This is a genomic window from Streptomyces sp. NPDC002623, from assembly GCF_053592635.1.
The window spans coordinates 1-221,152 of the sequence record NZ_JBSFWB010000017.1 but is presented as its reverse complement, the minus strand read 5'-3'; the positions used below and the strand labels follow the sequence as shown (position 1 = coordinate 221,152).

Here is a 221,152-nt window from a genome sequence, read left to right as displayed (position 1 = left end):
CCCGGCCGCTCCAGCGCGACGCACAGCCGGTCCAGCAGCTCGAAGCGGTCGGCCATCGCGTTCGGGTCGCCGCCGACGCCGTTGGCGCCCCGCGCTGGATGGTCCGCGGCGACGATCATGGCCTTGCCGTGCTCGCCCAGCAGCGAGGCGGCCTTCACCCGGCGCGCGGCGGCGGCCGCGACGGCGGCGGGATCGCTCACCCGGGCGGCTACGATCCGGCTCACGTTCTCGGACAGCACGTCGTCACGCCTTTCGTTCGGAGGAGACGAGGGACGCCTCACGGAGCTTGGCCTCGACCTCGGCCTCGGTAGGCATCGCCTCGGAGCAGGCCAGCCGCCCCGCCACGATCGCCCCGGCCGCATTGGCGAAGGACAGGGTGCGCCGGGTGTCCCAGCCGGCCAGCAGCCCGTGGCACAGCGCGCCGCCGAAGGCGTCCCCCGCGCCGAGCCCGTTGACCACGTCCACCGGGACCGGCGGGATCTCGACGGCCGAGCCGTCCCGGTCCATCGCGAGCACACCGCGCGGCCCCTGCTTCACCACCGCCAGCTCCACACCCGCCGCCAGCAGCGCCTTCGCCGCCGCATACGGCTCCCGCTCACCGGTCGCCACCTCGCACTCGTCGAGGTTGCCGACCGCCACCGTCGTGTGCCGCAGGGCCTGCGCGTAGTACGCCCGCGCCTCGGACGGGTCCGACCAGAACATCGGCCGCCAGTCGAGGTCGAAGACGGTGGAACCGGACTTGGCCCGATGCGCCAGGGCCGCCAGCGTCGCCGACCGGCTCGGCTCCTCGCACAATCCGGTCCCGGTCACCCAGAAGATCGCTGCGTCCCGCACCGCCTCCAGGTCCAGCTCACCCGGCTCGATGTCCAGGTCGGGAGCCTTCGGCAGCCGGTAGAAGTACAGCGGGAAGTCGTCCGGCGGGAAGATCTCGCAGAACGTCACCGGCGTCGGCGCGACATCCGACACCCCCACGAACCCCGCGTCGACCCCGTACCCCTCCAGAGCCGACCGCACGAACTCGCCGAACGGATCCCGGCCCGTCTTCGTGATCACGGCCGCCGAACGCCCGTACCGGGCGGCGGCCACCGCCACGTTCGTCGGACTGCCGCCCAGGTACTTGCCGAACGAAGTGACCTCCGCCAGTCCCACGCCTGTCTGGAGCGGATACACGTCCACCCCCACGCGACCCATGGTCAGCACTTCGAACGGCATCACGCACGTATCCCTTCGCTCCGGGGGACCCCCGGGGAGTTGTCACACGAGGACTGCACTGCCGCGCTCTACTAGCGCGCTCTAGTGCGAGTACGATGACTCCTGTCCAAATGTCATGTCAATAGCTTGTTGCTGGGAGATTTCGGCGCTCAGCGCGCCGGCCCTGCGCGGGAGGTCTGTGCCTCAGCGCTGTGTGTCGCGGAAGGTGCCCGGGGTTCGGTCCGTCGCGCGGGTGAAGAACTTGCTGAAGTTGGTCGGCTCGGTGAAGCCCAGGCGGTGGCTGATGGCGGCGACTGGCAGGTCCGTGTGGGCCAGGAGGCGCTTGGCCTCCAGGGTGACGCGGGCGTCGATCAGCTGCTTGGCCGTGTGACCGGTGGCGCGTTGGCAGGCGCGGTTGAGCGTCTTGAGGGAGTAGCCCAGCCGGGCGGCGTAGTCGTGCGCCTGGCGCAGGACGGCGTACGACCGTTCCAGTTCGTGGCGGAAGAGGCGGTACGGCTCGGTGCCGGTGCCGGTGCCGGTCCCGGTGCCAGGACCGGTGCGCGGCGTGTCCTCGGGCTCGGGGAGGCGGGCGATGCGCAGGAGGAGGGCGGCGAGGAGCAGGCGTAGCAGCTCTTTGTCCGTCTCGGGGTCCTGGGCGTCGGCGTACTCGGTGGCGAGGTCGGTCAGGGCGTGGCGCAGGCGGGCGTGGTCGTCGGGGGCCAGCTGTCGGCGGGCCGGGCCGAACGGGTCGTCGGTCACCGGTGCGGTCGAAGGGAGCCGGGGCGGGAACTCGGGGGTGAACAGCACGACCGTGGCGTCCAGGGCGGCGGGGCGGCCGTCGGGCTCCGTGGCCAGGCGCTGCACCTGGCCGGGACGGATGTGCAGGAGCGTCCCGGGCCCGCAGGGGATGTCGACGAAGTCGACCATGGCCGTGCCCTCGCCCCCGTGGACCAGGGTGAGGTGATGGAAGTCGAGCCGGTGCACCCGGTTGAACTCACTGCCCGGCAGGCGGTCCCTGAGGTCGGCGAAGCCGAGTACCTCCAGCCCCAGATCCGGCCGCGCCGGGTTGCGGTAGCCGCGCTCGATCACCGGAGGCTGTCCCATTTCGACCATAGCCATGCCTGACTCTACCGTGCCCAAACGCCGGCATCCGGCGAGAGTGGAGCACGGGCCGGTGGGCAAGATGGCGCAGGATGCCCGCGAATGCCCGCCGGAATGTATGAGCATGTATGGAAATGAATAGATCGGAGTCGGGTCGTGAGCAACAAGGAAATCGTCGTCCAGGCCACAGGCGAGCTGTTCGGCAAGAAGGACCCCGGTGCCGTGGACCGCTGGGTGTCCGATGACTACCGTCAGCACAGCAGCCTGGCCGCGGACGGGCCCGAGGCGCTGCGCCAGCTGGTGACGGGTCTGCCGGAGGGTTTCCGCTACGAGGGCGCCCGGGTGATCGCCGACGGGAACCTGGTGGCGCTGCACGGTGTCTACCACGGCTTCGGCCCCGCGCCGCTGGTCGCCTTCGACCTGTTCCGCGTCGACGCGAACGGCAGGCTCGCCGAGCACTGGGACGCGCTCACACCGCTGGTCACGGTCACCGCCTCCGGCCGTACGCAGACCGACGGGCCGAGCGCTCCGAGCGATCCCGACGCGACCGAGGCCAACCGCAAGCTGGTGACGGAGTTCGCGGAGCGGGTCCTCAAGGGCGCCGACTACTCGGTGCTGACCGACTTCATCTCCACCGAGACCTACCGTCAGCACAACCCCGAGGCCGCCGACGGCCTCGACGGCTTCGGCGCTGCCGCCGCCAAGTGGGCCGAACACGGCAAGAACCTCGTCTACAAGACGATTCACCGGGTCGTGGCCGAGGGTGATCTCGTACTGCTGCAATCAGAAGGCGAGTTCGGAGTGCCGGTCGCCTACTGGGACCTCTTCCGGGTCGCCGACGGCAGGATCGTCGAGCACTGGGACGTCATCGCCCCGGTCCCGACCGAACTGCCGCACTCCAACGGCCTGTTCTGACGGGACTGTCCGGGACTGGCCCTCACCGGCACCGCACGTGTCGGCATCACCGGCCGGGGCCGCTGTCGGGGGCGCCCGCCAAGAGGGTTTCGTAGGCGGTCCGGTCGTCCTCGCCGAACACGGTGAAGACCACGCGGTCCAGCCGTCCCGGGTGGGTGTTCAGCCAGTCGGCCACGGTCCGCAGCGCGATGCGAGCGGCCGGGGCTTTGGGGAAGCGGAACACGCCGGTGCTGACGGCGCAGAACGCCAGGGTGCGGACGGTGTCCACCTCGGCGGCGAGGTCCAGACAGGCACGGTAGGCCGACGCCAGCGCCTGCTCGTGCGGCGGGCGCAGGGGACCGTCGACGATGGGGCCGACGGTGTGCAGAACGTACCGGGCCGGGAGATGGTAGGCGCGGGTGATCTTCGCGGTGCCCGTCGGTTCCGGCGCGTTCTGGCTGCTCATGACGGTGTGACAGTCCTCGCGCAGCCGCGGGCCCGCGGCGCTGTGGATGGCATTGTCGATGCAGGGGTGCTGGGGGACGAAGCAGCCCAGCAGAGCGCTGTTGGCGGCGTTGACGATCGCGTCGGCGGCGAGGGCGGTGATGTCGCCCTGCCAGAGTACGGTCCGGTCGGCCGCCGGACTGCGCGTGCCGGGGAAGCTCTGGGCGACGGTGGGGAGCGTGCGCGCGTCGGCGGCGGGACGGGCAAGGCGTTCGCCGCCGAGCAGAGCGTCCAACTCGGCTGTCACGCCGTCGGGCAGCGGGCCGGGGGCGCGGACGGTCAACAGTGCCCTCAGCGCCTGGCGAGCCGTTCCGAAGTCGGCGTCGCGAAGGCTTCGGACGGTGTTCGCGTCGAGTCCGAGCCGCCGCACGGCCGGGTCGACGCCGAGCAGACCGAGCGCCTCTCGGACATGCCCGAGAAGCCGGTCGGCCGGGGCGGGCGGTGCGACCGGTCGGAACGGCCGGTCCAGTGAGACGGCCGCACGGTAGGCGTCCAGGGGCAGTGCGACCGGGGTTCCCGCGAGATGCGGTGGGCCGGGGCGAGCATTGGTCATGTCTCAGCCTCGGATGCCTGTAGTGCCTGTAGTGCCTGTAGTACCCGTGGTGCCCGTGGTGTCTCGGGTGCCGTGGACGACGTCGGCCAGTCGGCGGGCGACGCGCCCGCCGAGGCGTCCTGTGGCGCCGGTGACCACCACGGTCGGTGCGGACAGATCAGTCATGGCAGAGGTCGCTTTCCGTCAGTGCGTCGCGTGCGTCGCGTGCGTCGAGTGTCTCGCGTGCATCGAGTGCGTTCAGGAGCCGGTCCGCGCCGAACGGTACGGACAGGGCCCGGTCTCCGAGATCGGCGGGGACCTCCGGGCGATCGGGATTGACCCGTACCAGGCGGGCCCCTGGAGTGTGGCGTACGACGTTCTCGGCGGGCCGGCGAATCACGCCAGGAGTATGGAAACCGGCACCGATTTCCAGGACGAGCAGGCGGGAGCCGGCGGGCGTGTCGCCGAGCCACCGCATCAACCGGTCCCCGGCGGGCATGTACGCGCCGTCGACGAACTCGGGACCCACGCGCACGTTGGGGAAGACCTCCGCTCCGCAGTGGGGGCAGACGGGCAGGACGGCCGGGTCGGTCACCCGCCCGGTGGCCGGGTCGTACGCGGCGCGGATCCGGTCGTAGAGCGGCTGGGCGTCCCAGGTCTCCTGGCTGCAGGGCACGGTGCACTGCAGCCGGCCGTAGTCGCCCTGGGGCGTGAAGACCCGTGCCGGCTCGAAGCCGTTGCGGGCGAACAGGGCGTCGACGTTCGACGTCATGACCCAGTGATCGCGGTCGCCGACGAGCGCGCGCAGCTGCCGGTACAGGGAGTTGGGCCGGGACCCGAACCGGATGTCGTCGATATGGACGGCCCAGTAGCCCCACATCATGTCGGGCGGCAGCGGCACGCCCAGCAGGTACCGGGAGCGCAGCCCGAGCCGGTACAGCGCGGGGAACAGTTCCTTGAAGCGTTCGACGTCGCCGTAGTCGTACCCGGCGGCCGCGCTCAGACCCGCACCGGCCGCGACCAGGATGCGGTCGGCGTCGTCGAGCCAGGTACGAAGCGTCCGGGCGTCGTTCTGGATGGTCATCTGTGGGGGCCCTTTCCGCCGCGGCGGACATGCCTGCCCACGGCTTGACCCAACGTAAGGGGAGGAAGGGGCCGCTTACCCGGTCGGATCGCGACCGGCCATGGTCGGAAGGGGACAGTCTGCGGCGCGTGGCGCATCTGCGCGTTGGGCGAAACCTGGTGCTGCCTTTGCCGCGCCATTCTTGTACCTGCAAACTATGTGCAGAAACCTTGTGGGTGCGGCTGAAAACAGTCGTGCGTCCACGAGTAAGGCCCACGCACCGCATGAACCGCACCCGTACATCGATGAACCGCATCCGTACATCGATGACCCGCAAGGAGTGGGCGAGCCTCGGCGGGATGGCCGCGTTCATCCTGGCGCTGCACATCATCGGCTGGTTCACGCTCGTGGCGATCGTCGCCCCCGAGCACTACCACCTGGGCACCAGGACGTTCGGCATCGGGATCGGTGTCACCGCCTACACCCTCGGCATGCGGCACGCCTTCGACGCCGATCACATCGCGGCGATCGACAACACCACCCGCAAGCTGATGAGCGAGGGGCAGCGGCCCATGTCGGTCGGCTTCTGGTTCTCCCTCGGCCACTCCAGCGTCGTCTTCGCCCTGACCTTCCTGCTCTCCCTCGGAGTCAGGGAACTGGCCGGGCCGGTCGAGGACGACGACTCCGCGCTGCACAGCGTCACCGGCTGGATCGGCACCAGCGTCTCCGGAGCGTTCCTCTACCTGATCGCGATCATCAACCTGGTGATCATGGTGGGGATCTGGAAGGTCTTCCGGCAGATGCGCTCCGGCCGGTTCGACGAAGCCGCCCTCGAAGAGCAGCTCGACAACCGGGGCCTCATGAACCGCCTCCTCGGCCGACTGATGAAGTCGATCACCGAGCCCTGGCAGATGTATCCCCTGGGCGTCCTGTTCGGCCTCGGCTTCGACACCGCCACGGAGGTTGCGCTGCTGGTGCTGGCCGGTTCGGGCGCGGCCTCCGACCTGCCCTGGTACGCGATCCTCTGTCTGCCGGTCCTGTTCGCGGCCGGCATGTCGCTGCTCGACACGATCGACGGCTCGTTCATGAACTTCGCCTACGGCTGGGCCTTCTCCAAGCCCGTCCGCAAGGTCTACTGCAACCTCACCGTCACCGGCCTGTCCGTCGCCGTCGCGCTCATCGTCGGCACCGTCGAACTCCTCGGCCTGATCGCGGACCAGGCCGATCTGCACGGGCCGTTCTGGGACCGGGTGTCCGGCCTGGACCTCAACATCATCGGCTATGTCATCGTCGGTCTCTTCTTCGCCACCTGGGCGGTCGCCCTGCTGGTGTGGAAGATCGGCCGCATCGAGGAGAAGTGGACGACGGGCCTGGCCCGACCCGCCGCCACCGAACAATGCGACGCCTAGTCCGCGCCTAGTCCCGCTCCTGGCCTGTCTGTGGGCCGAAGGCGGGCCCCTGTCGGCCGAAGGCGGCCAGGATGCGTTCGGCGGCCAGGGTGGCCGTCAACTCGCCCTCCCTGACCTGCTGTTCCAGGGCGGGCGCCAGGGACCGTACCGCCGGATCGGCGTGCAGACGGCCCAGGAGGTCGTCGCGGACCATGTTCCAGGTCCAGTCGACCTGCTGGTCGCGGCGTTTGGCGGCGAGCCGACCGGTGGAGTCCAGCAGGGTGCGATGCTGTTCGATCCGCTCCCAGACGGTGTCCAGGCCGGATCCCTCCCGCGCACTGCAACTCAGCACCGGCGGGGCCCAGAACGCGTCCGCGCCGTGCATCAGGCGCAACGCGCCCGCCAGTTCACGTGCGGCGGAGCGCGCGTCGCGTTCGTGCGGGCCGTCCGCCTTGTTGACGGCGACGACGTCGGCCAGCTCCAGGACGCCCTTCTTGATGCCCTGCAACTGGTCGCCGGTGCGGGCGAGGGTGAGCAGCAGGAACGAGTCCACCATGTTGGCGACGGCCGTCTCTGACTGGCCGACGCCGACCGTCTCCACCAGCACCACGTCGTAGCCCGCCGCCTCCATCACCACGATCGACTCGCGGGTCGCCTTCGCCACCCCGCCCAGCGTTCCCGCGGTGGGGGAGGGGCGGACGAAGGCCGCGGGGTCCACGGCGAGGCGTTCCATGCGGGTCTTGTCGCCCAGGATGGAGCCGCCCGTACGACTCGACGACGGATCGACGGCCAGGACGGCCACCCGGTGCCCGAGCCCCGTCAGCATCGTGCCGAACGCGTCGATGAACGTCGACTTGCCCACGCCCGGCACCCCGCTGACGCCGATCCGCCGCGCCCGCCCGCTGTGCGGCAGCAGCTCGGTCAGCAACTCCTGCGCCAGCGAACGGTGTTGGGGACGGGTGGACTCGACGAGCGTGATGGCGCGGGCGATGACCGCCCGCTTGCCGTCGAGTACACCCTTCACATACGTGTCGAGGTCGAGTGCCATGGTCCGCGCGGGCCTCAGAGTTCGTGCCCGAGACCGGCGGACAGCCGCTCGACGAGGTCGTACGCCGCGTCCGGGATCACCGTCCCGGGCGGGAACACGGCCGCCGCGCCCATCTCCAGGAGCGTGGGCACGTCCTGCGGCGGGATCACCCCGCCGACCACGATCATGATGTCCTCCCGGCCCTCCTCGGCGAGCTGCTCGCGCAGCGCCGGCACCAGGGTGAGGTGCCCGGCGGCCAGCGAGGAGACCCCGACGATGTGCACGTCCGCCTCGACGGCCTGCCGGGCCACCTCGCCCGGCGTCTGGAACAACGGGCCGACGTCCACGTCGAAGCCGAGGTCGGCGAACGCGGTCGCGATCACCTTCTGGCCGCGGTCATGGCCGTCCTGGCCCATCTTGGCGACCAGGATGCGCGGACGGCGCCCCTCGGCCTCCTCGAAGGAGTCCACCAGCGTGCGGGTGCGTTCGACGGACGGGGACTCGCCTGCTTCGTTGCGGTACACGCCGGAGATCGTACGGATCTGGGTCGCGTGCCGCCCGTACACCTTCTCCAGGGCGTCGGAGATCTCCCCGACGGTCGCCTTGGCGCGGGCCGCGTTCACGGCCAGCTCCAGCAGGTTGCCCTCGCCGCCGGCGGCCCGGGTGAGCGCGTCCAGCGAGTCCTGGCAGGCCCGCTCGTCGCGCTCCGCCCGCAGCCGCCGCAGCTTCTCGATCTGCTGGGTGCGCACGGAGGAGTTGTCGACCTTGAGGACGTCGATCGCCTCGTCGGTCTCGACGCGGTACTTGTTGACGCCGATGACCGGCTGACGGCCGGAGTCGATGCGGGCCTGGGTACGGGCCGCGGCCTCCTCGATGCGCAGCTTGGGGATGCCCGCGTCGATGGCCTTGGCCATACCGCCCGCCGCCTCGACCTCCTCGATGTGCTGCCAGGCCCGGCGGGCGAGGTCGTACGTGAGCTTCTCGACGTACGCGCTGCCGCCCCACGGGTCGATCACCCGGGTGGTGCCGGACTCCTGCTGCAGCAGCAGCTGGGTGTTGCGGGCGATGCGCGCCGAGAAGTCGGTGGGCAGGGCGAGCGCCTCGTCGAGGGCGTTGGTGTGCAGCGACTGGGTGTGGCCCTGGGTCGCCGCCATCGCCTCCACGCACGTACGCGTGACGTTGTTGAACACGTCCTGCGCGGTCAGCGACCAGCCCGAGGTCTGCGAATGGGTGCGCAGGGAAAGGGACTTGGAGTTCTTCGGGTCGAACTGCTTCACCAGCCTGGCCCACAGCAGCCGGGCCGCGCGCAGCTTGGCGACCTCCATGAAGAAGTTCATGCCGATCGCCCAGAAGAACGACAGCCGGGGCGCGAACGCGTCCACGTCCAGGCCCGCCTCCCGCCCGGCCCGGATGTACTCCACGCCGTCCGCGAGGGTGTACGCCAGCTCCAGGTCGGCCGTCGCGCCCGCCTCCTGGATGTGGTACCCGGAGATGGAGATCGAGTTGTAGCGCGGCATCCGCTGCGAGGTGAAGGCGAAGATGTCGGAGATGATCCGCATCGACGGCTTCGGCGGATAGATGTACGTGTTGCGGACCATGAACTCTTTGAGGATGTCGTTCTGGATGGTCCCCGCGAGCTTCTCCGCGGGCACGCCCTGCTCCTCCGCCGCCACGATGTACAGCGCGAGGACGGGCAGCACCGCGCCGTTCATCGTCATCGACACGGTCATCTTGTCCAGCGGGATGCCGTCGAAGAGCTGCCGCATGTCGAGAATCGAGTCGATCGCCACGCCCGCCATGCCGACGTCACCGGTCACCCGCGGGTGGTCGCTGTCGTAGCCGCGGTGCGTGGGCAGGTCGAAGGCGACGGACAGGCCCTTCTGGCCGGCGGCCAGGTTGCGCCGGTAGAAGGCGTTGGACTCCTCGGCGGTGGAGAAGCCCGCGTACTGGCGGATCGTCCACGGCTGGTTGACGTACATCGTCGGGTACGGGCCGCGCAGATACGGGGCCATGCCCGGGTGGGTGCCCAGGAAGTCCAGGCCCTCCAGATCCTGCCCGGTGTAGAGCGGCTTGACCGCGATGCCCTCCGGGGTCTCCCAGAGCAGGTCGTCCCCGTCGGCGGCCCGCTTGACGGCCGAACGCCACTCGTCGGGGCCGCCGTCGGCGGTCGGGGTCCCCAGCTCGATGCCGGAGAAATCGGGGATCGCCCCCATCGGACGGTCTCCCATCAGGACACTCCCATACGGTCGAGGGCGGCGGAGAGGACGGCGACCGCGTCACATCCCGCGAAGACGTAGCTGTCCACCCCGGAGTACTGCCCAGGGCGGCCCGCCAGGAACACGTGCTCGGCGCCCGCCGACCTGAGTTCCGCGGCGATCGACTCGGCCTGCTCCCCGTACAGCGCGTCGCTGGAGCACAGACAGACCTCACGCGCCCCGCTCTCCTCGAACCCGCCCTCCGTGACGGGCTCGATGCCGCCCGCCTGGAACAGGTTGGCGGCGAAGGTGAGCCGGGCGGTGTGCGCGGCGGCCGGGCCGAGGGCGGCCAGATGGACACGGGGACGGGCGCCGGTCGCGGCAAGGTGGGCGTCGGAACGGGCGCGCAGCGCCTCGAACGCCTCGTCGCGCCGCACGCGCGGCAGACCGCCGGACGGCGGCTCGGGCGCGGGCGCACGGACGACCGGCTTCTCCGCCAGGTGCGGGAACTCGCTGACGCCGGTGACGGGTTCGCGGCGCTTGGCGAGCTTCGCGCTGCGCACCGACCACGTCTGTGCCAGCCGCTCACGGATCAACCCCGAACGCAGCGCGGCCGCCTGGCCGCCGGCCTGCTCGATGCCCTGGAAGAACTCCCAGCCCGCGTGGGCGAGTTCGTCGGTGAGCCGCTCCACATACCAGGAGCCGCCCGCCGGGTCGATCACCCGGGACAGATGGGACTCCTCGATGAGAATCGTCGAGGTGTTGCGGGCGATGCGCCGCGCGAACGCGTCCGGAAGACCGAGGGCGTCGTCGAAGGGCAGCACGGTGACGGCGTCCGAGCCGCCGGCCCCGGCGGCCAGCGTGGCGATCGTCGTCCGCAGCATGTTCACCCACGGGTCGCGCCGCGTCATCATCACCGGCGAGGTCACCGCGTGCTGGCGCTGTGCGCCCGCCCCCGGGGCCCCGCAGACCTCGGCCACCCTGGCCCACAGCCGGCGCGCCGCCCGCAGCTTGGCGATGGTCAGGAACTGGTCGGCGGTCGCCGCGTACCGGAACTCGAGCTGCGCACACGCCTGATCGACGCTCAGCCCGGCCTCGGTCAGCTCCCGCAGAAAGGCGACCCCGGTCGCCAGCGAGCAGCCCAGCTCCTGGGCGGCCGAACCGCCGGCCTCGTGGTACGGCAGCGCGTCCACGGTCAGCGCCCGCAGCCCCGGGTACCCCTCGGCGCACCGCCGCGCGAGAGCGGCCGTCGGTGCGAACTCCAGCGCCTCGCCGGTACGGGCCTCGTGGCCGAGCGGATCCGCGCCCAGGTTCCCGCGTACGGCCTGCGCGCCGAGGCCCCGCTCCGCGTAGAGCCGCAGCAACTCGCCGGCGGCGGACTCGACGTCACGGCCGGCGTCGAGGACGACCGGCGCCAGATCGAGATAGACGCCGTCCAGGACCCGGCCGAGCGAGGAGACCGGGATGCCGTCGCCGCCCACGACCAGCCAGAGGGAGGTGACGCCGTTCTCCAGGTCGGCCAGGACCGCGCCGCCGTCCGCCGAGGCGTGCCGCTGGCGTACGTCCCAGCCGCCGACGGTGTTCCCCTCCGCCCGGCCCCCGCGCACGAACGGGGCGAAGCCGGGCAGGCCGGGATCCGGGGCGGTCTCGCGCGCGGTGTAGAGGGGTCGGGTGCCGAGCCCGTCCTCCAGCAGGGTGGACAGGGCGTCTTCCGCCGCCGCTCCGGAGACCTCCTTGCCCGACTTGCGCAGGACACCTTCCACGAGACGTTGCCATTGTTCACGTGTCGTGTCGGGGAACTCGGCGGCGAGCGAGAGCCCGTCGTCAGGCAGCACTGTCATGCTCGGATGCTAGGCCAGATCGCCAAAGGCGCAGCAGAGCGCATGGCTGTGAGTTTGTTCTCCCGAAAAGTGTGGCCCGGGTCACTCTTCCGGCCTGTCCCTAGGATTCCTGGCAGAAACCGACGAGATCACGCGTGTCATCGTGGCGCGCGGCCCCTGACGGAGGCGTACGGATGAACGGCCCGACCAGCGCGACGAGCGCGAGCAGCACCTCCGAGGCGACCGCCGGAGAGGAGCCCGTCCTGCTGCACACCGCCGGACGGGCGGCCCACATCACCCTCAACCGCCCCAGGGCCCTCAACGCCCTGAACCATGTCATGGTGCGCCGCATCGACGAAGCGCTCACCGCCTGGGAGCACGACCCGGCCGTCGAGACCGTCGTCATCACCGGCGCCGGGGAGCGCGGCCTGTGCGCGGGCGGCGACATCCGCGCCGTCCACGACGACGCCCGTGACGCGGACGGCACCGCCGCGGCCGCGTTCTGGCGCGACGAGTACCGCCTCAACGCGCGCATCGCCCGCTACCCCAAGCCGTACGTCGCCGTCATGGACGGCATCGTCATGGGCGGCGGAGTCGGCGTGTCCGCCCACGGCAGCGTCCGTATCGCCACCGAGCGCTCGCGCATCGCCATGCCCGAGACCGGCATCGGATTCGTCCCGGACGTCGGCGGCACCCACCTCCTCGGGCTCGCCCCCGGCGAACTGGGCACCCACCTCGCGCTGACGGGGGCGCAGATCGGCGCCGGGGACGCGGTGCTGTGCGGGCTGGCCGACCACTACGTACCGTCCCCGTCCCTGCCCGACGTGGTCGGCGACCTCGCCCGTCTGCCCGTCGGGGAGGCCCTCGCGCGTCATGTGCAGCCTGCTCCGGAGGGGGAGTTGGCCGGTCAGCGGGAGTGGATCGACGACTGCTATGCCGCCGACACGGTCGAGGAGATCGTCCGGCGGCTGCTCGCGCACGGCGACCCGGTCGCGAAGGAGGCCGCGCAGACCCTGCTCGCCAAGTCGCCCACCGCACTGAAGGTCACGTTGACCGCACTGCGGCGGGCCGGTCGGCTCGGCTCGCTGGAGCGGGTGCTGGAGCAGGAGTACCGCGTGTCCTGCGCGGCCCTGTCCACCGCCGACCTGGTCGAGGGCATCCGCGCCCAGGTCATCGACAAGGACCGCAACCCGCGCTGGTCGCCGGCCACCCTCGCCGAGGTCACCGACGCCGACGTCGAGCGCTGGTTCCGCCCCCTCGGCGGACGACCGGAACTCGGGCTCGACAGCTGAGTCGAGAGCCCGGCCGACCGGCGCTCACTTCCCGGCGACCGTCCCCAGGAAGCGGATGTACGGCCGGTCGCCGGGGCCGGGGTGGGTGACCGTGGCGCGTACCCCGTACACCTCGGCGATCAGGGACTCGGTGAGGGTGGCGGCAGGGGCGCCGGCGGCCACCACGCGGCCCTGCCGGAGCACGACGACCTGGTCGCAGTACATGGCCGCCAGGTTCAGGTCGTGCAGGGCGACCACGCTGGTGACGGGCAGTTCGGCGACCAGGTTCAGCAGGTCGAGCTGGTGCTGGATGTCCAGGTGGTTGGTCGGTTCGTCCAGCAGCAGTTCGCGTGGCTCCTGGGCGAGGGCGCGGGCGATCTGGACGCGTTGGCGTTCCCCGCCGGAGAGCGTGTGCCAGGGCTGGTCCAGGCGGTCGGTGAGTCCGGTGCGTTCGAGAGCGGTGCGGACGGCACTCTCGTCCGCCGCGGTCGTCGGCGTCCAGGCGCGGCGGTGCGGGACACGGCCCAGGCGGACCACGTCGGCGACGGTCAACTCGACCAGGGTGTCCGCCTGTTGCTCGACGACGGCCACGCGCCGGGCGACGGCTCGGCGACCCCAGTCGCCCAGCGGGCGACCGTCGAGCGTCACGACGCCCGAGGCGGGGGCCAGGACCCCGGACAGCAGCCGCAACAGGGTCGACTTCCCCGATCCGTTGGGGCCGAGCAGCCCGGTCACGGAGCCGGGCCGGGGGGCGAGGCTGACGCCGTCGAGGATCAGCCGTCCGTCGGCGGAGCGGCTCACCCGGTCGGCGGCGAGGGTGGGCGACGCGTCCACCCCGTCGTGCGTCTCGCTCACCGAGTCCACCTCATCGCGTCCACCTCATCGGGTCCCCCTCGTGCGGTACAGGACCAGGACGAACGCCGGGACGCCGACGAGCGACGTCACCACGCCCACCGGCACCTCCTGCGGGTCGAGGACGGTACGGGCCAGGGTGTCGGCCCACACGAGGAACACCGCCCCGGCGAGCGCACTCACCGGCAGCAGCCGGGCATGTCCGGGTCCGACCAGGGCGCGGGCCGCGTGCGGCAGGACCAGGCCGACGAAGCCGATCGCGCCCGCCGCGCTCACCAGCACGGCCGTCAACAGGGCGGTCACGCACAGCAGCACCAGCCGGGTCCGGACCACCGCGACCCCGAGCGTGGCCGCCGCGTCCTGGCCGAAGGCGAAGGCGTCCAGGGTGCGCGCGTACCCGAGGCACACCGTCAGGGCGAGCACCAGCACGGCCAGGCAGAGCCACACCTCGGTCCAGCCGGCCCCGCTGAGCGACCCGAGCAGCCAGAACAGCACGCCCCGGGTGGTCTCCGCGTCGGCCGCCGTCAGCACGACGAACGAGGTCACGGCCGAGAACAACTGCATCGCGGCCACACCGGACAGCACCACCCGGTCCGTCGTCCCGCCGAGCGTGTGACTGAGCAGCAGCACCAGCGCGAACGAGCCGAGCGCGCCCGCGAACGCGCCCCCCGACACGGACACGACGCTCCCGCCGACCCCGAGGACGACCACGACGACGGCCCCGGTCGACGCGCCGGAGGACACCCCCAGGACGAAGGGGTCGGCCAGCGGGTTGCGCAGCAGCGACTGCAGCACCGCCCCGCACACGGCGAGCCCGGCGCCGCACACCGCGGCGAGCAGGGTGCGCGGCAGCCGCAGGTTCCAGACGATGCCGTCCCGGATGGGGGACAGGTCCGAGACGCCCCAGCCCAGGTGGGAGGCGACCGTGGACCAGACGTCGCCGACGCCGATGTCCGCCGGCCCGATGGTGATGGCCACGGCGACGGAAACGGCCAGCACCGCGAGTCCGGCGACCGGGCCGGCCAGGCCCCGCAGCGCCCCGGCGGCTGCCCGCAGCCGTCGGACCCCGGGCGACCGCAGGGCGGTGGTCATCCGGCGAGCCCGTACGCGCGCAGCGCCGCGGCGACCTTCTCCACGCCCTCGACGGTGCGGATCGTGGGGTTCATGGCCTGCCCGCTGAGCAGCACGTAACGCTTCTTCCGCACCGCGTCCATGTTCTTGGTCGCCGGGTTGGACTCCAGGAACGCGATCTTCCGCGCGGCGGTCTCGGCCGTCTGCGACTTACGGGTGAGGTCGCCGATGACGAGCACGTCGGGGTTGCGGTCGGCGACCGTCTCCCAGTTCACCTGCGGCCATTCCTGCGTGCTGTCGTCGAAGACGTTCTTCGCGCCGAGCGCGTTCGTGACGATGCCCGGCGCACCGCAACAGCCCGCCAGATAGGGGGACTCCTGGTTCGCGAACCAGTACAGGACGGTGGCGTCCGCGGCGTCGATCCCGGACGTGGCCTCGGCCACCCGGCCCTCGAGCTGGGTGACCAGCTTCTCGCCGCGCTCCGCCACCCCGAAGATCCGCGCCAGTTCGCGCACTTCGCGGTACACGGTGTCCATGGCCAGCGGCTCGGTCCGCGAGCCGTCGCCGCCGCCGCTGTTGTCCTTGCCCTCGCAGTCGGCGGGCGAGAGGTACGTCGGCACCCCCAGCTCCTCGAACTTGTCGCGGGGGGCCACTCCGCCCTTGCTCAGCGTGGAGGCGAAGGAGGAGGCGACGAAGTCCGGCTCGGCGTCCAGCACCTTCTCGAACGACGGCTGGTTGTCGGCGAGCCGCGGCACCTTAGCGTCGGCCTTCTCGAGCCCCTTCATGACCGGGTCGGTCCAGGTGGCGGTGCCCACCATGCGGTCGGCCAGGCCCAGCGAGAACATGATCTCGGTGGTGCCCTGGTTCAGTGAGACGGCCCGCTCTGGAGGGGCCCCGACGGTCACCTTCTGCCCGCAGTTGTCCAGCGTGACGGCCTTCGCCGACGCGCCGGCGCCCGAAGCCCCCTCGGACGACGAGCCCGGACCACAGGCGGACAGCAGCAATGCCCCGGACAGGAGCAGGACGGAACAGCGGGCGGGACGTGACAGATGCACGAAGCGGCTTCCTAGGCGTCGAGGCCCATGCGCGGGGCCCGTTCGGACGGTCGGCTGCCAGCAGGTCTTCGGACTCGGGATCACCCCGGCGGGGCACCTTCCCAGACCCGGCCATGGCCGTCGTCCAGTGGTTGCCGCCCCGCCCGTCACCCTCACCGCTGCGCGTCAGTTCCGGACTCCCACCGGATTCCCTGACCCGTGCACGCGAACTACCGCGTATACGAATACGACTGGCGTTCGAAAATTACCATGGCATTGCCTGCTCGCCCCACGTACCCCCGATGCCCCCGATGCCCTCCGGTCGGTCCTACGGCGCTTCGTCAGGGACGTAGTGGGCGTTGCGGTCGACCGAGCGGTAGATGTCCGGGGCGATGGGCCGGCGCAGTTCCTCGGCGAGATGCCCGAGGAGTCCGGCCGCCCGGGCGAGCAGCGCGAAGCCGCGCAGCAGCTCGACGGGGAGCCCGAGATCGGCGAGCGCCGCTCCGCACACTCCGGCGCCGTTGAGGGGCAGCGCGCGGCCGAGGACGTCCGGCGCCGTCCGCCCGACGGCCTCGAACAGGGCGAGGTGAGGGCCGTAGACCCCTTCCTCATGCGCGATACGGACGATCACCGGTGTCCGTGGGTCGCCCTCCTTGTGCACCGGGTGGCCGAGGCCGGGCACGAGCTGTCTCGCCGCCTTGCGTTCCGTCAGCGCTTCTCGTGCCAGCGCATCCCAGTCCGCGTCGGTGGTGGGAAGGGGCACGCCCGCCGCGCCCGCTGAGCCCGCCGCGCTCGCCGCGCTCGCCTCCGCGAGCACCTCGGCGAGGAAGCGGCCGGTGTCCTCGGTGACGCCCAGAAAGCGGGAGCCGCCGCCGAGCAGCCCGGCGGCGAGGGCCCCTTGCACGGACTCCGGCGCGGAGTACAGGGTCATGCGTGCGGCGATCGCGGTGGGCGTGAAGCCGTGGTCGGCCAGCGCGACCAGCACCGTCTCGAAGAGCCGCACCTCGCCCGCGGTGGGGCGGCGTCGGGCGGCCAGCCAGAACGCGAGTTCGCCGAAGCCGACCTGGCCCATCAGGTCTTCCGCCAGGTTCTGCCCGAGGAGGCTGATGGTGGCGGCGTCCGAGGTCCCGAGACCGGTCGGATACCGGGGCTGGGGCTGGGGCTGGGATTGTGATTGGGGCTGGGGCTGGGGCTGGGGCTGAGGTTGGGGCTGTCCGGCGGTCATCGATCCGCTTCCTTGTCCGTCGCGAGCCAGGCCCGTAGCTCATCGCCGTGCTGGTCGAGGGCGGGCGGCGGAAGGTCGTGCCGGGGCGGGGTGCCGCTGAAGGTGATCGGGTTGCGGATCATCGGCACGGAGTCCGGCCCGCTGCCCAGGGCGACCACCGGGTCGAGCCCCAGGTCCGCCGCGAGCGCGACGCCTGCGTCCACGTGGTTGATCGGTCCGCAGGGCACACCCGCCGCGGACAGTCTTCTGAACCACTCGTCCGCCGGGCGCTGTTCGAGCTTGGCGACCAGGAGCGGACGCAGTTGCTCGCGGTTGCGGGTCCGGGCCTCGTTGCCGGCGAACCGAGGGTCCTCGACCAGCTCGTCCAGGCCCAGTTCGACGCAGAGCCTGCGGAACTGGCCGTCGTTGCCCGCGATGACGATGAGGTCCTTGTCGGCCGTGGGCAGCGGTTCGTAGGGAAACAGGCTGGGATGCGCGTTGCCCATCCGGTGCGGGACGACACCGCCGGCCACCTGGGCCGAGGTGTGGTTCACCAGGCCCGACAGCGCGGAGGAGAGGAGGTTGACCTCGACGTGCTGTCCGGCCCCGGTCGCGTTGCGGTGGTTGAGCGCGGCCAGGATCCCGATGGCGGCGTGCATGCCGGTCATCACGTCGAACACCGAGATCCCCGCCCGGTACGGCGGACCGTCCGCGTCCCCGGTCAGGCTCATGAGTCCGGACGCCGCCTGGACCAGCAGGTCGTAGCCGGGCAGCGCGGCCCCGCCGGCCGTGCCGAACCCGCTGATCGAGGTGTAGATCAGCCCGGGGTTGTCCGTGCGGACCGTCTCGTAGTCCAGACCGAACCGGGCCAGACCGCCCGGCTTGAAGTTCTCGATCATGATGTCCGCGCGCGAGACCAGTTCCTGGGCCAGCCGCAGATCCTCGGTGTTCTTGAGGTCCAGGGCGAGGGAGCGCTTGTTGCGGTTGACGCCGAGGTAGTAGGTCGACACCCCGTCCCGGACCGGCGGCATCCAGGTGCGGGTGTCGTCGCCGGACGGCGATTCCACCTTGATCACCTCGGCCCCCAGGTCCCCGAGCAGCATGGTGGCGTACGGCCCGGCCAGGATGCGGGAGAAGTCGGCGATCAGCAGCCCGTCGAGGGCGCCGGCTGTGACGGTCATCGAACGACACCTTTCACCGTGTCCGGCAGGCGGACCAATGTCCGCCAGTGTGGTTCCTCGGTCCGTCCACTGTCAATCATGAGAGGTGTGGGCGCGAGAAGCGGCGATACAGTGGCGGACAACCATCCGGTGGGCGGCGCTTCGGCCCGTCCGCCCAGCTCGCGGATATCTCGTATGTATCTCGCATCCACGGAGGGACGAAAGATGCGCCGGGACACCGGTCCTGACTTCATCGAGGCCCTCGCGAGAGGGCTCGACGTGCTTCGGGGCTTTCAGCCGGGCAGGCCGTGCATGACGCTGAGCGAGGTCGCCGCCGAGGCGCAGCTGGCGAGGCCCACGGCGCGCCGGATCCTCCTCACGCTCCAGGAACTGGGGTACGTGCGCAGCGGCGAGGGCGGTTTCTCGCTGACGCCCCGGGTGCTCGAACTCGGGATGACCTACATCGGCTCGCAGAGCATCTGGGAGCTGGCCGAACCGCACCTGCGCGCCCTGGTGGCCCGGACCCGGGAGTCGTCCTCGCTCGCGCAGCTCGACGGCTCCGACATCGTCTACGTCTGCCGGGTCGCCATGCCCAAGCTGGTGACGCTGTCGGTGACCATCGGCACCCGCTTCCCCGCCGCGCAGACCTCCCTCGGCAAAGTGCTGCTCGCGGCCCTCGACGAAGCCGAGCTCGACCGGGTCCTCGCCCTGCCCGGCAGGTCGGGCGTCGAGCCCCGGCACCGGCCGCAGCGCGAGGAACTCGACGAGATGCTGCGTGACGTACGGGCCAAGGGGTGGGCGGTGACCGACGAGGAACTCGCCCTCGGCATCCGGTCCGTCGCCGTGCCCATCCGCAACGGCCAGGGCCGGACGGTCGCGGCGGTGAACGTGAACGCCCACGCCGCCGAGACCTCGGTCGAGCACCTCATGGAGCACCACCTCCCCCCGCTGCTGCGCACCGCCGGCGACATCAGCTCGGACTGGGCGGCCTGGGAAGGGCGTCCCATCGCCACGCTCGCGCCCCGGGCCGGCTGAGACCCGGCTGTCGTGAAACCCCTGATTCTCCTGGTGCACGGGGCCAACCACGACGGTTGGTGCTGGAGTCCGGTCCTGGAACGGCTGGACCGGATCGGGGTCCCGGGCCGGGCGATCGACCTGCCGCTCACCTCCTTCGAAGAGGACACCGCCGCGGTGCGAGCGGCGGTCCGCGAAGCCGCGGGGGCACGGCCCGTCGTGCTGGTCGCGCACAGCTACGGCGGCCTGCCGGTGACCGCCGGCGGGCACGGGGCGGACCGTCTGGTCTTCGTCGCGGCGCGGATGCCGCTGCCCGGGGAGTCGCCCGCGGCGCGCACGCCCCGATGGGGCCATCCCGAGTTCCGGGCGGCCTGGGACACGGACGACGACGGCGCCGTCGTCCTGCGTGCGGAGGCCCGCGAGGTGCTCTACTCGCACTCGCCGTCCGACCTGGCCGAGGCGGCGGTGCGGCGCTGGCGGCCGATGCGGAGCCGGGTGCCGCGGACGCCGATCGCCGACCCCGCGTGGACGACCGTGCCCACCGCCTACGTGGTCTGTGCGAAGGACCGCACGGTACGGGTCGAGGCCCAGCGCGCATGCGCGGCGCACGCGACCGAGAGCGTCGAGATCGACTGCGATCATTCCCCCTTCTTCTCGGCCCCGGACCGGTTGACGGCGATTCTCGCCGAGCAGGCGACACGTGCCTTACCTGCCCTGCCGGGCTATTGACAGCAGGAAGAGCCGCACGCCATCGTCGATCCGTGCCCGCCTGGCGGACAGGTGTCCGAAGATTTCTCCGGTTCGGTCGTCGGTTCGGTCGTCCGCCGCCCCGGAAGCGGGAGATCGCGAAGGAGAGAGTCAAGGATGACGCAGTCACTGCCGACGCGGCTTCACCACAACGCCTACGTCACGCGCGACCAGGAGGCGACACGGGCGTTCTACGAGGACGTCATCGGTCTGCCGCTGCTCGCGACCTGGAAGGAGTCCGACGAGCTCTTCGGGGCCGTGCGGACCTACTGCCACACCTTCTACGGCCTCGGAGACGGCAGCGCGCTCGCCTTCTTCCAGTTCGCCGACCCCGCCGACCAGGAGGAGTTCGGCCCGCGGATGCCGCACTCGCCGTTCCAGCACATCGCCCTCAAGGTCACCGAGGAGGTCCAGAAGGACCTCGCCCGGCGACTCGAGGACGCCGGCTGGAAGCCCGACGAGACCTACGTCCTGGAGCACGGGTACTGCCGTTCGCTCTACACCAGCGACCCGAACGGCCTGCTGCTCGAGTTCACCCTGGACGCCCCCGGCATCGAGGAGTCCGACGCGGAGCGGCGACGCACCGCCCACGCCGAACTCAAGGCCTGGCTCGAAGGCGACCACGTCAGCAACAACACCTACCGCTGAGCCGCCTTCCCGATGAGCTCGCGGATCCGTGCCTGGGTGGCGGTAGTCAGTTCCGTCAGGGCGTAGGTGGTGGGCCACAGGTCACCTTCGTCGAGCTGCGCCTGGTCGCTGAAGCCGAGCGTGGCGTACCGGGTCTTGAACTTCTGCGCGCTCTGGAAGAAGCAGACGACCTTGCCGTCCCTGGCGTAGGCGGGCATCCCGTACCAGAGCTTGGGCGAGAGGTCCGGGGCGGCCGACCTGACGATCTCGTGGAGCCGCTCGGCGAGGACGCGGTCCGCGTCCGCCATCCCGGCGATCTTCGCGAGCACGTCGGCCTCCGCGTCGGCCTTGGCCGTGCGCGGGCTGCGGCGCGCGGCCGTCTTCAGCTCCTGGGCGTGCTCCTTCATCGCGTCGCGTTCCTCGGCCGTGAACCCGTCGAACTTCTGGTCGGGCGCGGTGGTGCTCCGGGCGGACTTGCGCGTGTTCGTCATGGCGGATTCCCTCTCCTGTGAAGTGTGGTCAGGTGTGGTCAGGTGTGGTCGGGTCTGTTCAGGTGTGAAGTGGATCGGGCCTGGTGACATGCGGTCAGGCGAGCCAGCGGCCGTCGCGCATCAGCTCGCGGCCCGGCAGCTCGTCCGCCTCGCGCCAGCTCTGGACGCGGCGCGGGGTGATACGGAACCAGCGGTACGGAGTCGGCAGCGGGCGCGGGTCGAAGCCGGTGCGGGCGGCGAACCGGTCACCCAGCCGCTCGGGCAGCGCGTCGATGTCGAGGACCTCGACCTCGCCCTCGATCATCGACACGTCGCGGGTGGGGCCCAGGCCCAGCCGAGCGGTCCGGGTGGCGGTCAGGTTCCGGCCGGTCGGGCTGTCGGCCGGGGTGGCCACCAGCAACGTCTCGCCGTCCCAGTCGAACGACAACGGCACCAGATACGGCATCCCGTCCGCCGAGGCGCTGGCCACCCAGACGTCGACGTCATGGGTGAGCCGGTGCTCGGTGTCCCGGCGACGCTGCGCGCGGGGCCGCCGCCGAGGGGACGAACCGGTCATGGTCACTCCTGTGCTCGTGGGTCCCTATCGACCCGGTGGCTGTCTCGTGCCGGGCTCGATCTCCGTGGTCACAGGCTCTCCCGGCCGGGGTACGGTCCGACTCCGTGCCGGCCACGGAAAGCACCACGGATAATGACTCGGTGTCCAGTCCAGTGGTCCCAGGGGTCCCGGCCGTCTCGAGCCGGGAAGCCGAAGTGCTCGCGCTGCTCGGGGAGCACCTCAGCAACGCGGAGATCTCCGCGCGGCTGTTCATCTCCGTGCGCACCGTCGAGTCGCATGTCTCCGCACTGCTGCGCAAGTTGGAGGCGCCGGACCGGCGGGCGCTCTCCCGGCGCGCGGCCGAATCCGCCCGCGCCGATCGGCCGCGCCCGGCGTCCGTCCTCCCGGCGCCCCTGACCGCGTTCGTCGGCCGGGTACGGGAGCGCGCGGAGCTGGCCGAGGCGCTCAAGACGCGCCGTCAGGTGACCGCCGTCGGTCCGGGCGGGGTGGGCAAGACCCGGCTCGCCCTGGCGGTGGCGGCGGAGGCGGCCGACGACTTCGCCGACGGCGTGTGGTTCGTCGACCTGGCCCCCGTCACCGATCCCGGGCGGGTGGGCGCGGCGGTCGCGGCGGCCGTGGGCGTCGGCGAGCAGCCCGGGCGCGGCATCGACGAGGCGGTGCTCGCCGTACTGGCGGACCGTGAGGCGCTGCTGGTGCTGGACAACTGCGAGCAGATACGTGACGGGGTGGCGCCGTTCCTGGAACGGCTGCTGGCAGCCGGCCCGCGGCTGCGCGTGCTGGCGACCAGCCGGGCCCGGATGCTGGTGCCGTTCGAGTGGGTCTTCCCGGTTCCGCCGCTGTCCTGGGCCGACGGCGACGAGTCCGAGGCCGTGACCCTGTTCATGGAACGGGCGGCGGCGGCCGGCCCGCCGCCGGATCCGGCGCTGCGCGGCCGGATCGCGGCCGTCTGCGAACGCCTCGACGGCATGGCGCTGGCCATCGAACTGGCGGCGGCACGCTGGCCCACGCTCGGACTGGACGGTCTCACGGCCGGCCTCTCCGACCAGCTGCGGATCCTCGCCGGCGGGCCCCGCGCGGACGACAGACACCGGTCGGTGCGGGTCGCGCTCGACTGGAGCCATGATCTCCTTCAGCCATCGGACCGGGCGCTGCTGCGCCGGATCTCGGTGTTCGTCATGCCGTTCACCGCCGACGCGGCCGCCGCGGTGGCCGGGTTCGCCCCGCTGGAGCCGGCCGCGGTCGCCGACGGGCTCGGCAGACTCGCCGAGCAGAGCCTGCTCACGGCGACACCGTCCGCCACCGGCACCCGGTACCAGGCGCTGGAGACCATCCGCCAGTACGGGGCGCAGCGACTGGACGCCGCGGGTGAGCCGACGGACGTCCGCTCCCGTCATGCGAGGTGGTGCCTGACGGGCGCGACCGCCCTCACGGGAGATCGGGGCGCGGACTGGCGCCCACGGTTCGACGCGCTGGCGGAGGATCTCCGGGCCGCCCTCGCCTGGGTCGCCGACCGTCCCGAGCAGCGCGCGGACGCCCACCGGCTCGCCCTTGCCATGGCTGAGCTGACCTTCACCCGCAACCTGCTCGGCGAGGCCCAGCAGCGGTTCGAGCAGGCGGCCGCGCTCGCCGACGACGCAGCCGGCGCCGCGGCGCTGCGGGAGGCCGCCGGGGTGGCCGGTTGCCGCAGGCTCGGCGACGACATGTTCCGACTGCACCGGGCCGCCGCGGAGGCCGCCCGCCGGGCCGGTGACATCGCGGGCGCCGGCCGCGACCTGGCGGCCGCCGCGACCGTCGCGTACCGCTTCTCCAGCGAGTTCAAGCTGATCCCCACGGCTGAGGAGGCGACCGCTGTGCTCACGGCAGCGCGAGAGCTGTCCGGCGGCGACGAGGACGACGGCGACGGCCATGGCGATGGCGATGGCGACGGCGATCCGGCTGCCGCGGCGGCCGTCGCGCTGGCCGAGGCGGCGGTGGTCGCGGACGCGTTCGGCGCGGTCCAGGGAGCCGCGGACAACACCGCGCACGAGACGGTCGAGTACGCCGAACGGGCCGTCGCACTCGCCCGGCGGGCGGGCGACCCGGTGGCCGAGTCCGCCGCCCTCGACGCGCTCTCCGGCGCCCGGACCTGGGCCGGTGACTCCTTCGGCGCGGCCGCCGCCGCCCGACGGCGGATCGACCTCCTGGCCTCGGCGCCGCGCACCCCCGCCAGTACGCACGAGCGGATGGACGCCCTCGCCATGGCCGCCGGCACCGCACTGGGCGTCGGTCGACTGCCGCAGGCCCGCCGGTGGGGCCGGGAGCTCGCCGACCAACCGCTGTTCGCCGAGGTCGGCCATCACGCCACGTCGTGGCTCCTGGTCGCGGACGCGTTCGCGGGCCACGGCGACGAAGTGCGCGCGGGCAGCGGGAGATTCCTCGACGCGTGGACGCGGAGCGGTCGGCAGCGGTCGTTCTCGCTCGGCCCGGCCGCCGCGTCGGTCGCGATGATCCACGGCCTGCGCGGCGACCACGAAGCCCGGGCCGCCTGGCTCGACGTCGTCGACCGGGCGGGCACCGCGTCGGAGCACCGCCACGGCTACGGCGCGGTCTTCGACGCCATGGTCCTGCTCCATCACGGGGACCCGGACGCGGCCCTGGAACGCGTCGCACCCGAGCCGGACCAGGTGTGGAAGTGGGTCTCCTGGATCTGGCTGCACTGGTACGTGGCGCTCCGGGCGGAGGCCTCGGTGCTCGCCGGGCACCCGGACGCCCGCGACCGGGTCGACGCCGCCCGGAGCCTGGTCGCCGGGAACCCGGTCGCCACCGCCCAACTGGACCGGGCCCAGGCGCTGTCGGACGACGATCCGGCGGGGCAGCTCGCCGCCGCCGCGGCCTTCGAAGCGGCGGGCTGCCCCTACCAGTCGGCGCGCACGCTGCTGCTCGCCGGGGACGGCCACACCGCCGCCGGCACGAAGGCACTCGCCGCCCTCGGCCTGCTCGGGGCGGGCTGAACGCTCGTCGACGCCCCGGGTGCGGACGGCCCCCGACGGGTCAGGAGAGCCAGTCGGTGTAGCGGGTGGGGGCGAGGTGGGCGTCCTTGTCGGTGAGGACGTCACCCTTGATGACGGCGAACATGCCGGCGGCGGGGTCGGTGACGACGGTACGCTCGTCGCCCTTGTGGGACAGGGTGATCCGGCCCAGCTCGTCCAGGGCGAAGACCTCGGGGCCGGCGATGTTGCGAATGCCGTTCAGCGGGGCGCCCGCGGCGACCTCCGCCACCGCGGCGGCCACGTCCTTGGCGGCGATCGGCTGGATCGGAGTGGCGGGCAGCCGGACGGTGTCGCCGTCGGCGGTCCAGGTCATGACGGCGTCCATGAACTCCATGAACTGCGTCGCCCGGACGATCGAGTAGGGGATCGGCCCGGCCGCGAGGAGCTCCTCCTGGAGGACCTTGGCCCGGTAGTAGTCCATCTCCGGCACCTGGTCCGCGCCGACGATCGAGAGGACGACGAAGTGGCCGACGCCGCCCTTCTGCGCCGCGGCCAGCAGATTGTCCATCGAGGTTCGGAAGAAGGCCAGGGAGGCTTCGTCGAAGGTCGGGGAATTCGTCAGGTTGACGACGACATCGGCGCCCGCCACCGCCTCGTCCAGCCCCTGGCCGCTGAGGATGTCGACTCCGGTGGACTTCGCGTGCGGTACCGCCTGGTGCCCGGCGGCGTTGAGATTTCCGACGACCTGGGACCCGATCAGCCCGGTACCACCGATGACCGCAAACTTCATGACATGCCTTTCATTTGCGCTTTGCCTGTGATGCTGTATATGAACCACCATGTGGGCGCAGATCGGATCGCGCCACATGGGGCCCCGGGGCCGGCCGGAGACGGGCCGGGTCAGACGCGGTCGACGAACGTGACCGTCTCGTCGAGCGGCGCGCGGCCCGTGCGCGGGTGGGTCACCGTGACGTCCTCGAACCCGATGGACATGCCGCAGAAGAGAATGAGCTCCGGTGGGGGCGACAGGGTCTCCGCGACGCTCTTGTGGAACTTCGCCCAGGCCATCTGCGTGCAGCTGTGCAGCCCTTCGGCGCGGAGCAGCAGCATGACGGTCTGCAAATACATGCCGACGTCGGCCCACTGGGCCGGGCCCATGTCGCGGTCGATGTAGCAGAAGAGGGCGGCGGGCGCGCCGAAGCACTGCCAGTTCGCGGAAGCGGCTCTCTGGCGCGCCTCCAGGTCCCCGCGCGCAATCCCGAGTGAGCCGTAGCGCTCCTCGCCGAAGGCGGACCGGCGCTCGTGGTACGGGGACTTCAGCACGGGCGGGTACTGCTGGTACTCCGGTTCGTCCCAGGCGTCGCCCGAGGCCAAGCGTTCGTCGGCGCGCTTCTTGAGCTCGGTCAGCGGCTCGCCGGTCAGCAGGTAGGCGTGCCAGGGCTGGATGTTCGATGCGGACGGCGTCCAGGTCGCGGTGGACAGCACGCGCTCCAGCACCTCTCTCGGAACGTGTCGGTCGGTGAATCCGCGCACTGCCCGTCGGCTCGTGACCGCCTCACAGACGTCCAAGGTCGTCTGCCTCCCTGCCTGTTCGATGTGCTGGCTTCATTACACTCGCAACGGTATCATTCGATACTGTCTTGTTCGCAACCATCAATGGATGCGAACACCCCATCCCCAGCCCCTGGTTGACGCCTCGGGCGCAGTCGTCTGGAGAATGTCCATGGCCGTGCTTCTGCACATCGATTCGTCCGTGTTTCCCGGTGAGGCGTCTTCGTCCCGTTCGGTCACGGAGGCCTTCCGCAAGGTGTGGGAGGAGCAGCACCCGGACGGTGCGGTGATCTACCGCGACCTCGCCGCCGACTCGGTCCCGCACATCAGCGCCGCCGCCCACACCGCGGGCTTCGCCGACCCCGCCGCGCACACTCCGGAGCAGTCGGCCGCGTTCGCCGCCCGCGTGCGGCTCGTCGAGGAACTGGAGCAGGCGGACGCCGTCCTGATCGGCGCCCCGATGTACAACTTCACGATCCCGTCGACCCTCAAGGCCTGGCTGGACAACGTGATCCTGCTCGGCCGCACCTCGGGCGAGAACCCGTCCGCGAAGGGCACCCCGGTCACCGTCGTCGCCAGCCGCGGCGGCTCCTACGCGCCGGGCACGCCGCGCGCGGGCTACGAGTACGTACAGAACTACCTGGAGGCCGTCCTGCACGGCTCGCTCGGCCTGGACGTCCACTTCGTCGTCCCGGAACTCACGATGGCCCCCCGCAACGCGGCCATGTCCGAACTGGTCTCGCTCTACGAGGCCTCCCGCAAGCGGGCCTTCGAGGACGCGACCGCCAAGGCCAAGGAACTCGCGGAGCGCCTCGCCGCGTAACCCCCGGACCGTGGACGCCGTGTGACGCCCTGTCATCTCCGGGCGTCACACGGCGTTCTCGTTGCAGCGGACCGGCGGGCGTCGTGCGGGCGTGCCTACGCCTCGTCGCCCGCGGGATGGGCGAACCGGGTCAGCAGCTCCGTCAGCCGCTCGGGCTCGCCGGGCCCCAGGTCGGCGACCAGACGCCCGGTCAGCGGGGCCGCCGCCACATGAGCCGCGTCGAACAGCTCGATGCCCTGAGGCGTGATCTCCACGGCCCGCACCCGCCGGTCCCCCGGAACGGCCTTGCGCACGGCTAGCCCCTTGCGCTCCAGGTCGTCGACGACCCGCATGATGCCCGCCTTGTCCGAGCCGGTCTCCGTCGCCAGGTCCCGCTGGACCGTGGGCCCGCGGTCGACCAGCACGAGCAGCACGGCGAAGTGCCGCAACTCGATGCCGAGCGGTCGCAGCGCCTCCGTCATGACCGCGGCCGCCCGCCAGTGCGCCCGGCGCAGCAGCAACCCGAGCGCGAAGGGTGATTCATCCCCGGGGCGGTCGGTCGCACGCCCGGCGCTGGATCGGTGAGGAAGATCGGCGGTCATGAGGTCACAGTACAGCCGTCCATTCACTCGATACGGTATCGATTGAAACGAAATGAGCTGGACGCGGTGGACGCGGTGGACGCGGCGGCGAGCGGCTATCGATCGCCGCGCAGATAGCGCGTGACCATGTCCACCAGTTCGGTCTCGAACGTCTCGACCGGGATGGTCCGCGGGTCGGCCATGAGCTTGTGCGTGTTGATCTCCACTGTGAACACGATCAGCTCGGCGGCGATGTCGAGATTCCGCACGTGGACATCCGGGTGCCGGGCGAGGAGGTCGCGCACCTGACCGACGCGCGCCTTGCCGTGCCGGTCGATCGTGTCGAGCAGTTCCTGCGAGAGCGGCGCCTCCTCCATCATGATCCGCAACAGCTGCGGATCGTCGCGGTGGTTGTCGATCGCGTCGCGGACCACCGCCCGCACCGTCGCCTCCAGGGTCCCGGCGGACAGGTCGAGCTGGTCGGCCTGCGTCCACGCGCCCCGGTCGATGTGCCGTACCAGCAGCTCGGCGAGGACGGCGTCCTTGTTCGGGAAGTACTGGTACAGCGAGCCGATGGAGATCCGGGCGCGTTCGGCGATGCGATTGGTGGTGCCGGCGGCGTAGCCGTACTCGGCGAAAACGTGAGCAGCGGCGGTGAGGATGCGCTCGCGGGTGAGCTCGGCACGCACCTGGCGAGGCTTGCGACGTGGCTGAAGACGGCGATCGGCGGACGGCATCCGAGGTCCTTATCGAGGCGTGAAAAGCGAGTAGTCAAAGAGCTGAGCTATTGCTCACAATACTGGCATGACCTGCGAAGACAAGCCCCAGAACGAGGCGCCGGACCGGTTTGCGGCCCTGCGTCGGCTGACGACGGCGGACGAGGTCGAGACGATCGTCGGCCGTCCGATGCCGGTGGTCGTGCTCAAGCAGATCAGCGCCCTCGACGAGGGCTGCCGGACCGTCCTCGCCCGGTGTCCGATCGCGGCCTTCGGCTACCGGGACGCCCAGGGCGTCGGCCGGACGACCTTCATCGGCGGCGCGCCGGGGTTCGCACGCGTCCACACGCCCACGCGGATCTCGTTCTCCGCCTCGCTGCCCGAGTCCGGCGTCCCGCACGGTCCGGTCTCGTTCTTCTTCCTCCTGCCGGGCGTCGGGGAGATTCTGCGCGTCAACGGTTCGGTGGCATCGCATCAGGGCGCGGAGACGACCGTCGACATCGAGCAGGCGTATGTGCACTGCGCGCAGGCCGTCCTGCGGTCCCGCCTGTGGCAGCCGCCCGCACCGGCCGAGCCGGCCGCCGACATCGCGGGGGACGGGCCCCTGTGCCGCCCCGGCGTCGCCGGGTTCCTGGCCGCGGCGCCGTTCCTCGCACTGTCCACCTGGGACTCCTCGGGCGGGAGCGACACGAGTCCGCGCGGGGACCGGCAGGCGGTGGCGCGGATCCTGGACGGCCGCACGCTCGTCGTCCCGGACCGGAAGGGAAACAGACGCGCCGACACCCTCCACAACCTGTTGGAGGACGAGCGGCTCTCGTTCGCCGCGCTCGTCCCGGGGCGCAGCGGGGTGCTGCACGTCCGCGGCCGCGGCACGATCACCGACGATCCCGCGCTGCTGGCGACGATGGCGCTGCGCGGGATGCCCCCGCACCTGGCGCTGCTCGTCGACGTCGAGCACGCCGAGGTGACCGGCAACGACGCCGTGGCGCGCTCGCGGCTGTGGGCCCCCGGCGCGCACCTCGACCGGGGCACCGTGCCGGACCTGATGGCGCTGGCGGGAGAACACCTCGCCGCCGGCTCGGCCGCCGCCGACGACGGTCCACCCGCGTTCCTGCTGAAGGCCGTCGGGGCGATCCCGGGGATGCCCCGGTTGCTGCGGCTGGTGATGAACCGCGCCTACCGCTCCGGGCTGCGGAAGGAGGGCTACGAGGACGTCGAGCCCGGCGCGGACGGGCGGCGCCGAGGCTTCCCGCGCCGACGCCCCGCCGACGGCACCGGCACGGAGAACTCACCGCGAGCGAACTCCCCGCGGGAGAAGCCTCTGCGGGAGAAGCCCCTGCGGGAGGTGCGCATCGCCGAGGTGCGCAGGGAGACACCGAGCACGGTCACCCTCGTCCTGGAGGACGCCGGCGAGCACCCGGGATCGTTCGACTTCCGTCCCGGCCAGTTCTTCACGCTCGTCTCCGACATCGACGGCCGCCCGGTGCGAAGGGCCTACTCGGCCTCGTCGGCGCCCGGGTCGCCCCGGCTGGAGATCACCGTCAAGCACGTCGAGGGCGGCCGGTTCTCCACCCATGTGCACCACGGTCTCCGCGCCGGGGACCGGCTGGCCGTGCGCGGCCCGTCGGGCTCCTTCCATGCCGAGCCGCAGCCCCCGGACGACGTCGTGCTCATCGCGGCGGGCAGCGGTGTGACCCCGATGATGAGCATGATCCGCACGCGGCTCGCCGCCCGCCCCGGCCGCGGCCGGATCGCGCTGCTCTACAGCAGCCGCAGCGCGGACGAGATCATCTTCGCCGACGAACTGACCCGGCTGGCGAAGGACGAACCCGATCGGCTGGCGGTCACCCACGTCCTGACCCGCCGGGACGGGCGGCTCGACGCGGACGGCGTGCGCCGTTGGGTCACCGGCCTGTCCCCGGCCCGGGACGCCCACTACTACGTCTGCGGACCCGAAGCGCTGGCGGACGCCGTCCAGGCCGTCCTGACCGGGCTCGGAGTCCCGGACGCGCGGGTGCACCACGAGCGCTACACCGGCGGAGCGGCTACCGGGACCGCGGCGACGGCGCCGCAGGAGATGACCGTCGAGGAGGACGGGCGCCCCGTCGGCACGGCGGTGGTCGAGCCCGGCCAGACGCTGCTCGACGCGGGACTCGCCGCGGGGCTGCCGATGCCGTATTCCTGCACGGTCGGCACCTGCGGCGAGTGCATGGTGCGGCTGCGCAGCGGAGAGGTCACGCAGAACGGATCGAACTGCCTCACGCCGGGACAGCAGGCCGACGGCTATGTGCTGACCTGCGTGGGCTGCCCACTGTCGAAGGTCACCCTGGACATCGCGGACCCGTGATCGTCGGCCGCGGAGCCGCGGAGCCGCGGAGCTGTGGTGTCTGCCGGCTGTCGGGTGTCGTCGGCGGCTGTCGGTCCGATGTCGGCGGCTTGTCGGCGGGCTCCGGCACGTTGTGGGGACGACCTGCCGAGTGCCCGTCCGGCAGGCGTGCGACACGCAAGGAATCACCATGACCACTGATGTCACGATCATCGGCGCCGGACTCGGGGGACTGACCCTCGCCCGTGTCCTGCACGTCCACGGAATCCCCGCCACCGTCTACGAGGCGGAGCCCTCGCCGACGGCGCGTTCGCAGGGCGGGATGCTCGACATCCACGACTACAACGGCCAACCGGCTCTCGAAGCGGCAGGGCTCATCGACGAGTTCCGCGACCTCGTCCTGGAGGGCCGCGAGGCGACCCGCTTCCTCGACCCGGACGGGACCGTCCTGCTCGACCAGCCCGACGACGGCACAGGCGGACGCCCCGAGGTGCAGCGCGGCGAGCTGCGACAGATGCTGCTCGACTCGCTCCCGGCCGGCGCCGTCCGCTGGGGCCACAAGGTCAGCGGTGTCCGTGCGCTCGGCGAGGGCCGCCACGAGGTGACGTTCGCCGAGGGCGGCACCGTCGTCACGGACCTGCTCGTCGGCGCGGACGGCGCGTGGTCGAGGGTCCGGCCACTGCTCTCCGCCGCCACACCCGAGTACACCGGGATCTCGTCCGTCGAGACCTATCTGCTCGACGGCGACACCCGGCATCCCGCCTCCGTGAAGACGGTCGGCGGCGGCTCGCTGTTCGCGCTCGTGCCGGGAAAGGGGATCGTGTGTCACCGGGAGAGCGGCGGCACCCTCCACACCTACGTGATGCTGTCCAAGCCGCAGGACTGGTTCGCCGGCGTCGACTTCACCGATGCCGCCGCGGCCGCCGCGCGGATCGCGCAGGAGTTCGACGGCTGGGCGCCTGAGCTCACCGCGCTGATCACCGACGGCGACACCGCACCTGTCCTGCGTCCTCTCAACCGCCTGCCGATCGGGCACCGGTGGGACCGGTCGCCGGGCGTGACCCTGCTCGGCGACGCCGCCCACCTGGCACCGCCGGACGGCGAAGGCGCCAACCTGGCCATGTACGACGGCGCCGAACTCGGCAAGGCCCTCGCCGCGCATCCCGACGACGTCGAGGCCGCCCTCACCGAGTACGAGAACGCCATGTTCCCCCGCAGTGCCGAGGCCGCCGTCGAAGGCGCCGAGCTCTACCGGCTCATGTACGGCGACGACTCACCCCACGGCCTGTTCGCCGTCTTCGCCGGGCACGAGCAGGCTTCCGGCCAGGGGAACTCTCCTGCATGACGTGCTCGCCCGGGTAGCCCGGCAGGTAGCATCGCGGCGTGAACACCTACTGGCACGTCGTTCTGCCGCCGCTCTGCGCCTGACCGGGCGCCGACGCTGACGGATCCATCCCCGGCCCCGACCGACCCCCCAGGGCGGTCAGGGGCTGTCGTCGCGCGCGCCCGTTTCGGATCGATTCCCTGACGCAGACGCATTCGACGACGGAAGATCACGACTGTGCCGAACCGCACCACCCCGCTGACTCCCACGCGCCCGGCCACCCCCGGCCCGCGCCCTTCTCGCACCTCCCGACTCCTCGGCGGTCCCACGCCCATCCTCGCCTCGGCCGTGCTGTGGGGGACGACCGGGACCGCCGGCTCGCTGGCGCCGGCCGGGGCCCCGGCGGCGGCCATCGGCTGCGCCGGCCTCGCCCTCGGCGGCATCCTGCTGTTCCTCACCGCCCGCGACGCGCGCTCGCTGCCCGCCGCCTGCACACGCCCCGAGCGATGGCTGCTCGTCCTCGGCGCGTTGGCGGTGGCCGGCTATCCGGTCACGTTCTACCCGGCGGTGGCCCGCACGGGTGTGGCGGTGGCCACCGTGATCGCGCTGGGCAGCGCGCCGGTCTTCGCCGGACTGCTGTCCTGGATCACCGGACAGGCCAGGCCGACCGCACGTTGGACCACGGCCACGGCGGCCGCCGTGCTGGGCTGCACCCTTCTCGTCCTGGGCCCCCAGCTCAGCGGGCGCGCCGCGCCGATCGACCCGGCAGGCGTGGCGCTCGCCGCCTGCGCCGGACTGTCGTACGCCGCCTACTCGCTGATCGGCGGCCGGCTCATCACCGGCGGGCACCCTTCCGGCCCGGTGATGGGCGTGCTGTTCGGCGCGGCCGGGCTGCTCGTCCTGCCGCTCGTCCTGTTCGTCGACATGCACTGGCTCACCACCACGCGCGGGGCCGCGGTGGCCGTGTATCTCGCCCTGTTCACCGTCTACCTGGCCTACCGTCTCTTCGGGTACGGGCTGCGCCGCACCCCGGCGTCGACGGCCACCTCGCTGACCCTGGCCGAACCCGCCGTCGCGGCGGTCCTGGGCGTCACGGTCCTCGACGAGCGCTTGCCGGGGGCTTCCTGGTGCGGGCTGGCCGTCCTCGCCCTGGGCCTGGTCCTGTTGACCGTCCCCGTCGGTGCAGACAGCCGGAAGCGGTAGCCGCCGGGCACTCTTCAGGTGTCCACGGGGACCGTCTTGACCTGAAGTGCGATTGAGCTTCTAGCGTTTCCGTCGGTTGATCATCTGACGACGGGAGAACGCGCTCGTGATCCTCGTGACCGGAGCCACCGGGAACATCGGAAGTGCACTGCTGAAGGAACTGCACGCACATGATGGTGCCGCGCCGCTGAGAGGGTTCACCCGGGACGCGGCGCGGGCCGCGTTCCCCGAAGGGGTCGAAGCAGCCGAAGGCGACTTCGCGGAGCCGGAGTCGCTGACGCCCGCGCTGCACGGGGTGCGCTCGCTGTTCCTCGTGTCGCGTCTGGGCCCGGATGCCGACATCATCGAGGCTGCTCGGCGGGCGGGTGTGGAGCACGTGGTGCTGGTGTCGTCCATCACCGCCCATACCCATCCGCACCTCGGCCCCGCAGCCGAGAACCTGGCCGTCGAGCGGCTGCTCAAGGACAGCGGCATGGCCTGGACGATCCTGCGGCCGACGCAGTTCGCCTCGAACGCCCTGATGTGGGCGGCGTCGATCCGCGACCACGGGACGGTCCGCGCACCGTACGCGGACGTCGGACTGCCCACCATCCACCCCGCGGACATCGCGTCGGTGGCCCGGGTGACGCTGACCGAGTCTCGTCATCAGGGGCGCACGTACGCCCTGACCGGTCCGGAGCCGGTGACACCCCGGCAGCAGGTCGCGGCCATCGCGGCAGCACTCGGGCGGGAGGTTCCGTTCGCCGAGATCGGCCGACAGGAGGCCCACGCCCGGATGGCCGCGGTCTTCGGCGCCGAGGCCGCGGACGCGGTGCTCGACGTCATGGGCGGAGACGTCAACGACGAACTGCTGACGGTGCGCGACACGGTCACGCGGATATCCGGCGCGCCGGCCAGGCCGTTCCGCCAGTGGGCCGCGGAGAACGTCGGCGCCTTCCACTGACCTGCGGCGCGGCTCGTCCGCCGGTCAGGGTGTGGGCGGGAAGCCGCGTTCATGGTGATGAACATTGCTCACATGGGTGTACATCGTCGACTTCCCTGTGTAACGCTCGGTCAACTCCTTTCTCCTGCTGCTCAGTTGGAGGCGTAGGCATGAGTGTTTCCCGACGTGCTGTGCTGGCCACCGCGGCCGGCGCCGCAGCTGTCGCAGGCGGCTCCTCGACGCCGGCGGTGGGCGCGACCGGCGACCGCATTCCCGCCCCCACCCTGCGGACGCTCCGCGCGGCGGCGGACTACGCCGTCGAGAAGGTCGCCGCCGTCGCGCCCGGCGTGAGCGCGTTCCCGGTCGGCACCAAGTTCGAGAAGTGGGTCTACTCGCAGAACGGCGACTGGGTCGGCGGGTTCTGGCCGGGGACGCTGTGGATGGCGTGGCTCCACACCGAGGACGAGGCGTTTCGCACCTGGGCACTGGCGTCGGCGGAGAAGCTGGCCCCGCGTCGGTACGACACCGGCACACACGACCTCGGCTTCCTCTTCTACCCGTCATGGGTCACCGCCTGGCGACTGACCGGCGACGACGTGTGGCGGGCGGGCGCGGTACGGGCCGCCGACTCCCTGATCCAGCGCTACAACCCGCGCGGACGCTTCATCCGGGCGTGGGGCGCACTGACCGATCCGCGCAACGCGGGCCGGGTCATCATCGACACCATGATGAATCTCGATCTGCTCGCGTTCGCGAGCGGGCAGACCGGCGACGCGAAGTACCTGGACATCGCCGTGGAACACACGAAGACCGCACAGCGTGTGTTCCCGCGCCCGGACGGATCGACCCCGCACGTCTTCGACTTCGACCCGGACACCGGCGCGCCCCTCGGCCCGAACACTGTGCAGGGCTACAGCCCGACGTCGTGCTGGTCGCGTGGGCAGGCGTGGGGAATCTACGGGTTCACGACGATGTACCGGCGGACCGGGAACGCGGAGTTCCTGGCCACCGCACGCGGCCTCGCGGACTTCGCGGTGCGATCCCTGACTCCGGACCATGTTCCGGTGTGGGACTACCGGGCGCCGCAACAGCCCCATGACATCAAGGACGCGTCGGCCGGCGCGATCATGGCGTGCGGTCTGCTCGACCTGGCCGAGGCCACCGGCAGGCGCTCGTATCGCGAGGTGGCGCTACGACTGCTCACCGCGCTGGCGCAGACCTGCCTGACGACGAACTCCGCCCGCGCGGACGCGGTCGTGGCCCGCTGCACTCGCAACCGGCCCAACGAGGACGGGATCGAGATCTCCCTTCCCTACGCCGACTACTACCTGCTCGAGGGCATCCTGCGCGTGCTCCGACCGCAGGCCGTCGACCGGGCGATCGACCTGTCCACGGTCTGACAGCCAGCGTCGTCGGACGGCCGGCCCCTGTTGTGACCTCTCCCGGGAGGGGAGGGGAGGGGAGGGGCCGGGCGGTCCTACGGCCGCAAGGCCGAGAAAATCAGGTCCCGGGCGTCGGACCAGCGCTGCACGAGGTCAGCGCGACGGCTCAGCCGCGCGGAGATGTGCTGGGTGCCGAAGAACGCGGAGACCAGCGTGTGGGCCGCAGCGGAGGGCGAGACCCCCTCGCGCAGTTCCCCGGCCTCCGCCGCCTCCACCAGCAGCTCCGTCAGCAGGCTGATCCAGCCGACGTACGGCTGCGGCAACAGGCCCTCCGGCAGGGGCTGCTCCATCTGCAGCCGCGCCCCGCCCTGTACGACCACGTCGTCCTGGAAGGCCTCCGCGGTCTGGTCGAGCAGTTCCCCCACGGTGTCCAACGGGCCGAGCCCCTTGGCCTGGACGGCTTCGAGGAGCGCGGGCCAGCGGTTGTAGTGCGCCTCGACGACCGCGATCGTGAGCGCTTCCTTGGTGGGGTAGTGGAAGTAGACCGCCCCCTTGGTCATCCCCACGTGGTCGGCGACGTCCTTGACGGACGTCTTGCCGTACCCGCGCTCGTCGAAGAGCTGCGCGGCAGCGTCCAGGATCTGCTTGCGGGTGTGCGCGGCCCGTTCCTGCTGCAACTCCGGGCTGCGGCCGTGAAGGGCGATGCTCCCCGCGCTGCGCTCGGGTGCCGGGAACGTGGCCCGGCTCTTCTTCAGTTCCATGATGTCTCCGCTCGCGGTTCGTCTCCAGCCCCCCGTTGCAATATACCTTCCCGCAGGTATATTTTTCACCGAACAGCCGGTGGCCGACCACCCTGCAAGGTCACTGCTTTTGCGGTATAGCCGCTTCCGGAGGGGGACAATCATGTATGACACCGACATAGCGCCCGGCGACACGACCGCCAGGCACTGTGCCGATGCACATGTTCCGCGCGCTCTGGTACACAAGGCCGCGGACGGGGAAGTCCTGTTATCGGCCGTTCGTCCGCTGGGCGGGGATCGCTTCGCGGTCCTCGCGCGCTGGCCGCACGACCATCTCCTGCACCACCGCGCCGCCGACGGGACCCGGGACTCCCTGGTCGTCGTCGAGACGATGCGTCAGGCGGGGATCTACCTCTCGCACCGCTTCCACGGTGTCCCGGCGGACCACATGTTCGTCCTGCACGGCTTCGACTTCCACCTCGACGCCCCGCTGCGCGACAGCGGCGACGGGGCCGACGTCTCCTTCCACGTCACCTTGCGCCGCGTGCCCGGCAGCCCGCGACGCTTCCGTCTGACGTCCGAGGCGGACCTCCTGATCGACGGCCGCACGGTGGGCCGGGCGAGCATGCGCTGGGACGCGCTCCCGCCCGCGCACTACGCCCTCGTGCGCAGCCGCAGCGCCGCCGCGGCGGCCCCCTTCGACTTCACCGACCTCACCGTAGAGGCACGGACCCTCTCGCCGGCCGCCGTCGGCCGCGACCGCGACGACGCCGTGCTGCTCGCGAGCCTGGGTGACGCGTCGGCCGGATGGCAGCTCAGACCGGACACCGGGCACCCCGCCCTCTTCGACCACGCCAGTGACCACATCCCGGGGATGGTGATCGTCGAGGGGTTCCGGCAGGCCGTCCGCGTCCGCGCCGCCCAGGACACCCCGGGCGCCTGGGCCGTCAACTCCCTGCAGGCGTCGTTCCTCTCGTTCGGCGAACTCGGGCAGCCCGTCATCATCACCGCCGAGCCCGAGGGTGCCGGGGCCTACCTGCTCGCGGCCCGCCAGGGCACCCGCACCCTGGTCACCGCGCTGGCCGCCCGCGCCACCGCCTCCCCGCTCGGCGGCCTCCTCGCCGGGGCCGGTGCTGCCGCGTGCTGAGTGACCTGGGCAAGACGCTGGACAGCGCCCGCGAGGACCGCATCGTCCTGGACGAGACGTGCCGGCTCACCGACCGGCTGGCCGACTCCCTGGTCGAGAACGGATTCGCCCGGCACTTCGTGCCCGAGCGCTGGAACGGCGGCGCCGGCACCTTCACCGCACTCCTGGACGCGGTCTCCGAGCTGGCCGAGACCTGCGCGTCCACCGCCTGGTGCGCCGCGCTGTACGCGGCACACGGCAGGCTCGCCGGCTATCTCCCCGAGGCCGGACAGCGCGAGATCTGGGGCGAGGGTCCCGACGTGCGGGTGGCCGCGTCCGTCGTGCCGCCGCAGGGCAGCGCCGTCCGCGTGGACGGCGGCTGGCGGCTGACCGGCAGGTGGGCCACGGCCAGCGGTGTCGACCAGGCGGAGTGGATGCTGCTCGCCTCCTGGGTCGCGCAGCACGGCGACCCTGCGGGCGAGACGCGGGAACACCGGATCTTCGCCGTGCGGCGCTCGGAGATGGAGGTGCTGCACACCTGGCGCCCCGTGGGACTGCGCGGCACCGGCAGCAACACCGTGGAGGGCGACGTCCTGGTCCCCGACCACCTCACTTTCACGCTGAGCGACCTCGGGCGTGTCCAGCCGCACGCCGCCCGCTGCCACACCGTGCCGTTCTCCCTGGTGGCCGCCCTCATCTTCGCGGCGCCGGTGCTCGGAGTCGCCGAGGGAGCGCTGCGCACCTGGTGGGAGACGCAGACCCGGCGAGCGCGCCCCGGCGGCGGCACCGCCGTCCAGCCGCTGGTGCTGGCCAGGGCGTCGGCTCACATCCAGGCCGCGCGACTGCTCCTCGAGCGGGTCGCGCAGCGCGCCGACCACGCGCCCGTGACGCCCGTTCTCGTCGCCGAGAACCAGCGGGACGTCACCGTGGCCGTGGAGCTGTGCGGCACGGCCGTCGACGAGCTCTTCCATACGGCGGGGCTGCGCGCACTGGAGGAGGACGACGCACTCCAGCGCCGCTGGCGCGACATCACCGCGGCACGCACCCACGGCACCCTCAACTTCAGTTCGGCGGCGACCAGTTACGCCAACGCTCTGCTGGCGGCACGAGCGGGGGAGGAGGCCCGATGACCCGGCGCATCGCCTTCTTCGACATGGACGAGACCCTGCTTGCGGGCAAGAGCCTGCTCGAGTTCTGGCATGCGTATGCCGCGCGGCTCGTGGGGGAGGGGCGGACGCCGGGCGTCCTGCGCACCGCCGGCGCCGACCGGGAGACGCTGAACCGCGCCTACTTCGCGCATTTCGCCGGAGCGCGCCGCTCGTCGTTCGACGAGGCGGCCCGCCAGTGGTACGCCCGGTTCAGGAGCGGTCCGCACGCCTATCTGACCGAGACCCTGGATGCCCTGCGCCGCCACCAGGGTGAGGGTGACGAGGTCGTCCTGGTGACCGGCTCGGGGGTGGCTCTGGCCCGGCCGGTCGCCGAGGACCTCGGCGTGCGCCACGTGCTGGCCACCGAGCAACTCGCCGACGCCGCCGGGGTGCTGACCGGTGAGGTCCGCCGGCCGATGATCGGAGCGGCCAAGCAGGACGCCGCGGCTGCCCTCGTCCGCCGGCTCGGCGTCCGTGCGCGGGACTGCTGGGCCTACGGCGACCATGAAAGCGATCTGCCGGTGCTGTCCCTGGTGGGCCATCCCGTGGTGGTCGGCGACGACCCGGTCCTCGCTGCCCGGGGCATGGCGCAGGGCTGGCGCTTCGTCGGCACCCGGACGGGTCCGCGCTTCGAACGGAGTGCGCTGCTGCACGTGAGCTGAGTCGTTCCCTCCCCGGTTGGCCGAGGGCCGCCCGGGGCGGGACATATGAGCAAAACATACCTTCGGGAGGGTTTTTTGTTGGCCAGGAGCAGAGACCACGACCCGCCATCGGCATCCCCGGACCCAGTACATCCGTTGTAGGAAGGCAGCAGACGGACATGAGCGCACCGAGCATCGGGCCGCAGGCCCTGAGACTCTTCCAGTACGCCTCGGCCCGCAGCGACTGGACCGTCCGCAGCGCCTGCGAGCAACTCGACACCACCGTCGACGAGATCGAGCACGCCCGCCGCCAACTGATCGGCCTGGGCCTGCTCGTCGAATCGTCCGACGGCGAACCGACCGCCAAGGCCACCGCTCCCGAGGCCGCGCTGCTGCGGCTGCTCACCGCCGAGGAGGAGGCCACCGCCCGCCTGGCCGACCAGATCCGCCGCACCCGCGAGCAGATCCACGCGATGCGCGACGTGTTCCTGCCGCTGCACATCGCCCGCAGCGGCACGCTCAGCGACGAAGTGATCACCGGCGCCGACCGGATCGCACGAGTGCTCGGCGACACCGCCGACATCGCGACCTCGGAGATCCTGAGCATGCACCCCGGTCCCGTCCGGCCGTCGGAGGTGCTCGCCGAGGGGCTGCGGCGCGACATGCAGGTCCTGGAACGCGGTGTGACCATGCGCAGCATCCATCTGCGGCCGATGACCCGCATCGTCCACTCGATGAACCATCTGCAGGAACTGAGCTCCGCGGGCGCCCAGGTCCGGATCGCCAACATCGTGCCGTTCCGTTTCATCCTGGTCGACCGGGTGCAGGCCCTGGTACCCGCGCTCCACACCAACACCGGCAACGCCATGATGGTGCTGCGCGGCGAGGCCGTCACCGCCCTGCTGGTCAAGGTCTTCGAGATGTGCTGGGCCTCCTCGGTGCCTCTGGAGGACACCGGCGCCGGCGAGGAATCCGGGCTCACCTCCCAGCAGCTGTGCGTGCTGAGGCTGATGTCCACCGGACGCAAGGATGAATCCATCGCCCGTGAACTCGGCGTCTCCGTACGGACGTTGCGTCGAGTGATGGCCGACCTGATGGCCCAGCTCGGCGTGGAGAGCCGCTTCCAGGCAGGGGTCACGGCCGCGCGGACGGGACTTCTCGACTAGGGCCTGTCCGGCCGATCACGGCCCCAGACGCGGGGTCCGGCACGCCCACCTGCCGTGTTGTCGTCGGTTGCCGACTTCCCCTGCTCTGGGCTGCGCTCGAGCGGGGGGACCCCCATCACCCCGCTCACCGGCACCGATCAGGCGACCTCCACTCGGCCCGCGCCGCTCACTCCTGTGCTGCACCGCGCCGCGCCGCGCTGCTCCGCACCCTGCCCGGGCCGCCCTGTCCGCTACCGGCCACGCCGCAGGGTGCCGCGCCTGCTGTCTGGCGGCCCACCGCTGCCGCTCACACGATGGGGTTCCGGCTGAACGCCCGCGAGTCAGGAGCCCTCGTGTTCGACCCCGCACTCCTCCGATCCCTTACGGGCACCCCGATGCAGGTCCGGTGTGCCGTCCTGCCCGCCAGGCTGTCTCCCGCGGGTGCCGAACCGGGCGCGGGCGGGTGGGCCGTACTGCGGGCGACCGTGCGCAACGCGGGCAGCACCGGACAGGGCGAGGCGGCCCTCCAGCCCGCGCTGGAGGCACACGGACCGGACGTCCTGCGCGACCAGTTCGCCAACGTCAGGGACGGCCTGGAGCGGATGATCAGCCCCGTCCAACTGCCCGGGCTGCTGTCGCCGGGCCCCTTGCGCAGCGCCCTCGACTCCGCCCTGTGGGATCTGCTCGCCAAGCGCAGCGGACAGCGCGCGTGGGAGCTGCTGGGCATGCCGCCGCCACGACCGGTGCCCGCCGTGCGCACGGTTTCCCCGGTGGCGACCGAGCTGCTGGAGCAGGAGCTGAAGGACGGTGAGGACTTCGTCTCCCTCAAGCTCAAGCTCGGCGCGGGCGACCTCGCCGACGACCTCGCCCGGCTGACGGCCGTACGCCGGCTGCGGCCCGACGCCTGGCTGATGGTCGACGCCGACGGGGCCTGGGACGCCGGCCGGCTCCACGTGATGCTGCCGATCCTCCAGGCCCACGGCGTACGCATGCTCGAACAGCCGCTGCCGCAGGCCCGGTCCGCGGCTCTCGCCGCACTGCCCCGCCCCTTCCCGATCATCGCCGACCTGACCTACGAGCAGAGCACCGACCTGGGGCGCCTCGGGGACCGCTACGACGGCATCAACCTCTCACTCGACGCCGTGGGCGGCCTGACGGCGGCCCTGGGCATCATGGAACAGGCCGGTCAGCGGGGCCTTGCGGTGCTGCTCGACTCGCCCCCGGCGACCGCTCTGTCCTGCGCGCCCGCGCTGCACGCGGCACCGGGCGCCGACCACGTCACCCTGCCGCGGTGGCTGGATGCCTCCGGAGCGGGTGCTCCGACACTGCAAGGGGAGGGCGGGATACTGGTCCCGCCCTCCCCTGCGCTGTGGGGATAGACCCTCACCCGCGGGCCGCTCCTCAACCCCAGATCAGATCGTCGTCGCTGAGGCAACGGATGGCAAAGGCAGTCGGTTCGGCCATGGAATTACGCATCGGGGATGCCCCTTCGTTCGAGAAGTCCGGACGCGTTGCAGCGCCTTCGACAAAACTTTCGCATTCCACCTCCACCCCCCGGCAAGCGGTGGAGCTGACCCAGAAGTGACGTGGCCCGAACCGGCCACGGGCCACCGTTCCGGTGATTCCCGGCGGCCTGCACGACTCATACGGGTCATGGCCTCCAGAGGCCAGCGCAACCGGCCCTCAACGGCGCCGACTCCGCCTAGCCTCACCGGTGTTGCGCTGCGCGAGCAGCATCGGGCGAGGAAGAGGACACGATGTCAGTGAAAAGGGAATCACGCCGGGTGTCTATTTTCGACACCACCCTCCGCGACGGTGAGCAGGCACCCGGAAACGCGATGACCCCACTCCAGAAACTCGAAATAGCGCTGCGCATAGAAGCGCTCGGTGTGGATTACATCGAATCCGGGTTCCCCGCCTCCTCGCCCAGCGAGTTCCAGGCCACCCGGCTCATTTCCCGGAACCTGACCTCCGCGCGTTTCACCACGTTCTGCCGGGCCGTACGGTCCGACGTGGACACGGCCGTCGAGGCGGGCGGCACCGAGCGCCACCAGGTGCAGGTCATGGCCACCGGCAGCGACCTGCACCTCGCCCACAAACGGGGCATCAGCCGCGACCAGGCCGTCCACGAGGTCGCCGACACCGTCGCCCACGCCTACGCCCTCGGTGTCGAGGAGGTGTCCGTCGGCATCGAGGACGCCAGCCGCGGCGAACTGGACCTGCTGCGCGCCATCGCCCTGGGCGCCGTCGAGGCGGGGGCCGTGTGCTTCGCCGTCGCCGACACCTCCGGATGCCACCTCCCCCAGGAGTACGGGGCGCTGATCACCGAGTTCCGCTCCTGGCTCCCTGACGGGGTTCGTGTCGCCACCCACTGCCACGACGACTTCGGGCTCTCCCTCGCCAACGCCGTCGCGGGCCTGGCTGCCGGCGCCGACGAGGTGCAGGTCACGCTCGGCGGCGTCGGTGAACGCGCGGGCAACACCCCGCTTGAGGAAGTGGCCGCGCTGCTGACCTACAAGGGCGTTCTGCTCGGCCTGCACACCGACATCGACGTGGCCGGGATGTACGAGGCCTACACCGCGCTGCGCGCGGCGATCGGACTGGAGGAACCCCGCAACAAGGCGATCTTCGGCACCTACGCCTTCGGCACGGCGGCCGGCATCCACCAGCAGGGCATGCTGCGCAACCCGGCGACGTACGAATACGTGGAGCCCGCCCGCTTCGGCCGTGAGCGTTCCCTGCTGATCGGACGGCACTCGGGTCGGGCCGTGCTGCGGCACATCCTCGACGAGCTGGGGATCGCCGTGAGCGAGGAGGACCTGGCGGGGCTCTACCGGACGCACATCGCCGAGCGCACCGGCGGCGACTGCGAGGACATCTCCGTCGTCAAGGCCCGCCTGGCCCGCGAACTGACGGCACGGCAGCCCGCCGCCGCCTGAGCGAGGCCCGGACCGGGGCCGGCCGAACGCCGGCCCCGGTCCGCTTGTCCGTGGCGCAGGCTGCGCAGTGAGAAAGGAGACAGCGCGTGGAGATGACCGTGCGAAGCACCGAGAACGGCCGCGTCCTGCTGTACGAGCCGGAGGCCTCCGACGTCAGCGTCCTGCTCGCCGACGCCGATCCGGTGTCCCGGCACGTCCTGGCGGGGGCATTGGACGGGGCCGACCGGATCAGGGTGCTGGGCACCGCCGACAGCGGCCGGCCGCTGCACCGCTGGCCCCTGGACGGCGTGGACGTCGTCGTGCTCGCCGACGCCTTCCGGCCCCGGCCCGCCTCCCTCGTGCCCGGCCTGGTGCACAAGGGGATGCGCGTCCTGCTCCTCGACACACGGTGGACGGCGCGCACCGTCGGGGACGCGCTGGCCGCGGGCTGCGCGGGGGTACTGGTCAAGGACCCCGCGATCGGCCGGCTCGCGGCCGCGGTGCGGGCGGTGGCCGCCGGATACGTCGTGGTGTCGCCGGAGTTGGTGGGCCTGTGCCCGCCGGCGGGTCGCGCGAGCACGACCGCTCCCGCCCGCCCGCGTGGCGACCGGTCGGTCGGCCTGCGGCTGCGCTCGCTGACCGAACGCGAGCGTGAGGTGCTCACGGTGCTCGCGGAGGGCATGTCCACTCGCGAGGCGGCCCGGCGGCTGAAGGTCACCCCGGCGACCGTGAAGAGCCATGTGTCCCATGCGCTGACGAAACTGTCCGTGCGCAACCGCCTGGAGGCGGTCCTGCTGATGAGCCAAGCGCTCGACGAGGACCGCCCACCCTGGTCGTGACGGCGCGACGTGGACCTGCGCGCCCGGGACGTCAGTCGCCCACGCGTCCGCGCACCCCGTCCAGCCAGCGGTCCGCGTGCCGTTCGGCGGCCGTTTCGTCGCGGAAGGCGTACGTTTTCAACAGCCAGCGCTGTCGCGCCCGCGCCGCATCGTTGATCTCCATCTTGTCGCGGCTGTGCAGCCCGTCCTGGTTGGCGAAGACGAACAGGTCACCGGTGCGGATGCGGTGACGGGTCTTGTCCGCACGCACCAGCGCGTCCTTGAGCGCCAGCAGCGCGTCCTTCGCGGACTCGGGAGCGCCCGGCGCGGCCGTCGTGCACGTGTCCAGGTAGCGGAAGCTGTGGTGGTTCTCCAGGATCGGGTGGACCTCGGAGACGGTCAGTTCGTTGTTGTTGTCCCGCGAGAACACGTCGAACGGCGTGACGAACCGGGCCGTCCTGAGCTGTCGCTGTTCCTCGTCCGTCAGATGCGCGAGCAGGTCACGCCCGTCGACGAAGCCGGTGTAGATGAACTCGCCTTCAGGGCAGTGCATGCCGAGCAGCGAGATGAAGTCCGCCCGCACGGGATGGGCCGTGCGGTCGTTGTGGTAGACGAGTTCGCTGTCGCTGAATCCCGTCTGCATCCCGCTGTAGCGGTTGATGGCGACGACGTCGGTGAAGAAGTCCCCGTTGAATCGGGTGGCGTAGGACAGCAGGGGAGTCTTCACCAGCTGGGCGAAGAGCTCCAGGAACGCCTCGCCGATGAACGTCTTCTTCCGCGCGTGCTTGTCCGCGACCGGGTCGTCCAGGTCCAGCAGGGGGATGTCCTCGTCCAGCGGGCAGTTGCGCAGCGCGTGCGCGTCGGAGGCGCCCGTCGCCCGGTCGTGGTGGATGCGGGCACAGACGTCGGCGAAGAAGGCGGGCACCTCGCCCCGTGCGATCAGGTCGCCGACGGCACGCGAGAATCCCTCGTAGTCCTCGTACGGGTTCTTGGCCACGGACCGCAGCACCGCGGTGAGTTGCTCGCGTTCCGGCCCGGACAGTACATAGATGGGTTCCATGCCCCCGAGCCTCGCCGCCGCGCCGTCGCCGCACATCGGCCTTCGGAGGAGGCTCCGTCCACCGCGTCCGCCGATGTCGTACCGCGCCTCCACCGAAGTGGAGGCCGGGCCCGTTCACCCGACCACGAGCCCCAGAGTCCGCTCCAGGCCGGCGGCGCCCTCGTCCGTCAGGTGCACCACGCGCGGCGCGGCGCCCCAGCGCACCCAGCCGAGGTCGAACAGACGCGCCGTGAGGGCCGCGCCGAGCCCGCCCGCGAGGTGGTGCTGATGCTCGCTCCAGTCGACGCAGTAGCGGACCGCAGGGCGGCGCGGCGGCAACCGGCCCGTGTCGACGCCCAGTTCGGCGAGGATCGACGGGCCCTCGCCGGAGAGTTCGTAGACGATGTCGCGGCCGTACGACGACGGCCTGTCCCGTACCGCCTCGGCGGGCCGGTGGATGCCGTCGTGGCCGGTGAGTACCCCGAGGTCGAGCAGCGACTGCATCAGGGCGACGCCGAGCCGTCCGGCCAGATGGTCGTAGCAGGTGCGGGAGCGGTGCAGGGCGTTGGTGCGGCTGCTCTGCTTCAGGGACGTGATGGCCAGCGGCGGGGCGATCAGGGCGAGCGCCTCCAGCGCGGCGCTCACGTCCGGCCCGAACAGCCGGTAGTAGCGGTGCCGGCCCCGCGCCTCGACGGTGACGAACTCTCCCTCGACCAGCTTGGCGAGGTGTGCGCTGGCCGTGGCGGCGGTGACCCCCGCCTCACCGGCCAACGCGCTCGCCGGCAGGGCGCGGCCGTCGGCCAGGCACTTCAGGATGCGGGCGCGCGAGGGATCGGCGATGAGGGCCGCGGCGCGGGCGATGTCGGTCTGGTGCTTGAGCGGCGCACCGGGGTGCTCATCGGATGCGGGGCCCGGGCGCCGTGACGCGCCCGCGCCGCGGGCGGATGCCCCCGTGGTACGGCTGGTGTTCGGCATGACACCACCGTACGACAACGACACTTCGTCCTGTGACGAAGTATCAGGCGTCGAAGCTGGTGCCATGACCACCACCGACCTCACCCCCGAAGACGGGCGGACCGTCGCACCACACGCCGCTGCCGCCCCCTCGCCCGCCCCGGCCGGCCGGCCCGCCCTCTTCCTGCCCCCGCTGATCGCCCTGAGCCTCGGCTACTTCCTGGTGATGCTGGACGTCACCGTCGTCAACGTCGCCGTCCCCGAGATCCGCACTGCCCTCGACACCGGGCCCTCCGCCCTCCAGTGGATCGTCGACGGCTACAGCACCGTCTTTGCCGGGCTGCTGCTCCTGGGCGGCGGGCTCGCCGACCGGCTCGGCCACCGCCGCATGTTCCTCACCGGGCTCGGCGTCTTCACCGCGGCCTCCCTGGTCTGCGGCCTGGCCGGCGACTCCGGCACCCTGATCGCCGGGCGCCTCGCCCAGGGCGCCGGCGCCGCCCTGCTCGTGCCCGCCTCGCTCGCGCTGCTCCAGGCCACCTACCCCGACCGCGCGGTGCGGGCCCGGGCCATCGCCGTGTGGGGGGCCGTCGCGTCGATCGCGTTCGGCGCCGGGCCCGCGGTGGGCGGCCTTCTCGTCTCCGGGCTCGACTGGCGCTCGGTGTTCTGGCTGAACCTGCCGGTCGCCGCGCTCGCTGTCGCCCTGACCCTCCGCCACGTCCCGGCCACCGCCCGCAAGACGCCCGCCCGCCGCATGGACCCGGCCGGCCAGGTGCTCGGCATCGTCGGCCTCGTCGCCCTGGCCGGCGGCCTCAACGAGGCCGGCTCACACGGCTGGACCTCCCCGCTGGTCCTGGTGGCGTTCGGGACGGGCGTGGCCTGCCTGACCGCCTTCGCACTGGTCGAACGCACCCTGGAAGCACGCGAACGGGCCGGACGCGGCCGGCGTGCGCCACTGCTGCCGCCGTCTCTGTTCCGCTCGGGCGCCTTCACCGCGACCGCCGCGATCGGCCTGCTGATCAGCCTCGGCTATTACGGCATGCTCTTTCTGACCACCCTCTACTTCCAGCAGGAGCGCGGCTTCACCGTCCTGGCCACCGGCCTGGCCCTGCTGCCGTCGGTGTGCATGGGACTCGTCGCGGCCCCGCTCTTCAGCCGCCTGGCCCCCCGCACCGGCCCCTACGTCCCGATGGCCGGCGGGCTCGCCCTGGGCGCCGTGGGCTTCCTCGGCTGGCTGACCGCCCGGCCCGACACCCCGTACCCGGTCCTGCTGTTCGCCCTGATCGCCACCGGGCTGGGGCAGACGATGACCGCTCTCGCCGCCACCGCCGCCATCATCGAGACCGCCCCCGTCTCCGGCGCGGGCATCGCCTCCGCCGTCTTCAACGTCGCCCGGCAGGTCGGCAGCGCCGTCGGGGTGGCCCTGTTCGGCACCCTCGCCGCCGCGGCGGGCGACTTCACCGCGGGGCTGCGTCTGTCGGCGGGCATCGCGGCGACGGCCTTCGCCGTCGGCGCCGTGCTGGCCGTGGGCGTCCGGCGTCGCGCTCCCGGACGCACCACGTGAGCCGTGGCTCTCGCGCAGCCCGTCAGCCCCGGTCGGCCAGCGCCCGCGCCATGCGGTCCAGCGCCGTCTGCAGCACCTTGGGCGACGTCGCGAACGACAGCCGGACGAAGCCCTCACCGCCCGGCCCGAACGCGGAACCCGGCATCACGGCCACTCCCGCCTCCCGCAGCAGCCACCGCGTGAACGACGCCGAGTCCGCGAACCCCGTGCCGCGTACGTCGGCGAAGGCGTAGAACGCCCCGTCGGGCGGCGAACAGGACACCCCGGGCAGCGAGTCCAGCCCCCGCACGATGAGATCCCGGCGGGCCGCGTACTGCGCGGTCATCCAGTCGACCGGCTCCTGCGAGCCGGTCAGCGCGGCGATCCCGCCGCGCTGCACGAACGACGCCGTGCAGCCCACCGTGTGCTGCTGCACCTTCAGCAGCTGCGCCATCAGATCGGTGGGCCCGGCCGCGTAGCCCAGGCGCCAGCCGGTCATCGCGTAGCCCTTGGAGAAGCCGTTCACCGTGATGGTGCGGTCGGCGCAGCCCGGCTGCGCGGCCAGGCTGAGATGGGCGCGGCCGTCGTAGCGGATCTTCTCGTAGATCTCGTCCGAGATCAGCAGGACGTCGTGTTCCTGCGCGAACCGGGCGATCACGGCCGCCTCCTCGGCGGTCAGCGACCGGCCCGTGGGATTGTTCGGCGAGTTGACCAGCAGTGCCTTCGTCCGCGGGGAGACGTGCCGCTCCAGCAGTTCCGCCGTGATCCGGAAGCCGTCCGCGCCGTCGAGGGCGACCTGCACGGGCCGCGCGCCGATCAGTCGCGCCATCTCCGTGTAGCTGACCCAGCTCGGCGTCGGCACGAGCAGCTCGTCGCCGGGATCGAGCACCGTCACCAGCGCGGCGAACAGGGCGTGCTTCGCCGACGGCGTGACGACGATGTCGGTGGCCGCGTCCGCCACGACCCCGTTGTCCCCGGCGAGCTTCGCCGAGACCGCTCGCAGCAGCGCGGGCAGCCCGCGGCTCGGCGTGTAGTGCGTGAAACCGTCGCGCAGCGCGTCGACCGCCTCGTCCACGACATGGCCGGCGGTGTCGAAGTCCGGCTCACCGCCGCCCAGGTCCACCACCTCCAGACCCTGCGCGCGCATCCGCGCCACCATGTCGAAGACCGCGTACGTCGCCGACTCCTCGACGGCGTGGAAACGGGCCGCGGCTCGCGCCCTCATGGCCGAGTGCCCTGCCGCTCGGCGGCGGAGACCGGCCGGGCGGCAGGCAGCGCCTCGGCGACCGTGGTGACCGTCGAGATACGGGACAGGATCTTCAGCGCGGCTTCGTGGATCTCGGCGTCGCCCGCCAGAGTCGCGTCCTCGAGGACCCGCACGCGGTAGTCCCGGTCATGGGCGGCCTGCGCGGTGGTGAGCACCACCAGCTCCGTGGAGACGCCGGTGAGCAGCAGCGTGTCGATGCCCGCCGTACGCAACAGCACCTCGAGGTTCGTGCCGTGGAACGGGCTGATGCGGTGCTTGACGACCACCGGTTCCCCGGGCCGCGGCGCGAGTGCGTCGTGCACCCGCGTCGCCCAGGAACCCAGGACCAGACGGCCGTCGTCCTTCGCCTTCTCGAAGACCGGGGACCCGGCCGGCCACTCCGGATACCCCGGGGAGAAGCCGACGACGACGTAGATCACCGGTATGTCCGCGGCGCGGGCCCGCCGGATCGCGTCGGCGGCCCTGGCCAGGACACCCCGCTCACGCGCCTGTGCGCCGTAACCGTCGGCGGCGTACTTGCCGTTCGGATGGACGATCTCGTTGATGAGGTCCAGTACGAGCAGCGCGGGGCGCTCGCCCGGGCCCCGCTGCGGTGTCCCAGCCCAGTCCATTTTCTTCTCTTTCCTTCCGCTCGTGAATTGCATGAGAAACACTCATGCGATGAATCAATGAATCAGTGTTGAACCCGGATGCCGAAACTCCTACCTTCGAAATGCGAGAGGGCGGAAATTCGATTCCCGGAAGGGGCACAAATGAAAGTGGCAATCGTCGGCAGCGGGCCGCGTGGGGTCTCCGTCCTCGAACGCATGGCGGCGCGCCTCGCCGAAGGACCGGTCCACGAGGCCGTGGAGATCTACCTCATCGACTCCCACCGGGTCGGCACCGGCCGCATCTGGCGCACCGACCAGCCGCGATGGTTCCTGATGAACACCGTCGCCGACGAGGTCTCCGCGTTCTCCGGCCCACCCGACGGCGGCCCCGCCAGACCCGGCGCCGGCCCTTCGCTCGCGCAGTGGTGGAGTTCCGTCGACCCGGAATACCCGGGGCCCAACAGTTACGCACCGCGCGCCCTCCACGGACGCTATATGCAGTTTCTTCTCGATGCGATCGGAAAGAATCTCCCCGAAAGAGTGCGGCTGATCCCGGTGTACGCGACGGTGGACGCGCTCCAGCACACCCCCGACGGCTACCGGCTCACCCTCCGGGGCGGCACCCACCTCACCGCCGACCGCGTCGTGCTGACCACCGGACACACCAGCCCCGAACTCACCGGCAACCAGCGCCGCCTCGCCGCCCATGCCGCCCGCCATCCCGGCCTGCGCCACATCGCGGGGGACAGTGGCGCCGACATGCCCCTGGACGAGATACCCGCCAGGTCGACGGTCGGCGTCCTCGGACTCGGCCTGTCCTTCTACGACGTCATGGCCGCGCTCACCGAGGGCCGCGGCGGACACTACGACGAGGACGCCGGCCGGCTCGTCTACCGGCCCAGCGGCAGCGAACCCGTCATCGTGGCCGGCTCCCGCAGCGGGATGCCACTGCCCGCCCGCGGCCGTAACCAGAAACACCACGACCACCGCCACCGCCACGTGCTGTTCACCACCGAACGGGTCCTGGCCGGCGGCCGCCACGGCGCGCTCTCCTTCGCCGAGCACGCCCTGCCATGGCTGCTCGCCGAGGTCGAACTCGTCTACTACGCCACGACTTTGACCGCCCGCGGAGAGCCGGACAGGGCCGCCGCGCTCGAGGCGGAGGTCGTCGCCGCCGCCCGGAGCGGCGTACCGGACGTCCCTGCCGTCGCCGCCGGACACGGCCTCGGCGACGTGCCCCGCATCGACCTGGACGCCCAGGCCCGCCCCTTCGCCGGCCGGCACTTCGCCGGACCCGAGGAGTTCACCCGGGCCCTGACCGACGCACTGGCCGAAGACCTGGCGCACGCTGACACCGGCAACGTCGACGACCCGCTCAAGGCCGCTCTCGACGTCATCCGCGACTCCCGCGCCGTGATCCGCTCCCTCGTCGACTTCGCGGGCCTGACCCCCGTCTCGCACCGCGAGGAGTTCCTCGGCTGGTACGTCCCGCGCAGCTCCTTCCTCGCCGCCGGGCCCCCGCGCCGGCGGCTGCGACAGGTCGACGCCCTGCTGCGCCGCGGGGTCCTGCGCGTGGCCGGCCCTGACACCCGCATCCGCCCGCACCCGTCGGGACGCTTCGCAGTCCACTCGCCCTACGTGAGCGGCTCCGAGGTCCTCGTGGACACCGTCATCGACGCCCGTGTCCCCACGCCCGACATACGTCTCGACCCCCACCCCCTCACACGCAGCCTGTGCGACAAGGGCATCTGGACGTCGTACGTCAACCACGGCGCGGACGGAGACCGCTTCGACACCGGCGGCGTCGCCGTGACCGGCGCTCCCTTCCACCCCGTGGACCACACCGGCCGGCCCGACCGCGGCCTGTACGTCCTCGGCATCCCCACCGAGCACACCCGCTGGTTCATGCAGGGCGGCAGCAGCAGACCCGGCTTCTGGACGGACTTCGTCCAGAACGCGGACGCCGTCGCCGCGGACGTCACCGCCCCGGCCATGGCCCCCACGCCCCCGCTCCCGGCCCGAACCGGCTGACCCGTACGACGAACCCGCCCCCTTCCCACGTCCCGCCCCCTTCCCACGTCCCGCCCCCGGAAAGCGAGCACACCGATGTCCGTCGTCACCCGTCCCGCCGCCCCCACCGCCTCGCCCCAGAAACGCCAAGTGACCGTCCTGCGCGACATCTTCGACCCCGTCGGGCTGGACGCCCTGCCCTGGGAGCGCTGGGAGGAACCCGGCCGCGTCGGCGTCGACCTGCACCGCCTCTACCTGACCGACGGCGCCGACCCGGGCGCCGCGATGATCACCCGCATGGCCCCCGGCGCCCACGGCGACCTGCACGAACACCTCGGCTACGAGGTCATCCTCGTCCTGGAGGGGGAGCTCCTCAACGACAACGGCGACTGCTACCGCCCCGGCGACCTCGTCATCGAGCAGCCCGGCAGCGTCCACCAGGTCAGCACAGAGACCGGCTGCACCGTGTTCGGCGTCCGGCACGCGCCGACCCGCCTCGTGACCTGACCCCCCGCCCGTCGGCCCAGAGGCCTGCGGCCCACGGGCACCCCGGCTACACAGCAACGGGAAGCCTCCTCCAGTCACTGCGCAGCGCCAGGGACCGGGCCGCGTGCACGAAGGCCCCCACCACCGGGGACCCCTCGACGCCCGGACGCGTACCGATGCCCAGATGCCGCACGACCGCCGGGGACAGCGGCACCAGCCGCACCTCCGGCAGTGCCGGCGGCAGGGCCAGCCAGGGAATGACCGTCGTGCCGAGCCCGGCGGCGACCATCGCGAGCAGCGCGTTGATGTCCCGCACCTGATGGCTGACCTCGGGCTCGAGGCCGGCCGTGCGGAACGCGGCACGCACCATCGTCTCGACCCCGCCGACCGGCATCAGAAACGGCTCTCCGGCCAGCTCACCGATGCGCAACTCCCGCTGGGCGGCCAGCGGATGGTGCTCCGCCAGTACCGCGAACATCTCGTCCTGCAACAGCGGCGCCGTGACCAGACCCCGCTTGGGCAGCGACACGATGCCCAGATCGACGCCGCGTCCGCGCAGCCACTGGGCGATCTGCGCGTCGCCGCCCTCCCGCAGCTCGATCCGCAGCCGCGGATAGCGCACATGCAGCTCCGACAGCAACGCCGGAAGCAGCCGAGCCGCGAAGCTCTGACTGGTGCCTATCCGCAAGGTGCCCTCGGGTTCGGTGTCCGTTCCGCGCACCGCCCGCCGCACCCGCTCCGCCTGCGCCACCACGCCCCGCGCGGGCTCCAGGGCACGGCGCCCGGCATCGGTGAGCTCCACACCGGAGCGGTCGCGCACCATCAGCGTCACCCCCAGCTCGGTCTCCAGACCGGCGATGGCGTGACTGACGGCGGACTGACTGACGCCCAGCGCACGCGCGGCGTTGGTGAAGGTGCCGGTGTCGGCGATCGCGACGAACGCCGCGCACTGGTTGAGCTTCACGACGCCACCGTCACAGGAGTGCCCGTCACCGGCAGCGCGGGCCGGCGCCCGGCCTCGTAGCGGGCGATGTCCGCCTCGTACCGCAGGGTGTCGGCGATGCCGTCGAGGCCGCCCAGCAGCCTGCGCCGTACGTCCGGGTCGATGTCGAAGGCCTGGACGAGACCGGCGCACCGCACTTCCCGGCGCTCCAGGTCGACGGTGACCCCGACTCGCGGATCCCCCTCCGTCAGCTCCCACAGCCGCTCCACCACCGCGGTCGGGACGACGACCGTGAGCAGGCCGTTCATCAGCGCGTTGCCGCGGAAGATGTCACCGAAGCGAGGGGCGACGACGGCCCGGAACCCGAAGTCCTGCAAGGCCCATACCGCGTACTCCCGCGATGAACCCGTCCCGAAGTCCTGACCGGCCACCAGAACGCTGGCGCCCGCCCGCTCGGGCCGGTCCAGGACGAAGCCGGGCTCGGCCCGCCAGTCGGCGAACAACGCGTCCGCGTGCCCGGTGCGGCGGGTACTCGCACAGAACCGCACGGGAATGATCTGGTCGGTGTCGACGTCGGTGCGGCGCAACGGGACGGCCGTACCGGTGTGCACGGTGAACTTCTCCATGGCGGGCCTTTCGTCTCACAGATCGGCGGGCGAGGACAGGCGTCCGGTGACCGCGGTGGCCGCGGCCACCGCCGGCGACACGATGTGGGTGCGCGATCCGCGGCCCTGCCGGCCCTCGAAGTTGCGGTTGTTGGTGGAGGCGGCGCGCTGCCCCGGCAGCAGCCGGTCCTCGTTGAGAGCCGCGCACATCGAACAGCCCGCGCCCGCCCGGAAATCGGCGCCCGCCTCCGCGAACACCCGGTCCAGGCCCTCTTCGACGGCCTGCCGCCGCACCCGCGCCGACCCGGGCACGATCATCATGTGCAGGCCGTCCGCGACCTTCCGGCCCCGCAGCACGTCCGCGGCGGCCCGCAGATCCTCGATTCGGCTGTTGGTGCACGACCCGAGGAAGACGGTGTCCACCGCGACGTCCCGCAGCGCCGTCCCCGGCGTCAGACCCATGTAGGCCAGCGCCCGTTCCGCCGCGTCGCGCTGCCCGCCCGGCGCGAAGTCGGCGGGCGCGGGCACCCGTCCGTCCAGCGGGACGCTCTGCGCGGGATTGGTGCCCCACGACACATGCGGACTCAGGGTGCTCGCGTCCAGGGCGACGGACTTGTCGAAGACGGCGTCGTCGTCACCGGCCAGGCTGCGCCAGTACGCGACCTCGCGCTCCCAGTCGGCACCGCGCGGCATCCCCGGGCAGCGCGCGAGGTAGGCGAAGGTCGTCTCGTCCGGGGCGACCATCCCGGCACGCGACCCGGCCTCCACCGACATGTTGCACAGCGTCATCCGAGCTTCCATCGAGAGCGCCCGCACCACCGCACCGCGGTACTCGATGATGTGCCCCTGCCCGCCCGCCGTGCCCACCCGGGCGATCAGCGCGAGCACCAGGTCCTTGGCGCTCACCCCCGCCGGAAGGACGCCGTCCACGGTCACGGACATCTGCCCGAGCGGCCGCATCGGCAGCGTCTGGGTGGCCAGCACGTGCTCGACCTGACTGGACCCGATGCCGAACGCCAGTGCACCGAAGGCGCCGAGAGTGGTGGTGTGCGAGTCGCAGCACACGATCGTCATCCCCGGCCGCACCAGACCCAGCTCGGGCGCGATGACATGCACGATGCCCTGGTCCCGGTCCCCGAAGCGGTGCAGCGGAATCCCGAACTCGGCACAGTTGGAGCGCATCAGCTCCGCCTGCCGGCGGCCCTCACGGTCCTTGATGACCCGATCCAGTGCCAGCGTCGGCGTGTTGTGGTCCTCGGTGCCCACCGTCAGGTCCGGCCGGCGGACGGTACGGTCCGCCGCGCGCAGCCGGTCGAACGCCTGGGGCGTGTTCACCTCGTGCAGCAGCTGCAGATCGATGTACATCAGCTCGTCGCCGCCACTGGAGCGCCGCACGACATGGGCGTCCCACGTCTTCTGCGCCAAGGTCCTGCCCATGGTCTCCCTCACGTCGTCGCGGGTTGCTGCCGACACGTCGATCATCGGGCGCGTGGACCCCGCAGGCACCGGCCTGCGGCTGGCCACGAGGGGCCTGACCGGTCCAGGCCATCCGGCGCCCCCGAGAGGACCCCGGCCCGCCCCGGCCGCCGACCAGGGGGTGCACGAGCCCCGCCGGCCGACGGCGGACCCGGGCACGCGAAAGCCCCGTGCCGCGCCGAGGGTCGCTCGGCGTGACACGGGGTTCTCAGGGGAGCCCGGCGCGCCACCGGATCGGTGCCATGGTGTGGGGCGGCCGGTACCGGGGCGGCCGGTCAGTAGTGCACCCGGCGGTTGTCCTCGGTGACCCGGTAGCGCACGTTCCACAGGCTGCGGCGCACGTAGGTCCGCTGCAGCCAGCGGTCCCCGCCGTCGTAGCGGGCGGTGAACGTGGACCGCGCGTGCACCCCCTTGCGGTTGTTGATCAGCAGGGCCTGCCCGGGACGCAACCGGACACTGTGCGCGACCTCGCCGCACACCGTCTGCAGGGTTTCCATCGCCGCGCGGGCACCGCTGGTCAGCGGTTGCACCCCGTTGGCGGAGATCGCGATCTCGGGATAGTCGGTGTGACCGCTGATCAGCGGCACCGGTTCCGACAGCACATCCAGGCCGCCGGCGACGTCACGGACGTAGCTGCCCGGGGCGTTGAGCCGGAACAGCGGACTGCGCAGCGTCTCCAGGACCTCGGGGGCGAGCGCCGCCGACACGTCGCGGGCATCGGCGTAGTAGGTGCCGGCGATGCCCTCGTGGTCGGCACGCAGGCAGGACAGCACCAGGAAGTCGGGGTTGGCGACGTCGTAACGGCCGATCACGTCGTACATGATGTCGCTGTGGAAATTGAGGAAGACCTCCGAACCCTGGTTCGTCTGGGTCCGTGAACCCCCCGCGACGGGGATGACGTCGTGGATCAGCCGGCCCGCCTTCTCCGTCAGCACCCCCAACGGCTCCCCGAGCAGACCGCTCAGCCCGAGCAGCACCCCCTCGGCGACGAACGACCGCTTCTCGGTGCTGGGCCCGCCGTCGGACGGTGTGTCCGGCATCACCGGATCCACCGGGAGGTTGCTGACGAGGCTGACACCTGGCGTGTCGATGTGCCGGCCGAAGTCCATGACCTGTTGCAGCAGGTCGGTCGGCAGCGTCGCGAAGATCTGCAGCAGCCGGGCGGACGAGCGGTCGATGTCGATGTTCGGATCCGGCAGGCCGCGCAGCTGTTCGCCGAGCGCGTCCCGTACCGCGTCCGGCAGGGCGATCTCACTGAAGGTCGGCATGGCGACGCCGGCCGTGGCGGGCACTCCGTGGTCGGTGGTGGCGGTCATGTGGTTCACACTCCTTGCAGCTCGAGCAGTGGCGCGTTCGGATCGATGCCCGCGCCGGGACGGTTCACGTGATCGTGCAGACGCTGCGTCAGATGCAGCGCGTCCTCCTCGTCGGCCGCCAGCTGGGTCACCACCTGGCTGCCGCGCACCGCGGTCACCGGCACCCCCGCGTACTCGCCGGGCGTCAGACCGCTGCGCCGCTGGAACTCGGGAAGGTCCACGAACCCTCCGGTGACCGCGACCAGCGGCCCCGCGGTCAGCCGTACGACATCGATGTTGGCGCCGTGGAAGGCCGTGTACGCGCGGTCGGCGAGGTCCTCCGTCTCGTACCGCAGAGCCGCCGAACGCTGGTTGAGCACCACCGCCGCCACCGAGGAACCGGCACTGCCGATGACCGAACCCGCGGGAAACGGCGGTCTGTTGTAACGACAGACGATCTCGATCCGGTTGCGCTGCGCCAACCGCACGGCCCGACGGTGCAGCACCTTCGCGCCGTACAACGACATCAGCGCCGCCGTGTTGTACGAGACCTCGCTCAGCAGCCGCGAACCGGTGATCAGATGCGGGTCGGAGCTGTAGATGCCGTCGACGTCCGAATGGATCTCGCAGCGCGGCGAACCGACAGCCGCCGCGACGGCCACCGCCGACAGATCCGAACTGTTCTTGCCCAGCCAGGTCGGCCGGCCCTCCTTGTCGGCGGCCTGGCCACCCGGCACCACCACCACGTCGTGCTCACGCACGGCCGAGCGCAGCGGCTCCGGATCGGTGTGCTCCAAGCGCGCCCACATGAACGACGAGTCGGTGGTGAGCCCCAGCTGGTGCCCCGCCAGCACCGTGGAGGTACGGCCCTCCCGGTGCAGGGCCGTTGCCAGCAACTGCGCGCCCACCGTGTCGGCCAGGGTCAGCAGACCCGCGACGGTCTCGTCCTCGGGATGCGGATTCACCTTGCTCAGCCGGTCCCGGAACTGCTCCGTCTCACCGGGCTGGCCGCTCACCACGACCACCAGGCGGGTGTTCTCCTCCTCGACCCGCCGCGACAGCGCCTCGGCGAGTTGCCCGTACGCCGCCAGGGTCCGGAAACTGGAACCCCCGAACTTCACCACCGCCGGCGGCCGCTGCGAGGAGTCCAGCGGCGGTCGCGTCACAGGGTCCCCCGGGCTATGAGCTCCTCGGCGATCTGGATCGCGTTCAGCGCCGCACCGATGGTGAGGTTGTCGGCGACCAGCCACAGCCAGAAGGCGCGCGGGTTGTTCGGGTTCACCCGGATCCGGCCGACGTGCACCCGGTACGGATCGTCGATCGTGGCGGGAGTGGGGAACTCATGCTGCGACTGACGGTCGTGCACCGTCACCTCGGGCAGCGCGGCGAGCACCTCGACCAGCTCGGCCCGGTCCACGACACCCTGCGTCTCGATCCACACGGCCTCCGAATGGCCGTTGACGACCGGTACCCGCACACACGTGGTGGTCACGTCCAGATGAGGGATGCCGAGGATCTTGCGGGACTCCTGGAGCATCTTCTGCTCCTCCAGCGTGAAGCCGGAGTCCAGGAAACGGTCGATCTTCGGAATGACGTTGAAGGCGAGCGACGGCGAGAACTCCTTGCTGGGATACACCTCCCCGGGATGCTCCAGCGTCGCGCGGCTGGCGTTCATCAGTTCCTCGACACCGGGATGCCCCAGCCCCGAAGCCGCCTGATAGGTGCTGACCACGGCCTGGCGTACGCCGTAACGTCGCTCGACGCCCTGCAGCAGCCGCACCAGCGGAATCGTCGAGCAGTTCGGATTGGCGATCACACCCGACTTCGGACGGGTGTCCAGCTCATGGGCGTTGACCTGCGGTACCACCAGCGGGGTGTCCGGGTCCATGCGGAAGGCGATCGTGTTGTCGATGACGACGGCGCCGGCCGCGGTGGCCTTGGGCACCCACTGCTCACTGGCCTCGGTGCCGGCGGAGAAGAACGCCAGGTCGACACCGGCGAAGTCGAACTCCTCCACCGCGTGCACCGGATGGGCCACGCCGTCCACGCTCAACTCCGTGCCGGCCGAGCGCGCCGACGCCACCAACCGGATGTCGCGGTAGCGCAGACCCCGCTGTTCGATCAGCTCGATCAGGGTGTTGCCCACGGCGCCGGTGGCGCCGACGATCGCGATCCGCGGGGCTGCGGGGTCGGTCACGAGGGTCATCGAGTGCCTCCGGTCTTGATCTCGGTCTTGGACGCGGCAGCCGCACCGGCGGCCGGTGCGGCTGCCGGTGCGGGCTCCTCGGTGGGCGCGACAGGGGCCCGGCGCCCGGCGAAGGACCAGCCGAGGTTGATGCCCAGGCTCGCCGCCACGATCAGCGGAATGCCCAGGGCCTGCAGCAGACTCACGCTGTGCCCGTACACCGCCCAGTCCATGAGCATCGCGACCGCCGGGTACACGAACGCCAGGACGGCGATCTTCGGGGTCGGCAGCTTCTGGTACGCGGAGTACATGAGGACGTACATCACGCAGGTGTGGATGACGCCGAGGCCCACCAGCCAGCCCCAGTCGCCGCCGAGCCCCTTCATCTCGCTGAGTTGGGTGAACGGCAGCAGCAGGAAGATGCCGAGCACCAGCTGCACCAGCGCGACCAGATGCGGCCGTACCCCGGTGACCCGCTTGGTGATGACCGTCGAGATCCCGTAGAACACCGCAGCCAGCAGCGCGTACCCGAGCCCCGTCAGATAGGCGCTGTCCCCGCTGCCCGTCAGGTCGGCCGCGGACACCCCCGCGACCAGGATCAGACCGATGAACGCGACCCCCAGCCAGCCGAACTTGGCGGCCGTGAGCTTGTCGCGGAAGAGCACAGCGCCCAGCAGCATCACGTAGAACGGCTGCGTGTGGTAGACGACCGTCGCCACCGAGATCGACGTGTCCTCGTACGACTCGAAGAGGAACGCCCAGTTGAAGACGATGAAAACACCGCCCAGTGCGGCCAGGCCGAGCTTCTTCGGGGTGAAGTTGTGGTTCTTGAAGAAACCGCGCACCAGGCAGTAGAGGCCGAGCGTGGCCGTACCGAACAGGCAGCGGAAGAAGACCACGTTGAAGGGGGACGCGCCGGACTCGATGACGAAGACGCCGAGGGTGCCGGAGAGCACCATGGCGAGGGTCAGCTCGATCGCTCCCTTCGTCTCCGTGCCCGCCGGCCGGGTGTCAGTACTCATGGTGAGATGCCTTTCCAAGGGGAAGGGGAGGACGGGTCAGTGGAGGGGGACGGCATACTGCAGACCGCCTCGCGTGAACAGTTCGTTGAGCCCTCGCGGCACGGCCAGACCCGTGGCCGGCCCGAGGTTGCGGTCGTAGACTTCTGCGTAGGTGCCGACGGTGGCCAGGACACGGGCCGCCCAGTCCTGGTCGAGACCGACAGCGGGCCCATGGGCGCCCGCCATCTCAGCGGCCTGCGCGAGCGCCTTGTCCCGCTCACCCACCTCGAGGACCTGCTGCTCGGCGGAGACCAGCAGCTGAAGCACCCATCGACACAGACGGAACCACGCCGGATCATCGTCGCGCACGGCAGCCGCCATCGGCTCGCGGGAGATCGCCTCGTCGAGGATCCGGTGCGCCGCCGGGTCGTCGAGCGCGGCCCGCTCGCCGGCCAGGGCGACCCGGTCCAGGACATACGCGGCACACTCACCGGCCGCGTACGCCGCGAGCGTCTCGGCCGGCGTCGCATGGGCGACCGGCTCGACGGCCAGGCCCCGACCGCCGAACCAGGCCGCCAGGTTGGCCGCGCTGGTCGTACCCGCCTGCACGGCCACCCGCCGCCCCGCCAGTTGCTCGGGCCGGGTCACGCCACTGTCGGCGCGGACGAGGAACCCTTCACCGTCGTAGCAGGTGACCCCGGTGAACAGCACGGGCAGGGACGCCTCGCGGCCCAGGGTCCAGCTCACATTGGACACGGTCAGTTCCGCGTCGCCCGCGACGAGCCGCGTCAACCGGTCCACGGGATCGGAGGAAACCCATTCGACCGCCTCACCGTCACCCACGGTGGCGGCCGCCACGGCCCGGGCGACGTCGGTGTCGAGCCCGCGCCAGCGGCCGTCGTCACCGCACAGCGACAACCCACGAATGCCGCGGCTCACCACGGCACGCAGCGCACCGCGCTCCCGTACCGCATCAAGAGTGGGAGTGATGGTCACAGGATGCTCCTCGGATGAGAACGGACACTCCGGGCGAGACTGTCGAGGGCACGGATCCGCAGCCGGCGGACTCGGCGCAGGGCCAGGGAAGGCAGACCGATCCGGGAAGCGTCACCGGTGCGCGGCATCACGACAGACTCCTTCGCCTCTCGGCCGCCGCGTACTGCAAACCCCGCAGATGACCCTGAGTCAACTGCTCACGGTCGAAACGCCGCTCGTTGAAGCCGAGCATCGTCAGCAGGCCCTTCGCGCTGACCGGCCGCGCCGAGGCGCCACGTGCCACACGCAGCGGCATCCGCCCCGGCTCCGCCCACTGCAGCATGCCCGCTGGATCGACGTAGGCCCGGGACTTGTTGGCGTTGTCCTGATGCAGGCAGTACGGCACATCCAGATGACCTCGGCCAAAGGCCCGCACCAACGCCTCGCCGACCGTCGGCGCCATCTCCAGCGTGCTGTCCACCAGCAGCCGCGCCTCCTCGTAGATCCCCGAGTCGGTCGCCATGACCTCCGGCGGACGCTCCGCCTCGTCCCGGGCGATGGACGCCGCGAACTCCAGCGCGTCGACGTTCTCGGTGATCGTCGGGATGCGGTGCGCCTCCGCCGGCGTCTTCACGATCAGCCGCTCGCTGCCCGTGCGCACGGCAAGCCGCACACTCTCCTCGAGAATCCGGTACGAACCCACCGACGTACGGGGGAAGACCCCCATGAAGGTGTAGAGCACGACATGCCAGTCGGCCTGCGCCAGCCGTTCGCCGGCCAGCCGCCGCAGCGCCGCGATCGCCTCCATGTCCTGCCCCGGATGGGTCTGCTGCGCATAACTCAACGAGATGTCGCTCAGTCCGTGCTCCCGGAAGAACAACGCCTCCAGCACACTGAGAGCCACCAGCAGACTGGGCGGGCACAACTGCCCCAGCATGCAACCGCCGAAGCTCTCCAGATGCATCGGATCGGGCTGCGCCGCGATCAGCTCGCAGCACTGTGCCCAGGCCTTGACCGCCGCACTGATCGGCGCCCGGCTGTAAGGCAGGCAGTACGACACCGGCCCGCCCTCGGTGGCATCCACGCCGGCCTCGACCATCGCCCGGAACAGCGGGTACGGCAACGCCGAACCATGGCGCACCTGCACCGGGAAGTCCGGCCCCGACACCGAACCCAGCAGTTGCCGGGTGGCATCCGGACCATGGGCGACCAACGGGAACCCGTTCAGCTCGGCCCCCGTACGCAGGGCCTGCCGGGCGGAGTCATGGTCGTTGACACGTGTGTAGCTGTCCAGGGTGATCGTGCCGATCGCCGTGGCTTCGGCGCCTCTCACGCCCAGCAGCCCTTCACGCATGGTGGCCAGATCCGCGAACCCCATCCGAGGCTGCACCACCAGCCGGCCCCGGGCATGCGCCCCTCGGACGTGCCGCGAGAAACGTCCGCTGGGAGCAATCTGGGGCGCATACCGCTCGGGAATCCTCGCGAGACTGCTCATGCGGCTGCCCTCGCCGACTCCAGCGCGGGACGCTCGGCACTGTCGAGCGAGCCCAGGAACTCCTGGAAGGCCTCGATCCCGCCGTCCGCCTCGAACACCGCGTCGAACCCGCTGAGCGCCAGCTCCTCGGCGAACACGATGTTCTCCGCTCCCCGCACCCCGAGCTTCCCGCCGATCACCACATGCAGGTCCATCAGGTCCGGCTCACTGCGGATACGGCGGATGAGCCGGAGGCCGTCGAGGTGGCCGTGTCCGTTGACCGTGCTGATGATGAGCGCGTCCGGCCGCGACCTTCGGCACTCTTCGATGATGAGGTCGTCGGGCACACAAGCGCCGAGATTGGTGACCTGGGCGCCCTGCTCCTCCAGCATCAGCTGGAGGAAAACCAGATTCCACATGTGGGCGTCGGACGACACGCTCGACACGACAAACCGCTTAGCCGGGAGCATGACCTGTGACATAGGAACCTCTCCTTGCCGATTACTGGGACTGCAAAACATTCTTCATGCCGTCCGACCTGGAAGTCCACAAATCCCATTCGGCTTTGCAGATGGCCTTTATCGACTCCATCGATCGATAAAGCCAATACATTCATGTGCAGCATGCGGGCCGCTCATGGAATCCAGACGGTTCCCCGTTCTGCGGATGCCGTTCAGGACTCCTGGTACTCCCGGCTCAGGAAATCGACGACCTGCTCCACGAACACGCGCCGCTCCCGCGACAGCTGCGCCCCCTTGCGCCAGGCCAGCTGCGTGAACAGCTCGAAGGGCGGCTCCCACGCGAGCGGCACCAGCGTCCCGGCCGACAGCTCCTGGCCGACCGCCATCCGCGGCAGCAGACTGATCCCGAGGCCGGCGCCGACACCACGCTTGATGGCCTCGATGTTGCCGAACTCCAGAAAAGGCACCGGCTCGCCCGTGCCGTCGTTGAGCTCCGCCTCCAGCAGCTCCCGGTAGGCGCACCCCGCCTCCGGGGCCAGCACCGACTCCTGCCGCAGATCGTCGGTCTCCACCTTCGATGCCCCGGCGAGCCGATGCCCCGGCGATGCCACCACGACGAACCGCTCCACGCCGAGAACCTCGCTGTGCACCCCGGAGTGCTGCGTCTCGGCCTCCATCAGGAAGCCGGCGTCGAACAGCCCTTGGCGCAGCGAGTGCAGCGTCTCCGCGCACAGACTCGGTCGCAGCGCGATCTGCAGCCGGGGGTAGCGGTGGTGGAAGAACTCCAGCACCGGCGGCATCCGGTAGGAGGTGATGCTCTCCATCGTGCCGATGGTCAGCACGCCCTCGGGCTGCGCGTCCGGAGACGCGGCCCCTCGCGCCTCGTCCGCCAGGGCCAGCATCTGCCCGGCGTAGGGCAGCAGCCGCGTCCCCGCCGGGGTCAGCTTCACCTTGCCCCCGAACCGCTCGAACAGCTCGCCCCCCAGGGACACTTCAAGACTCTGGATCTGCGCAGTCACCGAGGACTGCGCGTAGTTCAGCTCGGCCGCGGCCCGGGTGAAGCTTCCCAGCGCGGCCACACGGTGAAAGGTTCGGAGTTGCCGGATGTCCATTTTGGTCTCTCCCGGAGAGGCTCGACGGAGACGACCCGCAGTGGTCGACACCCCGAGCCTGCCGACCGCCCCCCTCCCGTGGAAGAACCCTCACCTGGCACACAGTGCCCACGACACCAATGTGCCGGACCCTCACGACCGGGTTGTGGGGAGGGCTCCTGGACGGCGGAGGCCTCGGTGGAGGCAGGTCCAGCGGGCAATACCGCTGCCACGCCCCCGTCGATCCCGTTTCGCCCATTCAAGATGAATACCCGCACTATCGGCAAGGTGAGCTCGCCCAGGCCTTCAATTGACAGACCCGTCACATATTTCGCACGTATCCGAATCAGGTGATATCTCGTTGGCTATATTGGGTGGCGCCGAGCCGCCGGTGGCTGCTCAGCAGTGGCACTCCTGGCATTCCCTTTCCATGGCGCTCCGGGCTTTCTCGGCGTTGCCGCTCAAGGGCGAGGACGGCTGTGGCGATCGATGTCATTCGATTGCGGTTATCGGGCCCGCGACGGCGGCCCGCCCGGCTCACCAGGACACGACCGGGTGCGATCCGGGTGACGGCTTCCCGGGCGACGACCGCTGACGCCGTCGCACGCGGGCGCGGCTTGCGCGAGCGGAGGGAGCGCGAGCGAGGGAACTGTCCCATCGTCCGAGTTGTGGACGCGCGCGAGATGGCGCTCCGACAGGCGTACGGCCACGCCGTGCGCCGGCCGGCGAGCCTCGCCGACCGCCGGGTTGCCGCTCGCGCCCCGAGCTGTCCCGGCGCGGCCGCGCCTTCCCCGGGTGGGCCGCCTCCGGTCCCTCGGCCGATCAGGTGTGGCCGACCCGGTCGAACGGCTGTGCTGGCACGCCTGCGCGTTCGCCGCGGGCATCGCCGAGATCGAGGGGGCGACCGTCCTCGACGACGTCGTCTTCACCCAGGTCCGCACCGAGTTCGGCGACGACGAACTCACGGACCGCGTCCTCGCCCGGTTGCTCGACGACGGCATGGCCTGGAGCAGCGGCTCCACCTGGCACGGCCGGCGTGTCATGCGCATCTCGGTGAGTAACTAGTCGGCGACCGACGACCGACGATCGACGACCGACGACGTGATGGGCACGCTCGACGCCGTCCGGCCCGCCGCTCGCGATCGCTGACGGCGTGAGGGCGTACGGCCGCCCGTCACGAGGGCCGAGTACTCCGGCGAGCCGCGGCCGCCGGGCCCCCGCGCCGCCCGGTCGCGGCCGGCGCGGCCGGCTGGCCCTGGCCGTGCTGCTCGTACGGGGCTCTGTAACGGTGTCCCGGCGTCAACGGGCTCAGCGGCGCGCGCGGAAGCAGGTTGCGGCGCCGGCGGCGAACGTGGCCAGGGGCACCAGGAGGACGCCGAGGCGGGAGCGGGCGCTCATCGATCCACTCCGTTCAGGTAGGTGAATGTGTGCTCTCCTCGTCCATGGCCGGGTGCCCCAGCTCGCGCTGCGCCGCGTGCAGGTTCCGCGGCCGTACTGCCTGCGGGCTGCCGTACAGCTCCAGGCGCGTGTGCAGCTCACCCGTGAAGTCGGGGACGTCGATCTGGTCGAACTCCCTGACCTCGTCGATGCCGACGGTGGCGGAGTACGGCGCCAGGGCGTCGATCCTGACCAGGCCCGCCCGGGCGTTGGTGACCCGGATGTTCCAGTGCGTGAAGCGCGCGCCGAACAGGGGACCGGCACTCGCGTCACCGCCGTGGCGGCCGTTGTTGTTCACGGTGATGTCGGTGCGGACGTTGGCGAAGGGCAGGCCGCGGTGGCTGTCGAAGGTGCCCATCCGCATGTCGCCGCGGGACCAGACGTTGTACGAGGACAGTCCCTCGACGTTGATGCCGTGCAGTTGGGTGTTCGAGGGCGCGGGGCCGGTGCGCTCCTCGATGGTGAAGTCCTCGATGAGGTTGTCGTGCGACCCTTCGCGGCAGAAGTAGGGGTGGTGGGAGCCGCGGCCCGTGACACGTGTACGCCGCAGGGTGCACGCGGAGGCGGACACCAGGCCGAAGCCGTTGTCGACGTGGCGGACCGTCACGTCGTCCACCCAGCAGTCGTACGCGCACTGGAGGACGACCCCGTTGTGGCCCTTGTCGAGCAGGTGCGGCTGCTGCGGGGTCTGCACCGCCTCCAGCGTCAGGCCCTCCACTCCCGAGCCCGTCAACTCCGGGACGTGTGTGGTGAGTTGCGGGTGCCACTCCGGGCGCAGGTCGAGCGGGAGCGGGCGTTCGAGAGTGACCTTCCGGCCACGGATCCGGGCGATGCGGACGGGCCATTCGTAGGGGACGTACGACGTCAGCTTCGTCTTGTCGTCCCAGGAATAGGCCTCCGGTCCCGGGCCGTCGCCGCACATGTGCTCGAGGAGCGTGTGCTCCGCGTCGTCGGCGAGGCGCAGGAGGACCAGGGCGCCGGGGCGCAGCGACGACGCGTCCGTCACGGTGATGGTCCATGAGCCGCGTCGCGCCGGAGCGACCCGGGTGAGCGGACGCCACTCGTCGCGCCTGTTGCCCGTCCAGCCCTCGAAGGGCCAGTCCTTTGCCCTGATCGCGGCGGTGAGTGAGGTCCAGCGGGCCTTGGGGGCCAGCCAGATCAGGCCGCCGGCCCACGACCAGCCCGACTTGTCGCCGCCGTAGCGGGAGCCGTACGCCCCGATCAGCTCGGTGAGGTTCTTCGTCGCGTACAGCGTGGTGCGGCCGCTGCCGGCGCCCTTGAGGATCACGTTCGAGCAGTCGACGCGGATCACGTCGTCGATCCGGAACGTGCCCGGCGGGATGGTGACCGTGCCACCGCCGGCCCTGGCGGCAGCGGCGATGGCACGGTTGATCGCGGGGGCGGAGTCGGTCGTGCCGTCCTCCCTCACTCCGCCGAAGTCGCGTACGTCGGCGACGGAGGGGCGGCGCGGGAGACGGACCGCCCCGCCGCGGCAGCCGGCTCGGCCGATGTAAGGGATCTGCGGGTGGGTGAAGGGTGTGCGCCTGAACTCCCGCCAGAGCGCAGGGGTCCCGCCCGACGCGGAATTCGGGTCGGCCGCCGTGGCGGTACCGGCGCCGGCCGCCACGGCGATGGCGCTTCCCAGCAAGGCGCGTCTGGTCATATTTTTTCTAGTCATGCCCATGACATTTCGGCTGCCCGTGACAGCCGTGTGCGCGTCTCTCATGCCCGTTCGCCCTTCCCATACTTTTCATGGATGTGAACGACGTTCATATGTGCGTTGAGCGGTGAGCATGCCATGACGCCGTTGAGTACGAAAGGGGTCACGCAGCGTTTATTGACGTGGACGGGGCTGCTCCATCGCCCCAGATACCGGTGGCCGGGGCTACGCTGCGGACTCCCGGGGGTTGGCCCCCGTAGGGTGCGCGGGTCATCGCGACGGAGGGGCGGTTCGGTGGACGTGACACCCGGCGCGGAGACGCGGGAACAGTTGGCGGACGCGGCGCGGGCCGCGCTGGGCGGCGGCCGGCGGCTGGAGGCGGTCGAGCGGATCGCGGGCGGCACCAAGAAGGGCGTGTACCGCCTGGTCATGGACGACGCGACGACGGTGATCGCCTACCTCTGGGACGCCGCCGAGAACTACTGGCCGGCGGCCGAGGGCGACGACGACCTCACCGACCCCTTCTCGCCCGGTCTCGGCCTCGACCTGTTCGAGGCCGCGCATGCGCGGCTGCACGCGCTCGGCGTGCATGTCCCGGCGATCCGTCTCGTCGACCGCGACGGTGCCCACTGCCCGGCCGATCTCGCGATCGTCGAGGATCTCCCGGGCGAGACCCTGGAGCAACTTCTCGCGCGCGACCCCCGCGCGGCCGCGCCGGTCATGGCCAGGCTCGGGGAGGCGCTCGACGCGATGCGGCGGCACCGGGCGCCCACGTACGGCAAGGTGGCCGTCGTCGACGGGGGAGGCGCATCGCGCGGGACGTCGTGCGAGGGCGTCGTCCTGGACCGTGCGCTGTGCGACCTCGCCGAGGCGGCGTCGCGTGACCCACGGATCGCCGGAGCCCGCGACCGGCTGGAGGAGCGACTGTCGAGTCTCGCGGCGGCGGTGCGCCCTCGCGCGCAGTACGCGGTCGTGCACGGCGAACTGGGCCCCGACCATGTACGGGTGGACGCGGACGGGAACCCCGTGGTGATCGACATCGAGGGCTCGATGTACTTCGACGTCGAGTGGGAGCACGTCTTTCTGCGCATCCGCCTGCACGACGCCTACCGGCCGCTGGAGACGGATGGCCTGGACGAAGCCCGCCTCGCGCTCTACATGCTGGCCCAGCGGCTCTCGCTGACGGCGGGTCCGCTGCGGCTGCTCGACGGGGACTTCCCCGACCGGGCGTTCATGACGGGCATCGCCGAACACAACCTGAAGCAGGCGCTGCGACTGGTCCACGACTGAACCCGCCGTGGATCGCCGCCGCCCGTCTCTTTCGGTCATGTACACGTTCACCTATCGACGTGTTCATGACTGTCACGCGCGGCCGGTCCAGACTGCATGTGCACGACTCGCCCGGCAACCGCCACAGAAGGAGCGCCTGTGCCGAACGACAGCCGAGTCACGCGTCGCCTGAGTCTGAAGACCGCCCTCGCCGCCGCGGTGGCGCTGCCCGTGCCCCGTACCGCAACGCCCGCCACCACCGCCACCGCCGAACCCGCTGCCGCGGTGGCGGCGGAACTCACCGGCCCCCGTCTCGACGTCATGTCCTTCAACCTGCGGTTCGCGAGCACCCTCCTGCCCAACAGCTGGGCCGTGCGCAGGCCGGTGATGCGCGAACTGCTGCGGCAGCAGGCGCCCCATGTCATCGGCACCCAGGAAGGCCTCCACCAGCAGCTCCTCGACATCGCGACCGACCTCGGAGCGAACTACCGCTGGATCGGCACCGGACGCGCGGGCGGCACCCGCGACGAGTTCATGGCCGTCTTCTACGACACCCGCCGGCTCGCACCGGTCGAGTACGCCCACTTCTGGCTCTCCGACACGCCGGAGAAAGTCGGCTCGAACACCTGGGGCGGCGGCTCCATCCGCATGGTCACCTGGGTCCGGTTTCGCGATCTGCAGGACGGCGACCGGCAGTTCTACGTTCTCAACACCCACCTCGACAACGTCAGCCAGTACGCGCGCGAGCGGTCCGCTTCCCTGATCGCCCAGCGCATCGCCGGGTTCGACCAGTCCCTCCCCGTGGTCGTCACCGGCGACTTCAACGTCGCGGCCCACAAGAACAAGGTCTACGACACGATGCTCGGAGCCGGACTGGTCGACACCTGGGACGCGGCGGCCGAGCGCAGCGCCCTGTACGCGACCTTCCACGGCTATCTGCCGCTGACGCCCGGCGGCGACCGGATCGACTGGATCCTGGCCACGCCGGAGGTCACGGTGCACCACGCCTCGATCAACACCTTCGCCCTGAACGGGCAGTTCCCCAGCGACCATCTGCCCGTACAGGCCGCGCTGACCTTGGGCTGACATCGCCGCGGCTGCCTTGCCCGGCGGCCACGGAGTCCCTTCCCTTCAGGGAGGGGAGCCCTTCATACGACGATGCACGTCATGGCCGCCCACAGCAGAGGTGAGTGCTCGATCCGGCCGTCGGCGCGCCAGCGGTCGAGCTGCTCGCGCTGCCAGCGGCCGAGCCGGTGCACCGGGTCGAGGTCCTCGTGGGCGGTGTCGACGGCGACGATCGCCTCCGACAGCGGGCGCACCGACTCGGGCAGACCGGCCAGCCGGTGGAACGCGAAGCTGGTCGGCAGGACCCAGCGGGTGGCGGTGACCAGTTCGGCGCCGTTGTGGATCATCGCCGTGGCCAGGCCGAACGACTCGGCGAACCGCAGATCGCCACCGCTCTCACAGCCGATCAGGGCGACCCGCGGCGGTGCGGGCCAGATCCGCGCCCCCAGCTCCCCGTCGGCCCGCAGGGGCAGCGTGCCCAGCAGGAGATCCTTGGCCGACAGCGGCCGATGCGTGCGGACCGCCTCCACCAGGCCGACGGTCTGCGGGCCGCAGGACAGATGCAGAGTGCCGTCCTCGCTCTGGCCGCCCTCGACCGGGGCGCCGCTCACGTGCCCGACGTACATCAGTCTGCGTGCCCCCTTGCGGAGCACGCCGCTCAGCCAGTCCCGGTCCAGGTCGGTGCGGCGGAACGCCTCCGCCGGGTCGGCGAGGGACGGCTCGACGGCGCCCGCGTCGAGACGACTGCGGACCAGCGACAGCAGTTCCGGATCCGAGCCGGGCGGCCCCAGGACCGAGCCGAGCGGGGAGTCGGCGCGGAATCCGGGCACCCGGGGGTCGAGGACGAGCACGACCGGGCCGGCGTCCGGACGTCCAGCCGGACGTCCAGCCGGACGTTCAGCCGGACCTTCGACCGTACTTTCGGGATGAGTGCGCCGCGGTGTCTGCTGCCGTCGCAGCGAGGTCGGCGCGGTGGTCACCACGTCCGCCAGATCGATGAGCCGGGTGTCGGCGTCGTCGACGGCCAGCAGTTCCCAGGGGACTTGAGCGACCCGGGGCGACGGCTGGATGCGGACCAGCGGGCGGCCCGCGCGCTCCGACACCTGGCGGATCTGCGCCGTCAGCCCCTCCGGCCACAGCGCCTCGGCCAGCGTCCGCGCGAGCTGTCGCTCGGTGCGGTGATCGGCCAGCGCGCCCGACTCGAACGCCCGCCGCAGGCCGGCCGTCCCCTCGCCCGAACCGGGGAGCGCCTCGGCCAACTCGCGTACCGCACGGTCGACTTCGGCAGCAGGGCCGTGTCCGGTGCCGAACCCCTGGGCGCCACCGGCCCAGGTCCAGGTCATGAACAGGTCCCCCGCGTCGGCCAGCCGGATCTGGACCACGGGACGGGCGGTCAGCTCGTCGGTGATCCAGAACGGCACCTCCTCCTCGTCCACGATCCGTCGGCGATAGCGGAACTCGGCAGCCGCGATGAACTCCTGGAGCGCGACGCGGCCGGACTCCGCCGACATGCGCACCTTCGGAGGCGGCGCGACCCGCAGCCCCGCGGACGCGGCGGCCTCGGCGGCCACACCCCCGAGGGCCATCGGCCCGTCGTCGCCGTACGCCTTCATGCCCGCGTCCGGGAAGACCGACGGCCCGTCGTGCCCGTCGGGGGAGCCCGACCCGGGACCCAGTGCCAGCGCGGCGCCCGCGCACCGGTGTTCCACCAGCTCGAAGAGGAGCCCCTGGTCCTGGCGGCGCACGGCGAGCCGGAAGACCAAGTGCATGGCTCTGTCCGCCAGTTGCAGCCACTGGGTGCGGGCGTGGGCGGTGACGAAGTCGTGCCGCGCCGCGGCCAGCGCCAGGGCGGCGGGCAGGGCGAGGGACAGCGCGGTGTCGATGGACCGCGTCTCGTGCCCGCCGTGGTCCGTCCGGTTCAGGTTGTCCTCGAGGGTGCCCGCGAGCATGAGGTCGACCTGGGCGCACCGCTCGTGGATCTCCCGTGCCTGGTAGACGTCACGGGCCTCCTGGGCCAGCCGCTTCATCTCCTCGATGTCGCCCCGCTCGTACGCGTGTTGGGCGCCCAGCAGCATGGTGTCGGCGGCGGCGACAGAGGCGCCGAGCCGCTGGAACCGGTCCAGGCTCGCCGCCATGAGATCGCTCGCGCCGGCGGCGTCCCCGCGCAGGCCCGCGAGATGGCTGCGGGCCTGTTCGCAGACCGCCAGATCACCGAACCGCCGCTGTTCCTCGAAGAACGCGGACGCCTGCGCGAACAACCGCTCCGCCAGGTCGAGTTCACCTCGTTCCATCGCGAGCGACGCCCGGTGCGCGAGCAGTGTCTGCCGCTCGCCGGTGTCTCCCGACGCCCGGAAACCGTCGTCCGCGCGGGCGAGGTAGTCCTCGGCCAGGTCGAACCGCCCGGTCGTGGCACAGATCGTGCCGAGCGCGGTCAGCAGGCGCGGGACGGTCTCCGCGGCGGTGGCCGGAGTGGTGGACAGCAGGAGCGCGGCCTGTTCCTCCGCCCTTCCCCACTCGCCCCGGTTCATCAGCAGGAGGACCCGGTTCAGGCCGAGTTCGGCGGCCCGCAGCCCGTCGGGGTCCTCGAACTCGGGGAACAGGGCCGCCGCTTCGTCCAGGCAGGCCAACGACTCGTCCAGACGCCCCGTCCTGCTCATCACGTCGGACCTGGCGATGAGTGTCTTCAGTACGGTTTCCAGCCACAGTTGACGGCCCCGCGGGCCCATCTGCGCCGACGCGATGCCGTCGAGCAGGACCCGGGACCGCTCGACCGCGTCCTCCGCCCCGGGCAGGTCCGAGGCGGTGAGGAGGACGACGGCGAGGTCGCACAGCACGTGTGCGCGCAGGAACCGCACGTCGGGCGAGTCCTCGATGGACTCGGCCAGGGCGAGCATCTCGCCGTAGACGGCGCACGCGGCCCCGAAGTCGGCCGCCATGTGATGCTCGTGGGCCTGGGCGAAGCCGCTGTCGAACGGCTCGCCGTACAGCTGCGCCGCCGCTTGCACCTCTGACTCGTTCTCGTCCGGCATCCGTCAGTAGTCCTCACTGGTGGCGGTGGCGGCGAGGGTTTCGGCGAGGAAGGGCGCCGAGATCGTGTCGTACGCGTCGTCGGATGTCGGGGGCTGTGCCGCGTCGGCCAGTCGGCGCCGGGCCAGGGCGCGGACCGCGTCACGGTCGGCACGGCCCCCGAGGCCGGCGCCCGGGTCGAAACCGGGCAGCAGGACTCCGACTTCGACCTGCGGCGCTGCCCCTGCGGCCGGCAGAACGAGCTGCGGGTTCAGGTCGCGATCCGCCCGGCCGGTCCACACGTCGTCCCGTCTGGCGAGAGGCACCCGGCTCGGCGGGCCGCCGTTCACCCGGACCTCCGCGACGAGCGGCGCACCCGCGACGGGAGCCGCGATGTGCGCGACGACCTCGACCTCGATCCGGCGGCGCGCACCGAGCGCGCGAGCGGTCCAGGACACCGAGTCCTCGGCGGCGTCGACGAACCCCGGCGGGTAGCGGCGCCAGTCGTTCGTCCCCGAGCCCCGGGCGATGACCCGGCCGCCGGACACGGGTGCGTCGCCCGCCGCGAGGGCGTAGCCGTCCCGCCGGGCGAACAGCGTGCCCGTGTCGACCGGCATACCGGCGGGGCCCAGCTCCAGGGCCGAGCGCAGTTCGCGCAGGGCCGGCCCGTCCAGCCCGGCGGCGTCCGCCGCGTCGTCGATCAGCCGCAGGACGTTCTCCAAGTGGCGTGCCGTGTCAGCCGGTTGTGCTGCGGAGCGCCACCACTGGATCAGCGGGCCGAGCCCGGCCCGGTGCTCCTCGATGAGTTCGGGCACGCAGTCGTCGGGCAGGTCGCCGAAGTCGTCGAACAGCTGCTGGCACCGGTGGGTGAGCGCCGCCGACTCCAGGCCGAGCACATCCGGTTCGAGCACCGGAATGCCGTCGGTGTACGACGCCGGCCACCATCGGGCCGCCCAGTGCGCGAACCCGAGCCGTGCGGCGGCGTTCGCGAGAGCGCCGAGGTCCGCCGGCACCGGGCTCACCTCGCCTCCCTCTGTCGCGCACGCGTGCACCGCGGCAGCGGTGGGCTCGCCGTAGACCGCCCACAGCCACTGCTGCGCCCGCCCCACGTCATGGACCTCCGCCACCGGCGGCCCCGGCTCCCCGAGGACGGACCAGACCAGCACGGCACCCGCGACGTCGAGAACCGAGCGCGCGAAGTCGGGGCCCACGGCGTCCACCTCGTCGTGGGCGAGGACCGGGCTGTTGGCGGCGACCCGGATCGTGCCGTCCGCGCCCCGTGCGACGTGGATGCGTGTCCCGTCCCCGGCCATCACGCGCTCCTCGGCTCGGCCGTGTCCACGGCGGTCGTCGCCGCCAGGGTGCGCAGCGCCGACCGGACCCTGGCGCGGTGGTCCATCATCACCGAGCGGGCGACCCCGTCGAGCACCGCCCAGAGCGAGGCGAGGTCCCCCAGAGGCGCATCGCGCACGTCGCGCCCGTGCAGCCGCACCCACAGCCGCCGCATATAGGCGGCCCACGGGGTGCGCAGGTCCTGGGCGAGGGCGTCCAGCACGCCGCCGCTGTCGCCGTCGCTGCCGCCGTCCGGGTCGGGGCGGGGAGAAACGGTCATCCTGCGGGCGCGCAGGACCGATGCCTCGCGTCGCCAGCGGCTGTTGACGGCCCGGTGCGCCGCGGTGCGCCCCGGCACGGGTTCCCGGGTGCCCAGCGGGTCGAGGCCGACCGCGAGCCGCCCGCCGAGGACGACGGCGACGCGCAGGCTCTCGTCGTGCAGGCCGAGCGGAGCGCAACTGCGGCCGACCTCCCGCTGGACGAGATCCGGCACCGTCGGCAGCTCCTCGCGCCGGGACGACGATTGCAGCACGACGAAGAGCCGCTCGAAGAGCGTGCGGTCGAGCGGCGCGGGAAGCGTGGCGGTGGAGGCGGCGCGCCCGACCTCAGGACGCGGCGGCGCCTGGCGCGCGGTCAGCCCCAGATGCGCCGGCGGCCCCTCGGCGCCCCAGACCTCGCCCGCCTGCGTCCACAGCGCCCGGCCGAACAGCTCTCCGTGCCCCGCCTCGACCATGGCCGTGTACTCGGTCGAGTTCCCTGCGGGCCCCACCGCACCGCACGCTTCGAGCACCTCGCCCGCCAGCGCGACCGCCACACCGACGTCGGCGGCGACCGGACGCCGGCCCGCCCACGCGACGGCCAGCTCCCCGTCGAGCCGGGCCCGCCGCGCGGCGTCCGCCAGATGGCTCTTCAGCGCCTCGACGGTACGTCCGCCGCCCGCGTCCGCCACGTCCTCCACCACGTCCCTCGCCACGACGTCCGCGCCGGCGGAAGGCGCCCCGTGCTCGGTGGCCAGCTCGAAACACCGCTGGAAGTACAGATCCTGGGGGTGACCCGCCACGATCCGCAGAGTCCGGCGGGTCTTCTTGAGCAGCGTGAACCACTGAGCCGTCGCCCGAAGACGCGCACCGGACTCCCGGACCAGCGCGTCGAGGCGCGCGGCCTGCGCGGGTTCGAGGAAATCCGCCGCGAGTTCGGGACACAGCGACGGCCTGACGATCAACGGCAGCACGATCAGTTTGACCGTCCGGGTCAACGGCGCCCCGCCGGGCCCGCTCAGCGACTCCAGCCCCGGCCCGAGGCCACGCCAGGCACGGTCGATGACCAGGGCGCGAGATCGGCATGCGTCGGTCGGCTGGCTCGGCGGCGGCATGCGGCGAGCGTACGTCGTCGGGGAACGGGCGGGCGAACCTGGGATCGGTAGGGCGTTCGGGCCGCCTAGCGTCCACACCGTGCACCGCACATGACATCACCACAAGGAGAAGCGGTCATGGGAATCTTCAGCAAGCGTGGCAAGAACCGCGAGGAGCGGGCCGCCGAGATCGCCGACAAGGTGGCGAGCGGCAAGGGGTTCTACGGCCGGACCACCCGCGCCTTCCTCGGGCAGCAGGACTTCGCCAAGGTCCAGCAGACGATCGGCGCGTACAAGTCCGGCCAGGACGTCCAGCAGTTGCTCGCCATGGGTGCGCCGACCGTACCCGCCGCCGTCCTGGCGATCGGCGACACCGGACGGCTGGTCAACCACGACCCGGTCGTCGACCTGGTCCTCCAACTGTCCGGGACCACCGACCCGATCACCCTCCAGACCGTCGTCTCCAAACTGCGCATCCCGCGCACCGGCGACCAGGTCCTGCTGATCGCCGACCCCGCGCGGCCGGGCGGCTACCTCTACGCCGGGGACGGCGTCACCCCGTGACCTCGCCGGTCTTCCACGAAGCGGCGGCGAGCGACTTCGTCCTGCTCTCCTTCGACGGCCGGGTGCTGGAGGTGTTCGGCTACGTCGACGACGCCCGCTATCACCTCTGGGAGCGGCCTCGGCTCGAGTTCCGCCCCGGCCGAAGCCGCAGAGCCTCGATCGTCACCAGGCACGGCAGACGCCACACCGTCCCGTACGACGCACACCTGCTCCCCGGCCTGCAAGCCCTGGCGGCCCGGCTGGCGGAGAGCGTGTCCGCGCCCCCGGAACCCTGACATGGCGGACGACGGGGACGGGCCCCGGTGGACGCAGGTGTCGCGGGTCGGCCCGGGGGGTGCCGCCTCCGCGTACGGCAGCGCGGCGGTGATGTGCCTGTGCGGCCCGGTCATGCTCGGCTCGGCCCTCCTCGGCGCCGCGGGCCTCATGGTCATGGGCATCGTCTTCACGGTGGTCTGTCTTCCCCTGGGCCTGGCGCTCTGGGGCATCACCAGCGTCGAGCGGGCACAGACCCGACGGCTCGACACCGTCGGGATGCCCGCCACCGCGGAGATCACCGAGCTGAGCTGCTGGGACGACGGAGACGAGGTCGGCTTCACCGTGGGCCTGCGGGTCAGCGGGCCGGGAATCGCGACCTTCGAGACGCACTGGAGGCGTTCGTACCACGCCGCCCTGCGCGTGGGCCTGCTCCTGACGGCCGTCGTGGACCCGCCCAGCGGCTGCTTCCGTGTGGAGATCCGATGAGGGGTCACGAGGTGCTGGAGTTCTGGTGGGCGATACCCGCCGGGCCGGCGCTGCTCGGCTACGCGCGCTCGCTTGCCGGGGTGACCCGGGCCCAGCGAGCGGTATGGGTGAAGGCGCGGATCGTGGAAGTGGAGCAGCCGGCCCACGGAGACTCCAGGAAGCCCGGGATACCGGTGACGCTCACGTTCCAGGACCCGGGCACGGGCCAGGAGTTCGCCCTGTCGAACGCCGGCAGGCACGGCGACGCGATCGAGGAGGCCTGGGTGGGCCGGGAGGTCGAGGTGCGCTATCCGCCCGGGCAGCCGCTCCGGTTCGCCGTCGTGCTGGGCGGCGCGGAGGAGCAGACCGGGCGCGAGGGGCCCGACTGTGCGGTCATGCTGCTCCTCCTCGGGCTGGTGATCGACGCGAGCGTCCGCTGGGGCTGGCCATGGGCGCTGCTCGGCTTCGGCACGCTGCTCACGGCTGCCGCGGTGCGGAGCCCCGACATCCGCCTGGTGCGCGCCCGCAACGCCCTGCTGGCCTCGGCCGTGGCCGTCCCGGCCCGGGTGGTGGCCGTCACCCGGGATGTCCACACCGACAACGAGTCCGGCGACGACATCGTCGTCCACGCCCCGGTCATCGCCTTCACCACCCACGAGGGCGTCCACGTCACCGTCCTGTCCCGCGGGGGCATCCCCGATCCGGGCCGCTCCCTCCACCGCGCCCTCACCATCCACTACGCCCCTGCCGACCCGGCCGTCTACACCCCCGACCCCGCGGCCGACCGCCGCTCGGGAGCGATGAACATCGCCTTCATCGTCGCCCTCCTACTGGCCGGGACAGCGGGGGCAGTGGCCGGCGCGCTCATGTTGTGACACCTCGGAAGGCGACCGGACGGGGACAAGGAACGGAAGAGGCGCGGAAGAGGCGCGGAAGAGGAGCAATGCGCAGCCATATCGGAGTGTTCGTCGAGAATCTCGTGTTCACGGCGCTCTGCCTGTCGACGGGCCCGGTCTTCCTCGTCCTCGGAGGCGCGGCCTGGCACGACGGCGCGAGCTGGGGCTGGGCCGTGTCCGCATGCGGTGCGGCCGTCACCGTCCTGATCCCTGTCCTGGCTCTCCGCTCGACGCGCGCCGAGTTCCCCCGGATCACGGGCGGGGACCGCGTGCGGGCCGGGAGCGGTTCGTACGGGGACGACACCTTCGTGATGTGGGCGCCACGGTCCGAACCGGGCCCGGTGGGCGCGCGGTTGGTGCGGGCGGACGTCCTGGAGGCGTCGTCGGTGCGGTACGACCCGGACGGGGAGGCGACGTTCACGACGTACGTGGGCGACTGCGCGCCCGCCGAGTTCACGCCGCTGATCAGGCTGAGACTGCGGGTGCACGCCACGGAGGAGGCGGAAGCGGAAGGGACTGCGGGGCTCTCCGGGTTCGAGATCACGGACGAGTGGCGGGTCCCGGCCCTGTGCCTGTCGGCGATCACGGCCGGCCGACTGGCCGTCCTCACCGACGGCCTTGGCGAGGCAACCGTCCTCTGGCCGCGCAGCGCCCTGCTCGCGGGCACGAGAACCTGCCGGTTGATCGACCTCGACGGTCGGCTGATCGACGTGACGCGACGCACCGGGCATCTGCTGGAACAGATGCGGCTCTCACTGGCGGTCGGCGGCGTCGAGATGGCGGGGGACACGATCGACCTCCGACGTCTGGACGCGGACACGGCAGCACGGTTCCGTACCCTGGCCGACCGGGCCCGCGCCTTCCCCGAGAGCCGGGCGCCGGTGACCGAGCCGGGCGAGGAGGCCCGTCTGCTGACGGCTCGACTCCCGGGCGACGAGGGAGGGTTCGGCTCCGTGGGCCGACGGTGGTCGCGGCGCGGTGGGCATCTGGTGCGTGCCCGGTTCCTGGAGATGCGCGGCACGACCACCTTCCAGTACCACGGTCCGGTGCTGGACACGGTGCTGAGCGTCCAACCGGTGGACGGCACACCCTCGTTCGACGCCGCCCGGCGACTGACGGTGCCGATGAACTATCTGGCGGTCCTGCACCACACCAGGGAGGCGGTCCTCCGCGTCAGCCCGAACGGCAGGTCCTTCGTGGTCGACTGGAACCGCACCAACCTCCTCGCGGGCGTCGGCACGGCCAAGGTCATCGCCCCCGACGGCCGGGAGATCCCGCTGCCGCGCCGCTCCGACGCCCTCTGGCCCCTGATGAACCTGTTGGCATCCCACGCCGTCTCGAACCCGACCCCCGTCCTGGACCTCCGTAAGCACCGGATGCGTGCGGTGGCGGGGGCGGTCATGGAAGTGGTGCGCGACAGGGGCCTGACACCGAGCGATCACAGCGCATAGCGTCGGCCCATGAACGACGAGATCATGACGACGGTCGGCCACCAGTTGTACTCGTTCGACGGTCGGATACTGGAGATCTTCGGCAACTACCCCAAACGCTTCCACATCCGGCACATGCAACTGCGCATCACCGGCCCCGACCGGAAGGGGCGGCGGCAGGTGGAGATCTCGGCCCCGGGGACGGTCACCACCTGGAACTACACGGCCGCGGAGTGGGAGCAGGCGCCCGGCCTGGTCGCGCTGCTGGAAGCGGTACAGGCGGCCATCGACTCCGGGCCGGGGCACGCGCCGGGGTGACGGCTACTCGGGCAGCGGCCGGTCCTGGACGACGTTCTTCATGACGAGGGTGGAGGTCAGGCGCTGGACGCCCGGCAGCTGGGCCAGCTGTTGGTCGTAGAGCTGCTGGTAGGCGGCCAGGTCGGTGGTGGCGACGCGCAGCAGGTAGTCGGGGTCGCCGAAGAGGCGCTGGGCCTGGGTGACGTGCGGGATGGCGGAGACGCCCTCTTCGAACGCGGTGACGGTGTCGCGGTCCTCCCAGCGCAGGGTGACGAAGACGAGAGCCTCGAAGTTCAGACCGACGGCGGCCGGGTCGACGACGGCGCGGTAGCCGCGGATCGCGCCCTCGCGTTCGAGGTCGCGCAGTCGGCGATGGCAGGGCGAGACGCTCAGCCGCACCCGGGCGGCCAGCTCGGTGACTGTCAGGCGGCCGTCCAACTGCAGCTCGGTAAGAATCTTCCGGTCCAGGGCATCCATGAGAAAGATTCTCCCTCAAAAGGCGCGATCATGAAGCAAAGGAGGAAACATTTTCGGACGAATCCCGCCTAATCTTCCCTCTCAGGCAAGGCACGTGAGAGGGATCGGGACGATCGATGGACACAACGACGGTGGCGGCATTCCTGGCAGTGGATCTGCTGCTGGTGTTCACTCCGGGCGCGGACTGGGCCTATGCGATCTCGGCCGGGCTGCGGGACCGGTCGGTCGTCCCTGCGGTCGCCGGGCTGATAGCCGGGTACGCGGGATACACGCTGCTCGCCGTCGCCGGCCTGGTGGTGCTCGTCGCGAGCTCGGCGACCGTCCTCACCGCGCTCACCGTCGCCGGGGCCGCGTATCTGATGTGGCTGGGCTGGGGAGTGCTGTCGCGGCCGGCGGTCCTGGGCGCGGCCACGGAGGCCCTGGCCGCCTCGCGCGGGCAGATCATGCTCAAGGGCGCCGGGATCAGCGGTCTGAACCCCAAGGCGCTGCTGCTGTACTTCTCCCTGTTCCCGCAGTTCATCGACTCCGCGAGCGGCTGGCCGGTCGCCGCCCAGACGGGTCTGCTCGGCGCGCTCCACATGACCGCCTGCGCCGTCGTCTATCTCGCGGTCGGCGTGCTCGCCCGCACCGTGCTGAAGACCCGGCCTTCGGTGGCCCGGGCGGTCACCCGCGCCTCCGGTGCCATGATGATCGTCATCGGCGGGTTCCTGCTGGTGGAACGCCTGGCCGGCTGACGCATCCGCCCCCGTCCCTCCGTCCCTCCCGCCCCGCCGCTCACAGACGAGACGAAGAGGAGTGCACGTGGAAGGTCAGCCGCAGCCGGAACCGGCGAGCCCCGAGACCCAGGCACGGATCCGGGCCAGCTTCGACCGGCAGGGTCTGATGAGCCACCTCGGTGCACGGATCACGCACATCGCGCCGGGCCGCGTGCACATCGTGCTCCCCAGCCGCCCCGAAGTCACCCAGCAGCACGGCTACTTCCACGCCGGCGCCACCAGCGCCATCGCCGACACCGCCGGCGGCTACGCGGCCTTCACCCTCTTCCCCGAGAACACCGAGGTGCTCACCGTCGAGTACAAGATCAACCTTCTCGCGCCCGCCGTCGGCGACCACCTCGAGGCGGTCGGAACCGTCCTCAAGGCAGGACGCACGCTGACCGTGTGCCGGCTGGAGGTGTTCGGCGTCCAGGACGGCGAGGGCAGTCGCAAGCTGGTCGCCAACGGGCAGCAGACGCTGATCCGGGTGAACAGCCCCGATCAGTGAGCCGGAGCCGGAACCGGAGCGGAAACGGAGGCCGACGGAACGCTGCGTCGCCGTCGCCTTGGCCGCGTCGCCTTGGTCGCCATGCCCGACGTCCTTCAGCCCGCGGTGCGGAAGGCGGCTTCTCCCTTCCACAGGAGGGAGAAGAGTGCGCCCGGGTTCAGCCGTGCCTCGTCCTCGCCGTCGTCCTTGGCGAACACCTCGTCCACCAGGATGGTGCGCAGGTACTCCTGGACGCCGTCGCCGTACCCCTGCCCGTAGTCGTCGATGTCGAAGTGGTGCTCCGCTTCCACGTGGGCCTGTACATCGTGGTCGTCCGCGATGACCAGGCGTCCCCGGATGGTGCGTGCCTCGAGGGTGTGGTCGTTGTAGTAGCCGTAGACGATGTCCGCCTCGATGTCGCCGCCGACGTGCATATCGCCGTCGGTGTAGACCGCCCGGGCCGTCAGGTCGCCGCCGACGGCGATGCCCGAGCCCGGGCCCGAGTCCGCCAGGCAGCCCTCCACGGTCACCGAGCCGGTGACCACGAAGGAGCGCATCACCTGCAGGTTTCCCTCGACGACGAGGTCGCCGTGGTGGAAGAACGGGGCGCGCAGCTCCTGCTCGCCCACCAGGGTCCGGGCCGTGCCCGGGTCGCCGAGCACTCTCCGGCAGAGCTCCAGTGCCCACACGAAACCGTCGGGGCCGCAGTTGCGGCTCAGCTTGTCGATGAAGTGCTGGTAGCTGCCGTACGTCTCGTCCACGTGCCGTTGCAGGCTGGGATCGTCCTCGCCCTCGGCGCGCAGTTCCGCCGCGGCCCGTCGCACGGCAGGCATGTCGATGGGCAGGGGGCCGCCTTCGGCGCAGGGGTAGCGCACGTGTGCGGGTGCCCCGGCCGCTTCCAGCATGGGCACGATCTGCGACCGGGCGCGTCGTTGATGGTCGTTGTGCTGGTCCAGTTGCAGGGCCATGCCCAGCGGTGTCTGTCCGAGTTGGTTGACGGCGGCGGTGTCGGCGCCGCGCTGGAGCAGCAGTTCCACCAGCTGGGGCTGGGCCGAGCTCACCGTGGCGTGCAGGGGTGTGTTGCCGAGTCCGTCGGTGTCCGCCGTCGGCGCGCCGTGGTCGAGCAGGAAGGCGTAGACCGGGGCGGCGGTGGTGCTGTGGTGCGCGAACGAACCGCCCATGACGTCCCCGCAGGGCCCGTCGAGGCGGGCGCCGTGCTCGACCAGGAGTTCCAGTACCGCCACCGACCGGTCGACGGCGGCTTCCGGCGCGGTGCTGTTGAGCAGGACGGCCCGGGCGGCGGGCGTGACCCCGATCCGGTCGCGGGCGTGCACATCCGCCCCCGACTCCAGCAGCGCGCGCACCACTTCCAGCGACGGCAGCGGGTCCCTGTCCTGGTAAGGGGCCTGGACCGCCCGGTGCAACGGGGTGGCGCCCTGCTCGTCACGCGCCGACACATCGGCGCCTTCGGCCAGCAGGGCGCGGATCCTCGCAACCTGCCCGAGGGGCTCAGCGCCGTGCGCAGGGTCGACCGCGTCAAAGAGACCATCGTCTGTTCCCGACATGACACCGGACCATATCCCCCGCCCCCGCCGACCCCGGCTCGCGGAGGGGCGGCGCGGGTCCGCCATCGGCCGCGGACACACCTTCCGTATCCGGACGAAGGGCGCCGACGCCGCCGGCCTGCCATGTTTCGCCCCATATCTTGATCGAGTTCCAGCCGCAGGCCCCTACGATGGAGTGATGGGCACTCCCACCTCACTGCTGCGGGCTTTTCGGCCCCAAGTCCAAGAGCGTCTCTACGACTTCTACGAAGAGCTGAGGAGCGCCGACGACCTCTTCTGGGACCGCACCCTGCGCGCCTGGGTCGCGACCGGGCACGCGGTGGTCAGCAAGGCGGCCGGTGACCCGGGGCTGTCCTCGGTGCGCTACCCCGACATCGAGACCGTCCCCGAGGAACTGCAGCCGCTGGCGCGGGTCCTGAGCCGGCAGATGCTCTACAGCGACGCCCCCGACCACGCCCGGCTACGGGCGCTGATCAGCAGGGCCTTCACACCTCGGGCGGTGGAGCCGCTCCGCGCCCGGATCTTCGAAGCCGTAGACCGGATCATCACCCGGGCGGCGCCGACCGGGCGGATGGACATCGTCGCGGACCTCGCCCGCCCGCTGCCGCTCACCATCATCTGCGACCTTCTCGACGTGCCGCAGCAGGACCGCCCGGCCCTCGCCTCCTGGTCCGAGCCGGTCGCCGAAGCCATAGGCAACTCCCGGCTCGACGCCGACCGCAACCGCGAGGCCTCGCAGAGCATGACCGACATGCTCGCCTACTTCCGCGAGCTCCTCACCGGCCGCGACAACCCGCCGGCCCCCCACACCCTGCGCGCCCTGGTGACTGCACAGGCCGAGAACACCGACCAGGACCTCGACGAACTCCTCGCCAACTGCGCCCTGTTGTTGATCGCCGGCCACGAGACCACCACCCACTTCATCGGCAACGCCACCCTCGCCCTGCTCCGCCACCCGGAAGCGGCCGACCGACTGCGCCGACGGCCTGATCTGATGCCCGCCGCGGTCGAGGAACTCCTGCGCTACGACGCCCCGGTACAGCTGATGCTGCGCACGGCCCGGCACGACCTGGACCTCGCGGGCCGCACCATCGCCGAAGGGCAGACGGTGCTCCTGGTGGGCGGCGCCGCGAACCGGGATCCGGCCGTGTTTCCCGATCCTCATGTGCTGGACTTCGAGCGGCCCGGCGGACGGCACATGGCGTTCGGGCACGGTCCGCACTTCTGCCTCGGCGCCGCGCTGGCCCGGCTGGAAGGCGCGATCGTCCTGGAAGCACTCCTCACCCGGCTCCCCGGCCTGCGGCTCGACGGCACCGAACCGCCGCAGTGGCAGCGCAGCCTCAACTTCCGCGGGCTCACCCGCCTGGACGTCGCCTTCACCCCGCCCTCGGACGATCCCGACAGCGGAACGCGGGCCATGCCGGCCGACGTCCCCGAAGGCGGCCCCGGCCGTGCCGCGCAGGCCGGCGGCTGCCCCGTCCACACGGGGCCCGGCGGTGTCGCGGGCGCTTGACCGCGGCCCGGCGCGCTAGGCGGTGGCGACGGGGGTGAGCCCCAGGCTGACCGCGGCCTCCTGAAGCGCGTCCACCAGCGCGGCGGTCAGGGGTTCGGGGCCGGAGGGGGTGGCGCGCCGGACGGCGGCGATACGGCGGTGGCCGGCGACCGGGACGGTGGGGAGGGTGACGGTTTCGGGCGGGGCGTCGGCCAGGGCCAGGGCGGGGACGACGGCCGCGCCGAGACCGGACCGCACCAGTGCCAGGACGGTGGGGAACTCCCGGCAGGTGTGCATGCGCCGCGCCGTGAAGCCGTACTGCCGGGAGATCCGTTCCAGGGCGCGGCGGCAGGCGGTGCCCGGCGGGCCCCCGACCCAGGGGCGGTCGGCGAGGTCCCTGACCGTGCGCGGCGGCGGACTCCAGTCGGCGGGCGTGACGACGCGATACTCGTCGTCGGCCACCGGGGTGGCCGCCAGGTCCTTGGCCTGCTGGTCCGGGGCCGGGTCGTCGGCGTCGTACTCCACGACCACCAGGTCCAGGCCGCCGGTGCGCAGCTCGCGCAGCGCCTCCGGGCCCTCCAGCTCGACCACCCTCGGCTCCAGGCCGGGGTGGGTGCGGGCGAGGGCGCCGAGGGCCGGGACCAGCAGATGACTGACCGCGGTGGAGAACGCGGCGATCGCCACCGGGCCGGTCGCCCTTCCGGTCAGCTCGGCCAGTTCACGGCGCGCCTCGGCGAGTTCGTGCTCGATGCGCTCGGCGCGCGCGGCCAGCAGCTGCCCGGCGGGGGTGAGTCCGGCGCGGCGGCGGGAGCGGTCCACCAGCGGCTGGCCGACCTCGCGTTCCAGCTGCGCCAGGTGTTGGGAGACGGCCGAGGGCGTCAGGTGGAGCACCTTGGCCGCGTCGACGACGCCGCCGCGCAGTGCGACCGCGCGCAGTACCCGCAGGCGCCGGGGATCCAGTTCCATAAGTCGCACTGTAGTGCCACTTCAGAAAATCTTGCTTGTCGTCCAGTCCCACTGCACGGATGATCGGGTCATGAACGAAGACGACGAGCGGTGGCGTGTGCGGTTCGACGCCGACGTGACCTTCGCGGGCGGTGGCGGCCTGCAGACCCATGGCTTTCTGCTGGACGTGACCGACCCGCAGGTCGACGACCCGGACCTGGCCGATCTGTTCGTCCGCCGTCTCGGGCTGCCGAAGGTGGACAAGGTGCGGATCAGCGGGCGGGAGTCGCTGCGGGAGCCCCACCCGGGGGCCTGGGGCGCCACCGGTCCACGCCGGACGGCCCAGCGCCGCACGGTCGATCTCAGCCACTCGATCCGGCACGGGATGATCACCTACCCCGGTGTGCCCGGGCCGGAGATCGGCGACCACCTGTCCCGGGAAGCGTCGCGGGCGCACTACGGGCCCGGCACCGAGTTCGCCATCGGCCGCATCTCGATGACCGCCAACACCGGCACCTACCTCGACGCCCCCTTCCACCGCTTCGGCGACGGAGCGGACCTCGCCGGGCTGCCGCTGTCCGGGCTCACCGACCTCGACGGCATCGTCGTACGGGTCCTCGGCACGGACCGACGGGCCGTGGACCGGGAACTGCTGCTTCCGCACGATGTCACCGGTCGGGCCGTGCTGATCCACACCGGCTGGGACCGGCACTGGGGCACCGAGCAGTACGGAAGCGGCCACCCCTACCTCACCGCGGACGCCGCCGCCTGGCTCGTCGAGCAGCGCGCGGCCCTGGTCGCCATGGACTCGCTCAACATCGACGACACCGACGACGGCGCCCGCCCCGCGCACACCACGCTGCTGGGCGCCGGCATCCCGGTCGTGGAACATCTGCGCGGCCTGGAGCAACTGCCCCCGCACGGCTTCCGCTTCCACGCCGCGCCACCGGCCGTCGAAGAGATGGGCACCTTCCCGGTACGGGCCTACGCGCTGCTCGACGACGAGGCCGTCGCAGGCGACGACCGGGGTCAGGACCAGTGACCTGGGGGGAGGGGGTTCTCGCCGCCGTCGGCTGGGGCGGAGCAGGGCTGTTGCTCGCCGCGTACGCGATGGCGTCGACCGAACGGATCCCCGCCGGAGGACGCGTCTTCCAGTTGCTGAACCTGTTCGGCGCGGCCGCCCTGACCGTCAACTCCGGATACCACCGGGCCTGGCCCTCCGCCCTGCTCAACACCGCCTGGATCGCGATCGGTCTGGCCGCCCTCAACCGCCGCACACCCCAGGTCCCGTGACCGGGTACGCAGTTCATCCATAAGGGTTCGTTCGTCATAGAGGAAACAGAGGAAAGGGGATTCGGTGGCCCGTCGCACCGACACGTCCTGCCTGGCGGTGGCAGTCAAGGGCTACCTGCTGCTGACCATGTGGTGCTTCGTCGGCTCCGCCCTGGCGCTGCCGGTCACCGTGGTCGATCTGATGGCGTCCCAGGATCCGCCGCTGCACCTGCGCGGCTTCGGGCAGCACGCGGTCGTGTACAGCGCACCCGTCGTCGCCGCCGCGGGGGTCGCCGCCTACATGAGCCGGACGCGTCGCGGGCCGTGGCGGGACTTCCTCGTCCGTACGGTCGTCGTGCTCGTCCTGAGCCAGGTCGCCGTGCTCTGGGCCGGGGCACGGTTCGACTCACCCGACTGGAACTCCCGTGTCCTGGCCCCGGGCGCGGCCGCCGCGCTCACCGCGTTCCTCTGCCGCCGAGCGATGCGCTGGTGGGAGAACGGCGGCCTCAACGGCGGCCGACGACGCCCGGCCGCCGGCGAGATCTGGCACGCCCTGGTCCCGTTCCGGGAGTCCGAGGGCGAACTCCCGCATTACTGCGTGGTCATGAGAGCCGGCTTCCGCCATGTCGAAGTGCTCCAGATCACCAGCCAGGACAAGGACAGCCGCGACGACCACATCCGCATCGCCAACGACGGCTGGGACTTCAACTCCGGCAAGGACCACTGGGTCGAGACAGGCCTCCCGCCACGCCGGGTGCCGTACGAGAAGTTCACCAAGGACAGACCCCAGGGCCCCTGCCCGAAGCAGGCCTGGCGACAGCTGCGAGCGAGCCGCCTGACACCCGTCGCCGCCGGCTCGCCCACCCTGTGGACCCGGATCACGCAGTACCTCGGCTGAGGCATCGGCTGCCCGCCGACAGCTGCGCCCCGGCGAGCGAGAAAACACGTGTCGCTGCAGCTCGCCCGGTATCCGGCAGTCGCATGATCGGCTGACAGGTTCTTCAACGGTTCTTCATCATCTCCGCTCTACGGTCGGCCTGCCCGTCGGATTCGCCGACGGTCCGACCGGATATCCGGCAGGAGAGTGGGAGAACCAATGCTGACCAATCGGGTGTTACCGGCCGTGGTGGCCTCCATCGCGGCCTTCGCGCTGACCGGCTGTGGCGGCGACGACGGTGCCTCGAAGGTGCCGACAGCCGGCGGTGGGGACTCGTCCGCCTCGGCCACGACGACGGGCGAGCAGGGCGGCGGGGACGAAGTGGCCGCGTACGTGAAGGCGCAGCGGGCGTGGGTGGAGTGTCTGCGGGACAGCGGCGTCGACGCGCCGGACCCGGACGAGATGGGCGAGGTCGACTTCGGCGGCGGCGACGGAGCGCGTGCCCTGAAGAAGGATCCGACATTCCTCAAGGCGTCGCAGAAGTGCGCCGACAAGAAGGCCACCGTTCCCCAGAGCATCGAGGATGCCGACCGGCCCAAGCTCACTGCCGCGCAGATCAAGGTCGCGCGGGACTTCGCCGCCTGTATGCAGAAGAACGGCGCCCCCGACTACCCGGACCCCGGCCCGGACGGTTACCAGAAGAACGACAACTCGGGCATCCCCGAGTGGGACCAGAGCTCGGCCGGTGCGCAGCGCGCGACGCGCATCTGCGCACCGATCTCCGGCAACCCGACGAACCAGCCCCCGGCCAAGGGCTGACGATGACGGAGACAGTGACACGGCTCGATGACGCGGACGGGACGGCTCCCGCGCCGCCCCCGCCTCGCGGCCGACGCAGGCCGCGTACGGCGCTGATCGCCTCGGCCGTCCTCGTCGTGACGGCGGTCGCCGTGGCCGGCGCGCTCGGGCTCGGCGGCGGCGAGGACGAGGGGCCGAGCGCCCTGCCCCGGAGCGGCTCCGTCGTATCGGTGACGCGGGAGACGCTGACCGAACGCACCACGGTGGAAGGCCGGTTGGGCTACGGCACGGAACTGCCGCTGCCGGTCAAGGCGACCGGGACCGTGACCTGGCTGCCCGAGCAGGGCGCGACGGTGGAGCGCGGCGACGAGTTGCTCCGGGTCGACGACCGGCCGGTGATCCTCATGTACGGATCGCTGCCGATGTACCGGAGCCTGGGCCCGGCACCCCAGGAGGACGAGCAGCAGCCGAGCGCCGGGGACGGCAAGTCCCCGAGCCCCTCCGGTTCACCGGCACCGGAGGACACCGCAACCGGAGGGGACACCGGGACCTCCCAGGCGCCGAGTGAACTGTGGGGCATGGATGTCATGCAGTTCGAGACCAACCTGGCCGCCCTGGGCTATACCGGCTTCACGGTGGACGAGCGATTCACGTCCGGCACCGCCGCGGCGGTCGAGCGCTGGCAGAAGTCGCTCGGACTGGCCGAGTCCGGCAGGGTCGAGGTGGGCGACGTCATCTACTCCGCCGGAAAGGTACGGATCGGCTCGGCCGGCGCCCGGCTCGGTTCGGCGGCCGGCGAGAACACCCTCACGTACACCGGTACCGCCCGGAAGGTGATCGTCGACGCCTCCGCCGCGGACGCCTCCTGGGCCGTACGCGGGTCTGCCGTCACGGTCGAACTGCCCGACGGCACACCCGTGAAGGGCACGGTGGCGTCGGTGGGCAAGCAGGCGACCGCGCCCGAGGGCGGCGAGGGCGGCTCGGGGCAGGCCGCCACGATTCCCGTGACCATCACCATGGCGGACCAGACGGCCATGGGCCGGTTGGAGAGCGGCCCGGTGACGGTCGAGTACGTGGGCAACGAGGTCAAGGACGTGCTGGCCGTGCCGGTCGCCGCGCTGGTCGCCCTCGCCGAGGGCGGGCACGGTCTGGAGACCGCGGACGGCCGGTTCGTCGCCGTGCGGACCGGACTCTTCGCCGACGGCAACGTGGAGGTCAGCGGTCCCACGGTCCGCGAGGGCATGAAGGTGAGGATCCCGGAGTGACGGCGGTCGTGGAGTTCGACGCGGTCTCCAAGACCTACCCCGGAGGCGTGGCGGCGGTACGGGAGGTGAGCCTGCGCATCGGGCGGGGCGAACTGGTCGCGATCGTCGGCCCGTCGGGCTCCGGGAAGTCGAGCATGCTCAACCTCATGGGCAGCCTCGACCACCCCTCCGCCGGCCGGGTCCTGGTCGACGGCCACGACGTGGCTAGCCTGTCGGACCGGGAGGTCTCCGCGCTGCGGGCCACCCGGATCGGCTTCGTCTTCCAGCAGTTCCACCTCTCGGTCGGCGTTTCCGTACTGGACTCGGTGGCGGACGGCCTGCTCTACGCGGGCGTGCCGATACGCCGCCGCCGTGCGAAGGCGGCGGCCGCGCTCGCACGGGTCGGGCTCAGCCACCGTGTCCACCACCTGCCGCACCAGCTGTCCGGTGGCGAGCGCCAGCGCGTCGCGGTCGCCCGGGCGGTGGTCGGGGGACCCTCGGTGCTGCTGGCGGACGAGCCGACCGGAAACCTCGACTCGGCGTCGGGCACGACCGTTCTCACCCTGCTGCGGGAGCTGAACGCCGCGGGCACGACCGTCGTCGTCATCACCCACGACCGGGACATCGCGGCCGGGCTGCCGCGCCGCATCGAGATGCACGACGGCCGTCTGGTCGCCGACACGGCACAGAGCACGACGATCGGGGCGCCTCGGTGACGGACCGCACGACGAACTCCTCCGCCGTCAGGGCCCCGCAGTCGGCGCGGCTGCGTGCCGCGCGGCTCGGTCCCGTGGACGTCGTACGGCTCGGCGGCACCGGTCTGCGGACTCGTCCGCTGCGGGTCTTCCTCTCCGCGCTCGGCATCGCCATCGGTGTCGCCGCGATGATCGCGGTGGTCGGCATCTCCGGCTCCGGGCGGGCGGAGGTCGACCGTCGGCTCGACGCCCTCGGCACGAATCTCCTGCGGGTCGCCCCCGGCCAGACCCTCGCCGGTGACGAGGCCGAGCTTCCCCCGGAGTCCGTGGCGATGATCCGCCGTGTTCCCCCGGTGCGGCAGGTCGCCGCCATCGGCGAGACCGGTGCGAACGTCTACCGCAACGACCGCATCGCCGTCGGCCGCACCGGCTCCCTGCACGTCCTGGCGGCCGGCGCCGATCTGCTGCCGGCCGTCGGCGGACAGGTCCGCAAGGGTCGCTGGCTGGACTCCGCGACGGAGGAGTACCCGGCCGTGGTGCTCGGCGCGACCGCCGCCCGGCGGCTCGACGTGTACACCCCCGGCACCCGGGTCTGGCTCGGCGACCGCTGGTTCTCGCTGGTCGGCGTCCTCGACCCGGTACCGCTCGCCCCGGAGATCGACAGCGCGGCGCTGGTCGGCTGGTCGGCAGCCGAGAGGTATCTCCGCTTCGACGGCCGTCCCTCGACGGTGTACGTCCGTGCCGAGGACAGCCAGGTCACGTCCGTACGGTCGGTGCTGGCGGCCACGGCGTACCCCGAGAAGCCCGGCGAGGTGCAGGTCTCCCGCCCCTCGGACGCGCTCGCGGCCCGCGAGGCCGCCGAGTCGGCTCTGACCGGCCTGCTGCTCGGCCTCGGCGGTGTGGCACTCCTGGTCGGAGGGGTCGGTGTCGGCAACACCATGGTCATCTCGGTCCTGGAACGCCGCTCCGAGATCGGCCTGCGCCGTGCCCTGGGCGCGACGCGGGGGCAGATCCGCACGCAGTTCGTCACGGAGTCCCTGCTGCTGTCGCTGATCGGCGGGCTCGGCGGAACGGCGCTCGGGACGCTGATCACGGCCGGCTACGCCCTCAGCCGCGACTGGCCGACGGTCGTCCCCGCCTGGGCGAGCGCGGCGGGCATCGGTTCGACGCTCGTCATCGGCATGATCGCCGGCCTGTATCCGGCGGTCCGGGCCAGCAGGCTGTCACCGACGGAGGCGCTGTCCGGCACATGAGCCGGCCGGCGCCGGTGACTTTCCGTACGGTGATCTTCCGTACGGACCAGGGGCGGCCTCGACCGAGGCCGCCCCTGACCTGGCATCACTCAGAAGGAGTCCCGTGCGATGAGTTTCCGGCTCCGGGTCCTCGCCCTGCTCATGCTGGTCGCGATGGCCGCCACGGCCGCCACCGCCTGGCTGACCTTGCGCCAGGCGAACCGCCAGGTGCAGGAGACCGTCACGGCCGGCCGGCAGGAGGTCTCCCGGATCACCGGCGAACTCCGCGCGTACGGGTTCGCGCACGGCACCTGGGACGGACTCTCGTCGACGGTGGCCGAGCTGGCGAAGGACACCGGCCAGCGCGTCCGGGTGGCCACGGACTCCGACGTCCTGCTCGCCGACTCCGACGCCCTCGCCGGTCGTGATCCCCGCGCGCTGAGCAGTCAGCCCCCGGTCCTGGTCGACCCGCGGCCCGTCCTGCGGTTCCCCGCGGGCCAGGTACCGCGGCTCTCGCTGAAGCAGGCCGCCCAGGCGACCGCCGACTACCGCGCCGCGGTGACGTACGCGGCCTGCCTGACGCGCGCGGGCACCGAGCTGACGGCCCGGCCGGACGAGCGGGGCGTCCCCCGGATCAGCGCGGACGGCCGACCGACGCGGTGCGAGGAGCCGGACGGAGCAGTGGATCCGCGCATTCAGCAGGATCTCGACGCGCTGCGGGTATGCGAGCCCGAGCCGCAGTTCGCCGCCTGTGTGCAGCGGGTGTTCAACGAGCGGGTCGGTTCCTTGGCCCCTGCGCGCCTGTCGATCCGTCTCGGGGTCCGCGACGAGTCGCCGCCCACCCTGGCCGCCGCGCCCACCGTGGCCGTCGCGGTGGGGGTCGCCCTCGGGGTCATCCTCGGCGCTCTGCTCCTGAGCAGGGCCGTACTGCGCCCCGTCCGTGCCATGACGCTCGCCGCGAAGGGGCTGGGCGAGGGCGACCTCGGTCGGCGGGTCCCCGTCTCCGGCCGTGACGAGATCGCGCAGCTCGGCGGCGCCTTCAACCGCATGGCCGACTCCATCCAGGCGGGCGAGGAACGCCAGCGCCGCCTCACCGGTGACATCGCACACGAACTGCGCACCCCACTGGCCAATCTGCGCGGCTATCTGGAGGCGCTGCGGGACGGGATCGTCGAGCCGACCCCCGACCTGCTCGCCTCCCTCCACGAGGAGGCGCTGCTGCAGCAGCGGATCGTGGACGACCTCCAGGACCTGGCCCTGGCGGAGGCCGGCGCGCTCACCTACCACCGCACCGAGGTCGATCTGCGCGAGCTCCTGGAGACCAGCCGCAGGGCCCACCGGGCCCAGGCCGAGGCGGCAGGCATCGCACTCGAGCTGGAGGCGCCCCGGCCCGTGTACGTGACCGCCGACCCGGACCGGCTGCGCCAGGTCGTCGGCAACCTGGTCGGCAACGCGCTGCGGGCCACGGCCCTGGGCGGCACCGTGACCCTGGCCCTGTTCCCGCAGGGCGAGCCGGCCGTCGTGGAGGTACGGGACACCGGCACGGGGATACCGGCCAAGGACCTGCCGCGGCTCTTCGACCGCTTCTGGCGGGCGGACGCGGCACGGGGCCGCGCGACCGGCGGCAGCGGCCTGGGGCTGTCCATCGCCCGTCAGATCGTCACCGACCACAGGGGGACGATCGAGGTGCGCAGCACGGTCGGGACAGGCACGACGTTCACCGTCGTACTGCCCACGACTCCAGGAGGCAGGGCCTCAGGCGAGCGCTGAGCCCGAACCGTCCGCGAGGCGGTAGCCCCGCCCGTACACCGTCTCCAGGTGGCCTGCCCGGCCCGGATCCGCCTCCAGCTTCCGGCGCAGATTCATCACGTGCGCATCGACGGTCCGCTCCTGCACATCGTGGTCGAACCCGAAGACGCGCTCGATGATCTGCGCCCGGGTGAAGACCCGGCCCGGTTCACGGGCCAGTGCCTCCAGGATGGCGAACTCCTTGGCGGTCAGCGTCACCGGCCGCCCCTCCACCCGGACTTCGAAGCGTGCGGTGTCCAGCTCCACCTCGCCGACCCGCAGCACAGCGGGCTGCGCCGCACCGCCGGCCTTCTTGGACCTGCGCAGCAACGCCCGCACCCGCGCGGTCAGTTCGCGGGGGCTGTACGGCTTGGTGAGGTAGTCGTCGGCGCCGAGGTCGAGGCCGAGGAGCAGGTCCTCCTCGGTGGTGCGGGCAGTGAGCAGCAGAATCGGGACGTCCGACTCGGTGCGCAGAATGCGGCACACATCGAGCCCGTCGACCAACGGCAGCATCACATCGAGAACGATGAGATCCGGCTTTGCCGAACGGGCCCGTTCCAGTGCCGCGCGGCCGTCGGCCGCGACCTGCACCGCGTTTCCTTCTCGCTCCAGATAGATCCGGATCAGTCGAGCCTGTTTCTCGTCGTCTTCGGCGACCAGAATCCGAGCGCTCAACGGTTCTCCCCCCGCAAGCTCCTGCACATCCCAGAACCGTAGTACAGAAGCGGTCGGCAACTCCCGCCCAGGCCCGGCCCCTTCTTCAGGATCGTGGACAGGGCCGCCCGGGTCGGTCTCCGTCGCCGCGGACGAGTTCCGGGCCGTCGACCACGACATCGCGACCGGCGTCCACCCGGACATGACCGAGCACGGCTTCGCCACCGACGCCTGGCCGGCCCTGTACGAGAGGGTGCTGGCCGCGGACATCCTGGTGCTGGCCGGGCCCATCCGGCCGGGCGACAGCAGCTCGGTGACGAAGAAGGTGATCGAACGGCTCTACGGCTGTTCCGGGCTCCTCAACTCCCAAGGCCAGTACGCCTGTTACGGCCGTGTCGGCGGCTGTCTGATCACCGGCAACGAGGACGGCCTCAAGCACTGCGCGATGAACGCCCTCTACAGCAGGCCGGTGGCGGCGCAGCCGGAGGCCGTCTCCGTGGCTGCGCCGCCGCGGTCATGCGGTCGCCGTGGCTTCGGAGTGCGCCGCGTCGTCCTCGCGGTGGAGGAAGTGCCGCAGCCGGGTGAGGGCGTGCGGGTGGATGCGGTGCCAGCCCTTGTGGTCGTAGAGCCAGGTCATGCCGAAGCCGACGACGACGGCGGCCAGGAGTCCGACGCCCACCGTGGTCCAGGCGCGATCGAGTCCCGCGGCGCCCTGCGCGTCGAAGTAGATGATGGCGCGGACCCCGTCGCTGAGGGCTCGCTGTGGTTCGAACTGGGCGAGGAACCGCCAGAACGGGGGCATCGCGTGCAGCGGGATCGCGCCGCCCGAGGTGGGGATGGAGGCCGCGATGAAGAAGATCACGCCGAGGAGGACGCCGGGACCGCCCAGCACGGCCAGCATGGCCAGGGCGCCGGTTCCCACCGCCGCGATCGCCGCTGTGCCGAACAGCCACAGCGTCAGCGAGTTCGGCAGGTCGAGGTGGACGGCGTACGTGGAGATCGCCAGGATCGTGGCGGACAGGATCGGAGCGACGCCGACCATGATCAGACACTTGGCCAGCAGGGTCTGGCGTCGGTTGATGCGCTGGGGAGCGGCGACGTGTCGCTTGGGCCCGAGTTCGTTCGGGCTGTAGCCGAGGCCGCCGTCGAGCGCCGCGTGCAGGAGGTTCGCTCCGAGGAAGCCGGAGAGCATCAGCAGGATCGCGTAGAAGAACGCGGTCATGCCCATCCCGGTGCGCTCACCCAGGGGTGCTCCCGGCGCCGAGGCGACGGTGATGGGGTCCTTCAGCAGCGCCTGATTGGCGGCGGGCACCTCGGCTCCGGCCTTCAGGCTCTGCTGCAGGGCCCCCTCGGCGGCCCCCGAGGACGCGGCCCGGGCCGCGTTCGTGGCGATCTTCTCGCCGATCGAGGCCGCCATGGCTCCCGAACCGTGGTTGGTCAGGATCGTGACCTCGGGCTTCTCGGGATGCGTGCCCATGAGGCTGAGCATCTTGGCGCTGTAGTCCTGCGGCAGGACGACCGCCGAGAAGAGCTCGTTCCGCCCGATCGCCTGCTTCGCGTCGGCCAGGGAAGTGAACGTCTTCCACTCCACCTGCTTGTGCGGCTTCTGCGGTCGTGCGGCGATGCCCTCCACGACCTTGTGGCCGATGTTCAGGTTCGTGGCCTGTCCCGTGGTGGCCCCCTGGTCCAGGCTGACCAGGCCGATGGGGGCGTCCCGCAGGTCGGCCCCGGGGTTCGCGATGCTGCCGTTGAAGAGCAGCGTGATGAGGGTGAGAGCGACCGTGAGCACCACTGCCGGCGGGAGCCACAGCTTGGGTGTGCGGAGCAGGCGGACGGCGGTGACGTGCGCCGGATGTTCTGGGGGAGTGGAAGGCATGTGTCGGTTCCTGATGTCGTGATCTCCTGATGAGTCTAAAACTATAGCTCTACCACTAGATGGCATCACCGGTTCGATGGCAAGCTTTCCGATGAGTGAATCTAGTCATAGAGGTATATCTGTATGTATATCTCTCGTGCATCAGGAGCAGGAGTCGTCATGAGTTCATCCGCCGCCCCCGCGGACCGGCCTGCCGAGCCCAGGATCGAGCGCTCGCTCACGCTGCATCTGAGCGGTGGCCGGGGCACGGCCGACCCGCATCGGGTCTGCGGCTGGATCGCCCGGGAGCTGGCGGACCGCTGTGGGCCGCACACCCGGATCGCCACCTGGAACAGCCGTGGCCACGACGACGCCGTCCGGGCCGTCGGCAGGGGTGAGGTGCAGGTGGCCCTGGTCGCCCCCGCCGCCTTCGCGGTCGCGGCGCTGGAGGGGAGCGGTGTGTATGCGGACGAGTCCTACCCCGACCTGCGTGCCGTGGGCGTGGTGCCCCGGCAGAGCCGTCTGGTGGCGGCCGTGCACAAGGATCTCGGGATCACCACCTTCGCCGAACTGCGCGAGCACAGGCCGGCGCTGCGGCTCGCCACGTCCTTCGACGACGGTGACCACCATGTGGGCCTGGCCGCGCACGAGGTGTTGACCCGGTCGGGGGTCGACGTCATCGGATGGGGCGGCGAACTGCTGGACAGCGAGCGGCCGTTCGAGTCGCTGGCCCAGGTGAGGGAAGGCCGGGCGAACGCCGTGGTGCAGGAGGCGGTCATGCTGCCGCACTGGCAGGAGATCGGCCGTGACCTGAACTTCCTCGAGATCGAGGAGGACGTCCTGGCCGGGCTCTACGAGGACTTCTGCTGGCCGGCGGCGACCGTGGAGGACGGCTGCTTCCCCGGCCGTGCCGCCTTCCGCACCCTCGACTTCTCCGACTTCCTGGTGCTCACCCGCGCCGATCTCGCCAACGACGTCGCCTACGCCGTCGCATGGATTCTGGGGGAGACGCGGCACGCGCTCGAGGGCCGGCACCACCACCTGGAACCGGACCCGCACCCGGACCGGGAGCGCGGCCCGGTCGTCGGCTGTCCCGTCGACCCCGCCGCCATGGGCCGGACCCCCATCCCCCTGCACACCGGAGCCGCGCGCTACTACCGCGCTCTGCCCGCGTCGTGCACACCCGCGCCCTGACACACCCTCACTTCTGCGGAGGGGCCAGCGTCTTGGCGAGTTCCCACAGGTCGGGGATCGCGGCGATGATGCGCTGGGACGCCTCGGGCGGCAACTGCTCCAGGACCTCGGTGATCGCCTCGTTGAGGCTCTCGTTCACCTCGCTGATCGCCGTGTGCATCTTGCCTGTGGGATGCAGCTCCACATAGCGCTTGTCCTGGGGGTTGGTACGGCGTTCGAGATAGCCGTCACGGGTGAGCTGAGTGACCAGGGTGCTGACGTTGTTGGGCTGCATGCGCAGTGTGGTCGCGACCTCGCGGACGCTGATGCCCGGCTGGCTCTCGACCAGGCGCAGCACTTCGACCTGGGCGAGCGGACGCCTTGATTCGCCGCTGGGAGGCGACTGTCGCTGGTTCATGACCCGGTGCAGCGTCCAGATCACTCGGATCAGCTGCACGGGGTGTTCTTGACTGGGAAGCTCGCTCACCCCATCAGGCTACTTCTAGCCCTAGAGCTTTCACGGCGCACGGCACGGCGGCTTCACGGCCGCACCGCCCGACGACTCTCCCCTCATCCGCCTTCCACCCCGGCCGCCGGCTGTGCTTTGCTGCGGACATGGGCGACGAGGGCCTGGCTCACATGGAGTTGATCGAGCGGTGGCTGCACGGCGAGGTGGTCGACAACACCGTGGGAATCAGGATGCGTGGCGGGCCGTTCCATGGCCGCACCCGCATCGTGGAACTTGACGAGCAACGTCGTCCGCCGGCCAGGCAGCGGGCACTCGGTTCGCTCAAGCGCCCTCCGGCCGACGCATGGCACGTGTACGTGGCCACTCCGGCACCCGACGCTGCGGCAGGCTGGGCATACGAATACGCCGGCACGGAGCCATGTCGGGGCGTGCGATAACTTGCCCGCCATGACCGAGCTCGGACCCGTCGCCTGGCCGCCCGCCCCGATCAGGACCGAGCGGCTGGTGCTCCGCGGGTCCGAGGCCGGGGACCGGGCCGCGTTCATCGAGTTGTTCGCCTCACCGGAGGCGCACACCTACCTCGGCGGCCCTCGACCGCGCGATGAACTCGAGCGCACGGTGCCTGAGGTGCCCGGGCAGCGCCCCGGCTTCTTCGTGATCGATCTCGGCGGAGCGATGATCGGCATGGTCAGGCTCGATCGGCACGACGCGGAGAGTCCGGGGCACATCCGTCCGGATCTCGGGGAGGCCGAACTCGGCTACCTGATCCTGCCGTCGGCGTGGGGACGCGGGTACGGCGCCGAGGCGTGCGCAGCGGCACTCGACTGGTTCGCCGACGCGCTGCCCGGCACGTCGGTGGTGCTGCGTACCCAGACCGCCAACGAGCGCTCGATGCGCCTCGCGGCAGCGCTGGGGTTCACCGAGGTGGAGCGGTTCGAGGACTTCGGCGCCGAGCAGTGGTTCGGCGTGTGGTCCTCGCTCACATCGTCCGGTTGAGCTCGGGCCCGACAGCGCGAAGGATCCACGAGGCCGCCGATCGGGCGTGTTCCGACTGCCTCTGTCGGGCTGCCCCTGTCGGGCTGCCCCTGTCGGGCCGACCCTTTCGGGCGGCCGCACGGCCGCTGCCGCCCGTGTGTTTACTGCCCGTGTGTCTACTGGCGGTCGGCGAGGGCGTGGACAGGGGCCGTTCGCAGGGCCTGACGGGTGGGGAGCTCGACGGTCAGGAAGGCCAGGGCGACGATCGTCAGGACCAGGGCGGGCAGCAGCCAGACCGGTCCCGCGGGCCAGGGGCGGCCCAGGAACCCCACGCCCAGCAGAGCGAGCGGAACCGCCGACAGGGCCAGGCCGGTGCCGAGCGCGGCGGCCGAGATCACCGCGGCCTCGCGGCGCATCATCACGCGGACCTGGCGCGGCGTGGTGCCGTTGAGGCGGAGCGTGGCCAGTTCGGTGCGGCGCTGGGCCGTGGCGGCGACGATCTTGTTGGCGATGCTGAGCAGGAGATAGCCGAGGAGCACGACGATGAGGGCCAGGTTCACCCAGACCTCGGGCGGCGCGTCGCTCAGTCCGCCGTCGGCGGTGTCGGTGGCGGGCCCGACGGTCAGGCCCGGCCGGGACGCGGCGAGGGCGGCGAGGCTGCGGCTCGCGGCGGCAGTGCCGTCGGTGCGTACCAGGATGCTCTGGTCGAGACCCGTGGTCGTGTGACCGGCGGCGAGGTCACGGGAGAGCACGACCGCGCCGAAGCCGAGGCCGCGGCCGTACACGGCGGCGACCCGGGCGGTGACGCGGGCGCCGTCACCGAGGACCAGGGTCACCGGGCGGCCCAACTCCGCGCCGCGCGAGGCGGCGACGTCCGCGCTGACGGCGATCGTGTCGCCGGTGAGCCCGGTCAGGCTGCCGGAGTCCACGTCCAGGTCGAGCACCTTCGCCGCGTCCGGGGTCAGGATCATCGCCGAGCCGGACTCCACCTGTTCGTCGCCGAGCATCCGGTACGGCCACACCACCGTCGTCGTACTGACCGGGGCGGCGGCGCGCACGCCCTCGGTCCGGCGTACGGCGGTCAGCGCGTCGCCGGGCAGGCCGCCGAGGCCCGGTGCGGTCAGCCGCTGCTGGGCGAGGGTGCCGTCGCGGGTCTCCTGCGCGGTGGCGGTCAGCACGGTGGTCTGCGCGAAGGTGTACGTCAGCACGAACACCACGGCCATCGCGAGGGTGCTGACGACTCCCGCGAGACGCAGCGCGTAGCCGCGGACGTTGGACACGGCCAGCCAGGTCGGCGCGGAGCCACCGGACTTCAGCCCCCGGGCCAGCGTGTTGCCGATGCCCCGCACGAGGGCGGGTCCGGCCATCGCCAGGCCGATCGCCCCGAGGATGCCCGAAATGGAGGTCGCGGAGGCGCCGATGGGCGTGCGGGAGAAGAGCGGCGCGGCGGACAGGGTGGTCGCGGCGACGATGGTCAACAGGCCCGCGCCGGTGCGGAACTTCGACGGGTTGCGGGGTTCGCTGCGCGACTCCGCGACCGCCTCGGTGGCCGGCAGCCGCGAGGTGCGCCAGGCCGCGCCGCGCGCCGACGCCTGCACGGCGATGCCCAGGAGGACAACCGTGGCGAGCGCGGGCAGCGGGCTCAAGGTCAGCGGCAGGCCGTCCGGCAGGACCCCGCGGTCCGCCAACCGGCTCCGGAACTCGCCCGCGAGAAGATAGCCGACGGCGACACCGGGTACCGCGGCCACGGCCGCGATGACGCAGGCCTGGGCGGCGGCGAGCCGGCGGATCTGCTTCGGGGTCGCCCCGACCGCCCGCATCAGGGCCAGGTCACGACGCTGCCCGGAGATCGACACCGCCAGCGCGCTCGCCGTCACGAACCCGGTGATGAGCAGGATGATCCCGGACAGCGAACCGGCCAGCAGGATGAGCAGGGAGCGCGCCGCGCCCGCGCCGACCGCCGCGAGGTCGCCCCGGTCGTCGCCCGTGGCCACCACCAGCCCCCTGCCGTTCACCTGATTCCGGATGTCGGCGGCGACCGCGTCGGCGTCCGCTCCCGGCTCTGTGCGCAGGGCGATCAGGTCGACGGTCGCCGAGCGGGGCGAGCCGTCCCGACCGGACAGCTGTGCGGCCGTCGCGTCGGCGAAGAAGATCCCGGCGCCCGGAGCGTCGACCACCGCCGACACCCGATGGACGGCGGCGGACCGGCCGGCCACCACGACCTCGACCCGGTCGCCCACCCCGACCCCCGCGGCGGCCGCCGTGACGCTGTCCACGGCGATCTCGTCCGCACGCTCCGGCCGGCTGCCGTCGACCCGTGGGTCCCGCAGCAGCCCGGTCGACGACCAGCCGTGGCCCGCCGTCCCGGGATCCTCGGTCGGGACGACGGCGCCCCGGCCGTCGACGAGCGCGGCGGGGAAACCGATGTCGCCGACCGCCGTGGCCACGCCCGGCCGCCCCGCCAGCTCGTCGACCAGCTTCGCCGGTACGCGGCCGCGCTCCGGGAGGGCGATCGGCAGGTCGGCGGCCGGACGGTAGTTCTGGTCGGCCGAGACGACGACGTCCGAGCCGGCCAGCCGCCCGGCCGGAAGATGGGACCGGAGCCCGGACTCGGCCAGCACTCCGGTGGCGGTGATCAGGGCCGCGCCACCGAGCACCGCGCAGGCCACGGCCAGCAGCGCGGCGATCCGCTGTCCGGCCATCCGTATCGCGAGAGTGAACATCGCTGCTACACCTTTCCGAGGGCGACGAGACGGCTCGCCAGATCGGGTGCGGTGGGCCGGTCGAGGCTCTCGACCACCCGGCCGTCGGCCATCACCAGCGCCCGGTGCGCCTGAGCAGCGGCCGCCGGATCATGGGTGACCATCACGACCGTCTGCCCCAGTTCGTCGACGATCTCCCGCAGCAGGCCCAGTACCTCGTGGGCGCTGTGCAGATCCAGCGCGCCGGTCGGCTCGTCCGCGAACACGACGGCCGGTCTGGCCACCAACGCCCTGACGATGGCGGCTCGTTGCTGCTGACCGCCGGAGAGTTCGGCCGGCCGGTGCGCGAGCCGTCCCGACAGTCCGACCCGGTCGATCAGCGCCCGCAGCCACTCCTGGTCCGGCGCCTGGCCCGCCAGCCGCAGCGGCAGCGTGATGTTGTCCGCGATGCTCAGCGAGGGGATCAGGTTGTACGACTGGAAAACGAACCCGATGTGCTCGCGGCGCAGTTCGGTACGGCGGGTCTCGTTCAGCCCGGCGATCTCGCGGCCGTCGATCCGGATGCTTCCCGAGGTGGGGGAGTCCAGTCCGGCGGCACAGTGCATCAGGGTGCTCTTGCCCGACCCCGACGGCCCCATCACCGCCAGGAACGTGCCGCGCCGCACGGTGAGGGTCACGTCATCGAGGGCGCGGACGTCCCCCGGATACGTCTTGCTGACCTGCGTCAGCGCGATGGCGGGCGGCGCCTGCTCCGCCGTCCCCGCGGTGCTTCCCTGGGGGACCGGGCGGTCGGCGCCCGCGACGGCCGCGTTCATCGACGGCCCCGCAGCCGCTGCGCGACGAGCGCCGCGACGCAGAGCGCGCTGACCGCGCCGAGCGCCAGGTGGACCTGGGTCGAGGCGGCGGCGTACGAGGCGACCGTGTTGCCGACCGCGCTGATCACCAGCACCGCCCAGAGCAGGACACGCAGAACATCCGCGCGGGTCGCACCGGGTGCGGGCGCCTCAGGCGTGTCGGCGGTGGTGAGGTGGTAGGGGTCGCTGTACGTCATCGGGTGTCCTCCGCCGGAGTCTTCGGGGATCCGGGACCAACTGCCGGGCCGGCCCCGCTGTCATGCCCAGACGCTATGGATCAACGGCCCTCGCGGCCGACCCCGCCTGCCGCCCGGTTCGGGGTACAGCAGGCTGTACCTCCGGGGTCCGGGGCCGCGTTCCGGGGCGCTGAACCTCGTCGAAACGGGATCCGGTCCGGCGGCGAACTCCGGTGCACTCTAAGGTCGTTGGCGAAAGGGGGCCGATGAGGATCCAGCCAGAACCATCAGCTCACCGGCGGACCGGGATCAAAGCCGTCGCGCGCCAGACCGTCGGTGCCGCCGGCGCCGCTCTCGAACAGCTCGCCGGCGCCCTCGGCACCGCGCTGCCGGCCCTGGCCCTGCTGGCCGGTCTGGCGCTCGCCGCGGTGCTCGCGCCGTTCGGCGTGGGGCTGCTCATGGCGCCCGCCCTGCTGCGCGCCCTGCACGCCCTCGCCGCGCGGGAACGCGGTCGGCTCGGCCGCTCGGGCCCCGAGGTCATCGCCCCCGGTCCGGCGCCGACCCGGCTGCGGCTCGCACTCGTCGACCCCACCACCCGGCGGGAGGTGCGCTGGCTGGTGCGCCACGCGACGCTGGGGCTCCTGCTGAGCCTGATCGCCGTCCTGCTCCCGCTCTTCGCGCTCCGCGATCTCCTCTATCCGCTGTACTGGCAGCTGATACCCCAGGACGCGGCCCAGGGCACCTGGCCGGCCGGGAACGCGGCCGCGCACTCCTGGCCGGACGCCCTCGCGGTGGCCCTGACGAGCCTGGCCTGGATCGCGATGCTCCTGGGGCTCACCCCCGGCATGGCCCGGTCGCAGGCGGAACCCGGACGCCGTCTGCTCGCGGCCGGCCCCGAGACGGACCTGTCCCTGCGCGTCGCGGAGCTCACCGCCACCCGGGCCGCCGCCCTGGACGCCCACGCGGCCGAACTGCGCCGCATCGAGCGCTCGCTGCACGACGGCACGCAGAACCGGATCGTCAACGTCACCGTGCTGGTCGGCGCCGCCCGCCGGATGGTCACCCGCGATCCGTCCGGAGCCGAGGAACTCCTCGAACGCGCCCAGAGCGCCGCCGAACAGGCACTGGCCGAACTGCGCTCGGTCTCCCGGAGCATCCTGCCGCCCGTACTGGACGACCGCGGCCTCGAAGGCGCCCTGAGCGGACTGGCCGCCGACTGCCCCGTGCCCTGCCGGATCGACGTCGAGGCGAACGAGCGCTGCGCCGCCTCCGTGGAGGCGACGGCCTACTTCGTCGTCGCCGAGGCGCTGACCAACGTCGCCAAGCACAGCCGGGCCTCGCACGCCACCGTCACGGTCCGCAGCCGCGGCGGCCGACTCCAGATGCGGATCACCGACGACGGCCGCGGCGGCGCGGACGACGCCGGCGGCTCCGGACTCACCGGCATCCGCCGCCGCATCGCGGCACACGACGGAGCCCTCTCCGTGACCAGCCCGCCCGGCGGCCCCACCGTCGTCGCGGTGGAGCTGCCCTGCGGATCCTGACCACCCTCGACACCGCCCGCCCGTGCGGGTCTCGACGACTCTCAAGGTGAACTTTCATGCGGATAGTGATTGCCGAGGACGACCCGCTGCTGCGCGAGGGGCTGGCCCTGCTGCTGCGCGCCGAGGGCCTGGACGTCGTGGCCACCGCCGGGACCGCGGACGCGGCCCTGGCGGCCATCGACGAGCACAAGCCCGACGTGGCCATCCTCGACGTCCGGATGCCGCCGACCCACACCGACGAGGGGATCGTCGCCGCCGTCGAGGCCCGACGCCGCCGGCCCGACCTCGCGGTCCTCGTGCTGTCCGCGTACGTCGAGCAGTCCTTCGCGACGGAACTGCTCGGCAGCGGCGTGGGCCGCCTCGGATACCTCCTGAAGGAACGGGTCGGCCGGGTCGAGGAGTTCCTCGACGCGCTGCGGCGCGTGGCGGACGGCGGCACCGCCATCGACCCCGAGGTCGTCGCCCAACTGTTCACCCGCAGCCGCCGGGACAGCAGACTGGAACGGCTCAGCCCCCGGGAACGCGATGTGCTCGCCCTGATGGCCGAGGGCCTGGGCAACAGTGCCGTCGCCGAACGGCTCGTCGTCACGGACGGCGCCGTCCACAAGCACATCCGCAGCATCTTCGCCAAGCTCGACCTGTCTCCCACCGACCAGGTCGACCGGCGGGTGGCCGCGGTGCTCCGCTACCTGGAGGACGTGCAGCGCCGGAACTGACGGCACGTCAACAGCCGCGCCGGGTAAGGGAGGTAGAGCTGGCTGCACCCGGGTGCGGGGGACAGCACCCCTTGGAACAGGCCCGCTGGCCTGATCGTCGGTCACAGGCAGAGTCCCTAGCGTGGCGGTCACACCGCAAGGGCGGTGCGAAGACCGCGTCACCGAACGCAAGGAGCCCGCGCCTCATGAACGCCACGACCAACGCCAGGACCCGGATCACCACCCGCATCGTGGCCACGAGCGTGCTGGCCGCGCTGGTCGGCACCGCCACCGTGACGGGCGCGGCGAGCGCGACGACCCATGAGCCGGCGTCCGCGGCGGCGTCGACGCCCCTCGACAAGCCTGCACAGGGCGGGAAACTGCAGGACGCGGTGGACGCGATCATGAAGACCGGGACCGTCGGCGTCGTGGCCGAGTCGACCGGCCCGGGCAGCCACCGCTATGCCACCGCCGGGGTGACCGACACCGCCACCGGGGCCCCGGTGCGCCCCGGCGACCGGTTCCGCATGGCCAGCGCCACCAAGACCTTCGTCGCCACCGTCGTGCTGCAACTGGTCGGCGAGGGACGGCTGTCGCTGGACGACACCGTCGAGAAGTGGCTGCCGGGAGTCGTCTCCGGCAACGGCAACGACGGCAGCAAGGTGACCGTACGGCAGCTGCTCCAGCACACCAGCGGGCTGTTCAACTACACGGCGGACTTCCCCCTGCTCGCCGACGTGGACGGCTTCGAGGCCGACCGGTACAGGACCTGGACCGACGAGCAGCTCGTCGCCATCGCGATGCGGCACCAGCCGGACTTCGAGCCCGGCGCCAAGTGGTCGTACTCGAACACCGGTTACATCCTCGCCGGAATGATCATCCAGCAGGTCACCGGCGACACCTGGCAGCAGGAGGTGACCCGGCGCATCATCCGGCCGCTGGGCTTGCGCCACACCGTCGCGCCGACCACGGGCGTCACGATCCCCGGCCGTCATCTGCACGGCTACTCCGACTTCGACGGCTCCGGCGAGACGATCGACACCACCGAGTTCAACCCCACCGCCGGGGGCGCGGCCGGCGCCATGATCGGGACGACCGACGACCTGACCCGCTTCTACTCCGCCCTCCTCGGCGGCCGGCTGCTGCACCCGGCCGAGCTGGCCGAGATGAAGACGACCGTGCCCGCCCCCGACCTGGACGTCGTCTGGCCCGGCGCGCGTTACGGCCTCGGCCTGCTGCGGATCCCCCTCACCTGCGGCGGCTCCTACTACAGCCACCCCGGCGACCTCCCCGGCTACACCACCCGCGACGGCATCAGCGAGGACGGCCGCCGGATCGTCGTCCTGAACGCCACCGGCGACGGCGCCCGCGACCTCTCCACCGAGCAGGCCCAGAACGCCCTCGTCGACCAGGAACTCTGCGCCTCGCGCGAGCGGTGACCGGGGCGGTCCGCCGTCAGGCCACCGGCTTGTCGTGGACCGGGAGATCCGGGTTGCCCGGCCAGACGGCGGACGCGTCGTCGCGGTCCGGGTCGGGCAGACGGACAGGGCGGACGGGGACGACGCGTTCACGTCCGTCCGTGACGGCCGTCCACGGGGCCGGATGGCCGGAGTAGCTCAGCGTGGACAGGACGAAGACGCCGTCGGCGTACACCTCGACGTACTCACCGACGGTCAGGATGCGCAGGGCGGCCGCGGGTTCGGACAGCGCCGCCTCGCCGAGCGGGACTCCGTCGAGCCCGGTGACCGTGAGCTCCTTGCCGTCGCAGCCGACGACGAGGGCGGGCCGGCCGCCGCCGGGGGTTTCGGTGCGCAGGGTGACCTCGACGCGTCCGGAGACGCCGATGTCGCCGACCGCGTGCAGGGCGGCCTGGTCGCTCTCCTCGCCGAGCCAGGCGTCCAGGCCCGGCCACCATTCCAGGCGCGGCGCCGCGCCCGAGGGCGTGACCAGCAGTTTCGGCTGGGCGAGCATGCCACGGCAGCGGTCGCCCGAGTCGGTGAGGCCGACCCGGCGCGGGGTGGTGTGCAGGACGACGCGGGAGCCGTCGGGCGCGACGACGACACGCGGGGCGTAGGAGCCGGTCGGGCCGAGGGGGCCGCGGCGGGTCCAGGGGCCGCGCAGCCCGGGCGCGGTCCATGCCTCGAAGTTCCGGCTCGCGCCGACGGAGCCGAGCAGCAGCCAGCTTCCGTCGTCGAGGCGTTCCAGGACCGGGCACTCCAGTTCGTCGACGTCGCCGGGTGAGACGAGCGGCGGGTGCACCGTCCAGTGCTCCAGATCGTCGGAGGTGGCCCAGGCGACACAGCCGCTGACCTCCACCGGCAGGGCGGCGTCGCTGGCGCAGACGACCATCACCCAGCCGTCCGACTCGTCGTCGCGCACGACGAACGGGTCGCGCCAGCCCATCCGTTCGCCGGTGCGGTACCAGCGCGGGTCCGCCTCGACGACCGGCCCGACGCCGTGGCGGCGCCAGCCGGTGCCGTCGGTGCGGTCGGAGTACGCGAGGCCCACGGACTGGAGCGGCCAGCCTTCGGGGGTGAGGCCGACGACGCCGGTGTAGAACATCGCCATCCCCGCGCCGCCGTGCCGGAACGGATGCATGGTCCAGACGGCCTGCTGGTCGAAGCGGCCGGGCAGACCGTTGCCGAAGACGGTGCCCTGCGGCTGCCACCGGACCAGGTCGGTGGAGGTGGCCCGGCCGTACGAGGTCTCCATGCGCAGATGGTCGAACTCCGTTGTCCAGGGGCCCTGGAGGTGCAGTACCGCATACGTGCCGTCCGCGTCCCGCAGCAGAGCGAAGTCGTTCACACAGAGGCCGGGCGGGGCGTATCGCATGGGCAGTTCCTGTCGGCTCACAGCGCCCAAACGCATGCGCTGAATGTTGATCTCCATCGGATCACTTGAGAATCGGCCCAAGTAAATATGAACGCAAACGCTTGCGCAACGACAGGGTCGGGTTTACGGTCACGTCACTCGCAGATCACACCGACGTGAAATCCCGACGGGAGGAAAGCCCTGTGACGGTCAGCATCAACGACGTCGCCAGCGCCGCAGGTGTCTCCGCGTCCACCGTGTCCCGCGCCCTGCGCGGCCGGGCGGGCGTGTCCGAGGAGGTACGGGCGCAGATCACGGCCGTCGCCGCCGCACTCGGCTACACCGCATCGCGCTCGGCGTCCAGCCTGGCCAGCGGACGCACCTACACCATCGGGGTGGTCGCCCCGTACATCGGCCGTTGGTTCTTCGGCACGGTGCTGGACGCGGCCGAGCAGGTGTTCAGCGCCGCCGGCTACGACGTACTGCTGTACAACCTGGGCTCCCCGGAGACGCGCAAGCGCTTCTTCACCGGGATGCCGGTCCGCAAGCGCGTGGACGCCGTGCTGTCCCTGCTGATTCCCGAGGAGGACGAGGCCGCCGCGCTGCGCTCCCTCGGCGTGCCGCTGGCCACCACGGTCGGCGGAGCCCGCCCCGGCTTCACCGTCGTCGGCATCGACGACCGCGCCGGGACCGAGAGCGCCGTACGGCACCTGGTCAACCTCGGCCACCGCCGGATCGGCATGATCTCCGGGTCCAGCGGGCCGCTGCACTGGACCACCCCCGTCGAGCGACGCCAGGCGTACCTGGACGTCCTGGCCGACGCCGGGATAGAGCACGACCCGGCCCTGGAGGCGGACGGCGACTACACGGTCAAGGGCGGCGAACGGGCCATGACCGAGCTGCTGGCCGCCGCCCGCCCGCCGACCGCCGTGTACGCCCAGTCCGACGAGATGGCGATGGGCGCGCTGCGCGCCCTGCGCCGACACCGGCTGAAGGCACCCGACGACGTGTCCGTCGTCGGCTTCGACGACCACGAACTGGCCGACGTGGTCGGGCTGACCACCGTCGCCCAGCCCGTCGCGGGCCAGGGTGCCGAGGCGGCTCGTCTGCTGCTGCGCCGGCTGGACGAGCCCGACGCCGAACCGCCGGGGCACGTCCGCATGCCCACCCGCCTGGTCCTGCGCGAGACGACCGCGCCACCACGTCCGCGCGGACCGCACTGACCCGCGAGCGCCCCGAGCAGGGCGCTCGCACCCCGGAGCCCCACGCCGGACGGCACCCCGCAGTCCCGCACCCCACCCTCGCCCAGCACTGACGCACGCACCGAAGCACGGAGGCACCGACCCATGAACGCCGGAAACAGAAGGTCCCGCCACGCGGCCCGCACGGGCCTGGCCCTCGCCCTGCCCCTGGCGGCACTCGCCGCCTGCGGCGGAGGCGGCGGCACCGACACCGCCGCCGAGTCCGGCAGCGGCACGGGCACCATCAGCGTCTGGGCCCACCAGGGGCAGAAGAGCGAGGACGCCGCGCTGCAGGCCGCGGTGACCTCCTTCAACTCCTCGCAGAGCAAGGTCAAGGTCGAGCTGAAGCTCATCCCCGCCAACGACTACACCAAGACCATCACCGCCACCGACGCCTCCAAGCTGCCGGACGTCATGGAGTTCGACGGCCCGACCATGGCCAACTTCGTCTACAACAAGAAGCTCGCCCCGGTCGACGGCCATGTGTCCGCCGCGACGCTCGACAACGCCACCGACGCGATCAAGGCGCAGGGCGCGATAGGCGGCAAGCACTACGGCCTGGGCATGTACGACTCGGGCCTCGGCGTCTACGGCAACAAGAAGCTGCTGGACGCGGCCGGGGTGAAGTACCCGACCGGCCTGGCCGACGACTGGACGGCGGCGCAGTTCACCGAAGCCCTCGAGGCGCTCAAGGCCAAGGACTCCGACGGCAAGACCCTCGACCTCCAGGAGGGCAACGGCTACGCGACCGAATGGGGCACCTACGGCTTCGCGCCGATCGTCTGGTCGGCGGGCGGCTCGCTGCTCAAGGACGGCAAGGCGGCCGGCGCCCTCGACACCCCCGCCGTCGTCTCGGCCATGAAGACCTTCCAGTCCTGGAAGACGTACGTCGACCCCAACACCGACGGCAATGCCTTCGCCAAGGGCCGGGTCGCGCTGAGCTGGGTCGGTCACTGGATGTACCCCACGTACAGCGAGGCCCTCGGCGACGACCTCGTCGTCCTGCCGCTGCCCGACTTCGGCAACGGCCCCAAGACCGGCCAGGGCTCGTGGCAGTGGGGCATCGGCGCCGGCACCAAGAACGCCAAGGCCGCCGGCACCTTCCTCGACTCCCTGCTCGACGACACCAACATCACCGCGATGACCACGGCCAACGGCGCGGTGCCGGCCACGAAGACCGCGCTCGCCAAGAGCCCGCTGTACAGGACCGGCGGCCCGCTCCAGCTCTTCGCCGACCAGCTCGCCAAGCCCTGCGGTGACACCGACATCACCAAGTCCTGTGTCGCGGTCACCCGCCCGGTGACCGCCGGATATCCCACGATCACCGCCAAGTTCAGCGAGGCACTGAACTCCGTCTACGGCGGCGCCGACCCGAAGAGCGCCCTGGAGAAGGCCGCCCGCGGCATCGACCAGGACTTCTCGGACAACGCCGGCTACCAGATCCCGTAGACCGCAGGACACATCGGCCGGGGCGGGCGCATACGAGCCGCGCCCGCCCCGCCGGGAACAGGACCGACCCGTGAATTCTGCCGAAACGGCGCAGTCCGCGTCCTCGGACAGGGCGCAGAACCCACCCGTGACCTCGACGAAGCCCGCCGGCGCCGGGCGACCCGCACGATCCACGAAGCCGGGCCGGCCGGCGCGCAGGAACCGCGACCGGATCCACGGGCTGGCCATGTCCGGCCCCGCCCTCGCCGGACTCATCGCTTTCGTCGGCGTACCGTTCGGCTACGCCGTGGTGCTCTCCTTCTACAACGTGCGGCTCGGCTCCCCGCTGCCGCCGACCTTCTTCGGCCTGGAGCAGTACCGGCGGCTGTTCACCGACCCCGACCTGTCCGGCCCCTTCCTGCGGGCCCTGCTCAACAACCTGACTTTCGCCGTGGTCGTCGTCCCGCTGCAGACGAGCCTCGCGCTCGCCCTGGCGATCCTGCTGAACCGCAAGCTGAAGGCGATCGGCCTCTTCCGGTCCCTCTTCTTCATGCCGGTCGTCTTCCCCATGGCGCTGGTCGCCGTCATCTGGCGCCTCATCCTCTCCCGCAGCGACCAGGGCATGCTCAACTCCGCACTGCACGCGGTGAGTTTCGGCAACTGGGGAGCCTTCGACTGGCTCGGCGACTCCGCCACCGCGATGGCCTCGATCATCGTGCTGTCGGTGTGGCAGGGCGTCGGCTTCCAGATGGTCATCCTGCTGGCCGGACTCCAGCAGATACCCACCGAGCTCTACGAGGCGGCCCGCCTCGACCGCGCCACCCGCTGGCAGCAGTTCCGCCATGTCACCCTGCCCGGGATCCACGGCACCCTCGTCTTCGTCGCCACGCTCACCTCGGTGCTGTCCTTCCGGGTCTTCGACCAGGTGTACGTCCTCATCCGCGGCGGCGGACTCGACGAGGACGCCACCCGCACCGTGATGTACCAGGCCGTCACCACCGCCTTCGACCAGAACAACATCGGCCAGGCGTCCGCGATCACCGTCGTCTTCTTCTTGATCGTCGTGGTCCTGACGCTCGTCCAGCGCCGAGTCGTCCGCCCCGGAATCGAGGACTGAGCATGAGTACGAGCATGAGTGCGGGGACGACCCGCCCGCCGCTGCGGCGCTTCCTCGACTACGCCGTGCTCAGCGTGCTGGCGTTCGTCTTCGCACTGCCGGTGATCTACCTGTTCCTGGGCAGCCTCAAGCCCTCCGACGAGGTACTGAACGGCCTGTCCGGTTTCCTCCCCACCCACCTGTCCTTCGACAACTACGCCGCCGTGTTCGACGCCCTCGACTCCGACAGCACCGGCTACTTCTGGCGCTTCATGGGCGTCTCGCTGCTGCTGGCGTTCGTGGTGGTGACCGGCGGGCTGTTCGTCAACTCGATGGCGGCGTACGGACTGTCACGGCTGAAGTGGCGCGGCCAGGAGGCTGTCTTCACCCTCGTCCTGCTGCTGATGCTGGTCCCGTTCGAGTCGGTGGCCGTGCCGCTGTTCTACATGTTCAACGACCAGCGGAACACGCTCCTCATCCAGGCGCTCCCGTTCATCGCCAACGCCTTCTCCGTCTACCAGTTCCACACGTTCTTCCGCACGATCCCGCCGAGCATCGAGGAAGCCGCCCGCATCGACGGCGCCGGACCCTGGCGCACCTTCTTCGCCATCATCGTCCCCATGTCGAAGCCGGCGTTCGCGTCGGTCGCGATCCTCACGTTCCTCACCCAGTGGGGATCCTTCCTGTGGCCGGTCCTGATGGTCTCCGACCCCTCGGTCCGTCCGCTCCCGATGGAGATGAGCGTCTTCCAGGGACAGCTCCCGCCGGACTGGGGTCAGATCCTGGCCTTCGGCGTCCTGCTGGTCCTGCCCGTGCTCGTGGTGTTCGCCTTCTTCCAGCGCTGGTTCGTCCAGGGCGTGGCCAGCTCGGCGGTCAAGGGATGACAGGTCAGGGATGACAGGTCAGGTATGACAGGGCGCTGGGCCTAACCGGCGGAGCAGAGGCCGTCGATCGGGCAGAACATCACCCACGTGAAGTTGTAGCCGGTCCGGATGGTCACGGGATTCGGCGTGGGACCGTCGTTGATGGCGGACCCCGGGTCGGGGGTGGCGGTGAAGGTGACCGTGGTGCCGACCTCGAAGGTCGCGGTGCAGGGGCCGCTCGGAGACGGCTGGGGTTGGTTCTCCGCGTACGGGTCCCATGCCGACGTGTGGCAGTTGATCCCGGCGGGCTGGCTGGTGATGGTTCCGCCGCCCCAGCCGTCGGTGACCCACGCGGACAGTTCAGCGGTGGACTGAGCCTGAACCGGGGCTGCGGAGGCGATCGCCGCGGCCGTCGCGAGTGCGGTCACGACTCCCGCCGCACGCCAGGTGCCCGTTCTGTTCTTCCCCATGGGAGGCTCCTCGGATCGGATCAGAGATCGACCCCTTCGACCAGCCTATTCGTCTCCTCGGGGACCTGCTACAGGAGGCGCGTTCGGCCGGCCCGGCATGCTGCGGCATGCCGGGCCGGCCGAACGGGCTCCTTCCACGGGAGCGCGACGGGCAGGACTCTCAGTCGCGGGTCGGAGGCGTGTAGAAGTCGCCGACGGATGTCCAGACGCCGTTCTTCACGACCACGCGCTGCACGCTGCGCGTGCCGAGATGGTCGCTCGCGCTGAACTTCATCACCGGCGACACCCCGGGATCGACCGAGGACGCCTTCTGGTACGCCGCGGTGATGGCCTGGGACGTGACCGGCCCCTTGACGGTCTTCGCGATCTCGGCGAACACCTTCGCGTTGCTCCAGCCCCACAGGGCGAGGAAGCCCGCGTCCTGACCGGGCTCGTACTTGGCCATCGCGGTCCGGAACTCCTGCACCGCGGGGTCCGGGTCCGAGGGAGCCTTCACCAGCTGTACGGCCTTGAGGCCCTCGGCCGCGTCCTTGGCCAGCGCGACCGTCGACTCGGCGGCCACCGGCGCGTATGCGTAGGTGGGCAGGGACAGCCCCTGGAGCTTGGCCTCCTTGAGGAAGGCGGCCGCCTCGGGGGAGGTGAGGATCACGATCACCGCCTGGGTCTTCGCGGCCTTCACCTTGCTGATCACCGGTGTGTAGTCGGTGGTCTGGTACTTCACCGCCAGCCGCTCCACCTCGACCGACGGGTCGACCTTCTTCGCGACGGGCTCCACCTGCTTGGCCACGTTCACGAAGGCCGCCGGGTCGCTGTGCACGACGAGGATCTTCTTCGCCCCGTCCTGCACCGCCCAGGCGGCGATCGCCGCGGCCTGGTCCTCATAGAGGGTCTGGGTGCCGAACAGCCCGGCCCGCGGCGGCTTGTACCAGGACTCGGTACCGCCGACCTCGTTGAGGACCGGCACCTTGGACTGATTGAGGACGAACGGGAAGGCAGCCTCCGCCTGCGCGGTGCCGTTCGCGTTGACGATGGCCACGACCTTGTCCTGGCCCACCAGTTCACGTGCGATCTGCACGGTCTGCTGGGGGTCGGCCGCGTTGTCCTTCACGGTCCACTTGATCTTGCGGCCGTTGACGCCCCCGGATGCGTTGAGCATCTTGAAGTACGCGTCGGCGCCCGCCCTCTCCGCCACGCCGTACGTGGCGGTCGCGCCGGTGAGCGGGAGCCACGCGCCGATGTGGATCTCGGAGGAGCTGCCACCGGCCGCTGCGGAGTCCTCCCCGGCACATGCGTTGGCGGTCAGCGCCACCACGGCCAGTACGGCCGTGGCTCCCGCTGCTCGGCGGAATCTTCTTATTGTCCGGAACACGGTCCACCTCGTTCACAACGGGAGATCACAACGGGAGTGCACATCACGAGTTCACACTGGGAGTTCACGCTGGGAGTTCACACGGGGAGTTCAGTTCACTCGGGAGGTCCGGGCGGAGGCCGCCGCGGTCGGGGCGGCTGCCAGGCCGCCGCTGAAGTACGCCGTTTCCGCCAGGGCCGCGAACTCGGGGTCGTCCGGCCGCCCGTGGGCCGCGACGACGCCCTCGTGCAGCACGGCCACCTCGTGGCACACCGACATGGCCCGGCTGAGCAGTTGTTCGAGCAGTACGACGGTCAGGCCGTCGTGGGCCAGCCTGGCGAGCCGGTCGTACACCTCGTCGACCAGGGCGGGGGCCAGCCCGAGCGCCGGTTCGTCGACGATCAGGACGTCCGGCTCCACGATCAGGGCCCGGGCGATCGCGAGCATCTGCTGCTCGCCGCCGGACAGCCCGCCGGCCGACGCGGACATCCGGTCGCGCAGCCGCACCGGGAGCCAATCGACGGTCTCCTCCAGCCGTTCGCGCAGCGGCGCACCGGTGATGCCCGCCGCGTACGCCGCGACTTCGAGGTTCTCGCGCAGGGACAGCGTCTTGAACAGGGCCCGTCCCTCGGGCGCCAGGCTGGTGCGGACCACTCCGCCCGTCTCCCGGTCGCCGCGGGCCGGTTCGAGCGAGCCGTGCAGGATGCCGGCCAGCGTGCTCTTGCCCGCTCCGTTGGCTCCGGCGATGCCCAGCACGACCCCTTGGCGGACGTCGAGGTCGACGTCGCGCAGCGCGACCACGCCGCCGTAGGTGTGGCCGACCCCGTGCAGCCGGATCATGCTCCGTTCGCCCACGCGCTCGGGCGGCCGCGTCCTGCCGTCGACCGTCCCCAGGTACGACGACCGCACCTTCGGATCCTCCAGAACGGTGTCCGGGGTGCCCTCGCCGATCGTGCGGCCGAAGTCGAAGGCGAGCACCCGGTGGGCGACGGAGAAGAGGTCGTCGAGGACGTGGTCGATGACCACCACGGCGGTGCCGTCGGCCTGCAGCCGCCTGATGTGCCCTGCCAGCAGGGCCCGTTCGCTCGAGTCCAGGCCGCCGAACGGCTCGTCCAGGACCAGCAGTCTCGGCTCCCCGGCCATCGCGCGGGCCAGGTCGAGACGCTTCTGCAGGCCGAACGGCAGCTCCCCGGGGCGGCGGTCGGCCATGTCCGCCAGGCCGACGGAGTGCAGCAGCCGCGTGACATCGGCCCGGTCCCGGGCGGTGATCCGGCGGCGGGTGCACAACACGTTCTCCGCGACGGTGAGTTCGGAGAACACCTCCGCGTGCTGGAACGTGCGGCCGATGCCCAGCCGCCGCCGTGCGGTGGCCCTGGCCTTCAGCAGCGGCCGGCCGGCGAAGTCGGCGGTCCCGCTCACCTTGCCGTTGCCGGTCAGCCCGGACAGTGCGTTCAACAGGGTCGTCTTTCCTGCCCCGTTGGGCCCGATGACCGCCAGGATCTCGTTCTGCCGCAGGGACAGCGAGGCGTCCTCCAGGGCTTTGAGCCCCCCGTAGGAGACCGACACGTGCTCCAGGCGCAGCAGGACGGGGTCGTCGCCGGTCGCCTCGGACGGCGGCCGGGGTGACTCGACCGGCGTGCGGTCCGCCGACGCTTCGGCGGGCGACGGCGACGGTGCCGGGACTTCGGCGTCCGGCCCTGGCAGCACGCGCTGCAGGACGATTCGCGCGGGCCTGGCGAGGAACGGCACGACGCCACCCGGCAGGAAGAGGAGCACCGCGATCAGTACGAGGCCCTGCACGACCGGCTGGGGCAGTCCGACGGCGGACGACAGCGAAGGGTTCCAGGTGAGGTAGATGCCGCCGGCCACGGCGCCGACGATGGTGCCGACCCCGCCGAGCACGCACGCCGCGATCAGCGAGATGCCCAGGGTCAGCGAGAACGGATCCGGGCTGACGAACCCGGTGAGCAGCCCGAGCAGCACGCCCGCGAAGCAGGTGGCCGCCCCGCTCACCGCGAACGACAGCGCCGACTGCGCCTCCGGCGCGATGCCGATCGTACGGGCGGCCAGGGGGTGCGACTTGGCGGCCACCAGGCGCATCCGCAGCCCCGAGGCGGCGGCCGGCACGGCCAGCGCCAGCACCACGGCCGCCGCCCCGACCGCGAGGTACTGCGCATCGGTGCCGCCGCCCGCGAGGGTGCCCAGGCCGAGCGCGCTGCGCAACTGGATCACCGGCACGCCCTGGTCGCCGCCGGTCACGCTGCTCCAGCGGTTGATCAGCTCCAGGGTGACCGTGGTGAACGCGAGGGTCAGCAGGGCGATGTAGAGCACCGAGAACCTGGCGCCCGCGTACCCCAGGAAGGCGCCCAGGGCGGCGCCGGTGGCGACGGCGCCGAGGACCACCGTCTCCAGGGACCAGTCGTGGCCGCTGCCGTACGCGGCGAAGTAGGCGCCGATGGCGAAGAAGGCGGGGTGGCCGACCGACCAGATGCCGGACCAGCCGGCGAGCAGGCCGACCGACAGCACGACGATCGTGTACACCGCCGCGAGCCCCACCGAGTACATCTGGTAGGCGGGGATCGCGCCGGCGGCCATGAACGCCATGAGCACCGCGCCGGCGGCCGGGCCCAGGGCGGCCCTCGCCAGGAGGGAATGGTTGAAGACCATGGATGCGACCCCTCAGACCCGTTGGAAGGTGCGGGTGCCGAACATTCCCTGCGGACGGATCAGCAGTACCAGCACGGTGAACGAGAACACGAACGTGTCCCGGAAGCTGGCGGAGGCGTAGTTCGCCGCCAGGTTGTCCAGGACGCCGATGGTCAACCCGCCGAGGACCGCCCCGTACATGCTGGTCAGGCCGCCCAGGAAGATTCCCGCGAAGGCCCGGAACAAGGGCGCGACCAGTGCGGTGGGCACCAGGCCGGAACGCGGTGCGTACAGACAGGCGGCGAGTGCGGCCAGGCCCAGGCCGAGCACCCAGGAGATGCGGGCCAGGCGCTGCGCGCTCAGCCCGACGACGCGGGCGGTGTCGGCGGACTCGGCCACGGCGCGCATGGCCGAGCCGAGCGTGGTGCGGGAGAACAGATACCCCACCAGCGCCATCGCGACGGCGGCGACGGCGATCGTCACCAGGCTCTGGACCGGCACCGCGGCGCCCGACCAGCGCACCGACCCGTCGACCAGACTGGGGAACGCCTTGGGCTGGTCGCCCCAGATCGATCCGGCCACGCTCTCCGCGATCAGGGACACGCCCATCGTCACGACGAGTGCGGAGAACAACTGCCCCTGTCCCAACGGCCGGATCACCGTCTCGCGCACGACCAGGCCGGCCGCCACGGTGATCGCCACGGCGGCGAGGATGCCGATCACCGTGGCCACGCCGCGGTCGTGGAGCGAGACCGCCACGTACAGGCCCAGGGTCGCGAGCGAGGCCATCGCGAAGTTCACGACGTCCGTGGCCCGATAGATGATCACCAGCCCGAGACCCATCAGGCCGTACACGGCTCCACTGGCCACACCACTGACCAGGACAAGCAGGAACTGACTCACAGTCCCTCCCTCGGGGAAGAGCGCGTTCGCGCCACGCATGCGGAAAGCATGATCACCTCACGAACCGTTGAGTTAAAGTGAACTCAATTCAGTAAGCTAGACACTGCGGTGCCGGACGGGCAAGCCTCGTGCACGGGATTTGTGCCGAGCGGCGGCCGAAGCCGGCCGAAGCCGGCCGAAGCCGACCGAAGCCGACCGAAGTCGACCGAAGCTCAGCGCGCGAGGGCCGTCGGCGCCCCGGCGAGGGCGGTCCGTGCCGCCGTCAGGCCGAAGACCAGCGCGGGGGCGAGGCCGCCCGCGTAGGCGCGGCGGTAGAGGCCCCCGGCGTCCGCGCCGGCCGCGAGGAGGCCGGGTATCGGGCGTCGGCCGCCCGGGTCCGCATCTGTGTCCGTGTCCGTCCCCGTCCCCGTCTCGGTCGAGAGGACGTGCGTTCCGGCGTCGATCAGCAGGCCCCCGAAGGTGAACGTGATCGCCGGGGCCGCCTCGATGACGTAGAACGGCGGCTCGTCGAGAGGCAGGCGATCGAGCAGCCTGCCAGGTGCCGGCGTGCCGTTCCCGTCGGCCGTGCCGGTCTCGCCGCTTCCGTCCACGGAGGCATTGAATTCCAGGATGCGATCGCGGATCGTGGCGCCGGGATAACCCCATTCCTCGGGCATCGAGGCGAAGTCCTCCAGGCTGTCGGCCACCGCGCTGCGGGCGCCGGCGCGATGGCAGAGCTGGAACTTGTCCACGCCGGGGATGCCCTCCACGTACGAGGCGCTGATCCACTCGCGGTGCACCCGCGCGTCGGCGACCAGCAGGCCGCGGGCCTCCGGCCGTTCCAGCAGCGCCATGGTGGTCAGATGGTCCCCGAGCGTCTCGTCGACGAAGCGCTCGCCCGTCGTGTCGAACAGCAGGGCGTGCTCGCTGTAGTAGAGGGCCAGTTCGACGAAGCGCGCGGGGTCGGCCAGCGAGACGCCCGCCGGCATCAGGTGGCCGTAGAACCCCGCGTCCTTCTTGCCGAAGGCCGCGCCCGCGGTGCGCCCGAGAGTGAGGCCGTCGCCCCGGCTGTGGGGGTTGGCCCGCAGCCCGATGTCCGCGGCCCGAGGGTGGAGGTGCTCGGCGCGCAGGCTGGGATCCCCCTGGAAACCGCCGGTCGCGAGCAGGGTCCAGGTGGCCTCGATGCGGCGCAGGGAGCCGTCCGGCAGGACGCACTCCGCCCCTTTGACCACGCCGTTCTCCGTCACGAGGGAGCGGGTCCAGGTGGAGGTCAGCACTTCCTGGCCCCGATCGCGGATCAACCGCTCGCATGTGTCGAGGTAGTGGTTGGTGTCGACCTGGTGCCCGCGGCCGAAGCCGAGCACGGGCACCGGTGGTCGGCATTCCACGCCGAGCGACCGGATCCAGGAGACGCCGTCGGCGAACCCGTCCACCAGGAGGGTGGCCAGCTCCGGGTCGCCGTCCGGGTTGACCCGGCGCAGCTCCTCGACGGTCGGGGTCGTCCATACGAAACCGGCGAAGCGCGCGGAGCCGCCGGTGCGCTCCGCCTTCTCCACCAGCACCACCGAGCCGCCCTGGGCGGCCACTTGGGCGGCGGCCGTCAGACCGGCCATGCCGCCGCCTATCACCAGCAGATCCACTGTCTCCGCATTCATAGCGGGTCCCACCGCCTTCGCATTGCCGAGTAGTGCGGGAAAACGCTAATTGAACTCACTTCTGGAGTCGAGAGGGTGGTCGGCAACAGGTGCGGCGGTACGGGTTCCGGCCGGGCGAAGGGGTGCAGCGGGGGTGATCGATCGGGTCGGTCGGGTCAGTCGGGGAGCAGGACCGCGCGCCCCCGGACGTCGCCGGAGCGCAGCCGCTCGACGGCCTCCGTCGCGCTGGACAGCGCGAACCGCTCGACGCCCACCTTCAGCACCCCCTCGCGCGCCAGGGCGACCACCGCCTCCAACTCGGGCCGGGTCCCCCAGAAGGGCAGCGAGATCCGCGTTCCGGGCGGCAGTGCGCCGGGCTTGCGGACCGTCAGCTCCCCGCCGCCGCTGCCGACCACGGCGAGTTCCCCGCCCGCCCGCAGCGCGGCCACCGCAAGCTCCAGGCTGGAATCGCTGCCGACGAAGTCGAGCACGGCCACCGCCCCGACTCCGCCCGTCCCGATTCCGCCTGCCCCGACTCCGCCCGTCCGGGCCCGCAGGACCGCCGCCGTGTCGGGCCGCAGCAGCGTGCCGAAGTGGGCCCCGCACTCGTCGGCCAGGGCGAGGGCCTCCTCCCGCACGTCCACGGCCAGTACCTGTGCGGTCGTCGTGGCGCGCAGGATCTGGACGGCCAGATGCCCCAGCCCGCCGACGCCGATGACGACCACGCCGGCGCCCGCCTCGTCGCCCAGCGCGCGGCGGACCGTGGCCACGGCGTGGTACGCGGTGAGCCCGGCGTCCGACAGGGGCGCCGCCTGGTCGGCCGACAGGTCGCCCACCGGGACCAGCAGCCGTCCGGACGGGACGAGCAACAGGTCGGCCATCCCGCCGTCGCGCCCGAGCCCCGCCCCGGTGCCGACGCGGTCCGCGTCGAGGGCGGCGCGCCGGTCGCAGTAGTTCTCCGCTCCGACCGTGCAGCGCGCGCAGCTTCCGCAGCCCCAGGGGCCGTAGACGACGACGCGCGCACCCACCGCGGGACCGACGGCCCGCGCGCCGCGTTCCAGCACCCGGCCCGCGACCTCGTGTCCGAGGGTGAACGGAAGCCGGTAGGGGAGATCGCCCGGCCGCGCGTCGATGACATGAAGGTCCGAACGGCAGAGGCCGGCCGCCTCCACCCGGATCAGCACCTCCTCGCCCGTCGGGGTGGGGCGCGGCACCTCCGTGAGGAGCGGCGGGCCGCCCCAGCGGGTCAGCCGCAGCGCTCTTGTCCCGTCCGTCGTCCCGTCTGTTGACATACGTGAGACATTAACAAAAATGAAGTCAGTTCAGTAACCGATTGCGGGGTGGTGACCATGCATGGACGATGAGCACGCAGGGCGCTTCGACGGGCGGATCGCGCTCGTCACCGGCGCGGGATCCGGCATCGGCGCGGCGGTCGTCCGGCGACTCGCCGCGCAGGGCACCGAGGTCTTCGCCGCGGACGTCGACGGCCCGGCGGCGCAGGCCCTCGCGAAGGAGGTGCCGGGAGCGCACCCCCTGACCGTCGACGTGGCCGAACCGGCGCAGGTCGACGAAGCCTTCGCGGAAGTCGTACGACGGCACGGGCGGCTCGACGTCGTGGTGCACGCGGCCGGAGTCGACGACCCCACGGCCAAGGAGTGGATCGCCGAGGCCCTGGTGGCGGACCGGCCGCCGGAGGTGACGGCGCGGCTCGACGACGACGCCTGGCGGCGCGTCATGCGCGTCAACCTGGACGGCACCTTCCACGTCCTGCGGGCCGCCCTGCGGGTCATGACGCCGCACCGGTCCGGGGCTGTCGTCACCGTCGGCTCCTCCTCGGCCTTCGACGCCCAGGCCGGCTATCCGCACTACGCGGCCTCGAAGGCCGGTGTCCACGCGCTGAGCCAGTCGGTCGCCAAGGAGGCGATCGCGTTCGGCGTCCGCGTCAACACGGTCGCTCCGGGGCCGACGGAGACGGGCATGGCCGCGCGGACCCCGGCGGCCCTGCGCAGCGGTTTCGCCGATCCACGGGTGCGCCCGTACGCGACGCCGGAGGAGATCGCCGACATCGTGCTGTTCCTGGCCGGTGCCGAGGCCGCGAACCTCGTGGGGGCGGTGTTGCTGGCCAACGGCGGGCGGTTCACGGTGTGAGGTGCCTTTTGGCGTGGGTCGGCTGCGGGTCGTCCGTGGCCGGCCGCGCCTCGCGGCGGAGCCGCGGATCGACACAGCCCCGCGCCCCTGGGGGTGCAATCGAGGGAGGTTTGGATGTTCCGGCTCGATGCTGATCCCGAGTTGATCCTGGAGACCGACGAGCGGCGCGAACTGCGCGGGGTCCTGCGGGACTTGCTCGCCGAGAGCGGTGGGCCCGAAGAAGTTCGCCGGCAGGTCGAGAGTCCGCGCGGATACGACCAGGTGCTCTGGGGCCGGCTCGCGGGCGAGATCGGTGTGCACGGGCTCGCCGTGCCCGAGGAGTACGGCGGCGCGGGCTACACCTTCGCCGAACTCGCCGTCGCGCTGGAGGAGACCGGGCGCGTGCTGTGCCCCGCACCGCTGCTGAGCACCGTCGTCCTCGCCGGACACGCCCTGCTGGACAGCGGCGACCGGCAGGCCTGCGCGCGCTGGCTGCCGGGCATCGCCACCGGCGCGCGCACGGCGACGGTCGTCGGATTCCTGCACCCCGCCGACGTCACGGCCGAGCGCGGCGCGGGCGGCTGGGTGCTGCGCGGAGACGCCGACTTCGTGCCCGACGGAGCGGGCGCCGATCTGCTCCTGGTCGCGGCCCGTGCGCCGGACGGGAGGCGGCTGTTCGCCTGCGAGCCGGACGACGCGACCTGCGACCGCACGGCCCGCCGGGTCCTCGACCCCACCCGCCGCCAGGCACGCGTCCGCTTCCGGGCGGCTCCGGCCGAGCCGGTCGGCGAGCCCGGACCGGCGGCGCAGGAGGTCGTCGACGCCGTTCTCGACGCCGGGCGGGTGGCGCTGGCGGCCGAGCACGTCGGCGGCAGCGCGCACGCCCTGGACGCCGTACTCGCCCATGTCTCCCGGCGGACCCAGTTCGGCCGGGCCATCGGCTCGTTCCAGGCGGTCAAACACCGGCTGGCCGACCTGCTCGTCGAGGTCGAGGGCGCGCGGTCGGCGTCGGCGTATGCGAGCGCCTGCCTCGCCTCGCGGGCCGGAGAGCTGCCCGTGGCGGCGAGCGCGGCGGCGGTGGCCTGCACCGGCGCCTACCGGCTGGCCACCACGGAATACGTCCAGCTCCACGGTGGGATCGGCTTCACCTGGGAGCATCCGGCCCACCTCTATCTGCGCCGGGCACGGGCCGACGAAGCGCTGTTCGGCACGGGCGACGACCATCGTCTGCGCCTGGCCGGCCTGCTCGGCCTCACCGGCCGTAGCGACTGACCGGCCGTCCCGACCCGGCGCGTGCCGACCGATCGCCGGCAATCCGGAGCAGTCACCCCCTCCCGGTCCATTGACAGGGGCAACCACTGCCCACAGAATCGAACTCAATTCAGTTCAGTTTGGAGGAGCTCATGGCAGTCGAAGACGAGATCCAGTTCGAGCGGGACGGTCATGTCGCGCGGGTCTGGCTGAACCGCCCGCACAAGAAGAACTGCGTGACCGTGCCGATCCTGAACCGGCTGGACGAGATCATCACCGAGGTCGACGCGGACCCCGAACTGCGCGTGCTGGTGCTGCGGGGGCGTGGCAACACCTTCTGCTCCGGGTTCGACCTGGACAGCCTCAAGGCCGACTTCGTCGGCAGGTCCAACGCGATCGACGTCGCCGTGCTGTCGGCGAAGGTCTGCGACCGGCTCTACTCGATGAGGACGCCGTCGATCGCCGTCCTCGAAGGCCATGTCACCGCGGGCGGCTTCGAGCTGATGATCTCCTGCGACTTCGCGATCGCCGCGGACGACGCCCTGATCGGCGACTTCCACATCCGGCGCGCGCTGTTCGGCGGCGCCGGACCGATCTACCGGGTGCCGCGCATGATCGGCGTGCGCAAGACCAAGGAGCTGATGCTCACGGGCAAGCTGCTCACCGGGGTCGAGGCCGCGGAGTTCGGCCTCATCAACTCCTCGGCGCCCGCCGACAAGCTCGACGCCACCGTCGACGAGTTCGCCGACCAGCTCATCGACAAGAGCCCGTTCACCATGTGGATCACCAAGATGACCATCGACCGCAGCCTCGACGCCGACATCCAGTCGCTGATGGTCATGGAGCACCTCGCGGTCGGCGTGATGCTCAACTCCGAGGACGCGGCGGAGGGCGTGGCGGCCTTCCTGGAGAAGCGGGAGCCGCAGTGGAAGGGCCGCTGACCGGCGGACCGGAGACCGGGAGCCGCCTGCGCGGCTCCCGGTGCGCCGGCTGCGCGGTGGCCGCCTACCCCGCCCAGCCGGCCTGTCCGCGCTGCGGCGGGCCGGCCGAGCCGGTCCTGCTCTCCGCCACCGGCACGCTGTGGACCTGGACCGCACAGCGCTACGCGCCCAAGTCGCCGCCGTACCTCCCGCCCGCCGCCGGATTCGTGCCGTTCACCGTCGGATACGTCGAACTGCCGGAAGGCGTACGGGTGTTGGCCGCCCTCGACATCCGGCCCGAGGACGCCGAGATCGGCATGCCGATGACGATCACGGGGCAGGACGGCGTCCCCAGGGCCACCGCAGCCGCCGCAGCCGCCGGAGCCGCCGGAGCTGCCGGAGCTGCCGGAGTCGCCGGAGCTGCCGGAGTCGCCGGAGTCGCCGTATGAGCAACGAGGAAGTACTCGTCTGCGGTGTAGGGATCACCTCCTTCGCCCGTACGGAAGCGAGCGGCCGGCACCTGGCCGTGCAGGCCGTACGCGCCGCCCTGGCCGATGCCGGACTGCCGTGGTCACGGGTGCGGGCCGCCTACGGAGGCAGCGACGCGGCCGGCAACGCCGACACACTGGTCGCCGAACTCGGCCTGACGGGAGTGCCGTTCACCAATGTGCGCAACGGCTGCGCGACCGGCGGCAGCGCCCTGGTCGCGGCCACCCACGCGATCCGTTCCGGGGCGGCGGACGTGGCCCTCGCCGTCGGCTTCGACAAGCACCCGCGTGGCGCCTTCGACCCACGGCCCGCCGACTGGGGGCTCGACGAGGCCTACGGCCGCGACGGGCTGATGGTGACCACCCAGTTCTTCGCCATGAAGATCCAGCGGTACATGTACGACCACGGCATCACCGCCCGCACCCTCGCGCTGGTCGCCGAGAAGGCGTACGCAAATGGCGTGCTCAACCCGCACGCCTGGCGCCGCAAACCGCTCGACGCGGACGAGATCCTGGCGTCCGGCACGGTCAACGACCCGCTGACCCGGTACATGTTCTGCTCGCCCGGCCAGGGCGCCGTGGCCCTGATCCTGTGCAACCGAGCGGTGGCCCGCGAGCTCGGCGCAACACCGGTCGCGTTGCGGGCGGCGGTCGTACGGACCCGCCGGTTCGGTTCCTTCGAGGTGTTCAGCCCGTGGGCGCCGCCGGGAACGCCGACGAGCGTGACCGCCGACGCCGCACAACACGCCTTCGAGGAAGCCGGGTTGGGGCCACGCGACATCGACGTGTGCCAGCTGCAGGACACCGAGAGCGGCGCCGAGGTGATGCACATGGCCGAGTGCGGGTTCTGCGAGCACGGCGAGCAGGAGTCGCTCATCCCGTTCGGGGCGACCCGGATCGACGGCTTGCTGCCGGTCAACACCGACGGCGGATGCATCGCCAACGGCGAGCCCATCGGCGCCTCCGGACTGCGTCAGGTCCACGAGGTCGTCCAGCAGCTGCGCGGCCGGGCCGGCGAACGGCAGGTGCCGGGGGACCCGTCGACCGGCTTCACCCATGTGTACGGGGCGCCGGGCGTCAGCGCCTGCACCGTGCTGACCCGTTGAGAGTCGGTCCACTCAGACTTCCGTTTTGAGAGTTCGTCGAGAGTCCGTCGAGAGTTCGTCGAGAGGAGGATCATGGACGGCATACCCGCCCCGGACGACTTCCGCGCCGAGGCCCGGCGCTGGCTGAAGGGCGTGGCGACAGCGCGCGCCGCACATCGTGAGTGGGGCCGCGGCGACGACTCGGTGGCCGTCTTCGAGAACTGGACCGAGGCCGAGGAACGCACCCACACGGACCGGGCACGGGACTGGGAACGCACCCGCTACGACCAGGGCTGGGGCGCGCTCGCCTGGCCGCCGGAGTACGGAGGCCGCGAACTGCCGGCCCACTACGAGCAGTTGTACCGGTCCGAGGAGTCCGGCTTCGACGTGCCGAGGCGCACCGAGATCTTTCCGGTCACCCAGCAACTCGTCGCCCCCGCCGTCCGCATCTGGGGGACGCGGGAGCAGCGGCAGCGCTGGCTGCGCCCCATGCTCCGCACCGATGAACTCGCCTGTCAGCTGTTCTCGGAGACGGAGGCCGGCTCCGATCTCGCCGCCGTCCGTACCCGGGCCGTGCGGGAGGGCGACGGCTGGATCCTGAACGGCCACAAGATCTGGACCTCCGGGGCCCGGGTCGCCACCTGGGGGGTGGCCGTGTGCCGCACCGATTCCGAGGTACCCAAACATGCGGGCATCACGGTCTTCCTGGTCCGGATGGATGCGCCGGGCGTGACCGTCCGGCCCATCCGGCAGATGACCGGCGGCGCCAGCTTCAACGAGGTCTATCTGGACGACGTCCAGGTGCCCGACACCGACCGGCTCGGCCCCGTCGGCGAGGGCTGGCGGGTCACCCTCACCGTCCTCGCGGCGGAGCGCCTCGACTCCGGCGGACTCGGCCTGGACAACGCCGACCGCGCCCTCGACCTCGCCCGGCACCTGCCCCGCCCGCTCACCGACGGGGAGCGGCAGCAGGCGGCCGACCTGGTCGTCCGCACCCTCGTCCAACGGCTCACCGGGCTGCGCGTGACCTCGGCGCTGGCGGCCGGCCGGGCACCGGGCGCCGAGGCCTCGGTCGGCAAGCTCCACGCCACCGCGACCATGCGCGCCACCACCGACCTCGTCCAGCAACTCCTCGGACCGAGCCTCGCCGCCGACACGGGGGAGTGGGGCACGTTCGCCTGGACCGAGCACCTGCTCGGCGCTCCCGGCTACCGCATCGCCGGCGGCAGCGACGAGATCCAGCGCAACATCCTCGCCGAGCGGGTGCTGGGACTGCCCAAGGAACCGAAGGGAGCGGGGAGTTGAGCACCGCCACCGAGGTCGCCGAACTCACGCGCCGGGTCCGTGCGCAACTGGCCGAACGGCATCCGGGCGCCCCGCTCGGTGAACTGCGCACCCTGCCCGGCGGCCACTCGGGACTCACCTACTCCATCACGGCGGGACCGGTCTCCTACGTCGTCAAGGCAGTGCCACCGGGCCGGCGGCCCATCGGGCGCAACGACGTGCTGCGCCAGGCCCGGATCCTGCGCGCGCTCGCCGGATCACCGGTGCCCGTGCCGGGCGTCGTCGCCGTCGACGAGGCCGAACCGGCATGGTTCGCGATGGAGTTCGCCGACGGCGAGGCGATCGAGCCCGTTCTCGACGAGCACCGGCTCGACCCGGGGCTCTGCCGCACCCGGATGCTGGTCCTGGCCGACGTACTCCGCGACCTGCATCGCACGAAGAGCCCGGAGACCGACGAACTCCTGGACCCGGCAGGAGAGTTGGACAGATGGAGCCGCACCATGGGCGCGGTCCCGCCCGAACTCCGCCCCGGGGCCGAGGACGTGTTGGCCGCCCTCGCCGCACACCTTCCGGAACCGGTCGCCCCCACCCTCACCCACGGCGACTTCCGGCTCGGCAACGCCCTGTTCGAGGGCGCACGACCGGCCGCCGTCGTCGACTGGGAGATCTGGGGCTACGGCGATCCGCGCATCGACCTCGCGTGGTTCCTCCTCTTCGCCGACCACCGCAACTTCCCCCGGCTCGGCCGTGCCGTCCCCGGTCTGCCCACCGAGGAGGAGTTGCTCGCCGCCCACCTCGACGGACGTCCCGAGCCCCCTGCCTTCGACTGGTTCCGTGCCCTGGCCCGCACCAAGATGGCCGCGATCATGGGCCACAATCTGCGCCGGCACCGCGAGGGCAAGCACCACGACCCCGACCAGGAGCGGCTGCCGCCGACCATCGCGGCGATGATCCGCGCGGCCCGCGACATCCTCGCCCGACGGCCCTGAAGGAGCGCCACCATGGATTTCGCACTCTCCCCGAGGGCCGACGAACTCCGTTCGCGTATGGCCGCGTTCATGGCGGAGTACGTCCTGCCCGCCGAGCCCGTCTACGACCGGCAGCTCGCCGAGGCGGACGATCCCCATGAACTGCCGCCCGTCATGCGTGAGTTGAAGGAGAAGGCGCGAGCCGAGGGCCTGTGGAACCTCTTCCTCGCGCACGGCGACCGGGGCGCCGGCCTCACCAACCTCGAGTACGCGCCCCTCGCCGAGCTGGCCGGACGGTCGGTGATCGGACCGGAGGTGTTCAACTGCTCCGCTCCCGACACCGGCAACATGGAACTGCTCGCCCTCTTCGGCACCCCCGAGCAGCAGGACTGCTGGCTGCGGCCGTTGCTGGCCGCCGAGATCCGGTCCTGTTTCGCCATGACCGAGCCCGAGGTGGCCAGCTCCGACGCGCGCAACATCCGTACCCGGATCACCCGGGACGGCGACGAGTACGTCGTCGACGGCCACAAGTGGTACACGTCCGGGATCCTCGATCCGGACTGCCGGCTGATCATCCTGATGGGCGTCACCGACCCGGACGCGCCGACATACCGGCAGCAGAGCATGCTGCTGATCCCGCGCGACACCCCCGGCATCACGATCCTCCGCGATCTGCCGATGTTCGGCTACACCGACCGTTGCGGCCACGGCGACGTGCTCTTCGAGGACGTACGGGTGCCGGTGGCGGCCATGTTGGGCGGCGAGGGGGACGGATTCGCCCTGGCCCAGGGGAGGTTGGGGCCCGGGCGCATGCACTACGCCATGCGGGCGGTCGGATTCGCCGAACGGGCACTGGAGTTGATGTGCCGACGGACCCTTACCCGCACCGCCTTCGGCGGCCCGCTCGCCGAACAGGGCGTGGTGCGCGAGTGGATCGCCCGCAGCCGCATCGAGATCGAGCAACTGCGGCTGCTGGTCCTCAAGTCGGCCTGGCTGATGGACACCTCGGGCAACGCGGCCGCCCGCACCGAGGTCGCCGCGATCAAGGTGGCCGCGCTGGAGGTCGCCCACCGGGTGGTCGACCGGGCGGTACAGGCGCACGGCGCGGCCGGGGTCAGCGACGACACCGTACTCGCGCGGCTGTACGCCATCACCCGGGCGCTGCGCATCGCGGACGGGCCCGACGAGGTGCATCTGCGGACCGTCGCCCGGCGTGAACTGGCCAAGTATCGGGAGGAGTCGGCGTGAGCGCACAGGTACTGAGCGGGCGGGTCGCCGTGATCACCGGCGGCTCCCGGGGCATCGGCCTCGGGATCGCCGAGGCGTACCGGGAGGCGGGCGCCCATGTCGTCATCGCCGCCCGCAAGGCGGAGGGACTGGCCGCGGCGCGCGAGGAACTCCTGCGGGTCAAGGGCGACGGAGAGATCCACGAGGTGGTCGCCAACGCGGGCGAGCCGGCCGACGCCGAACGCTGCGTCGAGGAGACCATGGCCCGCCTCGGACGCCTCGACATCCTGGTCAACAACGCGGCCACCAACCCCTACATGGGCGATCTCCTCGACCTCGACCTGCCGCGCGCGGAGAAGACCGTGCGGGTCAACCAGTACGGCATGATCGCCTGGACCCGGTGCGCCTGGCGGGCATGGATGCGCGAGCACGGGGGAGCGGTGGTCAACATCGCCTCCGTCGGCGGACTGATCGTCGACCCGCACATCGGCTGGTACAACGCCACCAAGGCGGCCATGCTGCACATGACCCGCCAACTCGCCTATGAACTCGGCCCGATGGCACGCGTGAACGCGATCGCGCCCGGACTGATCAAGACCGAGCTCGCGCGGGCCGTCTGGGAGCCGAGGGAACCGATCCTGACCGCGAAGCTGCCGCTGCGCCGACTCGGGACGGTGGAGGACGTCGCGCACGCGGCCCTCTTCCTGGCGTCCGACGCCTCTTCCTGGATGACGGGGCAGACGCTGGTCCTGGACGGTGGCGCGACCGTGCTGCCGATCGGGGTGGAGGCATGACCCCCTTGGCGACCCCCGCGACGGAGCTGTTCTCGCTGGCCGGGCGGACCGCCGTGGTGACCGGGGCGTCGTCCGGGCTCGGCGCCCGGTTCGCCACGGTGCTCGCGTCGGCGGGCGCCACCGTTCTCGCCGCCGCCCGGCGCCTGGACAGGCTCAAGGAACTCGCGGACGACGACCCGCGCATCCGACCCGTCGTCTGCGACGTCTCGCGGGCGCAGGACCGGGTGCGGCTGATGGAGACGGCGCTCGACGAGACCGGCCGGATCGACGTCCTCGTCAACAACGCCGGCGCGCCCGGCGCCGTACGCGCCGAGGACGAGAGCGCCGACGACTTCGCGGACGTACTGGCCGTGAATCTCGTGGCCCCCTTTCACCTGGCGCGGCTGCTGGCGGAGGCGGAGGCGACGGCGCACGACCACGGCCGTACGACGCGATCGGTCGTGAACGTCTCGTCCGTCCTGGGCCTGGTCTCCGGCGCCCCGCTGGGCGGTGCGGCCTACGCGGCGTCCAAGGCCGGGCTCATCGGACTGACCCGGGAACTGGCGGGTCAGTGGGGACGGGCGGGTGTGCGGGTCAACGCGCTCGCGCCCGGCTGGTTCCGCTCGGAGATGACCGAGGGACTGTTCTCCGACGAGCGCTCCCGGCGCTGGGTCGAGCGCGGCACGATGCTGGGGCGCGGCGGCGAGCCGGGGGAACTGGACGGGGCGCTGCTCTATCTGGCCTCGGACGCGTCCGCGTACTGCACCGGGCAGGTACTCACCGTGGACGGCGGGTGGACGGCGCGATGAGGGTCACGGTCGAGGTCGACGGCGACGGGCTGGCCCGGGTCGAGCTGTGCCGCGGGGCGGGCAACGCCATCGACCTGGCGATGGCCCGGGCGCTGCTGGACGCCGCCCGGGAGTGCGAGAAGGAGCGGGTCCGGGCCGTGCTGCTCACCGGCCGGGGGCGGTCCTTCTGCGTCGGCGGCGATCTGAAGGAGTTCGCCGCGCTGCCGGCGGAACGCCTGGCCGGACATCTCACCGAGGTCACCGACGCGCTGCACGGGGCGCTGCGGATCCTCGCCGGGCTGGACGCTCCGCTGGTGGTCGCCGTAAAGGGGGCCGTCGCGGGCGCCGGTCTCGGGCTCGTGGCGGCGGCGGACGTCAGCTTCGCGGCTGCCGACGCGGGCTTCACCGCCGCGTACACCGCGATCGGGTACACGCCGGACGCCGGGGTCAGCTGGTCCCTGCCTCGGCTCGTCGGACCGCGGCGGGCCGTGGACCTGCTGCTGACCAACCGGCGCGTCCCGGCCGCCGAGGCGCTGCAGATGGGCCTGGTCGGCCGGGTCGTCGCACCGGAGCGGCTGGACGAGGAAGCCGCGCGGACGGCGGGCGAGCTGGCACGCGGGGCGACGGCGGCGTACGGGGCGACCCGGCGGCTGGTCGGGCGGGCACCGGCCGACAGCCTCGACGAACACCTCGACGCGGAGGCCCGCCAGCTGGCTGCCGCCGCGGTCTCCGCGGAGGGCCGGGAAGGCGTGGCGGCGTTCCTCGCCGGACGCCGGCCCGATTTCGCGGGACCCCGCGCCGCCCGGTCGGACGGCCGGTGAGAGCTCCGGGCGATCTTCGATTCGTAGCCGACCTGAACTTGGGTCTACTCTCGGACGACCGGGGCGGTGATCGGTGCCGACCGTGGAGGAGAGGGAGAGACGATGGCAAGGGCGCGGATCGTGGATCCGGAGGAGGGGCCCAGGTCGAAGCGCAGCGCGATCCTCGTGGCTGCCGTGGAGCGGTTCGGGGAGGACGGCTACGAGAACACCAAGTGGTCGGAGGTCGCCGACCGGGTCGGCATCGGGCAGACCGCGCTGTACCACTACTTCGAGTCCAAGGCCCACTGCCTGCTCACCATCATGCGCCTGGAACTGCAGCGCTCCCACGACCAGTTCGTCGAGGCCACGGGCGGTGTGTCGGAACCCGTGGAGGAGCTGCGCGCGGCGGTCCGGGCCGCCTTCGCGGTCACCGACCAGGAGATCCGCCAGATGCGCATCCTGCAGGCCAACATGTCGCTGCTCGCCACTCCGCGGAAGTCCAAGCGCGAGGAGACCGAGCGGGTCGCCGCCCGCCAGCTGGTCCAGATGGTGGAGCGGGACTGGACGAGCCTGCTGATGCGCGGCATGGCGAAGGGCGCCTTCCCGGTCCGCGACGCGCACACGCTGGGCCTCGCCGTGCTCGGCATGATCGTCAGCGTCTGGCGGTGGTACCGCCCGACCGGAGCGATTCCCCTGACGGAGATCGGCGACACCATCGAGGGATGCGTGGTGCGGATGGTCGCGGAATAGCCTTCGCCCCGCCTCTTGCCGGGGCGGGGCGGCCGTCTTACAGTCAAACTGAACTGAACTCAGGTTGTTTCATGGCGCTGAGGGAGAACGATCGGCAATGGTGCTTCGCGAATACATGGCCAGAATGGACGGCCAGGACCCGGAAAAGGCCCTGGAACTTCTGGAACCCGGATTCCGGTTCCTCATCGCCCTCCCGGGCGGTCTGCACAGCGGCACGTCCCGCGCGGACTTCGCCGACTACATCGCGGGGCGCAACGCCGTGGACCGCAGGCACGAGATCGTGCGCTACTCCGTCGACGGAGACGTCGAGACGGCGTACGGCTTCGTCGTCGACCAGGGTGTGACCGTCGGCGCCTTTCTGTCCGCCGTACAGGTCTCGCCCGCCGGGCTGATGGCCCGCTACCAGTCCTTCTTCACCCCCGACTTCGACCTCGTGGACCGGCCGTGAGCGCGCCCGCCACGTCCGCCGCTCCGTTCCTGACCACCTGGTTCGGGATCCTGGACAGCGCCGACGCCGACCGGATCCTCGACCTGATCAGCGACGACTTCTCGTTCTCCATCCTGTTCTCCACCGGGGGCGACGCCGGCACCGACTTCCACGGCGGCCGGGCGGAGATGGAGGGCTACCTCGCCCAGCGCGAGGTGGGCGTGCGCACCCACCACCTGCTCACCGCGTCCGCGGTCGGCCGGGACGAGCTGTACCTCGGCGAGGTGCGCAGATCGGGCGTACCGGAGGCGACCTTCGTGGCCTCGGCGCGACTCGACGACCAGGGCCGGGTACGGCGGCTGCTGATCGGGCGCTCGCCCGCGGTCCTGTTCACCTGAGCGGACCCGATCCCGGCCGGACCCGATCCCGGCCGGACCCGATCCCGACCGGGCATGATCCCGACCGGACCCGATCCCGGCCGGGCACGATCCTGGGTACGCGCGATGCCGAGGAGGCGCGATGTACAACCTCGTCCTGCTGGCGGCCCGGCCGCCCGAGTGGACCCACGAACGGTTCATCGCCTGGTGGCGCGGCGAGCACGCCGAACTCACCCGGCACCTGCCCGGGCTCAGATCCTGGCGGCACACCGACCTCGACGCGGCCCTCGAACCGCGCTCGGAGGGCTGGGACGGCCTGTCCGTCCTGAGCTTCGACACCGCCGAGGACCTGCGCACAGCACTGGCCAGCCCGGAGTGGGCGGCCGCCGTCGCCCAGGTCGGCGACATGCGCGGCCGCCGGATCGCCGTCATGGGCGGCGAGAGGGAGATGTACGGCGGCTGAGTACCGAAGAGGTTCGGCAAAGAGGCTTCGCGACGAGGCGAGGAAACGGATGCGACAGACAGTGCGGGAGTTCTACTACCGGTCCGAACAGGCCGACTTCACAGCCGTCGTCGACGATCACGGACGCCACGGCGCACGTGATCTCCTGGAACGGGCCACCTACCTGGCCGAGGCGATGACCCCGGAGGACACGGCAGGCGGCACCGTGCTCCTCCAGGCCGACAACTCGTGGCGCACCGTCGCGGCGACCCTCGCCGTCGGACTGACCGGCGGTGTCCTGGCCCTGGTCAACCGGCACACGACGCGTGCCGAGTTCGCCGCCGCCATGGAGGACATCCGGCCGGACGTCCTGATCGCCGAGCCGTCCGCGATCGAGGAGTGGGGCGGCGCCCCGGCCCTGCCCGACGCCCTGACGGCCGAGGCACTGGACGGCTGGACGGTCCGCGCCGGCCGCGGCCCGCGCGATGTCTCCCGCTGGTCGGGCGGCAGCGTCATCGGCCTCACCTCCGGCTCCACGGGCCGCCCCAAGGGCGTCGTCCAGTCCGAGAGCGCCCTGCGGTACGCGTGCTCGTGCACGGTCGACGTCAACGGCCTGAGCGACGGGGACGCGGTGGCGGCCGTCGTCCCGCTCTCCTCGACCGCCGCCTACTGCTTCGGTGTCTGCCTCGCGCTGATGCTGGGCGGGCCGCTCGTCCTGTCCGGCCGCTGGGACCGCGAGGAGGCGCTCGCGCGGATGGCCGCCCATGACGTCCGGTGGACCATGTGCGTGCCGACCATGGCGCTCCAGATGGGCTCGGCCGCGGCCGGCTCGAAGGCGCTCGACGGGGTCCGCTCGATCACCGTCGGCGGCGGCCCCATGGACCGCGGCGCCCTCGCCCGCGCCGAACGCTCCCTGGGGACGAGGATCCTGCGCGTCTTCGGCATGTCCGAGTGCCTCGGACACACCTCCCCCCGGCCCGACGACCCCGAGGAGATCCGCCTCGGCCGCGACGGACGGCCCTTCCCCGGCACCGACCTCAGGGCCGTCGCCGCCGATGGAACCGTCCTGGGGCCCGGCGCGACCGGCCGTGCGCAGGTCCGCGGCCCGTCCCTCTTCCTCGGCTACGCCCGCGACGGCAAGGTCGAGCCGCCGGCCCTCACCCCGGACGGCTTCTTCCCCACCGGCGACCTGCTGGTCACCGGCGAGGACGGCACGGTCACCGTCATGGGCCGGGAGAAGGACGTCATCATCCGCGGCGGCCGCAACCTCGACATCACCGAGATCGAGCGAGCCGTCGCCGCCCACCCGGCGGTGGCCCGCGTCTGCGTCACCCCCGTACCGGACCCGCTCCTCGGCGAACGCGCCGCCGTGCTCGTCGTGGTCGAGGACGGCAACGGTGAACTCGGCCTCGACGAGATCACCGCACACCTCGCCCGCACCGGCCTGTCCAAGGCCAAGTGGCCCGAATTCGCCTTCACCGTCGGCGAGTTGCCGCAGACGACCGTCGGCAAGCTCGACCGGTCGGGAGCCCGCAGGCTCGCCCACGACCTGTACGCCGGGCTCCCCGCACACCCCGAACAGCACCGGCAAGGAGATGCATGACGACCCCCACGACCCGCACCGCCCGTTTCGACCGCGGCAGTTGGGCGCAGCCCGGACCCGAGACCGTGCGGCCCGGCGTCCACCGCATCCCGCTCCCGCTGCCGGACGACGGACTGCGGGCCGTCAACGTCTACGCCCTGGAGGGCCTGACGGAGGGGCTGGTCCTGATCGACGGCGGATGGTCGATCCCCGAGTCCCGCAAGGCACTTGAGGACGCGCTGACCGACCTCGGCCACGACCTCGGCGAGATCACCCACGTCCTGGTGACCCACATCCACCGCGACCACTACACCCAGGCCGTCGAACTGCGCAGGCTGCTGGGCTCCCAGGTCTACCTCGGCGCGGGCGAGCGGCCCGGCCTGGAGCTCCTGGGCGAGCTGCGCACGGACGAGCCGACCGGCTCACTCCGGACACTGCGCCGGGCCGGGGCCCATGAACTCGCCGAGCGGGTCGCCGCGATGTACGACGGTGACTTCGACGCCACGGTCTGGGAGGCACCGGACCGCTGGCTGAAGGCGGAGGAACTCCGCTTCGGGGACACGCGGTTGACGGTCGTGCCGACGCCCGGGCACACCCAGGGTCATGTCGTGTACCTCGACCGGGCGCGCGGGCTGCTGTTCTCCGGGGATCACGTCCTGCCGCACATCACCCCGTCCATCGGCTTCGAACTCGGCGGCCCTGCCCTGCCGTTGGGCGACTATCTGGACTCGCTGCACCTGATGACCACACTCGCCGACGCGAGCCTGCTGCCCGCGCACGGCCCGGTCGGCGACAGCGTGCACGCACGGGTCGGGGAGCTCCTGGCGCACCACGACGACCGGCTCGCCGAGACGCTGGCCGCCCTCGACGGCCGTACGCGCACCGCACATGACGTGGCGGGGGAGCTGGGGTGGACCCGGCGCAGGGTCGTCTTCGCGGACCTCGGGCCCTTCGACCAGATGCTCGCCGTCAACGAGACGGCGGCGCACCTGGACGTGCTGGCGGCCCGCGGACGGGCCGGCCGCACACAGACCGACGGAGTCGACCGGTACACGGCCACGACGGCCCATTAGGGCTGCGGGCCGAAGCCCACAGCCCTGCACCCGAAGCCCGACGGCCTCAGCGCGCCGTCCAGCCTCCGTCGACGTACAGCTCGGACCCGGTCATGAAGCTCGCGTCGTCGGAGGCGAGGAAGGCCACGGCGGCCGCCACCTCCTCGGGCGTGCCGAGCCGGCCGAGCGGCGTGCCCTCGATCATCGCGGTCAACCGGGGTGTGTCGCGCCAGAGTTCGCGCGACCGGGGCGTCTCGACGAAGCCGGGGTGCAGGGAGTTCACCCGGACCCCGCGCCGCGCCCAGTGCAGCGCGGCATTCTTGGTCATCAGGCGCACGGCGCCCTTGGCCGCGTGGTACGAGAACTGGGCGCCGAAGCCGCCGACCGTGCCGAAGATCGACGCGACGTTCACGATCGAGCCGCCGCCGGAACGCTCGATGGACGGACCGCCGTACTTCATGCCGAGCCAGACACCCGTCTGGGTCACCCCCAGGACCTGTTCCCAGGACTGCATGGTCTCGGTCTCGACCGTGTGCATCGTGGCGATGCCGGCGTTGTTGACCAGCACGGACAGCTCTCCCAGCGCGGCGGTCGCCGTGGCGACGACCTCGCGCCACGCCTCCTCGTCCGAGACGTCCAGCGCCAGCCCCAGGGCCCCGCCCCCGACCTCCTCGGCGAGCTTCTCGCAGCGATCGGCGTCCAGGTCGGTCACCACGACCGCCGCACCCTCGGCCGCGAGCCGTCGTACGACGGCGTCGCCGATGCCTCCCGTGGCCCCGGTCACCAGCGCGGTCTTCCCGGCCAGCCTCGATTGCATGGAGTCCCCTCCTCGTTGACAGCGTGACGGTGTGACGGTGTGTCGGCCTTCGCTGGTCGTCAGTCCCGTACGCCGAGCCAGGCGAGTGCGCCGCCGTCGATCACGTACGACGATCCGGTGATGAACGCGGCGTCGTCGGAGGCCAGGAAGCACGCCAGCCTCGCGACCTCCTCCGGGCGTCCGAGCCGCTCCACCAACTGCGGTGCGGTCAGCTCGTGTTCCATGGCGGCACGGTCCGCGGCGGCGGCGAAGAAGTCCTGGGCGAGCGGTGTGTCGATGACGCCGGGACAGAAGCAGTTGCAGCGCACCGGGGCCAGGTCGACCGCGGTGACCTTGGTCAGATGGATGACGCCCGCCTTGGTGACCCCGTAGGCGGGGGCGTTGGGGAAGCCGGTGAGGCCGGACACGGATGCGGTGTTGACGATGGCCGGTCCGCGCCGCGAGCGCCGCAGATGCGGTGCGGCGAACTTGGTGGTCAGCCACACCGCCTTGAGGTTGACCTCGTAGACCGCGTCCCAGACCTCCTCGGAGAGCGAGTCGACGCCACGGTCCGGTTCGGCCGTGAACGCGGTCTCGATCACCCCGGCGTTGTTGACCAGGACGTCGAGTCCCTCGAAGCGCTCCGCGGTCCGCGCGACCATGTCGGCGATGCTGTCGCGGACGCGCAGATCGCAGCCGATCGCCTCGGCCTGCGCCCCGGCGGCGCGTACCAGCTCAGCGGTCTCGGCGGCGGTCTTCTCGTTCAGGTCGGCGACGGCCACCGCGGACGCGCCCTGCCGGGCCATCTCCACGGCGATCGCCCGTCCGATGCCCTGTCCCGCACCGGTGACGAGCACGGTCCTGCCGGCCAAGGAACCCATCATGAGTCTGCTCCCGGGTACGCATCGCGAGACCTGAACTGAATTAGCTTCATTTCTGTAGAGTCTAGATTCGCAAGGCGCAGGCGACAAGGCTGGGGGCGGAGACTGAATCCGGTTGAAGTGGTGCGCGAGGTCGGAGCCGAGCCGGGGCGGGGCGCTCCGGCCGGCCTGCGGTGCGCCGCAGCGCCCCGCAGGCCCTCCGTCACTGATCGGCGGGGACGGACTCCCACTTCGCCTCGGGGTCGAGCGGCAGCTCGGGCCGGTCGCGCTTGAAGGCCTCGGCCAGTTCCTCGACCCGCGGCAGGGCGTGGTCGGGCGCACCGAATCCGCGGAACAGGGTCGCGCAGTACTCGTGGGCCAGGAAGGCGGCGTCCCAGTCCCCGTCCGGGTTCACCCACTGGTAGGTGTGGTTGTGCAGGTTGAGGAACTGCAGGGTGGCCAGTCGCGGCGGCATCGTACGGAAGGTGCCCTGCTCGACGGCCTCCGTGAGCAGCCCCGAGATCAACTGCTCGAAGTCGGCACGCTGGCCCAGCAGGGTCTTCAGCTCGGTGCCGCTCAGACTGCGGTAGTCGTGCTCGTAGACCCAGATGTGGTCGAGCCTGCGGAAGATGATGGTCAGCAGTGACTCGGACAGCAGCCGCAGCCGCAGCAGGGGATCCGCGTCGAGCTCCGTGATCTGCCGGGTCCGGGACAGCAGCGGCCCCATCACACGGGACTGGATCTCGACGAGCAGGTTCTCTTTGGAGCCGATGTAGTAGTACAGGGCGCCCTTGGCGAGCCCGACCGCCCGGCCCAGGTCGTTGATGGACGTCGCAGCGTATCCCTGCTGGGCGAACAACGACGCCGCGATGTCGATGATCTTCTGGCGTCTGACCTCGAAGCCCGGTCCGTGGCCCGGCGGTCGTGGCATGAGCTCTCTCCCCGCTTGACGTGACGACGTATCGATTAAAGCCGACTTCGGGGGCCACGTCGGACGGCCGGCCCCGGCATCGGGGAGCGGACTCGGGGACGTCGTTCGATGCGACCGGACCAAACGGTACGACAGGCTGCGGGACGCGGGGCGTCCGGGGAGGCCCCTACGCCGCCGACCGCGAGACACTCGTCCCTGACGAGTGTCTCCAGTGAGGAGTGACGCATGACCACGGTAGGGATTGCCACCGGTGCCGGGCGCGGGACGGGGGAGGCATGCGCGAGGCGCCTCGCCGACATGGTCGACGTGCTGTTGCTCACCGACGCCAACGACGCGGTCGCGGCCGCCGTCGCGAAGGACCTGTCCGGCGCCGGCACGAGGGCCGTCGTCGAGCCGTTCGGCATGGACGTCACCGACCCGGAGCACCTCGCCCGGCTGGCCGATCGGGTCAGGGAGCTCGGCACGCTGCGCGCTGTCGCGCACGCCGAGAGCGTCGCGCCGGCGGAGGGCGACTGGCGCAGGATCATCGAGGTCGACTTCGTCTCGACCGTGCTTCTTGCCGCGGAGCTGGGCCCGCTGGCCACCGCCGGGACGGCCTTCGTGTACACCGCCTCGGTGTCCCCGTTGATCGCCCACATCGACCCCGCCCCGGAAGTCGCGGCCGTGCTGGACGACTCGGCGCAGGAGGGATTCCTCGACCGTCTCCGTGACGCCATCGGTCCGGCCGTCGAGGATCCCGCCTGGGCGTACCCGTGGGCCACGTACGGTGTGCAGCGCTTCGCCCGCGCCGAGGCGGTGCGACTCGGGCCGGTGGGCGCCCGCGTGTGCTCCCTGTCGCCCGGCGCGATCGACACCCCGCAGACGCGGATGGAGGCGGCGCGGCACGAGTCGGTGCGACAGCTCATCCAACGCACGCCGCTCGGCCGCACCGGCCGATGCGAGGAAGTCGCCGCCGTCGCCGCGTTCCTGCTGTCGGACGAGGCGAGCTACCTGACCGGTGTCGACATCGTCGTCGACGGCGGCCTGTGCGCCGCCGTGCAGGACGAGTGACAGCGGTGCGACCGGACCGGTTCACGTCAGGCCGCGTCGCATGGCGTCGGCGACGACCTCGCCGATGAGGACGGCGGTGGCCGCCGGGCCCCGCAACGGGGGCGCGGGCAGGATGGACGTGTCCGCGACCCGCAGTCCCGCGACACCGTGCACCCTGCCGTAGGAGTCGACGGCGGCCCGCGGATCGTCGTCGGGCCCCATGGGCGCCGTGCCGCAGGTGTGGTGGGACGTGCCGAGCCGTCCGAGGATCCACCGGTCGAGCAGACGGTCGTCGTCCAGCACTTCCGCGACCGGTTCCGTGAGCCCATCCGTCAGCTCCGCGAAGTCGTCGGTGCCGACCGACTCGGCGGTGACACGGACCGCTTCGCGCAGGCGTCGCCGGTCCCGTGCCGTCGACAGATAGCCGTAGTCGAGGCTCGGAGGCATCGTGGGATCGGCGGAAAGCATGCGCATCCGGCCGCTCAGCCGCGGGGTCTGGACGGAGACGAGGAACGCGAGGGGCGCGAGGGGCGCGCCGGGAACGGACACCCTCCCGCTCGTCAGCCCGGCCATGGGGACGAGGGACTGCAGGATCTCCAGATCGCCCGGGTGACCCCCGTCCGAGGAGGACAGGTGCAGGACGCCGCCGAGCCACGAGCCCGAGGGCTCCGGCAGGGGCCGCCGGGGCACCCACTCCAGGACCACCTGGGGGTGGTCACCGAACCGGGCTCCGACGGCGGGCGCGTCCCTGACGACGGGGACGCCGAGGGCCTCGAGCGCGCGGCGCGGACCGATCCCCGACAGCTGCAGCAGGTGAGGGGAGCGGAACGCGCCCGCGCAGAGCACGATCTCGCCGCCGAGGACGACTGCGCGGTGTCCGTCTCGCTCCACCAGCACGCCGACCGCGCGACCACGCTCGACGACGACCCTCAGGACCGTGCTGTCCCCTTCCACCAGAAGGTTGGGACGGCCGAGCGCGCCCAGCAGGTAGCCGATACCGGTGTTGACGCGCACGCCGTCCACGGCGTTGGACGGCACGGGTCCGAATCCGGGCGGGTCCTGGGCGTTCTTGTCCGGCTCCGCGGGAAAGCCCAGCCGGCGGGCGGCCGCCCGGAACGCGACGGCGGCAGGATGCCGAAGCTCCGTGCGGCGTACGCCCACCGGCCCGCGATCACCGTGCAGCGCATCGGCGCCGTGGTCGAGGTCGGTCTCCAGAGCGCGCAGAAACGGCAGCACCCGCTCGTACGACCAGGCGGCGCCGCCCACGGCCGCCCAGCGGTCGAAGTCGTCGCGCCGGGCACGGACGAAGTACCCGCCGTTGACGGTCGTCGAGCCGCCGAGCCCGTGCCCCCGGACGACCGTGTACGGACGCGTCGGCGTGAGGTGCACGGCGTACGGCCGCAGGGCCGGGTGTCCCGGCTGTGCGCCGGGGACGAGCCGTGCGTCCAGCAACCCGGGTGCGAACGCCGACGGTTGCCGCGGCACCGGACCCGCCTCCAGTACCAGGACCGTGCGGCCGGGGTCCTCGCTGAGCCGGGCCGCGAGGGCGGCGCCGCTGCCCCCGGCGCCCACGACGATGACGTCCGGGGCGCGTGCCCGGCCGCGCCCGTGCTCGGTCGGCTCCATGGGCCAGGGATTCAACACACGGTGACCGCACCGCGCAACGGCCCGTTCCACTGGCCGGGACCGGCGCACGTACGCGGCCTGCCGGTGACCTACCGTCGGTCGCCGATGCCGAGGGAGAGTCGCATGAACGAGCTCCGCACCGCCCTGCCCGAAGGGGCCGCCGCCGAGACGGAGTCCGAGGCCGATCGGGCCGCGGACATGGCCCCGCTGATCGAAGCCGAGGATCTCCTGGAGGAGATCTCCATCGACGGCATGTGCGGCGTCTACTAGGCGCCGCCGCATGACGGAGATGGACCTCGACCGCGCCTGGGGCCTGCATCCGCAGGTCTCGGTGCGGCCGGAACCCTTCGGCGCGCTGCTCTACCACTTCGGTACCCGCCGGCTCTCGTTCCTCAAGGACCGGCGGCTCCTGGCCGTCGTCCAGGCCCTCGCCCACGAGCCCACGGCGCGCGCCGCCTGCCGGGCCGCGGGTCTTGCAGAGGACGAGCTGCCTCGCTACGGCCGGGCCCTCGCCGCCCTCGTCCAGTCGTCGATGGTCGTCGGAAGGACCCCATGAGCGCCCGCACGACCCGTATGCCACGGCTGGTCGACCTGTTCGAGCAAGGGCTCGACGCGCCGATCTGCCTCACCTGGGAACTCACCTACGCCTGCAACCTCGCCTGCGCGCACTGCCTGTCCAGCTCCGGCCGCCGCGACCCGCGCGAACTGAGCACCGCCGAGGCCAAGGCCGTCATCGACGAACTGGAGGCCATGCAGGTCTTCTACGTCAACATCGGCGGCGGCGAGCCCACCGTCCGCGCGGACTTCTGGGAACTCCTGGACCACGCCACCGCCCACCACGTGGGCGTGAAGTTCTCCACGAACGGGGTGCGGATCACCCCCGAAGCCGCCGAGCGCCTCGCCCGCAACGACTACGTCGACGTCCAGATCTCCCTCGACGGCGCCACCGCCGAGGTCAACGACGCCGTACGCGGGCCGGGTTCGTACACGACGGCGCTCCGGGCGCTGGAGAACCTGGCCGCCGCGGGGATGCAGAACTTCAAGATCTCCGTGGTCTGCACCCGGCACAACATCCCCCAGCTCGACGCCTTCAAGGCCCTCGCCGACCGCTACGGCGCCCAGCTCCGCCTGACCCGGCTGCGCCCCTCCGGGCGCGGCGCCGACGTCTGGGACGAGCTGCACCCCACGGCCGCGCAGCAACGCGAGCTGTACGACTGGCTGTCGGCCCACGGCGACGACGTGCTGACCGGCGACTCCTTCTTCCACCTCGCCGCCTACGGGCAGCCGCTGCCCGGCCTCAACCTGTGCGGCGCCGGACGCGTCGTGTGCCTGATCGACCCGGTCGGCGACGTCTACGCCTGTCCGTTCGCGATCCACGACGACTTCCTCGCCGGGAACGTCCGCGAGGAGGGCGGCTTCCGCGGTGTCTGGCGCGACGCCGAACTGTTCGCGCGGCTGCGCGCCCCGCAGCACGGCGGCGCCTGCGCGTCCTGCGCGTTCTACGACACCTGCAAGGGCGGCTGCATGGCCGCCAAGTTCTTCACCGGGCTCCCGCTGGACGGCCCCGACCCCGAGTGCGTCCAGGGCCACGGCGAGCGGGAGCTGGCCCGACGCGACCGGACCCGGGCGCCCAGACCCTCCGGCGACCACTCCCGGCGCGCCCCCGTGGACCTCGTCCTCACCCCGCGGCCGCCGGTGAGCGCCTGCGACGAGAACCCGCTGGCCGGGCTGGACCTCACACCGACCGGAACACCTACCGGAAGCAAGGACACGGCACATGCCTAGGAACGCCTGGTTCGAGACGGTCGCCGAGGCACAGCGGCGGGCCCGAAGGCGGCTGCCCGGCTCGGTGTACGGCGCGCTCGTCGCCGGCTCGGAGCGCGGCCGCACGCTCGACGCCAACCTCGCCGCCTTCGCCGAACTCGGCTTCGCCCCCCGGGTCGTGGGCCACCACGCGGACCGGGACCTGTCCACGACCGTGCTCGGGGTGCCCACCGCGCTGCCCGTGCTGATCTCGCCGACCGGCGTGCAGGCCGTCGACCCCGAGGGCGAGGTCGCCGTCGCTCGCGCCGCCGCGAGCCGGGGCGTCGTCATGGGCCTCAGCTCGTTCGCGAGCCGCAGCGTCGAGGACGTCGCCGCCACCGAGGCCGACGTCTTCTTCCAGCTGTACTGGAGCGGCACCCGCGAGACCATGGTGCAGCGCATGGACCGGGCCAGGGCGGCCGGCGCCAAGGCGCTCATCGTCACCCTCGACTGGTCCTTCTCCCACGGCCGCGACTGGGGCAGCCCAGCCATCCCCGACAAGCTCGACCTCAAGGCCATGCTGCGGTTCGCCCCCGATGTGCTGCCCAGGCCCGGCTGGTTGTGGAAGTACGCCAGGTCCGGCCGGCTCCCCGACCTGACCGTGCCCAACCTGAGCGCTCCCGGCAGCCCGGCCCCCACCTTCTTCGGCGCCTACGGCGAGTGGATGCAGACACCGCCCCCCACCTGGGAGGACGTCGCATGGCTGCGTGCGCAGTGGGGCGGCCCGTTCCTCCTCAAGGGCGTGACCCGGGTGGACGACGCCAAGCGGGCGGTCGACGCCGGTGTGTCGGCGTTGTCCGTGTCCAACCACGGAGGGAACAACCTGGACACCACGCCGGCCACCGTCCGGGTGCTCCCGTCCATCGTGGAAGCGGTCGGCGACCAGGTCGAAGTCCTGCTGGACGGCGGTGTCCGCCGTGGCGGCGACGTGGCCAAGGCGCTCGCCCTGGGCGCCCGCGCGGTCCTCATCGGCCGTGCCTACCTCTGGGGCCTCGCGGCGAACGGACAGGCCGGCGTCGAGAACGTGCTGGACATCATGCGCGGCGGGCTCGACTCGGCCGTCCTGGGCCTCGGACACTCCTCCGTCCACGAACTGGGGCCCGCGGACCTGGTGATACCCCCGGGCTTCCCGCTGACCCTGGGCGGCGCGGACGTGCCGACGGCTCCTGCGACGACCCCGGCCGGCGCCGGGGCGCCGGTCGGCTGAGCATGCCGGAGCAGGCCGCGTCCCGAGCGCTGGCCGACACGGTCTGGCCGGCCGTGCCGTCCGGCGCGCTCGTCCTGGTTCCGGTCGGGTCCACCGAACAGCACGGACCGCATCTGCCGCTCGACACCGACACCGTCGTCGCCCACGCCGTCGCGCGGCGCACCGCCGACACCCTCGCCACGGGACCGTACGGCCCGTCGGCGGTCGCGCCGCCCCTCGGCTACGGCGCCAGCGGCGAACACGCCCACTTCCCGGGGACCGTCTCGATCGGGCACGAGGCGCTGCACGCGGTGATCGTGGAACTGGCCCGCTCGCTGTCCCTGTGGGCGGGCCGCGTCGTGTTCGTCAACGGCCACGGCGGCAACGCGGCCGCCCTCGACTCGGCCGTCGCTCAGCTGCGCGCCGAGGGCCACGACCTCGCCTGGACCGGCTGCGCGGTGCCGGGCGGCGACGCGCACGCCGGCCGCACCGAGACCTCGCTGATGCTGCACCTGGCGCCCGAGCGGGTACGACTCGACCGCGCGACCGCCGGTGACACACGACCGCTCGCCGTCCTCCTGCCGGACCTGATGGCGCTCGGAGTCCGCGCGGTCTCGCCCTCCGGCGTGCTCGGCGATCCCGCCGGAGCCTGCGCAGAGGAGGGACGCCGGGCAATGGACGCGACGGTGTCCGCGACCGTCCGCCGGATCACCGACTGGACCGTCGACGACCGGGGCCGCCTCACCGAACCCGGCCGCCCGCCCGGCACATCCGGCACGCCCGGTTCATCCGGGCCATCAGGGTCGTCCGGTTCATCCGGTTCGCCGCAGGCCGTACGCCGATGACGCTTCCCCTCGGCTTCGTCGTCGAGCTCGACCGGCACACCCGGGTGGTCGACGACGGCCGGGCCCTCCTGGGCGGCTTTCCGACCCGGCTGCTGAAGCTGACCCCGAGGGCGCGTGGACTGCTCGTCGGCCGTACGCTCCCCGTGCGGGACGCGGCGAGCGCGCTCCTCGCCGACCGGTTGCTCGACACCGGCATGGCCCATCCCGTCGTCGCCGCGCTCCCGACGCCCGCCGACCCCCGGTACACGGTCGTCGTACCGGTCCGCGACCGGGCGCGTCAACTGGACCGGCTGCTGGGCAGCATCGGCACGGACACCCCCGTGATCGTGGTCGACGACGCCTCACGGCACCCGGCGGCCGTGGCGGCCGTCGCCGCCGACCACGGTGCGCACCTGGTCGCCCTGCCCGCCAACGTCGGACCCGCCGGCGCGCGCAACGCCGGGCTGCGCCTGGTCACCACCCCGTACGTGGTGTTCGCCGACTCCGACATCGTGCTCGACCCCGACACGGTCCCCACCCTGCTCCGGCACTTCGCCGACCCGCGGGTCGCCCTGGCCGTCCCCCGCATCACCGGCCTGTCCACCGCCGCCGCCACGACCTGGATCGAACGGTACGAGAACTCCCGGTCCTCGCTCGACCTCGGCGCCCACCCGGCCTCGGTACGACCCGGGACTCCTGTCTCGTGGGCGTCCTCGGCCTGTGTCGTGGCGCGGGTCGACGCGCTGGCGGACGGCTTCGACGAGAGCATGCGGGTCGGTGAGGACGTCGACCTGTGCTGGCGGCTGATCGAAGCGGGCCGACGCGTACGCTACGAGCCCACCGTCCGGGCCGCCCACGAACACCGCGTGCGCCTGGGGGACTGGCTGCTGCGCAAGGCCGTCTACGGCACCGGCGCCCAGCCCCTCGCCGCGCGGCACCCCGACTGCATCGCACCCGCCGTGTTCGCCCCGTGGAGCACGGCGTTCGCCGCCGCGCTGCTCGCCCAGCGGCGCTGGTCGGCGCCGGTCGCGGGGGCCGTCCTCGGCGTCGTCGCCGTGCGCATCGCCCGCAAGCTCGACGGGACCCGGCACCCCGGCCGGCTGGCCGTGCGGCTCACCGTCAACGGCGCGCTGGGCACCCTGACACAGACCTCCGCACTGCTGACCCGCCACTGGTGGCCGCTCACCGCCGTCGGCTGCATGATGTCCCGCCGGGTGCGCCGGGCCACGGCGGTCGCCGCCCTGGCCGACGCCGCACTCGAGTACCGACGTGATCAGGCCACTCTCGACCCCCTCCGCTACGGCATCGCCCGCCGCCTCGACGACCTCTCCTACGGCGCCGGCGTATGGCTCTCCGCCCTGCGGGGCCGCTCCGTCGCCGCACTGCGCCCCCGCGTCACGCGCCGAGGCCGACGCACTGTCCCGGTCAGCGGAAAGTGCCCAGCGGGGGCCCGTCCAGCGCCCCGACACTGAGGCCATCCCGCCGCCGGCGACGCGCGGCGCAGGCGATGGATCAGTCACCAGGAGGTGTGCGGAGTGACGCATGAAGTGGTCGGCCGTGTAGAGGAGTTGGGCGCCGAACTGGCCGCGCTCGCCGACGAGAACGAGTCACTCGGCAAGCTGAGCGACCGGACCGTCGAACTGCTCCGTTCCGCAGGGGTCGTACGGCTGCTGCAGCCCAAGGAGTTCGGCGGGTTCGGCGCCCATCCCCGGGACTTCGCGGAAGCCGTGATGGAGGTCGCGCGGTACGACGGGGCCGCGGGCTGGGTGAGCGGTGTCGTCGGGGTGCATCCCTGGGAACTGGCCCAGATGGACCCCCGGCTCGCACACGAGGTGTGGGACGAGGATCCCGACACCTGGATCGCCTCGCCCTACATGCCCAACGGCATCGCCGACCCGGTGGAGGGCGGCTATGTCCTCAGCGGACGCTGGCCGTTCTCCTCGGGCAGCGACCACTGCCGGTGGGACTTCCTCGGCGCCTTCCTCGGGGACGGCAAGGGGAAGCCCGCCGGGCCCATCACGGTTCTGCACGTGGTGCTGCCCCGCTCGGACTACGAGATCATCGACGGCACCTGGGACGTGGTCGGGCTCTCCGGCACCGGCAGCAAGGACGTCGTCGTCGACAAGGCGTTCCTTCCCGAACACCGTGTCATCAAGCAGGAGGCGGTCCAGAACGGCGCCGCCGCCGAGGCCATCGGCCTCACCGACACCCTGTACAAGCTGCCCTTCAGCTCGATGTTCCCGCTCGGCATCACCGCCGCGGTCATCGGCATCTGCGAGGGTGCGCTCGCCCTCCACCTGGCCCAGCAGAAGGACCGGGTCGCCGTGACCGGCGTCCAGGTGCGCGACGACCCGTACGTGCTCTACGCCGCCGGCGAGGCCGCTGCGGAGATCGCCGCCTCCCGGGTGCAACTGATCGAAGGCATCAGCCGGTTGTACGACCAGGTCGAGGCCGGCAAGCCCATCACCATCGAGGACCGGGCCAACGTACGCCGGAACCAGGTCCGTTGTGCCTGGCGGGCCGTCTCCGCCCTGGACGAGATCTTCGCGCGGTCCGGCGGGAACGCGATGCGGCGCAGCAACCCGATGCAGAGGTTCTGGCGGGACGCGCACGCAGGACTGGGGCACATGATCCACGTCCCCGGTGCGGCCTACCACTCGAACGCCCTGGCCGCGATGGGCCTGGAGCTGCCCGAGTCGATGCGCATCCTGATATGAGCGAGGGCGCGACGCACTCCCGGACGGCGGACGCGGACGCGCATGCGATCGACGGGCGACGGTTCCGCGAAGTCCTGGGCAACTTCCCCACGAGCGTGGTCGCGATCACCACCACGGACGGCGAGGCACGGCCGCACGGCATGGTCGTCGGCACCTTCACCTCGGTGTCGCTCGACCCGCCCCTGGTGTCCTTCCTCGCCGACCGCTCCTCCACGACCCTGCGGACGATCAGGGCCGCGGGCCGCTTCTGCGCCAACGCGCTCGCGGGCAACCAGGAACGCCTGTCACGGCAGTTGGCGACGCGTCCGGCCGGGCAACGGTTCGAGGGCGCGCCGTGGCAGGCGTCGGGCCTGGGCAATCCCGTGCTGGACGGCATCGTCGCCTGGGTCGACTGCACGGTGGAGCAGGTCGTCGAGATCGGCGATCACCTGCTGGTCGTCGGGCGGGTACGGGACCTGCGCGTCGAGTCGATGAAGACTCCGCTGCTGTTCTTCCGGAGCGGATACGGCGACTACCTGTCGAGCACGACCGTGCTCATGGACAGGCTCGTCGGCTGGGACGAGATCGGTCGGTAGACACCGATAGACACCGATAGACACCGGTGGAAACCGGTCGGCACACAAGGGAGCCGCAATGAAGAAAGACCTGCACATAAGACTTCAAAGAGTGTCGGCGTGGTGTGGCGTCATCCTCTTCGTGGGATTCCTCGTCGCGTTCGCCGTGGGCCATCTCACGCCGCCCATGAGCCCGACGGAGAGCCCCGAGGACGTCGTCGCCTTCCTCAAGGACCACCGCACGGGGATCCTCACCTGTGTCGCCCTGATGGTTCTGCTCGTCCCGTTCGAGTACCCGTACGTCGTCGTGACGAGCATGCAGCTGCGCCGGGTCGAGGGCGGCTGGGGGCTGCTGTCCATGATCCAGCTCACCACGGGCGTGGTGGCCCCGATCGGGTTCTTCTTCCCGCTCGCGATCCTCGCCGCCGCGGCCTACCGGCCGGAGGCCCACTCCGTCGACGTCCTGACCGCGATGGTCGACACCTTCTGGCTCATGTTCGTGGGCAACGCCTGCATATTCGTCCTCCAGGTCTGGTCGATCGGATACGCCGCGTTCATCGACCACACCCGGGAGAAGCCGCTCTTCCCACGCTGGTACGGCTGGCTCAGCGTCGTGCTGGGAGTGACGCTCATCCCGGGCGCGTTCGTCTTCCTCAACCAGGACGGGCCGCTCGCCTGGAACGGACTGCTCGCCAACATCGTCCCCTCGATCGCGTACGCCCTGTGGAAGATCGCCACGCCGTACGTGCTGCTGAAGGCGATCACGAACGAGGAGCAGGAACTGGCCGGGAAGCCGGAGAACGAACCGGTGACCGTGTAGAACGGCCCGACACGTCTGCGGCCCGACACGCCTGCGGCTAGACCGAGAGCGCGAATCCGCCCGTCACGCGCAGCGTCTCCCCTGTGACAAAGGACGCCTTCGACGAGACCAGGTACAGCAGGGCCTCGACGATGTCCTGTTCCCGGCCCGCCTGCCGCAGGATCTGCTCCCCGAGGACACGGTCGGCCTCGGCCGGGGACAGTTGGGCCCGCACCGTGTCGGTGAGGATCAGCCCGGGCGCGATCGCGTTCACCCTGATGCCGTCGGCGGCGAACTCGCGGGCGAAGGACACGGTCAGCCCTCGCACGGCGAGCTTGGACACGCCGTAGACGCTTCGGTTCGCGTAGGCCGCCGCCGACGAGATGTTGACGATGCAGGCGCCGGCGCGGCCCTTCATCGCCTCCCGGGCCGCGAGCGAGCAGATGACGACGCCCATGACGTTGACGTCGAACACCCGCCGCACGGCGGTCAGGCCGAGTTCGGTGAACGGTCTGTTGTAGGCGGCGTGCAGGCCGGCGTTGTTGACCAGGACGTCGAGTCCGCCGTGACGTTCGGCGACCTCGCGCACGACGGCGTCGACCGCGGCCTCGTCGGCCACGTCACAGGCGACCCCGCTCGCGCTGCGGCCCTTGGCGGTGAGCTCCGCCGCCGCCTCGGTCGCGGCCGCGCCGTCGATGTCGGCGAGCACGACATGCGCGCCGAGGGCCGACAGCGCGTCGCCGAACGCCTTGCCGAAGCCTCGGCCGCCCCCGGTGACGAGGGCGACCTTGCCCCGGTGCTCTGTGGTGTCGGGCATGGTGAACCTCATTTCGGTCCGAAGCGCTGGCCGGCGTCGAGGCGCAGGCACTGGCCGTTCAGCATGGGGTTGTCGACGACGGCCAGGGCCAGCTTGGCGTACTCCACCGGTCGGCCCAGGCGTCGTGGGAACGCGGCGTCCTTCACCAGTGCGGCCCGCGTCTCGGCGGGGATCTTCTCGGTGGCGCCCGTCTCGAACAGGCTGGGCGCGATGGCCACGACACGGATGCCGAGCGAGCCGAGATCGCGGGCCATGGTGAGACTCATCGCGGCGATCGCCGCCTTGGCCGCCGAGTAGGCGACCTGGCCGATCTGCCCCTCGAAGGCGGCGATCGAGGACGTGTTGACGATGACGCCCCGTTCGCCGTCGGGCTCCTCGGGCTCGTTGCGGCTCATGTGCGCGGCGGCCAGCCGGCTGATGTTGAAGGTGGCGACGGCGTTGAGGTCGAGCACCCGGCGGAAGGTCTCCAGGTCGTGCGGCCCGTCCTTGCCGAGCGTGCGCCGCACACTGCCGCCGCCCGCCGTCGTGACCGACACATGCAGCCCCCCGAGTGCCTCGACGGCGGCGTCCAACGCGCTCGCGGTCGCCTCGAAGTCGGTCACGTCGACGGGGTGGAAGCTCCCGCCGAACGCGGCGGCTGCCTCCTTCCCGGCCGAGGCGGGACGGTCGAGCACGGCGACCTCGGCGCCGCGGGCCGCCAGCAGTTCGGCGGTGGCCCGGCCCATGCCGGAGGCGCCGCCGAACACGACGGCCTTCTTGCCCTTGATCTCCATCGGGAACCTTTCGGATCTTTCTGCTCAGGCGGACGCGGGAACCGGTCGCAGGAGAGCGCACAGCCGGTCGCGGTGTACGGCGGCGTCGCCGTACAGCACGCTGTCGGCCCTGGCGCGGCGCAGGTGGAGGTGGAGGTCGTGCTCCCAGGTGAAGCCGATGCCGCCGTGCAGCTGGAGCGCCCGGCCCGCGACCTCGCCGGCCCCGGCCGAGACGTACGAGGCGGCGGCACAGGCCGCCCGGGCGGCGTCGTCGGCGCGGGCGTCGGCCGCCATCGCCGCGTGGTGCGTGGCGGCGCGGGAGGCGTGGACGAGCAGCGCCATGTCGGCGCACGCGTGCTTGACGGCCTGGAACGCGCCGATCGGCCGCCCGAACTGCACCCGGGCACGGGTGTGTTCGACCGTGAGCTCCAGCATGCGGTCCATCACCCCGAGCGCGTCGGCGCACCGCAGCAGCGACGCCTCGTCGAGCAGCCGCTGGATCTCGGCGGGTCCGCAGCCGAGGCGGCGCTCGCGCGGGACGCGTACGCCCGCCAGCCGGACCTCGTGGAACGAGCGGGTCGGGTCGAGGACGCGTTGCCGCCGGACCGTGACCCCCGGGGCCTCGCGGTCGACGAGGAACGACGCCGGGACGCCGTCGTGGAGTGCGGTGACGAGCAGCCGGCGGGCACCGCCCGCGTCCTGCACGGCCGTCTTCACCCCGTCCAGGACGAACGCGTCGCCGTCGGCGCGGGCGGTGGACCGGACGCCGTCGAGTGTCCACGGGAGGCGAGGTTCGGCGAAGGCCCAGGTGGCCCGGTCCGATCCGGCCACGAGCGCCGGCAGCACCTCGGCCCGCAGCCGGGGCGGCCCCCAGGCGGCGAGTGCCCGGCCGACGATCGCGGTGGGCACGATCGGACCCCGCCCGAGCGCCCGCCCGATCTCCTCCGCGACGAGCGCGAGTTCCACCACACCCTGGCCCGCGCCGCCGTACTCCTCGGGCACGGCCAGTCCGGGCCACCCGAGGTCCGACATCAGCCGCCACACATCGGGGTCGACGTCCTGGTCGGCGTCCAGCCATGCCCGGACGCGCTCGATCGGGGCCCGGTCCGCCAGCAGGGCGCGCGACGCCTCGCGCAGCATGGCCTGCTCCTCGCTGAGCTCGAAGTCCATCACAACAAGGTATCCTCTTTTCATGTCAGGGTCGAGGTGAACTGCTCAACCACCGCCTGTACTTACGGGCGACCGCTTAATTGAGTACGCTGAATTTCATGATTGACGCCGTACTCCTGTCCGCTTGCCGCACCGCGATCGGAACCGCCCGACGGGGCGCCCTGCGAGACACCAGCTCCTTCGACCTCGCCACCCTCGTCGTGCGCGAGGCCGCCCGGCGCAGCGGGCTGCTCCTTGAGACGATCGACGACGTCGTGCTCGGCGAATCGCTCGCCGGAGGCGGCGACATCGCCCGGTACGCGGCGCTCCGGGCCGGGCTGACGCATGTCCCGGGGCTCGCGAACAACCGGCACTGCGCTTCCGGCCTGGCGAGCGTGGCGACCGCCGCCGCGAGCGTGCGCGCCGGAATGGACCGCGTGGTCGTCGCGGGCGGCACGCACTCGTCGTCCACGGCGCCGGTGGCCCGGTGGCGGATCCCGGGCACCGACGACTGGCAGGACCCCTGGATGCCGCCGTCCCATGTCCCGACGCCCGAGGCGCCCAACAACGACATGGGGGTCCTCGTCGGCTGGAACACGGCCCGACTCCTCGGTCTCACCCGGGAGGAGATGGACGCCTGGGCGCTGCGCTCCCACGAGCGGGCCGTACACGCCGTCGACGAGGGCCGGTTCACCGACGAGATCGTGCCCGTGGAGGTCACCGGCAGGGACGGGGCGACCTCGGTGTTCGACAGCGACGAGCATCCGCGGCGCGACACCAGCCGGGAGAAGCTGGCGGCGCTCAAGCCGTTGCACCCCGAGATCGACGGCTTCTCCATCACGGCAGGCAACGCCGGCGGCGTCAACGACGGGGCGGCCGCGGTCGTCGTCGCCGGTGCGGACCTCGCCGCCGCCCATGGGCTCACTCCCCTCGCGACCGTACGGGCCTGGGCGAGCGTGGGAGTCGACCCCGTCGAGACGGGGCTGGCGCCGATCGCCGCGATCCGCAAGGCCCTCGACCGGGCCGGGCTGGGCGTCGACGACGTCGACCTCTTCGAGGTCAACGAGGCGTTCGCCGCAGTGGCCGTGGCCGCCACCCGGGAGCTGGGACTCGATCCGGAGCGGGTCAATCCGTTCGGCAGCGGATGCAGCCTCGGCCACCCGATCGGGACCACGGGCACCCGGATGGTCGTCACCCTGGCGCACGAACTGCGCCGCCGCGGCGGCGGGATCGCGGTCGCGGCCATGTGCGCGGGCGGCGGCATGGGTTCGGCGATGGTCCTGACGGTGTGACGGTGTGACGGTGTGAGGGCGTGACGGTCCAGCGGTCGGGCGCGGGTCCGCTGTGGCCGGTCGCGCAGTTCCCCGCGTCCCTGAAGGCTGCGCGGTGCGCGGATCAGCGTGCCGCCCAGCTGACCGCCTTGGTCTGCAGGTACTCGTCGAGCCCGAACGCGCCCCACTCCCGGCCGAGTCCGCTCTGTTTGTACCCGCCGAACGCGGTCCGGGGACTCACCCCGGCGCTGCCGCCGTTGATGGTCACGCCCCCGGCCCGGACCCGGGCGGCGATCTCGTACGCGGCCACGGTGTCGGCGCTCCACACGGCGCCGGCGAGACCGTAGGGGCTGTCGTTGGCGATCCGTACCGCCTCCTCGTCGGTGCGGAACGGGATGACGACGCCGACGGGCCCGAAGAACTCCGTGCGCGCGACGGTCATCTCGTTGGTGACGTCGACGAACAGGGTGGGTTCGAGGAAGTGCCCCCGGTCGAGACCGGGCGGCCGCCCGCCGCCGCAGACCAGACGCGCCCCTTCCTCCTCGCCGACGCGGATCAGCTTCTCGACCTTGTCCCGCTGCGCCTCGCTGATCAGCGGACCCATGGTGGTGGACGGGTCGGCGGGGTCGCCCACCCTGACCTGGGCGAGGCCCTCGGCCAGCCGGGCGACCAGTTCGTCATGGACGGACTCGTGCACCAGCGTGCGGGTCAGCAGGGAACAGCCCTGGCCGGCGTGGGTGGTGATGCCCGCCAGTGCGGACCGCACGGCGCCGTCGAGGTCGGCGTCGGCGCGGACGATGGCGGCCGACTTGCCGCCGAGTTCGAGTACCACCTTCTTCAGCGAGGCCGCGGCCTGGGCGTAGACCGTGCGCCCGACCGTGTCCGAGCCGGTGAAGCTGACGAGGTCCACCAGGGGATGGGTGGTGAGTTCACGACCGGCTTCGATGTCGCCGGTCACGATGTTCAGCACACCGGGAGGCAGACCGGCGGCGTCGGCGAAGTCGCCGATCAGCAGGGACTCCAGCGGAGTGGCGGGCGCCGGTTTCAGCACGGCCGTGCAGCCTGCCGCGAGGGCCGGGATCACCTTCATCATGCTGAGGAAGAAGGGGAAGTTGTAGGCGGAGATCAGGGCGCACACACCGAACGCCTCGCGCCGCAGCACGCCTTGGGAGATGCCGATGCCGGGCGCGACCGTCGGGTCCATCGGGCGCTCCCAGGCGAAGGCCGGCATCACCCGCTCGGCCATGTCCCGCAGATGCGCCACCGGAACCCGGGTCTGCAGGGACTCGGCCAGGGAACGCACCGAGCCGGCCTCGGCCATGTTGACAGCGGCCAGCTCGGGGAGCCGGCGCTCCATCTCCTCGGCCATGCGCAGCAGGGTCGCGGCCCGCTCGGAGGGCCTCATCCGGGGCCACGGACCCTCGTCGAAGGCGCGCCGCGCCGCCTCGACGGCCAGGCGCACATCCGCCGGAGAGGAGCCGGGGACCTCCGCGACGATCTCCTCCGTCGCCGGATTGCGGACGAGGATCCCGGTCTCCGACCGGCCGTCGGTCCGGCGGCCGTCGATGTAGAGCTGCGAAGAGAACGCGTACGCCGTCGTCATGTGCGGGTCTCCTGACCGTCAGCAGGATGCGTCCATTTAAGTGTACTGAATTGCATGCGCTCGGGAAGGGTGGCGTCGCGCGATCTTGTGTCAGCCGCTTGTCAGGTTCTTGGGTGGTAGACGTCAGGTTATTTCGTATGCTGAATTATTGACTAGACCGATCGGTACAGCTAACTTCGGCGTCATCCACGGGTTGCGTTTCTGGCACGCGAACGACGAGGTTCGAAAGAGGTACCGCCTGTGTTCAAGGAATTTGTCGTGTCCGGCGATTCGCACATCATCGAGCCGGTCGATCTTTTCAAGACCCGACTGCCCAAGAACCTTCGTGAGAGGGCTCTCTGGGAAGAGGAGTTCACCCTCGAGGAGCCGATCGTTCCCGGCGGCCACACGGAGTTCAAGAAGCTCCACACCATCGGGTTCGACGGCTGGACCATCTCCAAGTACCGCCAGCTCGGCGGGGAGACCCCGGACGGCGATCCGGAGCACATCATCCGGGACATGAACATCGACGGCGTCGACGCCTCGGTCATGTTCCCCAATCTCTCGCTGTTCGTCCTGTTCACCGACGACCACGAGCTGTCCATGGCCCACGCCCGGGTGTGGAACGACTACCTCGTCGAGCGGTACCTGCCCTACAAGCAGCGGCTGCGCCCGACGGCGGCGATCCCGCTGACGAACGTCCCCGAGGCCGTGGCGGAGATCGAGCGGTGCGCGCGGCTGGGCCTCGGGGCGATCCTGCTCCCGGAGATCCCGCCGCTGCCCTACTACGCCCGGGAGTACGACCCGGTCTGGGCGGCCGCGCAGGCGCACGGGCTGCCGGTCTTCATCCACGTGGCGACCGGCGGGGTGAAGGTCAAGGAGGAGGTGTCCGAGACGGCGGTGACCGTCCGGGGCCTGATGAACGCCATGAACATGGGCAAGGGCAACCTGACCGACGACATGGTGGCCGGCCGGACCATGGGCAGCGCGGTCGGCTCGGCCGTGGCCGGTCCGCAGGGCATCATCGCCAGCCTCGTCGGCGGCGGCGTGTGTGAGCGCTTCCCCGACCTGCACTTCAACCTGATCGAGTACACGGCCGGCTGGCTGGTCTCCTTCATGGGCTACATGGACAAGGCGTGGAAGACCGGCACCGGCCAGGACCCCGACTGGTGGCTCGGCTTCTGGGACGACAACCGTCCCGCGACCGAGCAGCCCTCCATGGGACGGCTGTTCGCGATCAACGACAAGTGGCCCTACCCGCTCAAGCCCACCGACTACGTCCGCCGCCAGATCCATGTGCAGTTCGCGGACGACCCGACCGCCGTCAAGGCCCGCCACATCACCGGCCTCTCGACGGTCATCTGGGGCAACGACTACCCGCACGCCGAGGGCACCTTCCGCGACAGCGCCGAGTGCATCGCGGAGAACTTCGAGGACGTGAACGACGAGGACCGCGCGGCCATCCTCGGCGGCACGCTCGCCGACGTCGTGCACTTCGACAAGAGCAGGAAACTCGCGCCGCTGCCCCAGGACGCGTGAGCCGATCCCGGCAAGCGGCTCAAGCCGCGGACCGGCCCCGGAGCAGCCACGCTCCGGGGCCGGTCGCTTCCGTGCCGCGTACGTCAGAGCCGTCCTGGTACGTCCGGTACCGCGCCGATCAGGGCGAGGGCGGCCCGGGCGTACGCGGCCCGCCGCCTCGGGCCCACCAGGAAACTCGGGGGCGCGAAGTAGCCGACATCGCGGGGGAGTGAACCGGCGCGGCGGGCGAGGGTGTCCTTTGCCTCGGCGGTCGTTCCGCAGACGGCGATCTCGGTGACCATCTCGTCGGTGACCGCCCGGGCCATGGCGTCGGTGTCGCCCGCCCGGAACGCGGCCCGCAGCTCGGCGACCGGTCCCTCCCAGCCGTGGTGGGCCACATAGGGGTCGTACGTCTTCACCGTGAGATAGAAGGCGATCATCCGGCGCGCGTCGGCGACGGCACGCTCGGGCGCGGAGTCGTTGACTGCCGTGATGATCCAGCCGTGTTCGAGGAAGCGGGCCCCTGGGGCGGCGTCGCTCGCGCCGCGCTCCACCGAGGGCCGTACGACGTCGTTCCACCAGGAGGAGGTGAACAGCCCGTGCCCGACGACCCCGTCGGCGACCCGGCCCGCGGTGGCGGCCATGCGGGTGTTGAACGCGGCGAGCAGGACGGGGATGTCCAGCCGACCGAGCACGGGTGCCCGCACATCGGCGTCGAGCGCGTAGAACTCACCCGAGTAGCGGACCTTCTCGCCGTTCTCCGCGTGCAGCCAGGCCCGCACCGCGCCGACGGTCTCCGCGATCCGGGCCACGGGGCGCTCGCCGGGTACGCCCAGCCAGTCGCGGTTGATCCGGAACGCGGCGCTGCCCAGGCCGAGGAAGAGTCGGCCCGGCGCCCGGGCGTGCAGTTGGCGCAGGGCGGTCGCATGCGCGTACGGGGTGCGGGCGAAGGCGTAGGCGATGGCGGGGCCCGCCAGGGCGTGTTCCGTGTTCGCCACGATGTCGGCCACGGTGAGGTAGGCGTCGTGGTCGGCGAACTCCCCGGCGCAGAAGGCGCCGACACCCGCCTGCTCGGCCTCCCTCGCGACGTCCCGGCCGGGCCAGGGCATGCCGAACCGCATGAGAGCCTCCTCTTCCATCATCCCCTAAAAAAGTACACTTATTTAAGGGAGGGTAGGGGAGCGTCAGCGGAGTGTCCACTGTCCGCGAGGCACCGCGGAGCGGTCGATCTCCGCCTTCCCGATCGGGTTGCCGAGCTGTGTGTACGACAGCCCGCCGCGCAGTGCCTGGGTGCGGGTCGCGTCGAGCGACTCCCAGATGGCGCGGACGGTCCCCTGGATCGCGGCCGGTGGTTTGGCCGCGATGATCCGGGCGATCTCGTCGGCCCGGGCCCACAGGCGTTCGCGCGCAAGCACCTCGCTGACCAGGCCGATCTGCAGGGCGCGCGCGGCCGACACGCGCTCGTCCAGCCCGAGCAGCGCGATGCGCAACGCCTCGCCGAGCGGAATGCGGCGGGCCAGGCCGATCGGCTCCAGGGCCGCGGTGAGTCCGTAGCTGACGTGCGGGTCGAAGAACGTCGCGTCCTCGGAGCAGATCAGGATGTCGGCCTCGTTGAGCCAGTAGAAGGCGCCGCCGGCGGCCATGCCGTGCACCGCGCACACCAGGGGTTTCCACACCTGGTTGAGCTTCGGCGAGAGGTGCTCGCCGGGGTCGGTCTGCGACCAGACGTTGGGATGGCGGTCGATGCCCTCCTTCACGTCCATGCCCGTGCAGAAGGCCCGCTCACCGGCGGCGCGCAGGACGACGACGCGCACCTCGTCGTCCGTCCTGGCGGTGTGCCAGAGAGCGGAGAACTCCTCCAGCATCCGCTGGTTGAAGCCGTTCATGGCCTGGGGCCGGTTCAGGGTGATCGTGGCGACGTGGTCGGTCACCTCGAACAGGACGGTCTCGAGATCCATCCGGCAACTCCGTTCTCGACGCGATCGAGGTAAGTAGTATACTTTTTTCGGGTTGATCGGCACAGTTGCTCAACACAGTTACTCGGCACCATGAGAACCGCGGAGGACGCTGCGATGAGGCCACGCGTGGGGCAGATGCTCGCCAGTACGGTCGACACGACGGCGGTGATCGTCGTGCGATGCCCCGACGAAGAGGTGGAGATCACCTGCGGCGGCACGGCCATGGCCGAGGGGAGCGGGACGGGCCCCGCGACAACCGGCGCCCCCGATCCCGAACTGGTGGGCGGTTCGCTGCTCGGCAAGCGGTACGCCGACGACGACCTCGGTCTCGAACTGCTCTGCACCAAGCCCGGGCCGGGCACCCTGGCCGCGAACGGCGTCGCACTGCCGATGAAGAGCCCCAAACCGCTCCCGGCCTCGGACTGAGAGGGCGGGAACGAGCCCATGAACATATCGATGCTCCTGGACATGGCCGCCGAGGGTTTCGGCGACCGGGCGGTGATCGGAGGCGCGAACGACGGGCTGACGGCCCGGCGGCTGCGCGAGCTGTCCGTCGGCGGAGCCCACGCCGTGCGCACCGCCGGTGCCGACGCGATCGTGTACCTCGCGGCGAACGGGCCGGCCCTGCCGGTCGCGCTGTTCGCCGCGGCCCGCGCCGGAGTCCCCCTGGTCCCGGTCAACTACCGGCTGGGCGACGAACAACTCGACGCGCTCCTCGCGAACCACCCCCGGGCACTGGGCATCGCCGGCCCGGAGCACGGCGCGGCGCTGAGCCGCGCGGGACTGCCGGTGTGCGGTCCCGCCGACTGGCTCGCCCGGGCCGCGGCGAACGCCGGCCGTCCCGTCGACGAGGATCAGGCGCAGCCCGGCTCCCCGGCCGTCCTCATCTACACCAGCGGGACGACGTCCGCACCGAAGGGCGTGGTCCTGCGCCACCACAACCTGGTGTCGTACGTCCTGGGCACGGTGGAGTTCGCCGGAGCCGACCCCGGCGAGGCGGCCCTGGTCAGCGTCCCGCCGTACCACATCGCCGCCGTGTCGAACGTGCTGACGAACCTGTACGCGGGGCGCCGGGCCCTGACCCTCGACCAGTTCACGCCCGAAGGCTGGCTGGGCCTCGTACGGGAGCAGCGGGTCACCCACGCGATGGTGGTGCCGACGATGCTCGCCCGTCTGATGCACGGCGAGGGGCTGGACCGGTCCGTCCCCTCGCTGCGCACGCTCGCCTACGGCGGGGCGCGGATGCCGGTGCGGGTGATCGAGACCGCCTTGTGCGAGTGGCCGCACGTGGACTTCGTGAACGCCTACGGGCTGACGGAGACGTCGTCCACCATCACCGTCCTGGGCCCGGGCGAGCACCGGACGGCCGTCGCGAGCGGCGACCCCGCGGTGCGCGCCCGGCTCGGTTCGGCCGGTCTGCCGGTGCCGGGTGTCGAGCTGGAGGTCCGGGCGCTCTCCGGTCAGACCGTGGCGCCGGGGGAGAGCGGGCAGATCTGGGTGCGCGGCGAACAGGTCTCGGGCGAGTACGCGGGGCAGGGCTCCGCGGTCGACGAGCGGGGCTTCTTCCACACCCGCGACCGTGGCCGTGTCGATGCCGACGGCTACCTCCACATCGAGGGCAGGGCCGACGACACGATCATCCGCGGCGCCGAGAACATCGCGCCCGCCGAGATCGAGGACGTCCTGCTGCGCCATCCGGACGTGCTCGACGCGGTCGTCGTCGGAGTCCCCGACGAGGAATGGGGCCAGCGGATCGAGGCCGTGGTCGTCACCCGGAGCGGCGCGGAGATCGACGGCGCGGCGCTGCGGGCCGCAGTCCGCGACACCCTGCGCGGCTCGAAGACCCCGGACCGCATCACCTCCTGGCCCGAACTGCCCCGCACCGCGACCGGCAAGCTCGTACGCCGTGACATCGTCGCGGCCCTGACCGCACACCGCCGCCCGGCCTCCGACAGACAGGGATGAGCCCGTGAGTACCGTTGCGAACAGCACGCGCCTGATACCGGAGTTGACGGAGCGCACGGCCGTGGCGCTGCGCACCTGGGTTCCCGATGCCACGGTGACCGGTCTCGAGCCGCTCACCGGCGGTACGTCGAGTCTCACCTTCGTGGCCTCGCTGTCGGGCGCACCGGCCCGCTACGAGCGCGTCGTGCTGAAGGTGGCCCCGCCCGGTCTGGCGCCGGTCCGCAACCGGGACGTGCTGCGCCAGGCGCGGATCATGGAGGCACTGGCCGGCCGGATCGGGGTGCGCGTGCCGACGGTCCTGTTCCAAGACGCGGGCGCGCCACCGGAGACACCGCCCTTCGTGGCCATGGAGCTGGTGCAGGGGCAGTGCGTGGAGCCGGTCCTGGCGCCGCGCGGGACGCTGCCCGTCGGCCGGGTCCGCTCCCGTGCGCTCGACGCGGCCCGGATGCTGGCCGCCCTGCACCGGGTGGACCCGCGCAGCACGGCGCTGGCGGCGGAACCGGTCGTCACGCTCGCCACCGAGATCGACCGCTGGAGCACCGCGTTCACAACGGTCCCCGCCGATCTGCGCGCAGGCCATGAGACGGTCGCGGCGCGGCTGCACGCCACGACGCCGGCCGCGATGACCCCGGTGTTCACCCATGGCGACTACCGGCTGGGCAACACGCTCTGCGCCGCGGACTGGGTCGACGCGATCATCGACTGGGAGCTCTGGTCGCTCGGTGACCCCCGGGTCGACCTGACCTGGCTGACCTTCTTCAGCGACGAGGCCCGGCACCCGGCGGCCCCGTCGGACGAACCCACCGGGATGCCCACCCGGGCCGAACTCCTCGCCGCCTACCAGGAGATCCGGGGCGAGCCGCTCCACGACATGCACTGGTTCGAGGCGCTGACCAAGTACAAGGAGTCCGCCGCCACCGCCCTGCTGATCAAACGGGGGAGGAAGGCCGGGCGGCTGACGGACATGCACCGGCGCATGCTGCCCGCGCTGCCAGTACTGCTCCAGGACGCGCTGGAACTACTGGACCGGCCGGACGGGCCGGACGGGCCCTAGTCCGGCGGGGTCAGTACAGCCCGCCGTCCACCCGGATCAGCGAACCGGTGGTGTAGCCGGAGGCGTCGCTCGCGAGGTACAGCGCCGTGCCGATGATCTCCTCCGGCCGCCCCGGTCTGCCGATCGCGCTGCGCGTGCTCCGACGCTTCTCCTCGGACCAGGCCTTGGAGACGTCGGTGAGGAACGGGCCGGCCGAGATGGTGTTGACGCGCACCTTCGGACCGTACTCCAGGGCGAAGACGGTGGTCAGCGCGTTGAGCGCGGCCTTGGCCCCGGCGTACGGCCCGAACCGCGGCTGCGGGAACAGCGCGCCCGAGGACGAGACGTTGATGATCGAGCCGCCGTCTCCCTCGGCCATCCGCCGCCCGATCAGCGAGGCGAGCCGGAACGGGCCCTTGAAGTTGACCGCGACCACCTTGTCGAACAGCTCCTCGCCGGTCTCCGCCGACGAGGGCGCCAGTGGGGACATACCGGCGTTGTTGACGAGGATGTCGACCTTCCCGAACTCCCCGTACGCGGTGTCGACGAGCCGGCCGAGGTCGTCCCAGCGGCCCACGTGCGCGGCGACCGGCAGGGCCCGGCGGCCCAGGTCGCGGACCTCCTTGGCGGCGGCCTCGCACGCGTCGACCTTGCGGCTGGCGATGACGACATCGGCGCCCGCGGCGGCGAAGGCCCGCACCATCTCAAGGCCCAGGCCACGGCTTCCTCCCGTGACGAGAGCGACCTTGCCGGACAGGTCGAACAGGTCCGACGCGGCGACGGACCCGCTCATGCGTTCACCTGGCCCGAGAGGTCGTCGTCCGCGACGATGTGCGCGTACCGCTTGCGGGCCGCTTCCAGCTTGGGCGGGATGTGCTCGCTGGGGAACAGCCCCTCGGCCGGCCGGTAGTTCCTCAGCAGCTGCTTGGCGATCGTGGTGCGGTGCACCTCGGTCGGTCCGTCGGCGAGGGCGAGGTTCGGGGCGGCCATCCACCACTTCGCGAGCGGGAGTTCGCCCGTGGTGCCGAGAGAGCCGTGCAGATGCACCGCCCGCTGGACGATGTCGTGCAGCACCTTGGCCGTCTGGACCTTGCACATGGCGATCTGGGTGCGGGCCGCGCCGTGCGGCTGCGTGTCGATGATCCAGGCGGTGTGCAGGACGAGCAGCCGGAACTGCTGCAACTCCACCCAGGAGTCCGCGATGAACTGCTGCACCGCCTGCTTCTCGGCCAGCAGGGTCCCCTGCGTCCGGCGGGACAGTGCCCGCTCGCACATCATGTCGAAGGCACGCGTGCACTTGCCCACCGTCCGCATGGCGTGGTGCACCCGGCCGCCGCCGAGGCGGGCCTGGGCGACCTCGAAGCCCTCGCCGGGACCGCCGAGCATCGCGTCGAGCGGGACCCGGACCCGGTGGTAGCGGAGGTAGGCGTGGATGCCCTCGTCCAGGGACTCGCGCTCGTCCATGGTGCCGACATTGCGCTTGATCTCGATGCCGGGCGTCTCGGCCGGGACGATGAACATCGACATCCGGGCATGCGGGGGAGCGTCGGGGTCGGTGACGGCCACGACGATGAGGAAGGCCGCGTACCGGGCGTTGGAGGAGAACCACTTCTCCCCGTCGATCACCCACTCCTCGCCCTCCCGCCAGGCGCGGCACACGAACTCCTTGGGATCCGCGCCGGCTTGGGGCTCGGTCATCGAGAACGTCGAGACGATCTCGCCGTCGAGCAGCGGCCGCAGATACCGGGCCTTCTGCTCCTCGGTGCCGAACATGGCGAGGATCTCGGCGTTCCCGGTGTCCGGGGCCGCGGTGCCGAAGACGGTCGGGGCCCAGTAGGAGCGGCCGAGGATCTCGTTGAGGAGGGCGAGCTTCACCTGGCCGAAGCCCGGCCCGTCCAGTTCGGGGCCGAGATGGCAGGCCCACAGACCCTGCGCCCGGACCTGCTCCTGGAGCGGCCGGAGGATCGCGCGGGCCTTCTCGTTGCGGGTGTCGTACGGGTCGCCTCCGTGCGGGAACAGGAGGTCGAGCGGCTCGACCTCCTCGCGTACGAAGGCCGCCGCCCAGTCCAGCTTGGCCTGGAACTCGGGGTCGATCGAGAAATCCAGCATGCCGAAAACAGTATACTTTTTAACCCCCTCGGTCCATACTCGACCCGTCGGTTCGCTAATTGGGTATGCGCAATGAAGATCGAACTCGGAGGGGTTGGTCCGATGCAGAGGCCGATGGAGGGCGTGCGGGTCCTCGAGGTCGCGCAGTTCACCTTCGTCCCGGCGGCAGGCGCCGTGCTCGCGGACTGGGGTGCCGACGTGATCAAGATCGAGCACGCCGAACGCGGCGACGCCCAGCGGGGGCTGATCCGGGTGCTCGGGTACGAGGCCGCCAGCGCGGGGTCGTCGTTTTTCCCGATCATGGAGGGGCCCAACCGCGGGAAACGCAGCGTGGGCCTCGCACTGGAGAAACCGTCCGCGCGCCGGGTGCTGGAGGAACTGATCCGCGGGAGCGACGTGTTCCTCACGAACTTCCTGCCCGAGGCGCGGGCGAAGCTGCGCATCGACGTCGAGGACGTCCGGGCGGTCAACCCCGACATCATCTACGTCCGCGGCAGCGGCTTCGGCGCCCGCGGGGACGAGGCGGGCAAGGGCGGCTACGACAGCACGGCCTTCTGGGCGCGCGGCGGCAGCGCCGCCGGGGTCACACCGCCCGACGCGGACCGGATGAACCGGATGCCGGCCGGCGCCTACGGCGACTCGATGGGCGGCATGACGATCGCCGGCGGCGTGGCCGCAGCCCTCTACTCCCGTGCCATGACCGGGCGGCCCTCCGTCGTGGACGTGTCGTTGGTCGGGGTCGGCGCCTGGGCGACGCAGTTCACGGTCAACCTCGCCCTGATGAGCGGCGGACCGCTCCCGATGAACACCCCGCCCCGGCACGGATCGGCCACCAACCCGCTCATCGGCGCCTACCGCACCTCGGACGGCCGCTGGATCGAGCTGGCCATGCTCCAACCCGGCCGGTACTGGGCGGAGTTCTGCAAGCTGGCCGGCCGCGAGGAGCTCAGCGGCGACGAACGCTTCGACAGCACCGAGAAGCTGATGGCGAACGCCACGGAGGCCGCCGGGATCGTCGCCGATCTCATCGCCTCCCGCCCCTACGCCGAGTGGGTCGAGATCCTCTCCCGCGGGGCGGGCCAGTGGGCGGCCGTGCAGAACGCCTGGGAGGTCGGCCAGGATCCCGCCCTGCGCGCCAACGGCCTCATCGCCGCCGTCGTGGACGCCGACGGCGCAGACCGTGAACTGGTCGCGAACCCGGTCCAGTTCGACGAGAGCCCGGTCTCCCTGACCCGGGCTCCGCAGTTCGCGGAACACACCGACGAGGTCCTGCGCGAACTCGGCCTGAGCGAGGACGAACTGATCGCGCTCAAGATCGACGGCGCGGCGACGTGAGACGAACGTACGACGTGAGGGACGTACGACGCGACGGCGTACGACGAGAGGAGCCGTGTTGAGCAGGACACTCGAACCCGACGGAAGCCATGACGGTGTCCCCGCCTACCACTTCGACAACCGGCTCGGCGGGCCGGTCCTCAGCCATCAGCAGCGATGGGACGAGATCGCCGCCACCCACTCCGGGTTCCGCAGCACCATCGCCCGCGGCTACTGGGTCGTCACGGACGGCCCGGAGGTACAGCAGGCGCTCCAGGACTGGCGGACGTTCTCCAACAGGTCGGTCACGGTGCTCGAACCGGACCCGAAGTTCCTGTGGATACCGGAGATGCTCGATCCACCCGTGCACTCCGTGTGGCGCCGGCTCCTCGGACGCTACTTCTCCCCCGGCGCCGTCGCCGCCCGCGAACCGGAGGTCCGCCAGGTCGCGGCCGAGATGATCGACGCGCTGAAGGAACGCGACGGCGCCGACGTGCTCGACGAGTTCGCGCGCCGCTTCCCGACGCTGATCTTCATGCGGCTGATGGGCCTGCCCGAGGAGGACCTCCCCACCTTCCTCGCCTGGACCCACGAACTGCTGCACCTGCCGCACAGCGAAGACCCGGACGGCAGCAGGCAGATGAGCGCCATGCGGTCGGTGTCGGCCTACTTCGAGGAACAGATCGCCCTGCGCCGCAAGACACCGCGCGACGACCTGCTCTCCCACGCCATGACCTGGACGATCGACGGCGAGCCGATCGGCGACCGGGACATGCACGCCTTCTGCATCCTGCTGTTCCAGGCCGGCTTCGACACCGTCCCGATCTCGATCGGCTGGGCGCTGTACCACTTCGCCACACATCCGGAGCAGCGCAAGGAGATCCTCGCCAACCCGTCGCTGATCGCGACCGCCGTGGAGGAGACCCTCCGCGTCTACTCGTTCGTCGTCCCGGCGCGCAAGGCGACGCAGGACGTCGAGATCGGCGGCTGTCCCGTCAAGGCGGGCGAGATGGTGATGCTCCCCCTGGCGGTCACCAACCGCGACCCCGGACGGTACGACAATCCGTCGGAAGTCGATCTGCACCGCAAGGCCACCAACCACATCGCGTTCGGCTCGGGCCCGCACCGCTGCCTGGGCTCGCACCTCGCCCGCCTCGAACTCAACGTGGCCGTCGAGGAGTGGCACCGGCGGATCCCCGACTACCGGGTCGCACCCGGCCAGGAGCTGTGGCAGCACGGGAACATGTACGGCATCAAATCGCTGCGGCTGGAGTGGTGACCGGCGATGACCCCACCCCTCAGCGCGACGGATCTCTACCACACCGGGATCGTCGTCCCGGACATCGAGGCAGGGAAAGCCCGGATGAGCGAGGTCGCGGGCTACCGGTGGACCGACACCATGACCGCTGACGTCCAGGTCCGCCTGGCCGACGGCGAACGCGTCCTGCGGCTGCGCTACGCCTACTCGCTCGACGCCCCGCACATCGAGCTCGTGCAGGAGATTCCCGGCACCCCCTGGACCGCGGCCGAACGCATCGCGACCCACCACCTCGGCTACTTCTGCGACGACGTCCGGGCGACGTCCGAGCGGCTGGAGGAGGCGGGATTCCCCCTGGAGGCCTGCGCGATCGTCGACGGCGCTCCGGCGGTCTTCGCCTACCACCTGGATCCCTCCGGCGTACGGATCGAGATCGTGGACCGCGCCCGGATCCCGGACCTCGACGCCTATCTGCGATCCAAGGCGACGACGTGACAGCGGCGTTCACCGAGGAGCACGAGGAACTCCGCGCGACCGTACGCCGCTTCCTGGCCGACAAGGCGCCCAGCGACGCGGTGCGCCGCTCGATGGAGTCCGCGCGGGGACACGATCCGCGGCTCTGGCGGCAGATGGCGGACCAACTCGGCCTGCACGGGCTGGCGTTGCCGCAGGAGTACGGCGGCTCCGGCGGCAGCCCCGTCGAGTTGGGGATCGTCTTGGAGGAGCTGGGCCGGGTCCTGCTCCCCTCGCCGTACTTCGCCACCGTGGCCCTCGCCGGACAGGCCCTCGCCGCGTCCGGCGACGACACGGCACGGGCGCGCTGGCTGCCCGCGATCGCCGACGGCTCGCTGACCGGCACGCTGGCGCTGGCCGAGGCCGGCGGGTCATGGCGTGTCGAGGACGTGACCGCCACGGCCGTGCCCGACGGCGGCGGCTGGCGGCTGTCGGGCACGAAGATGTTCGTGATCGACGGCCACAGCGCCGATCTGCTCCTGGTCGTCGCCCGCGCGGACGCCGGACCCGCACTCTTCGCCGTGGCCGGTGACGCGGCCGGCCTGACCCGCACCCGCCTGGAGACCCTCGACCCGACCCGCCGGATGGCGCGCCTCGACCTCGACGGCGCCCGCGCCCTCGGGGTCGGCCCGGCGGGGGACGGCACGGCGTATCTGCGCACGGTGCTCGACCTCGCGGCGGTGGCGCTGGCCGCCGAACAGGTCGGCGGAGCGCGGGCATGTCTGGACGCGGCCGTGGAGTACGCCAAGGTCCGGGTGCAGTTCGGCCGGCCCGTCGGGTCGTTCCAGGCGGTCAAGCACAAGTGCGCCGACATGCTGCTGAAGGTCGAAGCCGCCCGGTCGGCGGCCTACCACGCGATGTCCGTGGCGGCCGACGGGGCAGGAGGGGCGGGCGGGGGCACGGGTGCACTGCCGGTGGCGGCCGCGATCGCCGCGGCGTACTGCGCGGACGCCTTCACCCACGCGGCCAAGGAGAACGTCCAGATCCACGGCGGCATCGGCTACACGTGGGAGCACGACGCACATCTGCACCTGAAGCGCGCGAAGTCGTCCGAGCAGCTCTTCGGCAGCCCGGCGACGCACCGGGAGCGGCTGGCCGACCTGGTCGGAATCTCCGCACCCTCGGCGACGGAAGGCTGATCACGTGGGTATTCGCGACCGCCTGTCCCGACTGCTCGCCGAAGCCGCCGCCGACGCCGAGGCGATCGAGCACGACGGCCGGTGTTGGACCTGGGGCCAGGTCCAACAGACCGCAGAAGGCGTCGTCGAGGCGCTGGACGCGGCGGGCCTGCGCACCGGGGGCCGCGTCGGCGTCGTCCTGGAGAACCGTCCCGAGCACGTCGCCGTGGTCGCCGCGGTGATCGCCTCCGGGCGCTGCCTGGTGATGCTGAGCCCGCTGCAGCCCGCCGCGCGGCTCGCGGCCGACATCGCCCGCTGCGCACCGCCCGTCGTCGTGTCCGGCGCCGAACCCCTGGCCCGCGAAGGCGTCCGGGCCGCGGTGACCGCGCACGGCGTGGCCCTGCAACTGGGCACGGACGGCACCCTGCGGCCGGTGGGCGGCACGGCGCCCGCCGACGCGCCGGCCAACCCCGGTGTCGCCGTGGAGATGCTCACCTCCGGCACCACCGGCCCCCCGAAACGCGTCCACCTGCGCATCGGCCAGCTCGACCAGGCGCTCGTCTCCGGCGGGCAGACCCCGAAACCCGAAAGACTGCTGTCGCGGTCGGCCTCGCTCGTGGCCACCCCGCTCGTGCACATCGGCGGCCTGTGGCGGGCGCTCGCCTGTCTCGCCGCCGGACGCCGCATGCTCCTGATGCCCAGGTTCGCGGTCGAGCCATGGGTGGGTGCCGTGGAGCGACACGGGCTGCGGGCGGCGAGCCTGGTCCCGGCGGCCATCCGGGCCGTCCTCGACGCGGACGTGCCCAAGGAGCGGCTGGCGAGCCTCCAGGTCGTCACCTCCGGCACCGCGCCCTGCCCCGCCGAACTGGCCGACGCGTTCTTCCGCACCTACGGCATCCCCGTCCTGATGACCTACGGGGCCACCGAGTTCGCCGGGGCCGTCGTCGGCTGGACGCTGCCGCTGCACGAGCGGTGGTGGCAGCGCAAGGCGGGCAGCGCCGGGCGCGCCTTCGACGGCGTCGAACTGCGTGTGACCGGCGAGGACGGAACCGAGCTGCCCGTCGGCCGGGCCGGACGGCTGGAGGTCCGGACCGAGCAGAGCACCCGGGGCCGCCGGGCATGGGTGCGCACCAGCGATCTCGCCCGGATCGACGCCGACCGGTTCGTCTGGATCGAGGGACGCGCGGACGACGCCATCATCCGCGGCGGATTCAAGGTGCAGCCGGAGACCGTCCAACGGGTGCTGGAGAGCCACCCGGCCGTACGGGAGGCGGCTGTGGCGGGGCTGCCCGACGCCCGGCTGGGCGAGGTGCCGGTCGCGGCGGTCGAGGCAGTCCCGGGCCCCGCCGCGCCGGACGTCGCCGACCTCGTCGCCCTGTGCCGCGCCCGGCTCACCCCGTACGAGGTCCCGGCGCACATCGTCGTCCTCGACGCACTGCCCCGGACCCCGTCGAGCAAGGTCAGCCGCGTGGAGCTGCTGGACCTGGTCCGCGCCCGGATCGCCCGGCAGAAGCGGGTCGAGGAGGAACAGCGATGACGGACACACAGGAGACGACCGACGGGAAGACGGCGCAGAAGTCCGCCGAGACCTTCGGTGTGCTCACCGATGAGGCGGTCGAGCGTTCCCGCCGCCGCCTCGGCGTCCCCCAGCCCCAGCGCAACCCCCCGCACAACCACGAGGTGACCCGGGACGGCGTACGCCACTTCGCGTACGGCTACGGCGACGACAACCCCCTGTACTGCGACCCCGACCATGCGGCCGGCACCCGCTGGGGCTCGCTCGTCGCACCGCCCACCTTCCTCTACACGATGGGGGAGGACGCCGCCCCGACGCCGGACCCGCGGACCAAGGCCCTGCTCAGGGGCGACCCCTTCGCCGGACTCGGCTCCTACCAGGCGGTGATGGAGTTCGAGTGGTGGCGGCCGCTGCGACTCGGCGACCGGTGCCGGGTGTTGCAGACCCAGGTGGGCGTCCACCTCAAGCCCAGCAGCTTCGGCGGGCGCACCGCGCACGTCGTCCGCGACTACCTCTACGCCAACGGCCGCGGCGAGATGCACGCCCTGAGGCGCGGCACCTGGATCAACGCCGAACGCCACACATCGAGGAAGCGGGCCAAGGAGCAGCCGGCGCAGGAGCCCTACACCGCCGGGCAGCTCGCCGAGATCGACGCCGCGTACGAAACCGAGACCCGGCGCGGCGCCGAGCCGCGGTACTGGGAGGACGTGAAGATCGGCGAGGAGCTGCAACCCCGGGTGAAGGGGCCGCTGACCACCACCGACGTGGTCGTCTGGCATCTGGGCTGGGGCATGCAGCTCACCCCGCCCGGGGCGTTCGGGATCGCCGCGAAGGTCCGGCGCAAGGCACCGGGCCTCTACCCGCCGAACTCCCTGAACATCCCGGACACGGTCCAGCGCCTGCACTGGGAACCCGAGCGCGCCAGGGAGTTGGGCCTGCCGAACCCCTACGACTACGGCGGCATGCGCGAGACCTGGCTGTGCCATCTGCTCACCGACTGGATCGGCGACGACGGCTGGCTGTGGAAGCTGCGCTGCGAGCACCGCAGGTTCAACTACCTCGGCGACACCACCTGGGTGCGCGGCACGGTCGTCGACAAACGGCTGACGGACGGGCGGGCCGAGGTGCACGTCGAGGTGCGGTGCGAGAACCAGCGGGGCGAGGTCACCACCCCAGGCACGGCCGTAGTCCTGCTGCCGACCCGCGATCGTGCGGTGGAGCTCCCGGCACCGCCCGCCGAGGACCTGGACGGCATGGTCGCCCACGAACTGGCCCGGTTCGCCGTGACCGGAAACTGACCGCACGATCCGAGGAGATGTCCGTGTCGGACGAAGTACTGGTAGAACGCCGTGGCGCGGTCCAGGTGATCACGCTCAACCGCCCCGAGGTGAAGAACGCCCTGGACGCCGCGGTCGCCGATCAGGTGGCGGCGGCCGTGGACGAACTCGACGAGTCGGACGAGCTCCGGGTGGGCGTCCTCACCGGGGCGGGCGGGACCTTCTCGGCGGGGATGGACCTCAAGGCGTGGCTGCGCGGCGAGACCCCCGCGATCGAGGGCCGCGGCCTGTGCGGGATCAGCATCACACCGCCGCGCAAGCCGCTGATCGGCGCGGTCGAGGGCTGGGCCCTGGCAGGCGGCTTCGAACTCCTGCTGGCCTGCGACCTGGTGGTGGCCGCCCGCACGGCGCGGCTGGGCGTGCCCGAGGTGACCCGGTCGCTGGTCGCCCGGGCGGGCGCCGCCCTCCACCTGCCCCGCCGGATCCCGTACGCGATAGCCCTGGAACTGCTCCTCACGGGCCGGCCCATCGACGCCGAACGGGCCGCCGCGTACGGCCTGGTCAACCGGCTCACCGACGAGGGCGGTGCGCTCGACGGCGCACTGGAACTCGCCGGGACCATCGCGGCGAACGGGCCCCTGGCGGTCGCGGCGACCAAGCAGATCGCCCGCTCCACCGCCGACTGGACGATGGAGGAGGCGTGGGGCCGGCAGTTCGACATCGCCGAGCCGGTGTTCCGCTCGCAGGACGCCCGGGAAGGCGCGGCGGCCTTCGCCGAGAAGCGGTCGCCGGTCTGGAAGGGCCGCTGACGATGACGACCGGACCCCTCGCCGACTGCCGGGTCGTGGAGCTCGGCGGCATCGGTCCGGGGCCGTTCGCCGGGATGCTGCTGGCCGACCTCGGCGCGGAGGTCGTCCGTGTGGACCGGCCCGAGCGGGCGGCCGAACCCGACGCGGGTGGACCGGCGGACGTCCTCGACCGGGGCAAGCGCTCGGTCGTACTCGACCTGAAGCACCCGGCCGGATCCGCCGCCCTCCTCCGGCTCGTCGAGCGCGCCGACATCCTGATCGAAGGCTTCCGCCCGGGCGTCACCGAACGGCTGGGCATCGGACCGCACGACTGCCTGGCCCGCAACCCCCGTCTGGTCTACGGCCGGATGACCGGCTGGGGCCAGGACGGACCGCTGGCCGCGGCGGCCGGACACGACATCACCTACATCGCGCTGACGGGCGCGCTCGGCGCCATCGGCGACGCGGGCGGCCCGCCGCAGATCCCGCTCAACCTCGTCGGCGACTTCGGGGGCGGCGGCTGCTACCTCGTGATCGGCGTGCTGGCCGCTCTGCACGCCGCCGCGCGCACCGGCCGCGGCCAGGTGGTCGACGCGGCCATCGTCGACGGCACCGCCCACCTCCTCGCCAGCACCTTCGCCAAACTCGGGCGCGACGAGTGGAGCGACCAGCGCGGAGTCAACCGCTTCGACGGCGGCTGGCCCTTCTACGCCGTGTACGAGACGAAGGACGGCCGCCATATGGCCGTCGGCGCGCTGGAACGCAAGTTCTACCGGTGCCTGGTCGCACTGCTCGACCTGGGTGTGGACCCGGACCGGCAGCACGACCGGTCGACGTGGCCGGAGCTGCGGCGGCTGCTGACGAAGCGGTTCGCGGAGCGCACCCGGGGCGAGTGGGCGGAGCGGTTCGAGGGCACCGACGCCTGCGTGGCGCCCGTCCTGAGCCTCACCGAGGCCGCCGCCCATCCGCATCTCGCCGCGCGCGCAAGCCTGTTCACCCGCGACGGAGTGGTCCAGCCGGCCGCCGCACCCCGCTTCTCGGCCACCCCGTCGAGCCCCGGCCGCACGGCCCCGCCCATCGGCGCCGACACCCGGGCCGTGTTCCGTGACTGGGGAGCCGACGCCCCCGCGCAGGACGCCCCCGTGCAGGGCGCCCCCGCGCGGATCCCCGACTGAACTCAAGGAGCTCTCATGCGAGACGCCGTCATCGTCGACGCCGTACGCACCCCGATCGGCAAGCGCAACGGCTCACTGGCCGGAGTGCACGCGGCGGATCTCTCGGCGCAGGTGCTCAACGCCCTCGTCGAGCGCACCGGCGTGGACCCCGGCACCGTGGACGACGTGATCTGGGGCTGCGTCACCCAGATCGGCGACCAGTCCAGCAACGTCGGCCGGTTCGCCGTACTCGCCGCCGGCTGGCCCGAACACGTCCCGGCCGTCACGGTCAACCGGGCCTGCGGCTCCAGCCAGCAGGCGGTCGACCAGGCCGCCCACGCCGTCATGGCCGGCCAGTACGACCTCGTGGTCGCGGGCGGGGTGGAGACCATGAGCCGGGTGCCGCTCGGCTCGCACCGGACCACGGGGCAGCCGTACGGGCCCGGCGCTCTGGCCCGCTACGGCGGGGTCGAGTTCAGCCAGGGCGTGGGCGCCGAACTGATCGCCGAACGCTACGGGTTGAGCCGCACCCGCCTCGACGAGTTCGCCTCCGCATCGCACGCCAAGGCCGCCGCGGCCATCGACGCGGGCGTCTTCGACGACCACATCGTGCCGATCGAGGTCGACGGCGCCAAGTTCACCGTGGACGAGGGGCTGCGGCGGGGGACCTCGGTCGAGAAACTGGCCGGCCTCAAACCGTCGTTCAAGGAGGACGGCGTCATCCACGCCGGGAACTCCTCCCAGATCTCCGACGGCGCCGCCGCTCTCCTCGTCACCACCCCCGAGCGGGCCGGTGAACTCGGCCTCGCCCCGATCGCCCGCTACCACGGCGGAGCGGTCAGCGGCGCGGACCCGATCACCATGCTGCTCGGCCCGATCCCCGCCACCGAGAAGGTGCTGCACCGCTCCGGGCTGGCCATCGGCGACATCGGCGTGTACGAGGTCAACGAGGCGTTCGCGCCCGTCCCCCTGGCCTGGCTGGCCGAGACCGGCGCCGACCCCGAGCGGCTCAACCCGCTGGGCGGGGCCATCGGGGTCGGCCACCCGCTCGGCGGCTCGGGCGCCATCCTGATGACCCGGCTGCTCGCCCGGATGCGGCGCGAGAACCTGCGCTACGGGCTCCAGACCATGTGCGAGGGCGGCGGCACCGCCAACGCCACGATCGTCGAGCTGCTGTGACGACCGGACGCCCGCTGCCTCGACCGACCCTCGCCAGCGCCGGGTTCTGGAGCTCCGGCGCGGACGGAGTGCTGCGGATCTCCCACTGCGCCGACTGCGACCGCCGTTTCCACCCGCCGCTGCCGGTGTGCCCGTCCTGCCGCAGCCGCGCGGTGGCTCTCGCCCCCGTCTCGGGCAAGGCCGTGGTGGTCGGGTTCAGCGTCAACCACCAGGCTTGGCTGCCGAGTTTCCCGCCGCCGTACGTCGTCGCCGTGGTCGCCCTGGTCGAGGACGACCGGGCGCGCCTCACGACCGACATCGTCGGCTGCGCGACGGACGAGGTGTACGTCGGCATGCCGGTCCGGGTGCGCTTCGCACAGCAACAGGACGTGTACCTACCGCTGTTCGAGCCGGATCCGACCGCCGAAGGTCCGGGCCCACTGCCCGAACCGCGCGACATCCGCGCCGCGGTGCGCCCCATGGTCTCGCCCCGGAAGTACGAGGACCGGGTCGCGCTGACCGGCGTCGGCCAGTCACGCGTGGGCCGGCGCCTGATGGTCGATCCGCTGTCCCTGACGGTCGACGCCTGCCTGGCCGCCGTCGAGGACGCCGGTCTCGACCTCGACGAGATCGACGGCCTCTCCACCTATCCCGGACCGAGCCCCGACGGCATGAGCGAGGGCGGCGTCACCGCCCTGACCGAGGCCCTGCAGCTGCGCCCCACCTGGGTCAACGGCGCTCGCGAGGTGCCGGGCCAGATCGGTTCGATCACCGCCGGCATGCTCGCGATCGCCGCCGGACTGTGCCGGCACGTGCTCTGCTTCCGCACGGTGTGGGAGTCCTCGCACGGCGCGCTGGTCCGGTCCGGGCAGTGGCCGTCCAACAGCGGGCGCGCCACCGGCATGTTCGAGTTCCGCGCGCCCTTCGGTGCCATGTCGGCCGCCCAGTGGATCGGCTGCAACGCCTCGCACTACATGCACCGCTACGGCGTCGGCCGCGAGGTCCTGGGCGCGATCGCCGTCACCGCACGGGCCGGCGCGGCCCGCAACCCCGAGGCCCTGCACCGCGAGCCGATGACCCTCGACGACTACTTCTCCGCCCGCATGATCACCACCCCCTTCGGCCTCTACGACTGCGACGTGCCGTGCGACGGCGCGGTGGCCGTCGTCGTCTCCGCGGTCGAGACGGCGCAGGACCGCCCCCGACCGCCCGTCCTCGTCGAGGCCGTCGGCACGGCGGTCCTGGAACGGCTCAGCTGGGACCAGGACACCCTGACCCACCTGCCGCAGTCGCACAGCCCCTCCGCACACATGTGGACCCGCACCGACCTCACCCCCGCCGACGTCGACGTCGCCCTGCTCTACGACGGGTTCACGTTCAACGCCCTGTCCTGGATCGAGGGCCTCGGCTTCTGCGGTCCGGGCGAGGCGGCCGACTTCATCGCCGGCGGCAAGACCATCGCCCTGGACGGCGACCTCCCGCTCAACCCGCACGGCGGTCAGCTCTCGGCGGGCCGCCTGCACGGCTACGGCTTCGTCCGCGAGGCCATGCTGCAACTGCGCGGCGACGCGGACGGTCGCCAGGTCGAGGACGCCCGGGTCGCCGTGGTCACCGCGGGCGGGGGAGTGCCGTCCGGCGCCATGCTGCTCAGGCGCGCACCCTGAGAGCCCGTGTCGCAGGCTCCGACTGACGGGGCTCCCTCGGGAGCCCCAACCCGCGCTCGGCGACCTGGGTGCGCAGCACCTCGTTCGCCCCGCCCGCGATCGTGTACGCGCGCGAGTACAGATGGGCGTCCTGCCACCAGCCGTCCGCCACCGCCTCCGGGTCGTCCTCGGTGAGCAGGCCGTCCGTGCCCTGGAGGCGCAGCCCGAAGTCGGCCAGGTCGTGGTTGAGCTCGCTGAAGAAGATCTTGCCCAGGAGTGCGTCCGTCGGCCCCTCCGTGCCGTGCAGCATCCGCGACTGCGCGAGGCCGATCAGCGCGGCGTTCACCTGCACTCTCGCGGCGAGCTCGCCGATCGTCTGCCGGACGGCGGAGTCCTCCAGCGCCGGGCGGCCGCCGACGGGCGTGTCCTCCGCGAGCCGCAGCAGGTCGCCCAGCACGGCGGACAACTCGACGCCACGCGCGGCCACGCCGGACCGCTCGCGGCCGAGGCTGCTCATCGCCACCCGCCAGCCGTCGTTCACCCGGCCGATGACGTTCGCGGCCGGGATCCGGACGCCGTCGAGGAAGACCTCGTTGAAGTCGGTGGTCCCGGTGATCTCGCGCAGCGGCCTGATGTCGACCCCCGGGCTGCGCATGTCCAGCGCGAACGCCGTGATGCCCTGGTGCTTCGGGGCGTCGGCGTCGGTGCGCGCGAGCAGGTAACCCAGGTCGGCATGCTGGCCGTTGGTCGTCCACACCTTCTGGCCGTCGACGACGAACACCGCGTCGTCGCCCTCGCCCTCGCGCCGCGCCCGTGTGCGCAGCGCCGCCAGGTCGCTGCCCGCCTCCGGCTCGCTGAACAGCTGGCACCACACGTCCTCGCAGGCGCGGATGCGGGGCAGGAAGCGCGCCCGCTGGTCCTCGGTGCCGAAGTCGAGCAGGGCGGCCGAAGCCAGCGATGCCGCGCCGACGGGCGGCCAGGTGCGGGCGCGGGCGATCTCCTCGGCGACCACGGACGCCTCCAGAGGATGGGCGTCGGGCCGCCCGCCGTGTTCGGCGGGCCAGTCGATCCCCAGGAGGCCCGCCTCGTACAGCTTCGCGGTCCACTCCCGGATCGCCGGCATCAGCGCCGGCTCGGGTGCGCGCACCCCGGAGTGTGTCTTGACGCCGGGTGCGTGCTCCGCGACGAAGGCGCGCACTTTCCTCCGGAACGCCTTGAGCTCGGGCGGGGACTCCGGTCGCATCGCTGTCGCTCCCTGTCGTCGCGCGGGTAGCTGTCAAATGAGGATACTCTAAGCGTGGTGTTGGCCCGGATGCCAGTGTCCTGACCCTGTGACGAATAGACTGGGGATCCGCAATATCCCCCTGGAGGAGTTGGCCCATGGCGACTGCCGTCGACCGCGAGCCCGCCGACGGCGAGACCGGCAACCCGGTCGACAAGCTGGCCGCGCAGACCGCCCGACGCATCGAGGCGACCGTGATCCGCCAGGGCTGGCCCGTCGGCGAGTCCCTGGGCTCCGAAGTGGACCTGCGGGAACAGCTGGGAGTGAGTCGCGCGGTGCTGCGCGAGGCGGTACGGCTGGTCGAGCACCACCAGGTCGCCAGGATGCGGCGCGGCCCGAACGGCGGCCTGATCGTCTGCGCCCCCGACGCCGGACCGGCGACCCGCGCCATGGTGATCTACCTCGAGTACGTCGGCACCAGCGTCACGGATCTGCTGGAGGCCCGCCAACTGCTCGAACCCATCGCCGCGGGACTCGCCGCCGACCGCGTCACCGAAGAGGGGATCGCCACCCTGCGGGCCACCCTCGAAGCCGAACTCGCCCACCGGGACGACCCGTCGGTCCACTCGCAGGACCCGCTGCACCCGGTGCTCGGGCAACTGTCGGGCAACCCGGTGCTGCACCTGTTCATCGACGTCCTCACCCGCCTCACCGCCCGGTACGCGCACACATCCCGGCGGGTCTCCAAGGCGGAGATGTACGCGGCGAAGGACATTTCGCACCGGGCCCACCGTGCCGTCGTCGATGCCGTGATCGCCGACGACGGCGCACGCGCGCAGACGGAGCTCACCGCGCACCTGGAGTCGGTGGCCGCCTGGATCGAGAAGCACCGGGTGCGTCGTGGGCAGCGGATCGCGGGGAACGTGATCCAGCCCGAGCTGGTCGAAGGTCCGCGCGCCAAGCTCGCGGAGGTCCTGGCCGCGCGGATCCACGACGACATCGCCGCACGCGGCTGGCAGATCGGGATGGTGCTCGGTTCGGAGGCCGACCTGCTGGCCCGCTACGGCGTCAGCAGGGCCGTTCTGCGCGAGGCCGTCCGGCTCCTCGAATACCACTCGGTCGCCCGGATGCGCCGGGGTCCGGGCGGCGGGCTGATCGTCACGAAGCCCGAGTCCCAGGCCAGCATCGAGACGATGGCGCTCTTCCTCGAATACCAGGGCGTCGCGGCCGACGACCTGCGGATCGTGCGCAACGCCATCGAGCTCGGCATCATCGCCAGGGTGACCGCCCGGCATGCCGAGGGGGACACGGAGGTCGCCGAGCGCCTGTCGAAGGCCGTCCGCTGGGCCACGGAGGGACCGGCCGACGACGCCTGCAAGGCCGACCTCTTCCACTCCGAACTGGCGGCCCTGGCCGAGAACCCGGTGCTGTCGCTGTTCCTCGCCATCATCACCGAGCTGTTCCGCCGGCACGCGTCCGGCCATGACCGGCCGCTGCCCGGTGACACGGCCGCCGACGAGGTCCAGCACGTCCACCAGCGCATCCTCGACGCGATCGTGCAGGGCGATGCCGGTGTCGCCCGCCACCGGATGCGGCGGCATTTGGACGCACTCATTCCCTGGTGGCACTGATCGGAACTGTGCAGTTGCCGATCACCCTGGACCGAGAGGGCTAATTACGTATACTCAATAGGGTCGAGTGAGTCGAAGGAGCTTCGATGCGCCGGACCCTGTTCGAAGAGACCCACGAGGACTTCCGCCTGCTGGTCCGGGACTTCCTCGCCCGTGAAGTGCTTCCGGTGTACGAGGACTGGCGGCGCGCCGGTCTCGTCCCGCGTGACCTGTTCAACGCGCTCGGCAAGCTCGGCATCATCGGCACGGCCGTGCCGGAGGAGTACGGCGGGGGCGGCCAGGACGACTACCGCTTCAACGTCGTCCTCCAGGAGGAGTGCGCCCGCTCCGGGGTCACCCTGGGCGGGCTGCGTACACATCTCGACATCGTCGTCCCGTACTTCACGGGCCTCGCCGCCGCCGAGCAACGCACGCGTTGGTTCCCGGGACTGGCCTCGGGCGAGCTGTACACCGCGATCGCGATGAGCGAACCGGGCACGGGCTCCGACCTCGCGGGCATCACGACACGAGCCGTCCGAGACGGCGACCACTACGTGCTCGACGGCGCCAAGACCTTCATCACCGGCGGCCACCACGCCGACCTGGTGATCGTCGTGGCCCGTACCGCCGCCGACCCGGACGACCGGCGCGCCGGCCTGTCCCTGCTGGTGGTGGAGAAGGACATGCCCGGGTACACCGTCGGGCGCAGGCTGGAGAAGATCGGCCTCGCCGTCCAGGACACCGTGGAACTGTCCTTCGCCGGCGTCCGGGTCCCCGTCGCCAACCTCCTCGGCGAGGAGGGCGGCGCGTTCACCCATCTTGGCCGCAACCTGGCCCAGGAACGGCTGGCCATCGCGGTCGGTGCCGTCGCCCAGGCCCGCGCCGCGATCGATCTGACCGTCGCCTATGTCCGCGACCGGACGGTGTTCGGCAAGCCGGTCGCCCACTTCCAGAACACGAAGTTCGAACTCGCCGCGATGGCCACGGAGTCGGCAGCCGCCCAGGCGCTGCTGGACGCGGCGATCAGGGCACTCGTCGACGGCGAACTCAGCCCCGTCGATGCCGCGAAGACCAAGTTGTTCTGCACGGAGACGCAGGGCCGCGTCGTCGACCGCTGTCTCCAACTGCACGGCGGCTACGGCTACATCCTCGAATCGCCGATCGCCCGGCTGTACGCGGACGCCCGGGCGACCCGTATCTACGGCGGCACCAGCGAGGTCATGAAGACCATCATCAGCAAGTCCCTGGGCCTGTGAGGAGTTTGATGTGAACATCGACGGTGCCTCGGCACTGGTCACCGGCGGCGCCTCCGGACTCGGACTGGCGACCGCCCGTCGGATCGTCGACCGCGGCGGCCGGGTCGTCCTGGCGGACATCTCCGCGGAGCAGGGCGTCAAGGCGGTGGCCGACCTCGGCGACGCCGCCCGCTTCGTCCCCGCCGACGTCACCGACGAGACCGTGGTCGGCGCCGCCCTCGACGCCGCACAGGAGCTCGGCCCGCTGCGCTTCGTCGTGCACTGCGCGGGGCGCGGCGGCGACCGCACCCGGATCATCGACCGCGACCGCACCCCCGGCGACCTCGCGACCTTCGCAGAGGTCGTCCGGGTCAACCTGATCGGCACCTACAACGTCCTGCGCCTGGCCGCCGCCCGCCTCTCCGGCAACGACGTCGTCGACGGCGACCGCGGGGCCGTCGTCCTGACCGCCTCGGTCGCCGCCTTCGACGGTCAGATCGGCCAGACCTCCTACACCGCCGCCAAGGCCGGCGTGCACGGCATCACCCTCGTCGCCGCCCGCGACCTGGCCGGCTGGCAGATCCGGGTGAACACCATCGCCCCGGGCGTCATGGAGACCCCGATGCTCGGCAGGCTGCGCGAGGACATCCGCGACGGACTCGCCGCGTCCGTGCCCCACCCCAAGCGCCTCGGCCACCCGGACGACTTCGCCCGTCTCGCCGTCGAGATGCTGGAGAACCCCTACCTCAACGGCCAGACCGTCCGCCTCGACGGCGCCATCCGCATGGCTCCGCGATGACGATGACAGCGGTCGAGACCGACGAGCAGTTCCGGGCCCGCCTGCGGGCCTTCCTGACGGAGCAGCATCCGGGCCGACGACCCAAGGACCCCGCCGAGCGTCTCGCCTGGCAGAAGAAGTGGCTGGCCACGCTGTACGACGCCGGATACGCCGGCCCGAGCTGGCCGCGCGAGTACGGCGGGATGGACCTGTCCTTCACCCGCCAGGTCGGCTACCAGGAGGAGTACGCGCGAGCCCGGGTCCCCGGACCGCTGGGCACCGGACTCGGCATCGCCGCGCCCACCCTCATCACCTACGGCACGACGGAGCAGAAGGAGCGCTTCCTGCGGCCCATGCTGCGCGGCGACACCGTCTGGGCACAGGGCTATTCCGAACCGGAGGCGGGCTCGGACCTCCCCGCACTGCGCACGACGGCACACCGTGCGGGCGCGGAGTACGTCGTCAACGGGCAGAAGGTGTGGACCAGTTCGGCCGACATCGCCGACATCCTCTTCACGCTGGTGCGCACCGGCCCTCCCGACTCCCGCCAGGAAGGCATCAGTTACCTCCTGATCGACGCCCACGCCCCGGGCGTGAGTGTGCGCCCGCTGCGGGATCTCACCGGGGACGCACACTTCTGCGAGGTCTTCTTCGACGACGTACGGGTGCCGGTGACGAGCAGGATCGGCCCCGAGAACGGTGGCTGGCCGCTGGTGCGGACGAGCCTCGGCCATGAACGCGCGGCCGGCGCGATGAACCAGGCGGCCCGGTACCGGCGTGTGCTCGACGAGCTGATCGAGCTGGCGCACGAGCGCGGCGCGACGGCGGACCCCTTGGTGCGCGACCGGCTCGCGGACTTCGAGATCCGGGTGACGATCATGCGGCTCACCGGGATGCGGACCATCGCCGACATCATGGCGAAGGGCGAGCCCGGGCCCGCCTCCTCGACCTCACGGCTCTTCATCGCGACGTTCGAGCAGGAACTGCACGAGTTCGCCCTGGAGTTGCTCGGGCCGTACGCGACCCTCGGCCGGCGCGATCCGCATGCCGTCCAGCGCGGGCGCTGGGTCTGGGGCTTCCTGCGCACCCGTGCCTCGACGATCGGCGCGGGCACCGCCGAGATCCAGCGCAACACCATCGCCGAACAGGTGCTGGGTCTGCCCCGTGACCCGGCGATGCCGACCGCCGGGAGGGCGCGATGAGAGCCGCACGCTGTACGGAGTACGGGCCGCCCGGCTCTCTCTCGGTCGTCGAGCTCGACGACCCCCGACCCGGTCCGGGGGAGGTCCTGGTCCGGGTGCACGCCGCCGCGGTCAACTTCCCCGACGTGCTGCTCGTGGCGGACCGCTACCAGGTGCGCGCGCCGCTGCCGTTCACCCCCGGCAGCGAGTTCGCCGGAGTCGTGGCCGCGCTGGGGCCGGGGGTGACCGGCCCTCCCGTGGGCTCACCCGTGGCCGGGGCGGTGCTGACGGGCGCCTTCGCCGAGCAGGTCGTGGTGCCCGTGTCCGGGCTGCGCCCCGTCCCCGACGGACTCGACATGGTCCATGCCGCCGCGTTCCACGTGACCTACGCGACCGCCTACCACAGCCTGGTCACCGTGGGGCAGGCCACGGCGGGGGAGTGGGCGGCCGTGCTCGGGGCCGCGGGCGGGGTCGGGTCCGCGGCCGTCGACGTCGCGACCCGGCTCGGGCTGCGCGTGATCGCGGCGGCGTCGAGTCAGGACCGGATCGCGGTCGCCCGCAGGCTCGGCGCGGAGGCGGGCGTCGACTACGCCCGCGAAGACCTGAAGACCGGCATCCGGCAAGCGACCGGCGGCGAGGGCGCCCACCTCGTCGTCGACCCGGTGGGCGGCGACCACGCGGAGGCCGCCCTGCGCGCACTGCGGCGGGGCGGCCGGTTCGTCACGGTGGGCTACGCCGACGGGAAGATCCCGCGGATCCCGCTGAACCTGGTGCTGCTCAAGGACGCGGTCGTGCGGGGCTTCGAGATCCGGATGCTGCGCCAGTACGCCCCGGACGCGGTGGCGGCCGGCGACCGGGCGCTCGCCCGGATGGTCCGGGACGGCATGCGCCCGCTCGTCTCCCGCGTCCACCCCCTCGCCGACGTGGCATCCGCCCTGACCGACGTGGCGGAACGCCGCACCACCGGGAAAGTGGTCCTCGACCTGACCGGCGGGGCGTGAACGCCCTTCAGAACGTGGGAAGTTGTGGACGCCGCTTGACGTAACCGGCGGCGTCCACCCGCATCTGCATGCCGGTGACGTAGCGGGACTCCTCGGAGACGAGGAACAGGACCATGTCGGCGACGTCCTCCGGCTCGACGTAGGGGATGCCGAAACCGGTCGTTGCAGGGAAGGAGGGCAACGCGTCCTCGCGGCTCGGGTTCTCCAGGTCGGGCCGGAACGACCGGTACATGAGGTCGCTGTTGAGCATGTCCGTGTTGACGTTCGTGGGGTGCAGCGCGTTGACCCGGATCCGCCGGGAGGCGAGGACCGTCGCCAAGTCATGCACGAACGCGGCGACTTGGCGCTTGGCGAACGAATACCCCAGCCCGCCGGGCCCGTTGGCCGGGTTGTCGGTGGTCGCCGGGATCAGCGCGGCGATGGACCCCGTCGCGACGATCGAGGCGCCGTCGGGCAGATGGGGCAGAGCCGCCTCCACCGCGTGGACCACCCCGTTGAAGTCGACGGTGATCGCGTCGAGGAAGGCCTGCGCGGTCTGGCCGGGCCCCAACGGGCAGATGCCGGCCTGAGCGACCACGGCGTCCAGGCGCCCCAGCTCGGCGACGCCGTCGGCCACGGCGGCCTTGAGCGCCGCCGGATCGCGTACGTCGGCCCTCCGGGCGACGATGCGCCGGCCGAGCTTCTCGACCTGGCGCACGGTCTCGTCGAGGTCGTCCGCGGTGGCCAGGGGGTAGCCGTTGGTGGCGATGTCCTCGCAGAGGTCGACGGCGATGATGTCGGCCCCCTCCGCGGCGAGCCGGATCGCCTGGGCCCGGCCCTGTCCGCGCGCGGCTCCGGTGATGAAGACGACCTTGTCCTGCACTCGACCCATGGGGTCTCCTTCCGTCACATAAAAGAGTAGCCTGAATAGCGTGACATGGATCTGGTTCGTCATCCATGATCCCGCACAGAGTGAGGGGTCTTGGCGCTAGGCCTTCCACTCAGTGGGATGCGATCAGTGCACGCAATCGACCTGCTGCTAGAGAGTCTCCGAGACCGAGGGAGCGCAAGATGCCGTTGCAGCCATGGATGAAGTTGCTGTCGACCGACGACCATCTGATCGAGCCCCCACGACTGTGGTCGGACCGACTGCCGGTGAGGTTCCGGGAGGCCGGCCCGCGGATCGTCGAACAGTCGCGCGGGGAGGGAAAGGCACCCGCCGAGGTATGGGTCTACGAGGACCGGGTCTACCCCTACATCGGCCTGAACGCCGTCGCGGGGAAGAAACCGGAGGAGTTCGGCCTGGAACCGACCCGCTACGACGAGATGATCCCGGGCTGCTACGACCCGAAGGCCCGCCTGCGCGACATGGACCTCGACGGAGTGTGGGGTGCCCTGTGCTTCCCGTCCTTCCCGGGGTTCGCGGGCACCGTCTTCCTGGAGGGCAAGGATCGTGAGCTGGCCCGGCTGTGCGTCCAGGCGTGGAACGACTTCGTGCTGGACGAGTGGTGCGCCACCGCCCCCGGCCGGCTCATCCCCCTGGTCGTCCTGCCGCTGTGGGACGTCGAGGCCTGCGTCGCCGAGATCCACCGGACCGCCGCCAAGGGCGCCAAGGCGATCTCCTTCCCGGAGAACCCGGCCCCGCGCGGCCTGCCCTCCTTCCACACCGACCACTGGGACCCCGTGTTCTCGGCGGCCGAGGAGACCGGGCTGCCGCTGTGCCTGCACTTCGGCACCTCGGGCAAGCCGCCGAAGACCGCCCCCGAAGCCCCGTTCGCCGTGACGATCGCCCTGTTCGGCTGCAACGCCATGTTCGCCACCGCCGACCTGCTGTTCTCCCCGGTGCTGCACAAACACCCCAAGTTGAAGATCGGGCTGTCCGAGGGCGGGATCGGCTGGATCCCGTACCTGCTGGAGCGCAGCGACGGCACCTGGGAGCGGCACCGCTTCTACCAGAACGTCAACCAGAGCGTGCGGCCCTCGGAGCTGTTCCACCGGCACTTCCACGGCTGCTTCATCGACGACCGGTTCGGCGTCGAGGTCCGCCATCACGTCGGCATCGACAAGATCACCTGGGAGTGCGACTACCCGCACTCCGACTCCTACTGGCCCAAGAGCCGTGCCTACGCCGCCGAGGTGCTCGCCGACGTACCCGACGACGAGGTGCACCAGATCGTGGAACTGAACACCCGCCGCCTCTACAACCTCCCCGCATGAGCCGCCGCCCGGAGTCCGAGCGCTCCGACTGGACCGACCTGGACCTGCTCACCCGCGAAGAGGCCCACGGCCGGCTCCGCGCCGAGATCGCCGAGACGGACGTCCGCCTGGCCGAACTCGGCGACTCCGACGAGGCCGAGCGTGAACTCCTGCGGTCCCGGCTGCGCGCCTTGCGCGAGGCCGCCGAGGAACTCCTCCACCCGACCGACCACTCGAAGAAGAACTGAGGTTGCCATGGGGCGTGTGGAGGGCAAGGTTGCGCTCATCACGGGAGCGGCCCGCGGACAGGGCCGCTCCCACGCCGTACGACTCGCGGAGGAGGGCGCGGACATCGTCGTCACGGACGTCTGCCACGACATCAGCGACGAGTTGCCCTACCCGCTGGCGTCGAAGGAACAGCTGGAGGAGACCGCGGAGCTGGTCAGGGCGACGGGCCGGCGATGTGTCGCCGTACAGGCCGATGTCCGCTCGATCGCCGAGGTGCGGGCCGCCGTCGACGCGGCGCGCACGGAGTTCGGGCGGCTCGACGTGGTCGTCGCCAACGCCGGCGTCATGAGCATCGGCGCCGCCTGGGAACTGTCCGAGGAGGCCTGGGACGTCGTCGTCGACGTCAACCTCAAGGGCGCCTGGAACACGGCACGGGCCGCGATCCCCTGGATGATCGAGGCCGGGGCGGGCGGCTCGATCGTCATCACCAGCTCGGCGGCCGGCATCCGCGGCCATGTGCCCTACGCCCACTACGTGGCCGCCAAACACGGGGTGGTCGGTCTGATGAAGGCCCTGTCCAACGAACTCGCCCCGCACCGCATCCGGGTGAACACCGTCCACCCGACCGGCGTCAGCGACACGGGCATCACCGTCGGCGTGCCGGTCGAGGAACTCGCCGCGCGGGAGCCGCTGTTCGCCCTGGCCGCGATGAACCCCCTCGCCCCCTACGTCGAGCCGCGGGACGTGTCGAACGCCGTCCTGTTCCTCGCCTCCGACGAGGCGCGGTACGTCACGGGTCTGCAGTTCACCGTCGACGCGGGGTCGACCAACAAGCCGTAGAACGGAGTCGGTTGAATGAAGGTCACCATCGACACGTCGTCGTGCTCCGGGCACGCCCGGTGCGCAGCGACGGCACCGGGGCTCTTCCGCCTCGACGACGACGGCTATGCGCTGCCCTTCGACGGGGAGGTCCCGGAAGGTCTCGAACAGGCGGCCCACGACGGGGAGTCGGCCTGCCCGGAACGGGCGATCACGGTCGAGTGACACGGCAGAGCCCCACGACCTCGGGTCGTGGGGCTCAGTGCCCCAAGGGGCGCGGGGAACTGCGCGACCAGCCACGATGGCGCCGCGGACAAGCGACGACAGATCGCGGCACCTACAGCGGAGCGCCCGGCGGCGGCGTGAAGTGATGGCCCCAGAACGCGCCGTCGGTGATCTCGTACACCGGGACGGGCTCCGGCACCTGCAGACCGTTCCAGCCGAACTCGACGGCGTAGTTCTCCGGCGACCAGACATAGAACGACACCATGTGGTCGTTGGTGTGCTTGCCGAGCGAGTGCATCATCGGCACCTCGTACTTGCCGGCCCGGTCGAGGGCGCGCCCCACGTCGTCCAGCGTCGCCCCTTCCACCATGAAGTGCAGCAGACGGCCCGGACCCGGCATCGGGGTGACCCCGAGGGTGTGGTGCCGGGGGTTGCAGCCCATGAACCAGGTCGTGCCGCCCGGCGAGCGCATCGTGTTGCGCTCGATGAAGCCGAGGACGCCGACGTAGAAGTCGAACGTGCCGCGCGCGTCCTCGGCCGAGATGATGGCGTGTCCGAAGCCCATGTCGCCGGTGACGAACTTCGAGACCAGCGGGGTCTGCAGCGGCACATGGTCGAGGGTCGTGCCGTAGAACAGCTCGACCGGGTTGCCGCCCGGGTCGTTGAACTTGACGAAGCCCGTGACCTTCCGCTCCGCCGCCTCGGCCTCGGTGCCGGCGGTCACCTTGATCCCGGCCTTCTCGACGTCCGCGACCAGCCGCGCCAGCTCCCGCTCGTCGAGGACCTCGAAGCCCAGCGCCGTCATCGCGGGCTGGGCCCCCGGCGAGACCACGATCCGGGCCGGGTAGTCGTCCATCCGGAAGGACAGCGACTCGGAGTCGCCGCCCTCGACGGGCATCAGGCCGAGGAAGTCGGCTCCGAAGGCCTTCCACTTGTCGAGGTCGTTGGACTCCAGACGCAGGTACCCGAGTGAGCGAACACCCATCAGGCCCTCCCCTCACATTTGGTCAGGTCCGGGGCGGCCCGTCGGGCCCCCGGCATCGGTATGTCCGTGACGTTAGACAGCCCGGCGCGCCCCCCGCCGGGCGCGTCCCACTGATCGGGAGACGGACGACGAGAGGCGCCCGGCCGGTGCGACGGTGACCGTCATGACACTCAGCTACCAGGACACCCTGCGCGAACTGCACACCGACGACGGCACCCTGCGGTACCACGAGGCCGGCGACGGGCCGCCGCTGCTCCTGCTGCACGGGTCGGGGCCGGGAGTCACCGGCTGGCGCAACTACCGCAGCAACCTCCCCGTGCTCGCCCGCCGCTTCCGCTGCCTGGCCCTGGAGTTCCCCGGCTTCGGGGTGAGCGACCCGACCTCCGAGAACCCGATGGCGGCCGGTCCCAAGGCGGTCCTGCGCTTCCTGGACGGTCTCGGCCTCGACCGCGTCGACGTCATCGGCAACTCCATGGGCGGGTTCGTCGCGGTGGGGCTCGCCGTCGCCCACAAGGATCTGTTCCGCCGGATCGTGACCATCGGCGGCGTGGGCCGCAACATCCTGTCCCCGGCGCCCAGCGAAGGCCTCAACCTGCTGGTGGAGTTCGCCGAGAACCCCACCCGGGACAACCTCGTCCAGTGGCTCAGGGCGATGGTCCACGACCCGGCGCTGCTCACCGACGAGCTGATCGAGGAACGCTGGGCGAGCGCCACCGAGCCGGCGACGCTGGAGGCGTCCCGCCGGATCTACGGCCGTCAGGCGATGGCCGCGATCCAGGCCGCCCAGTCCCAGTCCGACCAGCCCGTCTGGGCCGCGCTCCACAAGGTCACCGCGCCCACGCTGCTGACCTGGGGGCGCGACGACCGGGTCACGCCGCTGGAGAACGCCCTGCTGCCGCTGCGCACGATTCCCAAGGCCGAACTGCATGTGCTGCCCGACTGCGGGCACTGGGCGATGATCGAGCAGAAGGAGGCCTGGGAGAGCGCGGTGCTGGCCTTCCTGACCCGCCCGGAGACTTGCTGAGGACGACCGTGCGGCCACCCGCTGCCCCTACGTCCGCCCGTCAGGCCGCCCGCCGGGTCCGGATCCTGCGCGCCGCCTCCGACCTCGGCTCGCGCGACGGACTCGCCGATGTGCAGATGCACGACGTCGCCAGGGAAGCGGGTGTCGCGATCGCCACCCTGTACCGCTACTTCCCGTCCAAGCCCCTTCTCTTCCTGGGCGTCCTCGAGTGGCACATCGAGGAGTTCCTCGGGGGCCGCGACGGCGGGGCGCCGGTCGCGGCGGACGCCGATCCGGTGACCGAGGTCGCGGACACGCTCGTCGCACTGAGCGGCAAACTGCTCGCCGGCCAGCTGCTGGCCTCGGCCGTGGCGCTGTCGTCGTTCACGGAGTACGCGAGCGTCGTCCCGACCCGGATCGACATCGTCGAGAAGGCGCTGGGGCAAAGGCTCCTGCACCTGCTCGGGGACCGCCAAGAGGCCCGCAGCAGGGTCCGGCTGCTCGTCTACAGCTGGTGGGGCCTGTTCGTGGCCATGCTGACCGAGGAGATCTCCACCGAGCAGGGCGAGGCGGACCTGCGGCTCGCCGCACGGCTGATCGCGGCGCGGTAGCGGACCCGCACAGCACAACGCCCGGGACAGGTCACCGTGTCCCGGGCAGACGCGTTGTGTCAGTCCGTCGCCCCGGCCATGTCCAGCACCGCCAGGTACCCGAACGCGAGACTCGAACCGATCGGGGTGCCCGCACCCGGGTACACGCGGCCCGACATCGCGGCCGCGGTGTTCCCGGTCGCGTACAGGCCGTCGATCGGCCGGCCGTCCGGGCGCAGCACACGCGCGTGGGTGTCGATCTTCAGGCCGCCCTTGGTGCCGATGTCGGACGGGACGATGGTCGCCACGTAGAACGGCGCTGTCTCGACGGGCACGAGCAGCGGGTTCGGGAACTCGGTCTCCGGCTTCGCCGGGAGGTTCTGCCGGGGGTCCGCCGGGAACGGGACGATGTGGTGGAACATCCGGTCCCACGCTGTCTCGCCCCGGTGGAACCGGGCGTCGACACCGGTCCGCGCGTACCCGTTGAACTCGTCGACGGTCCGCTTCAGCGCGTCGAACGGCACCTCGATCAGACGCGCCAGCTCCTCCAGGCTGTCGGCCTTCTTCAACGCGCCCGACTCCAGCCACTGTTCGGGCCCCGGCGTGGCGGGCGGGAAACCGATGCCGTCCCGGTCCAGGTGCCGCTGATCGAACACCCAGTGGGCGGGAATGTGGCTCACGCCGGTCGTGTGGTGCAGCCGGACGATCTCGTGCGCGGCCTGGTCGTAGGGCCGGGTCTCGTTGACGAAGCGTTCGCCCGCGCCGTTGACCCAGATCCCGCCCCGGGTGCCCGTGTGGAAGAGCGGCAGGCCGTCCGGGTGGACGAGCCCCGGCACGAACCAGGCCTCGTCCAGCAGATCGGTGTCCGCGCCCACCGCGATGCCCGCCCGCAGGGCGTCACCGGTGTTGGCCGGGGCGCCCTCGGTCCACTCTCCGGTGAGCGGCGACTGGTGCTTCTCGCGGAGCTCACGGTCGCGCTCGAAGCCGCCGGCCGCGAGGAGCACGCCCCGCCCGGCGCGGATCCGGACCCGTTCGCCGTCGGTGACGACCTCGACGCCGGTGACCCTGCCGTCCTCGACGATCAGGCTCTCCAGCGCCGTGTTCAGCCGCAGCTCGCCGTTGCCCGTCTCCAGGAACGCCGACAGCGCCCGGCCGATCAGCGCCCGGCCGCCGACCAGGACCGGGCCCTCGTCGAAGCCGAACCGCTCGGTGGGCAGCGAGTCGCGCATGAGCGCCCTGCGCTCCTTGAGCTGTGCGACCTCGACCGGCGGCGGGAAGACGGTGTGTCCCGTGGGCGACGACCCCGGGCTCGACGCGAAGTAGTCCGGAACCGGCCCGTGGACGAAGGACCGGAACCAGGGGTTCTGCTCCAGCTCGTCGATCAGCGCGACCCCGGCCGCCAGATACGCGTCCTGGAGCGCCTCCCGGGTCGGGTCGTCGACGACGCTGCGCAGATACGTCCGCGCCTGCTCGACGTCGTCCCCGAGGCCGGCCCGGCTCAGCGGCGCGGACCCCGGGAACCACAGACCGGCGCCGGAGTACGCCACGGTGCCGCCGACCCGGTCGGTCTTCTCGACGACGAGCGTGCGCAGCCCGCGCGCCGCCGCCACGTACGCCCCGACCAGACCTCCGCCCGACCCCACGACGATCACGTCGTACGCATCCTCGTTGATGCTCATCCGAACCTCCTCACCGTTGCGCAGTTCGCCGGGCGACGGTAACGAGCCGGCGCGGCGGCGCCGTCGCGTCATCTCGCTGAGCGAGACCGGCACGGTTCCCGGTCTCCGAGTCCCGGTGAGCGGAACGCTCGGACCTGCCGTGCGGCACGGCGGCCCAGGCTGAAGGCCGACACGAGTTGAGGATGGCAATGACAGACGTTTGGGAACCGACGGCCGTCGCGAACCGTGAGACCGCCGTGGCCGACGCGGCCGCACGACTCGTCCGCGCCGCCCGTGACCGCCGGCCGTGCGCGCCCGTACGGGACCTGCTCGGCGCGAGCGACATCAGCCTCGCGTACGCCGTCCAGCGACGCGTCGTCGGCGACCGGATCGCCGCCGGAGCACGCGTCGTCGGGCGCAAGATCGGGCTGACCTCCGAGTCGGTGCAGCGTCAAGTGGGGGTCGACCGGCCCGACTTCGGAGTGCTGCTGGACGACATGGACGTCACCGGCCTGCCGGCCGTCCCCTGCGACCGGCTGCTCCAGCCCAGGGTGGAGGCGGAGATCGCGTTCGTGCTCGCCGCCGATCTGGACGACGACGGTCTCGACGTCGAGCGGGTCCGGTCGGCGGTCGGACACGCGGTGGCCGCGTTGGAGATCGTGGACAGCCGGGTGGCGGACTGGGACATCGCGATCACGGACACGGTCGCCGACAACGCCTCCAGCGGCCTGTTCGTCCTCGGCCGGGAGCGGACCGACCTGAAGGAGTTCGAACCCCGGGACGTGACCATGCGGTTGTACGCCGACGACCGGCTCGCGTCCGAGGGGAACGGCGCAGCCTGCCTGGGCGACCCCCTCGCCGCGCTGCTGTGGCTGGCCCGCACCGCCCGCGAGTTCGGCGACCCGCTGCGCGCCGGCCAGATCGTGCTCTCCGGCGCCCTGGGCCCGCTCGTCCCCACCCCGCCGGGCACCACCGTACGGGCCGAGATGCCGGGCCTGGGCTCGGTGACAGCGACCTTCTCCACCAAGAACCCCAAGGAAGACGGATGACGAAGACCAAGGTGGCCGTGATCGGCTCCGGCAACATCGGCACCGATCTGATGATCAAGGTGCTGCGCCTGTCCGACTCACTGGAGATGGCCGCGATGGTGGGCATCGACCCGGACTCGGACGGCCTCGCGCGCGCCGCGCGCCTGAAGGTCCCCATCACGCACGAGGGCGTGGACGGCCTGATCCGCATGGACGGCTTCGACGACATCGAGATCGTCTTCGACGCCACGTCGGCGAAGGCGCACGTCGAGAACGCCGAGAAGCTCGCCCCGTACGGCAAGCGCCTCGTCGACCTCACCCCGGCGGCGATCGGACCGTACGTGGTGCCGACGGTGAACCTGGACGAGCACCTGAGCGCCATCGACAACGCCGTCGAGAACGGGATCGACAACGCTGTCGACAACCTCAACATGGTCACCTGCGGCGGTCAGGCGACCATCCCGATCGTCCACGCGGTCAGCAGGGTCACACCGGTGCCCTACGCCGAGATCGTCGCCTCGATCGCCTCCCGGTCCGCCGGGCCCGGCACCCGGGCCAACATCGACGAGTTCACCGAGACCACGTCCGGCGCCATCGAGAAGGTGGGCGGCGCCCGCCGGGGCAAGGCGATCATCGTCCTGAACCCGGCCGAACCGCCGCTGATCATGCGCGACACGGTGTACTGCCTGATCGGCGAGGCGGATCACGACGCGATCCGGACCTCCGTGACGGAGATGGTGGCCGCGGTCGCCGAGTACGTGCCCGGCTACCGGCTCAAACAGGAGGTCCAGTTCACCCCTGTGCCCGCCGGCGACCCGGTCCACACACTGCTGGCGGACGACGCCTCCGAGAGGCCGACCACCAAGGTCTCCGTCTTCCTGGAGGTGGAGGGCGCCGCGCACTACCTGCCCGCCTACGCCGGCAACCTCGACATCATGACCTCGGCCGCACTGCGCGTCGCCGAGCGCATCGCCGCGCGACCGACTGCCGAGGTGACCAAGTGACCGCGACCCGCAGGCTCTACATGCAGGACGTCACGCTCCGGGACGGGATGCACGCCATCCGGCACCGGATCACGCCCGAGTTCGTGTCCAGGATCTCCGCGGCCCTCGACCGGGCCGGCGTGGACGCGATCGAGGTCGCCCACGGCGACGGACTGGCCGGCGGCAGCCTCAACTACGGGCCGGGCAGCAACACCGACTGGGAGTGGATCGAGGCGGCCGCGGACGCGATCGACCGCGCCGTCCTCACCTCCCTGCTCCTGCCGGGCATCGGAACGATCGCCGAACTCGAGCGGGCCTACGCCCTCGGCGTCCGCTCGGTGCGCATCGCCACCCACTGCACCGAGGCGGACGTCGCGGCCCAGCACATCGCCACGGCCCGCGAACTCGGCATGGACGTCTCGGGCTTCCTGATGATGGCGCACATGGCCGCGCCCGAGACCCTCGCCGCCCAGGCCAAGCTGATGGAGTCCTACGGCGCGCACTGCGTGTACGTCACCGACTCCGGCGGCCGGCTGACCATGGACGACGTGCGGGACCGCATCCGCGCCTACCGGGACGTCCTCGACGCGCAGACCCAGATCGGCATCCACGCGCACGAGAACCTCTCCCTGTCGGTGGCGAACTCCGTGGTCGCGGTGGAGGAGGGGGTGACCCGGGTCGACGCGTCCCTCGCCGGACAGGGCGCGGGCGCGGGCAACTGCCCGATCGAGCCGTTCGTCGCCGTCGCCAACCTCTACGGCTGGAAGCACGACTGCGATCTGCACGCCCTCCAGGACGCCGCCGAGGACCTGGTCCGCCCGCTCCAGGACCGGCCGGTGCGCGTCGACCGGGAGACCCTCACCCTGGGCTACGCCGGCGCCTACTCCAGCTTCCTGCGCCATGCCGAGGCCGCGGCCGAGCAGTACGGCCTCGACGCCCGCACCATCCTGGAGGAGGTCGGCAGACGCGGCCTCGTCGGCGGCCAGGAGGACATGATCGTGGACATCGCCCTGGACCTCACCCACGGCTGACGCCGGCAGCACGTACCGCTCCCCGGAAAGGATCTCCCGGGGAGCGGTACGTTTTTGCGTCCCGTAAAGAATGGACCGATCGTCCCAATAAATCGGTGCACGACTCTTTCTCTGCGGCCCGCGGCATTGGTACTTTGACGCCGGCGCTGAACTAGAATTGATTTCAGTTTTGATCAGAGAGGCACCGACGATGACGTCTGCCCTTCGCCTGAGCTCGCGATCCTCCGAGGTCGACGGGCATGCGCTGCCCCCGTCGATGATGGAGCGTGTGACGCTGATCATGGACCTGTTCGAACGTCCGCAGACCCATCTGACGCTCGAGACGGTCTCCCGCCGGACCCATCTGCCCCGCTCGACCACGCACCGGATACTCGACCAGCTGGTCCGGCTGGAGTGGCTGCGCCATACGGTGGCCGGATACACGCTGGGACCGCGGGCACTCGGTCTGGGAGGCCGGGAGACCGGACACGGCGGTCTGCGGGCCGCTGCCGCACCCCACCTTCTGGACCTGGCCGTACGCACCAGAATGGTCGTCCACCTGGCCGTGCTGGACGGGCCGGAGATCTACTACCTGGACAAGGTGGGAGGCCGGGCGGCGGTGGACATACCGTCTAGGGTCGGCGGCCGGGCGGTCGCGCACTGCACCGGGCTCGGCAAGGCCATGCTCGCCTGGCTGAGCCCGGAGGAGATCGACCTGCGCTACGCCCAGGCGATCGAGCGCCGCACCCGGCACAGCATCGGCCATCTCGACCAACTGCACCGCGAGCTGCGCCTGGTACGCCGCCGGGGCGGGCTGGCGATCGACCGGGGAGAGTGCTTCCCCGACCTCGGCTGCGTCGGTCTCGCGCTGCGCGGGCCGGAGGGACCGGTCGGGGCGATATCGGTGGTCGGAGACGGCCGCTCCTCGCTGGAACTCGTGGCCCCGCTCGTGGTCAACGCCGTGCAGGCCGTGACGGAGGAGCTCTTCGGAACCCCGAGGACGGAGCGCCGGGACGCACGGAACCTCGTCGGCTGAGGACGGGAGAAGGGGCCGGAGCGGCTGCTCCGGCCCCCTCGCCAGGCCCACTCACCAGGCCGTCCAGCCCCCGTCCACGGTGACGGTCGTGCCCGTGACGAACCGGGAGGCGTCCGAGGCGAGGAACACCGCCGCGCCGCCCAGTTCCTCGACGCTGCCCACCCGGCCCAGGGGAGTGCCCCCGACGATCCGCGCGCCCCACTTGCTGTCCAGCAGGCCCGAGCTGAGGTCCGTCCGGAAGTAGCCGGGCGCCAGGGCGTTGACGCGCACACCGCGGTCCGCCCACTCGACGGCAAGCGCCCTGGTGAGGGCCTCGACCCCGCCCTTGCTGGCGGCGTAGGCGGCTATCCGCTCGAAGCCGGTGCGCGCGTGCACCGACGAGACGTTGACGATCGAGCCGGCGCCCTGCTCCAGCATGACCTTGCCGGCCTCGCGGCAGCAGTAGAAGGCGCCCTGGAGATTGATGTCCAGCACCCGCCGCCAGTCCTCGTCGGTGACGAACTCGCTGCGGGTGAAGTGCGGGCTGATGCCCGCGCAGTTGACCACGGTGTCCAGCCGGCCCGTCGCCCCGGTGATCCGCTCGACCGTGGTGCGGACCACGTCCGAGTCGGCGACGGAGCCGGGCAGCACCAGTACCTTTCCGCCGTACCCGGCGAGTTCGGCCTCCAGGCTCTCCAGATCGGCGGCCGTCCGGGCGGTCACCGCCACGTCCGCCCCGGCCTGGGACAGGGCGACCGCGACGGCCCGGCCGAGACCCTTGCCCGCGCCGGTCACCCAGGCGGTTCTGCCGTCGAGGCGCAGGTCGGTGTTGACGTCGGCCATGGCTCAGCCCTCCGCGGGGATGTCGCGCAGGGTCCGCTTGAGGACCTTGCCCGAGGGGGTACGGGGCAGCTCGTCGACGATGTCGAAGCGGGCCGGCACCTTGAACTTCGCCAGGCGCTCCCGGCAGAACTCCCGCAGTTCCTCCGGTCCCGCGCTCGCTCCCGGCCGGAAGACCACGAAGGCGCGGGGGACCTCGCCCCAGCGGGGGTGGGTCAGGCCGACCACGGCGGCCTCCAGGACGGCCGGGCACTCGTACAGCACCCGCTCCACCTCGGGCGTGGCGATGTTCTCCCCACCGGAGACGATCATGTCCTTCTTGCGGTCGTCGATATAGAGGAAGCCGTCCTCGTCGAGGTGCCCGATGTCCCCGGTGTGGAACCAGCCGTCCCGCAGCGCCGCCGCGGTGGCCTTCTCGTCGCGCCAGTAGCCCGCGAAGACCTTCGGCCCGCGCAGGGTGATCTCGCCCAGTTCCCCGGCCGGGAGTTCCTGCCCGGTGTCGTCGACGATCCGCACGCGCGTGTGCGGGACGGGCCGGCCGACCGAGCCCAGCTTGGACAGCGCGTGCTCGCGGTCGAGGAAGGTGTCGCCCGAGACGGTCTCGGTCAGTCCGTAGGCGTCCGCGAACCAGGCGTTCGGGAAGGCGTTCATGATGCGCCGCAGCACCGGTTCGGGGGTCTTCTCGCCGCCGCCCAGGATGAAGCGGACCGAGCTGGTGTCGTAGGCCTCCCGGTCCGGGACCTCCAGGACCGCGTTGACCATGGCGGGCGCGAGCCAGACGTTGGTGACGCCGTGCTCCTGGATGGCGCGCAGGGCGCCCTCCGCGTCGAACCTGCGCTGCAGGACCACGCCTCCGCCCGCGTACAGGGTGGCCAGGGCCGGCATGTCCAGGCCGCCGACGTGGTACAGCGGGCCGCAGACCAGCGTGGTGTCGGCCGCGGTCAGGCCGAAGTGCACGATGTGGGCCAGGTTCTTGGCCTGCACGTTTCCGTAGGTGATGCGCACGCCTTTGGGACGCGAGGTGGTGCCCGAGGTGTACATCAGCCGCTGGAGATCCTCCGGACCGACGTCCACGGCAGGGATGTGCGCTCCCCGATGCCGGTCGAGGAGCGCCTCGTAGCCGGTCCAGTCGGGCGCGGGCGGGTCGTCCACCAGGATGCGGTGTTCCAGGTCGTCCAGCTTCCCCGCGATGCGGTCCACGGGGCGCACGAACTCCGCCTCGGTGACGATCGCCTTCGCCCGGGAGTGGCCCAGGATGTAGGCCCACTCCTCTTCGGACAGGCGGTAGTTCAGCGGCAGGAAGACCGCCCCGATGCGATTGGTCGCATAGACGAGTTCGAGGAACTCGGGCCGGTTGTACAGCAGCAGAGCCACGACGTCGCCGCGCCCGACGCCCAGCTCCGTCAGTGCGGAGGCCAGCTGTTCGACCCGTTCATGCAATCGGCGCACCGTCAGGCGCTGGTCCTCCTGCGCCACGGCCACGGCGTCGGGCCGCTGGGCCAGGTGGTAATCGAGGATGCTCGAGAAATTGTGCACGGCGACTCTCCGGCTCGGCGGCCGGGATTGTCCCGACCGGTCGGTTGCCCGCTACCAAGATTTAGTGTACCTCTTGGTCTATAAAACGTTGAGCCGCACTCTACGACGGAGCCCACTGGTCGACAACCATCCAGGCGGGCCTGAAGCCGCTTCCTGACCGAGGAGGGCCCCCTTGCCTCGCATCCGCCTCGACATCGCCGGACCGGTCGTCACGGTCCGACTCGACCACCCGCCCCTGAACGCCTTCGACACCGCCCAGCGGGAGGAACTGGCCGCCCGCGTGCGCGAGCTGGCCGACAGCCGGGACGTGCGGGCCGTGGTGCTGTACGGAGGCGAGCGGCTGTTCGCCGCCGGGGCGGACGTCAAGGCGCTCGCCCTGATGGGACCCGAGGACGTACGGGGGTGGAACCGGGCCCTGCAGCGCACCTTCGACGAGGTCGCCCGGCTGCCCATGCCCGTCGTCGCCGCGATCACGGGGTACGCGCTCGGCGGCGGCCTCGAACTCGCCCTCGCCGCCGACTACCGGGTGGCGGCAGAAGACGCGCTCCTCGGTCAGCCGGAGGTACAGCTCGGGATCATCCCGGGTTCGGGCGGCACCCAGCGGCTGACCCGGCTGATCGGACCGTCACGGGCCAAGAACCTGCTGATGACCGGACGCCGGGTCCGTGCGGAGGAGGCGCTGCGGCTCGGACTCGTGGACGAGGTCGTCCCGTTGGGGGAGGCGCACGCCGTCGCCCTGCGCTACGCCCGGCGGCTCGCGGAGGGTCCGGTCGCGGCCCTGGAGGCGATCAAGGAGGCCGTGGACCACGGCGCCGACACCGGTCTGTCCGCCGGGCTCGCCCTGGAACGGTCCCTGTTCACCGGCGTGTTCGGCACCGCGGACGCCACGACCGGCATCCGCTCGTTCCTCGAACACGGCCCGGGCGAGGCGAAGTTCGAGGGTCCCGTTCTCAAGGACGCGGAGAACTCCGCGACCAGCCACATCGAACCTGCAGCCGACGACGCGCCGAGCGTCCACACAGAGGGGCCCCGCACATGAAGGCACTGCGCTGGCACGGCGCGCGCGACCTGCGGCTGGAAGAGGTGCCGGACCCGCCCGACCCCGCCCCGCACGAGGCCGTCGTGGAGGTGTCCTGGTGCGGGGTCTGCGGCACCGACCTGCACGAGTTCCTCGAAGGCCCGCACATGATCCGCAACGGTCCGCACCCCTTGACCGGCGCCGGCCCGCCCCTCGCGCTGGGCCATGAACTCAGCGGCACCGTAACGGCGTTGGGCGCGGAGGTGCCCGGCATCGCGATCGGTGACCGGGTGACCGCCGACCCCGTCTGGCGGTGCGGAGTCTGCTACTGGTGCGTCCGCGGCGAGTACCACATCTGCCCCAGGAGCGGTTCGGTCGGCCTCGCCTCGCCCGGCGCGTTCGCCGACCGCGTCACCGTCCCGATCGCGGGGCTCACCCGGCTTCCCGACAACGTGAGCGACGAGATGGCGGCTGCCGCCGAACCCCTCGCGGTCGGTCTGCACGCCGTCACCCGGGCCGGCGTCCGGCCCGGCGACAACGTCCTGGTCGTCGGCGGCGGCCCCATCGGCTTCGCCGTCGTGCTCGCGGCCCGGCTCGCGGGCGCCGCCGGGCTCTATGTGAGCGAACCCCTGGCGGACCGCCGGGAGAAGCTCCTCGGCCTCGGCGTCACCGAGGCCTACGACCCGCGCGAGACCGACGTACGCCGTGAGGTGTTCCTCAAGACCGGCCGCATCGGCCCGGACGTGGTCGTCGACGCGACCGGCGTCCCGGCGCTCGCCGCGCAGGCGCTGGCCACCGTGCGGCGCGGCGGACGGGTCGTGCTCGCCGGCGTCGGGCACGGCAGCGTCGAGTTCGACATGGGGCAACTGGTCTTCTACGAGCGTTCCGTGCTCGGCACGCTCGGCTACAACTTCGACATCCCCCGTGTGATCGACCTGATGAGCAGCGGGCGCCTGGACGCCTCTCCCCTGATCACCGGACGCTTCTCGCTCTCGGAAGGAGCCGGGGTCTTCGCGGACCTGGCAGCCGACCGCGCAAAGCACCTGAAGGTGCTGCTGACCCCGAAGGGACTATGACATGGACTTCGATCTGCCCGAGGAGACGCGCGACCTGCAGGACATGGTCCGTGAGTTCGCGGCCAAGGAGATCGCCCCGAACGCGGCGGAGTGGTCGGAGAAGGAGCAGTTCCCGACCCATGTCTTCACCAAGCTCGGCGAACTCGGCCTGATGGGCATGCTCGTGCCCGAGGAGTACGCGGGCGCGGGTTCCGACACCGTCTCCTACGTCGCCGTCATGGAGGAACTCGGCGCCGCCGACCAGTCGGTGGCCTCCTCCTGGAACGCGCACTCCACCATCGCCACCCTCCCCCTGCTGGCGTACGGCACCGAGGAACAGAAGCAGCGCTGGCTGGCCCCGCTGGCCAGGGGCGAGGCCATCGGGGCGTTCGGCCTGACCGAGCCCGGCGCCGGCTCCGACGCGGCCGGCATCACCACCACCGCCCGCCGCGCCGACGGCGGGTGGGTGATCAACGGCACCAAGATGTTCATCACCAACGCCGGCACCGAGATCAGCCAGGGCGTCACGCTGCTGGCCACGACCGGCAAGGACGAGGACGGGCGGAAGCGGTTCGCCACCTTCTACGTCCCGACCGGCACCCCCGGCTACGCCTGCGGGGCCAAACTGAAGAAGCTCGGCTGGCACGCCATGGACACCCGTGAACTGGTCTTCGAGGACTGCTGGATCCCCGACGACCATCTCATCGGCGAGGAGGGCAACGGGCTGCGCCAGTTCCTCTCCGTCCTCGACAAGGGCCGCATCAGCGTGGCCGCCCTGGGGCTGTCGCTGGCCAAGGCGGCGCTCGCGCTCGCCGTCAAACACGCCAAGGAGCGGCACCAGTTCGGCCGTCCGCTGTCGGCGTTCCAGGCGGTGGCGCACAAGATCGCCGACATCGGCACGGAGTTCGAGGCCGCCCGGTGGATGGTCTACCGAGCCGCCTGGCTCGCCGATCAGGGCCGCCCGTACAGCACGGAGGCCGCCATGGCCAAGCTGTACGCCTCCGAGGTCGCCAACCGCGCCGCGTCCCAGGCGCTGCAGATCCACGGTGGCTACGGCTACGTACGGGAGTCGGAGATTTCGCGGTTCTACGCCGACGCCAAGATCCTCGAGATCGGCGAGGGCACGAACGAGATCCAGCGGGATGTCATCGCCAGGGCGCTGGTGAGCCGGGCATGAGCGGTGAAGGGGCCCGCGGCGGGCGCCGTGGGCCCCTTCGGTCAGCTCGCCAGCGACGCGGAACGCCACTCTGCCTCGGGGTCGAGCGGCAGATCGGGGCGGTCGCGCTTGAACGCCTCCGCCGCCTCCTCCAGGTCCGGCAGGGCCGCGCCGGGAGCCCCGAACCCGCGCAGCAGGGTGTCGCAGTACTCGCGCGACAGATACGCGGCGTCCCAGCGGCCCTCCGGCTTCGCCCACTGGTAGGTGTGGTTGTGCAGGTTCAGGAACTGCAGGGTGGCCAGGCGCGGGTCGACCGCGCGGAAACTGCCCCGCGCGATGGCCTCCGTGAGCAGTCCCCTGACCAGCCGCTCGAACTCGGCGCGCTGGCCGAGCAGGGTCTGGAGGTAGTCGCCGGTGAGGCTGCGGTAGTCGTGCTCGTACACCCAGATGTGGTCGAGCCTGCGGAAGATGATGGTCAGCAGCGACTCCGACAGCAGGCGCAGCCGCACCAGCGGATGTGCCTCGAGCGCCGCGATCTGCCGGGCCCGGGACAGCAGCGGGGCCATCACCCGGGACTGGATCTCGATGAGCAGGTTTTCCTTCGAGTTGATGTAGTAGTACAGCGCTCCCTTGGCGAGCCCGACCGCGCGGCCCAGGTCGTTGACGGAGGTCGCCGCGTAGCCCTGGCGGGCGAACAGCTCGGCGGCCGTGTCGATGATCTTCTGGCGTCTGACCTCGTAACCCGGCCCGTGGCCCGGTGGTCTGGGCATCGCTCTTCTCCCCGCCTGATGTGTCGACGTTTCGACTGCGACATGCCCCGTCACCGCATCCGGACGGCCTCGGGCGCATCCGGGGGGAAGCGGGTCCGGGACATCTGTCGTGCTGACAGCAGTTTGCTAGACCAGACGGTACATTAAAAGTAGGACTCAGGCGGCGCGGCCTCGTGCCGCCCGGGCGAGCATTGCGAGGACGCGCATGACCACTGAGGCACCGCAGCAGACCATGGCCGGCTCCCGGCTCCCGGCGTCCGCGTATGCGGACGAACTCCTGGAGATGTATCGCCGGATGCGCCGAATCCGGCGGTTCGAGGAACGGGCGTCGGAGCTCTACAAGGCGACCGAGATACCCGGCTTCCTCCATCTGTCGATCGGTCAGGAGGCCAGCGCCGTGGGCGCCTGCTGGCCGCTCCGGCCGCGCGACGGCATCACCTCCACCCACCGCGGCCACGGCCATGTCCTGGCCAAGGGGCTGGACTCGGCGTCGATGATGGCGGAGTTGATGGGCAAGGAGGCGGGGACCTGCCACGGCCGCGGCGGCTCCATGCACATCGCCGACCCGGGCCTGGGCATCTACGGTGCCAACGGCATCGTCGGCGCCGGACTGCCGATCGCCGCCGGCGTGGCGACCGCGGCCAAGCTGCGCGACGCGGGCGATGTGGTGGTGGCGTTCTTCGGGGACGGCGCGGTCGCCCAGGGCATGTTCCACGAGGCGGTCAACCTGGCCGCCGTATGGGACCTTCCGGTCGTCTTCCTCTGCGAGAACAACCACTACTCGGAGTTCTCGCCCGCCGCCGAGCAGCACCGGGCCCCGCTCTCCGCCCGCGCCGCGGGCTACGGCATCGGATACGCGCACGTCGACGGCAACGACGTCCTCGCGGTGGCGGGCATGATGACCGACGTGGTGGAGCGGCTGCGGCGCGGCGGCGGTCCGGTCCTGGTGGAGGCGGAGACCTACCGCTGGCACGGCCACTACGAGGGCGACCCCGAGCGCTACCGCCCCGCCGAGGAGGTCGCCGCCGCCAAGGAACGCGACCCGCTGCTGGTGGCCCGCCGGCATCTGGCGGCGGCCGGGGTTCCGGCCGCGCAGGCCGACGCGGTCGACGAGGAGATCGACGAGGAGATCGAGGCGGCGGTGCGGTGGGCCAGGAGCCTGCCCGAACCGGCCCCCGAGTCGCTGTCCGACTTCGTCACGGCCCCGCGTCCCGTCGTGCCCGAGCCCGCCCCGGCCCAGGGCGAGATCTTCCGCTCCATGGACGCCGTACGCCTGGCCCTGGAGCACGAACTCACCGCCGATCCGACCGTGTTCGTCGCCGGCATCGACGTCGGCGCGGGCGGCAACGTCTTCGGGCTGACCCGGGGGCTCGCCGAGGCGTTCCCGGGCCGGGTCCGGGACACCCCGATCAGCGAGAGCGCGATCATCGGCACGGCGGTCGGGGCGGCCATGGCCGGCATGAAGCCGGTCGTCGAGATCATGTACATGGACTTCATCGGGGTCTGCCTGGACATGCTGCTCAACCAGGCCGCCAAACTGCGCTTCATGACCGGCGGCCGGGCCTCCATGCCCCTCGTGGTGCGCACCCAGTTCGGCGCCGGCCGCTCCTCCGGCAGCCAGCACTCGCAGAGCCTGGAGGCGCTGCTCGCCCATGTGCCGGGGCTGACCGTGGTGATGCCCTCCAACCCGGCCGACACCTATGGCCTGTTGCGCGCCGCGATCCAGGACCCCAACCCGGTCGTCTTCGTCGAGAACCGGCTGCAGTACGGCTTCAAGGGCCCGAAGCCGCCGGCCGACCATCTGATCCCGCTGGGCAAGGCGAAGGTGGTCCGCGAGGGCACCGACATCACGCTGGTCTCCTGGTCCCGGATGGTCCAGGACGGCCTGGCCGCCGCCGAACTGCTCGCCGCGGAGGGCGTGAGCGTGGAGGTGATCGACCTGCGCACGATCGCTCCACTGGACCGGGAGACGGTGCTCGCCTCCCTCGCCAAGACCAACCGTCTGGTCATCGCGCACGAGGCGGTACGGGACTTCGGTGTCGGCGCCGAGCTGTCCGCCCTCGCCGTCGACGAGGGCTTCTGGCACCTGGACGCGCCCGTCACCCGGGTGGCGCCGCCCGCCATGCCCGCCCCCTACGCCCCGTCCCTGGAACGGCTGTGGCTGCCCTCGCGCGACACCATCGCCGACACACTGCGGCGCATCGCGGCGGTGTGAACGCCGGTCGCACGAGGAAAGGCCCCAGGACTCTCGTCCTGGGGCCTCCCCGGTGGGCTCCGCCGTCGCCCCGGCCGTATCGGCAGGACAGGTCGGGGCGGACGGCGGGTCCGCTCGCTCCCGTGTCAGACGGTCGCGACCGGGGTGAGGGGGCTGCCCTGGGTGCCGGGCAGGTTCAGCGGGGGCGCGGTGAGGAGGAAGCGGCTGCGGTTGTGCTCGCGCAGCCAGGCGGCGAGGTCGTGCAGGTACCACAGCTCGCCCATCGGGACACCCAGCTTGAACAGGCACAGGTGGTGCAGGGGGAGCAGGGTGTGCGGGCCCTGGGCCTGGGTGACGCCCACGCCCTCGATCGCGTAGTTGTCCGACGCGATCGCGGAGATCTGCGACTCGGCGATCCAGTCGAGCAGCGCCGGGTCGTCCGCGTCGAGGTAGGCCGCCGTCTGGTGGATGGCGACCGGGTCGGGGTTCTTGTTCCAGGCGAGCACCTGGGTGGCGAAGCCCGTGTGCAGCAGCAGGATGTCACCGGGCTCGACCACGACGTCGTCGGCCGCCATGATCTCCTGGAGCTGCCGGAAGTTGACCGGCTGGTAGCCGGTGCCCAGGTGGTGGGCGATGTCGATGAGGACGCCCCGGCCCTGGACGCCGTGCTGCGCCATGTGCTCCAGGCCGAGATGGCGGGCGAAGCTGAGGCTTCCGCTGCCGTCGCCCTTGGCGTCCTCGGCGGGTCCGACGAGGTCGGTGTCCGCCCGGTAGCCGTTGTAGTAGACCGGCTCGGCGATCCCGTCGCCGTCGGCGTCGAACTCGGCGCCCTGGTGGGCGAGGGCGTCCCACTGCGTGGAGTACTGCAGCCACAGGGTGACCACGTCGTCGGACCACACGTCGATCAGGTCCGGCGAGAAGTGCTCGCTCGCCTTGATGTTGTAGAAGACGTCCTGCTGGTGCTGGAGGTCCTCGGTGGGCCGCAGGATCGGCGGGTAGCGGCGCTGGTTCAGCGAGGTGCCGCCCGGATAGTCGAGCGGCAGGCTCAGGCTGAAGGCGATCCCGTGCTCGACCTCCCGGACGCCCTGCAGCACCTTCTCGGGCGTCAGCAGGTTGATGCGCCCCAGTTCGTCGTCCTCACCGAACTCGCCCCATGTCGAACCCGGCGGTCGCTGCTTCCAACGCTTGGTCACGATAAAACGCCTCCTCAGGCCACGGTCACCGTTGACAGCCATCCGCATGCTATTGAGATTGTACCGCTCGGTCAACAAGAATGATCGGTACGTTCCGGGGCTTCATATTTTCTCGATCTCGGTAATAGACTGACTGGTCGAAACCTCTATCCCTTGGAGATGCAATGAGCGAATCCACACCGGCGTGGGTCGCGGCGGGCGTGCGTGCCGTCATCGGGGCGCACACCCAGGCCCAGGACGCCGGCCGCACCGACGACGTCGTCGCGCTGTACACACCCGACGCGGTCCTGGAGCTTCCGGGCACGGATCCCCTTCAGGGGCACGACGCGCTGCGCGCCGCCTTCAAGGGATGGGAACCCACCCAGCCGCAGCAGCACCTGGTGGCCAACACGGTCGTCACCGCCGTCGGCCCCGACGAGGCGACGGCGGTGAGCGACGTCGTCTTCCTGCAGCGCGGCGAGTCGGGCTGGGCGGTGCAGGTCGTCGGGCGCTACGACGACACGCTCCGCCATGTCGACGACGACTGGCTGCTGCACCGGCGCGTGACGACCTACCAGGCCTGAGCCGACCCCCAGGGAGAAGAAACGATGACCGTGACCACCGAAGAGGCCCTGGCCGGCGTGCAGAACGCCATCGCCGCCTACACCCACGCCCTGGACGCGGGCCGTACCGAGGTGATCCCCGAGCTGTTCACCGAGGACGGCGTCGCCGAGATCGTCGGTCAAGGCACGTTCGAGGGCCGGGAGGCGATCGGCAAGGCCTTCGGGGCCTTCGTGCCGCAGGCGCCGCAGCTGCACCTCGTCGCCAACACCGTCCTCACCTCCCCGCCCGGGGAAGAGGTGACGGCCAGCAGCAGCCTCGTGTTCTTCGTGCGCGGCGAGGCGGGCTGGGCCGCACAGCTCGTCGGCGCCTACGAGGACACGCTCGTCCGCGAGGACGGCGTATGGAGGTTCCGCAAGCGGGTCACGACCTTCAAGCCTTGAGGCTCCTGCCCGGACCCGGACGCCCGTGCCGCCTGACCGCAGGCGGCACGGGCGTTCCGTCGGCTTCAGGCCTTCGGATCCTCGGCCTTGGCGAAGGCGAAGGCCGGGAAGTCGTTCTCGGTCGACTCGCGGATCAGCTCCTGGAGCTTCCAGCGTCCGGTCGGGTTCAACAGCTGCTTGACCGGCTTGCCGGGGATGTTGGCCCCGTAGAAGTAACTGCTCTTGAGGAAGGACGACTGACCCGCGCTGTCGTTGACGAGGTCCGTCCACTCCTGCTCGGCGCCGGCCGTGACCTCGACGACCTGATGGCCGTGCTCGCGCGCGTGCACGATCAGGTCCATGACGTAGTCCACCTGGTCACCGGAGTAGCGCGGGTTGTTGCCGAGGGCGCCGTGCGGTCCGCCGGGGAAGTAGAAGTTGGGGAACCCCGCGGTCGTGACCCCGAGGTAGGTCGACGGGCCGTCCGCCCAGTACTCCTCCAGCGGCAGACCCTGACGCCCGCGCACCCCGAGCCGGTTGAGCGCGCCGGTGCCGAAGTCGTAGCCCGTCGCCCAGATGACGATGTCGAACTCCTGGTGGCCCTCGGAGGTCTCGATCCCGGTCTCGGTGATACGGACGATCGGCGTCTCGTTGATGTCGACGAGCTCGACGGTCGGCTTGTTGTACGCCTCGTAGTAGCCGGTGCCGAACGGGGGCCGCCGGCCGCCGTAGCCGTGCCCCTTGGGGATCAGCTTCTCGGCCGTCGCCGGGTCCTTGACGATGGAGCGGATCTTGGCGCGGATGAACTCGCACCACTCCTCGTTGACCGTGGCGTTCGTGGTCATGTCGTAGTAGTGCTCGGAGAGCTTGGTGAAGCCGGGCCCGTTCCACTTCGTCTCGTAGAACTCCTGGCGCTGCTCCGGGGTGTCCTCGAGACCCGAGCGCATCGTGATCTGGTGGAGGAAGCCGCTGGGCGAGGTGTTCAGGGTGTCCCGGACGGACTCGAAGTCCCCCTTGAGCTCCGCCTGCTCCTGGGGCGTGATCGGCCGGTTGTTGAGCGGGGTCAGCCAGTCGGCCACCTTCTGGAACACCGTCAGCTGCGCCACCTCGTCGGCGATCGCGGGCACGATCTGGACGCCGCTCGACCCGGTGCCGATCTGGGCCACGCGCTTGCCGGCGAAGTCCACCGGGGTCTTCGGCCAGCGGCCGGTGTGGTGCTGCTCGCCGCGGAAGTCCTCGTGGCCCGGGATGGCGGGGACGAACGGCACGGAGAGGATGCCGGTCGCGGCGACGACGTGGCGCGCCCGGTGCTCGGCGCCGTCCTCGGTGCGCACGGTCCAGGCGCCGGTCGACTCGTCCCAGACCGCCGAGGCCACCTTCGCGTCGAAGACGATGTGGCGCCGCAGGTCGAACCGGTCGACCACGTAGTTGAAGTAGCGCTCGATCTCCGGCTGGCCGGCGAAGTGCTCCGACCACTCCCACTCCTCCCACAGCTCCTTGGAGAACAGGTAGCCGTAGGTGTAGCTCTCGGAGTCGAAGCGCGCCTCGGGGTAGCGGTTCCAGTACCAGGTGCCGCCCACCCCGCCGCCCGCCTCCAGCAGCTTGGCCGTGAATCCGGACTCCCGGGCCCGGTACAGCTGGTAGATGCCGGTCACTCCGGCGCCGATCACCAGTACGTCGACCAGGCCCTGGTCCGCCGGGCTCGTCTTCGTCGTTTCGCTCATGTGCTCTCCCGCGTGAGCCTTGATTCATATGTCGACCGGTCGATCGAATATTGAGGCGAGGGTAGAGGAGGGGCTGGATTCCTTCAATGGATGCGAATCTCGCCGGGTGGATTGATTGTACCGACCGTCTGGTCTAACTTTCCCTCAGGGACGCGAAGCCGCGCAACAGGAGTCAGTCATGAATGACAAGAGCGTCGAAGAAGCCACCGATCTGCGGGCCGCGGGCTGGAAGGCCATGCGGGCCGCCCTGCCGGGCGTGTTCCCCGAAGGCGACGTCGACCTGCGGGACGGCCGCCTCGGTGAGGAACTCGTCGACATCGGTCTCACGAGTGTATGGGGGGCCCTGTGGGGCCGCGAGGGTCTCGCCCCACGCGACCGCAGCCTCGTCACGCTCGGCATTCTCATCGCCCTCGGGGCGGAGACCGAGCTGAAGACCCACGTCCGCATCGCGCTGACGAACGGACTGACCGAGGACGAGATCGCCGAGGTCGTCTACCACTCCAGCGGCTACACCGGCTTCCCGCGAGCGGTCGCCGCCCGCACCGCCGCGCGCGAGGCGCTGGAGAGCTGACCGACCCGTCCGGGACGACAGCCGTAGGGACCCCACCGAACACACGAGGAGCACACATGACACTGCAGGGAAAGGTCGCGGTCGTCACCGGCGGCGCGCGGGGCATCGGACGCGGGATCGCGACCGTGCTCGCGGCCAGGGGGGCCGCCGTGGCGGTCTGGGACCTGAACACCGAGGGCGCCGAGAAGACCGTCGCGGAGATCCAGGCCGCGGGCGGCACGGCCCTCGCGGTGGGCGGCGACGCCGCCGACGCCGAGGCGGTGGCCCGCTCCGCGGCACGCACCCGCAAGGAGCTCGGACCGGTCACGATCCTCGTCAACAACGCCGGCACGACCGCCTACGAACCCTTCACCGCCATCAGCGAGGTGTCCTGGGACCGCATGATCGCGATCAACCTCAAGGGCCCCTTCCTGGTCACCCAGGCGCTGGTCCCCGACATGCTCGAAGCGGGCTGGGGCCGGATCGTCAACATCTCCTCGTCCTCCGCCCAGACCGGCGCACCGGCCATGGCGCACTACGCGGCCTCCAAGGGCGGGGTCATCGGCCTCACCAAGGCGCTGGCGATCGAGTACATCGAGAAGGGGATCACCGTCAACCACGTCCCGCCGGGGTTCATCGACACCCCGCTGGTGCGCCAGGGCCCCATCGACGTGGACGCGGCCGCCGCCACGATGCCGATGAAGCGGGCCGGCACCCCCGAGGACGTCGCGTACGCGGTGGCCTACCTCGCCTCGGAGGAGGCGGGCTATGTGACCGGCCAGACGCTCAGCACCAACGGCGGGCGCTACCTCGTCTGACCAGCCCGCCGGACGCCCCACGGAAACACCGCACCGACCGTTGCACTGGAGCCGACAATGAGCATCGAGGACGACGTCAGGGCCCCGGCCCACGTCCTGGTAGTGGGCGCCTCCGCGTCCGGACTGACCACCGTGGAGACCCTGCGCCGCAAGGGCTACGCGGGCCGGATCACGGTGCTCGGCGACGAGCCGCACCCGCCGTACGACCGGCCGCCGCTGTCCAAGCAGGTGCTGTCCGGCGCCTGGGAGCCGGAGCGGGCCGCGCTGCGCACCCAGGACCTGCTGTCGGCGCTCGACGCCGAATTCGTCCTGGGCGACCCGGCGGTCGCACTGGATCCGGCGACGCGCGGCGTCCGCACGCGATCCGGGCGGGAACTGCCGGCGGACGCCGTCGTCATCGCCACCGGCGTACGCGCCCGGCGTCTGCCCGGATCGCAGGACCTCGCCGGCGTCCACGTCCTGCGCACCCTCGACGACGCGCTGGCCCTGCGCACCGAACTGCTGGCCGGCGCCCGGCTGGTGGTCGTCGGCGAGGGCGTGCTCGGCTCCGAGATCGCGGCCACCGCACGGACCCTGGGCCTGGACGTCACGCTCGCCGGACCGCTGTCGGCGCCGATGGCGCAACAGGTCGGCCCCCTGGTCTCCGGCGCCCTGGCCGCACTGCACACCGAGCGCGGGGTCAGGCTCCGGCTCGGCAACGCAGTCGTCGGCCTCACCGCCGAGGGCGGCCGGGTCACCGGCGTCCGGCTCGCCGGCGACGAGGTGCTGCCCGCCGACGTGGTGGTCGTCGCGATCGGCGCGACCCCGGCGACGGAGTGGCTCGCCGGCAGCGGACTGGAGCTGGACAACGGGGTGGTGTGCGACTCCCGCTGCCGGGCGGCGCAGGGCGTCTACGCCGTCGGCGACGTCGCCCGCTGGCACCACGAGAGCCTCGGCCGGCTGATCCGCCTGGAGAACCGCACCAACGCCACGGAGCAGGCCATGGCGGTCGCCGGACAGATCCTCGGCGACGACCGCCCGTACGCACCGGTGCCGTACTTCTGGACCGATCAGTACGACGCCAAGCTCCAGGTGCACGGGTTCCTCCCTGCCGACGCCGAAGTCGACGTCGTCGAGGGCGACCTGACGGCCCGTCGCTTCGTCGCCCGCTACCGCGTCGACGGCCGGGTCACCGGCGTTCTCGGCTGGAACATGCCCAAGCAGGCCCGACTGCGCCGCCAGGAGATCGTCGACGGTCTCGACACGCCCGCCCCCACCCACTGAAACGTCAGGAGAGACCCATGAAGGTTGTCGTCGACGAGGAGAAGTGCGTCGCCGCCGGACAGTGCGTGGCCGCCGCCATGGACGTGTTCGACCAGCGCGAGGACGACGGCATCGTCGTCCTGCTGGAGGAGAACCCGTCGGCCGAGCAGGCCGACGACGTGCGCAACGCCGCAGCGGTGTGCCCCGCCCTGGCGATCCGCATCGAGGAATAGCCCCCCGAACTTCTTCCCTTCCCCCACCCCACCACCGGAGGAACACCCATGGCCGAGGCAGACGTCCGGCAAGCCGCCGACGAGGCGACCTACTACTACCAGGACGACCGGGACGCCAAGTGCCCCTTCGCCCCGCCGCCGGGGCTGCGCGCCCTGAACGAGGAGGGTCCCGTCTCCAGGGCCCGGATCTGGGACGGCAGCACCCCCTGGCTCGTCACCGGCCACGCCGCGCAGCGCGCCATCCTGTCCGACCCCCGGGTCAGCTCGGACGACAAGCGGCCGGGATTCCCCTACCCGAACAAGGCCATGGCGGAGACCGCCCCTCACCACCCGCTCACGATCTTCAACTCCGACGGCGCCGACCACACCCGCATCCGCCGCATGATGACCCGCCCGTTCACCCGCCCCCGGATGGAGGCGCTGCGGCCGGACATCCAGCGGTTCACCGACGAGCTCATCGACCAGATGCTGGCGGGCCCCAAGCCGGTGGACCTGGTGACAGCACTGTCCCTGCCGCTGCCCTCGCTGATGATCTGCGCACTGCTCGGCGTCCCGTACGAGGACCACGACTTCTTCCAGGAGCACGCCTCCTTCGCCACCAGGAGCGACAAGACGGCCGACGACGACCGGCGGGCGGGCGACGCACTGGGCGGCTACCTCGCCGGACTGCTCCAGAAGAAGATGGAGGAGCCCGCCGACGACGTGCTCTCGGACTTCGCCGCCCGGATCAAGGCCGGTGACCTCACCCTCCCCGAGGCCACCCTGCTCGCCATGATCCTGCTCATCGCCGGTCACGAGACCAGCGCGAACATGATCACGCTCGGCACCGCCCTGCTGCTGGAGAACCCCGAGCAGATCGCACGGCTGCGCGAGATCGAGGACACCCGGGACGCCGCGGGCCCGGTCGAGGAGATCCTTCGCTATCTGACCGTCGCGACCTTCGGGCAGCGGCGCATCGCCGGCGAGGACTTCGAGTTCGAGGGCGCGCAGATCAAGGCCGGGGACGGCATCATCGTCCCGCTGCCCGCGGGCAACTGGGATCCGCAGGCGTTCCCCGAGCCGGAGAAGCTCGACCTCACCCGCAAGGCGAACCACCACCACGCCTTCGGCTGGGGCATCCACCAGTGCCTGGGCCAGCAACTCGCCCGCATCGAGCTCCAGGTGGTCTACGGCACCCTCTACCGGCGCATCCCGACCCTGCGTCTGTCGGTCGGCCGCGACGAACTCGCCTTCCGCCCGGCCGACGCGCTCGCCTTCGGCATCGGCGAGCTGCCGGTGACCTGGTAACCCCGGCAGCCCTGGGAGCCCCGGCAGCCCGACCTCGGCGCCGGCCCGCCGGTCCCGCCCGCACGGGTGGGACCGGCATCCGCATATCCGCAACCGCAGTACAACAGGAGTCAGGCATGAGCGAGTTCAGCTTCGAAGGACGCGTCGCGGTCGTCACCGGCGCGGGCCGGGGGATCGGCCGGGCCCACGCCCGCCTCCTGGCGGAGCGCGGGGCGAAGGTCGTCGTCAACGACCTCGGCGGATCCATGGAGGGCGACGGTTCGGACGTCGGCCCCGCCCAGCGAGTCGTCGACGAGATCGTCGCGGCGGGCGGTGCGGCCGTCGCCAACACCGACGACGTGTCGACGCCGGCCGGCGGACAGGCGATCGTCGACTCCGCGATCGAGCACTTCGGCCGCATCGACGTCCTCGTCAACAACGCGGGGATCATCCGATGGGCCGGACTGCCGGAGGTCGACGCGGAGAACCTGGAACGGCACCTCGCCGTGCACCTCGTCGGCTCGTTCAACACGCTGCGCGCCGCCTGGCCGCACTTCGTCGAGCAGCAGTACGGCCGTGTCGTGCTGACCACCTCCAGCGGCATGTTCGGCCTCGACAACAACCTGTCGTACGCGGCGGCGAAGGCGGGCACGGTCGGGCTCGCCCGCAGCGCGAAGCTGGCCGGCGAACCCCATGGCATCAAGGTCAACCTGATCGCGCCGGCGGCCATGACCCGCATGGGCGGCGGCCCCGAGGAGGAGCCCGCGGAGGCGGCCCCCGGCATGCCCTATATGCCGTCGGACGCGGTGGCGCCGATGGTGGCGTATCTCGCCCACGAGAGCTGCCCCGTCAACGGGGAGATCTACACCGCGGGCGCCGGCCGCTTCGCGCGCCTCTTCATCGCCTCGACCCAGGGCTACGTCCACCAGGGCGACCCCGCCACGGTCGAGGACGTGGCGGGCAACTGGGACGCCGTCAATGACGAGAAGGGCTACTACGTCCCGTCGGACCTGATGGCCTGGTCGGGCGCGTTCCTGCAGCACCAGTTCGCACCGATCGCCGGTTCCGCGAACTCGTAGACAGCGGGGGACGCGGCAGCCATCGCGTGGACGGCAGTGACCGAGGGCCGGGCGTACAGCCCGGCCCTCTCGGCGTCTCGACGCGTGCACGGCAGCAACTGCTGTGCGCATACCGGCCGTTGGCCGATCCCGGGGCGGAGGGCGAACCACGCGGGACCGGCTCCGCCGCTTCCGCCTCCGCGGCCGAAGGGCCGAGAAGGGGGGAAGCGAGCGGAGCCGGTCCCGCGCGGTGCCCGCCGAAGCGGTGCGGTCAGGCCGCCGCCTGGCCGACCTCGGCCTCGTCGAGGCGCTTGGCCCTGGGGATCAGGGCGACGAGCAGCGCGCCCACGGCGCAGCATCCGACCACCAGCCAGAGCCCGTTGGTGAAGCCGGTGTCGAGGTAGAACTGGGTGCCGTGCATGATCGCGCCGTGCTGGGCCATCACGACGAAGGCCAGCTGGGAGACGATGATCTGGGCGACGCCCTGTCCGAGGGTCTGGGCCCCGTTGGCCAGGGCCTGCTCCTCGGGGGTGACCACCTCGATGATCATGATGGGTACGACGGCCATGACCATGCCGGTGCCGAGCCCCGCGATGAGCCCCATCCCCACGATCTGCGGGGCGCTGTGGTGCAGTTGGGTGCCGATGCCGTAGCCGAGGACGGTGAGCGCGGAGCCGGTGCCGAGCAGGATCCGGGCGTCCATCCGGCGGGCGAGGAAGCCGGTGCCGACGGCCGCCACGATGATCATGGCGCTGATGGGGCTGGTGACGATGGCGTTGTGGGTGCCGGACCAGCCCAGGCCTTCGGAGACGTTGGGGATCTTCGGCATCAGTATCAGCATCTGGATCACGACGCCGACGGCGCTGAGCGAGCCGGCCGCCACGGAGGTGGCCAGCAGGACGGTCCACACCGAGCGACGCCGGGTCATGGCCGGCGGGAACAGCGGTTCGGCGACGCGACGCTCGACCAGGACGAACGCGATCAGCGTGAGCAGCGCCCCGGCGACCCAGGCGGTGAACGTGCCGCTGTCCCAGCCCCAGTGCGTCCCCTGGCCGACGGCGTAGACGAGCGCGGTGATCCCTCCGCCGAGGAGGATGCCGCCGATCCAGTCCATCCGGCCGCCCGCCGCGCGGATCGGGCTCTCGGGCACGAAGGCCGCCACCAGTACGAAGCTCACGGCGGTGCTGATCGCCATGAACCACAGCACGCCACGGAAGCCGTAGTCGTCCAGGAGCCAGCCGGACAGGAACGGTCCGCCGAAGGCGACGAGGCCGACACCGCCGGCGAGGATCCCGCTGGCGAGTCCGACCCAGCGGCGAGGGAAGACATCGCGGGTGATGGCGTAGGCGAGCGGTGCGGTGGCCGCGTAGACGCCCGCGATACCGCGTCCGATCAGCAGGGTGCGGTAGTCGGTGGCGAGGGCGGCGATCAGGTCGCCGACGAAGCCCAGCCCGGTGGCGACGAGCAGCACCTTCTTCTTGCCGAAGAGGGCCGCGGCCTTGACCGCGAAGGGCAGGAAGAACGTCCCGGTGAGCAGGGTCATCAGGGTGAACCAGGCGATCTCGGTGGTCCGGAAGTGGATCGCGACCTCGGCCTGCGCGATGCCGGACAACGCGGCCATGAGCGCGACCAGTTGGACGGTCCACACGAGCGCGACCACGACGAGCGCGTTGCGTGTGGTCGAGAGCGATCTCTCGGAGGCTTGCGGAGCTTCGGTTCGGGTGTGGGACATCGGCGGCCTTCCGTGGATGAGCGGTGGACCGGAGAGCGGCTCTGGTCCGGGCGGGGACGGGGATGCTCGACGCGGTGTCGGGCGCAGGCATGCGTGACGGCCGTTGGTTGCTGCGGTGCGGCTGCCGGAAAGATAGACCCAACGGTCGGTACAATCAATGAAGTACGCAAAGAAGCGGCCTCGGACTCCGGCACGGTTCCGTGATCGGCCGTCCGCCACCCCTGTGACCAGTGACTTCGCCATCGGCGAGGGACCGGGCCGCACCGCGATGCACGATCAGCTCCTGTCCCGCTCAGTGGGATGGCCGGCGATCCTGCCCCGGCACCCGGCACCCGGCACCCGGCACCCGGCACGCGGCACGCGGCACGCGGCACGCGGCACGCGGCATCCGCACCCGGAACCTGGCACCCGGCAGCTGTCCGCCGTCTGCCGTCCGCCGTCCGCCGAACGGGCCAGGGTTTCGGGCCGGTCCGGCATGGCGGCAGTCCGACGGCTCGACGCGCCTGGATCCTGACAGCCGAACGAGGCAGGAGAGACCGTGGACGATCCCAGCCCCCGAGGAACCCGGAGCCCGGCATCCACCGGCGCGGGCCAGGACGCCTCCGGTGAGCCGGGGGTCATCGGCATCGCACTCGCAGCCGTGCTGACGGCCGCGCTCGCCCAGGGCTCGTGGCAGTGGTTCGCCACGTACGTCGGGGCGACGCTGCTCGCGGTGGTCTTCTCCTTCTACCGGCTGCCGACCAGGACGCCCGGCCTGGGGTCTGCGTATGCGCGGAACCTGACGGCGTACTCGCTGGTCGTCGGCCTGTGTGCAGCGATCGCGCTGGCTCCCGCACTGCAGCGCTGGGACTGGCTGTTCCCGATGCCCGGCACCCGTGACAGCTGTCCCGCACTGGGCGCCTACGCGAGCATCCGGACAGAGGCGGAGCTGGGGAACCTGGCCGGTCGCGACGCCGCCGCCTTGGCCGAGGCACAGGACGTCCACCGCCACGACGCCGTCGCCGACTGCCTGTCCGCCACCACGACCCTGTGGCTGCCGGTCTACGCGGCCGGCGCGGCCGTCCTGGTCGGTCTGGGCGTGTGGTGCATCGATCGCGCACGGGCGAGCAGGGCGACGGCCGAGGCCGGCCGGTAGCCGAAGAGAGCCGTTGGGCTCGAAGGCTCGATCCTGCTGGGCTACGCCGTTCTGCCCTGGCACAGGGCATGGATCGACCAGGTCAGCGACGGCGATCGACACCTCGGCGCCGACCCTGCACGAGCGCGTCAGTGGTGCCAGGCCCGCCCGCCCGTGTTGTGGATGAAGCGCTGCAGCACTTTGAGCGTGGTCAGGTACTCCTCGTCCGAGATGCCCGCGTGCCGTTCGGCGCTCAGCACCTCCTGAAGGGCCGCGGCCTTGTCGTAGAACGCCTCGCCCTCGGCCGTGAGGCCCAGACGTCCCTCGGCGTCCTCGGTGACCCAGCCCTGGACGATGGTTGTGTCGATCTCGGACTCGATGCTCTCCGAGCCCTCGTCGAGGTAGTTCCGGAGGAGGCGGGACACCTCGTCACGGGTCTTGACGGTGTCCGCGCGTGCGACCTGCGCGAGGACCCACCACTGCGGCTGGGTGGTGCCCATGTCGGCGAGGGAGGCCCGGATGCGGGTGACGACCGCCTTGGAGGCGGCCCAACTCCAGTACCCGATGGGCTGCCGGATCAGTTCGGTGTCGCTGTGCGAGTACTCCATGGCCAGTCCCTCTGTCGTCGTCTGCGCTGGTTCGCTGGGACCGACCGTAGGAACTCAACCCGACTTGAGGTCAAGGCCGTGCTTTTCAGCCTGCGTCAGGCAGCGCCGCCCGGTCAGGCCCGTCGCTCCTCCGATGCGGTCGGGCCGGGCGACAGGTCCTGGGTGCCGATGACCGAGAGGAGTTCGAGCTGGGCGGCGCCCTCGCTGCCGGGCGGCGCGGTGAACCACAGCAGACGCTGTCGTCCGTCCTCGCTGAACAGGCTGTGACAGTCGAGCTCGATCACGCCCAGGGTCGGGTGCGCGATGCGTTTGTGGTCGGTCCGGCGCAGGGCGACGTCGTGGGTGTCCCACAGGACGGAGAATTCCTCGCTGCCTCGGCGCAGCGCGGCCACCATCCGGTGCACCTCGCTGTCCCCGTCGCGTCGGGCGGCGACGGCCTGGAGGTCGGCGACGAAGACCCGCGAGTGGTGGGGGTGGTCCTCGGCCGGATAGACGGCACGGGCCTCGGGCTCGGTGAACCAGCGATAGACGAAGCTGGCCGCAGGACCCCGAACAGTCGGATGCCGACCGACGAGGGCCACGGCCAGCTCGTTCTGGACGACTGTCTCGTGGAGGTCGGTGATGACCTGGGCGGGGGTGGTGGTGAGCCGGTCCAGCAGGCCGAGCAGAGCGGGCTGGACGTGCGCGGTCGGGCCGTGCGCAGCCGGCGGCACGGGACGGTCGGCGAGATGGAACAGATGGTCGCGTTCGTCGCCGTTCAGACGCAGCGCCCGGGCCAGAGCGGCGAGCACCTGCACAGAGGGCTGAGCGCCGCGCCCGCGTTCCAGCTCGGTGTAGTAGTCGGCGGACAGACCCGCCAGCTGGGCGACCTCCTCGCGCCGCAGTCCGGGCACTCGTCGCCGCGGACCCACAGGCAGGCCGACCTCGCTCGGGCGGATGCGGGCGCGCCGGGACTTCAGATACGCGGCGAGTTCGGAGTGGTTCACGCTCCCCAGGATGACGCGCACCGCAGCCGCGAGCCAGGGGATGACAACCCCCGGGTACGGACAGCCCTGGCTGGGACGGGAACACCGGCTCACGATGAAGACACACGGCAAGCAGCCCCCGGCGGCAACGCCGACGCCCCGCACCACGGCCACCCCTCGTGGCCCCGTACCACTCGATTACTCGCAGGAGTCTCCATGCCACACCAGGACACCGCGGCGGATCGCGCCGCAGTCGACCACCCCGCGCAGCCGCGCGTCGCCGTCGTCACGGGTGGCTCCCGTGGCATCGGCCGCGAGACGGTGAGCCGGCTGGCCGCCGACGGGTTCGCCGTCGTGGTGGGCTACGCGGGCAACCGCGAGTCGGCCGAAGCCGCCGTGGCGGCGGTCGCCGCGGGCGGCGGCCGGGCGGTCGCCGTCCAGGCGGACGTCGCGGACGAGCAGCAGACGGCCGCACTGTTCGACACGGCCGAGTCGAAGTTCGGCGGTGTCGACGTCGTCGTCCACGCAGCCGGCCGGATGCACCTCTCCCCGGTCGCCGACCTGGACCTGGCGCAGCTGGACGCGGTCTACCGCACCAACATCCGCGGGAGCTTCGTCGTCGCCCAGCAGGCCGCCCGGAGGCTGCGCAGCGGCGGGGCGGTGATCATGTTCTCCACGTCCGTGGTGGGCCTGGCGTTTCCCGGCTACGGCGCCTACAGCGCCAGCAAGGGCGCCGTCGAAGCGCTCACGATGATCCTCGCCCGCGAGCTGCGCGGCCGGGACGTCACCGTCAACGCCGTCGCGCCCGGCCCCACCGCCACCGACCTGTTCCTCGAAGGCAAGGACGAGCAGACCATCGCCCGGTTGGCCGCCCAGCCCCCGCTGGAACGGCTCGGCACCCCCGCCGACATCGCCGAAGTCGTCGCCTTCCTCGCCTCCCCGGCCGGCCACTGGGTCAACGGCCAGGTCGTCCGCGCCAACGGCGGCATCATCTGAGGACCACGGTGCCCGTCTCGCGTGGCCCCCACCCCCATCTCCACGCCATACCCATGTTCATGCCCATCCCCGTCCCTATCCCAGAAACGAGATCCGTCATGCCGTTCGCCAACTTCAAGGTCCCCGCCGGCACCCTCGACGAGAAGCAGAAGGAGAAGATCGTCACGCGCACCACCGAGCTGTACGTCGAGATCTACGGGGAGCGGGCCCGCGCCAACACCATGGTCCTGGTCGAGGAGGTCACCGACGGCGGCTGGGGCATCGGCGGCAACGTCCTGACGCTCGCCATGCTCGAGGAATCGCCCGAGGAATCGCCCGAGGGCTGACGCCTGCGGTCGGCGCCTGCGGACGACGCCGGCCCGCCCGATGTCCTTGCCCGGTCGGCGACCGGCGGCGCGGTGGCTCAGTCAGGATCGGGCAGCTCCATCGACGCGAGCCTGGCCGGGTCGGTCACGGCCGTGATGTCGGTGATCCGCCCGTCGGCGACGGTGAAGGCGAGGACCGAGAGCGGGCTGCCGTCCGCATGCCACGACACCACCCCGGGAAGGCCGTTGACGAGCACCGCACGTCCCCGCAGGGCGGCGCGGGCGGCCAACCGCGCGCCGGCGGCGACCCGGGTCGCGCCGATGGTGACGACCACGCCGTCGGGAGTGTCGGCGGTCAGCTTCACCTCGGGGTCGAGCACCCGCAGCAGCCCGTCGAAGTCACCGCCGCGAGCGGCTGCCAGGAACGCCCGGACGACCTCTCGCTGCTCCTGCCCGACGGCCGTCGGCCGGTCCGTCGCCTGCACCTTCCTGCGGGCTCGGCTGGCGAGCATCTTGGTGGCGGCGGTGGACTTGCCGAGGATCTGGCCGATCTCGTCGAAGGGCACCGCGAACAGGTCGTGCAGCACGAACGCGAGCCGCTCGCTCGGCCCGAGCGACTCGAGGACGACCAGCAGCGCGAGCCCGACCGAGTCGGCGAGCGCCACGTCGTCCTCCGGCGCAGGACCGTCGTCCACCGCCACGACGAGCTCGGGCAGCCGGGCGTCGTAGGACGCCTCGGGATGCGACTGGCGCGATCGCAGCACGTCGAGACTGATCCGGCCCACCACCGTGGTCAGCCAGCCGGCGAGGTTGTGGATGCTCGCCGTGTCCTGGCGGGAGAGCCGCAGCCACGCCTCCTGGACCACGTCCTCGGCGTCGGCGTGTGATCCGAGCATGCGGTAGGCGACCGCGCACAGCCGGTCGCGCTGGGCGTCGAACGCCTCGGCCACCGGATTCGTGGGGCTGCTGTCGGACATGTTGTTACCTTCCTCGGTGCTGCTCCGTCATGGGTGATGACGGGCCCGAACGGCCACAGGTAACCGATGAAGGAGCAGCACCGATGGAAACACGGATGAAGAGCCCGGGCGATCCCCAGGTGATCGGGGCGATCCAGCAGCTCAACAAGGCGATTCCAGCCGCCGGCGTCGACCCGCTCGTGCTCGAACTGGTCCACCTGCGGACCAGCCAGATCAACGGCTGCGCCCCGTGTGTGTTCGCCGGGGTCCGGTCGGCGAAGAAGCACGGAGAGACCGATGAGCGGCTCCACAGTGTGGCCACCTGGCGCGAGACGCCCTTCTTCTCGGAGGAGGAGCGGGCGGCCCTCGCACTGGCCGAAGCCGCCACCCGGATCCAGGACGGCGCACCGGGCGTGACCGACGAGATCTGGGACGCCGCCGCCGACCACTTCGACGAGCAGCAGTTGTCCGCGATCATCCTGAACATCTCGATCACCAACTTCTTCAATCGGATCAACCACACGATCCGGGAACAGGCCGGCAAGACCTGGTGAGTCGGCCGGGGCGTCACCCGCCAGGAGGCCAGGACCCCGCCAGGAGGCCACGCCCCGCAACGACCGGTCAGCGTACGAGCAGGTCGACGACGCCGGTCAGGTCCTCCGCGCCGCTGCCCTCGGCCAGGCGACGGCGCATCAGGTCGAAGTAGGGACGCAGCAGTTCCGGACTGACGCCCTGCTCCTCGGCGGTGTTCAGGAAGGTCGGTGTGCCGGCCACCTGCATGGCCAGGTTGGAGACGACGCCCTGGGTGTAGTCCCCGCTGCGCAGCTGGGCTGCGGTCTGGTGAACCGCCGGGGCCATCGCGACGAGCCAGCCGGCGAGGAGCGGGGCGAGCGAAGCGGGGTCGATCTCCTCCTTCCGGATCAGGGCGAAGGCGTGCGCGGCGCCGGCGAACATCCCGTACATGGCGCTGAGCAGGGCCACGTCGTGCAGGGCCGCGAAGCCCGCGTCCACGCCGACGTAGGCAGTGGCGGCCGGGACGCTCAGCGTGTCCCGGTGTTGTTCGAACAGTTCCCGCGAGCCGCTGTAGAAGACATAACTGCCCGCTCCCGGGACGCCGATCATCGGAGGAACGGCCATGATCCCGCCGTCCAAGTAACGGGCGCCGCGCCCGCGGACCGGTTCGACGCGGGCGCGGGCCTCGGCCGGGGTGCTGGTGGTGAGGTTGACCAGGTCCTTCCCGGCGAGGTCGGCGCCGGCCAGCACCTCGTCGACCGAGGCGTCGTCCAACAGACAGACGACGATCAGCGTGCCGGCCGCGACCGCCTCGGCGGCGCTGTCCGCGACCCGCGCACCCTCGGTGGCGAGCGCCGCTGCGCGGGCGGGAGTGCGGTTCCAGACGGTGAGCGGGTGGCCCGCGGCAAGCCAGGCGCGCGCCAGCGCGGTGCCCATCGCGCCGAGGCCCAGCAGTGTGACGGGGGTCTTCTCAACAGTGTGGTGTGTCATGTCGATCAGGCTGGTCGCAGCTCCGAAAACGATCAAGTACGCACTTGGGAGTGGGTGGTTACTCTGAGGTGAGTGAGCACGTCGGAAGGGTGGGGCATGACGACGCTGAACCGGCCGGGCGCACCGGACGGACACATCTGCGGGATCGACGCCGCGATGGAGGTGATCGGCGGCAAGTGGAAGGTGCTGATCCTCTGGGCGCTCCACGAGCACCCCTGCCGCCGCTTCGGCGAACTGCGCCGACTGCTCCCGGGGATCACCGAGAAGGTGCTGGCCTCTCACCTGCGTGAGATGGAAGCGGACGGCGTCGTGCACCGCGTCTCCTACGACGAGGTGCCGCCCCGCGTCGAGTACTCGCTGACCGAGGACGGCACACGCCTCAACGAGGCACTCCAGCCGCTGGCCGCCTGGGGACGCGAGCGGCCGACGGGCGGGCGGACGGAGGAGACGGCGACTCGGTGAGGCTGCCGGGAGGACGCGCGCTGGTCAACGGCTTCGCCACGTCGATGGTCTCGTCGAGGTGGGCCCCGACGGCCTGGTTGCGGTGTTCTCGGGTCAGCGCGCGGTGCGGGTCGTGGGCAACGGCTGGGGGCCGCAGCGCGAAGCAGCGCGATGAGCGCGGCGGCCACCCGACTTGATCGGGCACAGGATGTCGGGCCGGGCGGGGGAGCGGCTGCCTAGCGTGGTGAACACGAAGGAAGGGGACCCGGAATGCTGGAGCGGCTCAACCAGGCCATGGATCACATCGAGGCCCACCTCGACGAGACCATCGACGTGGCGGAGCTGGCGCGCATCGCGGCCACCTCGGAGTACCACCTGCGCCGGATGTTCTCGGCGCTGGCGGGCACGCCGCTGTCGGAGTACGTGCGACGCCGGCGGCTCACCGTCGCGGGCGCCGAAGTGCTCGCGGCCCGTGAGCCGTTGTTGGAGATCGCGGTGCGCTATGGCTACGGCTCGGGTGAGGCGTTCGCCCGGGCGTTCCGTGCCATGCACGGCGTCGGGCCGGGCGAGGCCCGGCGCACCGGTGCCGCGCTCGTCTCCCAGCCCCGGTTGACCTTCCGCCTCACCATCGAAGGGAGCAGCAGCATGCGCTATCGCGTAGTGGACAGGCCGGCTTTCACCGTCGCCGGCCTCAAGGCCCGGGTGCCACTGGTGCACGCGGGACCGAACCAGGCGATCATCGACTTCGTCCGCGGGATCGAACCGCAGACCCTGGAGCGCCTGGAGAAGCTGTCGGACCAGGAGCCACGGGGCATCGTCGCGGTCTGCGACGACCTGGACCCGAGCCGCGCCGAAGGCACCGAACTCGACTACTACCAAGGGGTGATCACGTCCGCGGACGCTCCCGACGGCACGGCCGTCCTGTCCGTACCGGCGGGTTCCTGGGCGGTCTTCACCGTCTCCGGGCCGGTGCCGCAGGCCATCCAGAACCTGTGGCGGGACGTGTTCACGGAGTGGTTCCCGTCCAACCCGTATCGCAGCCGCCCCGGCCCTGAGATCCTCCACACCCGCCTGTCCGCGGACAAGACCGAGGCCGATGCCGAACTGTGGCTTCCCGTGGAGCGAGAGGAGGTCCGACCCTACGAGCCGCCCGCGCGGACCGCGTGGACGTAGCGCTTGTCGGGGTACTCGGCGCTGCCCTCACCGGTGCCGATGAAGGCGCCGTCGGTGTAACTGACGGTGCCGGAGGAGGATTATTCGCTGATCACTAGGCTGTCGGGGCTGCTGGCGTGGTCGAGCCCGATCGTCGTGTAGCGCAGGTAGGTTCCGGCGTTGTCGTAGGCGTGACTCTGCGGCAGGACGTACTGGTAGCCGTAGCCGTAGTACTGGCCGTCGGTGTGCAGACCGCACACGTCCTTCTCCGCCGTGGCGACCTTGAACATGGTGCTCAGGTCGAACACCCGCAGACCCTTGTAGGTGTCGACGACGTAGAGCGGGTCGCCGTACCACATGATGCCGCCGGCGTGTTTACGCACGGGGTTGAAGGAGTACTCGCCCGTGAGGATCGTTCTGCGCGTCAGGGTCATCCCGCGTAAAGATTTAGAGATCATCGAGCGGATGCCACAACCGTGAACGATCAAGCCCGACGGGCGAACTCGCCCCGGATCGCCCATCCTTGGCGCGGGCCCTCCTTGGCGCGGTCCCTCCGCGATGCGGGCCCTCCGTGACGCGGGTCAGGTTCACGCCTCGCGCCGTTGATCCCACAAGGCGGCGACGGTGTCGAGTTCCGCGCGGAACTGGCCGGCGGTGGCGAAGCCGCGCTCGTCGAGGAACAGCAGGGTCTTGCGTCGGCGCCGCTGACCGACGGCGACGGTCACCACGTAGCGCGAGCTGACCTGGAAGCCGTACGCCATGTGGACGACTTTCCGGTCGATCACCTCAAGCTCGTGGACGTCCGACCATGGATGGTGCCGGTCGCCAAGAATGCCGCGGCGAGTGACCCCGTCCGCGGACACGACCGTGCCCAGCCGCAGAATCCGGACGACGATGATGAGGATGGCCGCCACACTCGCAAGTGTGATCAGGGCCGATGTCGAGCCGGGTAAGCCCAAGCCCCAGGGGATCGCGTAGATCGTCCCAGAGATCACGGCCGCCGCGAAGATCGTGTACCTGATCATGCTGTTCGGGATCCGGTACTTCCTCGGGAGCGTCGACAACGCGGGTCCCCCTCCTGTTCCTGAGTGAATATCAGGCCACGGTGCGGCGGTCAACGTCGATGAACGCGGTTCCTCCAGGACCAGCCCGTCCGCATCGGTCAACAAAGCGGATCATGGCCTCCTCGCGGTCGGCATAGGCTCTGGACGCGCGGTCGGCCGGGGTGCGCCGGGCCTGTGCCCGAGAAGATTGGACGAAGGGAGCGTTCCACTGTGGCGCATGCTCATGAGGAAGAAGTGCTGGCCCGGATCGCCAAGGGGCTTGTCTACAACGAGACGGAAGCGGCGTTCCAGGCCCCTCGGCGCCGCACCGATCAGATCTTCGAATACAACCACACGCCGCCGAGCGAACCGCACAAGCGTCGAGCGCTGCTCGTCGAGATCTTCGGCTCGGTCGGTGAACGCACGGTGCTGCTGCCGCCGTTCCACGCCGGGTTCGGCAGCAACGTCCATATCGGCGACGACTTCTTCGGCAACGTCAACCTCACGTTCGTCGACGACGTGGACATCCGCATAGGCAACGGTGTCATGATCGCGCCCAGCGTGACGCTGACCACGACGGGGCACCCGGTGCATCCCTCACGACGCGTCGACTTCGGACGGTTCTCGGAACCGATCGTGATCGAGGACAAGGTGTGGATCGGCAGCAATGCGGTGGTCCTGCCGGGCGTCCGCATCGGCTACGGGTCGGTCATCGGCGCCGGCAGTGTCGTCAGCCGCAGCATTCCCCCGATGACCGTCGCGGTCGGAACCCCTTGCCGGGTGCTCCGCCCGATCACGGACGAGGACCTCGCCACGCGTACCGCCGAGCAGTAGCACCGGAGGTGGCGGACTTCCACCCTGACGCGGAACCTGGACGCCCCCGATCCGCTGGCTGCCCGAGGTGGGCTAGGCGCTGTTTCTCGGACCTCCCTCCGTGAGTGGGGTGTTGGGGGCAGGCTGACTGGATGGGACGCGGAGACCTGACAAACGCGGAGTGGGAT

Annotated in this window: 212 protein-coding genes, 1 pseudogene and 1 riboswitch; of the genes and pseudogenes, 130 read left to right on the top strand and 83 right to left on the bottom strand. The window is 71.6% G+C overall.

Annotation, left to right across the window (positions count from 1 at the left end; all coding sequences use genetic code 11):
- From ACWD4O_RS29210 to ACWD4O_RS29200, 3 genes are all read right to left on the bottom strand, one after another.
- A partial coding sequence (locus tag ACWD4O_RS29210) for a Cgl0159 family (beta/alpha)8-fold protein (RefSeq protein ID WP_451284332.1) occupies positions 1 to 239 on the bottom strand: 239 nt, incomplete at its 3' end.
- Between the two features lie 4 nt (positions 240 to 243).
- Positions 244 to 1,212: a 5-dehydro-2-deoxygluconokinase gene (iolC, locus tag ACWD4O_RS29205; RefSeq protein ID WP_451284331.1), complete on the bottom strand. Its 969-nt coding sequence runs from the start codon at positions 1,210 to 1,212 to the stop codon at positions 244 to 246.
- A gap of 183 nt (positions 1,213 to 1,395) precedes the next feature.
- Positions 1,396 to 2,310 (bottom strand): AraC family transcriptional regulator, encoded by a 915-nt coding sequence (locus tag ACWD4O_RS29200; protein ID WP_451284329.1) that lies wholly within the window; start codon positions 2,308 to 2,310, stop codon positions 1,396 to 1,398.
- Between the two features lie 138 nt (positions 2,311 to 2,448).
- Between ACWD4O_RS29200 and ACWD4O_RS29195 the strand changes: the two genes are divergently transcribed.
- Positions 2,449 to 3,207 (top strand): nuclear transport factor 2 family protein, encoded by a 759-nt coding sequence (locus tag ACWD4O_RS29195; RefSeq protein WP_451284327.1) that lies wholly within the window; start codon positions 2,449 to 2,451, stop codon positions 3,205 to 3,207.
- A 46-nt stretch (positions 3,208 to 3,253) separates the two neighbouring features.
- On the opposite strand, the gene ACWD4O_RS29190 is transcribed toward ACWD4O_RS29195, so the two are convergent.
- Positions 3,254 to 4,243 (bottom strand): macro domain-containing protein, encoded by a 990-nt coding sequence (locus tag ACWD4O_RS29190; protein ID WP_451284325.1) that lies wholly within the window; start codon positions 4,241 to 4,243, stop codon positions 3,254 to 3,256.
- A 157-nt stretch (positions 4,244 to 4,400) separates the two neighbouring features.
- On the bottom strand, positions 4,401 to 5,306 hold the full coding sequence (locus ACWD4O_RS29185) for an NAD-dependent protein deacetylase of SIR2 family (protein ID WP_451284323.1): 906 nt from the start codon (positions 5,304 to 5,306) through the stop codon (positions 4,401 to 4,403).
- Between the two features lie 263 nt (positions 5,307 to 5,569).
- Here ACWD4O_RS29185 and ACWD4O_RS29180 point away from each other — a divergent pair, with 263 nt between their 5' ends.
- Entirely contained in the window at positions 5,570 to 6,694 is a 1,125-nt protein-coding gene (locus ACWD4O_RS29180) for a HoxN/HupN/NixA family nickel/cobalt transporter (RefSeq protein ID WP_451284321.1), read from the top strand.
- A 7-nt stretch (positions 6,695 to 6,701) separates the two neighbouring features.
- On the opposite strand, the gene meaB is transcribed toward ACWD4O_RS29180, so the two are convergent.
- From meaB to ACWD4O_RS29165, 3 genes are read right to left on the bottom strand one after another with little or no spacing between them, the layout of a single operon-like run.
- On the bottom strand, positions 6,702 to 7,721 hold the full coding sequence (meaB, locus tag ACWD4O_RS29175; protein ID WP_451284320.1) for a methylmalonyl Co-A mutase-associated GTPase MeaB: 1,020 nt from the start codon (positions 7,719 to 7,721) through the stop codon (positions 6,702 to 6,704).
- 14 nt (positions 7,722 to 7,735) lie between these two features.
- A complete protein-coding gene (gene scpA / locus ACWD4O_RS29170) occupies positions 7,736 to 9,913 on the bottom strand; it encodes a methylmalonyl-CoA mutase (protein ID WP_451284339.1) in 2,178 nt (725 codons plus the stop codon).
- Between the two features lie 14 nt (positions 9,914 to 9,927).
- Entirely contained in the window at positions 9,928 to 11,736 is a 1,809-nt protein-coding gene (locus ACWD4O_RS29165) for a methylmalonyl-CoA mutase family protein (RefSeq protein WP_451284318.1), read from the bottom strand.
- 173 nt (positions 11,737 to 11,909) lie between these two features.
- Here ACWD4O_RS29165 and ACWD4O_RS29160 point away from each other — a divergent pair, with 173 nt between their 5' ends.
- On the top strand, positions 11,910 to 13,007 hold the full coding sequence (locus ACWD4O_RS29160; protein WP_451284316.1) for an enoyl-CoA hydratase/isomerase family protein: 1,098 nt from the start codon (positions 11,910 to 11,912) through the stop codon (positions 13,005 to 13,007).
- A 24-nt stretch (positions 13,008 to 13,031) separates the two neighbouring features.
- Here ACWD4O_RS29160 and ACWD4O_RS29155 read toward each other — a convergent pair whose 3' ends face one another.
- The 5 genes from ACWD4O_RS29155 to ACWD4O_RS29135 form a co-directional block, all read right to left on the bottom strand.
- On the bottom strand, positions 13,032 to 13,841 hold the full coding sequence (locus ACWD4O_RS29155) for an ABC transporter ATP-binding protein (protein WP_451284314.1): 810 nt from the start codon (positions 13,839 to 13,841) through the stop codon (positions 13,032 to 13,034).
- Positions 13,842 to 13,865: 24 nt separating this feature from the next.
- Positions 13,866 to 14,930 carry a FecCD family ABC transporter permease gene (locus tag ACWD4O_RS29150; protein WP_451284312.1) on the bottom strand — a complete coding sequence of 355 codons (1,065 nt, stop codon included), beginning with the start codon at positions 14,928 to 14,930 and terminating at the stop codon, positions 13,866 to 13,868.
- Positions 14,927 to 15,964 (bottom strand): ABC transporter substrate-binding protein, encoded by a 1,038-nt coding sequence (locus tag ACWD4O_RS29145; protein ID WP_451284310.1) that lies wholly within the window; start codon positions 15,962 to 15,964, stop codon positions 14,927 to 14,929. The genes ACWD4O_RS29150 and ACWD4O_RS29145 overlap by 4 nt, the downstream gene beginning before the upstream one ends.
- Before the next feature lie 42 nt (positions 15,965 to 16,006).
- Positions 16,007 to 16,211: riboswitch (cobalamin riboswitch) on the bottom strand.
- 60 nt (positions 16,212 to 16,271) lie between these two features.
- A complete protein-coding gene (locus ACWD4O_RS29140) occupies positions 16,272 to 17,168 on the bottom strand; it encodes a citryl-CoA lyase (protein WP_451284308.1) in 897 nt (298 codons plus the stop codon).
- On the bottom strand, positions 17,165 to 18,328 hold the full coding sequence (locus tag ACWD4O_RS29135) for a CaiB/BaiF CoA transferase family protein (RefSeq protein ID WP_451284306.1): 1,164 nt from the start codon (positions 18,326 to 18,328) through the stop codon (positions 17,165 to 17,167). Before ACWD4O_RS29135 ends, ACWD4O_RS29140 begins: the two co-directional genes overlap by 4 nt.
- Positions 18,329 to 18,502: 174 nt before the next feature.
- Here ACWD4O_RS29135 and ACWD4O_RS29130 point away from each other — a divergent pair, with 174 nt between their 5' ends.
- From ACWD4O_RS29130 to ACWD4O_RS29120, 3 genes are all read left to right on the top strand, one after another.
- Positions 18,503 to 19,342 (top strand): IclR family transcriptional regulator domain-containing protein, encoded by an 840-nt coding sequence (locus ACWD4O_RS29130; RefSeq protein WP_451284304.1) that lies wholly within the window; start codon positions 18,503 to 18,505, stop codon positions 19,340 to 19,342.
- 12 nt (positions 19,343 to 19,354) lie between these two features.
- Positions 19,355 to 20,050: an alpha/beta fold hydrolase gene (locus tag ACWD4O_RS29125; protein WP_451284303.1), complete on the top strand. Its 696-nt coding sequence runs from the start codon at positions 19,355 to 19,357 to the stop codon at positions 20,048 to 20,050.
- Between the two features lie 135 nt (positions 20,051 to 20,185).
- Positions 20,186 to 20,716: a VOC family protein gene (locus tag ACWD4O_RS29120; protein WP_451284301.1), complete on the top strand. Its 531-nt coding sequence runs from the start codon at positions 20,186 to 20,188 to the stop codon at positions 20,714 to 20,716.
- Here ACWD4O_RS29120 and ACWD4O_RS29115 read toward each other — a convergent pair.
- Positions 20,707 to 21,186, bottom strand: coding sequence for an iron chaperone (locus ACWD4O_RS29115; RefSeq protein WP_451284299.1), 480 nt, complete (start codon positions 21,184 to 21,186; stop codon positions 20,707 to 20,709). The genes ACWD4O_RS29120 and ACWD4O_RS29115 overlap by 10 nt on opposite strands.
- A 94-nt stretch (positions 21,187 to 21,280) precedes the next feature.
- Complete coding sequence (locus ACWD4O_RS29110) at positions 21,281 to 21,742, bottom strand: pyridoxamine 5'-phosphate oxidase family protein (protein ID WP_451284297.1); 462 nt, start codon at positions 21,740 to 21,742, stop codon at positions 21,281 to 21,283.
- A 140-nt stretch (positions 21,743 to 21,882) separates the two neighbouring features.
- Between ACWD4O_RS29110 and ACWD4O_RS29105 the strand changes: the two genes are divergently transcribed.
- On the top strand, positions 21,883 to 24,732 hold the full coding sequence (locus ACWD4O_RS29105) for an ATP-binding protein (protein ID WP_451284295.1): 2,850 nt from the start codon (positions 21,883 to 21,885) through the stop codon (positions 24,730 to 24,732).
- Positions 24,733 to 24,772: 40 nt separating this feature from the next.
- On the opposite strand, the gene ACWD4O_RS29100 is transcribed toward ACWD4O_RS29105, so the two are convergent.
- Positions 24,773 to 25,501 carry an SDR family oxidoreductase gene (locus ACWD4O_RS29100; RefSeq protein WP_451284293.1) on the bottom strand — a complete coding sequence of 243 codons (729 nt, stop codon included), beginning with the start codon at positions 25,499 to 25,501 and terminating at the stop codon, positions 24,773 to 24,775.
- Positions 25,502 to 25,611: 110 nt separating this feature from the next.
- On the bottom strand, positions 25,612 to 26,280 hold the full coding sequence (locus tag ACWD4O_RS29095; protein WP_451284291.1) for a nitroreductase: 669 nt from the start codon (positions 26,278 to 26,280) through the stop codon (positions 25,612 to 25,614).
- A gap of 154 nt (positions 26,281 to 26,434) precedes the next feature.
- Here ACWD4O_RS29095 and ACWD4O_RS29090 point away from each other — a divergent pair, with 154 nt between their 5' ends.
- Positions 26,435 to 27,085: an FMN-dependent NADH-azoreductase gene (locus ACWD4O_RS29090; RefSeq protein WP_451284289.1), complete on the top strand. Its 651-nt coding sequence runs from the start codon at positions 26,435 to 26,437 to the stop codon at positions 27,083 to 27,085.
- 95 nt (positions 27,086 to 27,180) lie between these two features.
- Here ACWD4O_RS29090 and ACWD4O_RS29085 read toward each other — a convergent pair whose 3' ends face one another.
- Both ACWD4O_RS29085 and ACWD4O_RS29080 read right to left on the bottom strand, forming a co-directional pair.
- Complete coding sequence (locus ACWD4O_RS29085; protein WP_451284287.1) at positions 27,181 to 27,666, bottom strand: MarR family winged helix-turn-helix transcriptional regulator; 486 nt, start codon at positions 27,664 to 27,666, stop codon at positions 27,181 to 27,183.
- Positions 27,667 to 27,761: 95 nt separating this feature from the next.
- Positions 27,762 to 28,382, bottom strand: a complete 621-nt coding sequence (locus ACWD4O_RS29080) for a TetR/AcrR family transcriptional regulator (protein ID WP_451284285.1) — start codon at positions 28,380 to 28,382, stop codon at positions 27,762 to 27,764.
- A 67-nt stretch (positions 28,383 to 28,449) separates the two neighbouring features.
- Between ACWD4O_RS29080 and ACWD4O_RS29075 the strand changes: the two genes are divergently transcribed.
- The 5 genes from ACWD4O_RS29075 (at position 28,450) to ACWD4O_RS29055 (ending at position 35,536) form a co-directional block, all read left to right on the top strand.
- Positions 28,450 to 30,708, top strand: coding sequence for a 2Fe-2S iron-sulfur cluster-binding protein (locus ACWD4O_RS29075; protein ID WP_451284283.1), 2,259 nt, complete (start codon positions 28,450 to 28,452; stop codon positions 30,706 to 30,708).
- A gap of 169 nt (positions 30,709 to 30,877) precedes the next feature.
- On the top strand, positions 30,878 to 32,032 hold the full coding sequence (locus ACWD4O_RS29070) for an FAD-dependent oxidoreductase (protein ID WP_451284281.1): 1,155 nt from the start codon (positions 30,878 to 30,880) through the stop codon (positions 32,030 to 32,032).
- A gap of 216 nt (positions 32,033 to 32,248) precedes the next feature.
- Positions 32,249 to 33,214: a DMT family transporter gene (locus ACWD4O_RS29065; RefSeq protein ID WP_451284279.1), complete on the top strand. Its 966-nt coding sequence runs from the start codon at positions 32,249 to 32,251 to the stop codon at positions 33,212 to 33,214.
- A gap of 106 nt (positions 33,215 to 33,320) precedes the next feature.
- On the top strand, positions 33,321 to 34,157 hold the full coding sequence (locus ACWD4O_RS29060) for an NAD(P)H-binding protein (RefSeq protein ID WP_451284277.1): 837 nt from the start codon (positions 33,321 to 33,323) through the stop codon (positions 34,155 to 34,157).
- Between the two features lie 149 nt (positions 34,158 to 34,306).
- The gene (locus ACWD4O_RS29055) at positions 34,307 to 35,536 is read left to right on the top strand and encodes a glycoside hydrolase family 88 protein (protein ID WP_451284275.1); all 1,230 of its coding nucleotides are present in this window, start codon (positions 34,307 to 34,309) and stop codon (positions 35,534 to 35,536) included.
- Between the two features lie 77 nt (positions 35,537 to 35,613).
- On the opposite strand, the gene ACWD4O_RS29050 is transcribed toward ACWD4O_RS29055, so the two are convergent.
- Positions 35,614 to 36,279, bottom strand: a complete 666-nt coding sequence (locus tag ACWD4O_RS29050) for a ScbR family autoregulator-binding transcription factor (protein ID WP_451284273.1) — start codon at positions 36,277 to 36,279, stop codon at positions 35,614 to 35,616.
- Between the two features lie 142 nt (positions 36,280 to 36,421).
- On the opposite strand from ACWD4O_RS29050, the gene ACWD4O_RS29045 reads away from it, so the two are divergent.
- The 7 genes from ACWD4O_RS29045 to ACWD4O_RS29015 all read left to right on the top strand — a co-directional run bounded on the left by ACWD4O_RS29045 (position 36,422) and on the right by ACWD4O_RS29015 (position 44,075).
- Positions 36,422 to 37,405, top strand: coding sequence for a ScbA/BarX family gamma-butyrolactone biosynthesis protein (locus tag ACWD4O_RS29045; RefSeq protein WP_451284271.1), 984 nt, complete (start codon positions 36,422 to 36,424; stop codon positions 37,403 to 37,405).
- A complete protein-coding gene (locus ACWD4O_RS29040; RefSeq protein ID WP_451284269.1) occupies positions 37,399 to 38,514 on the top strand; it encodes an acyl-CoA dehydrogenase family protein in 1,116 nt (371 codons plus the stop codon). The genes ACWD4O_RS29045 and ACWD4O_RS29040 overlap by 7 nt, the downstream gene beginning before the upstream one ends.
- Positions 38,511 to 39,194, top strand: coding sequence for an HAD family hydrolase (locus ACWD4O_RS29035; RefSeq protein ID WP_451284268.1), 684 nt, complete (start codon positions 38,511 to 38,513; stop codon positions 39,192 to 39,194). The genes ACWD4O_RS29040 and ACWD4O_RS29035 overlap by 4 nt, the downstream gene beginning before the upstream one ends.
- A gap of 158 nt (positions 39,195 to 39,352) precedes the next feature.
- Positions 39,353 to 40,339: a helix-turn-helix transcriptional regulator gene (locus ACWD4O_RS29030; protein ID WP_451284266.1), complete on the top strand. Its 987-nt coding sequence runs from the start codon at positions 39,353 to 39,355 to the stop codon at positions 40,337 to 40,339.
- Between the two features lie 332 nt (positions 40,340 to 40,671).
- Positions 40,672 to 41,697, top strand: a complete 1,026-nt coding sequence (locus tag ACWD4O_RS29025; RefSeq protein ID WP_451284264.1) for an enolase C-terminal domain-like protein — start codon at positions 40,672 to 40,674, stop codon at positions 41,695 to 41,697.
- A gap of 405 nt (positions 41,698 to 42,102) precedes the next feature.
- Positions 42,103 to 43,257, top strand: coding sequence for a LeuA family protein (locus ACWD4O_RS29020; RefSeq protein ID WP_451284263.1), 1,155 nt, complete (start codon positions 42,103 to 42,105; stop codon positions 43,255 to 43,257).
- 92 nt (positions 43,258 to 43,349) lie between these two features.
- Positions 43,350 to 44,075: a LuxR C-terminal-related transcriptional regulator gene (locus tag ACWD4O_RS29015; RefSeq protein WP_451284261.1), complete on the top strand. Its 726-nt coding sequence runs from the start codon at positions 43,350 to 43,352 to the stop codon at positions 44,073 to 44,075.
- A gap of 31 nt (positions 44,076 to 44,106) precedes the next feature.
- On the opposite strand, the gene ACWD4O_RS29010 is transcribed toward ACWD4O_RS29015, so the two are convergent.
- Both ACWD4O_RS29010 and ACWD4O_RS29005 read right to left on the bottom strand, forming a co-directional pair.
- Positions 44,107 to 45,114: a TauD/TfdA family dioxygenase gene (locus ACWD4O_RS29010; protein ID WP_451284259.1), complete on the bottom strand. Its 1,008-nt coding sequence runs from the start codon at positions 45,112 to 45,114 to the stop codon at positions 44,107 to 44,109.
- Positions 45,115 to 45,228: 114 nt separating this feature from the next.
- On the bottom strand, positions 45,229 to 46,068 hold the full coding sequence (locus ACWD4O_RS29005; protein ID WP_358804742.1) for an ArsR/SmtB family transcription factor: 840 nt from the start codon (positions 46,066 to 46,068) through the stop codon (positions 45,229 to 45,231).
- Between the two features lie 64 nt (positions 46,069 to 46,132).
- Here ACWD4O_RS29005 and ACWD4O_RS29000 point away from each other — a divergent pair, with 64 nt between their 5' ends.
- On the top strand, positions 46,133 to 47,608 hold the full coding sequence (locus ACWD4O_RS29000; RefSeq protein WP_451284257.1) for a DHA2 family efflux MFS transporter permease subunit: 1,476 nt from the start codon (positions 46,133 to 46,135) through the stop codon (positions 47,606 to 47,608).
- A gap of 22 nt (positions 47,609 to 47,630) precedes the next feature.
- Here ACWD4O_RS29000 and ACWD4O_RS28995 read toward each other — a convergent pair whose 3' ends face one another.
- Positions 47,631 to 48,812, bottom strand: a complete 1,182-nt coding sequence (locus ACWD4O_RS28995; protein WP_451284255.1) for a pyridoxal phosphate-dependent aminotransferase — start codon at positions 48,810 to 48,812, stop codon at positions 47,631 to 47,633.
- A complete protein-coding gene (locus tag ACWD4O_RS28990) occupies positions 48,809 to 49,465 on the bottom strand; it encodes a cysteine hydrolase family protein (RefSeq protein ID WP_451284254.1) in 657 nt (218 codons plus the stop codon). Before ACWD4O_RS28990 ends, ACWD4O_RS28995 begins: the two co-directional genes overlap by 4 nt.
- A gap of 141 nt (positions 49,466 to 49,606) precedes the next feature.
- Here ACWD4O_RS28990 and ACWD4O_RS28985 point away from each other — a divergent pair, with 141 nt between their 5' ends.
- Complete coding sequence (locus ACWD4O_RS28985) at positions 49,607 to 51,475, top strand: FAD/NAD(P)-binding protein (RefSeq protein ID WP_451284252.1); 1,869 nt, start codon at positions 49,607 to 49,609, stop codon at positions 51,473 to 51,475.
- A gap of 75 nt (positions 51,476 to 51,550) precedes the next feature.
- Positions 51,551 to 51,961 carry a cupin domain-containing protein gene (locus tag ACWD4O_RS28980; RefSeq protein ID WP_351911469.1) on the top strand — a complete coding sequence of 137 codons (411 nt, stop codon included), beginning with the start codon at positions 51,551 to 51,553 and terminating at the stop codon, positions 51,959 to 51,961.
- Positions 51,962 to 52,007: 46 nt separating this feature from the next.
- Here the strand turns inward: ACWD4O_RS28980 and ACWD4O_RS28975 are convergent, their stop codons facing one another.
- From ACWD4O_RS28975 to ACWD4O_RS28925, 11 genes are all read right to left on the bottom strand, one after another.
- Complete coding sequence (locus tag ACWD4O_RS28975) at positions 52,008 to 52,904, bottom strand: LysR family transcriptional regulator (protein WP_451284250.1); 897 nt, start codon at positions 52,902 to 52,904, stop codon at positions 52,008 to 52,010.
- Positions 52,901 to 53,509, bottom strand: coding sequence for a 3-isopropylmalate dehydratase small subunit (gene leuD / locus ACWD4O_RS28970; protein ID WP_451284248.1), 609 nt, complete (start codon positions 53,507 to 53,509; stop codon positions 52,901 to 52,903). Before leuD ends, ACWD4O_RS28975 begins: the two co-directional genes overlap by 4 nt.
- Before the next feature lie 15 nt (positions 53,510 to 53,524).
- Positions 53,525 to 54,925 (bottom strand): 3-isopropylmalate dehydratase large subunit, encoded by a 1,401-nt coding sequence (leuC, locus tag ACWD4O_RS28965; protein ID WP_451284246.1) that lies wholly within the window; start codon positions 54,923 to 54,925, stop codon positions 53,525 to 53,527.
- A gap of 314 nt (positions 54,926 to 55,239) precedes the next feature.
- Positions 55,240 to 56,280, bottom strand: a complete 1,041-nt coding sequence (locus ACWD4O_RS28960) for a TauD/TfdA family dioxygenase (RefSeq protein ID WP_451284244.1) — start codon at positions 56,278 to 56,280, stop codon at positions 55,240 to 55,242.
- A 5-nt stretch (positions 56,281 to 56,285) separates the two neighbouring features.
- On the bottom strand, positions 56,286 to 57,425 hold the full coding sequence (locus ACWD4O_RS28955) for an amino acid kinase family protein (RefSeq protein ID WP_451284242.1): 1,140 nt from the start codon (positions 57,423 to 57,425) through the stop codon (positions 56,286 to 56,288).
- Positions 57,422 to 58,465, bottom strand: coding sequence for an aspartate-semialdehyde dehydrogenase (locus ACWD4O_RS28950; RefSeq protein WP_451284240.1), 1,044 nt, complete (start codon positions 58,463 to 58,465; stop codon positions 57,422 to 57,424). The genes ACWD4O_RS28955 and ACWD4O_RS28950 overlap by 4 nt, the downstream gene beginning before the upstream one ends.
- A complete protein-coding gene (locus ACWD4O_RS28945; RefSeq protein WP_451284238.1) occupies positions 58,462 to 59,466 on the bottom strand; it encodes a DMT family transporter in 1,005 nt (334 codons plus the stop codon). Before ACWD4O_RS28945 ends, ACWD4O_RS28950 begins: the two co-directional genes overlap by 4 nt.
- A 36-nt stretch (positions 59,467 to 59,502) precedes the next feature.
- Positions 59,503 to 60,441, bottom strand: coding sequence for a transporter substrate-binding domain-containing protein (locus ACWD4O_RS28940; protein ID WP_451284236.1), 939 nt, complete (start codon positions 60,439 to 60,441; stop codon positions 59,503 to 59,505).
- Positions 60,442 to 60,568: 127 nt separating this feature from the next.
- Positions 60,569 to 61,915: a methylaspartate mutase gene (locus ACWD4O_RS28935; RefSeq protein ID WP_451284234.1), complete on the bottom strand. Its 1,347-nt coding sequence runs from the start codon at positions 61,913 to 61,915 to the stop codon at positions 60,569 to 60,571.
- Positions 61,912 to 62,364, bottom strand: a complete 453-nt coding sequence (locus ACWD4O_RS28930; protein ID WP_451284337.1) for a cobalamin B12-binding domain-containing protein — start codon at positions 62,362 to 62,364, stop codon at positions 61,912 to 61,914. The genes ACWD4O_RS28935 and ACWD4O_RS28930 overlap by 4 nt, the downstream gene beginning before the upstream one ends.
- Positions 62,365 to 62,567: 203 nt before the next feature.
- The gene (locus ACWD4O_RS28925; RefSeq protein ID WP_451284233.1) at positions 62,568 to 63,467 is read right to left on the bottom strand and encodes a LysR family transcriptional regulator; all 900 of its coding nucleotides are present in this window, start codon (positions 63,465 to 63,467) and stop codon (positions 62,568 to 62,570) included.
- Positions 63,468 to 64,274: 807 nt separating this feature from the next.
- On the opposite strand from ACWD4O_RS28925, the gene ACWD4O_RS28920 reads away from it, so the two are divergent.
- On the top strand, positions 64,275 to 64,511 hold the full coding sequence (locus ACWD4O_RS28920; protein ID WP_451284231.1) for a hypothetical protein: 237 nt from the start codon (positions 64,275 to 64,277) through the stop codon (positions 64,509 to 64,511).
- A gap of 346 nt (positions 64,512 to 64,857) precedes the next feature.
- Here ACWD4O_RS28920 and ACWD4O_RS28915 read toward each other — a convergent pair whose 3' ends face one another.
- Positions 64,858 to 66,567, bottom strand: coding sequence for a glycosyl hydrolase family 28-related protein (locus ACWD4O_RS28915; RefSeq protein WP_451284229.1), 1,710 nt, complete (start codon positions 66,565 to 66,567; stop codon positions 64,858 to 64,860).
- A 390-nt stretch (positions 66,568 to 66,957) separates the two neighbouring features.
- Between ACWD4O_RS28915 and ACWD4O_RS28910 the strand changes: the two genes are divergently transcribed.
- Together ACWD4O_RS28910 and ACWD4O_RS28905 are read left to right on the top strand one after the other, a co-directional pair.
- Complete coding sequence (locus ACWD4O_RS28910; protein WP_451284335.1) at positions 66,958 to 67,833, top strand: phosphotransferase family protein; 876 nt, start codon at positions 66,958 to 66,960, stop codon at positions 67,831 to 67,833.
- Between the two features lie 138 nt (positions 67,834 to 67,971).
- On the top strand, positions 67,972 to 68,898 hold the full coding sequence (locus ACWD4O_RS28905; protein ID WP_451284227.1) for an endonuclease/exonuclease/phosphatase family protein: 927 nt from the start codon (positions 67,972 to 67,974) through the stop codon (positions 68,896 to 68,898).
- 62 nt (positions 68,899 to 68,960) lie between these two features.
- Here the strand turns inward: ACWD4O_RS28905 and ACWD4O_RS28900 are convergent, their stop codons facing one another.
- The 3 genes from ACWD4O_RS28900 to ACWD4O_RS28890 are packed head-to-tail and all read right to left on the bottom strand — an operon-like array spanning position 68,961 to position 74,587.
- Positions 68,961 to 71,906: a hypothetical protein gene (locus ACWD4O_RS28900; RefSeq protein ID WP_451284226.1), complete on the bottom strand. Its 2,946-nt coding sequence runs from the start codon at positions 71,904 to 71,906 to the stop codon at positions 68,961 to 68,963.
- Positions 71,907 to 71,909: 3 nt separating this feature from the next.
- Entirely contained in the window at positions 71,910 to 73,196 is a 1,287-nt protein-coding gene (locus ACWD4O_RS28895) for a hypothetical protein (protein WP_451284224.1), read from the bottom strand.
- Positions 73,196 to 74,587 carry a hypothetical protein gene (locus ACWD4O_RS28890; protein ID WP_451284222.1) on the bottom strand — a complete coding sequence of 464 codons (1,392 nt, stop codon included), beginning with the start codon at positions 74,585 to 74,587 and terminating at the stop codon, positions 73,196 to 73,198. Before ACWD4O_RS28890 ends, ACWD4O_RS28895 begins: the two co-directional genes overlap by 1 nt.
- Positions 74,588 to 74,704: 117 nt before the next feature.
- On the opposite strand from ACWD4O_RS28890, the gene ACWD4O_RS28885 reads away from it, so the two are divergent.
- The 6 genes from ACWD4O_RS28885 (at position 74,705) to ACWD4O_RS28860 (ending at position 78,494) form a co-directional block, all read left to right on the top strand.
- Complete coding sequence (locus tag ACWD4O_RS28885) at positions 74,705 to 75,130, top strand: hypothetical protein (RefSeq protein WP_451284220.1); 426 nt, start codon at positions 74,705 to 74,707, stop codon at positions 75,128 to 75,130.
- Complete coding sequence (locus ACWD4O_RS28880; protein ID WP_451284218.1) at positions 75,127 to 75,405, top strand: hypothetical protein; 279 nt, start codon at positions 75,127 to 75,129, stop codon at positions 75,403 to 75,405. The genes ACWD4O_RS28885 and ACWD4O_RS28880 overlap by 4 nt, the downstream gene beginning before the upstream one ends.
- A 1-nt stretch (position 75,406) precedes the next feature.
- The gene (locus ACWD4O_RS28875; RefSeq protein WP_451284216.1) at positions 75,407 to 75,871 is read left to right on the top strand and encodes a hypothetical protein; all 465 of its coding nucleotides are present in this window, start codon (positions 75,407 to 75,409) and stop codon (positions 75,869 to 75,871) included.
- Positions 75,868 to 76,725, top strand: a complete 858-nt coding sequence (locus ACWD4O_RS28870; RefSeq protein WP_451284214.1) for a DUF3592 domain-containing protein — start codon at positions 75,868 to 75,870, stop codon at positions 76,723 to 76,725. The genes ACWD4O_RS28875 and ACWD4O_RS28870 overlap by 4 nt, the downstream gene beginning before the upstream one ends.
- A 68-nt stretch (positions 76,726 to 76,793) precedes the next feature.
- Positions 76,794 to 78,197, top strand: coding sequence for a hypothetical protein (locus ACWD4O_RS28865; RefSeq protein WP_451284213.1), 1,404 nt, complete (start codon positions 76,794 to 76,796; stop codon positions 78,195 to 78,197).
- A 9-nt stretch (positions 78,198 to 78,206) separates the two neighbouring features.
- A complete protein-coding gene (locus ACWD4O_RS28860; RefSeq protein ID WP_451284211.1) occupies positions 78,207 to 78,494 on the top strand; it encodes a hypothetical protein in 288 nt (95 codons plus the stop codon).
- A 3-nt stretch (positions 78,495 to 78,497) separates the two neighbouring features.
- On the opposite strand, the gene ACWD4O_RS28855 is transcribed toward ACWD4O_RS28860, so the two are convergent.
- Positions 78,498 to 78,950, bottom strand: a complete 453-nt coding sequence (locus ACWD4O_RS28855) for an Lrp/AsnC family transcriptional regulator (protein WP_351911504.1) — start codon at positions 78,948 to 78,950, stop codon at positions 78,498 to 78,500.
- Positions 78,951 to 79,066: 116 nt separating this feature from the next.
- Between ACWD4O_RS28855 and ACWD4O_RS28850 the strand changes: the two genes are divergently transcribed.
- On the top strand, positions 79,067 to 79,684 hold the full coding sequence (locus ACWD4O_RS28850; RefSeq protein WP_451284209.1) for a LysE family translocator: 618 nt from the start codon (positions 79,067 to 79,069) through the stop codon (positions 79,682 to 79,684).
- Between the two features lie 67 nt (positions 79,685 to 79,751).
- Positions 79,752 to 80,213 (top strand): PaaI family thioesterase, encoded by a 462-nt coding sequence (locus ACWD4O_RS28845; protein WP_451284207.1) that lies wholly within the window; start codon positions 79,752 to 79,754, stop codon positions 80,211 to 80,213.
- Between the two features lie 95 nt (positions 80,214 to 80,308).
- Here ACWD4O_RS28845 and ACWD4O_RS28840 read toward each other — a convergent pair whose 3' ends face one another.
- The gene (locus tag ACWD4O_RS28840; protein WP_451284205.1) at positions 80,309 to 81,757 is read right to left on the bottom strand and encodes a hypothetical protein; all 1,449 of its coding nucleotides are present in this window, start codon (positions 81,755 to 81,757) and stop codon (positions 80,309 to 80,311) included.
- A 178-nt stretch (positions 81,758 to 81,935) separates the two neighbouring features.
- Between ACWD4O_RS28840 and ACWD4O_RS28835 the strand changes: the two genes are divergently transcribed.
- On the top strand, positions 81,936 to 83,270 hold the full coding sequence (locus ACWD4O_RS28835) for a cytochrome P450 (RefSeq protein WP_451284203.1): 1,335 nt from the start codon (positions 81,936 to 81,938) through the stop codon (positions 83,268 to 83,270).
- 15 nt (positions 83,271 to 83,285) lie between these two features.
- Here ACWD4O_RS28835 and ACWD4O_RS28830 read toward each other — a convergent pair whose 3' ends face one another.
- Positions 83,286 to 84,215 carry a LysR family transcriptional regulator gene (locus ACWD4O_RS28830; protein ID WP_451284201.1) on the bottom strand — a complete coding sequence of 310 codons (930 nt, stop codon included), beginning with the start codon at positions 84,213 to 84,215 and terminating at the stop codon, positions 83,286 to 83,288.
- 70 nt (positions 84,216 to 84,285) lie between these two features.
- Here ACWD4O_RS28830 and ACWD4O_RS28825 point away from each other — a divergent pair, with 70 nt between their 5' ends.
- The 8 genes from ACWD4O_RS28825 (at position 84,286) to ACWD4O_RS28790 (ending at position 92,082) form a co-directional block, all read left to right on the top strand.
- Positions 84,286 to 85,236 (top strand): cyclase family protein, encoded by a 951-nt coding sequence (locus tag ACWD4O_RS28825; RefSeq protein ID WP_451284199.1) that lies wholly within the window; start codon positions 84,286 to 84,288, stop codon positions 85,234 to 85,236.
- A complete protein-coding gene (locus ACWD4O_RS28820) occupies positions 85,233 to 85,487 on the top strand; it encodes a CBU_0592 family membrane protein (RefSeq protein WP_451284197.1) in 255 nt (84 codons plus the stop codon). Before ACWD4O_RS28825 ends, ACWD4O_RS28820 begins: the two co-directional genes overlap by 4 nt.
- A gap of 64 nt (positions 85,488 to 85,551) precedes the next feature.
- Positions 85,552 to 86,364, top strand: a complete 813-nt coding sequence (locus ACWD4O_RS28815; RefSeq protein WP_451284195.1) for a hypothetical protein — start codon at positions 85,552 to 85,554, stop codon at positions 86,362 to 86,364.
- A 198-nt stretch (positions 86,365 to 86,562) separates the two neighbouring features.
- Complete coding sequence (locus ACWD4O_RS28810; protein ID WP_451284193.1) at positions 86,563 to 87,162, top strand: hypothetical protein; 600 nt, start codon at positions 86,563 to 86,565, stop codon at positions 87,160 to 87,162.
- 2 nt (positions 87,163 to 87,164) lie between these two features.
- Positions 87,165 to 88,406 (top strand): peptidoglycan-binding protein, encoded by a 1,242-nt coding sequence (locus ACWD4O_RS28805; protein ID WP_451284192.1) that lies wholly within the window; start codon positions 87,165 to 87,167, stop codon positions 88,404 to 88,406.
- Positions 88,403 to 89,101, top strand: coding sequence for an ABC transporter ATP-binding protein (locus tag ACWD4O_RS28800; RefSeq protein ID WP_451284190.1), 699 nt, complete (start codon positions 88,403 to 88,405; stop codon positions 89,099 to 89,101). Before ACWD4O_RS28805 ends, ACWD4O_RS28800 begins: the two co-directional genes overlap by 4 nt.
- Positions 89,098 to 90,333 carry an ABC transporter permease gene (locus ACWD4O_RS28795; protein WP_451284188.1) on the top strand — a complete coding sequence of 412 codons (1,236 nt, stop codon included), beginning with the start codon at positions 89,098 to 89,100 and terminating at the stop codon, positions 90,331 to 90,333. The genes ACWD4O_RS28800 and ACWD4O_RS28795 overlap by 4 nt, the downstream gene beginning before the upstream one ends.
- Positions 90,334 to 90,441: 108 nt before the next feature.
- Positions 90,442 to 92,082 carry a sensor histidine kinase gene (locus ACWD4O_RS28790; RefSeq protein ID WP_451284186.1) on the top strand — a complete coding sequence of 547 codons (1,641 nt, stop codon included), beginning with the start codon at positions 90,442 to 90,444 and terminating at the stop codon, positions 92,080 to 92,082.
- On the opposite strand, the gene ACWD4O_RS28785 is transcribed toward ACWD4O_RS28790, so the two are convergent.
- Complete coding sequence (locus ACWD4O_RS28785) at positions 92,068 to 92,775, bottom strand: response regulator transcription factor (RefSeq protein WP_451284184.1); 708 nt, start codon at positions 92,773 to 92,775, stop codon at positions 92,068 to 92,070. The genes ACWD4O_RS28790 and ACWD4O_RS28785 overlap by 15 nt on opposite strands.
- On the opposite strand from ACWD4O_RS28785, the pseudogene ACWD4O_RS28780 reads away from it, so the two are divergent.
- Positions 92,762 to 93,217 (top strand): annotated as a pseudogene (locus tag ACWD4O_RS28780) (flavodoxin family protein); the annotation flags it as partial. The gene ACWD4O_RS28785 and the pseudogene ACWD4O_RS28780 sit on opposite strands and share 14 nt — an antisense overlap.
- Before the next feature lie 51 nt (positions 93,218 to 93,268).
- Here ACWD4O_RS28780 and ACWD4O_RS28775 read toward each other — a convergent pair.
- The gene (locus tag ACWD4O_RS28775; protein ID WP_451284182.1) at positions 93,269 to 94,630 is read right to left on the bottom strand and encodes a DUF3533 domain-containing protein; all 1,362 of its coding nucleotides are present in this window, start codon (positions 94,628 to 94,630) and stop codon (positions 93,269 to 93,271) included.
- Between the two features lie 159 nt (positions 94,631 to 94,789).
- Between ACWD4O_RS28775 and ACWD4O_RS28770 the strand changes: the two genes are divergently transcribed.
- Entirely contained in the window at positions 94,790 to 95,803 is a 1,014-nt protein-coding gene (locus ACWD4O_RS28770; protein WP_451284181.1) for a TAXI family TRAP transporter solute-binding subunit, read from the top strand.
- Between the two features lie 7 nt (positions 95,804 to 95,810).
- Here ACWD4O_RS28770 and ACWD4O_RS28765 read toward each other — a convergent pair whose 3' ends face one another.
- Positions 95,811 to 96,269 (bottom strand): MarR family winged helix-turn-helix transcriptional regulator, encoded by a 459-nt coding sequence (locus ACWD4O_RS28765; RefSeq protein WP_451284179.1) that lies wholly within the window; start codon positions 96,267 to 96,269, stop codon positions 95,811 to 95,813.
- A 128-nt stretch (positions 96,270 to 96,397) separates the two neighbouring features.
- On the opposite strand from ACWD4O_RS28765, the gene ACWD4O_RS28760 reads away from it, so the two are divergent.
- Both ACWD4O_RS28760 and ACWD4O_RS28755 read left to right on the top strand, forming a co-directional pair.
- The gene (locus tag ACWD4O_RS28760) at positions 96,398 to 96,688 is read left to right on the top strand and encodes a hypothetical protein (RefSeq protein WP_451284177.1); all 291 of its coding nucleotides are present in this window, start codon (positions 96,398 to 96,400) and stop codon (positions 96,686 to 96,688) included.
- A 10-nt stretch (positions 96,689 to 96,698) separates the two neighbouring features.
- Positions 96,699 to 97,247 (top strand): GNAT family N-acetyltransferase, encoded by a 549-nt coding sequence (locus ACWD4O_RS28755; RefSeq protein ID WP_451284175.1) that lies wholly within the window; start codon positions 96,699 to 96,701, stop codon positions 97,245 to 97,247.
- Between the two features lie 155 nt (positions 97,248 to 97,402).
- On the opposite strand, the gene ACWD4O_RS28750 is transcribed toward ACWD4O_RS28755, so the two are convergent.
- From ACWD4O_RS28750 to ACWD4O_RS28740, 3 genes are read right to left on the bottom strand one after another with little or no spacing between them, the layout of a single operon-like run.
- The gene (locus tag ACWD4O_RS28750) at positions 97,403 to 99,949 is read right to left on the bottom strand and encodes an ABC transporter permease (protein ID WP_451284173.1); all 2,547 of its coding nucleotides are present in this window, start codon (positions 99,947 to 99,949) and stop codon (positions 97,403 to 97,405) included.
- 5 nt (positions 99,950 to 99,954) lie between these two features.
- Positions 99,955 to 100,743 (bottom strand): ABC transporter ATP-binding protein, encoded by a 789-nt coding sequence (locus ACWD4O_RS28745; RefSeq protein WP_451284171.1) that lies wholly within the window; start codon positions 100,741 to 100,743, stop codon positions 99,955 to 99,957.
- Positions 100,740 to 100,979, bottom strand: coding sequence for a hypothetical protein (locus tag ACWD4O_RS28740; RefSeq protein WP_451284169.1), 240 nt, complete (start codon positions 100,977 to 100,979; stop codon positions 100,740 to 100,742). The genes ACWD4O_RS28745 and ACWD4O_RS28740 overlap by 4 nt, the downstream gene beginning before the upstream one ends.
- A 245-nt stretch (positions 100,980 to 101,224) precedes the next feature.
- Here ACWD4O_RS28740 and ACWD4O_RS28735 point away from each other — a divergent pair, with 245 nt between their 5' ends.
- The 3 genes from ACWD4O_RS28735 (at position 101,225) to ACWD4O_RS28725 (ending at position 104,636) form a co-directional block, all read left to right on the top strand.
- Positions 101,225 to 102,502, top strand: a complete 1,278-nt coding sequence (locus ACWD4O_RS28735; protein WP_451284167.1) for a sensor histidine kinase — start codon at positions 101,225 to 101,227, stop codon at positions 102,500 to 102,502.
- A 56-nt stretch (positions 102,503 to 102,558) separates the two neighbouring features.
- A complete protein-coding gene (locus ACWD4O_RS28730; protein ID WP_351920808.1) occupies positions 102,559 to 103,218 on the top strand; it encodes a response regulator transcription factor in 660 nt (219 codons plus the stop codon).
- Between the two features lie 185 nt (positions 103,219 to 103,403).
- Entirely contained in the window at positions 103,404 to 104,636 is a 1,233-nt protein-coding gene (locus tag ACWD4O_RS28725; RefSeq protein WP_451284165.1) for a serine hydrolase domain-containing protein, read from the top strand.
- A gap of 16 nt (positions 104,637 to 104,652) precedes the next feature.
- On the opposite strand, the gene ACWD4O_RS28720 is transcribed toward ACWD4O_RS28725, so the two are convergent.
- Positions 104,653 to 106,029 (bottom strand): mucin-1, encoded by a 1,377-nt coding sequence (locus ACWD4O_RS28720; RefSeq protein ID WP_451284163.1) that lies wholly within the window; start codon positions 106,027 to 106,029, stop codon positions 104,653 to 104,655.
- A gap of 182 nt (positions 106,030 to 106,211) precedes the next feature.
- Between ACWD4O_RS28720 and ACWD4O_RS28715 the strand changes: the two genes are divergently transcribed.
- The 4 genes from ACWD4O_RS28715 to ACWD4O_RS28700 all read left to right on the top strand — a co-directional run bounded on the left by ACWD4O_RS28715 (position 106,212) and on the right by ACWD4O_RS28700 (position 110,657).
- Positions 106,212 to 107,231, top strand: coding sequence for a LacI family DNA-binding transcriptional regulator (locus ACWD4O_RS28715; protein ID WP_451284161.1), 1,020 nt, complete (start codon positions 106,212 to 106,214; stop codon positions 107,229 to 107,231).
- A 123-nt stretch (positions 107,232 to 107,354) separates the two neighbouring features.
- Complete coding sequence (locus ACWD4O_RS28710; RefSeq protein WP_451284159.1) at positions 107,355 to 108,698, top strand: ABC transporter substrate-binding protein; 1,344 nt, start codon at positions 107,355 to 107,357, stop codon at positions 108,696 to 108,698.
- 70 nt (positions 108,699 to 108,768) lie between these two features.
- Positions 108,769 to 109,794: a carbohydrate ABC transporter permease gene (locus tag ACWD4O_RS28705; protein WP_451284157.1), complete on the top strand. Its 1,026-nt coding sequence runs from the start codon at positions 108,769 to 108,771 to the stop codon at positions 109,792 to 109,794.
- Positions 109,795 to 109,796: 2 nt separating this feature from the next.
- Positions 109,797 to 110,657 carry a carbohydrate ABC transporter permease gene (locus tag ACWD4O_RS28700; protein WP_451284155.1) on the top strand — a complete coding sequence of 287 codons (861 nt, stop codon included), beginning with the start codon at positions 109,797 to 109,799 and terminating at the stop codon, positions 110,655 to 110,657.
- A 41-nt stretch (positions 110,658 to 110,698) separates the two neighbouring features.
- Here ACWD4O_RS28700 and ACWD4O_RS28695 read toward each other — a convergent pair whose 3' ends face one another.
- The 6 genes from ACWD4O_RS28695 to ACWD4O_RS28670 form a co-directional block, all read right to left on the bottom strand.
- Positions 110,699 to 111,106: a hypothetical protein gene (locus ACWD4O_RS28695; RefSeq protein WP_451284153.1), complete on the bottom strand. Its 408-nt coding sequence runs from the start codon at positions 111,104 to 111,106 to the stop codon at positions 110,699 to 110,701.
- 160 nt (positions 111,107 to 111,266) lie between these two features.
- A complete protein-coding gene (locus tag ACWD4O_RS28690) occupies positions 111,267 to 112,475 on the bottom strand; it encodes an ABC transporter substrate-binding protein (RefSeq protein ID WP_451284151.1) in 1,209 nt (402 codons plus the stop codon).
- Positions 112,476 to 112,565: 90 nt separating this feature from the next.
- Positions 112,566 to 115,121, bottom strand: a complete 2,556-nt coding sequence (locus ACWD4O_RS28685) for a branched-chain amino acid ABC transporter ATP-binding protein/permease (protein ID WP_451284150.1) — start codon at positions 115,119 to 115,121, stop codon at positions 112,566 to 112,568.
- Positions 115,122 to 115,133: 12 nt separating this feature from the next.
- Entirely contained in the window at positions 115,134 to 116,003 is an 870-nt protein-coding gene (locus ACWD4O_RS28680) for a branched-chain amino acid ABC transporter permease (protein WP_451284148.1), read from the bottom strand.
- A gap of 212 nt (positions 116,004 to 116,215) precedes the next feature.
- On the bottom strand, positions 116,216 to 117,637 hold the full coding sequence (locus ACWD4O_RS28675; protein ID WP_451284146.1) for an FAD-dependent oxidoreductase: 1,422 nt from the start codon (positions 117,635 to 117,637) through the stop codon (positions 116,216 to 116,218).
- Positions 117,638 to 117,792: 155 nt separating this feature from the next.
- Positions 117,793 to 118,908: an alcohol dehydrogenase catalytic domain-containing protein gene (locus tag ACWD4O_RS28670; protein WP_451284144.1), complete on the bottom strand. Its 1,116-nt coding sequence runs from the start codon at positions 118,906 to 118,908 to the stop codon at positions 117,793 to 117,795.
- Between the two features lie 61 nt (positions 118,909 to 118,969).
- On the opposite strand from ACWD4O_RS28670, the gene ACWD4O_RS28665 reads away from it, so the two are divergent.
- From ACWD4O_RS28665 to ACWD4O_RS28585, 17 genes are all read left to right on the top strand, one after another.
- Positions 118,970 to 119,764 (top strand): SDR family NAD(P)-dependent oxidoreductase, encoded by a 795-nt coding sequence (locus tag ACWD4O_RS28665; RefSeq protein ID WP_451284142.1) that lies wholly within the window; start codon positions 118,970 to 118,972, stop codon positions 119,762 to 119,764.
- A gap of 114 nt (positions 119,765 to 119,878) precedes the next feature.
- Positions 119,879 to 121,015 carry an acyl-CoA dehydrogenase family protein gene (locus ACWD4O_RS28660; RefSeq protein WP_451284140.1) on the top strand — a complete coding sequence of 379 codons (1,137 nt, stop codon included), beginning with the start codon at positions 119,879 to 119,881 and terminating at the stop codon, positions 121,013 to 121,015.
- 131 nt (positions 121,016 to 121,146) lie between these two features.
- On the top strand, positions 121,147 to 121,935 hold the full coding sequence (locus ACWD4O_RS28655; protein ID WP_363171400.1) for an enoyl-CoA hydratase/isomerase family protein: 789 nt from the start codon (positions 121,147 to 121,149) through the stop codon (positions 121,933 to 121,935).
- Positions 121,920 to 122,363, top strand: coding sequence for a Zn-ribbon domain-containing OB-fold protein (locus ACWD4O_RS28650; protein WP_451284138.1), 444 nt, complete (start codon positions 121,920 to 121,922; stop codon positions 122,361 to 122,363). The genes ACWD4O_RS28655 and ACWD4O_RS28650 overlap by 16 nt, the downstream gene beginning before the upstream one ends.
- A complete protein-coding gene (locus ACWD4O_RS28645; protein WP_451284136.1) occupies positions 122,360 to 123,508 on the top strand; it encodes a thiolase family protein in 1,149 nt (382 codons plus the stop codon). The genes ACWD4O_RS28650 and ACWD4O_RS28645 overlap by 4 nt, the downstream gene beginning before the upstream one ends.
- A gap of 72 nt (positions 123,509 to 123,580) precedes the next feature.
- On the top strand, positions 123,581 to 124,792 hold the full coding sequence (locus ACWD4O_RS28640; RefSeq protein WP_451284135.1) for an acyl-CoA dehydrogenase family protein: 1,212 nt from the start codon (positions 123,581 to 123,583) through the stop codon (positions 124,790 to 124,792).
- On the top strand, positions 124,789 to 125,760 hold the full coding sequence (locus ACWD4O_RS28635; RefSeq protein ID WP_451284133.1) for a phosphotransferase family protein: 972 nt from the start codon (positions 124,789 to 124,791) through the stop codon (positions 125,758 to 125,760). Before ACWD4O_RS28640 ends, ACWD4O_RS28635 begins: the two co-directional genes overlap by 4 nt.
- 12 nt (positions 125,761 to 125,772) lie before the next feature.
- Positions 125,773 to 126,987, top strand: coding sequence for an acyl-CoA dehydrogenase family protein (locus ACWD4O_RS28630; RefSeq protein WP_451284131.1), 1,215 nt, complete (start codon positions 125,773 to 125,775; stop codon positions 126,985 to 126,987).
- Positions 126,984 to 127,760 (top strand): SDR family oxidoreductase, encoded by a 777-nt coding sequence (locus ACWD4O_RS28625; RefSeq protein WP_451284130.1) that lies wholly within the window; start codon positions 126,984 to 126,986, stop codon positions 127,758 to 127,760. The genes ACWD4O_RS28630 and ACWD4O_RS28625 overlap by 4 nt, the downstream gene beginning before the upstream one ends.
- The gene (locus tag ACWD4O_RS28620) at positions 127,757 to 128,548 is read left to right on the top strand and encodes an SDR family NAD(P)-dependent oxidoreductase (protein ID WP_451284128.1); all 792 of its coding nucleotides are present in this window, start codon (positions 127,757 to 127,759) and stop codon (positions 128,546 to 128,548) included. The genes ACWD4O_RS28625 and ACWD4O_RS28620 overlap by 4 nt, the downstream gene beginning before the upstream one ends.
- Positions 128,545 to 129,348 carry an enoyl-CoA hydratase/isomerase family protein gene (locus ACWD4O_RS28615; protein ID WP_451284126.1) on the top strand — a complete coding sequence of 268 codons (804 nt, stop codon included), beginning with the start codon at positions 128,545 to 128,547 and terminating at the stop codon, positions 129,346 to 129,348. Before ACWD4O_RS28620 ends, ACWD4O_RS28615 begins: the two co-directional genes overlap by 4 nt.
- 102 nt (positions 129,349 to 129,450) lie before the next feature.
- A complete protein-coding gene (locus ACWD4O_RS28610) occupies positions 129,451 to 130,077 on the top strand; it encodes a TetR family transcriptional regulator (RefSeq protein WP_451284124.1) in 627 nt (208 codons plus the stop codon).
- A 97-nt stretch (positions 130,078 to 130,174) separates the two neighbouring features.
- A complete protein-coding gene (locus ACWD4O_RS28605) occupies positions 130,175 to 130,525 on the top strand; it encodes a nuclear transport factor 2 family protein (RefSeq protein WP_451284123.1) in 351 nt (116 codons plus the stop codon).
- Positions 130,522 to 130,902 carry a hypothetical protein gene (locus ACWD4O_RS28600; protein ID WP_451284121.1) on the top strand — a complete coding sequence of 127 codons (381 nt, stop codon included), beginning with the start codon at positions 130,522 to 130,524 and terminating at the stop codon, positions 130,900 to 130,902. The genes ACWD4O_RS28605 and ACWD4O_RS28600 overlap by 4 nt, the downstream gene beginning before the upstream one ends.
- A 121-nt stretch (positions 130,903 to 131,023) precedes the next feature.
- On the top strand, positions 131,024 to 131,344 hold the full coding sequence (locus ACWD4O_RS28595; protein WP_451284119.1) for an EthD family reductase: 321 nt from the start codon (positions 131,024 to 131,026) through the stop codon (positions 131,342 to 131,344).
- Positions 131,345 to 131,393: 49 nt separating this feature from the next.
- The gene (locus tag ACWD4O_RS28590; protein WP_451284117.1) at positions 131,394 to 132,926 is read left to right on the top strand and encodes a class I adenylate-forming enzyme family protein; all 1,533 of its coding nucleotides are present in this window, start codon (positions 131,394 to 131,396) and stop codon (positions 132,924 to 132,926) included.
- A complete protein-coding gene (locus ACWD4O_RS28585) occupies positions 132,923 to 133,978 on the top strand; it encodes an MBL fold metallo-hydrolase (RefSeq protein WP_451284115.1) in 1,056 nt (351 codons plus the stop codon). Before ACWD4O_RS28590 ends, ACWD4O_RS28585 begins: the two co-directional genes overlap by 4 nt.
- 46 nt (positions 133,979 to 134,024) lie before the next feature.
- Here ACWD4O_RS28585 and ACWD4O_RS28580 read toward each other — a convergent pair whose 3' ends face one another.
- The 3 genes from ACWD4O_RS28580 to ACWD4O_RS28570 all read right to left on the bottom strand — a co-directional run bounded on the left by ACWD4O_RS28580 (position 134,025) and on the right by ACWD4O_RS28570 (position 136,544).
- Positions 134,025 to 134,774, bottom strand: a complete 750-nt coding sequence (locus ACWD4O_RS28580; RefSeq protein ID WP_451284113.1) for an SDR family NAD(P)-dependent oxidoreductase — start codon at positions 134,772 to 134,774, stop codon at positions 134,025 to 134,027.
- Positions 134,775 to 134,833: 59 nt separating this feature from the next.
- Entirely contained in the window at positions 134,834 to 135,634 is an 801-nt protein-coding gene (locus ACWD4O_RS28575; protein WP_451284333.1) for an SDR family NAD(P)-dependent oxidoreductase, read from the bottom strand.
- A gap of 202 nt (positions 135,635 to 135,836) precedes the next feature.
- Positions 135,837 to 136,544, bottom strand: a complete 708-nt coding sequence (locus tag ACWD4O_RS28570; RefSeq protein ID WP_450952678.1) for a TetR family transcriptional regulator — start codon at positions 136,542 to 136,544, stop codon at positions 135,837 to 135,839.
- A gap of 225 nt (positions 136,545 to 136,769) precedes the next feature.
- Between ACWD4O_RS28570 and ACWD4O_RS28565 the strand changes: the two genes are divergently transcribed.
- Positions 136,770 to 137,594: an SDR family oxidoreductase gene (locus ACWD4O_RS28565; RefSeq protein ID WP_451284111.1), complete on the top strand. Its 825-nt coding sequence runs from the start codon at positions 136,770 to 136,772 to the stop codon at positions 137,592 to 137,594.
- A 21-nt stretch (positions 137,595 to 137,615) separates the two neighbouring features.
- Here ACWD4O_RS28565 and mftG read toward each other — a convergent pair whose 3' ends face one another.
- Positions 137,616 to 139,199 (bottom strand): mycofactocin dehydrogenase MftG, encoded by a 1,584-nt coding sequence (gene mftG / locus ACWD4O_RS28560; RefSeq protein ID WP_451284110.1) that lies wholly within the window; start codon positions 139,197 to 139,199, stop codon positions 137,616 to 137,618.
- A gap of 123 nt (positions 139,200 to 139,322) precedes the next feature.
- On the opposite strand from mftG, the gene mftA reads away from it, so the two are divergent.
- The 9 genes from mftA to ACWD4O_RS28515 all read left to right on the top strand — a co-directional run bounded on the left by mftA (position 139,323) and on the right by ACWD4O_RS28515 (position 147,103).
- Positions 139,323 to 139,469, top strand: a complete 147-nt coding sequence (gene mftA / locus ACWD4O_RS28555) for a mycofactocin precursor MftA (protein WP_451284108.1) — start codon at positions 139,323 to 139,325, stop codon at positions 139,467 to 139,469.
- 10 nt (positions 139,470 to 139,479) lie between these two features.
- Positions 139,480 to 139,755: a mycofactocin biosynthesis chaperone MftB gene (gene mftB, locus ACWD4O_RS28550; RefSeq protein ID WP_450952674.1), complete on the top strand. Its 276-nt coding sequence runs from the start codon at positions 139,480 to 139,482 to the stop codon at positions 139,753 to 139,755.
- A complete protein-coding gene (mftC, locus tag ACWD4O_RS28545; protein WP_451284106.1) occupies positions 139,752 to 140,984 on the top strand; it encodes a mycofactocin radical SAM maturase in 1,233 nt (410 codons plus the stop codon). The genes mftB and mftC overlap by 4 nt, the downstream gene beginning before the upstream one ends.
- On the top strand, positions 140,977 to 142,209 hold the full coding sequence (mftD, locus tag ACWD4O_RS28540; protein ID WP_451284104.1) for a pre-mycofactocin synthase MftD: 1,233 nt from the start codon (positions 140,977 to 140,979) through the stop codon (positions 142,207 to 142,209). Before mftC ends, mftD begins: the two co-directional genes overlap by 8 nt.
- A 2-nt stretch (positions 142,210 to 142,211) precedes the next feature.
- Positions 142,212 to 143,033, top strand: a complete 822-nt coding sequence (gene mftE, locus ACWD4O_RS28535; RefSeq protein ID WP_451284102.1) for a mycofactocin biosynthesis peptidyl-dipeptidase MftE — start codon at positions 142,212 to 142,214, stop codon at positions 143,031 to 143,033.
- Positions 143,030 to 144,484 (top strand): mycofactocin biosynthesis glycosyltransferase MftF, encoded by a 1,455-nt coding sequence (gene mftF, locus ACWD4O_RS28530; protein ID WP_451284100.1) that lies wholly within the window; start codon positions 143,030 to 143,032, stop codon positions 144,482 to 144,484. The genes mftE and mftF overlap by 4 nt, the downstream gene beginning before the upstream one ends.
- A gap of 63 nt (positions 144,485 to 144,547) precedes the next feature.
- Positions 144,548 to 145,729 (top strand): hydroxylase, encoded by a 1,182-nt coding sequence (locus tag ACWD4O_RS28525; protein WP_451284099.1) that lies wholly within the window; start codon positions 144,548 to 144,550, stop codon positions 145,727 to 145,729.
- Positions 145,726 to 146,304, top strand: coding sequence for a flavin reductase family protein (locus ACWD4O_RS28520; RefSeq protein WP_451284097.1), 579 nt, complete (start codon positions 145,726 to 145,728; stop codon positions 146,302 to 146,304). The genes ACWD4O_RS28525 and ACWD4O_RS28520 overlap by 4 nt, the downstream gene beginning before the upstream one ends.
- Before the next feature lie 58 nt (positions 146,305 to 146,362).
- Entirely contained in the window at positions 146,363 to 147,103 is a 741-nt protein-coding gene (locus tag ACWD4O_RS28515) for a hypothetical protein (RefSeq protein ID WP_451284096.1), read from the top strand.
- 37 nt (positions 147,104 to 147,140) lie between these two features.
- On the opposite strand, the gene ACWD4O_RS28510 is transcribed toward ACWD4O_RS28515, so the two are convergent.
- Genes ACWD4O_RS28510 through ACWD4O_RS28500 form a run of 3 tightly spaced genes read right to left on the bottom strand, consistent with a single transcriptional unit; the run spans position 147,141 to position 149,821 of the window.
- Complete coding sequence (locus ACWD4O_RS28510; RefSeq protein ID WP_451284094.1) at positions 147,141 to 147,899, bottom strand: SDR family NAD(P)-dependent oxidoreductase; 759 nt, start codon at positions 147,897 to 147,899, stop codon at positions 147,141 to 147,143.
- Between the two features lie 8 nt (positions 147,900 to 147,907).
- Complete coding sequence (locus ACWD4O_RS28505) at positions 147,908 to 148,672, bottom strand: SDR family NAD(P)-dependent oxidoreductase (protein WP_451284092.1); 765 nt, start codon at positions 148,670 to 148,672, stop codon at positions 147,908 to 147,910.
- A 24-nt stretch (positions 148,673 to 148,696) separates the two neighbouring features.
- Positions 148,697 to 149,821, bottom strand: coding sequence for an acyl-CoA dehydrogenase family protein (locus ACWD4O_RS28500; protein ID WP_451284090.1), 1,125 nt, complete (start codon positions 149,819 to 149,821; stop codon positions 148,697 to 148,699).
- A 98-nt stretch (positions 149,822 to 149,919) separates the two neighbouring features.
- Between ACWD4O_RS28500 and ACWD4O_RS28495 the strand changes: the two genes are divergently transcribed.
- Positions 149,920 to 151,092 carry a thiolase family protein gene (locus ACWD4O_RS28495; RefSeq protein WP_451284088.1) on the top strand — a complete coding sequence of 391 codons (1,173 nt, stop codon included), beginning with the start codon at positions 149,920 to 149,922 and terminating at the stop codon, positions 151,090 to 151,092.
- 103 nt (positions 151,093 to 151,195) lie between these two features.
- Here ACWD4O_RS28495 and ACWD4O_RS28490 read toward each other — a convergent pair whose 3' ends face one another.
- Positions 151,196 to 152,674 (bottom strand): aldehyde dehydrogenase family protein, encoded by a 1,479-nt coding sequence (locus tag ACWD4O_RS28490; RefSeq protein ID WP_451284087.1) that lies wholly within the window; start codon positions 152,672 to 152,674, stop codon positions 151,196 to 151,198.
- Between the two features lie 258 nt (positions 152,675 to 152,932).
- Here ACWD4O_RS28490 and ACWD4O_RS28485 point away from each other — a divergent pair, with 258 nt between their 5' ends.
- On the top strand, positions 152,933 to 154,192 hold the full coding sequence (locus ACWD4O_RS28485; RefSeq protein WP_451284085.1) for an amidohydrolase family protein: 1,260 nt from the start codon (positions 152,933 to 152,935) through the stop codon (positions 154,190 to 154,192).
- Positions 154,193 to 154,275: 83 nt separating this feature from the next.
- Here ACWD4O_RS28485 and ACWD4O_RS28480 read toward each other — a convergent pair whose 3' ends face one another.
- On the bottom strand, positions 154,276 to 155,292 hold the full coding sequence (locus ACWD4O_RS28480) for an LLM class flavin-dependent oxidoreductase (RefSeq protein WP_451284083.1): 1,017 nt from the start codon (positions 155,290 to 155,292) through the stop codon (positions 154,276 to 154,278).
- A gap of 63 nt (positions 155,293 to 155,355) precedes the next feature.
- On the bottom strand, positions 155,356 to 156,129 hold the full coding sequence (locus ACWD4O_RS28475) for an enoyl-CoA hydratase/isomerase family protein (RefSeq protein ID WP_451284081.1): 774 nt from the start codon (positions 156,127 to 156,129) through the stop codon (positions 155,356 to 155,358).
- Between the two features lie 114 nt (positions 156,130 to 156,243).
- Here ACWD4O_RS28475 and ACWD4O_RS28470 point away from each other — a divergent pair, with 114 nt between their 5' ends.
- The 3 genes from ACWD4O_RS28470 to ACWD4O_RS28460 are packed head-to-tail and all read left to right on the top strand — an operon-like array spanning position 156,244 to position 159,148.
- Positions 156,244 to 156,555 carry a hypothetical protein gene (locus ACWD4O_RS28470; protein ID WP_451284079.1) on the top strand — a complete coding sequence of 104 codons (312 nt, stop codon included), beginning with the start codon at positions 156,244 to 156,246 and terminating at the stop codon, positions 156,553 to 156,555.
- 18 nt (positions 156,556 to 156,573) lie between these two features.
- Entirely contained in the window at positions 156,574 to 158,094 is a 1,521-nt protein-coding gene (locus ACWD4O_RS28465) for a class I adenylate-forming enzyme family protein (protein WP_451284077.1), read from the top strand.
- A 4-nt stretch (positions 158,095 to 158,098) separates the two neighbouring features.
- A complete protein-coding gene (locus ACWD4O_RS28460; RefSeq protein WP_451284075.1) occupies positions 158,099 to 159,148 on the top strand; it encodes a phosphotransferase family protein in 1,050 nt (349 codons plus the stop codon).
- 10 nt (positions 159,149 to 159,158) lie between these two features.
- Here the strand turns inward: ACWD4O_RS28460 and ACWD4O_RS28455 are convergent, their stop codons facing one another.
- Positions 159,159 to 159,920: an SDR family NAD(P)-dependent oxidoreductase gene (locus ACWD4O_RS28455; protein ID WP_451284073.1), complete on the bottom strand. Its 762-nt coding sequence runs from the start codon at positions 159,918 to 159,920 to the stop codon at positions 159,159 to 159,161.
- Positions 159,917 to 161,236, bottom strand: coding sequence for an acyl-CoA dehydrogenase family protein (locus ACWD4O_RS28450; protein ID WP_451284072.1), 1,320 nt, complete (start codon positions 161,234 to 161,236; stop codon positions 159,917 to 159,919). Before ACWD4O_RS28450 ends, ACWD4O_RS28455 begins: the two co-directional genes overlap by 4 nt.
- Positions 161,237 to 161,338: 102 nt before the next feature.
- On the opposite strand from ACWD4O_RS28450, the gene ACWD4O_RS28445 reads away from it, so the two are divergent.
- Genes ACWD4O_RS28445 through ACWD4O_RS28400 form a run of 10 tightly spaced genes read left to right on the top strand, consistent with a single transcriptional unit; the run spans position 161,339 to position 172,996 of the window.
- On the top strand, positions 161,339 to 162,571 hold the full coding sequence (locus ACWD4O_RS28445; RefSeq protein ID WP_451284070.1) for a CaiB/BaiF CoA transferase family protein: 1,233 nt from the start codon (positions 161,339 to 161,341) through the stop codon (positions 162,569 to 162,571).
- A 58-nt stretch (positions 162,572 to 162,629) separates the two neighbouring features.
- Positions 162,630 to 163,829, top strand: a complete 1,200-nt coding sequence (locus ACWD4O_RS28440; protein ID WP_451284068.1) for a cytochrome P450 — start codon at positions 162,630 to 162,632, stop codon at positions 163,827 to 163,829.
- A gap of 6 nt (positions 163,830 to 163,835) precedes the next feature.
- Positions 163,836 to 164,303, top strand: coding sequence for a VOC family protein (locus tag ACWD4O_RS28435; RefSeq protein ID WP_451284066.1), 468 nt, complete (start codon positions 163,836 to 163,838; stop codon positions 164,301 to 164,303).
- Positions 164,300 to 165,460, top strand: a complete 1,161-nt coding sequence (locus ACWD4O_RS28430) for an acyl-CoA dehydrogenase family protein (protein ID WP_451284065.1) — start codon at positions 164,300 to 164,302, stop codon at positions 165,458 to 165,460. Before ACWD4O_RS28435 ends, ACWD4O_RS28430 begins: the two co-directional genes overlap by 4 nt.
- 4 nt (positions 165,461 to 165,464) lie before the next feature.
- Positions 165,465 to 166,976 carry a class I adenylate-forming enzyme family protein gene (locus ACWD4O_RS28425; protein WP_451284063.1) on the top strand — a complete coding sequence of 504 codons (1,512 nt, stop codon included), beginning with the start codon at positions 165,465 to 165,467 and terminating at the stop codon, positions 166,974 to 166,976.
- On the top strand, positions 166,973 to 168,253 hold the full coding sequence (locus tag ACWD4O_RS28420; RefSeq protein WP_451284062.1) for an FAS1-like dehydratase domain-containing protein: 1,281 nt from the start codon (positions 166,973 to 166,975) through the stop codon (positions 168,251 to 168,253). The genes ACWD4O_RS28425 and ACWD4O_RS28420 overlap by 4 nt, the downstream gene beginning before the upstream one ends.
- A gap of 23 nt (positions 168,254 to 168,276) precedes the next feature.
- Positions 168,277 to 169,041, top strand: a complete 765-nt coding sequence (locus ACWD4O_RS28415) for a crotonase/enoyl-CoA hydratase family protein (protein ID WP_451284060.1) — start codon at positions 168,277 to 168,279, stop codon at positions 169,039 to 169,041.
- A gap of 2 nt (positions 169,042 to 169,043) precedes the next feature.
- Positions 169,044 to 170,195, top strand: coding sequence for a CaiB/BaiF CoA transferase family protein (locus ACWD4O_RS28410; protein ID WP_451284058.1), 1,152 nt, complete (start codon positions 169,044 to 169,046; stop codon positions 170,193 to 170,195).
- 15 nt (positions 170,196 to 170,210) lie between these two features.
- On the top strand, positions 170,211 to 171,353 hold the full coding sequence (locus tag ACWD4O_RS28405) for a thiolase family protein (RefSeq protein ID WP_451284057.1): 1,143 nt from the start codon (positions 170,211 to 170,213) through the stop codon (positions 171,351 to 171,353).
- Complete coding sequence (locus ACWD4O_RS28400; protein WP_451284055.1) at positions 171,350 to 172,996, top strand: thiolase C-terminal domain-containing protein; 1,647 nt, start codon at positions 171,350 to 171,352, stop codon at positions 172,994 to 172,996. The genes ACWD4O_RS28405 and ACWD4O_RS28400 overlap by 4 nt, the downstream gene beginning before the upstream one ends.
- On the opposite strand, the gene ACWD4O_RS28395 is transcribed toward ACWD4O_RS28400, so the two are convergent.
- Positions 172,980 to 174,218, bottom strand: a complete 1,239-nt coding sequence (locus tag ACWD4O_RS28395) for an acyl-CoA dehydrogenase family protein (protein WP_451284054.1) — start codon at positions 174,216 to 174,218, stop codon at positions 172,980 to 172,982. The two genes, ACWD4O_RS28400 and ACWD4O_RS28395, sit on opposite strands and share 17 nt — an antisense overlap.
- Before the next feature lie 137 nt (positions 174,219 to 174,355).
- Here ACWD4O_RS28395 and ACWD4O_RS28390 point away from each other — a divergent pair, with 137 nt between their 5' ends.
- The 5 genes from ACWD4O_RS28390 to ACWD4O_RS28370 all read left to right on the top strand — a co-directional run bounded on the left by ACWD4O_RS28390 (position 174,356) and on the right by ACWD4O_RS28370 (position 180,002).
- Positions 174,356 to 175,828, top strand: a complete 1,473-nt coding sequence (locus ACWD4O_RS28390; RefSeq protein WP_451284052.1) for a FadR/GntR family transcriptional regulator — start codon at positions 174,356 to 174,358, stop codon at positions 175,826 to 175,828.
- 86 nt (positions 175,829 to 175,914) lie between these two features.
- On the top strand, positions 175,915 to 177,063 hold the full coding sequence (locus tag ACWD4O_RS28385; protein ID WP_451284050.1) for an acyl-CoA dehydrogenase family protein: 1,149 nt from the start codon (positions 175,915 to 175,917) through the stop codon (positions 177,061 to 177,063).
- Between the two features lie 10 nt (positions 177,064 to 177,073).
- Positions 177,074 to 177,841: an SDR family NAD(P)-dependent oxidoreductase gene (locus tag ACWD4O_RS28380; protein WP_451284048.1), complete on the top strand. Its 768-nt coding sequence runs from the start codon at positions 177,074 to 177,076 to the stop codon at positions 177,839 to 177,841.
- Positions 177,838 to 179,022 carry an acyl-CoA dehydrogenase family protein gene (locus ACWD4O_RS28375; RefSeq protein ID WP_451284047.1) on the top strand — a complete coding sequence of 395 codons (1,185 nt, stop codon included), beginning with the start codon at positions 177,838 to 177,840 and terminating at the stop codon, positions 179,020 to 179,022. The genes ACWD4O_RS28380 and ACWD4O_RS28375 overlap by 4 nt, the downstream gene beginning before the upstream one ends.
- Positions 179,019 to 180,002, top strand: a complete 984-nt coding sequence (locus ACWD4O_RS28370; RefSeq protein ID WP_451284045.1) for an NADPH:quinone oxidoreductase family protein — start codon at positions 179,019 to 179,021, stop codon at positions 180,000 to 180,002. The genes ACWD4O_RS28375 and ACWD4O_RS28370 overlap by 4 nt, the downstream gene beginning before the upstream one ends.
- Positions 180,003 to 180,009: 7 nt before the next feature.
- On the opposite strand, the gene ACWD4O_RS28365 is transcribed toward ACWD4O_RS28370, so the two are convergent.
- On the bottom strand, positions 180,010 to 180,873 hold the full coding sequence (locus tag ACWD4O_RS28365) for a mycofactocin-coupled SDR family oxidoreductase (protein WP_451284043.1): 864 nt from the start codon (positions 180,871 to 180,873) through the stop codon (positions 180,010 to 180,012).
- A gap of 179 nt (positions 180,874 to 181,052) precedes the next feature.
- On the opposite strand from ACWD4O_RS28365, the gene ACWD4O_RS28360 reads away from it, so the two are divergent.
- The 4 genes from ACWD4O_RS28360 to ACWD4O_RS28345 are packed head-to-tail and all read left to right on the top strand — an operon-like array spanning position 181,053 to position 183,449.
- Positions 181,053 to 182,198, top strand: a complete 1,146-nt coding sequence (locus tag ACWD4O_RS28360; RefSeq protein WP_451284041.1) for an amidohydrolase family protein — start codon at positions 181,053 to 181,055, stop codon at positions 182,196 to 182,198.
- Positions 182,195 to 182,425 (top strand): hypothetical protein, encoded by a 231-nt coding sequence (locus ACWD4O_RS28355; protein WP_451284039.1) that lies wholly within the window; start codon positions 182,195 to 182,197, stop codon positions 182,423 to 182,425. Before ACWD4O_RS28360 ends, ACWD4O_RS28355 begins: the two co-directional genes overlap by 4 nt.
- A 7-nt stretch (positions 182,426 to 182,432) precedes the next feature.
- Positions 182,433 to 183,245, top strand: coding sequence for a mycofactocin-coupled SDR family oxidoreductase (locus ACWD4O_RS28350; RefSeq protein ID WP_451284037.1), 813 nt, complete (start codon positions 182,433 to 182,435; stop codon positions 183,243 to 183,245).
- A 15-nt stretch (positions 183,246 to 183,260) separates the two neighbouring features.
- Positions 183,261 to 183,449: a ferredoxin gene (locus ACWD4O_RS28345; protein WP_451284035.1), complete on the top strand. Its 189-nt coding sequence runs from the start codon at positions 183,261 to 183,263 to the stop codon at positions 183,447 to 183,449.
- A 112-nt stretch (positions 183,450 to 183,561) separates the two neighbouring features.
- Here the strand turns inward: ACWD4O_RS28345 and ACWD4O_RS28340 are convergent, their stop codons facing one another.
- Entirely contained in the window at positions 183,562 to 184,434 is an 873-nt protein-coding gene (locus ACWD4O_RS28340; protein ID WP_451284033.1) for a VOC family protein, read from the bottom strand.
- A 163-nt stretch (positions 184,435 to 184,597) separates the two neighbouring features.
- Here ACWD4O_RS28340 and ACWD4O_RS28335 point away from each other — a divergent pair, with 163 nt between their 5' ends.
- Positions 184,598 to 185,458: an alpha/beta fold hydrolase gene (locus ACWD4O_RS28335; RefSeq protein ID WP_451284031.1), complete on the top strand. Its 861-nt coding sequence runs from the start codon at positions 184,598 to 184,600 to the stop codon at positions 185,456 to 185,458.
- 8 nt (positions 185,459 to 185,466) lie between these two features.
- The gene (locus tag ACWD4O_RS28330) at positions 185,467 to 186,048 is read left to right on the top strand and encodes a TetR/AcrR family transcriptional regulator (RefSeq protein ID WP_451284029.1); all 582 of its coding nucleotides are present in this window, start codon (positions 185,467 to 185,469) and stop codon (positions 186,046 to 186,048) included.
- Positions 186,049 to 186,107: 59 nt separating this feature from the next.
- Here ACWD4O_RS28330 and ACWD4O_RS28325 read toward each other — a convergent pair whose 3' ends face one another.
- Positions 186,108 to 187,706, bottom strand: a complete 1,599-nt coding sequence (locus ACWD4O_RS28325; RefSeq protein ID WP_451284027.1) for an FAD-binding protein — start codon at positions 187,704 to 187,706, stop codon at positions 186,108 to 186,110.
- Positions 187,707 to 187,894: 188 nt separating this feature from the next.
- Here ACWD4O_RS28325 and ACWD4O_RS28320 point away from each other — a divergent pair, with 188 nt between their 5' ends.
- From ACWD4O_RS28320 to ACWD4O_RS28305, 4 genes are all read left to right on the top strand, one after another.
- Entirely contained in the window at positions 187,895 to 188,734 is an 840-nt protein-coding gene (locus ACWD4O_RS28320; RefSeq protein ID WP_451284025.1) for a 2-keto-4-pentenoate hydratase, read from the top strand.
- On the top strand, positions 188,731 to 189,717 hold the full coding sequence (locus ACWD4O_RS28315; protein WP_451284024.1) for an acetaldehyde dehydrogenase (acetylating): 987 nt from the start codon (positions 188,731 to 188,733) through the stop codon (positions 189,715 to 189,717). Before ACWD4O_RS28320 ends, ACWD4O_RS28315 begins: the two co-directional genes overlap by 4 nt.
- Entirely contained in the window at positions 189,714 to 190,727 is a 1,014-nt protein-coding gene (gene dmpG, locus ACWD4O_RS28310) for a 4-hydroxy-2-oxovalerate aldolase (protein WP_451284022.1), read from the top strand. Before ACWD4O_RS28315 ends, dmpG begins: the two co-directional genes overlap by 4 nt.
- A 190-nt stretch (positions 190,728 to 190,917) precedes the next feature.
- Positions 190,918 to 191,742, top strand: a complete 825-nt coding sequence (locus ACWD4O_RS28305) for an IclR family transcriptional regulator (protein WP_451284020.1) — start codon at positions 190,918 to 190,920, stop codon at positions 191,740 to 191,742.
- A 51-nt stretch (positions 191,743 to 191,793) separates the two neighbouring features.
- Here ACWD4O_RS28305 and ACWD4O_RS28300 read toward each other — a convergent pair whose 3' ends face one another.
- Together ACWD4O_RS28300 and ACWD4O_RS28295 are read right to left on the bottom strand one after the other, a co-directional pair.
- On the bottom strand, positions 191,794 to 192,564 hold the full coding sequence (locus ACWD4O_RS28300) for an SDR family NAD(P)-dependent oxidoreductase (RefSeq protein WP_451284018.1): 771 nt from the start codon (positions 192,562 to 192,564) through the stop codon (positions 191,794 to 191,796).
- Between the two features lie 3 nt (positions 192,565 to 192,567).
- Complete coding sequence (locus ACWD4O_RS28295; RefSeq protein WP_451284017.1) at positions 192,568 to 194,097, bottom strand: acyl-CoA synthetase; 1,530 nt, start codon at positions 194,095 to 194,097, stop codon at positions 192,568 to 192,570.
- 172 nt (positions 194,098 to 194,269) lie between these two features.
- On the opposite strand from ACWD4O_RS28295, the gene ACWD4O_RS28290 reads away from it, so the two are divergent.
- From ACWD4O_RS28290 to ACWD4O_RS28280, 3 genes are read left to right on the top strand one after another with little or no spacing between them, the layout of a single operon-like run.
- Positions 194,270 to 195,136: an enoyl-CoA hydratase/isomerase family protein gene (locus ACWD4O_RS28290; protein ID WP_451284015.1), complete on the top strand. Its 867-nt coding sequence runs from the start codon at positions 194,270 to 194,272 to the stop codon at positions 195,134 to 195,136.
- Positions 195,133 to 196,191, top strand: coding sequence for an alcohol dehydrogenase catalytic domain-containing protein (locus ACWD4O_RS28285; protein WP_451284013.1), 1,059 nt, complete (start codon positions 195,133 to 195,135; stop codon positions 196,189 to 196,191). The genes ACWD4O_RS28290 and ACWD4O_RS28285 overlap by 4 nt, the downstream gene beginning before the upstream one ends.
- Position 196,192: 1 nt before the next feature.
- Positions 196,193 to 197,347, top strand: a complete 1,155-nt coding sequence (locus ACWD4O_RS28280) for an acyl-CoA dehydrogenase family protein (RefSeq protein ID WP_451284011.1) — start codon at positions 196,193 to 196,195, stop codon at positions 197,345 to 197,347.
- Positions 197,348 to 197,388: 41 nt separating this feature from the next.
- Here the strand turns inward: ACWD4O_RS28280 and ACWD4O_RS28275 are convergent, their stop codons facing one another.
- On the bottom strand, positions 197,389 to 198,096 hold the full coding sequence (locus ACWD4O_RS28275) for a TetR/AcrR family transcriptional regulator (protein ID WP_358804609.1): 708 nt from the start codon (positions 198,094 to 198,096) through the stop codon (positions 197,389 to 197,391).
- Positions 198,097 to 198,301: 205 nt separating this feature from the next.
- Here ACWD4O_RS28275 and ACWD4O_RS28270 point away from each other — a divergent pair, with 205 nt between their 5' ends.
- Positions 198,302 to 200,311 carry an alpha-ketoacid dehydrogenase subunit alpha/beta gene (locus ACWD4O_RS28270; RefSeq protein ID WP_451284009.1) on the top strand — a complete coding sequence of 670 codons (2,010 nt, stop codon included), beginning with the start codon at positions 198,302 to 198,304 and terminating at the stop codon, positions 200,309 to 200,311.
- A gap of 125 nt (positions 200,312 to 200,436) precedes the next feature.
- Here the strand turns inward: ACWD4O_RS28270 and ACWD4O_RS28265 are convergent, their stop codons facing one another.
- Positions 200,437 to 201,483: a cyclase family protein gene (locus ACWD4O_RS28265; protein ID WP_451284007.1), complete on the bottom strand. Its 1,047-nt coding sequence runs from the start codon at positions 201,481 to 201,483 to the stop codon at positions 200,437 to 200,439.
- Between the two features lie 164 nt (positions 201,484 to 201,647).
- On the opposite strand from ACWD4O_RS28265, the gene ACWD4O_RS28260 reads away from it, so the two are divergent.
- Positions 201,648 to 202,046 (top strand): nuclear transport factor 2 family protein, encoded by a 399-nt coding sequence (locus ACWD4O_RS28260; RefSeq protein ID WP_451284006.1) that lies wholly within the window; start codon positions 201,648 to 201,650, stop codon positions 202,044 to 202,046.
- 24 nt (positions 202,047 to 202,070) lie between these two features.
- Positions 202,071 to 202,466, top strand: a complete 396-nt coding sequence (locus ACWD4O_RS28255; RefSeq protein ID WP_451284004.1) for a nuclear transport factor 2 family protein — start codon at positions 202,071 to 202,073, stop codon at positions 202,464 to 202,466.
- A 65-nt stretch (positions 202,467 to 202,531) separates the two neighbouring features.
- On the opposite strand, the gene ACWD4O_RS28250 is transcribed toward ACWD4O_RS28255, so the two are convergent.
- Complete coding sequence (locus ACWD4O_RS28250) at positions 202,532 to 204,169, bottom strand: flavin-containing monooxygenase (RefSeq protein WP_451284002.1); 1,638 nt, start codon at positions 204,167 to 204,169, stop codon at positions 202,532 to 202,534.
- A 178-nt stretch (positions 204,170 to 204,347) separates the two neighbouring features.
- On the opposite strand from ACWD4O_RS28250, the gene ACWD4O_RS28245 reads away from it, so the two are divergent.
- The 6 genes from ACWD4O_RS28245 (at position 204,348) to ACWD4O_RS28220 (ending at position 209,357) form a co-directional block, all read left to right on the top strand.
- A complete protein-coding gene (locus ACWD4O_RS28245) occupies positions 204,348 to 204,740 on the top strand; it encodes a carboxymuconolactone decarboxylase family protein (RefSeq protein ID WP_358804603.1) in 393 nt (130 codons plus the stop codon).
- A gap of 56 nt (positions 204,741 to 204,796) precedes the next feature.
- Positions 204,797 to 205,537 (top strand): SDR family NAD(P)-dependent oxidoreductase, encoded by a 741-nt coding sequence (locus ACWD4O_RS28240; protein ID WP_451284000.1) that lies wholly within the window; start codon positions 204,797 to 204,799, stop codon positions 205,535 to 205,537.
- 57 nt (positions 205,538 to 205,594) lie between these two features.
- Positions 205,595 to 206,800, top strand: a complete 1,206-nt coding sequence (locus ACWD4O_RS28235; protein WP_451283998.1) for an NAD(P)/FAD-dependent oxidoreductase — start codon at positions 205,595 to 205,597, stop codon at positions 206,798 to 206,800.
- A gap of 17 nt (positions 206,801 to 206,817) precedes the next feature.
- Complete coding sequence (locus tag ACWD4O_RS28230; protein ID WP_351911183.1) at positions 206,818 to 207,012, top strand: ferredoxin; 195 nt, start codon at positions 206,818 to 206,820, stop codon at positions 207,010 to 207,012.
- A gap of 48 nt (positions 207,013 to 207,060) precedes the next feature.
- Complete coding sequence (locus ACWD4O_RS28225; protein ID WP_451283996.1) at positions 207,061 to 208,299, top strand: cytochrome P450; 1,239 nt, start codon at positions 207,061 to 207,063, stop codon at positions 208,297 to 208,299.
- A gap of 116 nt (positions 208,300 to 208,415) precedes the next feature.
- Positions 208,416 to 209,357, top strand: a complete 942-nt coding sequence (locus tag ACWD4O_RS28220; protein ID WP_451283994.1) for an SDR family NAD(P)-dependent oxidoreductase — start codon at positions 208,416 to 208,418, stop codon at positions 209,355 to 209,357.
- 250 nt (positions 209,358 to 209,607) lie between these two features.
- On the opposite strand, the gene ACWD4O_RS28215 is transcribed toward ACWD4O_RS28220, so the two are convergent.
- Positions 209,608 to 211,068 (bottom strand): MFS transporter, encoded by a 1,461-nt coding sequence (locus tag ACWD4O_RS28215; protein ID WP_451283992.1) that lies wholly within the window; start codon positions 211,066 to 211,068, stop codon positions 209,608 to 209,610.
- A 538-nt stretch (positions 211,069 to 211,606) separates the two neighbouring features.
- On the opposite strand from ACWD4O_RS28215, the gene ACWD4O_RS28210 reads away from it, so the two are divergent.
- On the top strand, positions 211,607 to 212,203 hold the full coding sequence (locus ACWD4O_RS28210; RefSeq protein ID WP_451283991.1) for a hypothetical protein: 597 nt from the start codon (positions 211,607 to 211,609) through the stop codon (positions 212,201 to 212,203).
- Between the two features lie 128 nt (positions 212,204 to 212,331).
- Here ACWD4O_RS28210 and ACWD4O_RS28205 read toward each other — a convergent pair whose 3' ends face one another.
- Complete coding sequence (locus ACWD4O_RS28205) at positions 212,332 to 212,790, bottom strand: MarR family transcriptional regulator (protein ID WP_451283989.1); 459 nt, start codon at positions 212,788 to 212,790, stop codon at positions 212,332 to 212,334.
- 113 nt (positions 212,791 to 212,903) lie between these two features.
- Entirely contained in the window at positions 212,904 to 213,776 is an 873-nt protein-coding gene (locus tag ACWD4O_RS28200; protein ID WP_451283987.1) for an MmyB family transcriptional regulator, read from the bottom strand.
- Positions 213,777 to 213,971: 195 nt separating this feature from the next.
- Between ACWD4O_RS28200 and ACWD4O_RS28195 the strand changes: the two genes are divergently transcribed.
- Both ACWD4O_RS28195 and ACWD4O_RS28190 read left to right on the top strand, forming a co-directional pair.
- Positions 213,972 to 214,751, top strand: a complete 780-nt coding sequence (locus tag ACWD4O_RS28195) for an SDR family oxidoreductase (protein ID WP_451283985.1) — start codon at positions 213,972 to 213,974, stop codon at positions 214,749 to 214,751.
- 98 nt (positions 214,752 to 214,849) lie between these two features.
- A complete protein-coding gene (locus ACWD4O_RS28190) occupies positions 214,850 to 215,077 on the top strand; it encodes a tautomerase family protein (RefSeq protein WP_451283983.1) in 228 nt (75 codons plus the stop codon).
- A gap of 77 nt (positions 215,078 to 215,154) precedes the next feature.
- On the opposite strand, the gene ACWD4O_RS28185 is transcribed toward ACWD4O_RS28190, so the two are convergent.
- Positions 215,155 to 216,033 (bottom strand): sigma-70 family RNA polymerase sigma factor, encoded by an 879-nt coding sequence (locus tag ACWD4O_RS28185; protein WP_451283981.1) that lies wholly within the window; start codon positions 216,031 to 216,033, stop codon positions 215,155 to 215,157.
- An 83-nt stretch (positions 216,034 to 216,116) separates the two neighbouring features.
- Between ACWD4O_RS28185 and ACWD4O_RS28180 the strand changes: the two genes are divergently transcribed.
- Complete coding sequence (locus tag ACWD4O_RS28180; protein WP_451283979.1) at positions 216,117 to 216,566, top strand: carboxymuconolactone decarboxylase family protein; 450 nt, start codon at positions 216,117 to 216,119, stop codon at positions 216,564 to 216,566.
- A 67-nt stretch (positions 216,567 to 216,633) separates the two neighbouring features.
- Here ACWD4O_RS28180 and ACWD4O_RS28175 read toward each other — a convergent pair whose 3' ends face one another.
- Entirely contained in the window at positions 216,634 to 217,515 is an 882-nt protein-coding gene (locus ACWD4O_RS28175) for an NAD(P)-dependent oxidoreductase (protein ID WP_451283977.1), read from the bottom strand.
- Positions 217,516 to 217,611: 96 nt separating this feature from the next.
- On the opposite strand from ACWD4O_RS28175, the gene ACWD4O_RS28170 reads away from it, so the two are divergent.
- Positions 217,612 to 217,977 (top strand): winged helix-turn-helix transcriptional regulator, encoded by a 366-nt coding sequence (locus ACWD4O_RS28170; protein WP_451283975.1) that lies wholly within the window; start codon positions 217,612 to 217,614, stop codon positions 217,975 to 217,977.
- 249 nt (positions 217,978 to 218,226) lie between these two features.
- Positions 218,227 to 219,129 carry a GyrI-like domain-containing protein gene (locus ACWD4O_RS28165; RefSeq protein ID WP_451283973.1) on the top strand — a complete coding sequence of 301 codons (903 nt, stop codon included), beginning with the start codon at positions 218,227 to 218,229 and terminating at the stop codon, positions 219,127 to 219,129.
- An 80-nt stretch (positions 219,130 to 219,209) separates the two neighbouring features.
- Here ACWD4O_RS28165 and ACWD4O_RS28160 read toward each other — a convergent pair whose 3' ends face one another.
- Together ACWD4O_RS28160 and ACWD4O_RS28155 are read right to left on the bottom strand one after the other, a co-directional pair.
- Entirely contained in the window at positions 219,210 to 219,542 is a 333-nt protein-coding gene (locus ACWD4O_RS28160; protein WP_451283971.1) for a hypothetical protein, read from the bottom strand.
- Positions 219,543 to 219,695: 153 nt separating this feature from the next.
- Positions 219,696 to 220,274, bottom strand: coding sequence for a PH domain-containing protein (locus ACWD4O_RS28155; RefSeq protein ID WP_451283969.1), 579 nt, complete (start codon positions 220,272 to 220,274; stop codon positions 219,696 to 219,698).
- Between the two features lie 108 nt (positions 220,275 to 220,382).
- Here ACWD4O_RS28155 and ACWD4O_RS28150 point away from each other — a divergent pair, with 108 nt between their 5' ends.
- Positions 220,383 to 220,985 (top strand): sugar O-acetyltransferase, encoded by a 603-nt coding sequence (locus ACWD4O_RS28150; RefSeq protein ID WP_451283967.1) that lies wholly within the window; start codon positions 220,383 to 220,385, stop codon positions 220,983 to 220,985.
- Positions 220,986 to 221,152 lie beyond the last annotated feature (167 nt).

Coding starts and splice junctions, on each gene's coding strand:
- ACWD4O_RS28675 (WP_451284146.1), bottom strand. CDS start 117,637: ATGAATGCGGAGACAGTGGATCTGCTGGTGATAGGCGGCGGCATGGCC.
- ACWD4O_RS28360 (WP_451284041.1), top strand. CDS start 181,053: ATGCCGTTGCAGCCATGGATGAAGTTGCTGTCGACCGACGACCATCTG.
- ACWD4O_RS28660 (WP_451284140.1), top strand. CDS start 119,879: ATGTTCCGGCTCGATGCTGATCCCGAGTTGATCCTGGAGACCGACGAG.
- ACWD4O_RS28165 (WP_451283973.1), top strand. CDS start 218,227: ATGCTGGAGCGGCTCAACCAGGCCATGGATCACATCGAGGCCCACCTC.
- ACWD4O_RS28575 (WP_451284333.1), bottom strand. CDS start 135,634: ATGGGTTCCTTGGCCGGCAGGACCGTGCTCGTCACCGGTGCGGGACAG.
- ACWD4O_RS28240 (WP_451284000.1), top strand. CDS start 204,797: ATGACACTGCAGGGAAAGGTCGCGGTCGTCACCGGCGGCGCGCGGGGC.
- ACWD4O_RS28175 (WP_451283977.1), bottom strand. CDS start 217,515: ATGACACACCACACTGTTGAGAAGACCCCCGTCACACTGCTGGGCCTC.
- ACWD4O_RS29165 (WP_451284318.1), bottom strand. CDS start 11,736: ATGACAGTGCTGCCTGACGACGGGCTCTCGCTCGCCGCCGAGTTCCCC.
- ACWD4O_RS28995 (WP_451284255.1), bottom strand. CDS start 48,812: ATGAGGGCGCGAGCCGCGGCCCGTTTCCACGCCGTCGAGGAGTCGGCG.
- ACWD4O_RS28480 (WP_451284083.1), bottom strand. CDS start 155,292: ATGCGGTTCGGCATGCCCTGGCCCGGCCGGGACGTCGCGAGGGAGGCC.
- ACWD4O_RS28260 (WP_451284006.1), top strand. CDS start 201,648: ATGAGCGAATCCACACCGGCGTGGGTCGCGGCGGGCGTGCGTGCCGTC.
- ACWD4O_RS29045 (WP_451284271.1), top strand. CDS start 36,422: ATGTATGACACCGACATAGCGCCCGGCGACACGACCGCCAGGCACTGT.
- ACWD4O_RS28455 (WP_451284073.1), bottom strand. CDS start 159,920: ATGAGCGGGTCCGTCGCCGCGTCGGACCTGTTCGACCTGTCCGGCAAG.
- ACWD4O_RS29110 (WP_451284297.1), bottom strand. CDS start 21,742: ATGACCGGTTCGTCCCCTCGGCGGCGGCCCCGCGCGCAGCGTCGCCGG.
- ACWD4O_RS28475 (WP_451284081.1), bottom strand. CDS start 156,129: ATGGATCTCGAGACCGTCCTGTTCGAGGTGACCGACCACGTCGCCACG.
- ACWD4O_RS28505 (WP_451284092.1), bottom strand. CDS start 148,672: ATGGAGATCAAGGGCAAGAAGGCCGTCGTGTTCGGCGGCGCCTCCGGC.
- ACWD4O_RS28405 (WP_451284057.1), top strand. CDS start 170,211: ATGCGAGACGCCGTCATCGTCGACGCCGTACGCACCCCGATCGGCAAG.
- ACWD4O_RS28520 (WP_451284097.1), top strand. CDS start 145,726: ATGAGCGAGGGCGCGACGCACTCCCGGACGGCGGACGCGGACGCGCAT.
- ACWD4O_RS28180 (WP_451283979.1), top strand. CDS start 216,117: ATGGAAACACGGATGAAGAGCCCGGGCGATCCCCAGGTGATCGGGGCG.
- mftA (WP_451284108.1), top strand. CDS start 139,323: ATGAACGAGCTCCGCACCGCCCTGCCCGAAGGGGCCGCCGCCGAGACG.
- ACWD4O_RS28725 (WP_451284165.1), top strand. CDS start 103,404: ATGAACGCCACGACCAACGCCAGGACCCGGATCACCACCCGCATCGTG.
- ACWD4O_RS28190 (WP_451283983.1), top strand. CDS start 214,850: ATGCCGTTCGCCAACTTCAAGGTCCCCGCCGGCACCCTCGACGAGAAG.
- ACWD4O_RS28945 (WP_451284238.1), bottom strand. CDS start 59,466: ATGAGTACTGACACCCGGCCGGCGGGCACGGAGACGAAGGGAGCGATC.
- ACWD4O_RS29085 (WP_451284287.1), bottom strand. CDS start 27,666: ATGACCGCCGATCTTCCTCACCGATCCAGCGCCGGGCGTGCGACCGAC.
- ACWD4O_RS28595 (WP_451284119.1), top strand. CDS start 131,024: ATGTACAACCTCGTCCTGCTGGCGGCCCGGCCGCCCGAGTGGACCCAC.
- ACWD4O_RS28825 (WP_451284199.1), top strand. CDS start 84,286: ATGAACGAAGACGACGAGCGGTGGCGTGTGCGGTTCGACGCCGACGTG.
- ACWD4O_RS28875 (WP_451284216.1), top strand. CDS start 75,407: ATGGCGGACGACGGGGACGGGCCCCGGTGGACGCAGGTGTCGCGGGTC.
- ACWD4O_RS28335 (WP_451284031.1), top strand. CDS start 184,598: ATGACACTCAGCTACCAGGACACCCTGCGCGAACTGCACACCGACGAC.
- ACWD4O_RS28245 (WP_358804603.1), top strand. CDS start 204,348: ATGAATGACAAGAGCGTCGAAGAAGCCACCGATCTGCGGGCCGCGGGC.
- ACWD4O_RS28375 (WP_451284047.1), top strand. CDS start 177,838: ATGACGATGACAGCGGTCGAGACCGACGAGCAGTTCCGGGCCCGCCTG.
- ACWD4O_RS28925 (WP_451284233.1), bottom strand. CDS start 63,467: ATGGACATCCGGCAACTCCGAACCTTTCACCGTGTGGCCGCGCTGGGA.
- ACWD4O_RS28590 (WP_451284117.1), top strand. CDS start 131,394: ATGCGACAGACAGTGCGGGAGTTCTACTACCGGTCCGAACAGGCCGAC.
- ACWD4O_RS29160 (WP_451284316.1), top strand. CDS start 11,910: ATGAACGGCCCGACCAGCGCGACGAGCGCGAGCAGCACCTCCGAGGCG.
- ACWD4O_RS28275 (WP_358804609.1), bottom strand. CDS start 198,096: ATGCCCAGACCACCGGGCCACGGGCCGGGTTACGAGGTCAGACGCCAG.
- ACWD4O_RS28935 (WP_451284234.1), bottom strand. CDS start 61,915: ATGAGCAGTCTCGCGAGGATTCCCGAGCGGTATGCGCCCCAGATTGCT.
- ACWD4O_RS29100 (WP_451284293.1), bottom strand. CDS start 25,501: ATGAAGTTTGCGGTCATCGGTGGTACCGGGCTGATCGGGTCCCAGGTC.
- ACWD4O_RS28250 (WP_451284002.1), bottom strand. CDS start 204,169: ATGAGCGAAACGACGAAGACGAGCCCGGCGGACCAGGGCCTGGTCGAC.
- ACWD4O_RS28990 (WP_451284254.1), bottom strand. CDS start 49,465: ATGGACTGGGCTGGGACACCGCAGCGGGGCCCGGGCGAGCGCCCCGCG.
- ACWD4O_RS29075 (WP_451284283.1), top strand. CDS start 28,450: ATGACCTGCGAAGACAAGCCCCAGAACGAGGCGCCGGACCGGTTTGCG.
- ACWD4O_RS28755 (WP_451284175.1), top strand. CDS start 96,699: ATGACCGAGCTCGGACCCGTCGCCTGGCCGCCCGCCCCGATCAGGACC.
- ACWD4O_RS29030 (WP_451284266.1), top strand. CDS start 39,353: ATGAGCGCACCGAGCATCGGGCCGCAGGCCCTGAGACTCTTCCAGTAC.
- ACWD4O_RS28565 (WP_451284111.1), top strand. CDS start 136,770: ATGACCACGGTAGGGATTGCCACCGGTGCCGGGCGCGGGACGGGGGAG.
- ACWD4O_RS28490 (WP_451284087.1), bottom strand. CDS start 152,674: ATGACGACGGCGTACGCGTTCTCTTCGCAGCTCTACATCGACGGCCGC.
- ACWD4O_RS28220 (WP_451283994.1), top strand. CDS start 208,416: ATGAGCGAGTTCAGCTTCGAAGGACGCGTCGCGGTCGTCACCGGCGCG.
- ACWD4O_RS28860 (WP_451284211.1), top strand. CDS start 78,207: ATGAACGACGAGATCATGACGACGGTCGGCCACCAGTTGTACTCGTTC.
- ACWD4O_RS28585 (WP_451284115.1), top strand. CDS start 132,923: ATGACGACCCCCACGACCCGCACCGCCCGTTTCGACCGCGGCAGTTGG.
- ACWD4O_RS28570 (WP_450952678.1), bottom strand. CDS start 136,544: ATGCCACGACCGCCGGGCCACGGACCGGGCTTCGAGGTCAGACGCCAG.
- ACWD4O_RS28325 (WP_451284027.1), bottom strand. CDS start 187,706: ATGAGCATCAACGAGGATGCGTACGACGTGATCGTCGTGGGGTCGGGC.
- mftG (WP_451284110.1), bottom strand. CDS start 139,199: ATGGAGCCGACCGAGCACGGGCGCGGCCGGGCACGCGCCCCGGACGTC.
- ACWD4O_RS28205 (WP_451283989.1), bottom strand. CDS start 212,790: ATGGAGTACTCGCACAGCGACACCGAACTGATCCGGCAGCCCATCGGG.
- mftD (WP_451284104.1), top strand. CDS start 140,977: ATGCCTAGGAACGCCTGGTTCGAGACGGTCGCCGAGGCACAGCGGCGG.
- ACWD4O_RS28665 (WP_451284142.1), top strand. CDS start 118,970: ATGGACGATGAGCACGCAGGGCGCTTCGACGGGCGGATCGCGCTCGTC.
- ACWD4O_RS28630 (WP_451284131.1), top strand. CDS start 125,773: ATGGATTTCGCACTCTCCCCGAGGGCCGACGAACTCCGTTCGCGTATG.
- ACWD4O_RS28750 (WP_451284173.1), bottom strand. CDS start 99,949: ATGTTCACTCTCGCGATACGGATGGCCGGACAGCGGATCGCCGCGCTG.
- ACWD4O_RS28420 (WP_451284062.1), top strand. CDS start 166,973: ATGACGGACACACAGGAGACGACCGACGGGAAGACGGCGCAGAAGTCC.
- ACWD4O_RS28315 (WP_451284024.1), top strand. CDS start 188,731: ATGACGAAGACCAAGGTGGCCGTGATCGGCTCCGGCAACATCGGCACC.
- ACWD4O_RS28985 (WP_451284252.1), top strand. CDS start 49,607: ATGAAAGTGGCAATCGTCGGCAGCGGGCCGCGTGGGGTCTCCGTCCTC.
- ACWD4O_RS28280 (WP_451284011.1), top strand. CDS start 196,193: ATGGACTTCGATCTGCCCGAGGAGACGCGCGACCTGCAGGACATGGTC.
- ACWD4O_RS29190 (WP_451284325.1), bottom strand. CDS start 4,243: ATGACCAATGCTCGCCCCGGCCCACCGCATCTCGCGGGAACCCCGGTC.
- ACWD4O_RS28735 (WP_451284167.1), top strand. CDS start 101,225: ATGAGGATCCAGCCAGAACCATCAGCTCACCGGCGGACCGGGATCAAA.
- ACWD4O_RS29035 (WP_451284268.1), top strand. CDS start 38,511: ATGACCCGGCGCATCGCCTTCTTCGACATGGACGAGACCCTGCTTGCG.
- ACWD4O_RS28790 (WP_451284186.1), top strand. CDS start 90,442: ATGAGTTTCCGGCTCCGGGTCCTCGCCCTGCTCATGCTGGTCGCGATG.
- ACWD4O_RS28980 (WP_351911469.1), top strand. CDS start 51,551: ATGTCCGTCGTCACCCGTCCCGCCGCCCCCACCGCCTCGCCCCAGAAA.
- mftF (WP_451284100.1), top strand. CDS start 143,030: ATGACGCTTCCCCTCGGCTTCGTCGTCGAGCTCGACCGGCACACCCGG.
- ACWD4O_RS28810 (WP_451284193.1), top strand. CDS start 86,563: ATGCTGACCAATCGGGTGTTACCGGCCGTGGTGGCCTCCATCGCGGCC.
- ACWD4O_RS28270 (WP_451284009.1), top strand. CDS start 198,302: ATGACCACTGAGGCACCGCAGCAGACCATGGCCGGCTCCCGGCTCCCG.
- ACWD4O_RS29050 (WP_451284273.1), bottom strand. CDS start 36,279: ATGGAACTGAAGAAGAGCCGGGCCACGTTCCCGGCACCCGAGCGCAGC.
- ACWD4O_RS28235 (WP_451283998.1), top strand. CDS start 205,595: ATGAGCATCGAGGACGACGTCAGGGCCCCGGCCCACGTCCTGGTAGTG.
- ACWD4O_RS28835 (WP_451284203.1), top strand. CDS start 81,936: ATGGGCACTCCCACCTCACTGCTGCGGGCTTTTCGGCCCCAAGTCCAA.
- ACWD4O_RS28340 (WP_451284033.1), bottom strand. CDS start 184,434: ATGGGTGTTCGCTCACTCGGGTACCTGCGTCTGGAGTCCAACGACCTC.
- meaB (WP_451284320.1), bottom strand. CDS start 7,721: ATGGCACTCGACCTCGACACGTATGTGAAGGGTGTACTCGACGGCAAG.
- ACWD4O_RS28305 (WP_451284020.1), top strand. CDS start 190,918: ATGACGTCTGCCCTTCGCCTGAGCTCGCGATCCTCCGAGGTCGACGGG.
- ACWD4O_RS28300 (WP_451284018.1), bottom strand. CDS start 192,564: ATGGCCGACGTCAACACCGACCTGCGCCTCGACGGCAGAACCGCCTGG.
- ACWD4O_RS28500 (WP_451284090.1), bottom strand. CDS start 149,821: ATGGACTTCGAGCTCAGCGAGGAGCAGGCCATGCTGCGCGAGGCGTCG.
- ACWD4O_RS28350 (WP_451284037.1), top strand. CDS start 182,433: ATGGGGCGTGTGGAGGGCAAGGTTGCGCTCATCACGGGAGCGGCCCGC.
- ACWD4O_RS28895 (WP_451284224.1), bottom strand. CDS start 73,196: ATGGCCGGGGACGGGACACGCATCCACGTCGCACGGGGCGCGGACGGC.
- ACWD4O_RS28685 (WP_451284150.1), bottom strand. CDS start 115,121: ATGGTCTTCAACCATTCCCTCCTGGCGAGGGCCGCCCTGGGCCCGGCC.
- scpA (WP_451284339.1), bottom strand. CDS start 9,913: ATGGGGGCGATCCCCGATTTCTCCGGCATCGAGCTGGGGACCCCGACC.
- ACWD4O_RS28465 (WP_451284077.1), top strand. CDS start 156,574: ATGAACATATCGATGCTCCTGGACATGGCCGCCGAGGGTTTCGGCGAC.
- ACWD4O_RS29200 (WP_451284329.1), bottom strand. CDS start 2,310: ATGGCTATGGTCGAAATGGGACAGCCTCCGGTGATCGAGCGCGGCTAC.
- ACWD4O_RS28745 (WP_451284171.1), bottom strand. CDS start 100,743: ATGAACGCGGCCGTCGCGGGCGCCGACCGCCCGGTCCCCCAGGGAAGC.
- ACWD4O_RS29005 (WP_358804742.1), bottom strand. CDS start 46,068: ATGCCGAACACCAGCCGTACCACGGGGGCATCCGCCCGCGGCGCGGGC.
- ACWD4O_RS28355 (WP_451284039.1), top strand. CDS start 182,195: ATGAGCCGCCGCCCGGAGTCCGAGCGCTCCGACTGGACCGACCTGGAC.
- ACWD4O_RS29010 (WP_451284259.1), bottom strand. CDS start 45,114: ATGGAACCCATCTATGTACTGTCCGGGCCGGAACGCGAGCAACTCACC.
- ACWD4O_RS28900 (WP_451284226.1), bottom strand. CDS start 71,906: ATGCCGGACGAGAACGAGTCAGAGGTGCAAGCGGCGGCGCAGCTGTAC.
- ACWD4O_RS28390 (WP_451284052.1), top strand. CDS start 174,356: ATGGCGACTGCCGTCGACCGCGAGCCCGCCGACGGCGAGACCGGCAAC.
- ACWD4O_RS28805 (WP_451284192.1), top strand. CDS start 87,165: ATGACGGAGACAGTGACACGGCTCGATGACGCGGACGGGACGGCTCCC.
- ACWD4O_RS28615 (WP_451284126.1), top strand. CDS start 128,545: ATGAGGGTCACGGTCGAGGTCGACGGCGACGGGCTGGCCCGGGTCGAG.
- ACWD4O_RS28345 (WP_451284035.1), top strand. CDS start 183,261: ATGAAGGTCACCATCGACACGTCGTCGTGCTCCGGGCACGCCCGGTGC.
- ACWD4O_RS28915 (WP_451284229.1), bottom strand. CDS start 66,567: ATGGGCATGACTAGAAAAAATATGACCAGACGCGCCTTGCTGGGAAGC.
- ACWD4O_RS28395 (WP_451284054.1), bottom strand. CDS start 174,218: ATGCGACCGGAGTCCCCGCCCGAGCTCAAGGCGTTCCGGAGGAAAGTG.
- ACWD4O_RS28510 (WP_451284094.1), bottom strand. CDS start 147,899: ATGCCCGACACCACAGAGCACCGGGGCAAGGTCGCCCTCGTCACCGGG.
- ACWD4O_RS28885 (WP_451284220.1), top strand. CDS start 74,705: ATGGGAATCTTCAGCAAGCGTGGCAAGAACCGCGAGGAGCGGGCCGCC.
- ACWD4O_RS29185 (WP_451284323.1), bottom strand. CDS start 5,306: ATGACCATCCAGAACGACGCCCGGACGCTTCGTACCTGGCTCGACGAC.
- ACWD4O_RS28225 (WP_451283996.1), top strand. CDS start 207,061: ATGGCCGAGGCAGACGTCCGGCAAGCCGCCGACGAGGCGACCTACTAC.
- iolC (WP_451284331.1), bottom strand. CDS start 1,212: ATGCCGTTCGAAGTGCTGACCATGGGTCGCGTGGGGGTGGACGTGTAT.
- ACWD4O_RS28495 (WP_451284088.1), top strand. CDS start 149,920: ATGATTGACGCCGTACTCCTGTCCGCTTGCCGCACCGCGATCGGAACC.
- ACWD4O_RS28670 (WP_451284144.1), bottom strand. CDS start 118,908: ATGTCAACAGACGGGACGACGGACGGGACAAGAGCGCTGCGGCTGACC.
- ACWD4O_RS29120 (WP_451284301.1), top strand. CDS start 20,186: ATGACGCAGTCACTGCCGACGCGGCTTCACCACAACGCCTACGTCACG.
- ACWD4O_RS28385 (WP_451284050.1), top strand. CDS start 175,915: ATGCGCCGGACCCTGTTCGAAGAGACCCACGAGGACTTCCGCCTGCTG.
- ACWD4O_RS28170 (WP_451283975.1), top strand. CDS start 217,612: ATGACGACGCTGAACCGGCCGGGCGCACCGGACGGACACATCTGCGGG.
- ACWD4O_RS28960 (WP_451284244.1), bottom strand. CDS start 56,280: ATGACCGCCACCACCGACCACGGAGTGCCCGCCACGGCCGGCGTCGCC.
- ACWD4O_RS28840 (WP_451284205.1), bottom strand. CDS start 81,757: ATGTCGGGAACAGACGATGGTCTCTTTGACGCGGTCGACCCTGCGCAC.
- ACWD4O_RS28470 (WP_451284079.1), top strand. CDS start 156,244: ATGAGGCCACGCGTGGGGCAGATGCTCGCCAGTACGGTCGACACGACG.
- ACWD4O_RS28710 (WP_451284159.1), top strand. CDS start 107,355: ATGAACGCCGGAAACAGAAGGTCCCGCCACGCGGCCCGCACGGGCCTG.
- leuD (WP_451284248.1), bottom strand. CDS start 53,509: ATGGAGAAGTTCACCGTGCACACCGGTACGGCCGTCCCGTTGCGCCGC.
- ACWD4O_RS29090 (WP_451284289.1), top strand. CDS start 26,435: ATGGCCGTGCTTCTGCACATCGATTCGTCCGTGTTTCCCGGTGAGGCG.
- ACWD4O_RS28410 (WP_451284058.1), top strand. CDS start 169,044: ATGACGACCGGACCCCTCGCCGACTGCCGGGTCGTGGAGCTCGGCGGC.
- ACWD4O_RS28770 (WP_451284181.1), top strand. CDS start 94,790: ATGAGTTCATCCGCCGCCCCCGCGGACCGGCCTGCCGAGCCCAGGATC.
- ACWD4O_RS28830 (WP_451284201.1), bottom strand. CDS start 84,215: ATGGAACTGGATCCCCGGCGCCTGCGGGTACTGCGCGCGGTCGCACTG.
- ACWD4O_RS29055 (WP_451284275.1), top strand. CDS start 34,307: ATGAGTGTTTCCCGACGTGCTGTGCTGGCCACCGCGGCCGGCGCCGCA.
- ACWD4O_RS28515 (WP_451284096.1), top strand. CDS start 146,363: ATGAAGAAAGACCTGCACATAAGACTTCAAAGAGTGTCGGCGTGGTGT.
- ACWD4O_RS28185 (WP_451283981.1), bottom strand. CDS start 216,033: ATGTCCGACAGCAGCCCCACGAATCCGGTGGCCGAGGCGTTCGACGCC.
- mftC (WP_451284106.1), top strand. CDS start 139,752: ATGAGCGCCCGCACGACCCGTATGCCACGGCTGGTCGACCTGTTCGAG.
- ACWD4O_RS28950 (WP_451284240.1), bottom strand. CDS start 58,465: ATGACCCTCGTGACCGACCCCGCAGCCCCGCGGATCGCGATCGTCGGC.
- ACWD4O_RS28435 (WP_451284066.1), top strand. CDS start 163,836: ATGACCCCACCCCTCAGCGCGACGGATCTCTACCACACCGGGATCGTC.
- mftE (WP_451284102.1), top strand. CDS start 142,212: ATGCCGGAGCAGGCCGCGTCCCGAGCGCTGGCCGACACGGTCTGGCCG.
- ACWD4O_RS28865 (WP_451284213.1), top strand. CDS start 76,794: ATGCGCAGCCATATCGGAGTGTTCGTCGAGAATCTCGTGTTCACGGCG.
- ACWD4O_RS29115 (WP_451284299.1), bottom strand. CDS start 21,186: ATGACGAACACGCGCAAGTCCGCCCGGAGCACCACCGCGCCCGACCAG.
- ACWD4O_RS29150 (WP_451284312.1), bottom strand. CDS start 14,930: ATGACCACCGCCCTGCGGTCGCCCGGGGTCCGACGGCTGCGGGCAGCC.
- ACWD4O_RS28700 (WP_451284155.1), top strand. CDS start 109,797: ATGAGTACGAGCATGAGTGCGGGGACGACCCGCCCGCCGCTGCGGCGC.
- ACWD4O_RS28855 (WP_351911504.1), bottom strand. CDS start 78,950: ATGGATGCCCTGGACCGGAAGATTCTTACCGAGCTGCAGTTGGACGGC.
- ACWD4O_RS28695 (WP_451284153.1), bottom strand. CDS start 111,106: ATGGGGAAGAACAGAACGGGCACCTGGCGTGCGGCGGGAGTCGTGACC.
- ACWD4O_RS29180 (WP_451284321.1), top strand. CDS start 5,570: ATGAACCGCACCCGTACATCGATGAACCGCATCCGTACATCGATGACC.
- ACWD4O_RS28930 (WP_451284337.1), bottom strand. CDS start 62,364: ATGCTCCCGGCTAAGCGGTTTGTCGTGTCGAGCGTGTCGTCCGACGCC.
- ACWD4O_RS28655 (WP_363171400.1), top strand. CDS start 121,147: ATGGCAGTCGAAGACGAGATCCAGTTCGAGCGGGACGGTCATGTCGCG.
- ACWD4O_RS28610 (WP_451284124.1), top strand. CDS start 129,451: ATGGCAAGGGCGCGGATCGTGGATCCGGAGGAGGGGCCCAGGTCGAAG.
- ACWD4O_RS29070 (WP_451284281.1), top strand. CDS start 30,878: ATGACCACTGATGTCACGATCATCGGCGCCGGACTCGGGGGACTGACC.
- ACWD4O_RS28370 (WP_451284045.1), top strand. CDS start 179,019: ATGAGAGCCGCACGCTGTACGGAGTACGGGCCGCCCGGCTCTCTCTCG.
- ACWD4O_RS28230 (WP_351911183.1), top strand. CDS start 206,818: ATGAAGGTTGTCGTCGACGAGGAGAAGTGCGTCGCCGCCGGACAGTGC.
- ACWD4O_RS28740 (WP_451284169.1), bottom strand. CDS start 100,979: ATGACGTACAGCGACCCCTACCACCTCACCACCGCCGACACGCCTGAG.
- leuC (WP_451284246.1), bottom strand. CDS start 54,925: ATGGGCAGGACCTTGGCGCAGAAGACGTGGGACGCCCATGTCGTGCGG.
- ACWD4O_RS28450 (WP_451284072.1), bottom strand. CDS start 161,236: ATGCTGGATTTCTCGATCGACCCCGAGTTCCAGGCCAAGCTGGACTGG.
- ACWD4O_RS29140 (WP_451284308.1), bottom strand. CDS start 17,168: ATGACCGCCGGACAGCCCCAACCTCAGCCCCAGCCCCAGCCCCAGCCC.
- ACWD4O_RS28255 (WP_451284004.1), top strand. CDS start 202,071: ATGACCGTGACCACCGAAGAGGCCCTGGCCGGCGTGCAGAACGCCATC.
- ACWD4O_RS28605 (WP_451284123.1), top strand. CDS start 130,175: ATGGTGCTTCGCGAATACATGGCCAGAATGGACGGCCAGGACCCGGAA.
- ACWD4O_RS28320 (WP_451284025.1), top strand. CDS start 187,895: ATGACAGACGTTTGGGAACCGACGGCCGTCGCGAACCGTGAGACCGCC.
- ACWD4O_RS28640 (WP_451284135.1), top strand. CDS start 123,581: ATGGACGGCATACCCGCCCCGGACGACTTCCGCGCCGAGGCCCGGCGC.
- ACWD4O_RS28160 (WP_451283971.1), bottom strand. CDS start 219,542: ATGACCCTGACGCGCAGAACGATCCTCACGGGCGAGTACTCCTTCAAC.
- ACWD4O_RS29080 (WP_451284285.1), bottom strand. CDS start 28,382: ATGCCGTCCGCCGATCGCCGTCTTCAGCCACGTCGCAAGCCTCGCCAG.
- ACWD4O_RS28580 (WP_451284113.1), bottom strand. CDS start 134,774: ATGCAATCGAGGCTGGCCGGGAAGACCGCGCTGGTGACCGGGGCCACG.
- ACWD4O_RS28890 (WP_451284222.1), bottom strand. CDS start 74,587: ATGCCGCCGCCGAGCCAGCCGACCGACGCATGCCGATCTCGCGCCCTG.
- ACWD4O_RS29135 (WP_451284306.1), bottom strand. CDS start 18,328: ATGACCGTCACAGCCGGCGCCCTCGACGGGCTGCTGATCGCCGACTTC.
- ACWD4O_RS28760 (WP_451284177.1), top strand. CDS start 96,398: ATGGGCGACGAGGGCCTGGCTCACATGGAGTTGATCGAGCGGTGGCTG.
- mftB (WP_450952674.1), top strand. CDS start 139,480: ATGACGGAGATGGACCTCGACCGCGCCTGGGGCCTGCATCCGCAGGTC.
- ACWD4O_RS28720 (WP_451284163.1), bottom strand. CDS start 106,029: ATGCGATACGCCCCGCCCGGCCTCTGTGTGAACGACTTCGCTCTGCTG.
- ACWD4O_RS28870 (WP_451284214.1), top strand. CDS start 75,868: ATGAGGGGTCACGAGGTGCTGGAGTTCTGGTGGGCGATACCCGCCGGG.
- ACWD4O_RS28775 (WP_451284182.1), bottom strand. CDS start 94,630: ATGCCTTCCACTCCCCCAGAACATCCGGCGCACGTCACCGCCGTCCGC.
- ACWD4O_RS28365 (WP_451284043.1), bottom strand. CDS start 180,873: ATGGGTCGAGTGCAGGACAAGGTCGTCTTCATCACCGGAGCCGCGCGC.
- ACWD4O_RS28850 (WP_451284209.1), top strand. CDS start 79,067: ATGGACACAACGACGGTGGCGGCATTCCTGGCAGTGGATCTGCTGCTG.
- ACWD4O_RS28445 (WP_451284070.1), top strand. CDS start 161,339: ATGCAGAGGCCGATGGAGGGCGTGCGGGTCCTCGAGGTCGCGCAGTTC.
- ACWD4O_RS28195 (WP_451283985.1), top strand. CDS start 213,972: ATGCCACACCAGGACACCGCGGCGGATCGCGCCGCAGTCGACCACCCC.
- ACWD4O_RS29130 (WP_451284304.1), top strand. CDS start 18,503: ATGTATCTCGCATCCACGGAGGGACGAAAGATGCGCCGGGACACCGGT.
- ACWD4O_RS28215 (WP_451283992.1), bottom strand. CDS start 211,068: ATGTCCCACACCCGAACCGAAGCTCCGCAAGCCTCCGAGAGATCGCTC.
- ACWD4O_RS28285 (WP_451284013.1), top strand. CDS start 195,133: ATGAAGGCACTGCGCTGGCACGGCGCGCGCGACCTGCGGCTGGAAGAG.
- ACWD4O_RS28645 (WP_451284136.1), top strand. CDS start 122,360: ATGAGCAACGAGGAAGTACTCGTCTGCGGTGTAGGGATCACCTCCTTC.
- ACWD4O_RS28730 (WP_351920808.1), top strand. CDS start 102,559: ATGCGGATAGTGATTGCCGAGGACGACCCGCTGCTGCGCGAGGGGCTG.
- ACWD4O_RS29000 (WP_451284257.1), top strand. CDS start 46,133: ATGACCACCACCGACCTCACCCCCGAAGACGGGCGGACCGTCGCACCA.
- ACWD4O_RS29015 (WP_451284261.1), top strand. CDS start 43,350: ATGACCGTGCGAAGCACCGAGAACGGCCGCGTCCTGCTGTACGAGCCG.
- ACWD4O_RS28620 (WP_451284128.1), top strand. CDS start 127,757: ATGACCCCCTTGGCGACCCCCGCGACGGAGCTGTTCTCGCTGGCCGGG.